This is a genomic window from Streptomyces vietnamensis, assembly GCF_000830005.1.
Lineage (GTDB): Bacteria > Actinomycetota > Actinomycetes > Streptomycetales > Streptomycetaceae > Streptomyces > Streptomyces vietnamensis.
This window is the reverse complement of sequence record NZ_CP010407.1, coordinates 6660526-6891211: the sequence shown is the minus strand read 5'-3', so window position 1 is coordinate 6891211 and position 230686 is coordinate 6660526. Positions and strand designations below refer to the sequence as shown.

The following is a 230686-nucleotide window of genomic DNA, read 5'->3' as shown; positions in this document are numbered from 1 at the left end:
GATCTCCGCGCCCTCGCGCAGGTCCGCGACCTCGAAGCCCGCGTCGAAGACGGCGCGGGCCTCGGCCGGCCGCCCCTCGGCGAGCAGGATCCGGATCTCCAGGAAGCGGAAGGCGCCCCTGTCCCGGACCGCGTCCGGCAGCCGCGCCCACAGCTCCCGGGCCGGGCCGGGCCGGCCCGTGGCGAGGAGCGCCGCCACGCCCTCGCGCCCGAGGGCGGCGGCCACGGGTTCGCCCGCGTCGTGGGCCTCGTGGTCGGTGAAGGCCTCCGCGAACCGCTCGGCGGCCCGCGCCGGGTGCCCGTCCTCCCGGTCGGCGACGGCCAGGCAGTACAGCAGGGGCCAGCGCACCTCGGCCCGGTGCAGTCCGCGCTCCCAGCTCCGTACCGCCTGGGCGCGGTCTCCGGCGTGCCACTGGGCGATGCCGAGGTGGTACTCGGTGGACGGGTCGGCCGGGGCGGTCTCCAGCATGTCCCGCCAGGGGGCGGCGACCAGCGGCGCGCCGGGGGCCGCGTCCTTCGCCGGGGGCGGCAGGACGCCGGTGCGCAGGAGCTCCCGCCAGGGCTCCTGGTCGGGGCCGAGCGTCGACTCGGGGAAGGGCGTGCCCGGCAACGCGTATCCCCCGCGCAGTACTTCGAGCGCTCCCCAGCCCGAGCCGGCCGCGAGGACGGTCTCCGGTTCGGCGTCCGCGGCGCCCTCCCGCCAGGCGGTGTACGCCGCGTCGACGGCGGTACGGGGCAGCGCCGTCTCCAGACGGTGTTCGACGTCCGCGCGGGCGGCGGCCCAGTCGTCGCCGAGCGCCGTGGCGGGGTCGGCGGCGAGCGGTCCGTACGCCTCCAGCCAGCTGAACTCCGCTTCGCCCGGGAGCTCCAGGTGTTCCAGCTGGGTGCGGGCGAGTCCGGCCTGCATCTCGGCGTAGCCGGGGGTGCCGGGTTCGGTCAGCCACTCCTGCCAGCGCCGGCCGCCGCGCCCGGTGCCCCACAGGAAGAGCTTGCGGCCGCGCAGCGGGTCGGTGGAGGTCTGGACGAGCCCGTGGCCGTCCTCGTCGAGGGCGGCGATCCAGCGGCGCTGCTCCTCGGGCAGGTCGTAGAAGAAGTCGGCGGCGTGGACGCCGTTCAGCGGGTACGAGCGGTCGGTGCCGTCCTCGGTGACGGGCACCGGGAGGCGGTCCAGGCCGCGTTCGTAGCCGTGGTGCCAGGCCGCGTCGGCGGGCGCGAGGACCCTGCGCTCCTCGGGGACGGCGGTGTTGGACCACCAGTAGACGGGGGCGGTCCGCTCGTGGGGGTTGCGGATGCGGACGCCGACGTACAGGAAGTCGGAGTCCTCCGGGAGCCACAGGTCGACCTGGAAGGGCAGGTCGCGCAGGCGCTCCCACTCCCACAGGCGGAGCATCGGGCCGCCGTCGGGGGCGCGGACGGTCGCCGCGTGGAGGGGCGAGCAGGAGAGGGTGGTGTGGCCGGTGGCCCCGATGTTCCACTCGATGCCGCCGGAGAACCAGGCGCCGTTGAGGGCGAAGGCGGCGGGCTGGAGGACGGGGTTGCGGTAGAGGAGTTCGCGTCCGGTGGGCTTGTGGTGGAGGGAGTGGACGCGGCCGCCGAGGCCGGGGAGCACGGTCACCCGGAGCCGGTCGTTCTCGATCACGATCGTGTCGAGGTCCGCGGGGGTGCGCTCGCGGCCGTAGCCGTCGCGCACGGGGGTGGGGAGCAGGCTGCGCAGGGGCGCCCGTCCGATGCCCCGGGCCATGTCGCGCGGGAGCTCCGCGAGGGTCCGCGCGTCGACCGCGTGGGCCCCGGCGCCGGCGGGGGCCCGCAGTGCGGGGAGAGGGTTGTCCGGGCCCAACGGGGCTGCGGGCAGCGTCAGTACGGCACGTCGTACGGTCGTCATCGATCCATGGAACACGGCGGAGCCGGTCCTGACCAGGGGCTCTACGCGGTTCTCCGCGTCAGGCTCCGGTCAGTCCTCGGCAAAGGGGCCGGGGGCGGGGCCGCCCGGATATTCCCGGCGGCGACGGCGGACGCCGCCGTAGTGTGGAGGGTCGGCCCGCCGCCGTGGCGGGCGTGGACCAGGCACAGGGAGTACGAGGAATGGGCACGCAGCACACCTACCGGGTCATCGTGCGCGGCACGTTCGACGGCCTGTCGGAGGAGAGCCGGGCCCGGCTGCTCGCCGAGGTGGACGACCACGGGATGGCGGCGATGCAGTTCACGGAGGAGGGCTCGCTGGCCTACGACCGGACGCTGAAGGCCTTCTCGTACCGCCTGGTCGTCGTCTCGGACGCCGAGGACGGCGACGAGATGGCGGGCGCGATCGCGGAGGACCGGGTGGAGACGGCGCTCGGGGAGCTGGGGCACGGGTACAAGGCGCTGCGCTCGACGGTGACGGACCTCGACACGATGAAGATCAACCGGAAGCGCTAAGGCCTGTCCGGCGGATCGGGGCCGTACACAGGTCCTGGGATCTGCTGTGAAAGTGCTGGTCGCGGCCGTTCGTCGACGGCTGCGAGCAGCACGGTCGCCCGGTGGCGGACGTCGGTCCCGTCGCCCGGTGGCGGACGTCGGTCCCGTACTCGACCGCGTGCCTCAGGGCTGTCGGCCCTTCGCCTTCTGCCGGGCGTAGTAGGTGCGGGCGCGGTTGCGGTCGCCGCAGTCCTTCGTGCTGCACCAGCGGCGGTTGCGCCGCGGTGACGTGTCGAGGTAGACCCAGCCGCACTTGGCGTCCTCGCATTGGTGAAGGCGGTCGAGGCCGTCGCGCTGGGTGAGGGCGACGAGTCCGCGGACGATGCGGTGGCGGGGCAGGCGGAGGTCGGTCTCCCGGTCCTCCCATTGCCAGCGGTCGCCCGTGGGGACCAGGTCGGCCGCGGCGATCGCCGCCCGGTACAGGTCCGCGAGGTCCGCTGCGGCTTCGGCGTCGCCCTCGAAGAGGGCCGCGTAGGCCTTCTCGCGCGCTTCGACCACCTGTTCCCTTTCCCGCTCGGCCCGGGCGTCGTCGCGGCCGGCGAGGTCGCGCAAGGACGCGGCCTCGTCCGTACTGATCAGGCCGGTTTCGGTGCACCAGTCGAGGACGTCGGCGAAGGTGTTCAGTCCCTCCCTGCGTTCGGGCCCGCCGAGCCGCCAGGCCACGGTGTTCACCAGGTCGAGCATGCGGTCACCCGCGATGTGGCCGAACCTCACCCTCGGCTCCTCTCGTCCCCTCGCAGCCCGAAGCTCTGCCGCCCGCCGGAAAGACCTCACGGGCAAAAGGATTATTGCATGTGAGGTGATCTCCTTGGCATCATGCCTGATCGGCCCATCACCCGTGAGACAGCCGCCAGGAGACCGACCGTGCCCGCTGCCCTCCGCAGACCGTTCACCGCGCTGTGGGCGTCCCAGGCGTCCTCGAACCTCGCCGACGGGCTGCTGCAGGCCGCCGCCCCGCTGCTCGTCGCCACACTGACCCGTGACCCGCTCGTGGTGGCGGGCATGACGGTGGTGCAGTTCCTGCCCTGGCTGGTCGTGACCCTCCCCGCCGGCGCGCTGGCCGACCGCATGGACAGGCGCCGGATACTCGTCGTCGGCAACGGGCTGCGCGCGGCCGGGTTCGCGCTGCTCGCCCTCGCCCTGGCCGGTGGAGGGCACCACATCGCCCTCCTCTACGCCGCGGTGTTCACAGCCGGCTGCGCCGAGACGATGGTCGACAACGCCGCCCTGACGATCCCGCCCCGCCTCGTGCCCCGGGAGGAACTGGAGCGCGCCAACGGCAGGCTGTTCGCCACGCAGTCCGTCATCAACACCTTCGTCGGTCCGCCCGCCGGCGCGGCGTTGTTCGCGCTGGCGGCATCGGCGGCCTTCTTCACCGGCGCCGCCGCGTTCGCCCTCGCCGGCCTGGCGGCCCTGCTGCTGCCCCCGCTGCTCCCCACCGGCGAGGACCACGGGCACCGTGGCGCGACCCGGACCGGCATCGCCCAGGACATCCGCTCCGGATGGGCCCACTTCTGGGGCCACGGCCTGCTGCGCCGAGTCGCGTTCATCTCGGCGGCGATCAACTTCTTCGGCGCGGCCACCGGCGGACTCCTCGTCCTGCTGGTCACCGGCCCGTACCGCGTTCCCCTGTCGGGTTACGGCCTGTTCGTCGCCGTTCCCGCCGCCGGAGCGATCGCCGGCTCACTGCTCGCCGCCCACGTCGTGCCCCGCATCGGCGGCGGCCCCACCACCTGGCTCGCCGCCCTCGTCCCGGCCGCCGGCTACGCCGTCCTCGGCCTGGGCCACAGCACGCCCCTCGCCCTGACCGCCATGTTCGGCGCCGCCCTCGCCGCCTCGCTGAACCAGATCGTCGTCAGCACCCTGCGCCAGGCGGCGGTCCTCGACGAGCTCCTCGGCCGCGTCACCGCCGCCTACCGCCTGATCGTCCTGGGTGTCGTCCCCTTCGGGGCCCTCACCGGCGGCCTCCTCGGACGGGTCCTGGGAGTACGCGCCGCCTTCGTCGCCGCAGCCCTCGGACTCGCCCTCGTCGCGATCCCCCTCGCCTCCCGGGTCACCACCCGAGCCCTCCGCGACGCCGAAACGGCTCCCCCGTCGCGGAATCGCACCGCGAGGCGCTTTCGCGACGGGCCCTGACGAGCTCGTCAGTCGGATGCCGTGATGGCCCAGCGCTCGTGGTCGCGCCAGGCGCCGTCGATGTGCAGCATCGCGGGCGAGAAGCCCTCCAGGCGGAAGCCGGCGCGGCGGACGAGGGCGCGGGAGGCGGTGTTGCCGGGCTGGATGTTCGCCTCCAGGCGGTGCAACTCCAGGGGCCCGAAGGCGTGTTCCAGGACCAGGCCGAGGGCCTCGGTCAGCAGTCCGCGTCCGGCGGCGTGCGCGAAGGCGCCGTAGCCGAGGGCGCCGCTGCGGAAGGCGCCGCGGACGATGTTGTTGATGTTGACGAAGCCGGCGATCCGGTCGCCGTCCGCGTGCTCGCACACCAGGAAGCCGGCGCGGGCCGGGTCCCCGACGAGGGCGCCCGCGTAGGCGGTGTACGCCTCGGTCGTGCACGGCGGGAAGAGCCAGGGACGGTGGAGCTCCCGGCTCTCGCGGGCGCGGGCGGTGAACTCCTCGGCGTCGGCCGGGGAGAAGGGACGCAGGCCCACGCGGGGCCCGGCGGCGAGGTACGGACCGTGATCGTCGGGCATGGGGGCAGGCTAGGGGGTGTGCGGTGCGGGAGGCACTACGGGCCAGGCAACAGGCGCGTACGGACACGGCCAGGCCCGGTACGGACACGGCCAGGCTCGTACGGGCACGGCCCGGCTCGGCCCCGCACCGGCGCGCGGCGCTCAGCGGCGGGCGTCCCGTACGCGGGGCGGGCAGGTCTCTCCCTTCCGTACGACTCCGATCATGACGGTGGTGCGCCGGTCGAGGGCCGTGCCCGCCGCCGGGTACTGGGTGCAGACCTGCCAGCGCGGCGGCCACAGCACCCGCCGGTCGCGGCCGCTCACGTCGTGGACGTCGAGCCGGGTCCGGCGGTCCAGGCGGGTGAAGACCCGCCACAGGCCCCGGTCGAGGAAGTCCGGCATCGGCCGTGTCCCGGCCTCGCCGGGTGCGGCGGCCTCCTCCGCCGAGGAGGCGGCGACGGCCGCGAGCGCGAGGACCGCGCCGACGCCGACGACGGTGGCCCGCCTCACTTCCGCCTCCGGGCGACGAAGTAGCAGCCGCAGGCGGCGCCGAGGACGGCGGTCGCGAGCAGGGCCCCGTAGAGCGGCATGGTGACTTCGGGGATCAGCAGGCGGATCTTGACCTCGCGGGTGTTCTCGAAGATGAAGACCAGGGTGAGGACCGCGATCACGATCATCGCGATCCGGCCCGGGGTGAAGGCTCCGGCGAACCGGGACGTGCCCCCGCCCGATGTCCGTGGCGCCTGCTTCGGACTCATGCCCGGCCCTCTCCTCCGTCGTGCCGTCGGTCGTACCCGGCCACAGCCGTGGGACCAGAATGGGACGGGCGGGGCCTCCCCGTGATGGCAAGGTGGGCCGTACGGGTGACTTGTCAGACAACGTGGGCCGCTACCGTGTGCGGAGAGACGGCGGAGACCGGGCCGGGAACGGGCCGGGAACGAGACGAGGAGGGGCCGTGGCGGTCAGCGGACAGCGGCGGCGACCGGTCGTGGCGCTCTACGAGCGGATCGCGGACGCCGTCCACGACGGCACCTACCCGCCGGGCTCCACGCTCCCGTCCGAGCCGAAGCTCGCCGCCGAACTGGGCGTCAGCCGGCCGGCCCTGCGCGAGGCGCTGCTGCTGCTCCAGGAGGACGGGGTCCTCACGGTGCGGCGCGGGGTGGGCCGCACGGTCAACGACCGTCCGCCCCGGCGGGGCTTCGAGCACGTCCAGCCGCTGGAGGAACTGATCGGCGCGGGCACCCCGCTGCGAGTGCGTGCCCTGCTCAGGACCGTCGAGGAGCCGACCGACTTCACCACCCAGCACCTGCTCGCACCCGCCCGTGCCGAGCTGCGGTTCTGGGAGTCCGTACTGACCGGGGAGGGTGCGGCGGCGGCGCTGAGCCACGAGTGGGCGGCGCCCGACGAGCTGCTCGACCGGGTGCACCCGGAGTTCGCGCGGGCCCTGCGGGAGGCGGAGGCGGACTCCGGTCATGCGGTTCATGCGGTCTCGATGCTCGCGGTGCTTGTCGCGGCCTCGCGGGAGACGGCCCTGACCGCGCACAGCGGCATCACGGCGACGCTGCTCGGGCGGCGGCGCGGGGAGCAGCTGGGCCGCCCGGCGGACACGCCCGCCGTCCTGATCACGCAGGTGGTGAGGGTCGGCGAGACGCCGGTCCTGGCCGCGAAGCACATGCTGCCGACGGGGACGCCCGCACTGCCGGTGCTGCAGTCGCACTGAGGGCGGGCCGACGAGCGGTGCGGGCCCGGCCCGACACGACCCGACCCAACCCGGCCCAGCCCGGCCCGTAGAACGAGCCGTGCACCGAGGCCCCGCACGGCCCCCTGTCAGAGCCGTCACAGCACCCGGCCCGGCCGTCGCGTACACTTCCCCGCCATGCACTTGTCTGACAACCCTGCCACGCCTGCCGCCGCCACCGTCTCCGAGTGGATCCGCCGGGCCCCCAAGGCCGTCCTCCACGACCACCTCGACGGCGGGCTGCGCCCCGCGACCATCGTCGAGCTGGCGCGGGAGTGCGGCTACACCGCGCTGCCGACCGAGGACCCGGCCGAGCTCGCGGTCTGGTTCCGGGACGCCGCCGACTCCGGCTCCCTCGAGCGCTACCTGGAGACCTTCGCGCACACCTGCGCGGTCATGCAGACCCGCGAGGCGCTCGTGCGCATCGCGGCCGAGTGCGCCGAGGACCTGGCGGCGGACGGCGTCGTCTACGCCGAGATCCGCTACGCCCCCGAGCAGCACCTGGAGGGCGGGCTGACCCTCGACGAGGTCGTCGTGGCGGTCAACGACGGCTTCCGCGAGGGCGAGCGCCGCACCGGCGGCCGGATCACCGTCCGCACCCTGCTCACCGGCATGCGCCACACCGACCGTTCCCTGGAGATCGCGGAGCTCACGGTCGCGCACCGGGACAACGGCGTGGCCGGCTTCGACATAGCGGGCGGCGAGATCGGCAACCCGCCGGCCCGCCACCTCGCCGCCTTCCAGCACCTGAAGCGGGAGAACTGCCACTACACGATCCACGCCGGCGAGGCCGTCGGCGCGGAGTCGATCCACGAGGCCGTGCAGGTCTGCGGCACCGAGCGGATCGGCCACGGCGTGCGGATCACGGACGACATCGCCGAGGACGGCACGCTGGGCCGGCTCGCCTCGTACGTCCGGGACAACCGCATCGCCCTGGAGGTCTGCCCGACGTCCAACCTCCAGACGGGCGCCGCGAAGGACTACGCCTCGCACCCGATCGACGAGCTGCGCCGCCTGGGCTTCCGGATCACGCTCAACACGGACAACCGGCTGGTCTCCGGCACCACCATGAGCGAGGAGTTCCAGCACATGGTGGACGCCTTCGGGTACGGCCCGGAGGTCTTCGAGGAGTTCACGGTCGCCGCCCTGGAGGCCGCGTTCCTGCCGCTGCCGGAGCGGCAGCGGCTCGTCGACGAGGTCGTACGGCCGGGCTACGCGGCGCTGTAGGTCAGCCCACCCTCCCCTGGACGAGGGGGAGGGACAGCGTCCCCGTGGACTCGGGGGCGCTGACGACGGTCACCGGCTTGATGCCGCGGTTGCCGGAGTACGCGGTGTCGCTCGCGGCGACGACGAACTCCAGCCGGTGGCCGGTCTCGTAGCGATGGACGATGCCCGGCAGCTCGACGGTGAAGGATCGGGTGACGTCCGGGACGCGTACGGGCGCGACCAGCCGGTTGACCAGGGTCTTCGTGCCGTCGGGCGCGACGTCGTACAGCTTCGCGAAGAGGACGAGCTTGTCGGCGGCGTCGCCCGAGTCCTGGACGCGTTCGGTCGCCGGGGAGACGACCCGGAGTGTCGCCCTCGGCGCGCCGACGAGGTCGACGGGCTCGGTGAGCGGGGCGCTGCTCCAGCCGAGGTAGGTGCCGGGGGTGTCGTACGGCCGGGGATCGGGGAGCCCGATCATCCCGGCGAGCGAGGACTCCGAATGGCTCGTCGGGACCAGCCAGTTGGCGTACTGGCGGGAGCCTCGGGCGACCTTCGTACGGTTGTCGACGAGCTTGCCGTCGCCGGAGAGGTACAGCTTCTGGCTGAGCGCCGGGACCCGGTCGGCGGTGCCGTAGCCGCTCTGTCCCTCGCGGTACCAGGCGAAGGCGGGGCCGGTGTCAGCGGCCGCGTTCTTCCGGAGGTGGCGGTCGAACCAGGCGAGGACGCGCTGCCCGACGTAGCTCCCCTCGGGGTCGCCGAGGTCGAGTTCGCCCGCCTTCTGTCCCCCGCTGTGGCCCCAGGACTGCCAGATCATCCGGGTGTCGACGCCGCGCTCGCGCAGCCGGTCGTAGGTGGCGCGGGCCTCGTTGAGGTTGAACAGGCTGTCGGACTGGCCCTGCACGATCAGGGTGGGGGCGGTGATCCGGTCGAGGTAGGAGACCGGGGAGACGCTGCGGGCGTAGGCGAGCATCTTCTCGGTCGCGGCGGCCGGGTAGCGGCCGGAGTCGAGGAGCCTGATCGTGTCGCAGGCGTCGGTGACGAAGTGCAGACAGCCGAGGGAGTTGATCCGGCTGGGGTCGAGGGACGGGGAGAGCAGGGGCTGGCCCTCGCCCATGAGGTAGAAGCCGTTGGCCCACTGCCACTTGAAGACCCCGGGGGTGGCCCGGTCGGCGGCGTTGGGGGCGAGGGAGTACGCGAGGTCGTTCCAGGTGATGAGGGGGACGAGGGCGTCTATACGGGGATCGACGGAGGCGGCCGCGAGTTGGACGGCGCCGCCGTAGGAGCCGCCGATCATGCCGACGCGCGGGTCTCCCGTACCGTCCCGGGTGACGAAGTCGGCGCGGGTTCCGTCGTCGGCGGCGATGCTCCCGGCGAGGAAGTCGACGAGCCGGGCGGCGGCGCGTCCGTCGGCCTCGGGGTCGTCGAGGGAGATCAGGCAGCCGGACTTCCCGAAGCCGAGGCCCGAGTAGACGAGGCCGACGTAGCCGCGCTCGGCGAAGGCCTTGCCGATGGCGGCGGTGGAGCCGTCGCTCTTGCTGCCGCCGAAGCCGTTGGTGGCGAGGACGGCGGGCGCGGGGTGTGCGGCGTCCGTGCCGGCCGGCCGGTAGAGGTCGGCGTCGACGGCGCAACTCCGGCCGCCCGCCTCGACGGTGAACCGGAGCGGGGTGACGGTGTACGGGGCGGCCGCCCCTTCCGCACCCGCGGCGGGTGCGGCGAGGGCGAGCGGCGCGGCGAGCGCGGCCGCACCGGCCACGAGCGCGAGGACCTTGCGGGACCGGGGCACGGCACGGGACACAGAGACCTCCACGCTGAGGACGACGCCGAGAGGCCCGCCGCACCTACCGACTGGTAGGTACCCGGGCGGCGCTCATGCTGTGACACGTGTCATAGCCCCGTCAACACATCGGACGAAGGTTGCTGACGGAGATTCAGTGAAGGCGCCTCGTCCCTCGCCGACGGCCGGGTCCCGCGGATCGCCGCCCGCCCCTCGATGGAAGAATGGCGGCATGACAGGCGCTGAGGAGTTCAAACCCGAATCGGAGCGGGTGACGCGCGTGCTGCGCGATCAGATCATCGAGGGGACCCGGGCACCCGGCAGTAGGCTCGTCGAGCGCGAGATCGCGGCCGAACTGGACGTGAGCCGGCTGCCCGTCCGCGACGCCCTGCGGGACCTGGTCGCGGAGGGCCTGGTGACGCCGCGACCGCGCACCTGGGCGGTGGTCCGCGAGTTCACGGCGTCCGACATCTCGGACCTCGGCGAGGTCAGGTCCGCCCTGGAGATCCTCGGCTTCCGGCTCGCCGCGCAGCGCCGCACCCGGGCGGGGCTCGCCAAGCTCCGCGCCGACCTCGACGCCGAGCTGGCGGCGGCGGCCAAGGGCGACGGCCAGGCCGCCCGGCGGGCGGCCGCCGACTTCCACGAGACCGTCACGGAGCTCGCCGACAACGCGCTGCTCAGCGAGCTGAACGCGACGCTGCGCAGCCGGATGCGCTGGATGCTCGGGCAGCACGACGACTTCACCGCCGTCGCCGAGGAGCACGCGGAGCTGTACCGGGGGATCGAGGCGCGGGACGTGGAGCGCGTCGAGAAGCTGGCCCTGCGTCACCTGGAGACGAGCCGGCAGGAGGCCGCCGCGCACCAGCGCAGGACGGCGGCGGAGTAGGGCCCGTCTTCCGGATCGGGCCCTGGCCCGTCGGATCGGGCCCTGGCCCGGGGTCGTGGCGGCGGCGGATTGCCGCCACGACCCCGGAGATCAAACGGTATACCGAATGGGCGGTCCGTCCCCTATGACGGCCGTCACTCCCCCACGTACACGACACCCCCGTCGACGTCGGCGCGGATCTCCGTGCCGACGCGGCGCGCCATCAGGTCGTCGAGGCGCTCCAGGGGGCCGATGAGGGTGCGGCCGCCCGCGCGGGCGACGCGGATGGCGGCGTCGACCTTGGGCTTCATCGAGCCCTCCGCGAAGGCGATCTCGGCCAGGCCCTCGGGCGAGGCGGTGAGGATGTCCCGCTGCTCGGGGGTGCCCCAGTTCTCGCTGACGAAGTCGCCGTCGGTGAGCATGATCAGCATGTCCGCCTTCAGGTCGGCGGCGAGGGCGGCGCTGGCCGCGTCCTTGTCGACGACGGCCTGCATGCCGATCTGGCGGCCCTTGGAGTCGGTGCGCACCGGCACGCCGCCGCCACCCACGCACACCACGAGCGTGCCGTTGTCGAGGAGGGTGCTGACCAGCGGCGCCTGCATGATGCGCAGCGGCTCGGGCGAGGGGACGACCCGGCGGAACGCGCCGCCGTCACGGGCGATGGTCCAGCGGTACTCGGCCGCGGCCTCGGCGGCGTCCTGCGCCGAGTAGGTGGGGCCGATCAGCTTGGTGGGGCGCTCGAAGGCCGGGTCGGCCTCGTCGACCTCGGTCGTGGTGAGGACGGCGGCGACCTCGCGCTCGCCGGCCAGGGCGTTGGAGAGCTCCTGCTGGATGACGTAGCCGATCATGCCCTGGGTCTCCGCGCCGAGGATGTCCAGCGGGTAGGCCGCGACGTCCTGGTAGGCGAGGTTCTGGAGCGCCAGGAGGCCGACCTGCGGGCCGTTGCCGTGCGTGATGACGACCTCGTGCTCGCGGGCCAGACCGGCCAGGGCCTGGCAGGCGCCCCTGACGTTGGCGCGCAGCCGGTCGGCCGTCATCGGTTCCCCGCGGCGGGCGAGTGCGTTTCCTCCGAGAGCGACGACGATGCGCATGCGATTTCCCTTGCGGTGCTTGTGTTCGCTTATGAGACCCAGAATGGTATACCAATATTGGTTGGCCGGAAGGGGGCAGGAGCGGTCACGGACGCACGGCGACGAGGAGAGCACGGTGAGGTGCCACAGCCATGCCGGCGAACCCCGGACCCGCTCCGGCGACGCCCGGCTGCCCGGCGAACCCCGGCCCGGCTCCGACGACGCCCGGCCCGGCTCCGGCGAACCCCGGCCCGGCTCCCACGACGCCCGGCCCGGCTCCGACGGACCCCGGCTGCCCGGCACGCTCCGGCCGCGCTCCGGCGACGCCCGGCTGCTCGGCCTGCTGCGGGGCCTGTCGGGGACCGGCTCGGTCCATTCGGTCTTCAGCCGGGTGGTGAACCTCCTCACTCCGGACGGCACGCTGATCGCCCTCGCCGCCCGGGACGGCGGTGACGCGCCCCGCACCCTGGTCCTCGACGTGGCCGCCTGGACGGGGCAGGGCCTTGAGGCCGGCCGGAGCGTCGTCTTCTCGGACGGGACCCTCACCGTCGACCGTCCGCGCCCCCTCCGGCCGCTCTTCCTGACCACCGCCGGGGCCCGCCCGTGGCACGCCGTCACCCCCTCCCTCGCCGCCCTGCCCCCCGGCGGCTTCGCGGCCGCCGCCGTCCTCCTCGACCGGCTCTGCCGTACGTACGGACCGCTCGGCGGCATGCTCGGCCCGGCCCCCGGCGCCGGCCTCCTGGAGACGGCCGTCGCCCGCGCCCTCGACGAAGGGCGCACGACCCTGGTCGCGGGCGTACGGGCCGGGGACGGCGACGGGATCCGGCGCGGCGTCCTCGCCCTGCTCGGCCTGGGGCCCGGACTCACCCCCGCCGGCGACGACTTCCTCACCGGCCTCGCCCTGGTCGCCGCCCTCCCCGGGAGTCGGCTGGCCGCCTTCGTACCCGTCCTGCGGGACGTCCTCGCCGAACACGGCGCGCGCACCACGGCGCTCGGGCTCGCGACGCTGAGCGAGGCGGCCGACGGCCGGGCCCGAACCGAACTCCTCGACCTCCTGCGCCTCCTCGCGGAACACCGCCCGGCGCAGGACCTGAACGTTCCCGTCCGGAGGGTGCTGGCCATCGGCCATACCTCGGGCGGCGACACCCTGTCCGGCCTGGTGGCCGGATTCCGTCTGGAAGAAGAACTGCGAGGTCCGCTGTGAGCATCACAGCAGTCGTACGGAAGAACACCTATTTCGATTCCGTGTCCCTGATGTCCGTCTCGACCAAGGCCAACGGCCTGGACGGGGTGGACCAGGCGTTCACCGCCATGGGCACCGAGATGAACAAGGGAGTCCTTGAGAACCTGGGCCTGCTCACCGACGAGCTGCGGGCCGCCGAGAGCGGCGACCTCATGATCGTCCTGGTGGCGGAGGACGGCGCCGACACCGAGGCGCTCCTCGCGGAGATCGAGGACCTCCTCACCCGCAAGGCCCCCGCCTCCGCCGACGGCGGCGAGGTCACCTACCGGACCATCGCCTCCGCCGCCGCGGGCATCGACGGCGCCAACCTCGCGGTCATCGCCGTCAACGGCGCCTACGCCGCCCGCGAGGCCCGCAAGGCCCTCGAGAGCGGCCTGCACGTGATGATGTTCAGCGACAACGTCGCCGTCGAGGACGAGATCGCGCTCAAGAACCTCGCCCACGACAAGGGCCTGTTCATGATGGGCCCGGACTGCGGCACCGCGATCATCAACAACACCGCGCTCTGCTTCGGCAACAAGGTCCGCCCGGGCTCGATCGGCATCGTCGCCGCCTCCGGCACCGGCTCGCAGGAGGTCTCCGTCCGCGTCCACGCCCTGGGCGGCGGCATCTCGCAGCTCATCGGCACCGGCGGCCGCGACCTCTCCGAGCAGGTCGGCGGCATCATGATGGTCGACGGCATCCGCGCGCTCGCCGCCGACCCGGCCACCGACGTCATCGTCCTCGTCTCCAAGCCGCCGGCCGCCTCCGTCGAGAAGAAGGTCCTCGCCGAGGTCGCCGCCGCGGGCAAGCCGGTCGTCGTCTGGTTCATCGACGGCTCCGAGGAGGCGGTCACCGCCGCCGGCGGCCACTTCGCCGCCGGCAGCCTCCAGGCCGCCCGCAAGGCCGTCGAGCTCGCCGGCGTCGAGGGCTCCCCCGTCGAGGAGTTCGATGCCGAGGCCGCCGCCGACGCCGTCGTCTCCCGCCTGGCCGAGGGCCAGAAGTACGTGCGCGGCCTGTTCTGCGGCGGCACCCTCTGCGACGAGACCATGTACGCCGTGCGTGACGCCGGGCTCGACGTCTGGTCCAACATCCAGAAGAACGCCGACTTCCGTCTCCCGGCCGGCTCCGCCTCGCGCGGCCACACCTTCCTCGACTTCGGCGACGACGACTTCACCAACGGCCGTCCGCACCCGATGATCGACCCCGCCCTGCGCATCGAGCGCATCGTCGAGGAGGCCAAGGACCCCGAGGTCGCCGCGATCGTCATGGACTTCGTCCTCGGCTTCGGCTCCCACGAGGACCCGGTCGGCACCACCCTCCCCGCCATCGAGGAGGCGCAGCGCATCGCGAAGGACGCCGGCCGTCACCTGGAGATCGTCGCCTACGTCCTCGGCACCGACCTGGACACCCCCTCCGTCGCCGCCCAGAGCGCCGCCCTGCGCGCGGCCGGCGTCACCGTCACCCCCAGCTCCACCGAGACGGGCCGGTTCGCCCGTGAGATCGCGAAGAAGGCACAGGCATGAGCACCGAGAACACCGAACTCACCCCGGCCGCCCGGCTGTTCGCTTCCGACCTGAGCGTCGTCAACGTCGGCCTCGCCATGTTCGACGCCGACATCGCGGCCCAGGACGCCAAGGTCTCCACCCTGGACTGGACCCCGCCCGGCGGCGGCAACCCGGAGGCCGCCCGCGCCCTCGACGCGCTTGAGCGCCCCGAGCTCGCCGCGCGGATCGAGGCCGCCAACGCCGAGGCCGTCGAGCGCATCATGGCCGCCCGCCCGATGCTGATCGGCTTCGGCCGCGCCCTCGACGTCGTCCCCGGCATGACCCCGACCACGATCCTCCACTCGGGCCCGCCCATCGCCTGGGAGGACATGAACGGGCCGATGAAGGGCGCCGTCACCGGCGCGATCGTCTTCGAGGGCCTGGCGAAGGACCTGGACGAGGCCGCCGAGGTCGCTGCCTCCGGCCGGATCACCTTCAAGCCGTGTCACGAGGCGGACTCGGTCGGCTCGATGGCCGGCGTCACCTCCGCCTCGATGTACGTGCACATCGTGAAGAACGAGACGCACGGCAACATCGCGTACACCAACCTGTCCGAGCAGATGGCGAAGATCCTGCGGATGGGCGCCAACGACCAGAGCGTCATCGACCGCCTGGTCTGGATGCGGGACGTCTTCGGTCCGATGCTCAAGGAGGCCGTGGAGTTCACCGGCCCCGTCGACCTGCGCCTGCTGCTGTCCCAGGCCCTCCACATGGGCGACGAGTGCCACAACCGCAACGGCGCCGGCACCCTGCTGCTCTTCCAGGCGCTCGCGCCGGGCCTGCTTCAGTCCTCCTTCACGACCGAGCAGAAGAAGGAGGTCTTCGACTTCGTCGCGTCCTCCGACTACTTCTCGGGACCGACGTGGATGGCGATGGCCAAGGCCGCGCTGGACGCCGCCAACGGCGTGGCGGACTCCACGATCGTCACCACGATGGCCCGCAACGGCGTCGAGTTCGGCATCCGCGTCGCCGGCCTGCCCGGACAGTGGTTCACCGGTCCCGCGCAGAAGGTGATCGGCCCGATGTTCGCCGGGTACAAGCCGGAGGACTCCGGCCTCGACATCGGCGACAGCGCGATCACCGAGACGTACGGCTTCGGCGGCTTCGCGATGTCGGCGGCGCCCGCCATCGTCGCGCTCGTCGGCGGCACCGTGGCCGAGGCCATGGGCTACACCCGCGACATGGGCGAGATCACCACGGCGCAGAACCCCAACGTCACGATCCCGGCCCTCGACTTCCAGGGCCTGCCCACCGGCATCGACGTCCGCAAGGTCCTCGACACCGGGATCCTGCCGATCATCAACACGGCCATCGCCCACAAGGACGCCGGCATCGGAATGATCGGCGCCGGCATCACCCACCCGCCCGCCGAGGTCTTCACCAAGGCTGCCACCGCCCTCGCCGCCGCTCTCGCCTGACGCGACAGCCCTCCCGGAAGACCGGACACGATGAACACACACCGCACCTCGGCGGAGGAGCAGGACTCCCCCGCGGGCTCCTCCGCGGGCTCCCCTGCGGACGCCTCCGCGGGACGGGAACTCGACCCCGAGTACGAGCACAGCCCCGTCCCGGCGCACAGCCGCAAGTCGCTCCTGACGGTCTCGGCCGTCTGGTTCGGATTCCCCATGATCCTGACCAACGCCGTCCCCGGCGGCGTGGTCGTCGCCCTCCTCGGCTTCTGGCGAGGGCTCGCCGCCATCGCGGTCGCCAACCTCGTCATGCTCCTGTACGTGGGGATCCTCAGCCACCGCGCGGGCACCAGCGGCGAGAGCTTCTCGCTCCAGGCGACGCGCACCTTCGGCCGCACCGGCTACATCGTCGCCTCCGCGTTCCTCGCGACCATCGTGGTCGGCTGGTTCGCGTTCAACACCGGCGCCACCGGCGCCACCCTGCACCAGGCCTTCGGCTGGCACGAGCAGCTCGTGGCGCTCCTGGCCGGTCTGGGCTTCATAGCCCTGACCTACCTCGGCATCAAGGCCTTGTCCTGGCTGGGCGCGGTCGCCGCCCCGCTCTTCCTGATCGCGGGCATCACCGCGCTCGTGATCGTCGCCAAGGACCACGACCTGGGCGCCGTCTTCTCGTACGAGGGGGTGGGCGGCGGCGCCTCCCTCACCTTCGGCGCGGCGGTCTCCATGATCATGGCGACCTTCGCCGACTCCGGCACGATGACGGCCGACTTCACCCGCTGGTCGAAGAACGGCCGGCAGGCCGTCCTCGCCACGGTCAGCGCCTTCCCGGTGGCCAGCGTGATCGCACAGGTCACGGGTGGCCTGGTGGTCGCGGCGGGCGCGGTCGCCATGCCGGCCACGGCCGGCGGCGACTTCCTGCCGATCCTCACCGGTCAGGGCTCGTCGCTCCTCGACGTGCTCGCGGCGGTCTTCGTCTTCGTCAACCTCGGCTCCGTGTGCAGCCACTGCCTCTACAACGGCGCCCTGGGCTGGTCCCATCTGACGGGCCGGACGATGCGGCTGATGACGGTCGTCCTGGGTGTCGTCGGCACCGTCGCCGCGCTGGCCGGGGTGTGGAACCACTTCCTGGACTGGCTGGTCATCCTGAGCGTCTTCGTCCCGCCGCTGGGCGGCGTCCTGATCGCCGACCAGTTCTTCGCCCGCGGCGGACGCGGCGCGATGGACCGCCGTCCGACCGTGACGGTACGGCCCACCGCCTTCCTGGCCTGGGCCGTGGGCGCGGCGGGCGCGGGCTTGGCGCACTGGTTCGCCCCGCAGCTCTCCGACGCGGTCACCGGCCTGGTCGTCGCGATCGTCGCGTACGCCGTCCTCGAACGGGTCGTGTCGCGGCCGTCCGAGGCCGTCGGAGCGGCCGGGGCGACGGCGGGGTAGGACGCTCCCCTTCGAGGAGACGCGCTCTCGCCCCCGCTTGCGGTGGGGCGGGGGCGCGTCGTCGTACGGACCCGGCTTCCGGTCAGCGCAGGGCCGGTACGTCCAGGGTGAGCGTGCCCGCGTCCGCGTCCAGCACGGCCGGCAGGCCGAGCGGCAGGGTCACTGCGGTCGGGCTGTGCCCGAAGCCCATCTCCTCCAGGACCGGCACCCCGAGGCCGCCGAGCCGGTCGGCGAGCACCGCGCGCACCTCCTCGTACGGGCCGCACTCCTCCCAGGAGCCGAGGCCGATGCCCGCGACCCCGTCGAGCCAGCCGGAGCGCAGGAGTTGGGTGAGGATGCGGTCGAGGCGGTACGGCTCCTCCCCCACGTCCTCCAGGAGCAGCAGCCCGCCGTGCGCCGAGGCCCGCCCGTGCGGGGTGCCGAGGTCGGCGGCGAGGAGGCTGACGCAGCCGCCGAGCGTCACGCCCCGGGCTCGGCCGGGTATCAGGGCCCGTGCCGTGTCCGGGCCGAGGGTCAGGACGGTCTCGGGCTCGAAGAGGGTGGCCCGCAGCGACTCCTGGGTGGCCGGGTCCGACAGGAACGTGGCGGCGGCGACCATCGGCCCGTGCAGGGTGGTGAAGCCGGCGCGGACGGCGAAGGCCTCGTGCAGGGCGGTGACGTCGCTGTACCCGACGAAGGCCTTGGGCCCGGCCGCCCGGATCGCCGTCCAGTCCACCAGGTCGACCATGCGCTGGGCCCCGAATCCGCCGCGCGCGCAGAGCACTGCGGAGACCGAGGGGTCGCACCAGGCCTCGGTCAGATCGCGGGCCCGCGCCAGGTCCTCGCCTGCGAGGTACCCGAGGGTGGGGTGGGTGTCCCGGACGTGCGGGGCGACGACCGGTTCCAGGTCCCAGCCGCGCAGGATGTCGAGCCCGGCCGTGAGCCGCTCCTCGGGAATGGGACCGCTGGGGGCGACGACGGCGACCCGCGCCCCCGGCCGGAGCCGCTCGGCCCGGGTCAGGGCGCCCACCGGGGTCACGTGCGGTACTCCAGGTCCGGGACGTCCTGGCGCTCGATGCCGAAGGTCCGTACGTACAGGGCGAGTTCGGCCTCCAGGGCCCGGACCATGGTGTCGGCCCTGCGGAAGCCGTGCCCCTCCCCCTCGAAGGCGAGGTAGGCGTGCGGGACGCCCCGGCCGGCCGTGCGGGCGAGGAAGCGCTCGGCCTGCGCGGGCGGGCAGATGACGTCGTCGAGGCCCTGGAGCAGCAGGAACGGGGCCGTGACCCGGTCGACGTGCTCGATGGGCGAGCGCTCCTTGTAGCGGGCGGGCACCTCGTCGAGCGGTCCGATCAGTCCGTGGAGGTACTGGGACTCGAAGTCGTGGGTCTCGTCGGTGGCCCAGCCCCGCAGGTCCAGGATGGGGTAGATGATCGTGCCGCAGGCGTACACGTCGGTGGAGACGAGGGACGCGGCGGTCGTCCAGCCGCCCGCGCTGCCGCCGCGCACGGCGAGCCGGGCCGGGTCGGCGGTGCCCTCGGCGGCGAGGGCCGCCGCGACGGCCGCGCAGTCCTCGACGTCGACGACGCCCCACTGCTCGCGCAGCCGCTCCCGGTACTCCCGGCCGTAGCCGGTCGAGCCGCCGTAGTTGACCTCGGCGACGCCGATGCCCCGCGAGGTGAAGTAGGCGATCTCCAGGTCGAGGACGAGCGGGGCGTGGCCGGTGGGCCCGCCGTGCGCCCAGATCACGTACGGCGGCAGCTCGCCTTCAGGGCCGCCGAGTTCGGGGTGGTGGGGCGGGTAGATCTGGGCGTGGATCTCGCGCCCGCCGGGGCCGGTGAAGGTACGGATCCGGGGCTCGGGGAGGTAGGCGGGGTCGACGGCGTCGGTGTGCGCGGCGCCGACCACGCGGCTGCGGCCGGTGCGGGTGTCGAGCTCGACGAGCTCGTAGGAGCGGTGCGGTCCGGCGGCGACGCCGACCACCCGGGTGCCGTGTGCGGCGAGGGTGGAGGCCCACTCGGTGCGGGTCCCGCCGGCGTCGACGAGGGCGCGGCGCTCGGGGTCGAGGATCCCGAGGGTGGTGGTTCCCCTGCCGTGGACGACGGCGATCAGCCCGTTCTCCAGGGAGGTGAACCAGCGGAGTCCGATCTTCCAGAGCGGGCCGCCGAACTCCTCCGCGCGGGGGCAGAGCGCTTCCGGTGCGGCGAGGCCGCCGTCGGCGTCGACCTCCGCGCGGTAGAGGTTCCACCAGCCGGTGCGGTCGCTGACGAACAGCAGCCGCCCGGCGGCGTCCCAGTCGACCTGCGGGATCGACTCGGCGGTCCCTCCGGCGACGGTCCCTGCCTCGCGGAAGGTGCCGTCGGGGGTGACCTCGGCGAGCTGGACCTCGGTGCCGTCCCAGGGCATCCGGGGGTGGTCCCAGGCGATCCAGGCGGCCCGGCGGCCGTCCGGGGAGAGCCGGGGTCCGGTCACGAAGCGGTGGCGCCCGTCGGAGAGTTCACGGACGGCCGTGCGGTCCTCGGCGGCCGAGCCGTCGAGGGGAACGGCGGCGAGGACGCGGCGGACGTCGGTCGGCGCGGGGCCGGTGAACTCCTCCAGGACGCACCACACCTCGCCCCGGTCCGGGTGGATCACCGGGTCCACCCAGCGCAGTCCGCCGCCGACGGCGGAGACCGGGGTGAGCGGCCGCGGCTCCGCGCCCAAGGCATCGGGTTCGTACGCGTAGAGCCGCTGGTCGGGGAAGTGGCAGAACACGGCGAGCGGTCCGCTCGCCGGGCGTACGGCCGCCGCCCAGGGCTGCCCGCCGTATTCGACGACCCGGCTGCGGACGTTCCACGGGGCGGGCAGCAGGCTCTCCTCGGTGCCGTCGGCGCGCCGCCGGACGAGGGCCCGCCGGCCGCCCTCCTCCGGGCGGGGCGCGGTCCACCACAGTTCGTCGCCGACGGCGCCGAGGTACTCGGGCCGCCCGTCGTGCGCGGCGGCGAGCGCCGCGTCGACGGGTGACGGCCAACTGCCGTACCCGGCCGTGGTCGTGGCCATACCGTCTCCCCCTGTCATGGGTCCGATCCCCCTGCCCTACGCGGACTTCAGATAGTGGTCGAGCACCCGGACGCCGAAGTGCAGGGCGTCCACGGGGACGCGCTCGTCGACGCCGTGGAAGAGCGCCCCGTAGTCGAGGCCGGGGGGCAGCCGGAGCGGCGAGAAGCCGTAGCCGGTGATGCCGAGCCGGGAGAACTGCTTGGCGTCGGTGCCGCCGGACATGGTGAACGGCACGACGTGCCCGTCGGGGTCGAAGCGCTCGACGGCGGCCCGGAGCTTGGCGAAGGTCGGCGAGTCGACCGGGGCCTCCAGGGGCACCTCGCGGTGGTGGAACTCCCACTCCACGTCGGGCCCGGTGAGCAGGTCCATGGTGGCGGCGAACTCCTCCTCGGCGCCCGGCAGCATCCGCCCGTCGATGTAGGCGACGGCCTGGCCCGGGATGACGTTGACCTTGTAACCGGCCTCCAGCATCGTCGGGTTGGCGCTGTTGCGGACGGTCGGCTCGACGAGCGCGGCGGCGGGGCCGAGCTTGTCGAGGAGGAGGTCGACGTCGAGGTCGCGGGCGCTCGTGTCGACCTCGATGCCGTACAGCGCGGCCAGTTCGGTGAGGGCGGCGCGGACGGTCGTGGTGAGGCGGACCGGCCAGGTGTGGCCGCCGATCCGGGCGACGGCCGCGGCGAGGCGGGTGACGGCGTTCTCCGCGTTCACCTTGGAGCCGTGGCCGGCCCGGCCGTGGGCGGTGAGCTTGAGCCAGGCGGTGCCCCGCTCCCCCGCCGCGATCGGGTAGAGGGTGGTGCCGGGCTGCGGGTGGAAGCTGAACGCCCCGGACTCGCTGATGCCCTCCGTGCAGCCCTCGAAGAGGGCCGCGTGCCGGTCGGCGAGGAAGCCGGAGCCGTCCTCGGCGCTGGCCTCCTCGTCGGCGGTGTAGGCGAGGACGATGTCCCGGCGGGGGCGGATGCCCTGCCGGGCCCAGGAGCGGACGACGGCCAGGACCATCGCGTCCATGTTCTTCATGTCGACGGCGCCGCGCCCCCACACCACCCCGTCGCGGACCTCGCCGGAGAAGGGGTGCACGGTCCATTCGGCGGGGTCGGCGGGCACCACGTCCAGGTGGCCGTGGACGAGGAGCGCCTCGGCCGAGGGGTCGGTGCCGGGGATCCGCGCCACCACGTTGGTGCGGCCGGGGGTCCGCTCCAGGAGGGTCGGTTCGATCCCGGCGTCGGCGAGCCGCTCGGCGACGTACTCGGCGGCCGGCCGCTCGCGGCAGTCGCCGCCGCCCCGGTTGGTGGTGTCGATGCGGATGAGCTCGGAGGTGAAACCGACCACCTCGTCGAGCGCCGTCGTGTCCGGGCCCCGGACCTCCTCAGCCATACTGCTCCTCCACCGCGGCCGAGACGATGGTCGTGACCGCCTTGAACGTGCGAATTGCCTCGTACATCGTCTCGCTGGTGTACGCGACGCGCCGCTCGCCGCTCCGCGCCACGCCGGGAACCACCGTGGCGGCGGCGCCCAGGTGCTCGGCGTCGAACTCCAGCTCCACGGTGAAGGGGCCGCCCCGGACCGGCTCGTGCCGGACGGCGAGCGCGGCCCCGGTCTTCGCGGCGGCGCGGATGTCGGCGGCGGTCCTGGCCGGGGTGCGGCACACCGCCGCGTACCGCGAGACGTGGTCCTTGACGGCGACCTTGGGCGCCTCGGGTGCGTACCCGAGGGCGTCCTCGCAGGTCAGGTCGTCCCCGGTGACGAGGACGACGGGTACGCCGTACTCCGCGACCACGTGCGCGTTGAGCAGGCCCTCGCTCGCCCGCTCGCCGTTGAGCCAGACCCCGGTGATGGAGTTCGCGAGGTAGGTGTGCGCGAGGACCCCCTCGCTGCCGGCTCCCGTGTGGTAGCCGACGAAGGCGATGCCGTCGACGTCCCCGTGCTGCACTCCCTCGACCATCGAGAGGGACTTGTGCCGCCCGGTGAGCATCTCGGCCCGCTCGTCGAGCTGCTCCAGGAGCAGGTTCCGCATGGACCAGTGCGCCTCGTTGATGAGGACCTCGTCCGCGCCGCCGTCGAAGAAGCCGAGCACGGCGGCGTTCACGTCGGACGTGAACATCGCGCGGCACCGCTCCCACTGGGGCGTCCCGGGCAGCACGTCGGCGGGCCAGGTCACACCGGTCGCGCCCTCCATGTCGGCGCTGATGAGGATCTTCATGCCTGGCACCGTACGCGTCGCCCGGCCGCCCTACCACCCCTGTGGATAACCACCGTTGGAGTGGACCAATGGCAGCCCGGCACACCACCCGATCGGCGGTCTTCGAATCGGACGAAACATTGCCAACGGGTGCGTATAGGCTGTCGGCCGCAGTTGTCGTTGTCGACCTTCCGGAGAGCTCTCGGTGACCATCGCCTTCACCCCGTCCGAAACGTCCCCCGCCGAGCCCGAGACGGTCTCGGCGATCTCCGAGCCCGAGTTCTGGGAGCCGTCGGCTCCCGAGCCCCAGGAGGCCACCGCGCCCCAGGAAGCACCGGACGTGCAGGACACGGAGGACGTGCAGGACACGGCGGACGCGCAGGACGTGCAGGACACGGAGGACGTGCAGGACTCCCGGGACCACGACCCCGTCGTCGTCCGTGACGCCCGGGACTTCGGGGTCTACGCACGGACCGGCGGCTGGACCTTCGCCCTGAAGGTGGCCCGGAGCGTCCGTCCGGGCGGCCAGCCGGCCGAGGGGACGGCCGCCGCGAAGGTGTCGGCGAAGGCGTTCGCCGCGCTCGCCGGCTGCTCGCCCGAGCGGGTCATGCGCTACTACAAGGCCTGGGACATGGCGGCCGACGACGGTCTGGTCCCGCAGTTCGAGGTGCTGGTCCCGGGCGAGGACATCGAGCTGCCGGACGCGGACGTCTGGCTCTCGTACTACACCTCCCGCAACAGCGCGCACTCCGTGCGCGGCCAGGCGATCACCGCGGCGGCCGAGGCGGAGGGCATCAAGCCGACGAAGGCCCTGGAGGTCGCGGAGAACCCGACGGCGCTGCGTGCGGCGATCCTCGCCGACCCCGGGACGGCGGAGGCCGCGCGCGGGGCGCTGCTCGACCGGATGAAGGAGGACCCGGCGCTCCAGACCGAGATGGCCAGGGCCTTCGCCCGTACCGACGACCTGAAGAAGGCGGTGGCGAACGAGGCGAAGGCCGCCGACCGCATCGGGTACGTACGGCAGATCGTGGAGAAGGGTGAGATCAGGACCCCCGCCGGGCAGACCGTGGAGGCGCCGGCCGAGCTGCGGGCCGAGGCCGAGCGGCACCTGTCGCTCCTCGACGAGCTGGACGACTCGGAGGAGGCGGGCGAGTGGGCCGGCGAGGCCTACGACACGGTGAAGGGCCTGGTCGCCAAGGCGGTCGAGGAGGATCCGGCGCTGCGCGTCCAGGAGCGGCGGACGAAGTTCTACAACAGCCTGCAGAAGGCGACGAAGGTCTTCGAGGAGCTGACGCTCGACGAGGTGATGGAGGAGGACATCTACGAGGCGGACATGCTCCAGCGCCTCGAAGCCCTCCAGGAGGCGATCGGCACCTGCATCAGCGCGCTGCGCAAGGCGACGACCGCCTCCTCCTGAGGCGAAGGCTCAGTCCTGGTGGCCGAGCTGGAGGTCGCGCTCGGTGCGGCCGCCGCCGGCCACTTGGAGGACGGTGGCGACGGGCGGGTACCCGGCGGCGATGACCGTGTACTCGCCGGAGGACAGGTCGATGAAGCGGAAGGTCCCGTCGGCGCCGGTGGTGAGGGTGTCGACGACGTTGCCCGCCGCGTCGAGCAGGGTGACCCGGGCCTCCTCCACGGGGCGCCCTCCCCCGGCCCGTACGGTGCCGCGGAGCACCGCGCCGCCGGCCAGTTCGATGTCCTGGCGGGTCTCGCGGGAGGACTGGACGCTCACGGGGAGCGCGGCGGGCCGGAAGGCGGGGGCGCTGGCGGCGAGCGTGTACTCGCCCGCGACGAGTTCGCCGATGACGTAACCGCCCTCGCGTCCGCTGCGGGTGGAGGCGACGACCTCGCCGCGTACGTCGGTGAGGGTGACGGCCGCGTCACGCACGGGCGTGCCGTCGGCGGTGACGACGCTGCCCGCGAGCCGTCCGGCGCCGCCGAGGACGACGTCGAGCTCCACCGGCCGGTCGCCGACGGTGACGGAGACGGCCTGCGGCTGGTGTCCGCCGGCCGCCGCGATCAGGACGTACGCGCCGCCGCCGGGGACGCTGAGGGCGTACCGGCCGTCCTCGCCGCTGGCGCCGCGGCCGATCTGCCGGCCCTGGACGTCGATGAGGGTGAGCGCGGCCCGGGGGACGCGGCTGCCGTCGTGGTGCTGGACGGTGCCGCAGACGGGCACTCCGGAGTGCGGAGGGGTGGCGGCGGCAGGGGCGGGAACGGGGGCGGCGTGGCGGGCGTGCGGCACGGCCTGGGCGGCGGTGTCGAAGGCGATGTCGGTGGCCTCGGTGAGGGGGCTGTGGTGGGACACCAGCGGTTTCTCCTTGAGGAAGAAGGCGAGGACGAGGCCGAGTACGAGGACCGGCACGAGGTAGAGGAAGATCCGCGGCATCGCGTCCGCGTACGCCTGGACGTACGCGTCGCGCAGGGCGGGCGGCAGGGTGCGGACCGTCTGCGGGGTGATCGATTCGGCGGGCAGTGGGGCCGCACCGGTGTGGGGCAGCCGGTCGCCGAGGGCGTCGTCGAGCCGGGAGGCGAAGAGGGTGCCGAAGACGGCGGCGCCGACGCTGCCGCCGATCTGGCGGAAGTAGTTGTGGGCGCTGGTGGCGGTGCCGAGGTCGGCGGGGCGTACGGAGTTCTGCACGGCGAGCACGAGGACCGGCATGACGAGGCCGATGCCGGTGCCGAGGACGGCCTGCCAGAGGCTGTGCTGGAGGCGCGGGGTGTCGGTGTCCATGCGGGAGAGCAGCCACATGCCGAGGGCGGAGACGGCCCCGCCGATCACCGGGTAGATCTTGTAGTGGCCGGTGCGGCTGATGAGCTGGCCGGAGACGACGGAGGCGATGACGATGCCGCCCATGAGGGGCAGCATCAGGAGGCCGGATTCGGTGGCGCTGGCGCCCTCGACCATCTGCAGGAAGCTGGGGAGGTAACTGGCGGCGCCGAAGAGCGCGATGCCGACGACGGCGCCGACGAGGGCGGTGACGGTGAAGACGGAGTCGCGGAACAGCCGCAGCGGGATGAGCGGTTCGGGGGCGAAGCGCTCGACGACCAGGAAGAGCAGGGTCGTTCCGGCGGCTCCGCCGGCCAGGGCGAGGATGACCTGGGAGTCCCAGGCGTACTCGGTGCCGCCCCAGCTCGTCAGCAGGACCAGGCAGGTGGAGGCGGCGGCGAGGAGCAGCGCGCCGAGGACGTCGAAGCGCGCGCGTGCCGCGGGTTTCGGCAGTTTGAGGACGGCGGCGACGACGGCGAGGGTGACGAGCCCGAAGGGCACGTTGAAGTAGAAGCACCAGCGCCAGGAGACGTGGTCGGTGAAGAAGCCGCCGAGGAGCGGTCCGGCGACGGAGGCGAGGCCGAAGGCGGCGCCGATCAGTCCCATGTAGCGGCCGCGTTCCCGGGCGGGGACGATGTCGGCGATGATCGCCTGGACGCCGATCATGAGGCCGCCGGCGCCGACGCCCTGGACGGCACGGAAGGCGATGAGCTGGTTCATCGTGTGGGACCAGCCGGCGAGGCCCGAGCCGATGACGAAGACGACGATCGCGAAGAGGAAGACGCCCTTGCGGCCGAGGAGGTCGCCGAGCTTTCCGTAGACGGGCAGGCCGATGGTGGAGGTCAGCAGGTAGGCGGTGATCGCCCAGGACATCCGGTCCAGGCCGTGGAGTTCGCCGACGATCTTCGGCAGGGCGGTGGCGACGATCATCTGCTCGAGCGCGGCGAGGAGCAGCGCGAGCATGAGGCCGCAGAAGACGAGCCGGACGCGGCGGGGGTCGAGGCCGGCGGGTCCCGGCCCGGGCGGTGGCGCGAGGTCGGCGCGTGCCCCGTCCGAGGCGGGCGGTCCGTCCGGGGCGAGCGGCTCCGCGCCCTCCTCGGCTTCTTTCACGATCGTGATCGCACCCACGTGCCTGCTCCCCTCGTCACGGCGTCTGCGCCGCGCCATTCTTCGCATTGCGCGCGAAGGGGGAGCAAGTCGGGCGGTACGGGAGGGCGGTGGCGTCCCGGGGGATGAACGTCCCTGCACTACGGCGTACTTGGGTCGCTCATCAGCGCCTTTACGAGAGGGCCCGCGCCCCCCGGTGCGCGGGGGCGCGGGTACGGGGGGTGCGGGCGATCCACTCGAATCGGTGAACGCTCCGGGCGTTACTTCTCGACCTCGTCCGCCAGCTTGGCGAGGACGGCGTCGTAGATGCGGCCGAGTCCCTTGGGCGCGAAGGTCCTCTCGAAGAAGCCGCCGATGCCTCCGGCGCCGTTCCAGACGGTGCTGACGACGGCGCGGGACTTGCCCTCGCCGGCGGGGGTCACGGTCCAGGTGGTGACCATGGAGGAGTTGCGGTCCTTCTCGACGAGCTGCCCGTCGGTGGGCTCGGTGACCTCCAGGAGGCAGTCGCGGACGCGCTTGCTGGTGGCCTGGAGCTTCCAGTGGACGAGGGTGCCCTCGCCGTCGCCGCCCTCGCGCACCTCGTACTCGCTGAAGTGCTCGGGGAGCAGCTTCGCGCGCGTGCCGCTGTAGTCGGCCAGCGCGTCGAACACCGTCTCCGCGTCCGCGGCGATGATCCGTTCCGTGGTGGCCTCGACCTGCGCCATTGACTTCCTCCAGCTTGTGGTTCCTCGGGGGTGTGGGCCAAGCGAACCACGTGGGCTCCGGGGGGCGAAATCCGGGTTGCCACGATCAAGGGAACAGGTGTTCTATTCTGAGCGAACGGCGAGGCCGAGCCACCGAGGAGGCGTCCATGCGCTGGGACAATCTGGGCGACACCCCCGCCGCCCCCGCCGGCATCGCCCTGTTCGGCACGGACGCGGTCACCACCCGCACCTTCGACGCCCCCGAGTTCCGGGGCGTCACCTTCCACGAGGTCCGGGCCCGCTCGATCCTGAACCGGGTTCCGGGCGCCTCCCGGATGCCGTTCGAGTGGACGGTCAACCCGTACCGGGGTTGCACGCACGCGTGTGTGTACTGTTTCGCCCGCAAGAGCCACAGCTACCTCGACCTCGACACCGGCCTCGGCTTCGACTCCCAGATCGTCGTCAAGGTCAACGCCCCGGAGCTGCTCGCCCGGCAGCTCGCCTCCGCCCGCTGGCAGGGCGCGCACATCGCCATGGGCACCAACGTCGACTGCTACCAGCGCGCCGAGGGCCGCTACCGGCTGATGCCGGGCATCCTCACGGCCCTGCGGGACCGGGCCAACCCGTTCTCGATCCTCACCAAGGGCACGCTGATCCTGCGCGACCTGGAGCTCCTCGCCCAGGCCGCCCGGGTCACCGAGGTCGGCATCTCCGTCTCCGTCGGCTTCACCGACCGGGAGCTCTGGCGGACGATCGAGCCCGGCACCCCCTCGCCGCAGCGCCGCCTCGACGTCGTCCGCGCCCTGGGCGAGCACGGCATCGACTGCGGGGTCCTGATGGCGCCCGTGGTGCCCTTCCTCGGCGACCGGCCCGAGCAGCTGCGCGCGACGGTCCGCGCGATCGCCGAGGCCGGCGCGAGCTCGGTCACCCCGCTCGTGCTGCACCTGCGGCCGGGCGCCCGCGAGTGGTTCACGGCCTGGCTGCGCGAGCACCACCCGGACCTGGTGCGGCGGTACGAGCGGATGTACGCGGACGGGGCCTACGCGCCGACCTGGTACCAGCGCCGGATCACCCGTCAGGTGCACGAGCTGGCAGCCGAGTTCGGCATCGGGCCCGCCCACCGGGGCGCGCCGCGCCGGATCCCCGTACCGGACCGGATCCCCGTACCGGACGGTCCCGAGCAGCTCACCCTGCTCTGAGCCTCCCGACTCCTCGGATCATCGGACCGGTCACCTGACACGCCGTCGGATCACCCTCCGTTCGGGTCAACTCTCGGCGAAACAGGTCCCCTCGGCGCCGGTTCGGGACACAAACGCCCTATGACCCCACGCGCAGGAATGCTGATCGCCGCTGGAGCGCTGGTCGCCGGGACGTTCACCGTCCTGCCCGCCGGCCCCGCGGACGCCGGTGAACCGACCCCCCGACCGCTCTCCCCGCTCGCCTGGACCGACTGCGCCACGCAGGCGTACCCCCGGCTCCAGTGCGCCACCCTGAAGGTGCCGCTCAACCACGACGACCCGGCCGGGCGGAAGATCACGCTCGCCCTCACCCGGGTCCCGCACACCGCGAGGACCTCCCAGGGCCCGCTGCTCGTGAACCCGGGCGGGCCCGGCGGCAGCGGGCGCGGCATGGCCGGGTACGTGGCGGCCTCGCTGCCCCCGAAGGTGGCCGCCGAGTACGACATCATCGGCTTCGACCCGCGCGGGGTCGGCAAGAGCGAGCCCGCGCTCGACTGCGAGCCCGGCCACTTCGCACCGGTGCGGGCGGACTCGGTGCCGAACAGTGCCGCGACCGAGCGGGCGGCCGTCGAGCGGGCGCAGTCCTTCGCCGAGTCCTGCGGCAAGAAGTACGCGGACCTGCTGCCGTACATCGACACCGTGAGCACCGCCCGGGACCTGGACGCGATCCGCAGCGCGGTCGGCGCGCCGAAGATCAGCTATCTCGGCTACTCGTACGGCACCTACCTGGGCGCCGTGTACGCGCGCCTGTACCCGGACCGGGTGCGGCGGATGGCGCTCGACTCCGTCGTGAACCCGCACGGCGTCTGGTACGAGGACAACATCGCGCAGGACTACGCCTTCGACACCCGCCACAAGGCCTTCATGGCCTGGGTGGCCCGGCAGAACGCCGTCTACAGGCTGGGCGCCGACCCGGAGGCCGTCGAGGCCGCCTGGTACCGGATGCGCGACGCGCTGCGCGCCGAGCCGGCCGGCGGGAAGGTCGGCCCCGCCGAGCTGGAGGACACCTTCCTGCCGGGCGGGTACTACAACGGCTACTGGCCCCGCCTCGCGAGCGCCTTCGCCGCGTACGTCAACGACGCGGACCCGACGCCGTTGAAGGAGGCGTACGAGCGGTACGGGGAGGCCGACGCGGCCGCCGACAACGGGTACTCGGTCTACACGAGCGTGCAGTGCCGGGACGCGGGCTGGCCCCGCGACTGGAACGTGTGGCGCAAGGACAGCTGGGACACGCACGCGAAGGCGCCGTTCTCGACCTGGAACAACGCCTGGTACAACGCTCCCTGCGCCTTCTGGCCGGTGGACTCCCTGACCCCGCCGAACGTCACCAACGACCAGGTGCCGCCGGTCCTCATCCTCCAGGCCACGGACGACGCGGCGACGCCGTACGAGGGCGGGGTCGCCCTGCACCGCCTGATGCGCGGCTCCAGCCTCGTCATCGAGGAGGGCGGCGGGAACCACGGGGTGACCCTCGGCGGGAACGACTGCCTGGACGAGCACCTCGCCGCCTACCTCGCCACGGGCAAGGTCCCGCGCGGCGAGGGCGACGCCGAGGTGGACGCGGTCTGCGCCGCGCTCCCCGACCCGGAGCCGGAGCCCGTGACCCCGGCCGCGCCGACGACCCCGAAGAAGACCGGCAAGCGGGCCGGCGCGGTGCGCCCGGAGCCGGCGGGCGTCGCGCTCCACGGCCTCCTGGGCCACGTCCGCTGAGCTCCTGACGGTTCCTCACCGTGCCCGCGCCCCGGAAAGGGGTCGCGGGCACTGTCAGTGGCGTGCGCGAGGATGTGGGGCATGACGAGTCACCTCACCTACGTGCCCGCCCCCGACGGCCTCGCACCCAGCCCCCAGTACAGCCATGTCGTCTGGGGCACGGGCCGGTTCGTCGCGATATCCGGGCAGTGCGCCTTCGACGCCTCCGGGGCGGTGGTCGGCGAGGGCGACGCGGCGGCCCAGGCCCACCAGGTCTTCGCGAACCTGGAGCGCTGCCTCGCGGCGGCCGGCGCGGGCTTCGGGGACGTGGTGAAGCTGACGTACTTCGTCACGGACGTGGCCCACCTCCCGGCGGTACGCGACGCCCGGGACGCCCACTTCGCGGGCGCGCCCCTGCCGGCGAGCTCGGCGGTGCAGGTCTCGGCCCTCGTCCGCCCGGAACTCCTCGTGGAGATCGAGGCGTTCGCCCTGATACCGGAGCGGTCCGCGGCGGCATCGGACGAGACGGGGACGGAGTAGACGGGGCAAACGAGATCGGGGCGGACGAGGCCGGGGGGTAACTCCGTCTGCTACGTTGACGCGCATGTTCCTCTTCCGTGCGTAGGAGTCGGCGATCCGACGACCGTGCCCAGCCGGGCGCGGTGTCCCGCCGTCCCCGCACGCCCCGGCGCCGCAGGCCTTCGCCCGGTGCCCTCTTCGAGGAACTCCGTCATGTCCGTGACCTCCCCTGTCCACTCCCCCGCGCCCACCTACGCGGCGGTGCTGCGGACCCCGCACGCCCGCCGCACCTTCGGGGCGGCCCTCCTGGGGCGGCTGTCCTACGGCACCGCCCCGCTCTCCCTGATCCTCTCCGTCAAGGCGAGCACCGGCTCGTACGCCGCGGCCGGCACGGTCATGGCCGCGTTCGGTCTCACCGGTGTCCTGCTGTCGCCCGCGCGCGCCGCCCTCGTCGACCGGTTCGGGCCGCGCCGCACCCTGGTGCCCCTGGCCACCGCGTACGCGCTGCTACTCACCGTGCTCGCGGTGGCGACGGCCCGACCCACGACCCCGGCGCTCGCGCTGGTGGTCCTGGCCTCCTGCGCGGGAGGCCTGACTCCGCCGCTCGGTCCGGTGACGCGGGCGCTGTGGAGCGCGATGCTGCCCGACCGGGAGCTGCTGCGGCGCGCGTACAGCCTGGACACGGTGGCGGAGGAACTCCTCTTCGTCACGGGCCCGTTGCTGGTGGGACTCCTCCTGCGGTACGCGGCGGCGCCGGCCGGGCTCGCGGTGAGCGCCGGACTCGTCCTGACCGGCACCCTCGCCCTCGTCACCTCGCCGGCGGTGCGGGGCGGGGCCGGGGAGCGGGAGCCGGGGGCGCCGGAGCGGGCGGCGGTCCGGCGGGGCGCGCCCGGTCCCGGACTGCTCGGGGCGGCGGTCGTGGCGGCCGCGGTCGGCATGTGTCTGGGCGCCGTGGAGCTCCTTGTGATCGCGTTCGCCGACGGACACCACCGCCCCGGGGCGGTGCCGTGGGCCATGGCGGCCCTGTCGGCGGGCAGCGCGGTCGGCGGCCTCGTGTACGGCGCGGTGCGGTGGCGGGCCTCGACCGCCGTGCGCCTGTCGGTACTGGCGCTCTGCCTCGGTGCGGTCCTGGCGGCAACGGGGCTCTCCCCGCATCCGTACGCGCTGATCGGGTGGGTGGCGCTCGGCGGTCTCTTCACGGCGCCGGCGATCACGAGCGCCTATCTGCTGGCCGACGAGTCCGTCGGGGCGGGGCAGCGCACACGGGCCGGGGCCTGGGTCAACACCGCGTTCAACGCCGGTACGACGGTGGCGACGGCCGGTGCGGGTCTCCTGGTGGGCCGGCTGCCGCTGTCGGTGTGCTTCGCGGTGGCGGCGCTCCCGGCGGTTCTGGCGGCGGTCGGGACGCTGGTCCCGGCCGGGGTGCGAGCGCGCCCCGGGTCAGCCGGCCGGGTCGAGCCGGTGCAGTGACCGCATGGCCTCCGTGCCCAGGCGGGGGTGCGGAAGGGCCGCTTCCAGGGCGGGGCGGGCCCGGGCGTCGCCCAGGGCGCCGAGGCCCTCGACGCAGGCGAGGCCGACGCGCCAGTGGGGGTCGTCGGCCCGAAGTCGCCGTTCGAGGACGGTGATCAGGGCCGGCACGGATTCCGGGGCGCGGAGTTCGGCGAGCAGCCGGACCGGCAGCAGGGCGTAGGCGACCCGGAGTTCGTTGGTGGCGAGGGCGGCCGCCGCGCGCGCGGTGCGCGGGTCGCCGAGCCGGACCAGGGCGTGGGCGGCGGTGACGCAGCGCTCCGGGTCGCGGTGGTTGAGGAGGAGGACGAGGGCCTCGAAGGCGCGGGGGTCGCCGGCGACGCCGAGGGCGTAGGCGGCGATCTCTCGGGCCCAGAGCGGCTGCCCGGGTGCGGTGAGGACGCGGTGGAGTTCCTCGGGGTCATCGGTCGCGGCGAGTTCCGCGAGTTCCTCGAATGCCGCCGGGACTTCTCCGGTGTCATTCTCGATCTCGTCCCGCAATCGATCGATCATCGAGCAGAATTCCGGGTCCTCGGAGATTTCCATGAATCCGACCCTATCCGCGATCCAGATCACACTTTCCCAACTTCCCGGGACTGGCGCGCTCGTTACCGGCCGGTTAGTCTCAGGTGAGCGGGCACCACCCGCACTTCTCACGACGGCCTGGTGACGCAGCCGTTGTGTTCGCTTGTCGGTTCGGCAGTTTCGACGTGGCTCCGGGACAGAGTCCGTCTCACCTTTCCAGGGCGCCGCCCTTTCTCGGGCGTCCCCTCTCGCGCATTTCAGCGGCACCACCCGCGTGCTCCTCCCGCACGCACCCGCACCCGCGCACTCACATTTCCCGCGCACTGCCCTCAGTCGTCACTCTTCCTCTGGAGTCCCCTGATGGACACCCCTCTCTCCACCATCGCCGTCGTCGGTCTCGGCACCATGGGCTCGGGCATCGCCGACGTCCTCGCCCGGGCCGGCCGCGAGGTCATCGGCATCGACATCAGCGACACCGCCGCCGCCCAGGCCGTCGCCGCCCTGGAGGCCTCCACCGCCCGTGCGGTGGCCCGTGAGCGGATCACCGAGGAGGAGCGGCAGGACGTCCTGGCCCGCTTCCGTACCTTCTCCGACCTCCAGGCGGCCGCCGAGGCCGACCTCGTGATCGAGGTCGTGCCCGAGTCGTACGAGGCGAAGCAGGAGGTCTTCCGGGCCCTGGACGGGATCGTCCGGCCCGACGCGATCCTGGCCACCGGCACCAACGCCCTCTCCGTGACCCGGCTCGCCGCCGACTCGGCGCACCCCGAGCGGGTCCTCGGCCTGCACTTCTTCGCCCCGGTCCAGGCCATGAAGCTGGTCGAGGTGGTCTCCTCCGTGCTGACCGACCCGCGGGCCGTGGAGGCCGTGACCCGGCTCGCCCAGGACCTCGGCAAGGAGCCGGTGGCGGTCGGCGACCGGGCCGGTTTCATCGCGGACGGGCTGCTCTTCGGCTACCTGAACCAGGCCGCCGCCATGTACGAGGCCAAGTACGCCTCCCGCGAGGACATCGACGCGGCGATGAAGCTGGGCTGCGGTCTGCCGATGGGCCCGCTGGCGCTGCTCGACCTGATCGGCGTCGACACGGCCCGTACGGTCCTGGAGGCCATGTACGCGGCCTCGCACGACCGGCTGCACGCCCCCGCCCCGATCCTCAAGCAGCTCAGCGAGGCCGGTCTGACCGGCCGCAAGGCGGGCCGCGGCTTCTACACGTACGAGGCGCCGGGCTCCGGCGAGGTCGTGCGCGACGCGCTGACCCCGCTCACCTCCGCCGGCACCGGCACCGGCCGCGAGGTCCGCTCGGTCGGCGTCGCCGGCTCGGGCACGATGGCCTCCGGCATCGCCGAGGTCTTCGCCAAGGCCGGGTACGCGGTCGTGCTCGCCGCCCGCTCCCAGGAGAAGGCCGACACGGCCAAGGCCCGGATCGCCAAGTCCCTGGCCCGCTCGGTCGACAAGGGCCGCATGACGGGCGAGGCGCGCGACGAGACGCTGGCCCTGATCACCCCGGCCGGTTCGCTCGACGCCTTCGCCGAGGTCGACCTGGCCGTCGAGGCGGTCGCCGAGGACCTGGAGATCAAGCAGGAGCTGTTCGCGCGGCTCGACAAGATCTGCAAGCCGGGCGCGGTGCTCGCCACCACGACCTCCTCGCTGCCGGTCATCGCCTGTGCCAAGGCCACCACGCGCCCGCAGGACGTCATCGGGATGCACTTCTTCAACCCGGCGCCGGCGATGAAGCTGGTCGAGATCGTCCGTACGGTCCTGACCGCCGACGACGTCCACGCCACCGTCCGCGAGGTCACCGCGAAGATCCGCAAGCACCCGGTGGACTGCGGCGACCGCGCCGGCTTCATCGTGAACGCGCTGCTCTTCCCGTACCTGAACAACGCGATCAAGATGGTCCAGGAGCACTACGCGACCCTGGACGACATCGACGCGGCCATGAAGCTGGGCGGCGGCTACCCGATGGGCCCGTTCGAGCTGCTCGACGTGGTCGGCCTTGACGTCTCGCTCGCGATCGAGCAGGTGCTGCACCGCGAGTTCCGCGACCCGGGCCTCGCGCCCGCCCCGCTCCTGGAGCACCTGGTGGCGGCCGGCTGCCTGGGCCGCAAGACGGGTCGCGGCTTCCGCGAATATGCCCGACGCTGAGCCCCGCGCCGCCGGCTGGGGCGGTCTGCTGAGTCCCCCGGGCGCCGCCGGTGCCCCGGGGGCCTCCCCGCCCCCACCTGGGCACACTCCCACTCCGATGCAGTACGTTCGGACCATGCCCAAGGCCGCGAAGACACCCCGTGCCACGTCCCCGTCCGACGCTCCGGAGAGCGCGGCGGGCACTCGTGCCGCCGCGCAGCGGCTCAAGATGCGCCGGGAGCTCGCCGCGGCCGCGATGGAGCTCTTCGCGACCAAGGGGTACGAGGCCACCACCGTCGACGAGATCGCGGCCACGGCCGGGGTCGCGCGGCGGACGTTCTTCCGCCACTTCCGCTCCAAGGAAGAGGCGATCTTCCCGGACCACGACGACACGCTCGTACGGGCGGAGGCGGTGCTGAACGCCGCCCCGCCGCACGAGCACCCGCTCGACACGGTGTGCCGGGGCATCAAGGAAGTCATGAAGATGTACGCGGGGTCCCCCGCGGTCTCCGTGGCGCGCTACCGGCTCACCCGTGAGGTGCCGACGCTGCGGGAGCGGGAGATCGCCTCGGTGGCCCGCTACGAGCGGCTCTTCACCCGCTATCTCCTCGGGCACTTCGACGAGCGGGACCACCACGCCGGCAACGACGACCCGCTGCTCGCCGAGGTGGCCGCGTCGGCGGTCGTCACCGCCCACAACCACGTGCTGCGCCGCTGGCTGCGGGCGGGCGGCGAGGGTGACGTGGAGGCCCAGCTGGACCACGCCTTCGCGATCGTCCGGGAGACCTTCGGCTCGGGCATAGGCGCCCGTCCGGCGCCCGCCGGGAGCGCCACCGCCGCACCGGCCGAGCCGGCCCCGGAGGCGCCGGCCGCCGCGACCGCGTCCACGACGGGCGACGTGGTGGTCGCCGTGGCACGGACGGACGCTCCGCTCGACGAGGTCATGCGGACCATCCAGCAGGCGCTCAAGGGGGCCTGACACCGCTCGACGAGGAGGGCCGTCCCCGGATTTCCGGGGACGGCCCTCCTTGCGTTCCCCCAGCTCACAGGCCATTTCGATCGATCATCGCTCATCCGTGACGGGCAGATTGCATCTGAGTGAAATTGTTGGCACGCAGTGCCTTGTCAGGTGACACGGCGTGCCATACGTTGATGTTGTCCGGGCGGCCGGCGCGCAGAGATCACACCTCGCGCGCCGGCTGTCCCCACCAACCGACGGTTGGTGCGCCCGGACGCCTGCGTCACAGGCACCCTCGCGCTCCACCACACAGCGCCGCCACCGCACCACCCAGCCGAACCGACGGCACACCTCCACAGCAGCAGCACTTCCCGCCGTAACCCCCAGGCGTCCCTCCCCCGGGACGCTCACCGCCGGAGGCAACCCGTGAAGGAAATCCTGGACGCGATCCAGTCGCCGGACTCCACGTCCGCCGACTTCGCGAACATCAAGCTCCCCGAGTCGTACCGGGCCGTCACCGTCCACAAGGACGAGGCGGAGATGTTCGCCGGCGTCGCCAGCCGCGACAAGGACCCGCGCAAGTCGCTCCACCTCGACGACGTCAAGCTCCCCGAGCTCGGCCCGGGCGAGGCCCTCGTGGCCGTCATGGCGAGCTCCGTGAACTACAACTCGGTCTGGACCTCGATCTTCGAGCCCGTCTCGACCTTCGGCTTCCTGGAGCGCTACGGCCGCCTCTCCGAGCTCACCAAGCGCCACGACCTGCCCTACCACGTCATCGGTTCCGACCTCGCGGGCGTCGTGCTGCGCACCGGCCCGGGCGTCAACTCCTGGAAGCCCGGCGACGAGGTCGTCGCCCACTGCCTCTCGGTCGAGCTGGAGTCCTCCGACGGCCACAACGACACGATGCTCGACCCCGAGCAGCGCATCTGGGGCTTCGAGACCAACTTCGGCGGCCTCGCCGAGATCGCCCTCGTGAAGTCCAACCAGCTGATGCCGAAGCCCGGCCACCTCAGCTGGGAGGAGGCGGCGGCCCCCGGCCTCGTCAACTCCACCGCCTACCGCCAGCTGGTCTCCCGCAACGGCGCCGGCATGAAGCAGGGCGACAACGTCCTCATCTGGGGCGCGAGCGGCGGACTCGGCTCGTACGCCACGCAGTTCGCCCTCGCCGGCGGCGCCAACCCGATCTGTGTCGTCTCCTCCCCCGAGAAGGCCGACATCTGCCGGTCCATGGGCGCCGAGGCGGTCATCGACCGCAACGCCGAGGGCTACAAGTTCTGGAAGGACGAGAACACCCAGGACCCGCGCGAGTGGAAGCGCTTCGGCTCCAAGATCCGTGAGCTGACCGGCGGCGAGGACATCGACATCGTCTTCGAGCACCCGGGCCGCGAGACCTTCGGCGCCTCCGTGTACGTCACCCGCAAGGGCGGCACCATCACCACCTGCGCCTCGACCTCGGGCTACATGCACCAGTACGACAACCGCTACCTGTGGATGTCGCTGAAGCGGATCATCGGCTCGCACTTCGCGAACTACCGCGAGGCGTGGGAGGCCAACCGCCTGATCGCCAAGGGCAAGATCCACCCCACGCTCTCGAAGGTCTACTCCCTGGAGGAGACCGGCCAGGCCGCCTACGACGTCCACCGCAACCTCCACCAGGGCAAGGTCGGCGTCCTCGCCCTCGCCCCGCAGGAGGGCCTGGGCGTCAGCAACCCGGAGCTCCGGGCCCAGCACATCGACGCCATCAACCGCTTCCGGAACATCTGAGGTCCCGAAGATGACTGAGCGCCAGAAGGACCGGCCGTGGCTCATGCGGACGTATGCGGGTCACTCGACCGCCGAGGCGTCCAACGAGCTGTACCGGCGCAACCTCGCCAAGGGTCAGACCGGCCTCTCGGTCGCGTTCGACCTGCCGACGCAGACCGGGTACGACCCCGACCACATCCTCGCCCGCGGCGAGGTCGGCCGGGTCGGCGTCCCCGTCTCGCACCTCGGTGACATGCGCCGGCTGTTCCAGGACATCCCCCTGGAGCAGATGAACACCTCCATGACCATCAACGCCACCGCCATGTGGCTTCTGGCGCTCTACCAGGTGGCAGCCGAGGAGCAGGGCGCGGACATCACCAAGCTCCAGGGCACCACCCAGAACGACATCGTGAAGGAGTACCTGTCGCGCGGGACGCACGTCTTCCCGCCCGGCCCCTCGCTCCGCCTCACGACGGACATGATCGCGTACACGGTCAACCACATCCCGAAGTGGAACCCGATCAACATCTGCAGCTACCACCTGCAGGAGGCCGGGGCCACGCCGGTCCAGGAGATCTCGTACGCGATGGCCACCGCGATCGCGGTCCTCGACTCGGTCCGCGACTCGGGGCAGGTCCCCGAGGACCGCTTCGGCGAGGTCGTCGCCCGCATCTCCTTCTTCGTGAACGCGGGCGTCCGCTTCATCGAGGAGATGTGCAAGATGCGCGCCTTCGGCCGCATCTGGGACAAGATCACGCTCGAGCGGTACGGCATCGAGAACCCGAAGCAGCGGCGTTTCCGCTACGGCGTCCAGGTCAACTCGCTCGGCCTGACCGAGGCCCAGCCGGAGAACAACGTCCAGCGGATCGTCCTGGAGATGCTGGCCGTCACCCTCTCCAAGGACGCCCGCGCGCGTGCCGTGCAGCTCCCCGCCTGGAACGAGGCCCTCGGCCTCCCCCGGCCCTGGGACCAGCAGTGGTCGCTCCGCATCCAGCAGGTGCTCGCCCACGAGTCCGACCTCCTGGAGTACGAGGACATCTTCGCCGGCTCGCACGTCATCGAGGCCAAGGTGGACGCCCTCGTCGAGGAGTGCCTGGCCGAGATCGACCGGATCCAGGAGATGGGCGGCGCGATGGCCGCCGTCGAGTCCGGCTACCTCAAGTCGCAGCTGGTCTCCTCGCACGCCGAGCGGCGCGCCCGGATCGAGGCCGGCGAGGACAAGATCGTCGGCGTCAACATCTTCCAGGCGACCGAGGAGAACCCCCTCACCGCCGACCTGGACACCGCGATCATGACGGTCGACCCGGCCGTCGAGGCGCGGGTCGTCGGCTCGATGAAGACCTGGCGCGACAACCGCTACCAGCCGCCGTTCAACCACCCGCGGCCCTGCAAGGCCCTGGAGCGCCTCAAGGAGGCCGCCAAGGGCACCGAGAACCTCATGGAGGCCACCCTGGAGTGCGCCCGCGCCGGGGTCACCACCGGCGAGTGGGCCGGGGCCCTGCGCGAGGTGTTCGGCGAGTTCCGCGCCCCCACCGGCGTCTCCTCCGCCCCGGTGGCCGTGACGGCCGAGGCGGGCACGCCGCTCGCCCTGGTCCGCGAGAAGGTCGCCAGGACCGCCGAGGACCTGAACTGCGGGCGGCTGCGGCTGCTCGTCGGCAAGCCGGGCCTGGACGGGCACTCCAACGGGGCCGAGCAGATCGCCGTACGCGCGCGTGACGCCGGTTTCGAGGTGGTCTACCAGGGCATCCGGCTGACGCCCGAGCAGATCGTCGACGCCGCCCTGGCGGAGGACGTGCACTGCGTGGGCCTGTCGATCCTCTCCGGCTCGCACTCCGCGCTGGTCCCCGACGTCCTCGACCGCCTCCGCGAGGCGGGCGCGACGGACATCCCGGTCATCGTCGGCGGAATCATCCCGAACGCCGACGCCGCAGAACTGAAGCGCGCGGGTGTCGCCGCCGTCTTCACACCGAAGGACTTCGGTATCACGGAGATCATCGGCCGTATCGTCGACGAGATCCGGCAAGCGAACAAGCTCAGCCCCCTGGAAAGTACGGAGGTCCTCGCATGACCAGCCCTGTGAACCGGCTCCGCCCCCGCCGCTCCTGCCTGGCGGTCCCCGGCTCCAACCCGCGCTTCCTCGAGAAGGCCCAGGGCCTCGCCGCCGACCAGGTCTTCCTCGACCTGGAGGACGCGTGCGCCCCGCTGGCCAAGCCCGAGGCCCGGCACACCATCGTGAAGTTCCTGAACGAGGGCGACTGGACCGGCAAGACCCGCGTGGTCCGCGTCAACGACTGGACGACCCACTGGACCTACCGCGACGTCGTCACGGTCGTCGAGGGCGCCGGCCAGAACCTCGACTGCATCATGCTGCCGAAGGTCCAGGACGCCCAGCAGATCGTCGCCCTCGACCTGCTGCTCACGCAGATCGAGAAGACCATGGGCTTCGAGGTCGGCAAGATCGGCATCGAGGCGCAGATCGAGAACGCCCAGGGCCTCACCAACGTCAACGCGATCGCGCAGGCCTCCCAGCGCGTCGAGACGATCATCTTCGGCCCGGCCGACTTCATGGCCTCCATCAACATGAAGTCCCTCGTCGTCGGCGAGCAGCCGCCCGGCTACCCGGCGGACGCGTACCACCACATCCTGATGAGCATCCTGATGGCGGCCCGCGCCAACAACCTCCAGGCGATCGACGGTCCCTACCTGCAGATCCGCAACCAGGAGGGCTACAAGGCGGTCGCGCAGCGCGCCGCGGCCCTGGGCTTCGACGGCAAGTGGGTGCTGCACCCGGACCAGGTCGCCGCCGCGAACGAGATCTTCTCGCCCTCGCAGGAGGACTACGACCACGCCGAGCTGATCCTCGACGCGTACGACTACTACACGTCCGAGGCCGGCGGGAAGAAGGGCTCCGCGATGCTCGGCGACGAGATGATCGACGAGGCCTCCCGCAAGATGGCCCTGGTCATCTCCGGCAAGGGCCGCGCCGCCGGCATGCAGCGCACCAGCAAGTTCGAGATCCCGGAGGCCTGAGTCCGATGCAGTTCGGCCGTACCTATGAAGAGTTCGAAGTCGGTGCCGTCTACAAGCACTGGCCCGGAAAAACGGTCACCGAATACGACGACCACCTCTTCTGTCTGCTGACGATGAACCACCATCCGCTGCACATGGATGTGAATTACGCCGAGAACACGACGGACTTCAAGCAGAACGTCGTCGTCGGCAACTACATCTACTCGCTGCTGCTCGGCATGTCCGTGCCGGACGTCTCCGGCAAGGCCATCGCCAACCTGGAGATCGAGTCGCTGCGGCACGTGGCGCCGACCTTCCACGGCGACACCATCTACGGCGAGACCACGGTCCTCGACAAGACCCCGTCGAAGTCGAAGAGCGACCGCGGCATCGTCTACGTCGAGACCAAGGGCTACAAGCAAGACGGCACCCTCGTGTGCGTCTTCCGCCGCAAGGTGATGGTCCCGACCGCCGAGTACATCGACGCGCGCGGCGGCGAGCAGCCCGGCCGCCCGGAGCTGAAGGAACAGGGGAAGTAGTCATGGCGCGACTCGCCCAGACCCACGGTCTGACCGACGTCCAGCAGGAGATCCTCGCCACGGTCCGGGACTTCGTCGACAAGGAGATCATCCCGGTCGCCACGGAGCTCGAGCACCGCGACGAGTACCCGCAGCAGATCGTGGACGGGCTCAAGGAGCTCGGCGTCTTCGGCCTGATGATCCCCGAGGAGTACGGGGGCCTGGGTGAGTCGCTGCTCACCTACGCGCTGTGCGTGGAGGAGATCGCCCGCGGCTGGATGTCGGTCTCCGGCATCATCAACACGCACTTCATCGTGGCGTACATGCTGAAGCAGCACGGCACCCAGGAGCAGAAGGAGTACTTCCTTCCGCGGATGGCGGCCGGCGAGACGCGCGGCGCCTTCTCGATGTCGGAGCCGGGCCTCGGCTCGGACGTGTCGGCGATCACGTCGAAGGCCGTCAAGGACGGCGACGAGTACGTCCTCAACGGCCAGAAGATGTGGCTGACGAACGGCGGCACGTCAACGCTGGTGGCCGTCCTCGTCCGAAGTGACGAAGGACACCCGGAGGGCACCGCCCCCCACAAGTCGATGACGACCTTCCTCGTCGAGAAGGAGCCCGGCTTCGGAGAGGTCCGCCCCGGCCTCACGATCCCCGGGAAGATCGACAAGATGGGTTACAAGGGCGTCGACACGACCGAACTCATCATGGACGGACTGCGCATTCCGGCCAATCGTGTGCTCGGCGGGGTCACCGGCCGAGGGTTTTACCAAATGATGGACGGCGTCGAGGTCGGCCGCGTGAACGTGGCGGCCCGTGGTTGCGGCGTCGCACAGCGTGCTTTCGAACTGGGTGTCTCTTATGCCCAGCAACGTCACACTTTCGGCAAGGCGATCGCCCAGCACCAGGCGATTCAGTTCAAGCTGGCCGAGATGGCTACCAAGGTCGAGGCCGCCCATGCCATGATGGTGAATGCAGCACGCAAAAAGGACTCCGGGGAACGAAACGACCTCGAAGCAGGGATGGCGAAGTACCTCGCCTCCGAATACTGCAAGGAGGTCGTCGAGGATGCCTTCCGCATCCACGGCGGTTACGGCTTCTCCAAGGAGTACGAGATCGAGCGCCTCTACCGCGAGGCCCCGATGCTGCTCATCGGTGAAGGTACCGCCGAGATCCAGAAAATGATCATTGGTCGTCGGCTCCTGGAGGAGTACCGATTCCAGGGCTGATTGTCGCTTTTGAGTCGGTACGGCCGCGAAGAAGATCACACCCCGTGTTCGTCTTCCGGCCGTCGACTCGGTTCCTGGCTTGCCCAGTTGCGCCCCGCAACCGATAGCATCGCCGGAAAGCCGCCGTCCCCCGTTGCCAGTGCGGCATCATCCGCTACGAAGGTCATCCATGCCCGACAGTCGAACCTCTGCACATCGCGACAGCCTCAAGGGCGTACGCATCGCACGCGGAGCATCGCCGTGGCTTCTGCCGACCGTGGCCACCGCGGCGCTCAGCCTCGCGCGCGCGAGCAAGTCCAAGCGCGCCAAGGCCATCGCCGTGCCGACCACCGCTCTCGCGGCCGGCATGCTGTGGTTCTTCCGCGACCCCGAGCGCGAGATCGCTCAGGGCCGGGTCATCTCCCCCGCCGACGGTGTGGTGCAGAGCATCATGCCGTGGAAGGACGGACGCACCCGGGTCGCCATCTTCATGAGCCCGCTGAACGTCCACGTCAACCGCGCGCCGCTGGCCGGCACGGTGACGTCCGTGGAGCACGTCCCCGGCGGGTTCGTCCCGGCGTTCAACAAGGAGAGCGAGAACAACGAGCGCGTTGTCTGGCACTTCGACACCGAGCTCGGCGACATCGAGATGGTCCAGATCGCGGGCGCCGTCGCCCGGCGGATCGTGCCGTACATCCCGCAGGGGACGAAGGTCGAGCAGGGTGACCGTATCGGTCTGATCCGCTTCGGCTCGCGCGTCGACATCTACCTCCCCGAGGGCGTCGAGGTCGCGGTCGAGGTCGGCCAGGCCACCACAGCGGGGGTGACTCGCATTGACCGTGATTGATCCCGACACACGGGCCGCCGACTGGGTCGCCGACGCCGAGGCGGAGGCGGCCGAAGAAGCCGAGGAGATGCCGCTGTCGCTGAGGCTGTCCATAGCGGACGCCCTCACGCTCGGTAACGCCACGTGCGGCTTCATGGCGGTGTACTTCACCACCACCGGCATCCTCATCCCGCACCTCACGGGCAGCAGCGAGACCGGCATGGCGCGCAACAGCGCCGCCACCGCCGTGATCCTGATGCTGGCCGCGGCGATCTTCGACCTCTTCGACGGCATCGTGGCGCGCAAGCTCCGCAGCTCGCCGATGGGCGCCGAGCTCGACAACCTGTCGGACCTGATCAGCTTCGGTCTGGCCCCGGCCTACTTCGTGCTCGTGTACGGCATGGTGGCGGACGACGCGCAGCAGAAGGTCTCGGCGGTCGCCGCGATCGTGGTGCTGCTCGCCGTGGTCCTGCGGCTGGCCCGCTTCTCCTGCGTGACGATGAAGGACGGCATGTTCCAGGGCATGCCGAGCCCCTTCGGCGCGCTGACGGTCGTCTCGATCATCCTGCTCGAGCTGCCGTTCATCCCGACCCTGCTCGCGATCATCGGCACGGCGTGGCTGATGGTGAGCCGGGTGGAGTACCCGAAGCCGCGGGGTGTCCTCGCGGCGGCGATGCTCAGCTGGATCGTCGGAGCGATGGCGATGCTGGCCGCGTGGGCGTTCGACGCCCCGGGCGGACAGATCCTGCTCCAGACCGGCTGCGCGCTCCAGGTCGTGCTGGGCGCCGTGATCCCCCTCTTCGCGACGGCCCGCCGGGTGAACACCTTCCGCGACAACCGGCGCGAGAGCCGGGAGGCGCGGGCGGCACAGCTGCCGTAGCGGACGGCGTACGAAGGGCCCGGGAGGCGAATCGCCTCCCGGGCCCTTTCGCATGCCCTAGACCTGCTTGTAGTAGAGCGTGGTGGCGCGGAGGGTGCCGGCCGGGTCGGCGGCGAAGTCCGGGATCGTCCCGGCGGCGGTCCAGCCCGCGCCCCGGTAGAGGCGCTCGGCCGGGCTGCCGGTCTGGGTGTCCAGGACGAGCAGGCTCAGGCCCGTGGCGGCGGCGTGGGCCTCCGCCGTGGCCAGCAGGCGGTACCCGAGGCCCCGGCCGCGGGCGCAGCGGTGGACGAGGAGCCGGGCGATCTCGCCGCGGTGCCGGCCGTTGGCCGTACCGGCGCGGACGAGGGTGACGACGCCGGTGAGCCGCCCGTCGGGGGCGCGGGCAGCCCAGACGTCCCGTACGCCCTCCGCGGCCTCCTCGGCGACCCGGGACCACCAGGCGGCCGCCTCGGCGGTCTCCAGGGGCGCCAGGAAGCCGACGGAGGCCCCGCTGTCCACGGCGTCCACGAGGAGCTCGGCGAGCCCGGCCGGGGCGTGGGCCCGTACGGCGTCCGGGTCGAGGCGCTCGATGAGATCGAGCCGCCGCTCCAGACAGAGGAGATCCGGCCGGTCGTCCCAGGAGGCGACGATCTCGAAACCGAGGCCGCGGTAGAGGGCGAGCGGCTCCTCCCGCCAGTTCCAGACCGTGAGGCGCACGGCGGGCACGCCGGAGTCCGCGGCCCGGCGCAGGGCCTCGGCCATCAGCGCCTTCGCGAGGCCCTTCCTGCGGGCCTCGGGCGCGACCCAGAGCCGCTTGATCTCGGGCGCGCGGCCCTCGCGGGGGGCCTTGAGGACGACACAGCCGGCGGGCTCGTCCGCACCGGGCGGAGTGGCGAGCAGAACGGTGTCGGCGGCGAACGCGGCTGCCGGGTCCTCGGCCTCGGCCTCGGCACGGTATACGGCCGGGAGCTCGGCGACGGTCGCCACGGCCTTGTCCTGCTCGGCCTGATTGGCCAGGTGGTAGGTGGCGAGGAGGTCGGGGAGGCGGGGGTGGGAGCGGTTCTCCTCGATGCGTGCAGCAGTCATGGGCCGAGCTTCACACTGCCGTGTTTCCGCCAGATGACGCTCTTCCGCCGACACTCCCGGGACGGTGCCCCACGCGGGCCGCACGTACCAGCGCCCCACCCTCGCGTGGACCCGCGCCCGTGCGCCCCCGCCACCCGGCGCCCGTGTGCCCGCGCCCTGCTGGACGTCGCCCGCGCCTGTACGGGCCCGCGCCCGTGTGGGCGTTGCCCCGCTGCCGTGTGGGCCCGCGCCCGCCCTCAGCGGCGCCTCCCGCCTCCGCCCCGTGCGGGGCCGCGCCCGGGTCGGGCGGTGCCCTTCGCCGCCCGCCGTGTGGCCCCACGCCCGGGCGGGCGGTGCCCACCCCCGTGTGGGCAATCGTCCCGCAGGGCGGGACGGGTGGGCACACGGGACGGCGCCCCCCAGCCGGGCCCAGGCGTTCCGCGCCTGGACCCGCACCCCAGCGGCGCCGCACCACGTGGTGCGGGTTCAGGCGCGGAAGCCTCTGGCGCCGGCAGGGGCGCCGTTCCGTTGTGCCCACCCGTTCCGCCCCAGCGGAACGATTGCCCACAACGGGGGGGCGACGGGGCACCGTCACGGGCGGGTGCCGCCCACAGCGGGGCGGGGGCTACGACAGGAAGTCCCTTGCGATGTTCGACGCCGCTTCCTCCAGCAGCGGGCCCGCGTTCGCCATGGACTTCGCCGGGTCCGGCTCCAGCTCCGCGAGGGCGTACGCGCGGCGGATGCCGGCCGCGCCCAGGGCCTCCGGCGGGAGGGCGAGGCGGCCGCAGACCGCGACGACCTCCTTGTCGGCGGCGCGGGCGGCGGCGGCGACGCCGGCCGGGGCCTTGCCGTGGAGGGTCTGCTCGTCGAGGGAGCCCTCGCCGGTGATGACGAGGGTGGCCCGCTCGAGCGCGGGCGCGAAGCCGAGGACCTCCAGCATCAGCTCGATGCCGGGCCGGAAGCTCGCGCCGAGGATGAGCGCGCCGTACCCGATGCCGCCCGCGCCGCCCGCGCCGGGCGCGACGGCGGCCTCGGCGGCCCGGGGGCCGATGGCCTTCTCCAGGACGGTGGCGAAGTGGGCGAGGGCCGCGTCGAGGGTGCGGACGTCGTCCGGGGTGGCGCCCTTCTGCGGTCCGTAGACGGCGGGCGCGCCCTTGGGGCCGGTCAGCGGGTTGTCGACGTCGCTCGCGAGGATGAAGTCGACGGAGGCGAAGCGCGGGTCGAGGCCGCTGAGGTCGGCCGTGGCGAGGTCGGCGAGCGGCGCGCCGCCGGGGCCGACGGGCTCGCCGGCCGCGTCGAGGAAGCGGGCGCCGAGCGCGGCGAGCATGCCGGCGCCGCCGTCGGTGGTGGCGCTGCCGCCGACGCCGAAGACGAGGGTGGTCGCACCGGCGTCGAGGGCGGCGCGGAGCAGCTCTCCGGAGCCGTACGTGGTCGCCGTCAGGGGGGCGAACACGCCGGGCGGGAGGAGCTGGAGGCCCGAGGCCTCGGCCATCTCGACGACCGCGGTGGTGCCGCGCAGCGCGTACGCCGCGGTGACCGGCTCGCCGAGCGGCCCGGTCACGCGGACCTCGCGCCGTTCGAAGCCGGCCGCGACGGCCGCCGCGACGGTGCCGTCGCCGCCGTCCGCGACGGGCAGCGTCTCCACCGTGAGCTCCGGGAGGACCCGTCGCAGTCCTGCTGTGACCCGCTCCGCGACCTGTACGGCCGTGAGCGAGCCCTTGAACTTGTCGGCCGCCACGAGCACGTGAGCGACCTGAGTTGCTGCCCCGTCCGTCACCTTGCATCCCTTGCTTTCGAACGTGCAGTCGCGCCGAGGGGGAGCCTATCCGTACCGCCAGACGGCGTGCCACCCCCTGATAAGGCGATATTCCGCACCATAGTGGGGTCGCATGGGTACGGAAAAGATCATTCCGGATGGCACGACCAACGGCAGAGGCGACGGCAGAAGCGACGGCAGGCCCGACGGCACGGTCATCGGGATCGGGGTCGTGGCCGTCGTCGCGGTCGTCGGCTGGGCGGCGCTGGGCGGGGACTCCTTCGACCGCGCGTCCTCCACGGCTCTGACGTGGGTGTTGTCGAACTTCGCCTGGTTGTTCGTGGTCGCCGCGGACACCTTCCTGGTGCTGTGCGTGGTGATCGCGCTGAGCCGCTTCGGCCGGATCAGGCTGGGCGCGGACGACTCGGAGCCGGAGTTCACGAACCTGGCGTGGATCGCGATGATGTTCAGCGCGGGCATGGGCATCGGCCTGATGTTCTACGGGGTCGGGGAGCCGCTGACGCACTTCCTGACCCCTCCTCCGGCGAGCGGGGTCCCGGCGGGGACGGGCGCGGCGGCCCGGACGGCCCTGGAGTACTCGTTCTTCCACTGGACGCTGACCCCGTGGGCGATCTACGGCATCGCGGGGCTCGCGCTCGCGTACGCGGGCTTCCGCAAGGGCCGGGGGAACCGGCTGAGCTCCGCGTTCGTGCCGCTGATGGGGGCGCGCCGGGCGGATTCCTGGCCGGGGAAGGCGATCGACCTGCTCGCGGTGTTCGCGACGGTTTTCGGGACGGCGACGAGTCTGGGTCTCGGCGCCCTCCAGGTCGCCGAGGGGCTGAACCTGACGATGGGCGTGGAGAACTCCACGGCCACCCAGCTGATCATCATCGTGGCGCTCTCGGGGGCCTTCGTCCTGTCGGCGTTCTCCGGGCTCCACAAGGGCGTGAAGTGGCTGTCCACGCTGAACATCGTCCTCGCGGCCTGTCTGATGCTCTTCGTGTTCCTGCTGGGCCCGACCGTCTACGTCCTCGACACCATCCCGGCCTCGGTCGGCGGCTATCTGCACCAGCTGCTGCCGATGGCGAGCCGGACGGGCGCGTTCACCGACCGCGACTGGCTGGGCGCGTGGACGATCTTCTACTGGGCGTGGTGGCTGTCCTGGGCGCCGTTCGTCGGCACCTTCATCGCCCGGATCTCGCGCGGCCGGACGATCCGCGAGTTCCTGGTGGGGGTGCTGCTCGTACCGTCGGGGGCGACGGTGGTGTGGTTCTGCGTCATGGGCGGGACCGCGATCCGGCTCGAGTCGACGGGCGCGGCGGACCTGGCGGCGGCGGTGAAGGACGGCGCCGAGGCCTCGCTGTTCGCGATGCTGGAGGCGCTGCCGATCGGGACGGTCACCTCGGTGATCGCGATGCTCCTGGTGATGACGTACTTCATCACGAGCGCGGACTCGGCCTCCCTGGTGATGGGTTCGCTGACGAGCCGCGGCTCGCTCCATCCGCCGACCTGGCTGGTGGTGACCTGGGGCGTCCTGATGGCGGCCGTGGCGGCGGTGCTGCTCGTGGCGGGCGGTCTGACCTCGCTGCAGACGGCGACGATCCTGGTGGCGCTGCCGTTCGTGGTGGTGATGCTGGTGCTGTGCTTCGCGCTCCTGAAGGAGCTGCGGGAGGACCCGGGGGCGGGCCCGGCCCGGCACCCCGCGATGCACGGGCTGCGGGACGCGGTGCGGACCCTGGTCGGGGAGGCGCTGACCGAGCGGGGCGGCGACGGGCGGGGTGGCGCGGGGCAGGGCGGCGGCCGGTACGGCCGGGAGTCGCTGGAGAAGGCCCGTACCGGCGCGGAGCCGCCCGAGGACTGACGGTCGGCGCGCGCCCGGCCCCCGCGTTCGGTACACCGGAGGTATGGGGTTCACGGACGGGGAGCTCGGGGACCGGATCCTGGGCGGCTGGACGGGCCGGATCGCCGGGAACATGCTCGGCAAGCCCGTGGAGCGCGGGGACCACTGGACCCGGGAGCACATCGACGCGTATCTGCGGCTGACCGACGCGCTCCCGCTGACGGACTACCTCCCTCCCCCGCCGCCCGACGCGGCGGGCTTCGAGCTGCGGCCCGAGTGGGAGCGGTGCGTGCGGGGCGGGATCGACGGGAGCTGCCGGGACGACGACGTCGACTGGTCGGTCCTGGGCCTGCACCTCCTGGAGACGTACGGCTTCGCGTTCAGCACCGAGCAGGTCGGGGAGGAGTGGCTGCTGCGGCTGCCGTACCTGCAGACGTTCACGGCGGAGCGGGTCGCCTACCGGAACCTCGCGAACGGGCTGCGGCCGCCGCTGACGGCCACGTACGACAATCCGTACCAGGAGTGGATCGGGGCGCTGATCCGGGCCGACGTGTACGGCTGGACCTGTCCGGGCGATCCCCGCCGGGCGGCCTCGCTGGCCCGCCGGGACGCGGTCCTCTCGCACACCGGGAACGGGGTGTACGGGGCGATGTGGGCGGCGGCGCTGATCGCGGCGGCCTTCACCGCGCCGGACGTGCGGTCCGCCCTGGAGACGAGCCTGGAGCGGGTGCCGGCGAGCAGCCGGCTCGCCCGGACCGTACGGGGCACGATCGCGCTGTACGAGTCGGGGCTCGACTGGTCGGAGGCCCTCACCGAGCTCGCGGAGCGGACGGCGGGCCTCGGCTGGATCCACACCGTCCCGAACGCGGCCGTCCTGACCGCCGGACTCCTGTACGGGGAGGGGGACTTCACCCGCACGATCGCGCTGACCGTCCGCGGCGGCCTGGACACCGACTCCAACGGGGCGACGGCGGGCTCGGTGGCCGGGGTCCGCTGCGGCGCGGCCGCGATCCCGCCACAGTGGTCGGAACCCCTGCGGGACCGGGTGCGCAGCGCCGTCTTCGGCTTCGACGGGGTCCGGATCGGCGAACTGGCGGAACGGACGCTGCGGTTGGCGGAGCGGACGGAGTGACGGCGTCCTGGGGCCTGTCCGACCCTGATCCGCCGGACAGGCCCTAGCCCTGCGGGGGCTCCGGCTGGATGATCTCGCCGGTGCGCTGCGGTTCGTCGCGGCTGACGGCCCGCGCCTCGGTGCGGTGGCCGCGGGCGATGTAGTCGCGGACGACGGCCTCGACGGCGTCCTGGGGGTTGCCGATGCCGGCCAGGACCATGACTTCCACGACGAGTTCGGCGTCGAGCGCGATGTTCACCTTGGCCATGACGGGAACCTAGCACCCGGAAACCCGCTCGCGGGAGCGGTTCGGCGGTGCCTAGGGTCTTCGTATGACGATGGTCGCGATCTTCACCGGTGCCGGCATCTCCACCGACTCGGGCATCCCCGACTACCGGGGTCCGAACGGTGTGTGGCGGCAGGACCCCGAGGCCGAGCGGCTCGTCACCTACGGGCCGTACATGGCCGATCCGGAGGTCCGCCGCCGCTCGTGGCGGATGCGGCTCGACGGTCCGGCCCTGAGCGCCGAGCCGAACGTGGCGCACCGCGCGATCGCCGCGTACGAGCGGACGAGCGGCAACGCGCTGCGGGTGATCACGCAGAACGTGGACGGGCTGCACCAGGCCGCAGGGGTGTCCGAACGGAAGGTCCTCGAACTCCACGGCTCGGCGCGTTCGGTGGTGTGCACGGCCTGCCATGCGCGCTCGTCGATGGCGGAGGCGCTCGACCGGGTGCGGGCCGGTGAGGACGACCCGGCGTGCCGGGCGTGCGGCGGGATCCTGAAGTCGGCGACGGTGATGTTCGGGCAGCGGCTCGATCCGGTGGTGCTCGGCACGGCCATGTCGATCGCCAAGGCCACCGAGGTGTTCGTCGTGGTCGGCAGCAGCCTCCAGGTCCAGCCGGCGGCCTCCCTCGCGGGGATCGCGGCCGAGCACGGCGCCCGGCTGATCATCGTGAACGCCGAGCCCACCCCGTACGATCCCGTCGCCGACGAGGTCGTGCGCGAGCCGATCGGCACGGCGCTGCCCGCGCTCCTCGACCGGCTCCGCTAGAAAAGGGCGCCTAGAAGAGGGCGTCCGGTTCCGCCGTACCCGATTCGAAGGCGAGCAGCCGCTGCTTGCGGTCCAGGCCGCCGCCGTAGCCGGTGAGGCCGCCGCCCGCGCCGATGACCCGGTGGCAGGGGACGATGATGCCGACGGGGTTCTTGCCGTTGGCGAGGCCCACGGCCCGGGAGGCTCCGGGGTTGCCGAGTTCCTCGGCGAGTTCGCCGTACGTCCGGGTCTCCCCGTACGGGATGCGGAGCAGCTGCTCCCAGACGCGCAGCTGGAACGGGGTGCCGATCAGGTTCAACGGCAGGTCGAACTCGGTGAGTTCGCCCGCGAAGTAGGCGTCGAGCTGGCGGATCGCCTCGTCGAAGGGGCGCGGGTCGGGCTCGCCGAAGGTCTCCTCGGGCGGGCGGTGGCGCTGTCCCGTCATGTGGAGGCGGCTGAGGACGCCGTCGACGGCGACGAGGGTCAGCGGCTCGTAGGGGCTGTCCACGACGGTGTGCTGGACGAGGGGCATGGCGGTGACTCTCCTTATGCGGGCAGGAGGTTGATCGGGTGGTCGTCGGTCGCCCAGAGGTACTGGACGGCGTAGGCGCGCCAGGGGCGCCACTGCGCCGCGGCGGCGGTGAGCGCGGCCGGGGTGCCGGGCAGTCCGAGTCCCTCGGCGGCGCGGCGGACGCCGAGGTCGCCGGGGAGGAAGGCGTCGGGGTCGCCGAGGGCCCGCATGGCGATGATCTCGGTGGTCCAGGGGCCGAAGCCGGGCAGGGCGAGGAGCCGGGCGCGGGCCTCCTCGCGGTCGTCGGCGGGGCCGAGCGGGAGCGAGCCGTCGGCGAGGGCCCCGACGAGGGTGAGGAGGGTGGTGCGGCGGCTGCGCGGCAGGGCGAGGGTCTCGGGGTCGAGGGCGGCGAGCGCCTCTGGGGTCGGGAAGAGGTGGGTGAGCCCGCCCTCGGGGTCGTCGACGGGGACGCCGTGCGCGGTGACCAGGCGGGCGGCGTGGGTGCGGGCGGCGGCGGTGGAGACCTGCTGGCCGAGGACGGCCCGTACGGCGAACTCGGCGGGGTCGACGGTCCCGGGCACCCGGCGGCCGGGCGCCTTGTCGACGATCGGGGCGAGCAGCGGGTCGGTGCGGAGCCGTTCGTCGACGGCGACGGGGTCGGCGTCGAGGTCGAGGAGCCGGCGGCAGCGGCTGATCGCGTGGGTGAGGTCGCGCGGGTCGGTGAGGAGGAGGCGGCAGGCGATGTGGTCGGGGCGGGGGGCGAGGGCGACGATGCCATGTCCGTACGGGAGGCTCAGCGTCCGCCGGTAGGCGCCGTCGCGCCACTCCTCCACGCCGGGGACGGCGGTCGCGGCGAGGTGCCCGAAGAGGTTGGAGGGTTCGAGGGGGGTGCGGAACGGCAGCCGGAGGTTGATGACGCCGGGGGTGGCGGTCGCCGGAGCGGTCGGCCCGTCGGCGCCGGGGCCGGTCGCCGCCCGGACCGGGGACCGGCGGGCGGCGGACCGGCGGGCGGCGCGGGCGCGGAGTTCGCCGGGGGTGAGGGCGAAGACCTCGCGGACGGTGTCGTTGAAGGTGCGGATGGAGGAGAAGCCGGCCGCGAAGGCGATCTCGGCGAAGGGCATCGGGGTGGTCTCGATGAGCAGCCGGGCGGTCTGGGCGCGCTGGGCGCGGGCCAGGGCAAGCGGTCCCGCGCCGAGTTCGGCGAGGAGCTGGCGTTCGATCTGGCGGGTGGACCAGCCGAGCCGCCGGGCGAGTCCGGGGACGCCCTCGCGGTCGACGACGCCGTCCTGGATGAGCCGTACGGCGCGGGCGACGGCGTCGGCCCGGACGTTCCACTCGGGCGAGCCGGGGCTGGTGTCGGGGCGGCAGCGCTTGCAGGCCCGGTAGCCGGCGCGCTGGCAGGAGGCGGCGCTGGGGTGGAACTCCATGTTCTCGGGCTTGGGCGGGACGGCCGGGCAGCTGGGGCGGCAGTAGATCCGGGTGGTGCGGACGGCGGTGAAGAACACGCCGTCGAAGCGGGCCTCCTTCGACTGGACGGCCCGTACGCAGCGCTCGGTGTCGGTGTGCATGGTTCCAGGATCGGGGACGGACGGCGCACGGGCTGGCGAGAAAACGACATGGACGTCCGCCCCCGGTCGTGGCGGGTCAGACGGTGACGGTCCGGTAGTGGGTGGTCAGCCGGCCGTCCTCGCCGAGGACGTGGAAGGCGAGGGCGGGCGGCAGGTCGAGGTGGACGTGCGGGTTCTCCGTGCCGGGGTTCTCCCAGGGCAGCCGGAGGGCGGAGACGACTCCGGGCGCGACGAGCAGCGGGCGGCCGGCGAAGGCCGTGGCGGCGGCCGTGTGGGCGTGGCCGGCGAGGAAGGCCGTGAGGTGGGGGTGGCGGTCGGCGAGCGCGGCGAGCCGCTCCTCGCCGAACTGCCGGATGCCGTCCACGTACGGGGTGTGCAGCGGCACCGGCGGGTGGTGGAAGGCGACCAGGACGGGGACCTCGTGCGGGGTGGCGGCGAGGACGCCGTCGAGCCATTCGATCGTCTCGTCCTCCAGGAGGCCCTCGTCCTTGCCGGGTACGGAGGAGTCGCAGAGGGCGATGACGAAACCCTCGCCGCGGAGCACCTGGTTGACGGGGGCGTACGGGCGGGCCGCGGCCTCCTCGGCGAGGAGGCCCTTGCGGAAGGCGGCGCGGTCGTCGTGGTTGCCCGGGCAGACGAGCAGCGGATGGCGGGAGGTCAGCAGCTCCCGCGCCACCGCGTACTCGTCCGGGGTCGCGTGGTCGGCGATGTCGCCGGTGACGAGGACGGCCGCCAGGTCGTACGGCAGCTCTTCCAGGTACCGCAGGACGGCGCGGGTGCGGTCCGCGCTGCGCGGCTCGTCGTCGATGTGGATGTCGCTGACATGGGCGATGACGATCATGCGGCCGTGCCTCCGTGGGTGCGCGTGAACAGGCGTTCACGCGACCGTACGGTGATCATGAGCGGGCCGGAAAGGGCCGATCCGGGAACGGTGGACCGTTCGATCGCTCGACCGCTTGCCGGGCCCGGGCGAGGCAGGGCGGGGGCCTTTTCCCCGGTCGCCTACTCGAAGCGGACGGTGTCCCCCGCGCCGCGGCGGACGATCTCGGGCTCGCCGCTGGAGAAGTCGACGACGGTGGTGGGTTCGGTGCCGCAGTCGCCGGAGTCGAGCACCGCGTCCACCTGGTGGTCGAGCCGCTCCTTGATCTCCCAGCCCTGGGTGAGCGGTTCGGCCTCGTCGGGCAGGAGCAGGGTGCTGGAGAGCAGCGGCTCGCCGAGTTCGGCGAGGAGCGCCTGGGTGACGACGTGGTCGGGGATGCGGACGCCGACCGTCTTCTTCTTGGGGTGGAGCAGCTGGCGCGGCACCTCCTTGGTCGCCGGGAGGATGAAGGTGTACGCGCCGGGCGTGGACGCCTTGACCGCGCGGAAGACGTCGTTGTCGATGTGCACGAGCTGGCCCAGCTGGGCGAAGTTCGCGCACATCAGCGTGAAGTGGTGCCGGTCGTCGAGGTCGCGGATGGCGCGGATGCGGCTGATGCCGTCGCGGCTGCCGAGCCGGGTGCCGAGCGCGTAGCAGGAGTCGGTCGGGTACGCGACGAGCGCCCCGTTCCTGATGGAGTCGGCCACCGCGCCGATGGTGCGGGGCTGGGGGTTGTCGGGGTGCACGTCGAAGTACTTGGCCATGGGGACCAGTCTATTTTCGCAGGCTCCGCCAGACGGCCTTCGCCGCATTGTGCCCGGACATGCCGTGGACGCCAGGTCCTGGCGGGGTCGCGGAGGAGCAGAGGAAGACCGCCGGGTGCGGGGTGGCGTAGGGGCGCAGCGAGAGCGTGGGGCGCAGGAGGAGCTGGAGGCCTCGGGCGGCGCCGCAGGCGATGTCGCCGCCGATGTAGTTGGCGTTGCGCTCGGCGAGTTCGGGCGGTCCCGCGGTGGCGCGGGCCAGGACGCGGTCGCGGAAGCCGGGGGCGAAGCGCTCGATCTGACGCTCGATCGCCTCGGTGAGGTCGCCGCGCCAGCCGTTCGGCACGTGGCCGTACGCCCAGAAGACGTGCTTGCCCTCGGGGGCCCGGGAGGGGTCGACGAGGCTGGGCTGGGCGGTGATGAGGAAGGGGGCGTCGGGGGCGGTGCCGGAGGAGGCCTCGCGCAGGGCGGTGCCGATCTCGCCGGCGGTGGGGCCGACCTGGACGGTGCCGGCGCGGCGGGCCTCCTCGGCGGTCCAGGGCACGGGGCCGTCGAGCGCGTAGTCGATCTTGAAGGCGCTGGCGCCGTACTTGTAGTGGTCGTAGTGCCCGCCGAAGCCGGCGATCCGGGCGAGGGCGGTGGGCGAGGTGTCGAAGACGTAGGCGCGGGCCGGCGGCAGGTCGTCGAGCCGCTTGACCTCGAAGTCGGTGTGGACGGCGCCGCCGAGGTCCTTGAGGTACGCGGCGAGGGCGTCGGAGATGGACTGCGAGCCGCCCCGGGGCATCGGCCAGCCGCCGGCGTGCGCGGCGAGCGCGAAGACCAGACCGACGGCGCCGGTGGCGAAGCCGCCCAGCGGGGCGATGACATGACCGACGAGCCCGGCCAGGAGCGCACGGGCCTTCTCGTCCCGGAACCTTCGCATCAGCCAGGTGGACGGGGGGAGTCCGGTGAGGCCGAAGCGGGCGAGGGTGACGGGGTCGCGGGGCAGCGCGGTGAGCGGCAGCTGCATGAAGTCGCTCGCAAGGGTGTCCCACTTGCCGAGGAAGGGGGCGACGAGCCTGCGGTACGTCCCGGCGTCACGCGGGCCGAAGGAGGCGGCGGTCTCGGCGACGGAACGGGCGAGGACGGCGGCGGTGCCGTCGTCCCAGGGGTGGGCCATGGGCAGTTCGGGGTGGAGCCACTCCAGGCCGTACCGGTCGAGCGGCATCGTCTTGAAGACGGGCGAACCGGCGCCGAGCGGATGCACGGCCGAACAGGGGTCGTGACGGAAGCCGGGAAGGGTGAGCTCCTCGGTCCTGGCACCGCCGCCGACGGTGGACTTGGCCTCGAAGACGGCCACGGAGAGGCCGCGCCGGGCCAGTTCGACGGCGGCCGTCAGTCCGTTGGGCCCCGCCCCCACGACGACGGCATCGAGCATCGACGTCTCGTTCGTCACCTTCGGACTCCTTCGTCAGCCGATGGCCAAGGCTCCCAGGATAGGCGGGTGGCGAACCGCTCCTCACGCGCCCCCGAGGAGCGTCCGGATCCGCTCGGCGGTAGCCGAGTCCCGGGCGGTCGTGAACGGCAGCGCGTTGCCCCCGGCGATGCGGAACGGCTCCCCCGCGATCGTCGTGGTCGCGCCGCCCGCCTCGGCGACCAGGAGGAGTCCGGCGGCGTGGTCCCACGCGTACTCCCAGCTGAAGGCGGTGCCGGCGAGCGCCCCGCGCGCCACGGCGAGGTATTCGAGCCCGGCCGAGCCGCAGGGCCGGGGCCGTATCCCCTCGACGTTCAGGCCGAGCAGGGCCCGCTTCTGGTCCGGGGTGGTGTAGTCGGGGTGCGAGGTGGCGACCTCCAAGACCTCGCCGGACGTCGGCGAACCGGACTGTATCGCCTGGCCGTTGAGTGTGGCGCCGCGCCCGCGCACGGCGACGGCGAACTCCTCCAGGGCGGGCGCGAAGGTCCAGGAGGCGAGGACCTCGCCGCGGTGGGCGAGGGCGACGAGGGTGCAGAAGCCGGGGTCGCCGTGGACGAACTGGCGGGTGCCGTCGACGGGGTCGACGATCCAGACGGGGGCGTCGCCGCGCAGCGCCTCGTACACCGTGGGGTCGGCGTGGACGGCCTCCTCGCCGACGACCACGGAGCCGGGCAGCAGGGCGGTGAGGGACGCGGTGAGGTGCTCCTCGGCGGCCCGGTCGGCGACGGTGACCAGGTCGTGCGGCCCGTTCTTCTCGACGATGTCGTCGGCGGCGAGCTGCCGGAAACGCGGCATGATCTCGGCGGCGGCCGCCTTGCGGACGGCCTCCTCGACCTCGGTCGTACGGCCGCCGAGGACGTGCTCAAGGAAGTCTTCGATCATGCCTCCAGCTAAGCACGGGTCGCTGACAACCGGAACGCCGCACTTGTCACCCTCCGTTTCCCCGGGGAGTACCCTTTGGCCGGGTTCACCCCTTACACACAGGGAGGCTTCCGTGCACGGCGCGTACCACGGCGAGTACAAGGTCCCCGGCGGAAAGCTGGTGGTCGTCGACCTCGACACCGAGGACGGGGTCCTGCGGAACGTCCGGGTCGCGGGCGACTTCTTCCTCGAACCGGACGAGGCGATCCTCGCGATCGACGGGGCCCTCGAAGGCGCCCCCGTCGACACGGACGCCCCGGGGCTCGCGGCGCGGATCGACGCGGCGCTCCCGCCGGGCACGCAGATGTTCGGCCTGACCACGGAGGGCGTCGGGATCGCGGTCCGCCGCGCCCTCGCCCACGCCACGGACTGGACCGACTACGACTGGCAGCTGATCCACGAGCCGCCGCAGTCCCCCGCGCTGCACATGGCGCTCGACGAGGTCCTGACGGCCGAGGTCGCGGCCGGCCGCCGCCCGCCGACCCTGCGGGTCTGGGAGTGGGGCGCCCCGGCCGTGGTGATCGGCAGCTTCCAGTCCCTGCGCAACGAGGTCGACCCGGAGGCGGCCGAGCGGCACGGCATCCAGGTGGTGCGCCGGATCAGCGGCGGCGGGGCGATGTTCATCGAGCCGGGCAACACGATCACGTACTCGCTCTCCGTCCCCGACGCCCTCGTGCAGGGCCTGTCCTTCACCGACAGCTACGCCTACCTCGACGACTGGGTCCTCGGCGCGCTCGGCGACATGGGCATCCGGGCCTGGTACCAGCCGCTCAACGACATCGCGACGGACGCCGGCAAGATCGCGGGCGCGGCGCAGAAGCGGCTCGTGGGCGGCGAGGGGGCGGTCCTGCACCACGTGACGATGGCGTACGACATCGACGCGGACAAGATGACCGAGGTGCTGCGGATCGGCCGGGAGAAGCTCTCCGACAAGGGCACGAAGAGCGCGAAGAAGCGCGTGGACCCGCTGCGGCGGCAGACGGGCCTGCCGCGCGAGACGGTGATCGACCGGATGATCGCCTCTTTCCGGAGCCGGTACGGGCTCGCGGAGGGCGGCCTCACGGAGGACGAACTGACCCGCGCGAAGGAACTGGCGGAGTCGAAGTTCGGTACGCGGGAGTGGACGGCCCGAGTTCCGTAACCCCGCACCCGCGTGGGGCCCGCGCCCGATGGGCCCGCGCCCCGCGCCCGTGGGGGACGTCGCCCCGCTGCCGCGTGGGCCCGCACCCGCTGCCGTGTGGGCAATCGTCCCGCTGGGCGGGACGGGTGGGCACACGGGACGGCGCGCCTGGCCGCGCCCCCGCCCCCTGCGCCTGAACCCGCACCACCGCCGCGGCGCACACGGGGTGCGGGTTCGGGCGCGGAAGCCTCTGGCGCCGGCGGGCGCGGGTCCGTTGTGCCCACCCGTTCCGCCCCAGCGGAACGATTGCCCACAACGAGGGGGGACGCGGGCCCACAACGGGGCGGGCGCCGTACGGGCGGGTGGGCACCGCCCCGAGCGCGGGCCCGCGGCGGGGGCATCGTGACCCCGTCGTGTTCTTCTCGTTGATGCCCACGCGGGCCGGGGCGGCTGTGCGGAAACGTCTCCGCACAGCCGCCGGCCCCCGGGACACGGCGTCGACGGTGCGGAGGTCAGGTGGGACGGGCGAGGAAGTTCATGGCGGCGGTCGCGGGCGCGGTGATGGCGGTGTGCCCCCTCGTCGTCGCGCCGCCCGCGTACGCGGTCGTCGGCGGCCAGGAGGCGCGGCCCCATCAGTACCCGTTCATGGTGGGGCTCGTGGATCTGGAGGAGCGGCGGGTGATGTGCGGTGGGGCGCTCGTCGGCGAGCGGTACGTGCTCACCGCCGCGCACTGTCTGACCGGCTCGTACAGCAGCACCGCGCGCGTGGGCGTGCTCCTCGGCGACCACGACCTGACGCGTACGGACGACAGTCCGCACGCGGTGCTCGCGACCCCGGACGCCTTCCTCCCGCACCCCGGCTACGACCCCGCCACCCAGCGCGACGACATCGCGCTCGTCCGGCTGGCCGAGCCCGTGGTGTTCAACCGTGACGTGCGGCCGGTCGCCCTGCCCGCCCGGTACGCCCACGGCACCTTCGACCACACGCAGGTCGAGGCCCCCGGCTGGGGCACCACCTCGTTCGGGGGCCGTACCTCCGACGTCCTGCGGACCGTGCTCCTCGGCACCATGAGCAACCCGACGTGCGGGGCCCGGGGCATGTCCCAGGTCACCGCCGCCCAGCTCTGCACGTACGCGCCGGGCCGTGACACCTGCCAGTACGACTCCGGCGGCCCCCTGGTGCACACGGTCGCGGGGACGCCGTACGTGGTCGGCCTCGTCTCGTACGGGAAGGGGTGCGCGACCGACACCCCCGCCGTGAACACCCGGGTCTGGTCCTACCTCAGCTGGATCGGGAGGACGGCCGGGCGGCTGCCCCGCGCCTCATGAGGACGGTGTGGAGGAGCAGGGCGGCGGCGAGGCCGACGGCCCAGCCGTAGTCCGCCAGGGGCTTCAGGAAGGGGATCAGGCCGTTCTCGGGGAACGGGCCCGTTCCCGGCGCCGAGTGGGAGCCTCCGACCGCCAGGACGCCGCCGACCGCGAAGGCGAGGACGGCCGCCGGGTTCCAGCCGCCCCGGTACCAGTAGGGGCCGTCGGCCCGGTAGAGGCCTTCGAGGTCGAGGACGGTCCGGCGGACGAGCCAGTAGTCGGCGATGAGGATGCCCGCGACCGTGCCGAGGAGGCCGCCGACCAGGCCGAGCCAGGTGAAGATGTACAGCTCGGGGGTGGCGGTGAGCTTCCACGGCATGATGAGCACGCCGACGACGCCGGTGATCAGCGCGCCCGTACGGAAGTTCACCAGTCGCGGGGCGAGGTTGGCGAGGTCGTACGCCGGTGAGACCACGTTCGCCGCGATGTTCACCGACAGGGTGGCGACCAGGACCGTCACCAGGGCGAAGAGCAGGCCGAAGACGTTGTCGGTCTTCGCCGCGAGCGCCACCGGGTCCCAGACGGGCGCCCCGTACACGGCCTGCGAGCCCGAGGTGACGAGCACCGAGAGCAGGGCGAACAGGGTCATCGTGGTGGGGAGTCCGAGGCTCTGTCCCCAGACCTGCGCGCGCTGGCCGGCGCCGAAGCGGGTGAAGTCCGGGATGTTGAGGCTCAGCGTCGCCCAGAAGGCGATCATGCCCATGAGGGCGGGGAAGAAGACGGGCCAGAAGTCGGCGCCCCAGCCCAGTTTCGACGGCTGGTCGAGGAGCGGGCCGAGGCCGCCCGCCTTGACCGCGACCCAGACGAGGAGGGCGAGCGCGCCGACGATCACGAAGGGCGCGGCCCAGTTCTCGAAGCGGCGCAGGGCCTCCATCCCCCGGTAGATGATGGCCAGTTCGAGCGCCCAGAAGAGGACGAAGCAGAGCCACAGCGTCCACGGCTGGCCGCCGACCTTCGACGCCGACGCCCAGCCGCCGCCGAAGACCTTGTCGAGCAGGACGAAGACGCCCTGGCCGCCGATCCAGGTCTGGATGCCGAACCAGGCGCAGGCGACGCCGGCCCGGACGAGGGCGGGCAGATTGGCCCCGCGCAGTCCGAAGGAGGCGCGGGCGAGGACCGGGAAGGGGATGCCGTACTTCGGTCCGGCGTGCCCGGTGAGCAGCATCGGCACGAGGACGACGACGTTGGCCAGGGCGATGGTGAGGACGGCCTGCTTCCAGTCCATGCCGAGGGCGACGAGACCGGAGGCGAGCATCCAGGAGGGGATGTTGTGGGCCATGCCGACCCAGAGGGCGGCGAAGTTGTACGTCGTCCAGCGGCGCCCGGCCACGGGGACGGGGAGCAGGTCGTCGTTGACGAAGCGGGAGTCGGCGGGGGCCGTGCCGGGCGCGAGCTCGACACGGCCGTCACGGACGTCAAAGGGGCCTGGTCTGCCGGAGGATGCGGTTGCGGTCATGGACGGAACCCTTCGTTCGGGGACGCAAACGAGGCCGTGCGGGGCGTGGGGTTCTTGACCGTGCGGAGTCTTGTCCTACGGGGGCAGGGGCGTCAAGGGAAGCGGAACGGGCCCGTTGACGCCCGTTCACCTGTTCAGTGGGCTCCCTCGGCGGCCGCGGGGGCCTCGGGGGCCGCGGGGGTCTCCCCGCCGCATGTCGTACGGCCGAAGGAGCCGGTGGCGGTGGCGCGTTGGACGTGCCGGCCGTGCACGGCGAGGGTGCAGCTCGCCGTGCCGCCCTTCTCGCCGAGGGTGACCTGGACGATCGGAGCGGCGCCGACGGGGACGCTCACGGTCTTCTTCCACGGAAGCGTGGCGTTCGTGACCACGGTGGCCTTGTCGTCGTCGGGCCCCCGGTAGGAGATGTCGGCGATTCCTTCACCGAGCACCTCGTACGTCACGTCGGCGGCGGCCACGGTCCGCGCGGGTGCACCGTGCCCGGGCGCGGCCGGGTCCTCGGAGCCGAGCAGCCGGTACGTGCCGAACCCGCCGATGGCGAGGAGCAGTACCGCCGCTGCGGCGATGCCACGGCGACGCCGTGGCACATCGGGCACCTGCTCCGCCGGTTCTGCCAGTTCTTCCGTCGTGGACATGGCCGCGCTTTCGGTCGACTTGAAATTCGGCCTGGGTTATACACCATCCGAATACGTGAATGCCAGGCGGCCGACAAGTCCGGCATGGCGCGCTGAAACTCCGCAACCCGACCCTTGAAATGCCCCAATTGCGTGAGCGCTTGACGGGGCGTCGTCTCTGTGATGAACAATCCCCCCGCTGTGACCTGATCACGTCCGGCGAGGTCGCTTCCCACGCACGGGAGGTGGCCTGCTTTGGCATGCCCTGAGGCATGTCGTTCGAGGTCAGGTCCACCATCTCAAGATAGGGATTTGCGTGAGAATGAAATACGGGCGGGCGATAGCCTGCCTCGTGGTATCGGCGATCGCCGGTACCATGCTGCCACAAGTCGCTTACGCGGCACCGGTTTCGGGCGAAGGCGACGAGGGTATCGTCGACGCCTTCTCGGGCTGGTTCTCGGACGACGACGACAATGCCGAGCCGGCGAAGCCGGTCGAGCCCTCGACCGGTGGGACTCCCGTCCTGCCGAGCCGGGAGAAATTGCCGAAGGGCAAGGCGGCGCCGAAGCCGAAGCGGGTCGCGGAGCTGACCGGGAGGCGGACGGCGAACGCCCGCTACTGGCAGCTGTCCGACGGCCGGGTGCAGGCCGAGGTGTCGGCGGTGCCGACCGGCTACCGGGCGGGGAAGTCCTGGAAGGACATCGACCCCACCGTCGTCCCGACCCGGGACAAGGGCTTCGCCTTCGCCAACACGACGAACGCCGCGTCCAGCTGGTTCGGCTCGGACGCCGGAAAGCTGGTCCGGTTCGAGACCGCCGGCGGGCGTGCGGTGACCCTGGGCCTTGAGGGCGCGGGGAAGCTCGCGCCGGTCGCGGCCGGGGACACGGTCACCTACAAGGACGCGGTGTCCGGTGCGGACCTGTCGTACCAGGTGGGTCCGGGCCGGGTGAAGGAGAACATCGTCCTGGACGCCAAGCCGTCCGGTCCGGTGTCCTTCACCTTCACCCTGAACTCCGGCGGGCTGACGCCGAAGCAGAACAAGGACGGCTCGATCTCCTTCTACGGCGAGGGCGCGGACCCGGTCCTCGTCATCCCCGCCGCGTTCATGACGGACGCACGGAAGGACGCGAAGGCGCCGTACGGCTCCGGCTACAGCGGGAACGTCACCCAGAAGCTCACCAGGGCCGGCAAGGACTGGAAGCTGACGGTCACGCCGGACGCGACGTGGCTGGCCGCGCCCGAGCGCCGCTACCCGGTCACCATCGACCCGACGCTCTCGATCGCGCCGACGCCGACCACGGCGCAGGACGTGATGATCTCGTCGGACGGTGCGACGACGAACTACGACGACAACTGGCGCCTGTCGGTCGGCAACACCTCCACCGGCACCTCGCGTGCGCTGATCCGGTTCCCGGTCTCCAGCATCCCGGCCGGCACCAAGCTCGACTCGGCCGATCTGCGGCTGTACTTCGACCAGACCCACACCACCGGTGACACCGAGGTCCAGCTGGAGGCGCACCGCGCCACGCAGGCGTGGACCGAGTCCGGGGCGACCTGGAACAACGCCAACGCGATCACCGGCGAGCTGTCCGGCACCGCCGTCGTCGTCGACAACGGCGAGGCCGGTCGTACGGCAGCCGTCGGCGCCTGGCCGGCGTCGGGGAACACGGCGTACACGCAGTACGCGGTGAACCAGACGTACATGTACAACAAGGATTCGGTCGCGGGTGACACCTACACCTGGCAGCCGAGTCTTCCCGAGGACGGCACCTACCAGGTCGAGACGCACTACATCCCGGCCTCCGACCGTGCGACGAATGCGCCGTTCACCGTCACCTACGACGGCGGGACGAAGGCCTACACCGTCAACCAGCAGGCCGGCACCGCCGGCGTGTGGAAGACGCTGGGCTCGCATCCGTTCAAGGCCGGAACCCTCGGCAAGATCGTCCTCGGCGACGGCCCGGTCTCGACGACCACGTCCGTCATCGCCGACGCCGTCCGCTTCACCAAGGGCGGTGTCGTCACCAAGCAGGCCGGTGAGCTGAACACCTGGCACTCCTTCCCGGTGACGAAGACCGTCCAGTCCTGGATCGACGGCACGAACGTCAACAACGGCTTCGTGATCAAGGCCGGTGACGAGTCCGCGAACGGCCCCAAGGGCGGCCCGCGCTACGAGGGCTCGGAGTTCGGGTACGGCGGCGAGACCGCCAACTACCCGCGCCTGGTCCTCACGTTCGGCCGTCAGGGCGTCGACCTTTCCGCCCCGACCACGATCCACGACACCGGCGCCGAGCTGAGCTGGTCCGCCTACCAGGACAAGGACCCGATCGGCACCGGCGACGACATCGTCGAGTACCAGGTCCACCGGTCCGTCAGCCAGACCTTCACCCCCTCGGCCGCCACCCTCGTGGCCCCCGTCGCGCCGGGCACGACGTCGTTCACGGACACCTCCGCGACGCCGACGAAGGCCGACGACCCCGACCCGTTCGGCCGCGCGTACTACTACATGGTCGCGGTCAAGACGAAGGACGGGCAGGTCGTCGCCGCCCCCACCCAGCTCGTACGCCTGCCCAAGGCCGGCCGCACGACCAAGGTGCTGAACGCGACGCAGGACACCACCCTGTCCTCGGCGCAGACCACCCTCGCGCACGACACCATCGACGACGCCGGTCCGAAGAACTGGCTGTCGGTGGGAAACAACTCCGCCACCTACGGCGACACCCGCGCCCTGCTGAAGTTCCCGGCCCTCGGCATCCCCGCCACGGCCCGGGTCCTGGACGCCAACGTGCGCCTGTGGTCCACCCAGACCGCTCAGGACACCACCGGCGCCCTGTACGAACTGCGGCCGCTGACGCGTGACTTCGACGAGTCCGCCACCTGGGTCAAGGCCGACAGCGCCACGAACTGGACCACTCAGGGCGGCGACTTCGGCGCCGTGACGGCCGACACCGGCGCGATGACCAACGACCCGGCCCGTCACGACTGGAACGTCACCTCGCTGGCGCAGTCCTGGGTGACCACCCCCGCGTCCCAGAAGGGCGTCGTCCTGAAGATGGCCGACGAGGCCGCCTCGCAGGAGCGCACCCTGTTCCTGTCGTCCGAGGGCACCGAGCCCAGGCTCGCGCCGAGGCTCGTGGTCACGTACGTCGACTCGACCACGGAGTCGACGTACTACGCGCCGCAGACCCCGGCCCGTATGACGCCGAACAGCGACTACACGGTCGACTTCACCCTCACCAACACCACCGCCTCCACCTGGACCTCGGCCGACAACGTCCTGACGTACAAGTGGGCTCTGCCCGACGGCACGGACGTGACCAACGGTGGCAACCAGGTGCAGACGGCGCTGCCGTCGAACGTCGCCCCGGGCGGCTCGGTCAGCCTGCAGGCGCAGCTGAAGACCCCGATCAACTCGGACAACGGCAACAAGCGCACCGACTACGTCCTGACCTGGGACGTCTACAACAAGACGACCGGCACCTGGACCTCGGGCACCTCCGGCATCCCGGGCCTGGCCCAGAACGTGGCCGTGGAGGACCCGACCTCCAACCAGCTCGGCATGGAGAAGTTCTACGTCTACACGGGCAAGAACACCGGTGCCGGCTCGACCCTGATGAACAACCTGGCGTCGGGCAACACCGTCTGGCAGTACAACGCGTTCACCAACCCCGGCCGCGGAATCACCACCTTCGCCCGGTTCGCGTACAACAGCCAGGACACCTCCGACACCGTCTCGGGCTACGGCTGGTCCTTCCAGGCCTCCGGCCCGATCCGGCTCGGCGCGCCGCTGGAGTTCCACCCCAAGCCGAACCCGATCGAGATCCGTCTTCCCGACGGTGACGGCACCACGCACGTCTTCCGCTGGGACTCGGCCACGAGCTCCTGGAAGGCCCCGGCCGGCGTTCACTACAAGCTGTCCGCCAAGCCCGGTCTGGACTGCACCCCGCTGAAGGACCCGGTCCCGGACGCCTGGACGATGACCCGTCCGGACGGCACGCGGTTCGTGTTCGGCTGCGACGGCTACATGACGTCGGCGGTCGAGAAGAACGGCAACACGCAGACGTACACCTACGAGGAACGGAAGTCGAACAACAAGCCGACGAAGTTCCTGAAGTACGTCACCGACCCGGCCGGCCGCCAGTCGCTGACGGTCGAGTACTACTCCAAGGCCGACAGCAACAACCCGAAGATCATCGACCACATCAAGTCGATGACCGACATCTCGGGCCGCAAGGTCACCTTCGAGTACTCCGACAAGGGCCTGCTCACCAAGATCACCGACGGTGCGGGTTCCACCCAGCCGAAGGTCTTCGCCTTCGAGTACGACGCCACCCAGGGCAACAAGAACGTCAAGCTCGTCAAGACGACCGACCCGCGCGGCAACGCCACCTCGCTGGCGTACAACTACCCGCAGACCGGCGACGACCCGAAGTACCACTGGTGGACCAAGACGATCACCGACCGTCTCCAGGGCACCACGGGCTTCACGTACGCCGTGGACGCGGGCAATCCCAAGTTCACGGCCACCAAGGTGACCGACGCCGAGTCCCGCTCCTCCGACTACGTCACCGACGACTTCGGCCGTGCCGTCCAGTCGACGAACGCCAAGTCGCAGTCGATGAAGCTGTCGTGGGACGCGGACAACAACGTCACGTACACGGAGGAGGCCAACGGCGCCAAGACCGCTTACTGCTACGACCAGAAGACGGGCTTCCCGCTCTGGAAGCGCGACGCGGAGAACAACAAGGCGGGCGTGCCGGCCCAGAGCGAGTGCGCCCCGGGTGTCTACCCGGCGAACTCCTCGCAGTACGCGTACCAGACGCGTGCCGACGGCTACTCGGCCGACCTCTTCACCAAGACCTCTCCGGAGGGCCGGAAGTGGCAGTTCGGCTACGACACCTTCGGCAACCTGAAGACGGTCACCGACCCCAAGGGCGTCGCCACCGCGACGGCGGGTGACTACACCACGTCGTACGAGTACGACGCGTACGGCCAGCTGATCCGGGCCGTCGACGCCAACGGCAACGCGGACACCAACAGCGGCTTCGGGCCCACGGGCTTCCCGACGACGATGAAGGACGCGCTGAACAACTCGTCGACGTTCGTCTACGACGAGCGCGGTCAGGTCACGCAGGTCACCGACGCGCTCGGCAAGAAGACCACGCAGACGTACGACGTCTACGGCCGTCCGCTGGTCAAGACCGAGCCGAAGGACCAGGCCGCCGGTGATCTGATCACCGCTCCGGCCCCGGTGTACGACGCCAACGACAACGTCACCACCTCGACGGCGCCCAACGGCGCGGTGTCGACCGCCGTCTACGACGCGGCCGACCAGATGACCTCGGCGACCGAGCCGAAGTACACGCCGACGTCGGACGAGCGGAAGACGACGTACACCTACGACAAGGTCGGCAACCTCCTGACGACGACCGAGCCGAAGGGCACGCTGACCACCGCGGACGCGTCGGACTTCGTCACGACCAACTACTACAACGAGATCTACCAGCTCACCTCCGTCGTCAACGCGAACGGCGACAAGGTCAGCTACGAGTACGACAACGTCGGCAACACGATCAAGGTCGTCGACCCGAAGAAGAACAACACCCCCGACACGACCGACTACACCAGTCTGTCGGCGTACGACCTGAACCACCGGGCCACCTCGGTCACGGACGCCGCCGGCAAGACCACCAGGAAGGCCTACGACAAGGACAACCTGGTCGTCTCCACGACGGACGCCGAGAACAACACCACGCTCGTCAGCTACGACGAGCGCGGCAAGCAGACGGAGGTCAAGGTCCCGCGCAGCGGCACCTCGCCGATCGTCTACCGCACGACCCGGTACGAGTACGACCAGGTCGGCAACACCACCAAGGTGATCACCCCGCGCGCCGTCGAGGCGGGCACGACCACGGCGTTCACCTCCCGCACCGAGTACGACGCGCTGAACCGGCCGAAGCGCCGGTACCAGCCGTACGACCCGGCCGACGCCCGCTACAACGACCCGAACGTCTACACCGAGACCGAGTACGACGCCGTGGGCCGGGTCGCGAAGACCTCGATGCCGCCCTCGGAGGGGCAGACGGTCCGCAACGTCACCAAGGTCGACTACTTCGACAACGGCTGGACGAAGAGCTCCACGGACCCGTGGTCCATCTCGACCACCTACGACTACAACGCCCTGGGCCAGCAGACGGCCAGGACGCTGACGTCGGCGGGCGGCTCGTCCAACCGCACGATGACGTGGTCGTTCTACCCGGACGGCAAGGTCAAGTCCCGTTCCGACGACGGTGTTCCGGTCGGCAGGTCCGTCGTCCTGGTGGACAACTCCGACACCCAGGCGATCACCGCCACGGGCACCTGGGCCACCGGCGACATCACCGGGCAGCAGGGCTACGACCACCGCACCCACGCCGCCGGCGCGGGCACGGACGCCTTCACGTGGTCCCTCGACATCCCGAAGGACGGCACGTACACCGCGTACGTGATGTACCCGAAGGTGACCGGGGCCGCCACGACCGCCAAGTACACGCTCACCCACGGCACGACCACCGAACCGGCGGTCACCAAGGACCAGAACGCCGGCACCGGCACCTGGGTCAGCCTCGGCAGCTACGCCCTCAAGCAGGGCGAGAACACCAGGCTGAAGCTGGACCAGAACAGCGGCGGCACCGTCGTCGCCGACGGGGTCAAGCTGGTCCGTGACAACTCCGCGGAGACCGACAACGAGAAGCGGACCTTCACCTACTCCTACGACGTCAACGGCAACCTGACGACCATCGGCGACAGCTCGCCGGGGACGAAGGTCGACGCGTACGCCATCACCTACACGGGCCTCAACCAGGTCCAGAAGGTGACGGAGTCGCTGGCGGGCGTGGAGAAGAAGGCGACGTCGTACACGTACGACGCCAACGGCCAGTCGGAGACGGTCAGCCACCCGAGCCAGTTCTCCAAGTACACCTACGACCTGCGCGAGAAGGTCAAGTCGGTGTCCGTCGGCAAGTCCGCGACGGACAGCGACCCCAAGGTCACCTCGTACACGTACACCGACCGCGGTCAGAAGCTGAAGGAGACCAAGGACAACGGCAACACCGTCGACTACACCTACTACCTCGACGCGGCGCTGAAGTCGACGACGGAGAAGAAGGCGGACGGCACCACGCTCGTCGCCTCCCACACGTACTCCTACGACGCCAACGGCAACAAGTCGCAGGACGTCGCGAAGAAGATGAACGCCGACAACCGTGCGGCGTACCTCGACTCCACGACCGACCTCACCTACGACCCGGCCGACCGGCTCGCCAAGTCCGTGAAGACGGGCAACGGCGCCGCGACGGAGACGTACGTCCACGACAACAACGCCAACGTCGTCAGCCAGACCGTCAAGGGCGCGACCACCACGTTCCAGTACGACCGGAACAGGCTGCTGAGCACCTCGACGGCGGGCGTCGGCGCGAGCTACGCCTACGACCCGTTCGGCCGTCAGCAGTCGGTCAGCTCGGGCGGCAAGGTCATCGAGCGGAGCGTGTACGACGGCTTCGACCACGTCGTGGAGTCCCAGAAGCTGGACGCCGGCGGCGCGATGAAGTCGACGACGTACACCTTCGACCCGCTGGACCGCACCGCGTCGAAGACGGCGGACGGCAAGACCACCGACTTCGAGTACCTCGGCCTGTCCGGTGAGGTCCTCGACGAGAAGGTCGCCGGCGCGCTGACGAAGTCGTTCCAGTACAGCCCGTGGGGCGAGCGCCTCTCGCAGACCAAGCACAACGCGGACGGCACGACCGAGGACGGCTACTACGGCTACAACAGCCACACCGACGTCGAGACGCTGACCGACAAGAACGGCGACACCAAGGCCACCTACGGCTACACCGCCTACGGCAACAACGACGCCACCGAGTTCACCGGCATCGACAAGCCCGACGCGGCCGACCCCACCAAGGAGGAGTACAACCCCTACCGGTACAACGCCAAGCGCTGGGACGCCCAGTCCGGCACGTACGACATGGGCTTCCGCGACTACAACCCGGGCCTCAACCGCTTCACCACCCGGGACATGTACAACGGCGCCCTCGCCGACATGAAGCTCGGCGCCGACCCGTACACCAACAACCGGTACGCCTTCGGCGGCGGCAACCCCACCAGCCTCGTCGAGCTGGACGGCCACTTCCTCTTCGCGATCCCGGCCATCTACTGGGCGGGGGCGGCACTCGTCACCGCCCTGTACGCGGCGACGCCGCAGGGCCAGCAGAACCTTCGGGACGCGGGGACGGCCCTGGGCAGCATGCTGATGCCGTCCCCGGACGTCGACTCCGACGACGACGACTCGTCCAGCAACGAACCGCGACCGAGTCCCACCCCGCAGCCGTCGCCGGGCCCCCAGCCCCGGCCCGCGCCGCGGACCACGGACACCAACAACCCGACGTGCGACCCGATGCCGCTGATCGACGGCGGACGGGTCTACGGCGGCCTGGAGGAGTACACCGACCACCAGGGCAACAAGGGCTGCCGGGCGACCGGTGCCTGGGCGTTCCTCACCAAGGCCGACCGCAGGTCGCGCACCGGTGCCGGCGGTCTGCCCAAGTGCCCCGAGTGCGAGCCCTCCGTCCAGCCGGACGGCATGGGTGAGATCGCGGCCGGCGGCGGAAACCCGCAGGCAGGGCACCTGATAGGTTACTGGGGCAAGGGCACCGGAGGGGACATCCGGAACCTGGTCGCACTGCACGGCAGGGCGAACGCCAGGATGGCCAGCAAGGTGGAAGCCTTCGGCTGGAAGCACCTGACCGGTGACAACAAACTGTTCATGTCGGTCGTGCCCATCTACGGTGACCCGCACTCGGCCGTTCCCACGCTCGTCCAGGTGGGCATGACCGCGTACGGGCCGCAGGGGGACATCGTGGAGCAGTACTCCTGCACGGCGATCAACTCCAGCACCGGCATCGGCTCGACCTGCTAGAAGGGGCTTAGAGGTGGCAACGCTTTCGGACATACGGGCCCTGTTGGGCGAACCCCGGTTCAACTGGTCGGACCCGGCGCCGTGGACGGCGCTCGAGCAGGAGCTCGGCGTCGAATTCCCCGCGGACTTCCACGAGATCGTGGACGCCTACGGTTCGATCTCGATCAACGGGCAGCTGTATCTGAAGCACCCCGCCAGTCATCTTCTGCACGATCTGGGAACGATGATCAAGCAGGACCTCGAGTTCTGGCGCGAGGAGGACATGGCCGAGTTCCTGCCGAGTCGGGCAGGGACGGGCCCCGGTGAACTGCTGCCGGTGGCGACGGCCACGACGGGGGAGATGGTCTTCCTCCGCGTCCCCGACGAGCCCTCTTCGCCCTGGCGCGTCCTGGTCCAGGAGATGGACAGTCCGTCATGGACCCTCTACGAGATGACGTTCGGCGAGTGGCTGCTCGCCTATCTCAAGGGGAGGGACGTGACGTTGTGCGCCCGCGACCGTGCGCCTGACGGGCCGTCCTACGAGTTCCTTCCCTGATCCCGCACGGGATCGACGGAGCCCCGCCACCCAGTGGCGGGGCTCCTGTCGTTCCCGGTCCGGCCGCAGGTCGGGGAGTGCCACTCGCCGGCCATCGACCGGCAATGCCCGGGCATAGGGATCCTTCGGGAACGGCTCCGCCTATGTCCCCCCTCGACACTGACTATTGGAATCCGCGTCAGGCGATCGCATAGCTTTCCGTCATCACCGCACGGCCCTCACCGTAAGGAAATGGAAATGAGCTCGGACATCGCAGGCGTCAGGATCCCGGACAGTCGGATCGCCAAGGAGGCCACCGACCTCATCCGTGAGGCCACCGACGACCTGATCTACCACCATTCGCGCCGCGTCTACGTGTGGGGCGCGCTCCAGGGGCGGAACCGCGGCCTCGCCTTCGACGAGGAACTGCTGTACGTCTCGGCCATGTTCCACGACCTCGGGCTGACCGAGCCGTACCGGGACAACGACCAGCGGTTCGAGATCGACGGCGCGGACGAGGCGCGCGCGTTCCTGATCGGCCACGGCGTCGACGAGGACCGGGCCCGTATCGCCTGGGAGGCCGTCGCCCTGCACACCACCCCGGAGATCCCCTCCCGGATGGCCCCCGAGATCGCCCTGGTGACCGCCGGCGTTGAGCTCGACGTCCTCGGCATCGGCTACCACGACGTGTCCGACGAGGTCCGCGCCGCCGTGGTGGCCGCCCACCCGCGGCCCGACTTCAAGCGGCGGATCCTCCAGGCCTTCAACGACGGCATCACCCGCCGTCCGGCCACGACCTTCGGAAACGTCAAGGCCGACGTCCTGGCGAGGTTCACCGAGGGCTACGTACGGCCGGACTTCGTCGAGGTCATCGAGAACTCCGACTGGGCCGCGTAGGAGAGGGCCGCGCAGGCGTCGCCGATCCTCGTACACTTCTCGGCGGTCCCGGCCGTCCCCGGGCCGTCGGGGCAGGCATGGACCACGCCGAACGGCGCGCCATGCGAGGAGCCGGAGACAGGGGGCCGGCGACGTGATGCAACTGGCATGGCTGCAGACCTTCATGGCGGTCTACCACACGGGGTCCTTCACCAAGGCGGCGCGCGAGCTCGGCGTGACCCAGCCGACGGTGACCCAGCAGATCAGAAGCATGGAGCTGGAGATCGGGCACCGGCTCTTCGAACGCACCACGCGGGGAACGGTCCCCACCCCCCGCGCGACGATCCTCGCCCAGGACGTGCGGGAGTCGATGATCTCGCTCAACGCGGCGATCGACCGGCACTTCACGCCCATCGACCAGAACCGCCCGCTGCGGCTCGGGACGACCGCGGAGCTCGCCGCGAGCAGGGTGGTGCCGCCGCTCGCGCGGCTGGTGGCGGACGGGACGGACGTACGGGTGCTGACCGGGGTGAGTCACGAGCTGCTGTCCCGGCTCGGCGAGGGCTTCCTGGACATGGTCATCTCCACCACGCGCCCCCGGCGGCGCGGGATCGAGGCGACGCCGTTGTGCGACGAGGAGCTGGTGCTCGTCGCCTCCCCGCGGCTGGCCGAGGAGATGTTCCCCGACGGGCCCGGGACGGGGACCGGCCGGGAACCGTCCAAGGCCGTGCTGATCACGTACGCGGAGACGCTGCCGCTGGTACGGGAGTACTGGCGCGTCGTCTTCGACCGCGAACCCGACATCCACATCGGGGCGGTCGTCCCCGACCTCCGGGCCATCCTGGCGGCGGTCGCGGCCGGCGCCGGGATCTCCGTACTGCCTCGCTGCCTGTGCGAGGAGGCCCTCGCGGAGGGTGCGGTCGTCCCCCTGCTCCGGCCGGAGGTCCCGCCCATCAACACCCTGTACCTGGCGGTGCGCAACGGGGCTCTCCAGGACTACCGGCTCTCCCGGATCCACAGCGAGCTGTTGCGCACGGCGCAGCACTGGACCTGACTCCGGGTGCCGCACGCGGATGCCTCAGAGCTTCTCCAGCCGTCCACGGGCCGCTTCCACGGAGCGGCCGCGGCGCAGCTCCCGTCCCCAGGGGTCGTCGGTCTCCAGGCGCTCGTCGATGGTGCCGAGCGTCCAACGCCGCGGGGTGAGGTCGGCGTCGTCCAGTTCGTCCCAGCTCAGCGGGGTGGCGACCGGGGCGCCGGGCAGGGCGCGGACGGCGTAGGGGGTGACGGCGGTCTGGCCGTAGCCGTTGCGCTGGATGTCGAGGTAGAGCCGTCCCTTGCGGGCCTGCTTGCGCGGCGCGGTGGTGAGCTGCTCCGGGTGCCGGTCGGCGAGCAGCTCGGCCACGTCGCGGGCGAACGCGCGAACGGCGTCGAACGCGGCGTGGCGGTCGAGCGGGACCAGGACGTGCAGGCCGCGGGAGCCGGTGGTCATCAGGGCCGCGGGCAGTTCGAGCTCGTCGAGCAGCTCGCGCAGCAGGGTGGCGGCCCGTCTGACCGCTTCGAAGTCCTCGCCAAGGGGGCGCCCCCGGCCGGAGGCTGGGGGAGGATCGAGGTCGAAGACCAGCCGGTCGGGGTGGTCGGGCCGGTCGGCCTTGGACAGCCAGCGGTGCGGGGTGATGCACGCCTGGCCGACCAGGTAGAGCAGGGTGGCCGCGTCGTCGCAGACCGGGTAGGTGACGGTGCCGTCCTCCTTGGGCAGCTCCTTGCGGTGGATCCAGTCCGGGAAGTAGTCGGGGGTGTCCTTCTGCATGAAGCGGCCGTCCTCGATGCCGTCGGGATGGCGCTCCAGCATCAGCGGACGTCCGCGCAGGTGCGGCAGGATGCGCGGGCCGACCCGGCGGTAGTAGTCGGCGAGGTCGGCCTTGGTGATGCCGTCGTCGGGGAAGAGTTCCTTCTCGGCCCGTTTGATCTCGACGGTCCGGCCGCTCACGCGGATGTCGGCGGTGGTCATGCCGTTCCTCCTCTACCGCCCCCGCGACTACCCCGCCGGTCCGGTTCCGACACGCTCGGTGCGACGGCGATGGTGCGGGGGCCGGAACGGCCGTGCGGGGTGGGAGGAGCCCCGGGGGGTACGGGTCAGGCGGTGAGTACGGGGATGATCTCGGAGCCGTACGCGTCGATGGTGCCCTCCCGGTTGTCGTGCATGTCGTAGACGGCGAACTGGTCGACGCCCAGCTCCTTGAGGTGCCGCAGTTTCTCGATGTGGGCCTCGGCGGGGCCGATGAGGCAGAAGCGGTCGACGATCTCGTCGGGGACGAAGGCGGTGTCGGGGTTGTCGGCGCGGCCGTGGTGGCTGTAGTCGTAGCCCTGCCGGTCCTTGATGTACGCGGTGAGCTCCTCCGGGACCATGGAGGAGTGCTCCCCGTACTTGGCGACGAGGTCGGCGACGTGGTTGCCGACCATCCCGCCGAACCAGCGGCACTGGTCGCGGGCGTGGGCCAGCGCCGCCGGGGAGTCGTCGGCCGTCACGTACGCGGGGGCGGCGACGCAGATCGTGAGCGCGTCGGGGTCGCGGCCGGCCTCCCGCGCGGCCTCCCGGACGGCCTTGACCATCCACTCGGTGAGGAAGGGGTCGGCGAGCTGGAGGATGAAGCCGTCCGCCTTCTGCCCGGCCAGGGCGAGCGCCTTCGGGCCGTACGCCGCCATCCACACCGGCAGCTTCCCGTTCTTGATCCACGGGATGCGGATCGGGTTGCCGTCCACCTCCGCCTCCCGCCCCTCGGCGAGGTCGCGGATGACCTCGATGGCCTCGCCGAGCCGGGCCAGGGTGTTGGGCTTGCGGCCGGCGACGCGCATGGCGGAGTCGCCGCGGCCGATGCCGCAGACGGTCCGGTTGCCGTACATGTCGTTGAGGGTGGCGAAGGTGGAGGCGGTCACCTCCCACGTCCGCGTCCCGGGGTTGGTCACCATCGTGCCCACGTGCAGCTTGGTGGTGTTGGCGAGGATCTGGCTGTAGATGACGAAGGGCTCCTGCCACAGCACGGCGGAGTCGAAGGTCCAGCCGTACCGGAAGCCGTTGCGCTCCGCCCGGCGCATCAGGCCGACGACCTGCGAGACGGGCGGGTCGGTCTGCAGGACGAGTCCGAAGTCCAACGTCGTTCTCCTAGTTCAGGTACTGGCAGGTGGAGCGGGGGGTGAAGACGCCGTGTCCGGCGCGACCGGTGAACTTCCGCTGGTCGATGACGACCTCGCCCCGGGACAGGACGGTCTCGACCTGGCCGGTGATCGTCTTCCCCTCGTACGCGGAGTAGTCGACGTTCATGTGGTGGGTCTCGACCGACAGGGTCTGGACGGCGTGCGGGTCGTAGATGACGATGTCCGCGTCGGCGCCGGGCGCGATGGTGCCCTTCTGCGGGTAGAGCCCGAACATCCGCGCCGGGGTCGCGCAGGCGATCTCGATCCAGCGGCGCCGGGAGATGTGCCCGTCCACGACGGCCTGGTGGAGCAGGTCCATGCGGTTCTCCACGCCCGGCAGACCGTTGGGGATCTTGGAGAAGTCGCCCCGCCCCAGCTCCTTCTGGCCGACGAAGCAGAACGGGCAGTGGTCGGTGGAGACCACCTGGAGGTCGTTCGTCCGCAGGCCCCGCCACAGCGCCGCCTGGTGCTCCTTGGGGCGGAGCGGGGTCGAGCAGACGTACTTGGCGCCTTCGAAGTCCGGTTCCGCGAGGTTGTCGGTGGAGAGGAACAGGTACTGCGGGCAGGTCTCGCCGAAGACCGGCAGCCCCTTGTCGCGGGCCGCCGCCAGCTCCGCCACGGCCTCCTGGGCCGACACGTGCACGACGTACAGCGGGGCGCCCGCGACCCGGGCGAGCTGGATCGCGCGGTGGGTGGCCTCCGCCTCAAGCAGGGCCTTGCGGACCTCGCCGTGGTAGCGGGGGTCGGTCTCGCCGCGGGCGAGGGCCTGCTCGACGAGGACGTCGATCGCGATGCCGTTCTCGGCGTGCATCATGATCAGCCCGCCGTTGTCGGCGGAGCGCTGCATGGCGCGCAGGATCTGCCCGTCGTCGCTGTAGAAGACGCCGGGGTAGGCCATGAAGAGCTTGAAGGAGGTGATGCCCTCCTGGACGAGCTTGTCCATCTCCTTGAGCGTCTGCTCGTTGACGTCGGAGAGGATCATGTGGAAGGCGTAGTCGACGGCGCAGTTGCCGTCGGCCTTGGCGTACCAGGTGTCGAGTCCTTCGCGGAGGCTGTGGCCGACGCTCTGGACGGCGAAGTCGACGATGGTGGTGGTGCCGCCCCAGGCGGCGGCGCGGGTGCCGGTCTCGAAGGTGTCGGAGGCGAAGGTGCCGCCGAAGGGCAGTTCCATGTGGGTGTGGGCGTCGACGCCGCCGGGCAGCACGTAGCGGTCGGTGGCGTCGATGGTCCGGGCGGCGGTCCAGCCGGCCGCGACGTCCGAGCCGTGGGCGGCGAGGGCGACGACGCGGCCGTCCTCGATCAGTACGTCGGCGTGGACTTCGTCGGCGGCGGTGACGACGAGACCGCCGCGGATGAGGGTACGGGTGCTCACGGGACTACTCCCCTGCCAACTAGAGCGACCTGAGGGCCTGTTCGAGGATCGCTGCGCCCTCCTCGGCCTCGGAGACGGTGAGCGAGAGCGGTGGGGCGATGCGCAGGGTGCTGGTGTTGTGGGCGCCGCCCTTGCCGATGAGCAGGCCGTTCTCGCGGGCGGCCTCCAGGACGGCGCCGGCCGCGTCCGGGTTCGCCCGGTCGGTGCCGGGTTCGGTGAGCTCGATGCCGATCATGAGGCCGCGGCCGCGTACCTCCCGTACCTCCGCGACCCCGGCCGCCGCCGCGCGGACGCGTTCGATGAGGAGGCCGCCGACGCGTCGGGCGTTGCCCTGGAGGTCGTGCTCCAGGAGGTACGAGAGGTTGGCGAGGCCGGCGGCCATGGTGATCGGCGAACCGCCGAAGGTGGAGATCGAGCTGGCGTCGAGGCAGTTCATGATCTCGGCGCGGGCGACGACCCCGCCGACGGACATGCCGTTGCCGATGCCCTTGGCGAAGGTGAGGATGTCGGGCGGTCCGGCCTGGCCGTGGGCCTGCCAGCCCCAGAAGTGGTCGCCGGTGCGGCCCCAGCCGGTCTGCACCTCGTCGGAGATCCAGAGGATGCCGTGCCGGTCGAGGACGCGGCGGAAGGCGGCGTAGAGGCCGTCGGGCGGGGAGGTGAAGCCGCCGACGCCCTGGATCGGTTCGGCGATGAGGGCGGCGACGCCCGCGCGGGTCTGGCCGAGCACGTCCTCCAGGTCGGCGACGCAGGCCTCGATGAACCGCTCGTCGGTGAGCCCGGCGTACGGGCCGCGGCCGCGGACGCCGCCGTGCACGTACAGCGTCTGCAGCGGGGAGAGGCCGGTGGTCGACCAGGTGCGGTTGCCGGTGATGCCGACGGTGGAGAAGGAGCGGCCGTGGTAGCTGTTGCGCATCGCCAGGATCTGGTTGGAGCGGCGGTACGCGGTGGCGAGGAGGAGGGCCGTGTCGTTGGCCTCGGTGCCGGAGGTGGTGAAGAAGACCCGGGCGTCGGGGATGCCGGAGAGGCCGGCGACGCGCTCGGCGAGCTCCACCATGGGGCGGTTGAGGTAGAGCGTCGAGGAGTGGATGATCCGCCCGGCCTGCTCGGAGACGGCCTTGGTGACCTCGGGCAGGGCGTGGGCGGTCATGGTGGTGAGGATGCCGCCGAAGAAGTCGAGGTACTTGCGGCCCTCGGCGTCCCAGACGTGGCGGCCCTCGCCGTGGGTGATCTCCAGGGGGTCGCGGTAGTAGAGGGCGACCCAGTCGGGGATGACGGCCTTGTGCCGGGCGTACAGGCTGGTCACGGCTGCACCAGCCCGTCGTACGCGTCGGGGCGGCGGTCCCGGTAGAAGGCCCACTGCTGGCGGACCTGCTCGATGAGGCCGAAGTCGAGGTCGCGGACGACGAGTTCCTCGGCCTTGTCGGAGGCGACCTCGCCGACGAACTGGCCGCGCGGGTCGACGAAGTAGCTGGTGCCGTAGAAGTCGTTGTCTCCGTACTCCTCGATGCCGACGCGGTTGATGGCGGCGACGAAGTACTCGTTGGCGACGGCGGCGGCGGGCTGCTCCAGCTGCCACAGGTAGGAGGAGAGGCCGCGGTGGGTGGCCGAGGGGTTGTAGACCAACTGGGCTCCGTTGAGTCCGAGTTGGCGCCATCCCTCCGGGAAGTGGCGGTCGTAGCAGATGTAGACGCCGACCCGTCCGACGGCGGTGTCGAAGACCGGCCAGCCGGCGTTCCCCGGGCGGAAGTAGTACTTCTCCCAGAAGCCCTTGACCTGGGGGATGTGGTGCTTGCGGTACTTGCCGAGGTAGGAGCCGTCGGCGTCGATGACGGCCGCGGTGTTGTAGTAGAAGCCGGCGTCCTCGATCTCGAAGACGGGGACGACGATCACCATGCCGGTCTCGCGGGCGAGGTCCTGCATCCGACGGACGGTCGGCCCGTTGGGGACGGGCTCGGCCCAGCGGTAGTGCTCGGGCTCCTGGACCTGGCAGAAGTAGGGGGCGTTGAACACCTCCTGGAAGCCGATCACCTGGGCACCCTGCCGGGCGGCCTCCCGGGCGTGCTCCTCGTGTTTGGCGATCATGGATTCGGTGTCGCCGGTCCAGGTCGCCTGGACGAGCGCGGCGCGTACGACGTCGGTCATGAGCTGCTCCTTCGGCACGGCGTCAGAGAGCCTCTACGCACGTAGACGCGATGCGTAGGAGGAGAACGTAAGCCCCGTCACACCCCGGAGCAAGACCGCCGCCGCGAAGCGGTCGGGTCGATCATGTTTCATACCCGAGTGGTCCACGTCGGACACGTACCGACACGTACTGACCAGTACGGATAAGGTCCCGCCCCGGGTCACGCCCCGGCCAGGCCCGCCACCCGCAGGGCGTGGAGCAGGTCGCGCTCCCGGGACGCGGACACCGCACGGGCCGCGGCGAGGAGCTGCGGGACGAGGCCGTGCGGGTCCGCGGCCGCGAGCCGGGCGCCGTCCTCGGGGGTGCGGGCGCGGACGAACGCGGTGAGCAGGGCGTGCGCCTCGCGGTGGTGGTCCTCGGCGTGCAGCGCGGCGCACGCCCCGGCCAGCTCCTCGACCGGGCGGGCCACGCCCTGCCGGAGCAGCTGCTCGCAGTCGGCCGCCCGGCCCGCGTCGGCGAGCACGCCCGCGACGGCGGCGAGCCGGGCGGGCGGCAGCGAGGCCGCCTCCCAGAGCAGGGTGGCCCAGTCGGCGCCGAGACCGGCCCGGTGCAGCTCCGCCGCGAGGGCCGGCAACCGGCCCGGGGGTCCTTCGAGCGCCTCGCAGAGCAGCACGTGGGCCTCGCCGCTGCGGCCCTGCGACCGGAGGCGCCGGAGGGCGTAGACCGCGTTGGCCGCGGCGCGGAGGGCTTCGGCGGGGTCCGGGGCGGGGACCTCGGGTGCGGCGACGGGTTCGGCGACGCCGCCGAACCGGGCCCCACGGGGAGCCGCGCCCCTGGCCGGGAGGCCCGGCGGCGGCGCCACCACCTCCGCCACCTCCTCGGCACTCTCCTCCAGCCAGGCGTACCGGGCCCCCCGGGGCCGCCGCTTGGCCTTGCCGGGCCGCGCGGCGGCTGCGGGCGGCGCGGCGGCGGGGATCGGCTGCGCGCCCGCCGCCCGGCCGGCGGCTCCGGTCCGGGTTCCGGGCGCCTCGATGCGGCCCGCCGCCCGTGGCGTCGTCGCCCCCAGTCGGGCCAGCCTCCCCGTCAGCTCCCTGACGCGGGCCGTCGCCCTCGCGTGGTCGTCGCGGGTCCACGCGAGGTCGTGTTCCAGGCGGGACGCCTCCGCCGGGTCCGGGGTCGTGCGCAGCCGCTCGGCGAGTTCACGGCTCCGGGTCTCGGCGTACCGGCGTTCGTCCTCCATGAGGTCCCGGCGTTCGGCGAGGGCCTCCGCTCCGCCGGGCCGCCCGTCGTGGGCGCCCGCGGCCGCCGCGTACAGGATCCGGCCGCGGGCGGCGAACGGGCCGTCGAGGGCCTCCCGGGCGTCCTGGAGGAGGGACTCGACGACGTCCCAGGGCAGGATGTCGGCCCCGTCGAGGCAGGCGCGCAGGCCCTCCGGATCGCGTGCGGCGAAGACCCCGTACCAGCCGCCGTCCGGCCGGAGGCGGCCGACGAGCTCCGTCAGCCAGCCCCTGAACGTGGCGACTTCCACCGGGAGTTGATACACCGTCATGCGCTCCGCACCTGCCCCGCCGTCGACTGGAACCTTCCGGTCCGCGGGTATTGGACCGCAGTCGTGTTACGGGACGACTACGGTCCGTTTTCAGAACGTCACGACGATCCCGGTGTGCGGGCGCTTGCCGAGCCGGACGATCATGGCGGGCACGTCGGTCAGCCAGTACTGCCAGGTGTACTTGCGCGAGAGCAGGCGCCGGATCCGGCGCAGCTCCTCCCCCTCCACGAGCCGCCCCGTACCGGCGTGCCGCTCGGCGCCCTCGGCGATGTTGCCGCGCAGGTCGCAGACGGCGACCTCGACCCGGGGGTCATTGCGCAGGCGCTTGACCTTCCAGGAGTCGGAGCGGGTCCACACGTACAGCTCGGAGCCCTCCACCGCGTACCAGACGGGCGTCGCGACCCCCGTGCCGTTCTTCCGGAAGGTGGTCAGGCTGACGTAGCGGCCGCGCCGCAGCTCTTCGGGCATCATGCCCGGGAGCTTAGGACGCGGCCCGTTCGTACGCGGTGCGGGCCTCGGTGATCTCGGGGGCGTGGGTGCGCGCCCAGGCGCAGGCCGCGTCGAGCGGGGTGATGAGGGAGCGGCCGAGGTCGGTGAGGGCGTACTCGACGCGGGGCGGGTTCTCGTCGTGGACGGTACGCCTGAGGAAGCCGTCGCGCTCCATGGCGCGGAGGGTCTCGGTGAGGACCTTGGGGGTGATCCAGTGCAGGGGGACGCGGAGTTCGGAGAAGCGGCGGGGCGTCCCGTCCTCCAGGCAACGGAGCACCATCGCCGTCCACTTGCCGCCGACGCGGATGGGCTGGGCGGAGCGTCCGCCGCAGTCGGGGTCGTGGAAGAGGGAGGGGCTCAGCGGCTGCGGGGACGGCTGCTCGGTCATGCGGTCGACGCTAGCCCAGTACCGTTGAAGTAACCAGGGGTGCCCGTTCTACGGTCCCGCCATGGACAACGACAGCAAGCGTGTGGTCATTTTCGGTGCCGGCGGGCGGGTCGGCCGGGCGGCCGTGGCGGAGGCGGTGGCCCGGGGCCACCGGGTGACCGCGGTGGTCCGCGCCCCGGACGCGTACCGCGATCTGGAGGGGGCGGGCGTCACCCTCGTACGGGGGGACGCGACGGACGCGGCCTCGGTGGCGGCGCTCGCCGCGGGCCACGACGCGGCGGTGAACGCGGCGGTCCGGCTCGACGTGCCCTCGGTCGACTTCTTCACGGCCGCGGCGAAGGCGATGGTCGCCGGGCTCACGGAGGCCGGGGTCGGGCGGCTGCTCACCCTGGGCATCGCCACGACCCTGGAGACCGCCCCCGGGGTGCGGATCATGGACGCGCCCGACTTCCCCGAGCAGTACCGGACGTTCTCCCAGGGGCACGTGGCCGAGTTCGAGCTGCTCACGGCGGAGGCCGGGCCCGAGCTCGACTGGCTGATGGTGATCCCGCCGATGGATCTGAACGCGGAGGCGGAGCGGACGGGCGGCTACCGGACGGCGGTGGGCACGGTGCTCGACGGCCCGGGCCGCATCGCCCACGCCGATCTGGCGCTCGCGCTCCTGGACGAGATCGAGCGCCCGCGCCACAGCCGGGTGCAGCTGGCGGTGTCGTCCTAGGAGGCGCCGACGAGGGTGCAGTGCACCACGAGCTCGTCCATGGAGAGGCCGAGGACCCCGGCCAGGGCCGCGACGGTGAAGAAGGCCGGGGTCGGGGCCCGGCCGGTCTCGATCTTGCGGAGGGTCTCGGCGGAGAGACCGGCGGCCGCGGCGATCTCCACCATGGACCGCCCGCCGCGCGCCTCGCGCAGGAGCAGGCCCAGGCGCTCGCCGCGCTCGCGCTCTTCGGGGGTCAGGGGTGTGCGCACCATGCCCCCATGCTAATACCGGCCCCCCATACTTATACCGGTATAGTAATTGGCTATGGTGGAGATCAAGACGAACGAATCCCTGGCGGCCATGCGTGAATCGGGCCGGGTGGTGGCCCGTGCCCTGGCGGCCGTACGAGAGAAGGCGGCGCCCGGCGTCGCGCTCACCGAGCTCGACCGCGCCGCGCGCGAGGTGCTCACGGAGGCGGGTGCCGGCTCGCCCTTCCTCGACTACCACCCGGAGTGGGCCCCGGTGCCGTTCCCCGCGGTCGTGTGCGTCTCCGTGAACGACGCCATCGTGCACGGCATCCCGGACGGGACCCGGCTCGCCCCGGGCGACCTGGTCTCCGTGGACTGCGGGGCGACGCTGGGCGGCTGGGCGGGCGACTCGGCGGTCAGCTTCACGGTCGGCCCGGCCCGCCCGGAGGACACCCGGCTGATCGCGGCGGCGGAGGAGGCCCTGGAGGCCGGCATCGCGGCGGCCGTCGTCGGCAACCGCATCGGCGACATCGCCCACGCGATCGGCCGGGTCTGCCGGGCCGCCGGGTACGGCATCCCCGACGGCTTCGGCGGCCACGGCATCGGCCGCGCCATGCACGAGGACCCGGGCGTCCCCAACGAGGGACGCCCGGGCCGGGGCATGAAGCTGCGCCACGGGATGGTGCTCGCGATCGAGCCGATGCTCATCGGCGGCGGCACGGACGAGCACTACACGGCGCGGGACGGCTGGACGATCCGTACGTCCGACGGCTCGCGCGCGTCCCACGCCGAGCACACGGTGGCGATCACGGACGACGGCCCGCGCGTCCTCACCGCCCCGTAGCCGGTCAGGACGCGGGCCTCACCACCATCGCCGAGCCGCCGCCCCTGCGCACGGTCTCCGCCGCCGCCACCCAGCGGCCGTCGGGGAGCCGTTCCACGCCGGTCGCCGCGCCGATCTCCGGGTTCTGCCGGAAGCCGTGCCCGATGGCCTCGAGCTCCGTCCTCAACGGGCTGTTCCACAGGGCGGGCTCGAGTTCGGTCGTGGCCTGGTTGCGCTGGCTGGCGCGCGGCGCGGCGATCGCGTCGACGAGCGGCAGGCCCCGGTCGAGGACTCCGGTGAGGGTCTGGAGGACCGTGGTGATGATGGTCGCGCCGCCCGGCGAACCGAGCGCGAGGACCGGCCGGCCGTGCGGGTCGAGGACGATCGTCGGGGAGATCGAGGAGCGCGGCCGCTTGCCGGGGCCGGGCAGGTTCGGGTCGTGGACGGCCGGGTTCGCCGGGGCGAAGGAGAAGTCGGTCAGCTCGTTGTTGAGCAGGAAGCCCCGGCCGGGCACGGTGATGCCGCTGCCGCCGGTGGACTCGATGGTGAGGGTGTAGGCGACGATGTTGCCCCACTTGTCGGCCACCGTCAGATGGGTGGTGTTCTCGCCCTCGTACGTGGTCGGGGCGGCGGTCCCGCCGCTCGCGCACGGCACCGGGCTGCTCGGGTCGCCCGGGGCGAGCGGGCTGGTGAGGGCGGCGTCGTCGCGGATCAGGCAGGCCCGGGAGTCGGCGAACCGCTGGGAGAGCAGGCCGCTCGTCGGCACGGACTCGAAGGCCGGGTCGCCGACCCAGCGGCCCCGGTCGGCGAAGGCGATGCGGCTGGCCTCGATGTAACGGTGCAGGTACTGGGCCTGGGAGGCCGCCGAGAGGTCGGTGCCCTCCAGGATGTTGAGGGCCTCGCCGACGCTCGTACCGCCGGAGGAGGACGGGGCCATGCTGTAGACGTCGAGCCCCCGGTACGAGACCTTCGTGGGCCTGCGGGACTCGGTGCGGTACGCGGCGAGGTCGGCCTCCGTCAGATCGCCGGGGCGTACGGTCCGGGTGGCGCCCTCACGGAGCGGGGGCGTACGGACGGTGTTCACGATGTCCCGGGCGAGCGGCCCCTTGTAGAGGGCGCCGACGCCTTCGCGGCCGAGCGTCTCGTACGTACGGGCCAGGTCGGGGTTCTTGAAGACGCTGCCGACCACGGGCAACCGGCCGCCGGGCAGGAACAGTTCGGAGGTGGCCGGGAAGTCGCGGAACCGGGCCTCGTTGGCGGCGGTCTGGGAGCGGAAGGTGGGGTCGACGGTGAAGCCGTCCCGGGCGAGCCGCTCGGCGGGTTCGAGCAGGGCGCCGAGCCGCTTGCTGCCCCAGGCGTCCAGGGCGGTCTTCCAGGTGGCGGGAGTGCCGGGGGTGCCGACGCCGAGGCCGCTGGTCTGACCCTCCTCGAAGGGGATGGGCTTGCCGTTCTCCGTGAAGAGCCCGGCGTCGGCGGTGCGGGGTGCGGTCTCGCGTCCGTCGATGGTCCGTACGGTACGGCTCTTCGCGTCGTAGTACACGAAGTAGCCGCCGCCCCCGATGCCCGCCGAGTACGGCTCGGTGACGCCGAGGGCGGCCGCGACGGCGACGGCGGCGTCGACCGCGTTGCCGCCCTTGCGGAGCACCTCGATGCCGGCGGCCGAGGCGTCGGCGTCGACACTGGCGACGGCGCCGCCGTACCCGACGGCGACGGGTTCCTTCACCGACGGCGGGGCGGTGCTCGGTGGCGCGGCGGCACCCATCGAGAGCACCGTCGCCGCGACGGCGAGAAGGGAGACCTTGCCAGCGGCGGAGCGACGCATTCCTACCTCCAGTCAACGACCGTCCGCGCAGCGTAACTTCCCGCGCCGCCTCCCGTAAGAACGCCTCGAACTGAAGGCCGGATCGCCGCTAGCATGCGCGCCTATGAATGAAGACCTGCGCAACGTGGTGCTCGGGGTCCTGGCCACCGGCGTCAGCGGCTCCCTCGGGTGGCTGACCCGCACCTATGTCTGGCAGCGGCGTCTGCGCCGCAAGCAGGCCTTCTTCGGGCTGCCCTCCGGTGCGGAGTGTCTGCTGGTGGTGAACCGTCTGTCCGGCAGCGAGCGGGGGGTGCACGCCACCGACGTGTCGGCGCTGCTCGAACTGTCGGCGCTGATCAAGGACTGCGGGGCGCGGCCCCGTGTGGTGCAGCACGACACGGCACGTCAGGGCCTCGGGGAGATAGCCGAGTTCTGCATCGGCGGACCCTACTCCAACCGGCGCATGGCAGCCCATCTGCCGAACCTGCTGCCCGGCCTCACGATGAACGTCGAACAGGAGCCGCGCGAGGACCGCGGGATGCTGACCGTGGCGGGTGAGACCTACCGCCCGCAGTGGGGGGTCGACGAGTACGTCGTCCTCGCGCGCCTCACCCGCGGTGAGGGCAGCCGGCCTGTGTTCCTGCTCTGCGGCCAGGCCGCGGTCACCAATCAGGCCGCGGCGCGGTACCTGGCCCGCCACCACAAGGCGCTGACGGGCAAGTACGGCCCGAACGGCTCCTTCGTCCTGCTCCTCCGGGTGGTCAACTCGCAGGCGTACGGCCCCGATGTGGTGGAGCTGGTGGCCGACGTCACGAGCGCGGCGCGGACGGCGCCGACGGCCGCACCGGCAGCGACTTGATGCCGTTGATGAAGTTGGAGACGAGACGCCGGGGCGGTCCGGCGGGTTCGAGCCCGCCGCAGGCCGCGCGCACCTCCTCGTAGAACACGCGGAGCTGGAGCCGGGCGAAGTGGGCGCCGAGGCAGACGTGCGGGCCGTCGCCGAAGGAGACGTGCGGGTTCGGGGTCCGGCCGAGGTCCAGGCGGTGCGGGTCGGCGAAGACGCGCTCGTCGTGGTTGGCGGAGGCGTGGAAGACGACGACCTTGTCGCCCGCCCGGATCTTCTGCCCGGCGAGTTCGGTGCCGTGGGCGGCGGTGCGCCGGAAGGAGAGCACGGGCGGGTGCACGCGGAGGAGTTCGTCGACGGCCGTGTCCATGGAGACCTCTCCTCCCCACAACCTCCGCTGCTCCGACGGGTGTTCGGCGAGGGCGAGGATCCCGCCGGGGGCGGCGCTGCGGACGGTGTCGTTCCCGGCGACGGTCAGCAGGAAGAAGAACATCTCCAGCTCGGCGTCGGCGAGTTCGGAGGCGGCGAGGGTGCTCATGACGTCGTCGGCGGGGTGCGCGCGCTTGTACGCGGCGAGCTCCTGGGCGTAGTCGAACATCTCGGCGAGCATGGCGGGCGAACGGGGGTTGACCGGCCGCCCCTCGCCGTCGAGGACCGGGGGCTCGTCGGGGTCCTGGTAGGCGATGACCCGCTCGGTCCAGGTGTGCAGGAGCCCCCGGTCGCTCGCGGGGATCCCGAGCAGGTCGGTGAGGTTGAGCAGGGCGTAGTCGTCGGTGACGGCCCGCACGAGGTCCACCTCGCCGCCGCCCGCGAACGCGGCACCGAGCAGCTCGCGGGCCCGGTCGCGTGCGGTCGCGGCGAAGCGCTCGATACGGCCAGGGGTGAAGGCGCGACTCACGAGACGCCTCAACCTCCCGTGGCCCGGCGGGTCCTGATTGAGCATCATGCGCCGGATGAAGGGCAGGTCGGCGGGGTCGGGATCGCGGATCTGGGTGGCGCCGAGGTGCGAGGAGTACGTCCCCGAGTCCTTGAGCACCCGGACGACGTCGGCGTGCCGGGTGACGGCCCAGAACCCCGATCCGGCGGGCCAGCCGAGGATCTCGGGCTCCTCCTGCCGGGCGACGGGGGCCAGGTCGCGCAGGGCGCGGAAGCGGTCGTGCGGGATGCCTGCGGCGTAGATCCGCGGGTCGAAGACGTCGGGTACGTCGGGCACGTCGCTCGGGTCCCCCACCGTGCGCCTCCCGTCCGGGGTGATCCAGGGGTGAAGACGTCACCATCATGACAGGTCAGAGCCGTTTTTCGTAGGACGGAACGCACAGTTCGGGAGCCTTGTCCGGGGTGTCCCCCGACTCCCAGAATCTCCGTCGTCGCATCACACGGAGAACAGGGGGCACATGGGGAACGCAGAGAAGTTCAGCCAGGACGCGGTGCTGCGGGCGCGGGTACTGCTGCTGGGGTCGGAGCAGCCGAGCCTCCGGGAGCGGCTGGACGCATACCGGGTGCTCGCGACGGCGAGCCCGCGGGCGTATCTGCCGAAGCTGTTCGACGCACTGGTCGAGCGGGCCAATGAGCTCAGGGATCCCGATCTCGACGTGGTCCTGTACGGCGAGGCGGTGGACGCGGCACGGCGGTTCGGCGCGGACGTGCCGGACGGGGAGGAGCGCCTGAACCGCGCCCTGCACGGCTACCAGCACGCGCTGTTCGCCGTCGGACGACGGGCCGAAGGGCTGGCGGTCTGCGAGGAGTTGGCGGAGGCCGGCCGGTACAGCCGTCTCGCGGTCGTCCTGGCCGAGGAGGGGCGGCACGGGGAGGCGGCCGAGCTGTACGGCCGGCACATCGTGCCCGGGGCGGGGGACGACGTGTCCGAGTGGACGCTGATCGAGTGGGCGGCCGAACTCGACGCGGCCGGACGGCACGAGGAGGCCCTGGAGGTGTTCGCACGCGTCGTGGACGACCACCGGCACAGGGCGGCGGAGGACCGCGGCCCACTGGCCTCCCTGGTGTGGAAGCTGGAGCAGTACGCCCGGATGCTCCGAGCCGCCGGGCGCCGGGCCGAGGAGGCCGCCGCGCGGCGCGAGGCGCTGGCCCTGCTCGCCCGTCTCGCAGAGGGCGGGGAGCCGGTGAGCTGGAGCAACATCCAGGCCTGGTGGGTCACCCTCCTCTCCCTCTCGGGCCGGTCGGCGGAACCGGCCGCGACTCCCGAGGCCCCGTTGCCGGCGTTCGGGGTCCACCTGGTCCACGGGTGGTCTCCCGACATACGGGAGGAGCACTTCGCCTCGATCCCCGCCCTCGAACGGCAGACCGACGCCCTGCGCGAGTCGGGCGATCTCCCCGGACTGATCGTCGCCCAGCGTCGTCTGACCGTCCGCCGGGCTCTCCTCTGGGAGGCGTCCGGCCGCCGGACCGAGGAGTCGCTCCGCCCGTCCTTCGACGAGGGCGTGGCCCTCGCCCGCCGCCTGACCACCGACCCGGCCGCCCTCGCCCGCGCCCTCACCGACCGGTCCATGTTCCTCCTCGCCGTCAAGCGGTACGAGGAGGCGCACGCGGACTTCGCGGAGGCCACCGCCCTCCAGGGCGACGCACCAATCGTTACCCGCACGTAACTTACCGACCAGTTACCATGGGTAAAGCACCCCGGTTACCGTCGGGTCACTTTCACTTCACTGCCCCCCAACAGTGCCCCCAGTGAGGAGTGCCCCGTGCGCACATCCCTGGCCCTCGCCGTCTCGGCCGCTCTCGTGGCCGGGACGGCCCTCGGGCTCGCGCCCACCGCCCAGGCCGCCGACACCTCCATCCGCTTCGTCGACATCGCCGGGGACGGCGGCACCGTCCTCAAGGCGAACGTCGTCACCCCCGCCGGAGGCGACTCCGCCGCCCGCTACCCCGTCATCGTGCTGCCCACCAGCTGGGCCGTGCCCCAGGTCGAGTACCTCGCCCAGGCCCAGAAGCTGGCCGACTCCGGTTACGTCGTGGTGAGTTACAACTCGCGCGGCTTCTGGCAGTCCGGCGGCGAGATCGAGACCGCGGGCCCGAAGGACATCGCCGACGCCTCCAAGGTGATCGACTGGGCCCTGGCCAACACCCCGTCCGACCCCGACCACGTGGGCATGGCGGGCGTCTCGTACGGCGCCGGGATCAGCCTGCTCGCCGCCGCGAACGACCCCCGGATCAAGGCCGTCGCGGCGCTCAGCGGCTGGGCCGACCTCATCGAGTCCATCTACAGCGGCCGCACCCAGCACCTCCAGGCCGCCGCCCTGCTCGGCGGCGCCGGCTACCTCACCGGCCGCCCGGGGCCCGAACTCAAGCAGATCCTGGGCGACTTCCTCTCCTCCAACCTGGCCAAGGAGGAGGACATGATCGCCTGGGGCCGCAAGCGCTCCGCCGTCGAGCAGCTCGACCGGATCAACGCCAACGGCGCCGCGATCATGCTCGGCAACGCCTGGGGCGACACCATCTTCCCGCCCAACCAGTACGCGAGCTTCTACGAGAAGCTCACCGGCCCCAAGCGCCTGGAGTTCCGTCCGGGCGACCACGCCACCGCCGAGGCCACCGGCCTCCTCGGTCTGCCCAACGACACCTGGACCAGCGCCCACCGCTGGTTCGACCACTACCTCAAGGGCGCCGACAACGGCATCGACCGCGAGCAGCCCGTCCGGCTCAAGCCGCGGTCCGACGCCGGCTACGAGGGCTACCCCGACTGGAAGTCCCTCGACGCGAACCGGCTGAAGTTCGACCTCGGCGGTACGCAGCGGATCTGGGCGAACGTCGACTCCGGCGCGAACGGCGGGGTCGTCATGCTCTCCAACCTCCTGGACCAGTTCTTCCAGGCCCCGCCCGTCGCCTCGATCCCCCTCCTCCCCCGCGCCTTCGCCGGCGTCTGGCAGTCGGAGCGGTACGACGCCCCGCAGCGGGTGCGCGGCACGGTGAAGGTGCACACCACGGTCAGCTCCACCGAGGAGAGCGGCACCCTCGTCGCGTACCTCTACGACGTGGGCCCGCTCGGTCTCGGGAAGCTCGTGAGCAACGCCCCGTACACCTTCCACGACCGGACTCCGGGACAGCCGTTCGGCGTCGATCTGGAGCTCTTCTCGACGGCGTACGACGTCCCGGCCGGGCACCGGCTCGCGCTGGTCGTCGACACCGTCGACCCGCTCTACATCGAGCACAACCCGACCGGCGCGCAGCTGACCTTCTCCTCCCCCACGGCCGACCCCTCGTACGTGTCGGTCCCGCTGCGGGCGGAGTGATCACCGGCTGCTGCCGGGCGGGTGTGGCCGGGGAGGCGTGACGCCTCCTACTGCTGTCCCGGCAGCAGCGTCTGCGGTTCGGCAGGGGCGACCTCCACGGCTTTCGTCTTCGGGCTGCGGCGCTCCTTGCGGGCCACCCAGGTGGCGAACCAGGAGAGCAGCATGCACATTCCGATGTAGACGGGTGAGATGACGAGTACGACGGGGATGAACGGCAGGTCGTAGTCGAGGTTGGACGCGATCAGCTTGCCGGCGTGCAGGAACTCCTCGTAGGTGATGAGGAAGCCGAGCGAGGTGTCCTTGAGGGCGACCACGAGCTGGCTGATGATGGCGGGCAGCATCGCGCGGACGGCCTGCGGCACCAGGACGTACGTCATCACCTGGGTCTTGCGCATGCCGAGCGCGTAGGCGGCCTCGCCCTGGCCGCGCGGGACGGTGTTGATGCCGGAGCGCAGTGCCTCGCAGATGAAGGCGGAGGTGTAGCAGCCGAGGGCGAGGGCCGAGGCGTAGACGGTGAGTTCGACGGTGCCGAGGAACCCCTCCCAGTAGAGGGAGAAGTTGTCTGTCAGTACGTCCATGTCAGCGGTGGGAGTCCTCAGTTGGCCGGGTGGAGGAGGGCCTTGGGGTCCATGGCGAGGGCGCGGGCGATGGCCACGCGCTGTTGCTGGCCGCCGGAGAGCTGGGCCGGGTACTTGTCGGCGTGTGCGGCGAGTCCGACCCGTTCGAGGAGTTCGCGCGAACGCCGGTCGGCCTCCTCCTTCTTGCGCTTGCGGACCTTGATCTGTGCGAGGGAGACGTTCGCGAGGACGGTCTTGTGCGCGAAGAGGTTGAAGGACTGGAAGACCATGCCGACGTCGGCGCGCAGCCGGGCGAGCGCCTTGCCCTCCTCGGGCAGGGGCCGGCCGTCGATGACGGTCTCGCCCGACTCGACGCCCTCCAGCCGGTTCATCGCGCGGCAGAGGGTGGACTTGCCGGACCCGGAGGGGCCGATGACCACGACCACCTCCCCGCGTCCGACGGTGAGGTCGATGGACTGGAGGACGTGCAGCGTGCCGTAGTGCTTGTTGACGCCACGCAGTTCGATCAGCGGATCGACGACGGCCATGCGCTGCCCTGCCCCATTTCTCAGCGGTGTCGCGGTCAGCGCAAACTATCCAGGAGAAAAAGGACTTCACGCCCGACACGCATGAAACGGGAATAAGCCGTATTTACTGCGAGAGGGTGGCGCGGGTGCGCTGTGGGGCGGGCGCGGTCTCAGTGCTCGGAGGCCTCCGCGTACACCTGGGAGAGCTGCGGCGCGCCCGTCATCGCCCAGTCGAGACCGGCCTCGACGACCTGGATCTCCCGGCCGGAGGCGAGCCGCACCACGGGTCCGCCGCCGGGCCACACCTGCCACCGGGCGCCCGGCACGTTCCGGACGATCACGGTGCCGAGGTAGAGCCCGGCGTCGTTGCCGAACCAGGGCAGCTCTTCCGGATCGTTTCGCCAGCGGGGCGACAGCTGGTCGAGCTCCTGGAGGGAGCGCGGGGTGTCGTCCAGGGCCACCCCGGCCTCCTCGACACGGGAACGCAGCAGCTCGCACTCGGAGAGGAGCTCGGCCACCCCCTCCGGGTCGCGGTCGAAGGCCGCGGCCAGGGGGGAGTCCGCGGGCTCGGACTCATGCCGCTTGCGCCAGCTGTCCAGAAAGGGAATGTTCATCCGAACAGCGTCGCACCGACACCTGGCGGTCGACCACCCGGCGCGCGGTGATCTTCGTGACCCGGCGTCAGAGGTCGAGGTCGACGACGACGGGCGCGTGGTCCGAGGCGCCCTTGCCCTTGCGCTCCTCGCGGTCCACATAGCTGTCGGAGACCGCCTCGGCGAAGGGCTTGTTGCCGTAGACGAGGTCGATGCGCATGCCCTTGTTCTTCGGGAAGCCGAGCGCGCGGTAGTCCCAGTACGTGAACGGGTGGTCGTACTTGAGGGGGCGCGGGACCACGTCCGCGAGGCCGGCCTCGCGGAGCCCGGCGAGCGCGGCCCGCTCCGGCTCCGTCACGTGCGTGGCGCCCTCGAACACGGCGATGTCCCAGACGTCCGCGTCGGTCGGGGCGATGTTGTAGTCGCCGAGGACCGCGAAGGGGCGCTCCCCCGCCGCGTCCTGGGCGACGGCCGCCTTGAGCGCCTCGAGCCAGCGCAGCTTGTACGCGTAGTGCTCGTGGGCCACCTCGCGGCCGTTCGGCACGTACACCGACCAGACGCGGACCGGGCCGCAGGTCGCGGAGACCGCCCGGGGCTCCTCCGCCCCGTCGTACTCCGGGCCGCCGGGCAGGCCGGTGACCACGTCGGCGAGGCCGACGCGGGAGATCAGCGCCACGCCGTTCCACCGCCCGGTGGCGTTGACCGCCGACTCGTAGCCCAGGGCGCGCAGCTCCTCGACGGGGAACTGCTCGGCGGCGCACTTGGTCTCCTGGATGCACAGCACGTCGGTGCCGCTGCTCTCCAGCCAGGCCAGGAGCCGGGGCAGCCGGGCGGTGATCGAATTGACGTTCCAGGTGGCGATGCGCATGTGCGCAAGCCTACTGGCGGGGTGTGACAGTCGGCGCGATCACACCTCGGCGGAGGTGCCGGAGGACAGCCGCCGGTGGTCGGTGCCGCCGAGCTCGCCGATCTGGCGGTCGTAGATGGGCCGGGCGAGGTCGGTGAGCAGGGCGTCGTGAATGTCGTACGCCCGGCGCGGCTTGATCTCGCGCACGTAGTCGATGACCTCGGAGATCTTGTTCCAGGGGGCCATGACGGGCAGCAGCAGCGTGTCGACGGGGTGGTCGGGCACGGTGAGCGCGTCGCCGGGGTGGAAGACGGCGCCGTCGACGAGGTAGCCCACGTTGGTGATGCGCGGGATGTCCGGGTGGATCACCGCGTGCAGCTCGCCGTGGACCTGGACGTCGAAGCCGGCCGCCGTGAAGGCGTCGCCGTGCCCGACGGTGTGCACCCGCCCCGGGAAGGCCGCCGAGAGCCGGTCGGCGACGCTGCGCAGCGTCCAGATCTCGGCGGCCGGGTTGGCGTCCAGGGCGGCCCGCAGCCTGGTCTCGTCGAAGTGGTCGGCGTGCTCGTGGGTGACGAGCAGCGCGTCGGCTCCGAGGACGGCGTCCTCCTCGGTGAACATGCCGGGGTCGAGGACGAGCGTGCGGCCGTCCTTCTCGAGCCGCACGCAGGCATGGGACTTCTTCGTCAGCTTCACGGGCCCAGGCTACGCCGGGGGCGTCGTCTCCTCCGTGACGACGCGGGTGATCACCCGCAGCGCCGTCTCGGCGGCCGGGAGGCCGCAGTACACGCCCGCGTGGAGGACGATCTCGCGGAGCTCCTCGGGCGACAGGCCGTTGCGGAGGGCGGCGCGGGTGTGGTCGGCGAGGGCCTCCCGGTGGCCGCCGGAGATGAGGGCGGTGAGGGTGACGACGCTGCGGGTGCGCCGGTCGAGGCCCTCGCGGCTCCAGACCTCGCCCCAGGCGTAGCGGGTGACGAGCTCCTGGAAGGCCCCGTCGGGGTCGTCGGCGAGGGCCTGGTCGACATGGGCGTCGCCGAGGACCTCGCGGCGCAGCCCGAGCCCCTTCTCGTACGGGTCGGGCCGGCCGGTCTCGGCGGGCTCGGCCTCCGGGGCGGCCGGGGCGGGCTCGGCGGCGGGAACGGGCGGCACGGGCGGCGGCGGCACGGCCAGGGTGCCGCTCGCCTCCGGGGCGATGCCGGAGAAGTGCTCGGTGAGCAGGTCGGTGACGGCGGCGGGCTGCTCGACGGGGGCGAGGTGCGAGGCGCCGGGGACGACGGCGAGCCGGGCGTCGGCGATGCCGGCGACCAGGGTGCGGGCCTCGGCGGGGCCGGTGACCCGGTCCTCGGAGCCGACGAGGACGAGGGCGGGGATGCCGATGCTGCCGAGGGCCTCGCGGACGTCGAAGACGGCGAGGGCCTCGCAGGCGGCGATGTAGCAGGCGGGGTCGGTCGTACGGACCATCTGGACGGCCCAGTCGACGATGGCGGGCTGCGCGCCGGCGAAGAGCGGCGTGAACCACTGCTCGGGGGCGGTGCGGGCCATCGGCTCCAGGCCGTTGGTGCGGACGATGACGCCCCGCTGGCGGAACTCGTCGGCGGTGCCGAACCGGGGCGAGGTGGCGACCAGGGCGAGGGAGGCGACCCGGTGCGGCGCGCGGAGGACGAGGTCGAGGCCGACGGCTCCGCCGAGGGAGCAGCCGGCGTAGCCGAAGCGCTGGACGCCGAGCGCGTCGAGCGTGGCGAGGAGCCGGTCGCCGAGCTCGGCCACGGAGCTGAAGGGCTCCGCGGGCGCGCCCCCGTGCCCCGGGAGGTCGAAGCGGACGACCCTCCGGTCACGGGTGAGCTCCGGTATCTGCCGGTCCCACATGTGGAAGGTCGTACCGAGGGACGGTCCCAGGACCAGGACCGGGGCGTCCTCGCGCCCGTCGACACGGTATTGCAGGGTGTTCGTCGGTGTCTCGCTCACCCGCAAGACCCTCTCATCTCCCGCCGTCCCGCACAGCGCCGGGTCGAGTCTGGAGGGTTCCGCCCCTCGTGGCGATCCGGAGGAACCGGCCCTAGGAGCGGTCGAGGGCGCGGGCGAGGAAGCGCCGGGTGGCCGCCTCCCGCGGGGCCGTCAGCACCTGCTCCGCGGTGCCCTGCTCCACGATCACGCCGTCCTCCAGGAAACAGACCCGGTCCGCGACATGCCGGGCGAAGTCCATCTCGTGTGTGGCCATCAGGATGGTCAGGCCGCGCTGCTTGAGGTCCGCGACGACGTCCAGGACCTCGCCGACCAGCTCGGGGTCGAGGGCCGAGGTGATCTCGTCGAAGAGCAGCAGCTCCGGTTCGGTGGCCAGGGCGCGGGCGATCGCGGCGCGCTGCTGCTGCCCGCCCGAGAGCCGGTCGGGGTGCTCGCGCGCCTTGTCGGCCAGGCCGAGCCGGTCCAGCAGCTCCAGGGCCCGTGCCTCGGCCTGCTTGCGGGGCACGCCGTGGACCTGGCGGGGCGCGAGCGTGATGTTGTCCAGCACGCTCAGGTGCGGGAACAGGTTGTAGGCCTGGAAGACGATGCCGATCCGCCTGCGGGCCACGTCGGGGTCCAGGCGGGGGTCGGTCAGTTCGCTGTCGCCCAGGTGCACGGTGCCGTCGTCGACGACCTCCAGCAGGTCCACGCACCGCAGCAGGGTGGACTTGCCCGAGCCGGAGCCGCCGATGAGGCAGACGACCTGGTGCTCGGCGACGTCCAGGTCGATCGAGCGCAGCACCGGGCGCGAGCCGTACTGCTTGCGGAGTCCGCGGATGCGCAGCAGCGGCCGGCTCATCGGACCGCCCCCGCCCAGGTGCGCTCCGCGGCCCGCCGCTGGAGCCGGTCGGCGAAGCGGGTCAGCGGAATGGTCACCGCGATGAACAAGAGAGCCGCTCCCAGGTAGGGGGTGTAGTTGAAGTCGTAGTCGGCCTTGATCTGCGCGGCGCGCAGCGCCTCCAGCGGGCCGAGGACGGCGACCAGCGCGGTGTCCTTCTGCAGCGCGATGAAGTCGTTGAGCAGGGGCGGGACGACGTTGCGCACCGCCTGCGGCAGCACCACGTGCCGCAGCGTCTGGCGCTGGTTGAGCCCGAGGGCCCGGGCGGCGTTGCGCTGCGCGGGGTGCACCGAGTTCAGTCCCGCCCGGAACACCTCGCCGACGTAGGCGGCGTAGGAGAGGACCAGGGCGATCACGCCGAGCACCCAGGGCTGGGAGGGGGTGCCCTGCAGCTGCAGGGCCGGCAGGCCGAAGCCGACGAGGAAGACGAGCAGCAGGGTCGGCACCCCGCGGAAGACGTCCACGTAGACGGTCGCGGCGAGCCGCAGCGGCTGCAGGCCCGGCGCGCGGGTCACCCGCACCAGGGCGATCAGCAGCCCCAGGACGAGGATCAGCACCTCGGCGACGAGGAACATCTGGATGTTGAGCCAGAAGCCCTTGAGGAGTTCGGGGAACGCGGCCCGCAGCTCGGCGCCGTCAAGGAACAGGCTGTGGACCCGCTCCCAGCCCGGCGAGGCGACCGCCCCCGCGCCCAGTGCCACCAGGGCCAGGACGGTGCACAGGGCGGAGATCCAGGTGTGGCGGCGCCGGCGGGAGCGGCGGAAGCGCCGCCGCTCCAGCTCGTGCTCGCTGGGCCGGTGGGTGTCGTCGTCCGGTGCCGGCGACACGGCGGTTTTCGTGAGTTCCACGGTCGGGCCCGTTACTGCTTCAGCTCGGGGACGTTCGCCGACGCGGACAGCCACTGCTTGGTCAGCCTGGCGATGGTTCCGTCGGCCTTGAGGGCGCTCAGGGCCTTGTCCACGCAGGAGGTGTAGCCGCTGTTCTTCGGCAGCAGCAGGCCGAACTCCTCGGGGGTGCCGCCCGCGTAGCCGAACTGGCCGACGATCTTGCCGTTGTCGAGCTCCGCGCCGGCCAGGTAGAACACGGTGGGCAGATCGGTGACGATCGCGTCGATCTGACCGTTCGTCAGCGCGGTGACCTCGTCCTTGGTGGTGTTGAAGACGCTCGGCTTCTGCGCGGGCTTGAGCTGGTCGAGCACGGCCTGGTAGCTGGTCGTGGCGACCTGCACGCCGATCTTGGCGCCCTTGAAGGCGCTCAGGGACGTGGCGTCGGCGAACTTCGAGTCCTTCAGCGTCAGGACGGCCTGGCTGGCCGTGTAGTAGCTGCCGGAGAAATCGACGGCCTTGGCGCGCTGCGGGGTGATGGAGATCTGGTTGATGTCGAAGTCGTAGGACTTCGCGCCGGGGGCGTAGGAGTGCGCGAAGGGCTCGACGACCCACTTCACCTGGTCCTTCGCGAAGCCCAGCTTGCCGGCCACCGCGTAGGCCACCGCGCTCTCGAAGCCCTTGCCGTTGGACGGGGTGTTGCTGTCGAACCACGGCTCGTAGGCGGGGGAATCCGTCGCGACGGTCAGCTGGCCGGGCTTGTGGAGGCTCGGGCTGCCGGTCGTGCAGTCGGCGGCCTTGGCGGAACCGGCCGCGCCGGGGGTGGTGCTCTGGGGCTGGGGCGCGCAGCCGGCCGCGGCCAGGACGACGGCGGTGGCGGCGGCGGAGGCCGCGACGGCTATCCGGGTACGGGACATCGGGGGGTCCTTCGGGAGAGGTCCGGGAAAGGGAGGTGGGATAGAGATATCAGCTGGTGAGATCGAACACCTGGTCGCCCTGGTGCAGACCGAACACGTCGGCCGCGGAACCGCCGCGGATCACCAGTTCGGCGAAGCCGACACCGGAGCTTCCGACGGTGATTCCGGGCTCGCCGTAAGGGACGTCGGGGAGCCGGTCGTAACATCGCACCTCGACGTCGCGGCCCTCGTGCCGGTTGTGCACGAGCAGCCCCTTCTCGCCGTCGTAGCCGGGCAGTTCGACGGCCGGCAGGTCCAGCTTGCAGTTGCCGAAGTTGTCCACGACCGCGACCCGCACCTCGCGTGCGACGGGCGGCTGGACCGCCTGCGGCCGCGCGGGCACCTCGTGGCCGTCCGCGAGCCAGCGGGCGAGCAGGGGCACGTACCACAGGCTGCGGAACTGGGTCCGCACCATCTCCTCGATCTCGGCCGGCGCCAGCTCGGCCCATCCGGCGGCAGCGGCCTCCAGCACCTCGCGGACGTCGGTGACGTGGACCTCGGTGACGCCCAGGTAGGCCGCCAGCGGGGCGAGGACCCGGTGGTTCAGCGTGCTGATGACCAGGTGCTCCCCGTGCCGGAACCAGCAGAACGGCACGCCGTTGGGCCAGTGCCCGTCCCTCGGGGCGATGTTGACCAGGACCACCACCGGCTGCGTCGGCCCGCCGATCAGGTCCGTGGAGCGCAGCAGGTCGAGCAGGGTGAGGGCGGCGGCGCCCTCCGGGTCCGGTCCCGTCAGCGGCAGAACGGTCGGCGTGGCGCCGAAGAGGGTGGCGATACGGGTGGACTGCCGGGCCAGTGCGTTGGCATCGGCGCAGTCGGTGAGGGAGACGACCGGTAGACGGGTCATGGCGGGTTCTTCGCCTTCTGTCGAGCTGGGGAAAAGAAGTCGGGGGAAACAAAAAACGGACCCTCCGTTTCCGGAGGGTCCGTCGCAATCCTGTGCGCGCACGGCTTCGCTAGCGAAGCGCCTCCGAAGTTCGGGGCATCATTCGCATCATGGCGAGGGTGGTGGTGCGCTGCATGGACGGGACCCTAGCACCAACCGGAAGCACCGCAACCACCTGTCCACGGAGTGAACACCCGGGTCGGCTCAGGGGCTGGTGGTGGAGACCGCGTACACGCGGGGAAAAGCGGGTTCGGTGAGGTCGACGGTGATGTCGGTGCGCGGGCGCGGGTCCTCGCGGGTGACGACGGTGCCCGCCCAGGTCGTGTCGGCGGCGAAGGTCCAGCCGGCGATGTCGGCGTCGCGCTCGCCGACGGTGATCCGGCCCGGGGTGAGCGCGGAGCGCGCGGTGCCGGACTCGGCGAGGAAGGCGTCGAGGCCGCCGGCGGTCGTCGTGAACTGGACGTACAGCCGGCTGGTCTTCCAGTTGCTGGTCTCGTAGTAGGCGACGCCCCAGGCCCCGGAGGGGATCGGGATCTCGAAGACGCTGCGCTTCATCAGCGAGGGCCAGTTGTCCTGGAGGCCGGCCGCCGAGGACTCGCGCTCCTTGTCGCGGCCGCTGTCCCGGCTCTGGCCCGCGGAGATGACGAGGTAGCCGGCGGGGATGCCGACGAGGAGCACGATGATGACGGCCGTCAGCCAGCGGCGGCGGATCATGTGCCGGTGGTCCTCGGGCAGCTTGTCCTGCGGTATGCGGGGCGGGGTGGACTGGTGGGGCAGGGTCATGAAGGGGGGTCCTCGGGGGTGCGTGCGGCCCGGCCCGAGGTCCCGTTGCGCAGGGCCTGGGCGTAGCGCTCGTACCGTTCGTACCGCTCGACGCGGCGCCGGTTGGCGCGGCGGAAGCGGCGGGCGACGAGCCGGGCGAGGTCGGCGGCGCCGACCATCCCGGCCTCGGGGCCGAGCTGGGCGCGGGTGATGCGGGCCTCGGGACGGTAGCCGCGGCCGGTGAGGTGGCGGCGGAAGGCGTCCCTGGCGGGGCCGATGAGCAGGTCGTCGGCGGCGGAGACGCCGCCGCCGATGACGAAGCAGGAGGGGTCGAGGGCGGCGGCGAGGTTGGCGATGCCGACGCCGAGCCACTGGCCGATGTCCTGGAACAGCTCGACGCACATGGCGTCGCCCTCGCGGGCGAGCTCGGTGATGAGGGGGCCGGTGATGTCGGAGACGTTCCCCTTGACCCGCTCGATGATCTCGTACGCGACCGGGGAGTCGGCGGCGGCCAGCTCGCGGGCCTCGCGGACCAGCGCGTTCCCCGAGCTGTACTGCTCCCAGCAGCCGCGGTTGCCGCAGGGGCAGCGGTGGCCGCCGGGGACGACCTGCATGTGGCCGAACTCTCCGGCGACCCCGAACTTGCCCCGCTTGACCTGGCCGTCCTCCAGGATGGCACCGCCGATGCCGGTGCCGAGGGTGATCATGACGAGGTGGTCCTCGCCGCGTCCGGCGCCGAAGCGCCACTCGGCCCAGGCGGCGGTGTTGGCGTCGTTGTCGACCATGACGGGGACGGCGAGGCGGCCCTGGAGGGCGTCGCGGAGGGGTTCGTTGCGCCAGGCGAGGTGCGGGGCGAAGAGGACCCGGGCCCGGTCGGCGTCGACCCAGCCGGCCGCGCCGATGCCGACGGCGTGCACGTCGTGCCGGTCGGAGAGGTCCAGGACGAGTTCGACGATGGTGTCCTCGACGACCTTGGGGCTCTTGGACTTGTCCGGGGTCTCCGTGCGGAGCTTCTCCAGGATGTTGCCGTCGGCGTCGACGACGCCGGCCATCACCTTCGTACCGCCGATGTCGATGCCGACGGTCGGCACCCGGGGCGCCGTCAGGTGGGAGCGCCGCTCCCGGGTCCCGACGGTGCGCAGCACGGTCCCGCGGGCGGATCCCCGGTGTGCGAGGTCACGGTAGGTACTCATCGGCTCCGATTCTGCCAGGTGGGGTGTCAAGGGGCCGTTACGTGCCGGTCGGCCGCTCCAGCTCGTGGCGCAGGTCCTCCAGCTCGCTGCCGCCCGCCATCTGCCGGGTCAACTCGTCGAGGGTGACGGATTCCTTGGTGTGGCTCGCCGCCATGACGCCCCGCTTGAGGAGGACGAACCGGTCGCCGACGAGGTAGGCGTGGTGCGGGTTGTGCGTGATGAGGACCACGCCGAGACCCTGGTCACGGGCGGCGGCGACGTACTTCAGGACGACGCCGGACTGCTTGACGCCGAGCGCGGCGGTCGGCTCGTCGAGGACGAGGACCTTGGCGCCGAAGTGGACGGCGCGGGCGATGGCCACGCACTGGCGCTCGCCGCCGGAGAGGGTGCCGATGGGCTGGTCGACGTCACGCAGGTCGATGCCCATGCGGAGCAGCGCCTCGCGGGTCGTCGTCCGCATCTGCTCGACGTCGAGGCGCTTGAAGGGGCCCTTGCCCTTCGTGGGCTCGGAGCCGAGGAAGAAGTTCCGCCAGACCGGCATGAGGGGGACGACGGCGAGGTCCTGGTAGACGGTGGCGATGCCCCGGTCGAGGGCGTCGCGCGGGTTGGCCAGGGCGACCTCCTCGCCCTCGATGCGGAAGGTTCCGGCGTCGTGCCGGTGGAGGCCGGCGACGATCTTGATGAGGGTGGACTTGCCGGCGCCGTTGTCGCCGAGGACGCAGGAGATCTCGCCCGCGCGGACCTCCAGGGAGACCCCTTCGAGGGCGCGGATGTTGCCGTAGTACTTGCTGACGTCGGCCAGCTCCACCAGCGGAGTGGTCATTTCGTGGCCTCCACGCGCTTGCGGATCCAGGCGTTCAGAAGGGTCGCGAGGAGCAGCATCGCGCCCAGGAAGAACTTGAACCAGTCCGGGTTCCACTCGGCGTACACGATGCCCTTGCTGGTCATGCCGAAGATGAGGGCGCCGACCGCCGAGCCGATGGCCGAGCCGTATCCGCCGGTGATCAGGCAGCCGCCGATGACGGCCGCGATGATGTAGATCAGCTCGTTGCCGACGCCTTCGCCCGACTGGACGACGTCGAAGGAGAAGAGCAGGTGCTGGCCGGAGATCCAGGCGCAGAAGGCCACGCCCATGTAGAGGCCGATCTTCGTGCGGTAGACGGGGACGCCGACCGCGCGGGCCGCGTCGGCGCCGCCGCCGACGGCGAAGATCCAGTTGCCGAAGCGGGTGCGGAGCAGGATCCAGGTGGCGAGCGCGACGAGGGCGAGCCACCACAGGATGGTGACCTTGAACTCGACGCCGCCGATCGTCCACTCCGAGGCGAAGAGCTTCTTGGCGGAGGGGAAGCCCTCCATGTCGGCGATGCTCTTGGTGGAGACGGTGCCGCTGATCAGCTTGGTGAGGCCCAGGTTCAGGCCGGTCAGCATGAGGAAGGTGCCGAGCGTGATGATGAAGCTGGGCAGCTTGGTGCGGGTCAGCATGAAGCCGTTGAAGGCGCCGATCGCGAGGGTGACGAGCAGCGAGACGCCGACGCCGACCCAGACGTTCGCCGTCATCTGGTAGCTGAACATCGAGGACACGAGCGCGGAGCTGGTGACCAGGACACCGGCGGAGAGGTCGAACTCGCCGCCGATCATCAGCAGGGCGACCGGGACGGCCATGATGCCGATGGTGGAGGCCGCGTAGAGGACGGTGCCGAGGCTGGAGGGCTTGAGGAAGCTGTCGGCGACCACCGCGAAGAAGGCGAAGACGGCGATCGCGCCGACGACCGAGCCGAGCTCGGGGCGGGCGAGCAGCTTCTTCAGCGGGGTGGTGCGGAGGAGCCGTTCGTCGACGTGGTCGACGCCGTCCGAGGGCGGGGCGGTGGAGCTCATCGGGTGCCCCGATCCGCGTACTGCTTCAGCGCGGCGGCCTGGTCCTTGGTGATGATCTGGGGGCCGGTCAGGACCGGCTTGCCGCCGCCGAGGACGTCGGCGTTGTAGCGGTAGAGCCAGAGCAGGTCGACGGCCTCGTAGCCCTGGAGGTAGGGCTGCTGGTCGACGGCGAAGCCGAGGGTGCCGGCCTCCAGGGCGCTCGCGACCTTGGCGTTGAGGTCGAAGGTGTCGACCTCGGCCTTGCTGCCGGCGCTCTTCGCGGCCTGGACGGCGGTGTCGGCGAAGGGGGCGCCGAGGGTGACGACGGCGTCGACCGCCTTGTCGGACTGGAGCTTGGCCTCGATGGAGGCCTTGACGTCGGGCATGTTGGTGCCGTCGACGTACAGGTTCACGAGCTCTCCGTCGAAGGTCTTCTTCACGCCGGCGCAGCGCTGCTCGTGGCCGACGTTGCCCTGCTCGTGCAGGACGCAGAGGGCCTTCTTCTTGCCGCGCTTGTCGAGCTCCTCGCCGACGGCCTCGCCGGCGACGGTCTCGTCCTGGCCGATGTGGGTGAGCGCCCCGTAGGCCTTGGACTGCTCGGCGCCCGAGTTCACGGTGATCACCGGGATGCCGGCCTTGACGGCCTTCTCGACGGCGGCCTTCATGGCGTCGGGCTTGGCGAGGGTGACGATCAGTCCGTCGACGCCCTTGGCGACGTACGAGTCGATCAGCTGCGCCTGCTGCTGGGCCTCGTCGTTGTGGGCGTACAGGAAGTTGATGTTGTCCTTCGCGGCGGCCTGCTTGGCGCCCTTCTGGACGATGTCCCAGAAGGTGTCGCCGTCGCCCGAGTGGGTCACCATGGCGAAGGTCCACCGGGGGGTGTCGACGGCCGCCCTGCCCTGGGCCTCGGCGGCCTTCCGGGCGTCCTCCGCCCGCTTGCCGCCGGTGCTGCTGCACCCGGCGAGCGCCGCGGTGAGTGCGAGGGCGAGGACGGCGCCGACTGCGGCGCGTACCCCTCCTGTCCGAAGCCTGGTCACGGGACCGTGCCCTCCTTTGTGTCCTTCTGCGTGCATTGCAGTATCGGTCATGCGGGTCTTGGCACTGGTCAGGGGCCCCCTCGAGTGGCTACGGACGGACCATCAGCTGGAACTCGAAGGAGTAGCGGGTCGCCCGGTAGAGGTGGGAGCCGTACTCGACGGCGCGTCCGGTGTCGTCGAAGGTGACGCGCTCCATGGTGAGCAGCGGCGCGCCCTCCGGTTCGTCGAGGAGCGCGGCCTCCTCGGCGGTCGCGGCGCGGGCGCCGACGGCCTGCCGGGCGCTGTGCAGGGTGAGCGCGGCGGAGCGGAGCATGCGGTAGAGGCCGGTGGTCTCCAGCTGTTCGGTGTCGGGCTCGACGATCCCGGCGGGGAGGTGGTTGCAGAGGTACGCCATGGGCTCGCCGTGCGCGGTACGGAGCCGTTCGAGGTAGCGGACCTCGGTGCCCTCCGGTACGCCGAGGGCGGCCGCGACCGGTCCCGCGGCGGATTCGAGACGGTTGACCAGGACCCGGGTGGCGGGGCGCTGCCCGGCGGCGGCGAGGTCGTCGTACAGGCTGCTGAGCTCCATCGGGCGGCGGACCCTGCTGTGCACGACCTGGGTGCCGACGCCCCGGCGGCGGACCAGGAGGCCCTTGTCGACGAGGGTCTGGATGGCCTGGCGGACGGTGGGCCGGGAGAGGCCCAGACGGGTGGCGAGGTCGATCTCGTTGCCGAGGAGCGTGCCCGGGGTCAGCGTCCCGTTCTCCACGGCGCTCTCCAGCTGCCGGGCGAGCTGGAAGTAGAGCGGAACCGGACTGGTGCGGTCCACGGAGAGCGGGGGCAGGGGGGATCCGGACTGCTTGGACACGGGGGGAGCGTAGCCCGGGGCGCTGAGGACAGGAAGCTGATGACGGGAAGTCGTGACGTCCGGTTGTCCTGACAAATCCTTGACACTCGGGGCACCGGACTCCACGGTGGGGCCATGCGCATCGGACTCATCGGTACGGGACGGATCGGGAGCTTCCACGCGGGGGTGCTGGCCCGGCACCCGGAGATCGAGTCGCTGGTGGTGGCGGACGTGGACGCCGTCCGGGCGGCCGGCGTGGCGGGGGCGCTCGGGGCGGAGGTGGCGCCGGACGTGGACGCGCTGCTCGGGCACGCCCTGGACGCCGTGGTGATCGCCTCGGCGACGGCCGCGCACGCGGAGCTGATCGCCCGCGCCGCCGGGGCGGGCCTGCCGGCCTTCTGCGAGAAGCCGATCGCCCTGGACGTGCCGGGGACCCTCGCCGCGCTCGACGCGGTGGCGGAGGCCGGCACGGTGCTCCAACTGGGGTTCATGCGCCGCTTCGACGCGGGGTACCTGGCCGCGCGGGAGGCCGTGCGGTCGGGGCGGCTCGGCCGGCTGCACACCGTACGGGCGGTCACCTCCGACCCGGAGCCGCCGCCCGCCACGTACCTGCCGCTCTCCGGCGGTCTCTTCCGCGACTGTCTCGTGCACGACTTCGACATCGTCCGCTGGGTGACCGGGCGGGAGGTCGTCGAGGTGTACGCGACGGGCTCCGACGCGGGCCCGGCCATGTTCCGGGAGGCGGGCGACGTGGACACGGCCGCGGCCGTGCTCACCCTGGACGACGGCACGCTGGTGACGGCGACCGCGACCCGGTGCAACGGCGCCGGGTACGACGTCCGCATGGAACTGGCGGGCGAGCGGGACCAGATCGTGGTGGGCCTGGACGACCGGTCCCCGCTCGCCTCGGTGGAACCGCAGGGCCCGCCCGCACCCGAGAAGCCCTGGCCCGGCTTCCTCGAGCGGTTCGCCCCCGCGTACGAGGCGGAGCTGGACGCCTTCGTGCGCCTGGTGCGCGGCGAGGCGCCCAACCCCTGTGACGGCCGGGAGGCCCTGGCGGCGCTCCGGATCGCCGAGGCGTGCGAGCGCTCGCGGCGGGAGCGGCGGCCGGTGGCCCTCTAGGGCCTGTCCGACCATTCGCGTCGGGTCCGGCCCGCCCGGCCTGATCCCACGGGAATGGTCGGACAGGCCCTAGACCCGGGTCACCACCGGACCGGGAGGCGTCGGACGCCTCGCATGAGGAGGCCCTGCAGCCACTCCCAGGGCTCGGCCTCGGGGTCGAGTTCGAGCCGGGGGAAGCGGTCCAGGAGCGTCCGGAGGGCGATCCTGCCCTCCAGGCGGGCGAGCGGGGCGCCCAGGCAGTAGTGGATGCCGTGGCCGAAGGCGAGGTGGCCCCTGGTGTCGCGGCGGATGTCGAAGCGGTCGGGCTCGGGGAAGCGGGCCGGGTCCCGGTCGAGCGCGCCGATCGCCACCAGGACGCTCTGCCCCGCCGGGATGACGGTGTCGCCGATGGTGACGGGCTCCGCGGTGAAGCGGAAGGTGCCGGTCTCCACCGGCCCGTCGTACCGCAGGGACTCCTCGATCGCCCCGTCGAGGAGGCTCGGGTCGGCGCGCAGGGCGGCGAGCTGCTCGGGGTGGGTGAGCAGGTTGCGCACGGTGTTGGAGATCAGGTTGACGGTGGTCTCGTGGCCCGCGATGAGCAGCAGGTAGGCCATGGCGCGGAGTTCGGGTCCGGAGAGCCGGTCGCCGTCCTCGGCGCGGGCGGCGATCAGGCCGGAGAGCAGGTCGTCGGCGGGTCCTGCGGCCCGCTTGTCCTCGATGAGCCCGTCGAGGTAGCCGCCGAAGCCCTCCAGGGCGTCGAGGATGCCGCGCTCGCCGGTCGGGGTGACGAGCTCGTTCGACCAGCCGCGGAAGGTCTCGCGGTCCTCGGCGGGGACGCCGAGCAGCTCGCAGATGACGGTGATCGGCAGCGGGAACGCGTAGGCGTCGACGAGGTCGGCACGGCCGGCCGGTTCCATGGCGTCGGCGAGTTCGTGGGTGAGCCGCTCGATGCGGGGGCGCAGGCTCTCGACCCGGCGGCCGGTGAACTCCGCCGTGACCAGGCGGCGCAGCCGGGTGTGGTCGGGGGCGTCCGCGGCGAGGAGGTGGACGCCGATGATGTCCTCCTCCGGCGGCCGGACGCCGATGACGGACGGGGACTTGGCGAGCCGGGGATCGGTGAGCGCCGCGCGCCCTTCCTCGTGACCGACGACCAGCCAGAACTGGTAGCCGTCGGGCATCCGTACCTCGTGGACGGGACCTGCTTCACGGAGCTTGGCGTAGTAGGGGTACGGGTTCGCGGTGAAGTCCGCGCCGTACTCCCCCAGTTCGATGACGGACATCGAAGAAGACTATCCGACTAGTCGCTTTCCTCCGTGTCGACGAGGCCCGCGTCATGGACGAGGAGTGCGATCTGGACACGGTTGTTGAGGCCGAGCTTGGCGAGGATCCGGGAGACGTGGGCCTTGACCGTGGGGACGCCCATGTACAGCTCGGCGGCGATCTCGGCGTTGGACCGGCCGTGCCCGACGGAGACGGCCACCTCCCGCTCGCGGTCGGCGAGTTCGGCGAGGCGGGCGGCGGCCGTGGCGCGCCGCGGCCGTTCCGGCTGCCGCTCCACGACGTGGGTCATGAGCTGGCGGGTGACGGCCGGGGAGAGGACGGGGTCGCCCGCGGCGACCCGGCGGACCGCGGCGACGATCTCGGCGGGCGGGGTGTCCTTCAGCACGAAGCCGGCGGCACCGGCCCGCAGGGCGCGCAGCACCTGCTCGTCGGCGTGGAAGGTGGTGAGGACGACGACCTCGGGGGCGCCGGGGAGGGCGCGGAGGCGTTCGGTGGCGGTGAGGCCGTCCACGTGGGGCATGCGGATGTCCATGAGGACGACGTCCGGGGCGTGCCGGGCGACGAGTTCGGGGACCTCGCGGCCGTCGGCGCCCTCGCCGACGATCTCGAGGTCGTCGGCGCCGCCGAGCATGAGGGTGAGGCCCGCGCGGACCAGGGGGTCGTCGTCGACGATCAGCAGCCGGATGGTCATGGGGGCCACGGTAGCCAGGCGTGCAGGGCGAATCCGCCGTCGGGAGCGGGGCCGTGCTCCATCCGGCCGCCGGCGAGGGCGGCGCGTTCGGTGAGGCCGATGAGGCCCTGGCCGGAGCCGGGGACGTGGGGCACGGGGCCCGCGGGGGCCGGGTTGTGGATGTCGACGGTGAGGCCTTCGCCGGGCTGGCCGCGGACGGTGACGGTGACCGTGGTGCCGGGGGCGTGCTTGCGGGCGTTGGTGAGGGCCTCCTGCGCGATGCGGTAGACGGTGCGGCCGGTGGCGGCGGGCACCGCGGCCGGGTCGTCGACGGTGGTGTCGAGGACGACGTCGGCACCGGCCTCGCGGGACTCGTCGACCAGCGCGTCGAGGGTGGCGAGGGTGGGCTGGGGCCGGTCGCCGTCGCCGTTCTCGCCGGGAGCGCGCAGGACGCCGATGATCTCGCGGAGGTCCTGGAGGGCTTCGTGGGCGCTGTCGCGGATGACTCCGGCGGCGCGGGCGATCTGCTCGGGCGGGGCGTCCGGCCGGAACTCCAGGGCTCCGGCGTGCACGCTGAGCAGCGTCAGCCGGTGGGCGAGGACGTCGTGCATCTCGCGGGCGATGGCCTCGCGGGCGAGCCGCTGGGCCTGGGCGGCGCGCAGCTCGGCCTCGGACTCGGCGCGGCGGGCCCGTTCCCTGAGGGCTTCGAAGAGCTGGCGGCGGGAGCGGACGAGCATGCCCCAGGCGGTGACGAGGAGGATGAAGACGAAGCCGATGGCGAGGGCGAGGCCGACGTTGATGGTGGGGTCGGGGCGGACGAAGACCTGGGTGACGGAGGCGGCGAGGGCGAGCGCCCCGATCCAGGCGACCTCGCGGAAGGGGCGGCGTACCGCGACGCTGAACAGGCTCGCGAGGACGGCGCCCGCGGCGACCGGGGCGACGGCGCTCACCAGGCAGAGGCCGACGGCGAGTCCCACGGGCCACCGTCGGCGCAGCCAGAGGGCGCAGCAGGCGGCGGCGCCGGCGAGCTGGTCGAGGAGGGTGACGGTCGCGCTGGTGTACTGCGCGCTCGCGTCGGCGGCGAGGAGGCCGACGAGCGCGGCGAGCAGGAAGAGCGTGGTGTCCACGACCCAGTCGCGGGCGGTACGGCGGGGCCGGGACGCTCCGCTCCCGCCCGGTTCGACCAGGTGGGAGGGGAGCAGCCGGTGCTGCCGGTCCGTACGAGTCATGTCCGTAAATGTACGCAGGTCAGGCGCGGTCCACCGGCCGTGCGGGCCGTCCTGCTACGGGAGTCGCGCAGGTCGATACTTTGGTATCGGCCGCCGTGGACGAACGGCGGACGCGGCCGGTCGGCCGTCCTCGCCATGATCGGCTCATGAAGAGGTTTCTTGAGGGTCTCGGTGGACTGCTGCTCGTGGCCGGGGTCGCCGGGGTGATCCGCGAGCTGACGGGCGGCTGGTTCCACTTCATGGGGCTGACCCGGTTCCTCACGGAGAACGTGGGGTTCCTGGAGGGCCGGGAGCTGTTCGCGAACATCGTCGTCGCGGTCCTCGGGCTCGTCCTCGCGATCGCGGGGGGCCGAATAGCGAAGGCGTGATGCGTGCTTCCCGGCGGTCAGGCGCTCGCCTCGTTGAGGCGGGTGACCTCGGCGAGGTGCTCGGCCATGCGGTGGGACACGGAGCCGCTGGTGTAGAGGACGGCGCCGATGACGGCCACGGGCACGGACGCGCCGAGGACGGCGAGGAGTTCGGGCCAGTCGCGCTCCTCGACGCAGCGGCTGTCGTTGTCGTGGAGGTACTCGCTGGTGAACCGGGAGGTGCACTCCCGGCCGTACTCGCCGCTCTGGTAGGGCGTGAAGAGGAGTGCCGCGAGCCAGATCCACAAGAGCACGGCCACGGCGAGGAGTCCGAGTCCCCATGCCCGGGTGCGGCGGGCCCGGGCGCGGAAGTCGATGTCGTACGGCAGTGAGCGCATGGCCGAAGAACCTACCCCGCGTCCTGACCGGCCGTGCGACGGCCCCAACTGGTGCCCGCGAGAACGAGGATCGCGCCCGCGAGGCCGAGGGCGCCGGGGCGGTCGCCGGCGAGGGCGATGCCCGCGGCGGCGGCCCAGAGCGGCTCCGTGCCGAGGAGGAGGCTGACCCGGGACGGGGAGGTGCGGCGGACGGCCCACATCTGGACGAAGAAGGCGAAGAGCGTGCAGAAGACGGAGAGGAAGAGGAGCCCGGCCCACTCGCGCGGGCCGAAGTCGAGGGCCACCGCCCAGGGCGAGGCGCCGGTGCCGGGGAGGGCGGCGATGACGGCGAACACGGCGACGGCGGAGCCGAGCTGGACGGTGGTGAGGGAGAGCGAGTCGGCCGACCGGACCGCCTTGATCCGGGACATGGCCAGGACGTGGACGGTACGGGCGAGGGCGGCGAGCAGCATGAGGAGATCGCCCAGGGAGGGGGTGGTGAAACCCCCTCCCTGGGTCAGCAGGACGACGCCGGCGACGGAGAGCGCGGCGGCGGCGAGGAAGGCGCGGGGCGGCGCGACTCGTGTGACGGCGGCCTCGGCGAGCGGGGTGAAGATCATGGTGAGGCTGATGATCAGGCCCGCGTTGGTGGCGGAGGTGTGGACGACGCCGTACGTCTCCAGGAGGAAGATCCCGCTGAGGATCAGACCGAGGGTGGCGGCGCCGCGCCACTGGGCCGCGCTCAGGGCCCGGAGCCTGTTCCACCCGGCGGCGGCGAGGACGGGCAGCACCACGGCGAACCGCAGCACGAGGACCGCGATGACGGTGTGGCCGGTGGTGATGCCCTTGGCCGCGAGGTAGCTGGCGCCCCAGACGACGGCGACGAGCAGGACGGGCAGGTCGGTGAGCCAGGCGCGGCGCGGGGCGCCGAGGGGTACGGGTGCGGCGATCGACGAAGCGGACATCGCGGGCCGGTTCTCCAACTCTTGAGGTGGGGTGGAGACTTCGACGGCTCGCACTCGGAGCGATCACCGTAACCGGGGCGGACCCGTGGTGGCTACACCATTCCTGCGGTACGGATCAGTAGCTGCCGTAGATGGGGCGACCGGCCAGCTCGTACGTGTGGAGGGCGACGCCCGCGGCGGTGGTGCGCGCGTCGGCGAGGCGGAAGGTGCTGGGGCGGACCCCGTCGGTGAAGAGGCGGCGGCCGGTGCCCAGCACCACGGGGAAGACGTGCAGGTGAAGGGTGTCGATCAGATCGTGGTCGAGGAGCGTGCGGGCGAGGCCGGCGCTGCCGTGCATCTGGATCTCGCCGTCGAGGCGGTCCTTGAGGGCGGCGACCTCCTTGACGACGTCGCCGCGGAGCAGGGTGGTGTTCTCCCAGTCGGCGGAGGTGAGGGTGGTCGTGGCGACGTACTTGGGGAGGTGGTTGAGCTTGGAGGCGACGGGGTCGGCGGGGTCGTCGTGCTTGGGCCAGTAGCCCGAGAAGATGTCGTAGGTGCGGCGGCCGAGGAGGAAGGCGGTCGGCCGGGCGAAGATCTCGGTGATGCGCTGCCCGAAGTCCTCGTCGCCGAACGGCACGGACCAGCCGCCGTGCTCGAAGCCGCCGCTGGGGTCCTCCTCGGGGCCTCCGGGGGCCTGGATGACGCCGTCGAGGGTGAGGAACTGGGTGAGGCTGAGGGTGGCCATGGCGGATGCCCTTTCTGTTCTCCGGACCATCGTGTCTCACCCCTTCCGACTCCACCGCCCCGCAGAAGTCATCGGTGATCGGGTCGGTGTCCGTTTCCCGCCAGCGTCGGGGCGCCCCGCCGACTTTCATTGAACCCGCAACCAATCGGTATCTCTCACGGAGGTTTCGGGATGTCCACGATGAACGGCACGGCGGTCCTGGTGACGGGTGGCAGCCGGGGGATCGGTGCGGCGACGGCGGTGCGGCTGGCCCAGGAGGGCGCCGACGTGGCCTTCACCTACGTCCAGGGCGAGGCGCGGGCCAAGGAGGTCGCCGCGCGGATCGAGGCGGCCGGCCGCAGGGCGCTGCCCCTGCGGGCCGACGCGGCCGACGCCGGGGACGCGGCGGGTGCGGTGGAGTGGGCGGCGGACGCCCTCGGCCGCCTCGACGTGCTGGTGAACAACGTCGGCGCGGGCGTCCTCGGGCCGCTGGAGTCGCTCTCCCTCGCGGACGTGGACCGGGTCCTCGCGGTGAACGTCCGGGCGGCCTTCCTCGCCTCGCAGGCGGCCGCCGCGCGCTTCTCCGAGGGCGGGCGGATCGTCACGATCGGCACCTGCATGACCCAGCGGGTGCCGGGCCCCGGCGGGAGCCTCTACACGATGAGCAAGGCCGCGCTGATCGGCCTGACGAAGGCGCTCGCGCGGGAGCTGGGCGGGCGCGGCATCACGGCGAACATCGTCCACCCCGGCCCCGTCGACACCGACATGAACCCGGCGGACGGGCCGTACGCGGAGGGGCAGGCGGCCATGACGGCGCTCGGCCGCTTCGGCACCCCGGACGAGGTGGCGGCGATGGTCGCCTTCCTGGCGGGGCCCGGCGGGCGGTACGTGACGGGCGCCGAGTTCTCGGTGGACGGCGGGCACGCCGCGTGACCCCGTAGAAACGTGCCCCGTAGAAAGAGGAGGCGCGAGGGCGCACCGGTGCTGTCGGGCCGGTGCGCCCTCGCGGGCCGGGCGGGGTGTCGTACCCGCCCAGTTCAGGGGGAGTCGGCTAGCCGCCGAGCTCCTGGTGGCGGGCGGTCAGCCGCGCCGTACCGGCCTCCGTGAGGGAGCCGAAGAGACGGAGGCGGGAGATGCCGCCGTCCGGGTAGATGTCGATCCGGACGCGGGAGCCGACCGCCGGGGTGTCGAGCACGAACCGGTGGTTGGTGTCGGGCTGGAGGCGGGTCCGGGGCAGGATCTCGGTCCACTCCTCCGAGCCCTCGGCGGCGACGGAGAGGGCGGCCCAGCCGGCGCTGTTGCCCTTGAGGTAGGCGGTGTCGATCTCGACGGCGCGGATCTCGGACTCGGCGACCAGGCCGTAGCGGATCCAGTCGTTGCCCTTGTCGCGGCGGCGGCGGGTCTCCCAGCCGTCGTCCATCTTGCGGGAGCGGCCCGGCTGGATGGTGTTGGTGGCCGGGGAGTAGAAGCGGTCCGAGGCGTCCTCGACCTGGCCGCCGTTCTCCAGGGCGGCGAGGTCGAAGGTGCCGAGGACGCCCAGCCACGCCGGGTCGGGGGCGACCTCGCCGTAGACGCGGAGGCGGGCGATGCCGCCGTCCGGGTGCTGGTTGACGCGCAGGTGCGTGAAGCGCTGCTCGACGTCGACGGCGAAGCCGTTGGCGGCGTGGCCGCCGACCGCGGTGCGCGGGACGAGCGTCGTCCACTTCACGTCGTCGGCGAGGAGCTCCTCGGGCGAGGGCGAGCCGGGCACGGAGGCGGCCTCGACGGAGACGGCCTGCGGGTAGTTGCCGCGGAAGTGGGCGGTGTCGACGACGATGCCGCGGACGACGCCGGGGGCGCCGAGGCGTACGAGGGCCCAGTCGTGGTCGTCCTCGGTGGGGTGCGGCTGCTGGGCGGAGACGCCACGGCGGCGGCGGGTCTCCCAGCCGTCCATGATCTTGCCCTTGTGGCCGAAGTGCTCGGGGTCGAACTCGGCGGCCTCGGGCTTCAGCAGGTTCTCGCGCTCGGCGAAGAACTCGTCGTTGGCCGCGATGACGCCCGCGCCCAGACGCCGGTCCGCGAGGTCCGCGTACTGGGTGAAGGGGAAGTCGGCCGTGCGGTAGTCGGCGTACGGGTCGCCGCCGCCGTAAGGGCTCGCGTCACCGGTGAAGCTCGGTATGGACACGTCAGTTGTTCCTTTCGAGGAGGCGGCCGGTGGGCTCGGTGAGGGTGCCGTGGTCGGCGATCTTCTCGCCGCGCAGCCAGGTGGAGGTGACGACGCCGTCGAGGGTCTTGCCCGCGTAGGCGGTGATCCGGTTGCGGTGCTGGAGGTCGGCCGGGTCGACGGTGAAGGTGGCGTCCGGGGCGAGGACGGCGAAGTCGGCGTCGCGGCCGGCCTCGATGGCGCCCTTGCGGGTCAGTCCGGCGAGCCGGGCCGGGCCCTCGGACATCCAGCGGACGACGTCCTCCAGGGAGTGGCCGCGGCGGCGGGCCTCGGTCCAGATGGCGGGCAGGCCCAGCTGGAGGGAGGAGATGCCGCCCCAGGCGGAGGCGAAGTCCGGGGTCTTCAGGTCGGCGGTGGACGGGGAGTGGTCGGAGACGATGCAGTCGATCGTGCCGTCCGCGAGCCCCTGCCACAGGGCGTCCTGGTTCGAGGCCTCGCGGATGGGCGGGCAGCACTTGAACTCGGTGGCCCCGTCCGGGATCTCCTCGGCGGTGAGCGTGAGGAAGTGCGGACAGGACTCCACGGTGACCTTCACGCCCTCGGCCTTGGCGGCGGCGATGGCCGGCAGCGCGTCGGAGGAGGACAGGTGCAGGACGTGGACGCGGGCGTTGAGCCGGCGGGCCTGGTTGATCAGGTTCTCGATGGCCGTGTTCTCGGCGTCCCGGGGGCGGGAGGCCAGGAAGTCGGCGTACGCGCCGCCGGAGCGCTGCGGGGCGGCCGCCAGGTGGTGGGGGTCCTCGGCGTGCACGATCATCAGGCCGTCGAAGCCGGCGATCTCCGCCAGCGAGGTGGCCAGCTGCTCCTGGTCGAGCTCGGGGAACTCCTCCACCCCGGAGGGGGACAGGAAGCACTTGAAGCCGAAGACGCCGGCGTCGTGGAGGGGGCGCAGGTCCTTGACGTTGTCGGGCAGGGCGCCGCCCCAGAAGCCGACGTCGATGTGGGCCTTGCTGCGGGCGACCTCCTGCTTGACGCGCAGGTGCTGCACGGTGGTGGTCGGGGGCAGCGAGTTGAGCGGCATGTCGAGCAGGGTGGTGATGCCGCCGGCCGCGGCGGCGCGGGTGGCGGTCCAGAAGCCCTCCCACTCGGTGCGACCGGGGTCGTTCACGTGCACGTGGGTGTCGACGAGTCCGGGCAGGACGACGTCGTCGCCGACGTCCTCGAGGCGGGCGCCGGCGGGCACCTCGGCGTCGTACGGCAGCACGGCCGCGATCGTCCCGCCGGAGACGGCGATCGACGCCGGTCGCGTCCCCTCGGGGGTGATGACGCGTGTCGAACGCAGGACCAGGTTGACGTCCACCCGTACCCCTTCTTCATGCACTTCAACGGGAATTTCAACGAACTGTTGAAAAGGAGTCTTCACTTCCGGGCGACGGGTCGTCAAGGGCACACTTCCAGCATCGGCCGTCGGCGAACCCGACTTGGATGTTTCCACAAAGTGGAATGGAAATTCCGTACAGTAGAACGTAGCTCCGCACATGCGGGCCAGACCCGGATCGCTCCGGGCCGTCATCGACACCGGACAAACACCCCCTGACCGGCGCTGACGCCGGTACCGGGACCGTGTGCCCCGGCCGGCGGCCCGGTAGGCTGCTGCCTTGCCCGCCTGCCCCGAAAGGACCGTTGACGTGCCGACGTCCAGCGCCAGCACCACCGACGCCGCCAAGCCCGCCGCGAGCGGGGGCGTCCAGTCCCTTGAGCGCGCCTTCGACCTCCTGGAGCGGATGGCCGACGCCGGGGGCGAGGTCGGGCTGAGCGAGCTCTCCGCCAGCAGCGGACTCCCGCTCCCCACCATCCACCGCCTGATGCGCACCCTCGTCGCCTGCGGCTACGTGCGCCAGCAGCCCAACCGCCGGTACGCGCTCGGCCCCCGGCTCATCCGGCTCGGCGAGTCCGCCTCCCGCCTCCTCGGCACCTGGGCCCGCCCCTACCTGGCGCGGCTCGTCGAGGAGACCGGCGAGACCGCGAACATGGCGCTGCTCGACGGCGACGAGATCGTGTACGTGGCGCAGGTGCCGTCCAAGCACTCGATGCGCATGTTCACCGAGGTCGGCCGCCGGGTCCTGCCGCACTCGACCGGCGTCGGCAAGGCGCTCCTCGCGTACACCCCGGCGGAGGAGGTGCGCGCGCTGCTCGCCCGCACCGGCATGCCGGCCGCGACCGAGAAGACCATCACCACCCCGGAAGGCTTCCTCGACGCGCTCGTCGCGGTCCGCGAGACGGGGTACGCGGTCGACGACAACGAGCAGGAGATAGGAGTCCGCTGCCTCGCGGTCTCCGTACCGGACTCCCCCACCGCGGCGGCCATCTCCATCTCGGGCCCGGCGGGCCGGGTCACCGAGGCGGCCACGGAGAAGATCGTCCCGATCCTCCAGGAAGTGGCCCGCGAGCTGTCGGCGGCCCTGGCGAACACCGCGGGCAACCACCAGGGCTGAGACCGACGCGGGGTCGGGCCTCGACCATGCGGTCGAGGCCCGACCCCGCGGACCCGCTCCCGGTGCGCCCGGTCCGTCGGACGGACCGGGCGCACCGGGCGGTTCAGGCGTCGACCGACTCCGCCAGCCGCCCGTCCTGCACCGTCACGGTGTGGTCGGTGCGGGCCAGGTGCGTGCGGTCGTGGGTGACGAGGACCGTCGCCGTCCCCCGCTCGGCCGTCAGCGTGGCCAGGAGGTCCATGACCGCCGCCCCCCGCTCGTGGTCCAGGGCGCTCGTCGGCTCGTCGACCAGGAGCACGGACGGCTCGTTCATCAGCGCCCGCGCGATGTTCACGCGCTGCCGCTGGCCGCCCGACAGCTGGTGCGGCCGCCGGTGCGCCTGGTCCGCGAGGCCCACCGCGTCGAGGAGGTCCCGCGCCCGGTCGCGTACGGACTTCGGCGGCCGCCCCGACAGATGGGCCATCACCTGGAGCTGCTCCACCGCGCTCAGCGAGGGCAGCAGGTTCGGCTGCTGGAAGACGATCCCGATGTGCTCGCGCCGCAGCTCCGCCTTGGCGGCGGCGGTGAGCTTCCCCGTCTCCGTACCGGCGACGACGACCCGCCCCGAGTCCGGGGTCACCAGGGTGGCGGCGACCGCGAGGAGGCTGGACTTGCCGGAGCCGGACGGGCCGACGACGGCCGTGAGCGTACCGGCGGGGACGGTGAGGGAGACGGCGTCGAGGGCGGTGAGCCGGCCGTCGCCGTCGGGGTAGGTGAGGGTGACGGCGTCGAGGACGAGGCTCATCGGGCGCTCCCGAGGGCGGTGAGGGGGTCGACGGCGGTGATCCGCCGGATGGACAGGGCGGCGCCGAGGACACCGAGGACGACGATCACGGCGGCCGGGCCGAGGACGGTGAGCGGTTCGAGGACGAAGGGCACGTTCCCGCCGCTGACGAGGGCGCCGATGCCGACCGCGAGGGCGGTGCCGAGCCCGGTGCCGGCGGTGAGCATGAGGACGGCCTGCCCGAGGGCGTCCTTGAGGAGGTACGGGGTGGAGGCGCCGAGCGCCTTGAGGACGGCGACGTCACCGCTGCGCTGGATGGTCCAGACGGTGAAGAAGGCTCCTATGACGAGCGCGGAGATGGCGAAGAGGAAGCCGCGCATCAGCTGCAGCGAGCCGTTCTCGGACTGGTAGGACCCTATGGCGGTGAGCGCCCCGTCGAGGGTGCGGGCCTCGGTGCCGGCGGCCTTGTCGCCGGCCGCCCAGTCGACGTCGTCGCCGCCGCTGAGCGCGATGACGGTGGCTTCCTCCCGCGAGGCGGGGCCGCTGTGGCCGAGCTTCTGCCAGTCGTCGAGGGAGGTCCACACCACGGGGGTGTGGCTGTACGAGGCGTCGCCGGAGACCGCGGCGACGGTAACCTCGAGCGGGCCGAGGCGGACGGTGTCGCCGGCCTTCACTGCCAGCTCCTCCGCCGCCGACTCGGACAGGACGGCCTTGCCCGCGCCGACGGTTGCGGGGGCGAGGCCCGCGTCCGGTTCCGTGCCGAAGGCGGAGACGGCGGCGGTGCGGTCCCCGGCGGCGGCGTTGAGGGTACGGATGCCGAGCGGGTCGGCCTCCGTCACGCCGGGCCGCTCCGCCCACCCGCGCCACTGCTCCTCCGTCACCGTCGAGTTGGTGAAGGAGGCCGACTGCCCGGACGGCGGCGCCGCGAAGGCCAGCCGGTCGGCGGGCAGGCCGGTGATCGCGGAGATGTTCTCTCGCGCGAGTCCGGCGGTCAGCCCGGACAGCAGTCCCACGAGCAGGGTGATCAGCACGATCACGGTGCCCATGAGGGTGAAACGCCCCTTGGCGAATCTCAGGTCTCTCCATGCCACGAACATGCTGACCAGAGTGGTCGGCGAGGGCCCCGCGGGCATCGCGCCACGGATGGCTCCGCAATCAAACTTTCGGTTGAGTCCGGATTGTCTCCCGCTGTCTACGCTGGAGGAATCATGGATCCCCGCTCCCTCACCCCCGTTCTCCGCGCCCTGCGCCTCTGCCTGCACCTCCTCATGGCGGGCCTGCTCGTCCTGGCGGCGGTACGGGCGGACTCGACCGCCGGGACGGTGATGGCGGTGGCCATGGGCGCGGTCTACGCGGCGGGCTCGTACCTGCCGTCCGTGCGGGGCTCGCAGCGGGCCGCCGCGGTGTGGCTGGCGGTCCTCGGAGCGTCCTGGCTCGTGCTGCTCTGGCTCACGCCGGAGGCGCTCTGGCTTGCCTTCCCGCTGTACTTCCTCCAGCTGCACCTGCTGCCGGTGCGCTGGTCGCTGCCGACCGTGGTGCTGACGGCGGGCGCGGCGATCCTCTCGTACGTGGGGCACGGCGCCCCGCTCAATCCGGGGGTCTTCATCGGGCCGCTGCTCGGTGCGGCGGTCGCGGTGGCGACGGTCCTCGGCTACGAGGCCCTGTACCGGGAGAGCGAGCGGCGGCGCCGGCTCATCGAGGAGCTGATCGAGACGCGGGCGGAGCTGGCGGCGGCGGAGCGGCACGCGGGGACGCTCGCCGAGCGGGAGCGGCTCGCGCGGGAGATCCACGACACGCTCGCGCAGGGCCTGTCGTCGATCCAGCTGCTGCTGCGGGCGGCCGAGCGGCAGCTTCCGCCGGACTCCCCCGCCGCGGGCCACATCGGCCGGGCGCGCGAGGCGGCGCAGGACAACCTGGCGGAGGCCCGGCGCTTCGTCCGGGCGCTCACGCCGCCGGACCTGGAGCACGGCTCCCTCGCGGGGGCCCTGGAGCGCCTGTGCGAGCCGGGCGGAGCGCCGGGGCCCCGGGTCCGCTTCTCGGTGAGCGGCACGCCGGTGGAGCTGCCGACCCCGTACGAGGTGGCGCTGCTGCGGATCGCGCAGTCGGCGCTCGCGAACACGGTGCGGCACGCGGCGGCCTCGCGGGCCGAGATCACCCTCTCCTTCATGGACGCGTCGGTGACCCTGGACGTGGTCGACGACGGCCTGGGCTTCGACCCCGCTTCCGTACGCCCCTCGTCCGACGGCGGTTTCGGGCTTCCGGCGATGCGCTCGCGGGCGGAGTCGCTGGGCGGCACGTTCACCGTCGAGGCGGCGCCCGGCCAGGGCACCGCCGTCGCCGTCTCCCTTCCCCTCCCCGCTGGAGCCTGAAGCATGACCATCCGACTCCTCCTCGCCGACGACCACCCGGTGGTACGGGCGGGCCTGCGCGCGGTCCTCGACACCGAGCCGGACTTCGCGGTGGTCGCGGAGGCGGCCACGGCCGAGCGCGCGGTGGAGCTGGCCGCCGCCGGCGATGTGGACGTGGTCCTGATGGACCTGCAGTTCGGTGCCGGGATGCACGGCTCGGAGGCGACGGCGGCGATCACGGCGGTCCCGGGCGGGCCGAAGGTGCTGGTCCTGACGACGTACGACACGGACGCGGACATCCTGGCGGCGGTGGAGGCGGGCGCCTCCGGCTACCTCCTGAAGGACGCGCCGCCGGAGGAGCTGGCGGCGGCGGTCCGGACGGCGGCGGCCGGGCAGTCGGCCCTCGCACCGGCGGTGGCGCACCGGCTGATGGACCGGATGCGGACCCCGGCGGAGGCCCTGACCAAGCGGGAGCTGGAGGTCCTCCAGCTGGTGGGCGAGGGCCTGTCGAACCAGCAGATCAGCAAGGCCCTTTTCCTGAGCCAGGCGACCGTGAAGTCCCACCTGGTGCACATCTTCGCGAAGCTGGGCGTGGACTCGCGCACGGCGGCGGTGGCGGCGGCGACGGCGCGCCGGCTGATCAGACGGTGAGGCCGTCGGGCCGGCCCCCGGCCGACGAGTCGGCCCGCGCGGCCATCAGCTCCTGGAAGGACCGCATGCACGACAGACAGTGCCGGTCCGTCCGCATCCCGTCCGCGCCACGGTCGACGGCCTGACCGCAGAGGCTGTTGTCCGCCTGTTTGGCGATCACGTGCCAGACCAGGAGTCCGCTGGAGTCGTCGGGCGCGATGTGCATCTCGTACATGGCGGTCACCCTTCTCGGGGGTCGGGGTTCCCACCCAACTCGTGCCCGGCCGCACCGGCACGGCAGCCAGGTCAAGCGGGTGAAACGAGAACCCCGACCCCGAGCGGGGACCGGCTCACGCGGCCTTCGCGGCGGTGCGCCTGGACTTGGCCGGTGACGTGGCCTTCCGTCTCCGGGCGGCGGGTGCGGGCGACGCGCTCCCGGCCTCGGCCTTCTTCCCCGCCTCGGTCTTCTTCGCCTCGGCCCTCTTCGTCCCGGGCCTGGTCTTCGGCTCGGGTCTGATCTTCTGCTCGGGCTCCGGTTCGGGCGCCTCCGCCTCGTCGGCCTTCCCCTCGGGGGCGGCCGTGTCGCGCGAGCCGGAGCCCGTCCGCCACTTCAGCTCGATCTCCAGCTCGATCTCGCCGTCGTCGACCTCGAACTCCACCTCGCTGCGGAGTTCTTCCGGGACCCGCAGGCTCAGTACGCCGGTGCCCAGCGGAACCTCGGCCTCCTCACCCGCCCTGAGCGCGTCGGCGAGCGCCTCCAGCTGGTCGGCGGCCTCGGTACGGGTCAGGGAGCTCTTCTGCTCGAACTTGAGGTCCTTCACGGCAGCCTCCCGTCGGTGGGACGACCGACGACGTCCTCGCCCCGGTCGACGCACAGGGCCCAGATGATGAACCCGGACATCACGATCACGATGACGGACCACCACGGGTAGTACGGCAGCGACAGGAAGTTGGCGATGATCACGAGCGCGGCGATGCCGATGCCGGTGTACCGCGCCCAGGCTGCCGCCGCGAAGAGTCCGAAGCTGACCAGCACGGCGACGATGCCCAGGCCCAGATGGACCCAGCCCCAACCGGTGAGGTCGAACTGGAAGACGTAGTTGCGCGTGGTGACGAAGACCTCGTCCTCGGCGATGGCCATGATCCCGCGGAAGATGCCGAGCAGTCCCGCGAGGAAGAGCATGACGGCGGCGAACATCCGCAGGCCTCCGGCCCAGGCGTACTTCGCCGATGACGCGGGAGCGGTGTGCGTGGCGTTCATCTCGGTCTCTCCTTCTCCCCGGCCCGTCTCACTGAGGGGCCGTGGTGGTGCCGGCGGGGGTGGACGGACGGTCGTCGTTCAGGACGAGGGCCTTGGCCCGCTGGAACTCCTCCTCGCTGATGTCGCCCCGGGTGCGGAGGTCGGCGAGCCGGTGGAGTTCCTCGGCCCGGCTGGGCCTGCTGCCGCCGCCGGCGGTCTCGCGGACGTAGGCGTCGAAGGCCTGCTGCTTCTCGCGGGCGTGGTCGATCTCGCGGCGGCCCATGCTCTTGCCGCGGGCGATCACGTAGACGAGCACGCCGAGGAACGGCAGCAGGATGACGAACGCCATCCAGCCGGCCTTGCCCCAGCCGCCCAGGGCGTCGTCGCGGAAGATGTCACCGATGATCCGGAAGAGCAGGATGAACCACAGGATCCACAGGAAGAACCACAGCATGGTCCAGAACATGCTCAGCAGCGGATAGTCGTAGGCGAGGTACATCTGTGCGTCCATGTCTCGGCTCCGTTTCCGGTTCCTTCTCCCGCCGGGCTTCCGCCGGGGTCCGTCTCGGTCATTCCGGCAGCCGCCGCAGTTCCACCACGTGCAGTCCGAGGGACTGGAAGCGGGCCAGCAGGCCGTAGAGGTGGGCCTCGTCCACGAGAGGGCCGTACAGCACCGTCTGGCCGGAGATCATCACGTGCTCCAGCTCGGGGAAGGATCCGATCAGCGTCTCCGACATGAGCCCGTCGATCCGGATCTCGTACTGCATGATCTGCCCTTCCCGTGGTGGGGGTGGCTGTCACAGGGCCGGTCGGGCCCTGATGCGATGGTCCGTCTGCGCGTCTCCGGCTGCCTCACCCTGCGCGGGTGACTCAGGGGCCCTCGGAACCGGGCTCCGACGGCGCGGGACCTTCGGTGTCGCGGCGGCGGCCCGCACCCGCGGGGCCGTCCGCCGCGGCCCCGCCCGTACCGGTGTCCCCACCCGTACCAGCGACCCCATTTGCGCCCGTGGCCCCTTCCGCACCGGTGGCCCCGCCCGCACCGGGGAGGCCGCGCGTCACCAGGAAGCTCGCCAGGGTGATGCCCCCGGTCGCGAGGATGGCCGCCTTGAGGCCGGCCAGCTGGGCCGAGGCGTACGAGTCGGTGACGGCGTCCACCTCCTGGGGCGGAAGTCCCGCGTCCTCCGCCGCCGCACGGACCTGGTCGGTGGGGACGAAGCTGATCCCGGCCTCCAGTGCGACGCTCGTCTGCAGGCGCGCCTCGTCCGAAAGCCTCGGGTCGTCCTCCACCCGGGTGGTGAAGGCCTGGGCCAGGGCCCCGATCAGCAGGGACCCGATGAGGGCCGTGCCCAGCGCGGACCCCAGGTTCTGGGCGGTGAACTGCAGACCGCCGACCTCGCTGCGCTCCCGCTCCCCGACGCTGGACTGGACGACGTTGCCGAGCTGCGAGGCGAGCAGCCCCATGCCCAGGCCGAGGAGCGCCATGGCCGCGAAGAACTGGCTGTCGTCGATGACCGGGTCGATGGTGCCGAGGAGCCAGGCGATGGCGGCGAGGAGCAGCACCAGGGCCATCCGTACGATCCGCTTCGGTCCCAGCCTGCGTCCGAGCTTCGCCGCGCCAAGGGAGGCCGCGAGCATGGTGACGGAGACCGGCAGCAGCCGCAGTCCCGTCTCGAAGGCGTCGAGCCCCTGCACCACCTGCAGATAGAGCGGGATGGTGAAGAACAGCCCCAGCAGGATGAGGTTCTGGCTCAGCAGGGTCATCAGCCCCGAGCGCAGCGGGGGCTTGTGGAACAGGGCCAGATGGACCAGGGGGTCGGCGCCGGCGGCCTCCCGCCGCTCCTCCCAGACCCGGAAGAGGAAGAGGACCACCACACCGGCCCCGACCACGAACAGCGTGGGGGCGAAGCCGAAGACGGTGAAGGGCGGGTTGCGCGGCTCCACCCATCCCCAGCTGCTGCTCTGCAGCACGCCGAGCACGCCGAGGCCCAGACCGGCCGCCGACAGCACGGCACCGACGACGTCCAGACCGGGGCGCCGGCTCGGCCGGGGCGTCTCCGGGACCGCCCGCCGCAGGAGCAGCACGGCCAGCACCACCACGACCTCGCCCGCGAAGACCAGGCGCCAGGTGAGGTACGTCGTCACCCAGCCGCCGAGCAGCGGGCCGACCGCGATGCCGGCACCGGCCAGGCCCCCGACGACGCCGTACGCGACAGAGCGGTCGCGGCCCCGGTAGGACTCGGCGACGAGGGCCGCCATGGACGGCAGCACCAGGGCGGCGCCGAGCCCCTCGATGACCGACCATCCCAGGGCCAGGACCCACAGACGGGGCGCCACGGCGGTCAGGGCCGATCCGACGCCGTAGACGGTCATGCCGATCAGGAAGACGCGGCGACGGCCCAGGATGTCCCCGATCCTGCCTCCGATGATCATGAAGGCGGCCATGACCAGGGCGTACAGGGTGATGACGGCCTGGATGGCGGTCACCTCGGTGTCGAAGTCCTCGACCAGCTGGCTGATGGAGACGTTCATGACGGCGGTGTCGAGCACCATCAGGAACTGGGCCGTCCCCAGCACGATCAGAGCGCGCCACTTCTTCACGGTCGCCACCTCGCCGGGCTCGGCCGCCGGTGTCGGCGGCAGCGGAAGGTCGAGTCCACCCTCGCCGCCATCACATCCGAAACGGTCACCGTCCGCCTCACCCGGCGCGGGTGAGGGAGGGCCGCGGGACGGGTGCGCCCCGCGGTGCCCGGCGTCCGGTCACAGCAGCCGCAGCTCGCGGGCACGGCGGACGGCGTCGTTGCGCCGGTGCACCGACAGCTTCCGGTAGGCGCTCTTGAGGTGGGTCTTCACCGTGTTCACGGACACGAACAGGTCGGCGGCGATGTCCTCGGTCGACATCGCCCGGGCGAGCCGCTCCAGGACCTCCCGCTCCCGTCCGCTGAGCTGCTCCACCGGCGCGCCCGGCCCGGTTCCGCGTCCGTCCCGCTCCGTCCCGCCGTACGACTCGGATTCGGGTACGAGCCATCCGGCGGCCGACGCCCGCAGCGGGGGCTCGGCCAGGAAGGGAGCGATCCAGGGTCCGGCGGCCCGGAAGGCGCGCCTGAGCTCCTCGCGGCGCCCCTCGGCGAGGGCCTGGGCGACCATCCTGCGGGCGGTGGCGGTGTCCCCCTCCAGCGCCGCCGCCTGTGCCCGTACCAACGCGGCCGGTACGAGCACCCCCGGGCCGGCGCTCCCGTGGGCCGCGAGGCCGTCGAGCAGGCGGAGGGCCGTGCCGGGGTCGCCGGCGGCGAGGTGGGCCCGCGCCGCGCCGACGGTGCACTCCGGCAGCTCGCCGACGACCTGGCGGAGGACTTCGACGGCCGCGTCCGGGCGGCCCTCGGCCAGATGGGCTTCCGAAGCGGCCAGGGCGGCACGGCCCTGCGCCCAGGGCGATGCCTCGGCGGCGGGGACGGGCCGGGCCGCGACGGCCAGCGCCTCCCGCGTACGGCCCCGGGCCAGGAGCACGCCGGCCGTCACGGCCCGCCTGACGGCGGCCGTCACCGGGTCCGGCGGCGGCTGGTCGGACGTCCGGGCGAGGAGGGCCTCGGCACGGTCCGCCTCGTCCCGGTCGAGGGCGACCGCGGCGAGCACCAGCTGTCCGAGCCCGGAACCCGACGGCTGGGCGAGGCCGTACCGCTCGGCCTCGGCCGTCATCGCGAAGACCTTGCGTTCCGCCGCGCTCGGCCGGCCGTCGAGGTGCTCGACGAGCGCCAGGTGTTCCAGCGCCTCCATCCGCGGGAGGACCGTGGACGCCGTACGGGGACCGCGGGTCACCGCGGTGAGGGCGGCCCGGGCCTCGTCGCGGTGTCCGGCCCACAGCCGCGCGGAGCCCACGTGGGTCAGCAGGAGGGCGGTGAGTTCCGGGTGCCCGTCCAGCAGCCGGGAGGGCAGCTGCGGCATCAGCCGTCGGGCCGCCCGGGTGGCGCGCTCGGCCTGGTGCGCCGAGCCGGCCAGCCGTCCGGCGAGCGCCTCGAGCAGGGCGCAGCTCAGCAGGGCCGCCGGGGAGCCGCGGTCGTCGGCCGCCAGTTGTTCCGCCGCGCGGCGCAGGTGCGCCAGGCCGCCGTCGAGAGCCGGGCGGGACAGCTCGCACGCGGCGCGGACGAGGTTCAGGGACGGGTCGGGCGCCTCTCCCTCCATCCCGGCGAACCAGTCCGCCGGCTCCACGGAGCCGAGGCCGGTGAAGAGCTGTCCGATCGCCAGGTCCTCGACCAGGGCCCGGGCCATGTACGTCCAGTCCTGGGCGGCGGCGCCGTGCGCCAGCATCTCGGGGAGCGTGCCGAAGCGCCGCAGCCAGTGCGCGGCGCGCCGGTGCAGCTCCTGCTCGAGGCCGGGGGCGCGTTGGCGCAGATGGGCCCGGAGGATCTCCCGGAACAACGGGTGGAGCCGGTACCAGCCCTGCCCGAAGTCCTCGACGAAGGCGTTGGCGCGGTGCAGCGCGGCCAGGATCGTCGCGGCGTCGCGCCGCCGGGTCAGCTCGTCCGCCAGCTCGGGGCAGAAGCGGTCCAGCACGCTGATCCGCAGCAGCAGGTCCTGCGTCTCCGGTGTCTGCCGTTCCAGCACCTCGGCCAGCAGGAAGTCGGCGATCGTGCTGCGCCCCGCCTCGAACTCCTTCAGATAGCGCTCGGGATCCGGGGTCGACCGCGCGGCCAGGGCGCTCAGCCGGAGGCCGGCCGCCCATCCCCGGGTGCGCTCCACCAGCGCCCGTGCCACCGGGACGGACAGTGACAGCCCGTGCAGTTCGAGGAGGTCGACCGCCTCCTCGGTGGTGAAGGCCAGCTCGGCGTCCCGGATCTCGGTCATCTCACCGGCGAGGCGGTAGCGGTGGAGCGGGAGGAGGGGTTCGGTACGGCTGACGAGGACGAGGCGCAGTCCCGGCCTCGCGTGCCGCAGGACGAACTCCAGCTGCCGCCCGACCTCGGGGTCGGTCATCCGCTCGAACTCGTCGATGACCACGGTGACGGGCCGGTCGCGCCCGGCGAGTGCCCAGGCGAGTCGGCTCAGGAGCGTGTGGGGGACCCGCGTCGCGTCGGCGGGGAAGCCGACGGCGGTGGGCGCCGGTACACCGGCGGCGTTCAGGGACTGGAGCAGATGGGCCCAGAACATCCCCGGACCCTCGACCGCCGCATCGAGGGCGAGCCAGGCGACCGGCCGCCCCAGGTTCGCGGCCCAGTCGGCGACCAGGAGGGTCTTGCCGGCCCCCGCACTGCCGTTGACCACGGTCAGCGGGGTCAGCAGGGCCTGTTCGAGGTGCTCGACCAGCCGGTCACGGCGCAGGAACGTGCCGGGGCGGCTCGGCAGGGCGAATCGTGTCCGCAGATACGGGTCTCCCAGCGGGTCGGGACCGCCGGGAACCGGGGCGCCCCGCGGCAACTCGTCACCCGTGGCCTCCACGTCCACCACCACCTTCCGGTCGGGCCCGCCGGAACGGGCCTGCCTTCAGGATGGAAGCTTTCTCTCCGGTTCGGCCATCGCACAGGGCCCTGCAAACCCCTCCCGGGTACCCGAAGGTCCCGCTCCGGAGGGGCCTCCGGGGGCCGGTCAGAGGCCGGCCGCCGGTCTACTGCCCGGGCTGCGGGGGACCGAAGAGCTCGACCGCGCGCCGGACCCCGGCGAGCGCCTCGGCGAGGGCGCTGACGGAGCCGACGCAGCCCGCGACGAGCAGCAGCGAGCGGCGCAGCCGCCGCACCTCGGGGTCGCCGCTGAGCGCCATGGCGTCGAGGGCGGCGAGCTCGTCCTCGGCGATGCCGCGGTCGGCGAAATCGACCCGGAGCGCGGCCAGTTCGCGCCGGAGCCGGGAGACGGCGGACCGCAGTTCGGCCACCCTGGGGTCCATGCCCTCGCCGGTCACTCGCCTCTGCCCCACGCTTCGCAACATGGTTCTCCCCCCGCACAACACTGTGCGCAGAACTCCGTACGACGAACACTCCGGACACTCCGAACACTCCGAGCCGACCCCCCCCGGTCGGCGGTCGGGCGCCGTGAGTGGGGGTCAGTTAACTCCTTCGCCACCCCCCGCGCCACCCTTGGTGGGCGGAATTCAGGCGACCGTGTGATTCCGTCTCATGAGGTATGCAGTCCCCATGACAACGACACGTGATCGAACCCCCGTCGTCGCCGGACTGCTGCTCGCCGCCGGGGGTGGGAGGCGGCTCGGGGGGCGGCCCAAGGCCTTGCTCCCGCATCGGGGGCGGCCGCTGGTCGAGCATGCCGTGGGGGTGTTGCGCGCGGCCGGGTGCGAGGTGGTGCACGTGGTGCTCGGGGCGTCGGCCGAGGTCGTACGGGAGCGGGCGGAGCTGCCCGGGTGCGTACTCGTGGACAACCCGGAGTGGGCGGAGGGAATGGGGGCCTCGCTGCGGGTCGGGCTCGGTTCGCTGGCCGCCGATCCGCGGGGCGTGGACGCGGCGCTCGTGTTCCTGGTCGATCAGCCGGGGATCGGGGCGGAGGCCGTGGCCCGGGTCCGGGCGGCGTACGGCTCACGGGATTCGCTGGTGGCGGCCTCGTACGAGGGGAAGCGGGGCCATCCGGTGCTGTTCGGCGCGGACCGCTGGGCGGGGATCGCCGAGGGGGCGGTGGGTGACCGGGGCGCGCGGGACTATCTGGCGGCGCACCGGGATGCGATCACGCTGGTGGACTGTTCGGATGTGGCCGAGCCCTACGACATCGACACGGAGGCGGATCTGTCGCACCTGGAGTGAACGGGATGGCACTGAGCGCCATGTTCTGTCGATCCAGAGAATCTCGACATCAACAAACCATTGAACTTCCACCATGAGGAAACTAGTATCCACTCTTCAGAAGCCCTTGTTCGTGCAGAGGGCTCTCGCGGCCGTATCTCGGCGCCTGCGGCACTCAGTGCCGTCCCGTGACGCCCGGCGGCCGCCTGGCACCGCCCGTGAAGTCCGCTGAAGGAAGTGACAGTTCATGTCCGCACCAGCGCCGTCCCCCCTGGCCGTCGTCGATGCCGAGCCCCTCCCGCGTCAGGAGGAGGTGCTCACCGAGGCCGCCCTGGCCTTCGTCGCCGAACTGCACCGGCGGTTCACCCCGCGCCGGGACGAGCTCCTCGCCCGCCGAGCGGAGCGTCGCGCCGAGATCGCCCGTACGTCCACCCTGGACTTCCTTCCGGAGACCGCCGCGATCCGCGCCGACGACTCCTGGAAGGTCGCGCCGGCCCCGGCGGCCCTGAACGACCGCCGCGTCGAGATCACCGGCCCGACCGACCGCAAGATGACGATCAACGCGCTCAACTCCGGCGCGAAGGTCTGGCTCGCCGACTTCGAGGACGCCTCCGCGCCCACCTGGGAGAACGTGGTCCTGGGTCAGGTCAACCTGATCGACGCGTACACCCGGAAGATCGACTTCACGGACCCGAAGTCGGGCAAGTCGTATGCCCTGAAGCCGGCCGACCAGCTCGCCACGGTCGTCATGCGGCCGCGCGGCTGGCACCTGGAGGAGCGTCACCTCACCTTCGACGGACGCCCGGTGCCCGGCGCGCTCGTCGACTTCGGCCTCTACTTCTTCCACAACGCCCAGCGTCTGATCGACCTCGGCAAGGGCCCGTACTTCTACCTCCCGAAGACGGAGTCGCACCTGGAGGCCCGCCTCTGGAACGACATCTTCGTCTTCGCCCAGGACTACGTCGGCATCCCGCAGGGCACCGTCCGCGCCACGGTCCTCATCGAGACCATCACGGCCGCGTACGAGATGGAGGAGATCCTCTACGAGCTCCGCGACCACGCCGCGGGACTGAACGCGGGCCGCTGGGACTACCTCTTCTCCATCGTCAAGAACTTCCGTGACGGCGGAGCCAAGTTCGTCCTTCCGGACCGCAACGCGGTCACGATGACGGCCCCGTTCATGCGCGCGTACACCGAACTCCTCGTCCGCACCTGCCACAAGCGCGGCGCGCACGCGATCGGCGGCATGGCGGCCTTCATCCCGTCCCGCAAGGACGCCGAGGTCAACAAGGTCGCGTTCGAGAAGGTCAAGGCCGACAAGGACCGCGAGGCCGGCGACGGCTTCGACGGCTCCTGGGTCGCCCACCCCGACCTGGTCCCGATCGCGATGGCCTCCTTCGACGCCGTCCTCGGCGAGAAGCCGAACCAGAAGGACCGCCTCCGCGAGGACGTCTCCGTCGCGCCCGGCGACCTCATCGCCATCGACTCGCTCGACGCGAAGCCGACGTACGACGGCCTGCGCAACGCCGTCCAGGTCGGCATCCGCTACATCGAGGCGTGGCTGCGCGGCCTCGGCGCCGTCGCCATCTTCAACCTGATGGAGGACGCGGCCACGGCCGAGATCTCCCGCTCCCAGATCTGGCAGTGGATCAACGCGGGCGTCGTGTTCGAGAACGGCGAGACCGCCACCCCGGAGCTGGCCCGCAAGGTCGCCGCCGAGGAGCTGGCCGCGATCCGCGCCGAGATCGGCGACGAGGCCTTCGCGGCCGGCAAGTGGCAGCAGGCCCACGACCTGCTCCTGCACGTCTCCCTCGACGCGGACTACGCGGACTTCCTGACGCTTCCCGCGTACGAGCAGCTGGTCGGCTGACCCCACCCGTACGGCTGATTCGGCTGCCCGCACAGCCGCCGACAGCAACCTGAGCAGGGCCTCTTCCCGGTGTCGCACAGCACCGGGAAGAGGCCCTGTCTCCGTTCCTGTGACCGCACAGACGACGTGACGCAACCGAGATATGCAGCTACCTAGCGGTAACAAGCCACGCCGTGCGAGATTCCGCCATGCCACCGGCCGGCGGCTGTCCCCTCGTCACTGCGTACCACATACCGCAGGAGCACAGCCATGCCTTCGACCCCCCACCGTGCGCTGCGCGCACTCCTGGCACTGTGTACCGCCGCCGGGCTCGCCTCCCTCACCGCCCCCGTCGCCCACGCCTCCCCCGGCTCCGGCCCCACCGCCGTCGTCGCCATGGGCGACAGCTACATCTCCGGCGAGGCCGGCCGCTGGCTCGGCAACAGCCTCACCAACTCCGGCAGCCGCAACGGCACCGACCGCGCCTGGACCGGCAGCACGTACGACCCGTCCCGGGTGTACGGCAGCACCGCCGGCGGCTGCCACCGCTCGGACACCGCCGAGGTGAAGAGCGCGGGCGCGATCGCGAGCTCGCTCATCAACCTCGCCTGCTCCGGGGCGACCACGGAGAACGTCTTCCGCGCCTCCCAGGGCGGCCAGGCCTTCAAGGGCGAGGCGCCCCAGGCCGACCAGCTGGCGGCCGTCGCCGCCGCGAACGACGTCAAGCTGATCGCGCTGTCCATCGGCGGCAACGACCTCGGCTTCGCCGACATCATCTCCACCTGCGCGACCGACTACATCGTCTGGTACTCGTACTGCCACGACGACCAGCAGGCCGAGGTCGACGCGAAGATCGACGGCGTGATGGCCGCCGTCGGCCGGTCCGTCGACGAGATCCGGGCGGTCATGACCACCGCCGGATACGCCGCCTCCGACTACCGGATCGTCCTCCAGTCGTACCCCTCCCCCATCCCGCGCGCCGCCGAGAACCGGTACGCGGAGAGCGGCTGGGCCCGTACGAACACCGGTGGCTGCCCCTTCTGGAACCTCGACTCCGACTGGGCCCGCGACTCCCTGGTCCCCCAGATCGCCGACCGCCTCAAGGGCGTCGCCACGGCGAAGGGCGTGCAGTTCCTGGACCTGCGGGACGCGCTCCAGGGCCGCGAGGTCTGCGCCAAGGCCAGCAAGCAGGTGACGGCGACCGTGCCCCCGTCGGCGGCTTCGAGCGAGTGGGCGCGCTGGATCGACAGCCAGAGCACGCAGGGCCTCGTCCAGGAGTCGATGCACCCCAACGCCTACGGCCAGCAGGGCCTGGGCCGCTGCCTGGCGCTGGTCTACGCCTCCCCGACCGGGAACAAGAGCTGCAAGAACACGGCCGGGTCGGGTGCGTCGGGGATGTACCTCACGACGGGGTGACGCCCGCCGGTCTCACGGGAGCGCGATGCCGAGCGGGGCGGTGACCGTCACGGAAGAGCGATGCCGAGCGGGGCGGTGACCGTCACGGGAGAGCGATGCCGAGCGGGCGCAGGACCCGCTCGGTCTCGTGCCGGTCCGCCGCCGCCATCGCGCGGACCAGGGCGGCGGAACCGCCCGGCCAGGCGGCCGCCGCCGTGTCGAAGGCGGCGCGGCGGGACTCCAGGGGCCCCTTCTTGGCGGGCAGCGCGTCGAGGACGTGCAGCGCCCGGGCCGAGGTCCGCACCTGGATCGGGTCCGCCGGCTCGCCCCTCTTCCGCAGGGCCTCCAGGGCGTACGCGCCGATGACCGGGTCGCGGAGGGCGCCGCGCAGGGCCTCGGGCGGTGCGCCGGCCGTGTCCAGGACGGCGAAGAGACCGCGGGTGGCTGCCGCCTCGGCGGTGCCGGCGTGGACGGTGCCGAGGGCGGCGAGCAGCTGGGACCAGGCGTCGGCGGTGTCCGCGCGCGCGTGGAGCCAGTCGGCGAGTACGCGCGCGGCGACGGACGTCGACCAGCCCCCGGCGGCGGCGATCACGTCCGGCGCGGTCCAGGCGACGGCCTCGGCGGCGTCGGGCGCGGCGACCCCGCGCACCCCCAGCAGGTAGCGCACGACGCCCGCACCGCGCGGGGTGAGCCCGAAGGCGTCGCCGGCGCGGAAGACCAGGCCGGTGGCGGCGAGGCGGTCGAGGACCACGGCGAGGTCGCGGGCCGGTCCTTCGAGCCGGGCCCGGTCGGCCTCGTTCAGCTCCGCCGTGCCGAGGAGGCGTACGAGCTCCGGTACGGGCGGAGTGGTGTACGTGTCGGGTGCCGCGTCCGGCACCGGTACGGGCAGGTCCTCCAGGGCCGGGTCGACGGACCAGTCCTCGTACTCGGCGGCCTTGCGGGCGACGGAATCGGCGGAGCAGCCGCGCTGGTAGACCGCGTACAGCAGGTGCGGGGCCTCGCCCCCGTAGGGCTCGAACTCCTCCTCCGCGAGCTCCTCGACGGCCGCGATGAGGGCGTCGGCGTCCTCCTCGACGGGCCCGGCCTCGATCGCGGGCGGCGGGGGCACGGGGGCGGCGGGGTCCCCGTAGTAGTCGAGGTGCTCGTCGAGGAGGGCGTCGGCGAGGACGAGGTGCGGGAAGGCCTCGGGTCCCGGCGCGAACCGCGCGTACGGGCCGGCGAGCTGTTCGGCGAGCCCGGCGGCGGTCCACCGGTCCAGGAGCGCGCCGGCGAGCCGCCCGATGCCGGTCGCGACGGCGTGGTCGGTGAGCAGCGGCCCGGCGGGCGGGGGCGTCTCGGCGTCCCGTACGTACGCGCGCGTGAGCGCCTCGGCGAGCAGGACGTCGGCGAGGGCGGTCCGCCCCATGAGGTGGGCGCGGCGCACGCCGTCGGGGAGCGGCGCTCCGTCGAGGGCGGCGAGGCGGCGCCTTACGTCCTCGGGGTCGGCGAGGTCGGCGCCGACGGTCCGCAGGAGCGAGGCGTACCAGCGGTGCCAGGTGAGGTTGCCGGGGTCGTTCATGGCGCGTTCGAAGTCGGGCGCGGACTCGGCGACGACCACGGCGATCCGCTCGCGCCGCCCTCCGTCGAACCGTGCCGCGAGCGCCCCGAGGACGGCCGGGTAGGCGGCGAGCTCGTCGGGCGGCGCGTAGACGAAGGTCGGCAGGTCCTCGACCAGGAGCTGCCGCACGAGCCCCGGGGTCGGTTCGGGCACCCCTGTCGCCCGGTCGGCGCCGCGCAGGGCCAGCAGCCCCAGGACCGCTTCGGCGGCCCGCGCGAACGCGGGGTCACGATGCTCGGGCGCTCCGTCGAGGAAGCTGTCGAGCCCGGTGTTGGTGAGAACGGTCCCGGCCACGCTTCCCAGGGTAATTCCGGGGAGCCGGTTCCGGCGGGCAAGGACGGTGGGGCAGGAGTGTCGTCGTAGGCCGCGGACGACCTGGGCCATGTGCTGGACGTGGCCGGCCCGCAGCCAGACGGCGGGGGTGCCCGCTCCGGCGGATCCCGATCCGCCCGCGCATGAGGAGAGCCACCGCTCCCCCTCGCTGAACTCCGCTCCCCGGAAGTCCTCCGCTTCGACGATCTCCCGGACGAGCGCGCGGATCGCGTCCGCGTGGTCGGGCCCCTGGGTGGGCACCCGGCCCAGGAGGAAGGTGCGGTCGGTGGTGTAGCGCACGACGCCCCAGGGGGAGCCGCCACCCGCGGTGCCGGGCCGGTCGGCACCTCCGGTGTGGTCGGCTCCGTAGTCGCCGTAGGTGACGCGGGCGCGCGGCCGTTCGGGTCCGTCGACGAGCATGTGCCAGAGGTCCCAGTCGAATCGCTGGGCCTCCGCGAGCGGGGCCCCGTAGCCCTCGGGGAACGTACGGGGGAAGGAACCGGCGAGCACGGCGATCGTCCGCCAGTGGTGGAGGGGGCCGAGCAGCCCGAGGGCGCGCAGCGCCCACTTCTCTGCCGGCCGGTGCTCGTTGTCGACCCCTCCCAGGTCGAGCAGGAGGTCCACCGGGCAGTGTGCGAACCCGATCCGTTCGAGGAGTCCACCGACCTCGTCCCTCATCCGCTCGTCGGGGAGCGCGTGCAGCAACACCCGGACGCCCAGACCGTTTCCGCTCGCGCGAGCGGCCTCGGCGGACGCCGTCTGCTGCCGGACGTCCCGCTCGACGCCGGTGACCGGTCGGAGCGGGGTCCCCGCCAGGCCGTGCCGGAACTCCGTGACGAGGTGCCACGGCTCGTCCTCCGCGTGGAAGGTGTCCACCCAGGCGGGGAGACCGCTCTGCACGGCCACCAGTCGGCGCAGCGCGGTCCGCAGGTGGCAGGCGAGTGCGGACGGGTCCGGATCGAGCGGGTGGAACGGGCGCGTGCCCAGGGTGCGGGAGCCGCCGACGCGGGGCGGGACCGTCCAGAGAGGCGCCACGCGCGTGCGTACGTCCGGTGTCAGCAGCTCGTACGCGGTGAGCGCACTCCACCGGGCGGGCAGCGCGGGTACGTAGATCGGCTCGGACATCGGCGCCCCCCAAGCGGCCTGTCGCATCCCCTGATCGCAGGGTGAGGGGCCATCAGGTCCGGCGAAAGGGTGCGATTCCGGCCAGGTGCCGCGGAGTTCAGCGCACCACCACCGTCCGCGGGGCCGAGAAGTCGCCCCAGGTGCCGTCCGGGAGCCGGGCGCGGAGGGTGACGGTGTAGCGGGTGCCTGGGGGGTCTTGGACCGGGAAGGTGTAGGTGGCGCGGCCGGGGGGTGGGGCGGTGCCCCAGACGATGGTGGTGGCGAAGCGGCCGTTGAGGTGGAGTTCGTGCTGGGTGACGGGGGCGCCCGTCCTCGGCGGGGTCCAGGTGAGGGTGATCTCGCCCTTGGTGGCCGTGGCGGTGAGATCTTGGGGGGCGGTGTTCGGCGGGGCTCCCGGGGACGGGGCGGTGGTGAGGTCGGCCGGGGTGCTGTCCGGGGAGGAGTTCTCGGCGGCGTCGCGGGCGCGGACGGTGAAGGCGTAGGCGGTGCCGGGGCGCAGGCCGGTGAGGTGGGCGGTGGTGGCGGTGCCGGGGACGGTGTGGATGCGGGTGTCGGCCTGGTAGACGTCGTACGCGGTGACGCGGGTGTCGTCGCGGGCCGGGGACCAGCGGAGGGTGGCGGCGCGGCTGCCGTCGGCGGTGACGCGGAGGGCGGTCGGGGTGGTGGGGGGCGTGTGGTCCTCGGCGGTGGCGGGGAGGGTGGTCGCGGTGACGGTGGCGCTGGGGGGTGAGACGTTGCCGGCGGCGTCGCGGGCGCGGACGGTGAAGCGGTGGCGGGTCTCGGGGGTGAGGCCGACGACGTCGGTCATCAGGGTGGTGGCGGGGAGGTCCTTGACCTTGCGGCCCTCTCGGTAGACGGCGTATCCGGTGACGGCGCGGTCGTCGGTGGCCGCGCTCCACATGACGTGGACGGTGCCGGCGCTGCCGGCGGTGGCGGTGACCCCGGTGGGGGCGGTGGGTGCCCGGGTGTCCTTCGGCGCGGGTGCGGCGGCGCCGGAGCAGGCGGCGAGGGCGAGCGTGAGCGCGGTCAACAGGCTTGCGGCGAGGGGGCGTTGCACGGGCCGGCCTCCGTCCGTCGAAAAGGTCCAGACCTATATCGCACAGTCGGCGGCGACCCGACAAGGGGGTCGCTGTCAGTGGGGTGCGCTTCACTGGGATCGTCACGCTCCGTAGTCGAATCAGGGGGGATCATGACGGACCGTACGACCTATGTGACGCTCGCCGGGGTGCGCCGGCGCGGCTGGACCGACGCGATGGTGCGGGACCTGCTCGGCACGCCCGACGTGCAGGGGCGCGATCCGCGCCGCTGGTCCCTCGCGCCCGTGCGGCTCTACCTCCTGGCCCGGGTGGAGGCGGTGGAGCGGACGCCCGGGTTCACCGAGACGGCCGCGCTCTGCCGGGCCTCGGCCTCCGGGATCCACGCCGAGCGGCGGCGGGCCGCCGTCCTGACGGCGATCCGCGCGGAGCCCATCGAGGTGCCTCTGCTGCCCCGACCCGAACTGGAGCGGCGGGCGGTGCGGCACCGGCACCTGCTGGGGGCCCGGAGCCCCGGGCCGGACCCTGCCGGGGCGTTGGTGCGGTGGCAGGTGAGCTATCTGCGGCACGCCCTGTCGCGGTACGAGGCGCTGCTCGACGGGCTGTACGGGGAGACCGGCCGGGGCGAGGCCGAACGGCTGCTGCGGCGGCGGTTGTACGAGGCGATCGCCGCCGCCTACCCCTCGCTGGCCCGGGAGTGCCGCCGCCGGATCGCGGTGGAGCAGTGAGCGCCGCCGACGGCCGTCAGGCCGTCAGCAGGCGGGCGATCGCGCGGCAGGCCGCCGGGATCGGGGCGACGACCCGGACCGCGCAGCGGGCCTGGAGTTCCTCGGCCGCCTCGCCGAGCGGGCCGCCGCCGATGACGACGGCGCGGGCCCCGTCCCGTTCGGCACTGGCGCGGACGGCACGCTCAAGCCGGTCGAGGAGGAGCACCGGGTCGGCGGAGAGCCGTTCGGGGGTGCCGGCGGTGAGGCGGATCCCGGTGTACAGGTCGGCGAGTCCGAGGGCGGTCACGCGCGCGTGGATGGCATCGGCGAGGAGCGGGGTGGTGGTGGCGACGCCGAAGGGGGTCCCGGCGGCGGCCGCTTCCAGCAGCGCCGCCTCACCGATGCCGACCACGGGGATCCCGGCGACCGGGGCTCCGGCAGCCGGAACTCCGGTCGCTCCGACCACCGGGAATCCGGCAGCCCGGACTCCGGCTGCCCCGGCCGTGCTCGTCGCCCTGGTCGTGCTCGTCGTGCTGGTCGTGCTGGTCGCCGCGCGCAGCTCGGCCAGGCCCGGGTCGCCGAAGGCGGCGACGAGGAGGGCGGCGCAGTCGCCCCCGGTCGTGGCGCGGAGGCCGGCGGCGAGGACCTCGGGGGCGGCGGCACGCAGGGCGTCCGGGTCGGTGAGCATGCGCGGGCCCCGGGCGACGGTCACGCCCCGGACGGGGAGGGCGGGCCCCAGGGTGCGGCGGGCGATGGCGGTCATCATCGCGGTCGTGGCGGTGGAGGTGTTGGGGTTGACCAGCACCACGGCCCCGGGCCTCGCGGCGTGCGCGGGGACCGGGGCGGGCGGTGGGACGATGAGCGGGTTCAGTGGGCGTGCGCCGCCTTCGCGCCGGCGGTGCCGGAGATCTCCTCGCCGGGCTCCATGGGCGCGGTGACCTCGTCGGCGTCGCGGCCCCGGCCCAGGTGGTTGAAGACGAAGTTGAGCAGGACGGCGGCCACGCAGCCGGTGGAGATGCCGGAGTCCAGGATGATCTTCGCGGTCTCCGGGAAGGCGTGGTAGAACTCCGGCTTGGTGATCGGGATGATGCCGACGGCCAGCGAGACGGCCACGATCAGCACGTTGTTGTCCTTCTCCAGGCCGGCCTTGACCAGGGTCTGGATGCCGCTGGCGGCGACCGAGCCGAAGAGGACGACGCCCGCGCCGCCGAGGACCGGCCGGGGCACGACCGAGATGAGCGAGGCGGCGACCGGCGAGAGGCCGAAGAGGACCAGGAAGCCGCCGCCGCAGGCGACGACGAAGCGGCTGCGGATCCTGGTCATGGCGACCAGGCCGATGTTCTGCGCGAAGGCGCTGCACATGAAGCCGTTGAAGAGCGGGCTGAGCGCGGAGCCGAGGGTGTCGGCGCGCAGTCCGGCCGCGATGGTCTTCGCGTCGGCGGGCCGCTCGACGATCTCGCCGAGCGCCAGCATGTCGGCGGTCGACTCGGTCATGGAGACCAGCATGACCACGCACATGGAGACGATCGCGGCGAGGGCGAACTGCGGGGCGCCGAAGTGGAAGGGGGTCGGGAAGCCGACGAGGTCGGCCTCCTTCACCGGGGAGAAGTCGGTGACCCCGAACGGTATGGCGATGATCGTGCCGAGGACGAGACCGACCAGGACCGCGACCTGCTTGAGGAAGCCGCGGGTGAAGCGGCGGAGCAGCAGGACCACGACGAGCGTGATGCCGGCGAGCGAGAGGTACGTGGTCGAACCGTAGTCCTCGGCCTTGGGATTGGGCCCCTGGGCCCAGCCGAACGCGACCGGGAGGAGGGAGACGCCGATGAGGGTGATCACGGAGCCGGTGACGACCGGCGGGAAGAACCGCACGAGCCGGGAGAAGAAGGGGGCGGCGGCGAAGCCGAGGAGTCCGGCGACGATGATCGCGCCGAAGATCACGGGCAGCGCGTCCGCCTTGTTCTCGGTGGTGTTGACGATCGCCAGCATCGGCGCGACACCGGCGAAGGTGACGCCGTTGACGAACGGCAGCTTGGCGCCGATCTTCCAGACCCCGAGCGTCTGCAGGAAGGTGGCGAGTCCGGCGGTGAAGAGGCTCGCGCCGGTGAGGAAGGTGAGCTCGGTGCCGGAGAGGCCTATGGCCGCTCCGACGATCAGGGGCGGGGCGACGACGCCCGCGTACATGGCGGCGACGTGCTGAAGGCCGCTGGTGAGCATCTTGAGAGGGGGCAGCGTCTCGTCGACCGGGTGCTTCTCAAGGTCTTCGGGAGCGGAGCCTGCGTCGGTTGCATTGCGAACCTGGGGCTGGGCGGCCACGGCGGTTCCTCCGGTCGGTTACACGTCGGCGGCGACGAGGGGTTCAGGGAGGTGGTGCGATGCGGTGCGAAGTGCAGGAGGTGCGGCTCGGTGCAGGGTGAAGAGAGTGGAGCGGGTGCGCGCGGAGGGGATGCGGCGCGGGGACGGGTGCCCGTGTGGGGGTGCGGGCTTCACCGTCCCGGGTGGTGCCGTACGTCTTCTGCGTACGGCACCACCCGGTCGGGCTGCCGCGGACCCCGCTCGGGTCCGCGGCGACCGACCGAGGGCCGTCCCCCTCGGTCGGACTCCATGGGGAGGTTCAGCTCTGGGCCGTGATGCGGGCCAGGCGCTGCGCCTCCGCGCGCGCGTCGCGCGCGATCTGCTCCTCGTCGGCGAACAGCAGTCGGTTGTTCTCGACGATCTGCTTGCCGTTGACGAAGGAGGCGGTGACCGGGGCCGCCGCGCCGAAGACGATGGCGGTGACCGGGTCGGCGATCGAGGAGTGGCCGAGGCCGTCGATCTTCCAGAGGACGAAGTCGGCGAGCTTGCCGGCCTCGAGGGAACCGATGTTGTCGGCGCGGCCGAGGACCTGGGCGCCGCCGTAGGTGCCGAGGCGCAGGGCCTGGCGGGCGTTGAGCGCGGCCTCGCGGTGGGCGCCGAGTCGGTTGATGAGGAGCGCGTTGCGCAGCTCGGTGTGGAGCTCGCCGGACTCGTTGGAGGCGGTGCCGTCGACGCCGAGGCCGACGGGGACGCCCGCCTTGAGCATGTCCGGTACGCGGGCGATGCCGGCGGCGAGGCGCGCGTTGGAGGACGGGCAGTGCGCGACACCGGTCTTGGTGCGGGCGAAGGCCTCGATGTCGGAGTCGTTCATGTGGACGCAGTGCGCCATCCACACGTCCTCGCCGAGGAAGCCGGTGGACTCGAAGTAGTCCGTCGGGCCCATGCCGAAGAGCTCGTGGCAGAACTTCTCCTCCTCCACGGTCTCCGAGCCGTGGGTGTGCATGCGCACGCCGAGACGGCGGCCGAGCGCGGCGCCCTCGCGGAGCAGCTCGGTGGAGATGGAGAAGGGCGAACAGGGGGCGACGGCGACCTGGGTCATCGCGTCGAAGGAGGCGTCGTGGTACTTGCGCACCGTCTCCTCGGTCGCGGCGAGCGCGCCCTCGGTGGTCTCGACGGCGAAGTCCGGCGGCAGGCCGCCGTCCTTCTCGCTGCGGTCCATGGAGCCGCGGGCCAGGGTGAAGCGAACGCCCATGTCGGCGGCAGCACCGATGATGGCGCCGGAGAGGTCGCCGGAGCCCTGCGGGTAGACGTAGTGGTGGTCCATGGCCGTGGTGACACCGCCGCGGGCCATCATCGCCAGGGAGCCCTGGGCGGCGACGCGGACCATCGACTCGTCGATCCGCGACCACGTCGGGTAGAGCGCGACCAGCCAGTTGAAGAGGTTGTGGTCGGTGGCCAGACCTCGGGTGATCCACTGGTAGAAGTGGTGGTGGGTGTTGATCAGGCCGGGCGTCACCAGATGACCGGTGGCGTCGATCCTGCGGACCACGTTCTCCAGGCCCTCGGGCGCCTTGCCGGCGCCGAGGGACTCGATCCTGTTGTCGGCGACGACGAGGTACCCGGAGGCGTACTCGGTGTCGTTCGCGTCGACGGTCGCGATCGCCGCGTTCTCGATGACGATGCGCTGGGTTGCCGAAGGTGCTGCCATGGCGGTGCTTCCTTCATTCCTCGGGGATGGTTCGGGCACGGCAGGACCCTAGGAGGATTTGAGTGCCGGAGCCGCGTGACGGCTCCGGGTGCCGAGATGGTGGAAGAAAAGGTTCAGCAGGACGGCGACGAGCGCGCCCGCGCTGATGCCGGAGCCGAGCACCGTCTGGGCCCAGGCCGGGAAGTCGGCGTAGAAGGTGGGCGCGGCGAGCGGGATGATGCCCGCTCCGAGCGCGACGGCCACCAGGATGATGTTGGAGCTGTCGTCGAGTCCGGCCTCGGAGAGGGTACGGATGCCGCTGACCGCGATCGAGCCGAAGAGGACGATGCCGGCGCCGCCGAGGACGGGCATCGGGACCATGGAGACGACCGCGCCGAGGACGGGGAAGGCGCCGAGGACGAGCAGGGCTCCGCCGGCGGCGGCGACCACGTACCGGGAGCGGACCCGGGTCAGCGAGACGACGCCGACGTTCTGCGCGAAGGCGGAGGTCGGGAAGCCGCCGAAGACGGGGCCGAGCAGGGTGGCGATGCCGTCGGTGCGCAGGCCGCGGGTGATGGTCTTCCCGTCGCTGCGGCGCTCGCAGATCTCGCCGAGGGCGAGCATGCCGGCGCTGGACTCGGTCATGAGGACCAGCATCACGATGCACAGGGAGAGGATCGCGGCGGGCTGGAACTCGGGGGCGCCGAAGGCGAAGGGTGCGGGCAGGGCCGCGACGGGCGCTTCGCGCAGGGCGCTGAAGTCGGCCATCCCGAAGGGGATCGCGGCGAGGGTGCCGATGAGCAGGCCGAGGAGCAGGGCGATCTGCTTGACGAAGCCCTTGCCGAAGCGCTGGAAGAGCAGGACGACGACGAGCGTGAAGCCGGCGAGCGCCAGGTACTTCATGGCGCCGAAGTCGGCGGCGGTCTTGTCGCCGCCCTGGGCCCAGCTGACGGGCACGGGCATCAGGGTGACGCCGATGAGGGTGATCACGACGCCGGTGACGAGCGGCGGGAAGAAGCGCAGGAGCCTGCCGAAGAAGGGTCCGACGGCGAGGCAGAAGACTCCGGCGACCATCACCGCACCGTAGATGGCGGGGAGTTGGTGTCCGGGGGCGCTGGTCTCGGCGATGGCGAGCATCGGGGCGATGCCGGCGGACGAGGCGGCGTTGACGAACGGGAGCCGGTTGCCGGCGAAGCGTCCGAGGCCGAGGGTCTGCAGGAGGGTCGCACAGCCGGCGATGAGCAGGCCGGCCGCGATGAGCCGGGTCATTCCGGCGGCGTCGAGACCGACGGCCTGGCCGATGATGAGCGGAGGGGTGACGACGCCCGCGTACATGGCGGCGATGTGCTGGAGTGCCGCGGGGACGAGCCGCGAGGCGGGGAGTTTCTCGTCCACCGGGTGGCACTCGGCCGTGGCCGAGGTGGTGGTGGACGGGGTGGAACACGGGCCTTCGGCGGGTGCCGGCCCCTTTGCAGGCTGAGCCATTGTGGTTCCCTCCGGTCCGGTGCACCGGCCCCGCCCACTGCGGGCGGACGGGGCCGGTGACGCGGATGCCGCTTAGAGGTTGGTCATGTCGACCGGGATGAGCGCCGTGGCTCCGTCGCGGAGGACGGTGGCCTCGATGAGGCCGTACATGCGGTCGGCGGCGTAGTAGACCTCGTTGTCGTTCTTCAGGCCGAAGGGCTCGAGGTCCACCAGGAAGTGGTGCTTGTTCGGGAGCGAGAAGCGGACTTCGTCGATCTCCGAGCGGTGGTTGATGATGCGCGTGGCCATCTGGTACAGCGTCTGCTGCAGGGAGTACGAGTACGTCTCCGAGAAGGCCTCGAGCATGTGCTTCCTGGTCTGCTCGTAGGACCGCTCCCAGTTGGGCATGCGCTGCTCGTCGTCGGTCCAGTTGAACCGCCAGCGACCGGACACCTGGGTGGCCAGGATGCGGTCGTACGCCTCCTGGAGGGTGGTGTACTTGTCCTTGATGTAGCCCCAGAACTCCGAGTTGGTGGAGTTCATGACGACGAGGTCCTTGAGGCCGGAGATGACCTCCCACTTCTCGCCGTCGTAGGTGATCTGCGAGACGCGGGTCTCCTGGCCCTTGCGGACGAAGGAGTGGTTGACCTCGTCGGCGCCGATGAACTTGGAGTTGGCGTCGGAGGAGGCGATGCGCTCCCAGGCGTACTCCTCGATCCGGATCCGCGCCTTCTTGATCGGCTCCTGGCTCGTCACGAAGTGGCGGGCGAGGTGGATGCCGAACTGCTCGGCGGACTCGATGCCGTACTCCTTGGCGAACGCGAAGACGGTGTTCTTCGTCGTGTCGGTGGGGAGGCAGTTGGCGTTCGAGCCGGTGAGGTGGACGTCGTCGAGGTCGCCGGAGAGGGCGACGGAGACGTTCAGGTCCTTGATGTGGTGGGTGGCGCCGTCCCGCGTGATCTTGACGACGCGGTTCTCTGCTTTGCCGTACTGGTTCTGGCCGAGAATCGTGGGCATGTCTGCTAGCTCCCTCGGTAAACGGAGTAGCCGAACGGGTTGAGCAGCAGCGGTACGTGGTAGTGCTCGCCCGGCTTGACGGCGAACGTGATCGCCACCTCCGGGAAGAACGCACCGCTGTCCCTTACGCGGGGGGCGTCCTGCTGCGCCTCGGCTTGCTTCTTGGCGAAGTACGTCTCGGTCTCGAAGTCGAGACGCACGTGGGTGGTTTCTTCCGGCAGCGCCGGCAGGTCCTTGCAGCGCCCGTCCGCGTCGGTGGCGGAGCCGCCGAGCGTGACCCACTCCGCGTCGGAGCCGCTGCGGGCCGCGAGCGTGATGGTCACGCCCTCGGCCGGGCGGCCGATGCTGGTGTCCAGGATGTGGGTGGACACCGAGGCGGTGGTGTCGGTGCTCATCGGGAGCTCGCTTCCTCGGGGGTCTCGGAGGTCTCGGGGGACTCGGGGGTCTCCACGAGACGGGTCAGCCGGATGCGGTTGATCTTGCCCAGTTCGGTGCGGACGATCTCCCGCTCCGTCTCGGGCGAGTTGCCGATCCGCTCCCGGACCGCGTCGCGCATCTGCTCGCCGGTCCTGCCGGTGGCGCAGATGAGGAAGACGTGACCGAACTTGTCCTGGTAGGCCAGGTTGAGTTCGAGCATCTCGGCCTTGAGCTCCGCGGAGGCGCCGGCCATCCCGCTCTGTTCGCGGGAGGAGGTCGGGTCCCCTTCCTTCGGACGACCGATCGGCGGGTGCCCCGCCATCGCCTCGGCCAGGTCCTCGGCGGTCAGCTCGGCCATGGCGGCGTCGCTGGCGAGGAAGAGGGCTTCGGCGGTGGAGAACGGGCGCTGGGCGAGCAGCTTGCTCCCCCACGCCGAACTGGAACACACCTCATGGAGCGCGGCGACGGCCTCGCTGTCCGAGGAGGTGTTGAACCGGGTCAGACCCGGTGTCGTACCTGAAGTCACGGGAAGCCTCCGTGGCTGTTTTTCGCTGTGCGTCGAACGGGCTGCGGATAGCTAACGCCCTCCGCAACACAACGTCAACACTTTGTTGAAAACTCGGCCACACAAAAGCCGTCGTCCCGACATCTGGACGACGGCTCCTGGTCAGACATGATCAACTACTCGCTCTTGGCGGCCTTTTCCCTGTTCAGGGCGGTCTCCCTGTTCAGGTAGTTGTACACGGTGAAGCGGCTGACGCCGAGGGCGCCCGCCACCGTCTCCACGCCGTGGCGCACGGAGAAGGCACCCCGTGCCTCCAGGATCCGGACGATCTCCTGCTTCGCCTTGCGGTCCAGCTCGGCCAGCGGCATCCCGTGCCGCCGCTCCATCGCCGCGAGGATGTGGTCCAGGGAGTCCGAGAGCTGCGGCAGGCGCACGGCGAGCACGTCCTCCCCCTCCCAGGACAGGACGACGTCGTCACCCTCCGCCTGCGCGGGGACGAGCAGCTCGGCGCCCATGGCGTCCACCAGGGGCTTCACCGCCGCCACCAAGGGGTGCTCGCTCACTTCTCGCCCTCCCCGATCACGTTGACCTGGAGCGAGACGCGCGTGGCACCGGCCGCGAGCGACTTGCGCAGCAGGGCGTCGACGGCGGTGAGCACCGCGTCGGCGCCGCCCTCCGCCGTGTTGCCGAAGGGGCCGACGTCGACCGCGTCCAGCTCGGCCGACTGGATGACCTCACGGGCCACGACCGCGTGCGCCGGCGCCTCGTCGAGGTCGAACGGCTCGGTCGTGAACTCCACTCTCAAACGCTCCATGGCCCCACGCTAAGGCCCCGCCCCGGCCTGCGGGAGCCCCGGACCTGCGGGGACCTCTTGACAAGTGGGGCAACCCCCTTGCAACATTCCGTCAGACAGAAACTTACTTCCGCAATACGGAAGGAGCGCCGCCCCTCATGGGATACACGGACCAGCGCTTCGATGTGAACCTGTCGATCCTCTTCACGGAACTCCCGCTCCTGGAGCGCCCCGCGGCCGCCGCCGCGGCGGGCTTCACCGCGGTCGAGCTGTGGTGGCCCTGGATCGACACCGCCACCCCCGAGCAGAGCGAGCTCGACGCCCTCAAGAAGGCCCTTGAGGACGCCGGCACCCAGCTGGTGGGCCTGAACTTCTACGCCGGGCAGCTCCCCGGCCCGGACCGCGGAGCCCTCTCCGTGCCCGGGGAAGAGTCGGACCGCTTCCGCGCCAACATCGAGGTGGCCGCCGACTTCGCCGCCTCGGTCGGCTGCAAGGCGCTCAACGCGCTCTACGGCAACCGCGTCGAGGGCGTCGACCCGCAGATCCAGGACACCCTCGCCCTGGAGAACCTGGTCCTGGCCGCCCGCGCGGCGGACCGGATCGGCGCGATCCTCCTCGTCGAGACCCTCAACAAGCCGGAGTCGCCGCTCTACCCGCTGGTGAGCGCCCCCTCCGCGATCGAGATCGTCGACAAGGTCAACGCCGCCACGGGCCTCGGGAACGCGAAGTTCCTGCTCGACATCTACCACCTGGCCATGAACGGCGAGGACGTCAGCGCGGTCATCGCACAGTACGCCGACAAGACCGGCCACGTGCAGATCGCCGACAAGCCGGGCCGCGGCGCGCCGGGCACCGGCGAGCTCCCCCTGGAGCAGCTCCTCGACGAGCTGAAGAAGGCCGGCTACGACGGCTGGGTCGGCCTGGAGTACAAGGCCGCCGACGCCGCCGCCTCCTTCGAGTGGCTGCCCGCCGAGGCCCGCCCGGCCAAGTGAGTCCGGGCGTTCCGCCAGGCGACCCCCGACCTTTTCGTACGAAGCTTCAGAGAAGGACCCTCCCCAATGAGCAACCTCGCTGATTCCTCCCAGCCCACCCTCCCGACGATTGCGTGGATCGGCCTCGGCATCATGGGCTCCCCCATGTCCGAGAACCTCCTGAAGGCCGGCTACTCGGTCACCGGCTTCACCCTGGAGCAGGACAAGCTGGACCGCCTGGCCAAGGCCGGCGGCACCGCCGCCGGCTCGATCGCCGAGGCCGTCAAGGACGCCGACGTCATCATCACGATGGTGCCCGCCTCCCCGCAGGTCGAGGCCATCTCCTACGGCCCCGAGGGCATCCTGGAGAACGCCAAGCAGGGCGCGCTGATCGTGGACATGTCCTCGATCACCCCGCAGACCTCGGTCGACCTCGCCAAGAACGCCAAGGAGAAGGGCATCCGCGTCATCGACGCGCCCGTCTCCGGCGGCGAGGCCGGCGCCATCGAGGCCGTGCTCTCCATCATGGTCGGCGGCGAGCAGGCCGACTTCGACGAGGCCCTCCCGATCCTCGAGGCCCTCGGCAAGACCATCGTGCTCTGCGGCCCGCACGGCTCCGGCCAGACGGTGAAGGCCGCCAACCAGCTCATCGTCGCGGTCAACATCCAGGCCTGCGCCGAGGCCGTCGTCTTCCTGGAGAAGTCGGGCGTGGACCTCAACGCCGCCCTCGACGTCCTCAACGGCGGTCTGGCCGGCTCGACCGTGCTGACCCGCAAGAAGGACAACTTCCTGAACCGGGACTTCAAGCCCGGCTTCCGGATCGACCTGCACCACAAGGACATGGGCATCGTCACCGACGCCGCCCGCAACGTCGGTGCGGCCCTCCCGGTCGGCGCGGTCGTCGCCCAGCTCGTCGCCTCGCTGCGCGCGCAGGGTGACGGCGGCCTGGACCACTCGGCCCTGCTGCGCGCCGTCGAGCGCCTCTCCGGCCAGCAGGTCTGACCCCCTGGGGCCTGTCTTCCGGGCCAGGCTCCAGCCCCTTCCCGGGGCCCCTGATTTCCGGTCGGCGGCGGCGCTGACAACCTGTCCTGTCGCGCCCAGGCGTCGCCGCCGACCGGAACACCACACTTCATTTTCAACAAACTGTTGACGCGCTGTTCGAGCCGAATTTACGCTCCTCGCACCGTCAGCAGAGCTCCCGTACGGAAGGTCACGATGTCGAAGCGCGTGCTTACGACCGAGTCCGGCGCCCCCGTCGCCGACAACCAGAACTCCGCCACCGCCGGCGTCGGTGGCCCTCTCCTCCTCCAGGACCAGCACCTGCTGGAGAAGCTCGCGCGCTTCAACCGTGAGCGGATCCCGGAGCGCGTGGTGCACGCCCGCGGTTCCGGCGCGTACGGCTACTTCGAGGTGACCGACGACGTCACCGCGTACACCAAGGCGAACTTCCTCGGTGAGGTCGGCAAGAAGACCGAGACCTTCATCCGCTTCTCCACCGTGGCCGACTCGCTCGGCGGCGCGGACGCGGTCCGCGACCCCCGCGGCTTCGCCCTGAAGTTCTACACCGAAGAGGGCAACTACGACCTCGTCGGCAACAACACCCCGGTGTTCTTCATCAAGGACCCGATCAAGTTCCCCGACTTCATCCACTCGCAGAAGCGCGACCCCTTCACGGGCAAGCAGGAGCCGGACAACGTCTGGGACTTCTGGGCGCACGCCCCCGAGGCCACCCACCAGATCACCTGGCTCATGGGCGACCGCGGCATCCCGGCCTCGTACCGTCACATGAACGGCTACGGCTCGCACACCTACCAGTGGACCAACGAGGCGGGCGAGGCCTTCTTCGTCAAGTACCACTTCAAGACGAACCAGGGCATCCGCTCCCTCTCCGCCGAGCAGGCCGCCGAGCTCGTCGGCAAGGACGCCAACTCGCACCAGACCGACCTGCTCCAGGCCATCGAGCGCGGTGTGAACCCGAGCTGGACCCTGTACGTCCAGGTCATGCCGGCCGCCGAGGCCGCGGACTACCGCTTCAACCCGTTCGACCTCACCAAGGTGTGGCCGCACAGCGACTACCCGCTGCAGCGCGTGGGCCGCCTGGTCCTCGACCGCAACCCGGACAACGTCTTCGCCGAGGTCGAGCAGGCCGCGTTCTCCCCGAACAACTTCGTGCCGGGCATCGGCCCCTCGCCGGACAAGATGCTCCAGGGCCGTCTCTTCGCCTACGCGGACGCCCACCGCTACCGCCTCGGCGTCAACCACACCCAGCTCCCGGTGAACGCCCCCAAGGCGACCGTCGCCGAGAACTACGGCCGCGACGGCTTCATGGCCACCCGCAACGGCTCGCGCCACGACAAGAACTACGAGCCCAACTCGTACCAGGGCCCGGCCCAGACCGACGCCGCGCTCTCCGCGCCGCTCGCGATCCACGGCTGGACCGGCACCCACGAGGCGCCCGCGCACACCAAGGACGACGACTTCTTCCAGGCCGGTGAGCTCTACCGCCTGATGTCCGAGGACGAGAAGAAGCGCCTGGTCGCCAACATCGCCGGCGGCCTGTCCCAGGTGTCCCGCGAGGACGTCATCGAGAAGAACCTCGCGCACTTCGCCGCCGCCGACGCCGACTACGGCAAGCGCGTCCGCGAGGCCGTCGAGGCCCTGCGCGACTGATCGCGCGGCAACACCCAGACTGCGTACGGCACATGACGGGAGGTCAGTGCCGTACGTGGTCCGGATCGCCGGCCCGGATGAGGGGTGGTCGGCGAACCGGACAAGCGTGAGGACCGCGGCGGCTCCGAGCCAGTGCGGTGGTAAGGACGCCGGGCCCCCTTCTTGACCTGAAGGAAGGGGAACCGCCACGGCGCCCGTCGGCACCGCCGCGGTCCCAACGCCCCCCTTCTCGCGAGGGGTCTCCAAGACTCCGCCCGGCGACGCGAACGTCCTGTCGCGCCAGCCTCGTGCCGTCGGGCGGTCACAAGCCGGAGAGCGCGGAACCAGGTTTACGGTCCCTGGTTCCGCGCTCTTCTTCTTTTCTACGCCTCCGCGGTGGAGCGCTCCCGCGCCCCGGCGCCCCTCCCCTCCGCCCGGGCCAGCAGGAACGTCACGGTGAGCGAGGCGAGGGCGAGCAGCACCATTCCCGTGCGCGGTGACGTGTACTGGGCGAGGGTGCCGGCCAGGGCCGCGCTCACGCCCTGGAGCGCGAGCATCCCCGAGGTGTGCAGCCCGAGGGCGTGGCCGCTCAGTTCGTCCGGCACCAGGGTCATCAGCTTCTCCTGGTGCAGCAGGCTCGCCCCGTACCCGACCGCCGACACGGTCACGAGGACGGTCGCCAAGGGCAGCCCCGGGTCGAGGGCGAACAGCAGGAACGGGGCGGCGAGCAGCGCCTGGAGCGGGAAGCGGATCCGTTCGCGCAGCCGCGCCGGTACGAAGCGGCCGATCGCGGTGTCCCCCGCCAGCATCCCGAGCGCGCCGCAGGCGAAGAGGAGCCCGGCGCGCTCGGGGGCGTACGGCACGAAGAGCGACTCGCAGCCGACGATCAGGCCGTTCGGCACCCAGAGCGCGACGTAGGCGCGGCGGCGGGCGGGAGCGGCCAGGAGGCGTCCGTTGGTGCGCCAGGTCTCGGCGACCGAGGGCCGCCCGGCCGCGCGGGGCGGGCGCGCCCCGAGGCCGAGGCGGGCGGCCAGGGCGGCGGCGAGGTAGAGCCCGGCGCCGACGAGGACCGCGCCGCGGGGCGAGAGCAGGGCGACGAGGAGGCCGCCGGTGGCGAAGCCGCCGATCTGGCAGGCGCCGCCGGCCATGTTCGTCACGGAGCGGCCGAGGAGGTACTCCTCGCGCGGGAGGATCTCGTTCAGGAGCCCGTAGCGCACCCCGCCGCCCAGTGAGGCCGCGAGCCCCTCGGCGAACAGGATCACGAAGACCGCCCAGGTCGGCAGCGCGGGGATCGCGAGGACGGCGGTGCCGAGGGCGAAGAAGAGGGCGATGCCGGAGAGCGCGGCGCGCGGCGGCAGCCGGTCGGCGGCGGAGAGCAGCGTGGTCGCGCCGAGGAGCTGGGCGAGCGAGGGGCCGAAGAGGGCCAGGGCGGAGAGGAACGGGGACCCGGTCGCGCGGTAGACGAGCGTGGCGAGACCGAGTCCGGCGACGGTCTGGGCGGCGGTGTGGGCGGCGCCGGTGAGGAAGAGCGGGGTGAATTCGGGCGTGCGGAAGAGAGAGCGGTAACGGGGCATGGAGCGGAGTCTCGGAGAGCGCGCGGACCACCGGTAATGTTTCGCGGGGAGGCGAAACATGGGCTGGTGGCAGGTCGGCACGGACACCCTGGCGGAGAGCTCGTTCGTCTTCTCCCCGCTCGCGGAGACGATCGCCTCGCTGAAGACCCTGCACAAGGGGGCGGCGGCGCACCCCGGCGAGCGCGCCTGGCTCGACCGGCACCTGCCCGCGTACCGGGAGCGGCTCGCGGCCGAACCGCTCGACGCGCTGCTCGTACGGGCGGCGATCGGGCCCACCTGGAACGCGGACTTCCTCACCCCGACCCCCCTTGGCGACCGCGAGCGGAGCTTCGAGGAGGAGGTCGAGGCGGTCCGGGCGGCCGAACCGGCCGACGCCGTGGACCAGTTGGCGGTGGCGATCGGCGGACCGGTGCCGGAGCCGCTGCGCTCGGCGCGCGATCTGCCGGAGCGGCTCGCGGAGGTACTGGGCTGGGTGTGGCGGGAGACGGTACGGCCGGAGTGGGTGCGCCGGCGGCGGATCCTGGAGGCCGACGTGGTGGCGCGGACGGCGATGCTGAGCCGGGGCGGCTGGGCGGCGGCGCTCGACGAGCTGTGCCCGGGGAAGATGCGCTGGCTGGGCGACGGACGGCTCCAGGTCAACACCCGTGACTATCCGCCGCGTTCGATCGACCGGGGGCGCCTGCTGTTCGTCCCGGTGACGCCGGCGACCGGCTGGGTGTCGTGGGAGGGGACGGAGCGGTACTCGATCGTCTACGCCTGCGCGGGAGCCCTGGCGGACGCGGCCGGTCCGGCGGTGCCGGAGGCCTTGGGGGCCCTGCTCGGGACGGCCCGCGCCGGGGTGCTCGTACGGCTCGGATCCCCGCTGTCCACCAGCCAGTTGGTGGCGCTCACGGGGCAGGGGCTCGGCTCGGTCGGCCGGCACCTGAAGGTGCTGCTCGACGCCGGGCTCGTACGGCGGGGACGGGCGGGCCGCTCGGTCCTCTACGAGTGGACGGAGGCGGGCGCGGTCCTCGTGGCGGCACAGGGAGACCCCCGCCCCGGTGCTCCTCGGGGCGGGGGTCGTCTCACGACGCCGTGAATCAGACCTGGAGGGCCTTGATCGCGGTCGGCGCGTGGCCGGGCTCGGTGGCCAGGTCCTCGAACTCGGTGACGTCGCTGACGTCGACCGTCTTGCTCATGGCGATGTTGGTGATGCGCTCCAGGATGGCCTCGACGACGACCGGGACCTGGTGCTCGACGGCCAGCTTCTTGGCCTCCTCCAGCGCCTCGCCCAGCTTGTCCGGGTCGGTGACGCGGATCGCCTTGACGCCCAGGCCCTCGGCGACCTTGACGTGGTCGACGCCGTAGACGCCGATCTCCGGGGTGTTGATGTTCTCGAACTCGAGGTTGACCTCGAAGTTGATGCCGAGGTTGCCCTGCGCCTGCCGGATCAGACCGAGGTAGGCGTTGTTCACGAGGACGTGGACGTAGGGGACCTTGTGCTGGGCGGCGACCGCCAGCTCTTCGATCATGAACTGGAAGTCGTAGTCGCCGGAGAGCGCGACGACCGGGGTCTCCGGGTCGGCGGTGGCGGCACCGATGGCGGCCGGGATGGTCCAGCCGAGGGGGCCGGCCTGGCCGCAGTTGATCCAGTGGCGCGGCTTGTAGACGTGCAGGAACTGCGCGGCCGCGATCTGGGAGAGACCGATGGTGGTGACGTAGCGGGTCTCCGGGCCGAAGGCCTTGTTCATCTCCTCGTAGACGCGCTGCGGCTTGATCGGGATGTTGTCGAAGTGCGTGCGGCGCTGGAGGGTGGCCTTGCGCTCCTGCGCGGAGGCGGCCCAGGCGGAGAAGTCCGGGAGCTTGCCGGCGGCCTTCCACTCCTTGGCGATCTCGACGAAGAGCTCCAGGGCGACCTTGGCGTCGGAGGCGATTCCGTAGTCCGGGGCGAAGATCTTGCCGATCTGGGTGGGCTCGATGTCGACGTGGACGAACTTCCGGCCCTTGGTGTAGGCGTCCATGTTGTAACCGGTGTGGCGGTTGGCCCAGCGGTTGCCGATGCCGATGACGGTGTCGGACTCCAGGAAGGTCGCGTTGCCGTAGCGGTGCGCGGTCTGGACGCCGACCATGCCGGCGGCGAGCTCGTGGTCGTCCGGGATGGTGCCCCAGCCCATGAGGGTGGAGATGACCGGGATGTCGGTCAGCTCGGCGAACTCGACGAGGAGGTCGGAGGCGTCGGCGTTGATGATGCCGCCGCCGGCGACGATCAGCGGGCGCTCGGCCTCCAGGAGGAAGCCGAGGGCCTTCTCGGCCTGGGCGCGGGTCGCGGACGGCTTGTAGACCGGCAGCGGCTCGTAGGTCTCCGGGTCGAACTCGATCTCGGTCAGCTGGACGTCGATCGGCAGGTCGATGAGGACCGGGCCGGGACGACCGGAGCGCATCAGGTGGAAGGCCTGCTGGAAGACGCCCGGGACCTGCGCGGCCTCCAGGACGGTCGTCGCGGCCTTGGTGACCGGCTTGGCGATCGAGGCGATGTCGACGGCCTGGAAGTCCTCCTTGTGGAGCTTCGAGACCGGGGCCTGGCCGGTGATGCACAGGATCGGGATGGAGTCCGCGATGGCCGAGTACAGGCCGGTGATCATGTCGGTGCCGGCGGGGCCGGACGTACCGATGCAGACGCCGATGTTGCCGGCCTTGGCACGGGTGTAGCCCTCGGCCATGTGGGACGCGCCCTCGACGTGGCGGGCGAGCGTGTGGTTGACGCCGCCGACGTTCTTGAGCTCGCGGTAGAAGGGGTTGATCGCCGCGCCGGGGACGCCGAACGCCTGGGTGACGCCTTCGCGCTTGAGGATCTCAACGGCCGCTGCGGCGGCGGTCATACGAGGCATGGGAGTGCTCCTGCTTCGGCCGGGCGGATCCAGGCGGGGCCCCGTCTCGGGAGGCCCGGCCGCCTGTTTCCGTAATGCGGAAATACTGTTCTGCTATACGGAAGCAATGTAGGTCGGGCTCCGGAGAGCCGTCAAGAGAAGTCCGCCCGCCGGGATCACGGAAGTGGCCGAACACCCTCCCCCGGGGTGTCGGATGGGTGGACGATGGGGCGGAACGACAGGGGGTTGGGCTGTGGGCGAGTCGGTACCGGTGCGCTGTCCGGAATGCCTGCGCACGCAGGCGTACGCGCCACCCGTCTTCCCCTGCGCGTGCGGGAGCCCCGTCGCGCCACCGGTGACGGCGGGCGCGGCCGCGGAGCCGATCACGCACCGGAACTGGGCGGACGAATGGGTCACCGTCCGCTGCGGGGCCTGCGGCCGCGAGAGCGACTGGCCCCACCCGGAACTGGGCTGCCCCTGCGGGACGGTGCTGCGGGTACCGGTACAGCCGACGGACGCCACGGGTACGGAGCCGGGGGCGACGGGCGGGACCGGCGCGGGCGCCGGCGGCGCGGCGGGCGGGGTGGCCGGAAGCGGTACGGGCGGGACGGCCGGGGGCGTGGCCGGAACCGGTACGGGCGTCCCTCGCACGGGAGCCGGTACGGACCGGCCCCGTACGGAGGGGCCTGGTACGAACCACAGGCACCCGGGCGGAGCCCGTACCGGACTTCCCGGGGCGGGCGGAGCCGGTACGGGCGGAGCCGGGGCGACGGGCCCCGCTTCCGGGGGCCGCCGTACGGACGGCGGTCCCGTGGAAGGGCCCGGCACGGGCAGGGCTGGCACGGGCAGGGCCGGGACGGGCAGGCCCGGTACGGCCGACGGCGCCTCCGACGGCCGGTCCGGAGGTACGGACGGCGGCCGGGCCAGCGGTACAGGTGGTGGCCGGGCCGGCGGTGCGGGCGGTGGCCGGGCCGGTGGTACGAGCGGTGGCGCGGGTGACCGTCGCCGGCCCGGCCGGGAGGCTTCGTCCGGCGGCGGCCGGACCGGTGGTGCGGGCGCCTCCGGCGGGACGGTCGGCGGTGCCGGTGGCCGCCCCGCAGGCGAGGGTCCCGCGGGCGGGGCGCGGGCCGTGCCCGTCGAGCCCGGTTCGCCGTGGTTCGAGCCGGGGCCGAAGGCCCGGGGCGGTGCCGGCAGGACGGGGCGCGGTACGGACGGGACCGGTCCCGCGCGTCCCCGTACGTTCGCCGAGCGGTATCCCGTGCGCATCCCGCCGCCGCCCGCGGCCCCGCGCCCGGCTCCGCTGCGCGGGCCCTTCCGGCCCGTGACGATCCGGACCTCGCGGGACGCGGTCGCGGCAGCGGCCGGGTACCTGCGCTGGCTCGGCTTCAGGGACGTCGTCCAGCCCGAGGAGCGCCCCTCGTCCGGCGTGGACCTGCGGGCGCCCGGCCTGGTCGCCCAGGTCGACCCGAGCACCCGGCCCACCGGGCTGCGGGCCGTCGAGTGCCTCTGGCTCAACGGGCTGAGCACCGCCACCGTGAGCGTGTTCTTCTCGCTCGCGGGCTACACCCCGGAGGCCCGCTCGCGCGCCGCCGAGGTCGGGCTCCCGCTCTTCGTCCTCGACCTGACGGGCACCCCGCAGCCGATCAACAACGCCGCGGACGACCTGGCGGCGGGCGGCGCCTGACCCACAGCACCCCCACACAACTCCTCGGCATCCGAAATCGGCCATTCACGCGTGACGATCACGCTCTCCCGGGCACAACACCCTCGGGGGGTGGCTGTCATGCCGACGGGGACGTGGTGGTTCATCGGAGCGGCCTGGGGTGAACTCCTGCTCGCCGCCCTGCTGTTGCGAAGCGGCGGAACCCGCAGCGAGGAGACCGGGGAGGGCGCCGTGCCCCCGCCGCAGGCCCTCGCGCTGCTGCGGGGCGGGCGGCGGGCGGCCGTCACCGTGGCCCTGGTGGCGCTGCATCAGCGCGGGGCGGTCGCGGCGGGCCGTAAACATACGATTCGGGCCAATGGCGGGCCGGGCCGCACGCGTGACCCCGTACAGCTAGGCGTGCACGGGGCGCTGCACCGGGCGCTCGCGCTGCGGGCCCTCGCGCTGCGGCCCGAGGCGCGGCGGGCGGTGGACGCACTGCGCGGCGAGCTGCGCGGGGCCGGGCTGCTCCGTCCGCCCGTGCGGCTGTGGGCGGCCCGGGTGCTGCTCGGCTGCGTCCCGCTGACAGCACTTGCGGGGCCGTTCCTGACCGGGGCCGAGGGGGCGGGCCTCGCCGGGGCGCTCGCGGCCGGGGTGCCGCCGGTCCTGGTGGCGGTGGTGCTGCTGCGCCTGCCGGACACCACGAAGACGGCGCGGCGGCTCCTGACCGGCCTGCGGGAGCGGTATCCGCTGCCGGCCCACCGGCGCGAGGTGACGGACGGCCGGCTCGTCCAGCTGTACGTGGCGTTGTACGGCGATCCGGCCCTGGCCCTGTTCCTGCCCCGCTTCTCGCGCGACGGCGGGCTGCTCGACCGCCCCCAGGAGGTCGACCGGAACCGCCCCCGGGAGGTCGACCGGAACCGGCCGCCGTCGGACGGCGGCCCGGGTGCGGGCGGCCCGCCGCGCTGAGGCCGCGCCATACTGTCGTATGCGCATCAGAGCGGCCGCTCCGGCCGAACTCCCGCTGCTCCAGGACATCGAACGGGCGGCGGGCGAGCCGTTCCGTACCCTCGGCATGGCGGCGATCGCCGACGACGACCCGCTGCCCCTGGACGTCCTGGAGGCGTACCGCAGTGCGGGGCGGGCCTGGGTGGCGGTGGACGCCGCCGACCGCCCGGTCGCGTACCTGCTGATGGACACCGTCGACGGCGCCGCCCACATCGAGCAGGTGTCGGTGCACCCGGACGCCGCCCGCAGGGGTGTCGGCCGGGCGCTGATCGAGCACCTGGCGGAGGCCGCCAGGGAGCAGGGCCTGGCGGCCCTGACGCTGACGACCTTCACCGAAGTGCCGTGGAACGCCCCGTACTACACGCGGCTCGGCTTCCGTACGCTCACTGAATCCGACCCGGCGCTCACGGAGGGCCTGCGCGCCATCAGCCGCGCCGAGGCGGCCCACGGCCTGTCGGTCTGGCCCCGCGTCTGCATGCGCCGGGAGGTCGTCCAGGAACCGGAGGTCGTCCAGGAACCGCGGGGAGCCGTCAGGAACCGCTAGGAACCGTACTTCTGCCGCAGCTCCACCTTCCGCACCTTGCCGCTCACCGTCATCGGGAACGCGGTGAGGACCTCCACCCTGCGCGGGATCTTGTAGTGGGCGAGCCGGTCCCGGCAGAAGGCGGTGACCTCGTCCAGGGTGGGCGGGTCGGCGGGGTCGCGCGGGATCACGCAGGCCAGGATCTCCTCGCCGTACCGCTCGTCGGGGACGCCGACGACCTGGACGTCCGCGATCTTGGGGTGCCCGTAGAGGAACTCCTCGATCTCGCGCGGGTACACGTTCTCCCCGCCCCGGATGATCATGTCCTTGATGCGGCCGACGATCTGCACGTAGCCGTCGTCCCGCATCACCGCCAGGTCCCCGGTGTGCATCCAGCGGCCGGTGTCGATCGCCTCGGCGGTCTTCTCCGGCTCGTCCCAGTAGCCGAGCATCACGCTGTAGCCGCGGGTGCACAGCTCCCCCGCCTCACCGCGCTCGACCGTCAGACCGGTCGCCGGGTCGACGACCTTCACCTCGACGTGCGGCATGACCCGGCCGACGGTGCCGGTGCGGCGCTCCAGGTCGTCGTCGCGGCGGGTCTGGGTGGAGACGGGCGAGGTCTCGGTCATGCCGTAGCAGATCGACACCTCCGCCATGTTCATCTCGGCGACGACCCGCTTCATCACCTCGACCGGGCACGGCGAGCCCGCCATGATCCCGGTGCGGAGCGTGGAGAGGTCGTACGAGGCGAAGTCGGGGAGGTTGAGCTCGGCGATGAACATCGTCGGCACCCCGTAGAGGGAGGTGCAGCGCTCCTCCTGGACCGCCCGGAGGGTGGCCGCCGGGTCGAAGGAGGCGGCCGGGATGACCATGCAGGCGCCGTGCGAGGTGGCCGCGAGGTTCCCCATGACCATGCCGAAGCAGTGGTAGAAGGGCACCGGGATACAGATGCGGTCCTGCTCGCTGTAGGCGATCATCTCGCCCACGAAATAACCGTTGTTGAGGATGTTGTGGTGGGAGAGCGTGGCGCCCTTCGGGAAGCCCGTCGTCCCCGAGGTGTACTGGATATTGACGGGCTCGTCGCAGGAGAGCGGCTCCGGGCGGAGCTCCCCGGGCGTCCGGGCGAGCAGCGCGTCCCAGCTCGGGTCGCCGAAGTAGACGGCCTCGCGCAACTCGGGGCACGCGCCCCGCACTTCCTCGACCATGGCCCGGTAGTCGCTCGTCTTGTGCGTGAGCGAGGCGAACAGGAGCGAGATGCCGGCCTGCTTGAGGACGTACTCCAACTCGTGGGCGCGATAGGCCGGGTTGATGTTCACCATGATCGCGCCGATGCGGGCGGTGGCGTACTGGACGAGGACCCACTCGGCGCAGTTCACCGCCCAGATGCCGACCCGGTCGCCCTTGCGGACCCCGCTGCCGAGCAGGGAGCCGGCGAGCCGGTCGACGTCGGCGCCGAACTGCGCGTACGTCCAGCGGCGCCCACTCGGAACGTCGACGAGGGCCTCCCGGTCGGGCCAGGCGGCGACGGCCCGGTCGAGGTTGTCGGCGATGGTGTCGCCGAGGAGCGGCGTGTCCGACACGCCATGTGCGTAGGACAGGTTCATCCGAGGTCCCCTTCCACGTACTCCTTGCCGCCGCCCTCCGCCGTCAGCCGGCGCAGTTCGACGCGCCGGATCTTCCCGGAGACCGTCTTGGGCAGGTCGGCGAACTCGATGCGGCGGACGCGCTTGTACGGGGCGAGGACCGCGCGCGAGTGGGCGAAGAGGGCCTTCGCGGTCTCCGCGGTCGGCTCCCAGCCCGCCGCGAGGACGATGTACGCCTTGGGGACGGCGAGCCGCAGCGGGTCGGGGGCGGGGACGACGGCCGCCTCGGCGACGGCCTCGTGCTCCAGGAGCGCGCTCTCCAGCTCGAAGGGGGAGATCTTGTAGTCACTGGCCTTGAAGACGTCGTCGGCGCGCCCGATGTACGTGATGTAGCCGTCCTCGTCGCGGGAGCCGATGTCGCCGGTGCGGTAGTAGCCGTCGGCCATCGCCTCCGCCGTACGCTCCGGGTCGCCGTGGTAGCCGGTCATCAGGCCCACCGGGTGGGCGGAGAGGTCGAGGCAGATCTCGCCCTCCTCGACGTCCGGCCGGCCGCTCACCGGGTCGACGAGGGTGACCTTGAAGCCGGGGCTCGGGCGTCCCATGGAGCCCTCCTTGAGCCGCTGGCCGGGGCTGTTGGAGACCTGGACGGCGGTCTCGGTCTGGCCGAAGCCGTCGCGGATGGTGACGCCCCAAGCGCGCCGCACCGACTCGATGACCTCGGGGTTGAGCGGTTCGCCGGCGGCGACGACCTCGCGCGGCGGGGTCTTCAGCTGGCCGAGGTCGGCCTGGATCAGCATCCGCCACACGGTCGGCGGGGCGCAGAAGCTGGTGACGCCGTTCCGCTCCATCTCGTCCATGAGGCGGGCCGGGTCGAAGCGGGTGTAGTTGTGGATGAAGACGGTCGCCTCGGCGTTCCACGGCGCGAAGAGGTTGGACCAGGCGTGCTTCGCCCAGCCCGGCGAGGAGATGTTGAGGTGCACGTCGCCGGGCTTGAGGCCGATCCAGTACATCGTCGAGAGGTGGCCGACGGGGTACGAGGTGTGGGTGTGCTCGACCAGCTTGGGGCGGGCGGTCGTGCCGGAGGTGAAGTACAGCATCAGGGTGTCGTCGGCGAGGGTGACGCCGTCGGGCTCGAACACGTCCGACTCCTGGGCGGCGTGCTCGTACCCCAGCCAGTTCACCCCGTCGCCGCCCACCGAGATCCGGGTGTAGTCCCCGGGGACGTCGTCGAACTTGGCGGTGTCCTCGGCGCGCACGATCACGTGCCGGGCGTGGCCCCGGTCGACGCGGTCACGCAGGTCGGCGGGGCCGAGGAGCGGGGTGGCGGGGATGAGGACGGCGCGCAGCTTCATCGCGGCGAGCACGGTCTCCCACAGCTCGACCTGGTTGCCGAGCATCAGGATGATCCGGTCGCCGGCGCGCACGCCCTGGGCGCGGAGCCAGTTCGCGACCCGGTTCGAGCGGGCGGACATCTCGGCGAAGCTCACCCGCGTCTCGGAGCCGTCCTCCTCGACGATGTGCAGCGCGGTCCGGTCGTTGTCCCGCGCGATGACGTCGAACCATTCGAGCGCCCAGTTGAAACGGTCGGGCCGGGGCCAGGCGAAGCCCTCGTAGGCCGTCTCGTAGTCCTCGCGATGCTGCAGCAGGAAGTCCCGGGCGGCCCGGAACCTCTCCGTCGCACCGGTCGCGCTCGTGGCCGTCATGTGTCCTCCTCATTGCGGGACTGTCCCGGACATCGTGTAATCGGTGACCCAGGTCTCACTACCCCCGTTCGGGGGTGAAGGAGTGGTTCCGTGCCCGAGATGGTGGAAGCGGTGGAGTTGCGTACGGCGCTGCTGCGGCTGAGGCGCGCCAGCGGGCTGCCCGTCGTCTTCGGCGGACTGCTCCAGGAGGGGGCCACGGGCCGCACGGTGCGGATCGCCGAGCTGAGCGGGGCGGTGACGCCCGCACTGCGCGGACTGGCGATCTCGGCCGGCTCGGGCCTGGGCGGGAAGTGCCTGGCCCTCTCCCGGCCGTGCGCGGTCACGGACTACCAGGCGTCGCGGCACATCACCCACGAGTACGACGTTCCGGTCTCGGCGGAGGGCCTGCGCTCGGTGATCGCCGTCCCCGTCGTCGTACGGCGCAAGGTGCGCGGGGTGCTGTACGGGGCGCTGCGCGAGTCCCTGCCGATCGGCGAGCGGGTCTTCGACGCGGCGATGGCGGCGGCCCGTGACGTCGAGCAGGCCCTCGCGGTACGGGACGAGGTGCGGCAACTGCTCGCGCCCCCGCCGCCGGGCCCTTCCTGGGAGGAGGTCCGGGCGGCGTACGGGGAGCTGCGCGAGCTGGCCCCGAAGGTCCTCGACCCGGGGCTCCGGGACCGTCTCCTCGCCGTCTGCGGCCGCCTCGAATCGGCCTCCGGCACGGCCCCCGCGCTCCCCGGCGTCGCCCTCACCCCCCGCGAGACGGACGTCCTGGCGGCGGTCGCCTCGGGCGCGACGAACGCGACGGCGGCCGGGCGCCTGGGCCTGCGCCCGGAGACGGTGAAGGGCTACCTGCGCTCGGCCATGCGCAAACTGGGCGCCCACACCCGCCTGGAGGCGGTGGTGGCGGCGCGGAGGGCGGGGGTCCTGCCGTAGGGGGGCGGAAGCTCAGGCGTCCGCGTGCACGATGTCGTACGGGACGCCCGCCGGCCCCAGCAGCCGAAGGGTCCGCTCCGCCTCGGCGGTCAGTGCGGCACTCTGCGCCCGGGTCGGGCGGGTGAAGGGTTCGATGGTGAGCGTGGTGCGGTCCTTCGCCTCGTCGAGGCGCCAGAGCCCGGCGAGGAAGCCGTCGAGGAGGAAGACGCGGTGCGCCTGGTTGCCGGTCCAGGTGCGGGAGCGGTACGCGGCGGGGACGACGCGGGTGCGGTCGGCGTGCGAGAGCAGCAGGTTGTCGAACTCGGGCAGGAAGCGGGGCGGGGCCGGGGTGTCCTCGTCGGGGCGGGGCGCGTCGGGGAGGTCGAAGAGCTCGGTGCCCTGCTCGTCCCGGAAGACGAGGAGCTCCGGCCGCAACCGCTCGAAGGCCGGGCGGAGGCGGGTGAGACCGCACCAGATCTGCATGTCCTTGACGGAGGCGGGCCCGAAGGCACCGAGGTAGCGCCGCACGGTCTCGTCGAGGTCGGCGGCCCGGTCCTCGACCCCGTCGAACCACGCGCGGACGGTCGTGAGCGCGACCTGCCCGCTGCGCCCCCACAGACCGCGCGGGGTGACCTGCACCATGAGCAGCAGGCAGCGGGCGGCGATGGTGAGCGCCTGCGGGTCGGCGTCCGGCCACTCCCGGAGCAGGTGCTCCCGCAGCTCCTTGGGGGTACGGGGCCGCTCCTCCACGTACGCGGTCGCCAGGGCGGTGAGCCGGTCGAGGTCGACGCCGTCGAGCCCCTTGCGGAACATCCTCAGCTCCCGGTCGATGGCCCCGGCCTGCACGAGCCGCCGCAGGCCGACGGCGTCGCGGGCGGTATGGGTGTGGACGGTGGACCGCAGCGAGACGATCCGGGCGACGGCCCGGGACTCCATGAGCGCGGACAGCTGCTCGGGCCGGAACCCGTCGAGGCGGGCGGCGAGCGCGTAGTACGGGGGCTTGGTGTTCTGGGCCTGGAGACCCACGAGGTGGCCGACGGCCTCCTCGACACCGAGTGCGGCGGGGCGCAGAAGCAGCTGCCGGTCGAGGGTGGCGCGGTTCAGGGCGCGGGGGCCGAGCACGGGGTGGGGCGTCTTGAGGGCCATGATCGGCACGCTACCGGGACTTGCGGACAGCCACAGTCCTGAATGCGAACCGGCCGGGATCCAAGATCCCGGATACGGGATATGAGATCCGGGACCCGGGATACGAGATCCCGGATACGGGATACGGGATACGGGATACGGGATCCAAGGCCCGGAATCCAAGATCCGGGATCCCTACAGGATGGATTCACCCCATATATCCTGCCCCAGACCCGCAGACCGAGGAGGAGGTGCACGGCGATGTCCGACCGCCACCCCCGCGCCGCCTGGCGCCGCCGGCCCGAGCCGCCGCCCATGAACTCGCCCGTGCGGCCGCCCTCGGCGGAGCCGAGCGTGGTGCACTCGGCGCTCTACCGGGACGGCCACCGGGTCTCCTCCCCCACCACCCTCGCGGACACCTTCCGGCAGCTGCGCGAACACCCCGACGGCATGGCCTGGATCGGCCTCCAGCGCCCGACCGAGGAGGAACTCCACTCCCTGGCGGCCGAGTTCGACCTGCACGAGCTGGCGGTCGAGGACGCGATGGAGGCCCACCAGCGCCCCAAGCTGGAACGGTACGGCGACACGCTCTTCGTCGTCCTGCGCGCCGCCCGCTACCTGGACGCCCCGGAGGAGGTCGACTTCGGCGAGCTCCACGTCTTCGTGGGCCCCGACTTCCTCATCACGGTCCGGCACGGCGCCGCCCCCGACCTCTCGGCCGTCCGCCGCCGCATGGAGGAGAACCCCGATCTGCTGGCCCTGGGCCCCGAAGCGGTGCTGTACGCGATCCTCGACGCGGTGGTCGACGGCTACGCCCCGGTGGTGGCGGGCGTCCAGAACGACATCGACGAGATCGAGACGGAGGTCTTCGGCGGCGACCCGGCGGTCTCCCGCCGCATCTACGAACTCTCCCGCGAGATGGTCGAGTTCCAGCGCGCCACCCGCCCCCTGGTGGGCATGCTCCACGCCCTGATGGCCGGCTTCGCCAAGTACGGCACGGACGAGGAACTCCAGCGCTACCTCCGCGACGTCGCCGACCACGTCACCCACACCAGCGAGCGCGTCGACGGCTTCCGCCAGGCCCTGACGGAAATCCTCACGGTCAACGCGACCCTGGTCACCCAGGAACAGAACGCGGAGATGCGGGCCTTGGCGGAAGCGGGCTTCGAGCAGAACGAGGAGATCAAGAAGATTTCAGCCTGGGCTGCAATTCTCTTTGCACCCACACTCGTTGGAACCATCTACGGGATGAACTTCGACACCATGCCGGAGTTGCACTGGGTGGGCGGATACCCGTTCGCGATCGGCCTGATGGGGGTTGTCTGCACCGGTTTGTACGTGATTTTCAAGCGTCGGGACTGGCTCTAGAGAGCGATCAAGCCTACTCACACCGCACGCACGGTTTGCTCCTGCACCTCCTCCACAAACCGCCCATTTCAGGCTCTGGGGAGTCCCTGGGGAGAAGTGATGCGGGTGATCTCCTCGCCCTACCTTCAAAGGGGGCCCTGACCTGGGCTTTCGAGGCTCCACAGAACGCTGGGGAGAATCTGGGGAGAACCGGAGCCGCCAACCGCACCTCACGCCTGCACCATCAAGCCCACCCGCCATCCAGTCGACCAGCCTCGGCACAGCTCACCGATGCCGCCTCACATCACAGCGAGTAACCTCCCCGCATGGCATTCGAAATGCCATACTTCTGTCATGGCTGACGACGACACCGGCTTCCCGCCCGGCGACGGTCCCAGCAGCGGCATCTCCGTCTCCCTGACCGCCGGCACCCTGCAAGCGATCCGCGAGCGGGTCGGCAAGCGTGGTGTTTCCGCGTACCTGGAGAGGGCCGCGCTACGGCAGATCGAGCGTGACAACCTGGACGAGCTGATCGCCGACTTCGACGATGCCAACGGCCCCGCCGATCCCGAGGCCGTAGCGGCCAAGCGGGCCAAGCTCACCGGCAGCCCCTCCTCCGGAGTCGGGGCCGGGGCAGCCGCGTGAGTGGTGCGCTCATCCTGGACAGCGAGGGCCTGGCCAAGGCCGTGCAACGCGACCGCGCGATCCACGAATGGCTCACCGCCGCCCGCGATGCCGACCTTCCCGTGATCACCTCCGCCGCGGTACTCGTCGAGGTGGTGCACCCCAGGATCAATGACGCCGCTTTGAAGTGGACGCTGTCCCGGCTCCGGGTCGAACCGGTCACCCAGTCCATCGCCCAGTCCGCCGCCGCCTTGCTGCGCACGGCCGGACTGCACGGCCACAAGTGCGCCGTCGACGCCATGCTCTGCGCCACCGCCCTCGCCCAGCCCGGCCGCGTCACGATCCTGACGTCAGATGTCGAGGACATCACCATGCTCACTACCGACCACCCACGCGTGACCGTCGAGAAGGTCTAGTTCACCCCGGGACACCGGGGCCGCCCCACGTGACGGCCGCCCGGGCACTCGATTCACCTGCGTGAGGGGTGGCACCCCTGTGTACGCAGCCCTCCAGGCAGGAGGGCGGTGGACGCCCCAGGCGGTCGATAGCCGCTGCACGGACCGGACGGACAGCTCGTCGGCCGGCCTGCCGAGGTGACCGGCCCAGGCGGGCTCCGAGTCGAAGACGGCCGCTGGAACTCCAGCCGCTGTCCTCACGGGCTCGTGGGCGGTGAGGAAGTCATCGACCCGTGAGAGCGGCGAGTCAGTGATCACCGCGCCTCTCTCTGTCGGCACAGCTCGGCTCGGGCCAGCGCGTTCTTGTGCACCTCGTCCGGGCCGTCGGCGAAGCGCAGGGTGCGGATGCTCGCGTAGGCAGCGGCCAATGGGAAGTCCTGTGAGAGTCCGCCGGCACCGTGCACCTGGATGGCCTTGTCGAGGATCCACTGCACCGTGGACGGGGTCGCGATCTTGATGGCCTGGATCTCGGTGTGGGCGCCCTTGTTTCCGACCGTGTCCATCAGCCACGCCGTCTTCAGCACCAGCAGACGCAGTTGCTCGATACGAACCCTGGATTCGGCGATCCAGTCGCGGACGACACCCTGCTCGGCCAGCGGCTTGCCGAACGCGACGCGCTCGTCGGCTCGAGCGCACATGAGCTCGACGGCCCGCTCTGCAACACCGATGGCGCGCATGCAGTGGTGGATCCGGCCCGGTCCGAGGCGGGCCTGCGCGACGGCGAAGCCGTCTCCCTCGCCGCCGACCAGGTTCGTGACTGGGACCCGCACGTCGGTGAAGATCAGCTCGGCGTGGCCGCCGTGGTCGTGGTCGTCGTAGCCGAAGACCTCCATGCCGCGCACGATCTCCAGACCGGGGGTGTCGCGGGGTACGAGGATCATCGACTGCTGGTGGTGCCGATCGGCGGTGGGGTCGGTCTTGCCCATCACGATGAAGATCCGGGCGTCGGGGTTCATCGCGCCGGTGATCCACCACTTGCGGCCGTTGAGGACGTACTCGTCGCCGTCCCGCTCGATCCGGGTGGCGATGTTGGTGGCGTCCGAGGAGGCCGCGTCCGGTTCGGTCATCGCGAAGGCCGAGCGGATCTCGCCGGCCAGCAGCGGCTCCAGCCACTCCTTGCGCTGCGGCTCGGTGCCGAACATCGCCAGCACCTCCATGTTCCCGGTGTCCGGGGCGGCGCAGTTCAGGGCGGCCGGGGCCAGGTGCCCGCTGCGGCCGGTGATCTCGGCCAGTGGTGCGTACTGGAGGTTGGTCAGTCCCGCGCCGTGCTCGCCGGGGAGGAAGAGATTCCACAGCCCGCGGCGCCGGGCCTCGGCCCGGAGCTCGGCGAGCACCGGCACCGAGGTCCACGCCCAGCGGTCGGTGAGCCGGCCGAGCTGCTCGCGGAAGACCGGCTCGGCCGGGTACACATGGCGGTCCATGAAGTCGAGGAGGGCAGCGCGCAGCTCCTCGGTCTTCGCGTCGATGGCGAAATCCATCAGCGGTGCTCCTTGAGTGAGGTGAGTCCGGCGTCGAGCAGGGGAGGGACGACCTTGCCGACGTGCTCGAATCCCGGGCCGATGGTCTGGCCGTTCCGATGGCGGTAGTGGATGCCTTCGAGGATCGCGGCCAGCTTGAACGAGGCGAGTCCGAGGTAGAACCCGAAGCGGGACAGATCGCGATCGCTGCGTGAGGCGTACCGCTGGACGATCTCGTCCCCGGTGAGGAAACCCGGCGCCGACGCGGCGTCGGGCACCACGCTTCCGCCGAGTAGCGTGCCGAGCCGCTGGTAGAGCACCAGCAGCGCCAGGTCGGTCAGCGGGTCACCGAGGGTGGCCATCTCCCAGTCGATGACAGCGGCCGGCCGGTCGTCGTCATCGACGAGGACGTTGTCGAGCCGGTAGTCGCCGTGCACGATGCCCGGTGCCGACTCCCGCGGTATCTGGGCGGCGAGCCGGGCGTGAAGCTCGTCGGCGGCGGGCAGTTCGCGGCAGTACGACGCGTCGAGCTGCTTCTTCCACCGGCGCACCTGGCGGGCCAGGAACCCCTCCGGACGGCCGAGGTCGGCGAGGCCCACCTCGGCGGGGTCGACCTCGTGGAGCGTGGCCAGCGTGTCGACCAGCCCGGTCGAGATCAGCCGGGTCCGCTCCGGGCCGAGGCGTTCGAGCTCGGCGGCGTGGCGGTACGGCGTGCCCTCGACCCGCTGCATCACATAGAACCCGGCGCCCAGCACGTCCTCGTCCTCGCACAGCGCGTACGTCGTCGGCACGGGCACGTCGGTGTCCTGCAGCGCCGACATCACCCGGTACTCGCGGGCCATGTCGTGGGCGGTCGCGAGAACGTGCCCCAGTGGGGGCCGACGGACGATCCACGTCTCGACACCGTCGGTGACCTCGTAGGTGAGGTTGGATTTGCCGCCGGCGAGCAGATGAGCGGCGAGGTCCCTGCCTGACCTCGGCACCGCCTCGGACAGCCAGTCGCCGAGCCGGCTCAGGTCGAGACCGGGCAGTCTCTGCGTCGTCGTGGACATCAGGCCACCACGCTCACGGTCTCCGCCACGCAGGCCGGCTTGTCCGAGCCCTCACGCTCGATGGTGACCCGCGCCGTCACCCGATGCCCACCGCCGCCGCCGGATTCCACCGACAGGAGTTCGACGCCGGCCCGTACCTTGGAGCCGACCGGCACCGGAGACGGAAAGCGGACCTTGTTCACGCCGTAGTTGATCGCCGTCTTCACGCCTTCGACCCGGTAGATCTGCCAGCCGAGCATGGGTACCAGCGACAGAGTCAGGTAGCCGTGCGCGATCGTGCCGCCGAACGGTCCGGCCGCCGCCTTCTCCGCGTCGACGTGGATCCACTGATAGTCGCCGGTGGCTTCGGCGAAGGTGTCGATCTGCCGCTGGGTGACGGTGTGCCAGCCGGATTGGCCCAGGTGAGTGCCCACCGCCCGCTCCAGCTCCTCTATGTTCTGGAAGACCTTCATAGTCTGCTCCTTTCCTGTGGTCCGGTCAGGCCGCGGGTAGCTGTCGCGGCAAGTCCGGGACGAGTACGGCCAAGGCCTCTCGCGTGCTCGCCGCATGGGTATGCAGGAGGGCCCACATGCCGACGGCTCGGGCGCCGAGAACGTTGGGCTCGGCGTCGTCGACGAACACCACTCGCTCGGCGGTCAGTTCGAGCCGGTCGAGGATCAGCTCGTAGATCGGGGCGTGCGGCTTACGCAGGCCGACTTCGCCGGAGATCACGATCGGGTCGAGAAGTGCGTCGATCCGCTCGCGGGGATAGGTGTTGCCCCAGCTGTTGGACAGCAGCGCGACCCGGACGCCGAGGTTGCGCAGTTCCTCGGCGAGGGCGAACATCGCCGGGTCGGGACGCATCGCGGCGAAGAGTCGCCCGAGCAGACTGACTGGGTCGACCAGCCGCTCGTCGACGGTGGCGAGTTCAGCGGCGAACAGCTCGACGAACTCCTCGACGGACAACTCCCCGGTCTCCAGCCGGTGGATCGGGGTGCCGTCCGGGGCGCCGCGCGAAAGCCACGCCTTGAGTGTTCGGGAGACCGAGGCCGGGTCGATGCCGTCAGCTTCGATCCAGGCGGCAATCGAGTCGCGGACCGGGCCCGTGAGCACGCCTCCGTAGTCGAATACGACGGCGTCCGACCAACCGCTCGCCGGTCATCGGGCCACTGCCTGCTCGTCGACCGTGCGGCCGATCGTGACTCCGTCGCGGAGCGCGACCGCCTTGCCGCACGCACAGGGCATCAGGCGCCTCCGGTCAAGGTCACGCCGCCGTCGACGACGACCAGCTGCCCGGTCATCCAGGCAGCGTCGTCGGACAGCAGAAACGCCACCACGCCGCCGATGTCGTCTGGGACACCGAGCCGCTTGAGCGGGTACGCCGAGGCGACCTGTTCCTCCCGCCCGCCGTAGAGCGCGGTGGCGAACTTCGTCTTGACCACGCCAGGGGCGACAGCGTTCACTCGGATGCCCGGGCCGAGTTCAACGGCGAGTCCCTGGGTGATGTGGGTGAGCATCGCCTTGCTGGCGCCGTACATCCCGATGCCGGGTTCGGGGCGGACGCCGGCCACGGAGGCCACATTGACCACGGCGCCACCGTGTTCCTTCATCCAGGCCCCGTGGACCTGCTGGACCCACGACAGCGCCGACAGGCAGTTGACCTCGACGATCTTGCGGGCCGTGCCCAGGTCCATGTCGACCATGGGGCCATACACGGGGTTGATGCCAGTGTTGTTGACCAGCAGGTCGGCGCTGCCGAACGTGTCGATCGCGCGCTTGACCACTTCTGCCTGGTGGTCGATGTCGTCGGCGTGGCCGGCGACTCCCCTCGCGTACTCCGGCCCGCCCAGCCGCGCGACCGCCGCGTCGAGGGCGTCGGCCTTACGGGCGGTGATGACGACCTTCGCGCCATCGGCCACCAGCCGCTCAGCGACGGCCAGGCCGATCCCACGGCTGGCTCCGGTCACGATCGCCGTGCGGCCGGCGAACCTCTTACTCATCGTCTACTTTCCTCTCAGCTCAGCCGCGCCAGGAGCAGCCCTTAAAGGCTCGGCCGATCGGCGAGCGCGCGGTGCCGACGATCACTTCTGGCACCGCCACCACTCAGGCATACTAAGCAGTTGCTTAGCTCGACGCGTTCGCCCTGCCCTCGAAGGATCGAGCTGTCAATCGCCGATCCCAGGTACTCGCGTCACGCCACCCACGAAGGCGGAAATCGGGCTCACGCGGCGCCGCACCGTCCACGGCCGACTTCATTCCGTGATCACCTCGCGCGGCCTGCTTGTAATCGGCAGGACCCTTCCCCACGGCTGTGCCTCTCAGGTCGCCGGGTCGACCACCCAGGCCGCGTACGCGCCGTGCTCGGCCCCGACTGCGGCACTCCGACACAGCGCCGACGCCCCCGTGAGCGACGTCGCGCTTCACGGTCGTACGAGTTCAGCCCATGGCGGAACGGGACGGGGCGGTCAGCCGACCGCCTCGGCGTCGCTGACCTTCTGCCCGAGGGCCGCCTCGTCCATGTAGTAGACGTCGCGGACGATCTTCAGCGTCTCCGGATCGAACGTTGCGTAGCCGGTGCCGATCCACGTGACCTTCGGCCCGGATCCACCGGCGGTCCCCGTGCACTCGTAGAGAACGCCCACGGTGTCGCCCTCCGTGAATGACGTGGCCACTCGCGGGGTCCAGTCGGGGAAGGTCGCGAACATCGCCTCGAACCCGGGGAGAAGGGCCGACTTGTCACCCACGGTACCGTCCACCCCGTTGACGACGACGCACTCGTCGTCGAAGTATCCGAGGACCTTGTCGAGGTCGCGCGCAGCGACGGCGGTACAGATCTCACGCATCTTCTGCGTGTAGAGAGCGAGCTTGGAGGTGGGCATGTTTCTCCTTCACGGACACGACGTGCGGGCCGTCCGGGGGTGGGACCGCCCGAGCGGGTAGCGTGAGGCACACCATGCTCGGCGGAAGAGACCGCCGCCTACACCAAGCACCACCGCACCGGGCGGCGGCCTGGTGCAATCTGCACTCGCGAGGGCCGCCACGTCTCCCCCTAGGCTGGTCTTCGAAGAGGGTTTGCCGGTCGTTCGGCGAACGTTTGGGAGGCAGTGGTGAACGCGGAGGACGAGCAGCGGCAGCAACGGGTGCGCGAGCTTTTCCGTACCGCAGCGACCAGGATGCAGGAGCGCTCGGTGGAGATCGCTCATGAGATGTGGGCCGCGGGCCAGCGGAGCCTGCGCGAGGGCGCCCTCGCCGAGGACCCCGTCCTGGCCAGGACGGACCAGGTCTTCACGGCCTCCACCCTGGCCCACTGGCTCGTCGCCAACATCGACGATCCCGGCTGCAGGGTCGAGCCGAAGATGATCCCCGACTCCAGGCACTACGCGCGCGACCTCGCGCTTCGCGGATTGGACGTGAACGACGTCGAGGCATGGCGAGCTGCCCAGCGAGTCGGCTGGTCGGAGTGGCTGCGGTTCTGTTTCGACACCACCGACGACAAGGACGAGCTGCGCGAGCTCGTCGAGGTGTCGGGCAACTCCCTGGCCACCTTCATCGACGACTCGATGGCTGCCGTCGCGTCGTACATCGAAGAGGCGCGGACCGAGCTCGCCGAGAGACCCGAGAGGGAACGGCTGGCAACCGTCCAGTTGCTGCTCCGAGGCGCGCCGATCACGCGTCCGCGGGCTGAGGCCCAGCTCAGCTACGCCCTCACCGGGCACCACTTGGCCGCGATCATCTGGGGCGACTCTCACGACCAGGTCGCCGGCCTCGAGGAGGCCGCCGAACGGGTGATGCGCGCAGCAGGTGCCGGGCGCCGCCTGACCCTCGTCGCAGGGGCGGCGACGCTCTGGGTGTGGATGCCGGTGAGTTCCTCGCCTCCCCAAGCAAGTCTTGACCGGATCACGACAGATCTTCCGGGTGTGCGGATCGCGCTAGGGCGCCCCGCGCGCGATGTGCACGGCTTTCGCCGCAGTCACCTCGACGCAGCCGCGGCCCAGGGGCTGCTCACACGTCTCCGGTCCGAGTGCCGAGCCGTCCGATTCGAGGACGTGCAGCTCATCTCGCTGCTCACGAAGGACCTCACCGAGGCGCGGGAGTTCGTCACGGACACGCTCGGCGGGCTGGCGACCGCCGAGCGGGTGTTGCGCGAGACCGCTCGCGTCTTCATCGCCGAGCAGTTCAACACCTCCAAGGCGGCCGACCGGTTGTTCGCGCACCGCAACACGATCGACCGCCGCCTCGACCGGGTGGACGAACTGCTTCCGCGCCCGCTCGCGGACAACCCTGCCGCCGTCGACGCGGCGCTGGCACTGGTCGAGCTACAGGGAAACGAGTGACGGCGGCGCGACCCGCCTCGCCCCCTAGAGCAGTGACTGCGCGGAGTATCCGAGGTGCCCCATGCCGGCACTCTCCGTGGCGTCGAGCTTCCCCGTCACCGCTGCCATCACCGACGAGTCGATGCCGGCACTCTCCAGCTCTGCGAGGACCTTTCGGGCTCCATCGGCGAAGACGTGGACGGTTGCCTGGTCCGTTTCGTGGCGTCCGGACGCGATCGAGGAGGCCACCGCCTGTGTGGCGTGCCCCAGCAGTTCGAGGCCGTACAGCGTGGTTTCCCGGATCTCCTCGAGCGTGTGACCGCGCCGCAGCAGACAGGCCGTCGACTCGACGAAACCGGTGAGCGCGGTCAGGAAGAAGGCGCCGCTTCCCAGATACAACGCCTTCGCGCCCGTGATGTCCTCGGACACGTGCCGCGCACGCCCACCCAGCAGCATGAGGGTGGACTCGTGCTCCGTCCAGGCCCGGGAGGAGCCGGAGAAGACCAGCAGCGCACTCTGCTCGCCGATCTGCTCGGGATAGCAGAAGGTCGCCCCGTCAAGGCACAAGGCGCCCTGCTCGCCGAGCCGGCGCGCCAGCTCCTCGGCATCGTCGCGGGTTCCGTCACTGAGGTTGACGACCGTCACACCCACCAGGCTCGGCACCGATGCAAGTGCGTGTCGGGCCGCCTCGACGTCCGACATGCAGACGACCACCAATCCGGCCTCTCCCACCGCCTCTCCGACAGTCGCGGACGGCCTGACGCCGTCGGCGGCGAGCGCCTCGGCCCCGCGCGGCGTACGGTTCCAGGCCGTCACGGCGAGGCCACTGGAGGCGAACCGCCGTGCCAGTGCCGATCCCATCAACCCGCAGCCGAGTACGGCGACGTCGTACCTGGGCGCGCGCTTCATCGCAGCTCCCGCTTGAGGATCTTGCCGGTGGCGGTCGTCGGAAGGGAGTCGACGACCTCCACGATCCGCGGGTACTTGTAGCCGGCCATCTGCTCCCTGCTCCACTCCACGAGCTCGGTCGGCGTCACCTCGACGCCTCCGTGGAGGATCACGAACGCCTTGACCTCTTCGCCGTGGCTCTCGTGCGGAACGCCGACGACGGCCGCGAGCGAGACTGCCGGGTGGGTCATCAGGACCTCCTCGACCTCCCGTGGGTACACGTTGAAGCCGCCCCGGATGATCATGTCCTTGGACCGGTCGACGATGTAGTACCAGCCGTCCTCGTCCCTACGGGCGAGGTCACCGGTGTGCAGCCATCCATCGCGAAGGGCTTCCGCAGTCGCCTCGGGCCGCCCGTGGTACCCCTTCATCACGTTGTGCCCCCGGACGGCGATCTCTCCGATCTCGCCCGGACGTGTGACCTCGCTCCCGTCCCGGCCGAGCAGCTTCAGCTCGACGCCCCAGATCGGCCGGCCGATAGAGCCGGGTCGCGGCGGGGCGTCCGGGTCGCCGATGGTCGCGAGCGGCGAGGTCTCGGACAGCCCGTAGCCCTCGATGATCCTCACACCGAGACGGTCGTCGACCTCTTTGAGGATCTCGACCGGCAGAGAGGCTCCACCGGACATTCCGATGCGCAGGTTCCCGGCGATGCGGGCGACATCGATGTCTTCGGTGAGTTCTCGCAACAGCCCCCACCACATCGTGGGCACGCCCGCGAAGAAGGTGATCTCTTCCTCGGCCATCAGCTGGACGACGCGGGCCGGGTCGAAGCGGGGCACCAGGTGGAGCGTGGCCGCGGTCGAGAAGCCGGCGTGCATCTGCACGGTGGCACCGAAGGTGTGGAACAGCGGCAGGCACACCACGTGGCTGTCGGTGGCCGGCCGGTTATGGAGCATCCGGTTGACGGTCAGCACGTTGAACATCGTGTTCGCGTGCGACAGTTCGGCGCCCTTCGCCTGACCTGTCGTACCGGAGGTGTAGAGGATGACCGCGGTGTCGGTCGCCTCGGTGGCCACGGACTCGAACGTCCGCGGTTGGCCCGCGAGGGCGGCGCTCAGCGTCTCGACACCCTCGGTCGGGGCGGGCGCGTCCGGGTCGGAGGTGATCAGGAAGAAGTGGTCGACGGAGTCCAGGTCGTGGAACGCCCGAAGGCCCTCGTGCCCGATCGGAAGCTCCTCCGTTCCCTCGAAGCAGAAGTAGGCGATCGCGCCGGCGTCCGCGAGGTGGTAGGCGATCTCACGCTGCTTGAGCAGGACGTTCAGCGGTACGACGACCGCTCCCGCCTTGAGGACGCCGTAGTAGACGACGGCGAACTCCGGGCGGTTCGTGCAGCTCAGGGCTATCCTGTCGCCCCGCTTGATGCCGCGTTCGACCAGGAGGTTCGCCACTTGGTTGGCTGCGACGTCGACTTCCGCGTACGTCATGTGGTGCTCGTCCAGCACCAGCGCGTTCCTGTCCGGGTGGTTCCGGGCGGAGTCCTCGAGGAGGACGGAGAGGTTCAGCATGGCGGCTCCTGCCTGCTATGTGGTGGCCGGGCCGAACGTCGGGGGCGGTGCCGTCGCCCGGCCCGGAGCTGGGCGGTGGGTTCAGGCCATCGCCCGCACGATGGCCCACGCGATGCGCTTGACCGCGTCCCGGCTCGTCGTGCTGAGCGCGGTGAGCGTGAGGTAACCGTGCACGAGCCCCGGCTCCCTGATCAGCGCCATGGGGACACCGCTTTCGGTCAGCCTGGCGGCGTAGGCCAGGCCGTCGTCGCGGAGCGGGTCGAAGCCCGCGACCGTCACGAGAGCCGGCGGCAGGCCGGTCAGGTCGTCGGCGAGCAGGGGCGATACGTGCGGGTCGGTGCGGTCGACGCCCGGCGGTGCGTACTGGTCGAGGAACCATGCGATCTGCTTGGCGGTCAGGGCCGGCGAGTCCGCGAATTCCCGGTGCGAGGGCCGGGAACCGGCCAGGTCGGTGACCGGGTAGATGAGCGCCTGGAGCGCGGGCTGCCGCTCATGACCGCGCAGCCTCTGGGTGAGGACCGCGGCGATGTTCGCTCCCGCGCTGTCGCCCGCGACGGCGATGCGGTCGAGCGGGATGCCCCATCGGGCGGCGTGGGTCAGGGCGTACTCCCAGGCGACCATCGCGTCGTCGTGCGGTGCGGGGTACGGGTTCTCCGGCGCGAGGCGGTACTCGACGGAAAGGACGTCCATGCCCGAGTGGTGGGCGAGGAACCGCAAGGGTGCGTCGTAGACGGCCCGGTTGCTGAGGACGAACCCGCCTCCGTGGAAGTACACCACGAGCCCTGCGGAGGAGGTGCCGGCCCGGTACCGGGTCGCGGCGAGGCCTCCTGGCAGCTCGAGCTCCTCCACGTGTCCCATCGGCAGGGGCCGTTCGCCGTAGATCCTGGTGTCCTTCAGCTCGGCGGCACGTGCCTCGGCGGGGCTGAGGTCACTGAAGTCGGGAGCCTTCGCGACGGCGGACATGAGCATCGCGATCTCGGGGGCCATCTGCTCGCCGTCCGCGTTCACGGGCACGTCGACCAGGCGCTTCAGCAGTGATGCGGGGAGCCGGCCCATCCCGATCCCGAGCTGTCGCTGTATCCACTCCCCGACCGAGAGACCGGTCGCGGCGGGTGAGGTGCTCATCGCGCGTTCTCCTTGCCCGCGGAGGGAGTGGCGGCCGTCGCCCGTCCACGGCCCTGCTGGTCGCCGCCGTGGCTGAACCGCAGGTGGTGGTCACGGACGGGACCCTTGAGGAGCCTCTTGTCTGCCTGATACGACGTGAGCATCCGCCACGGCAGCTCGGCACCCTGCTTGGGCAGGGTGTCCGCGTTGCGCATCACGTAGCCCGCGTTGAGGTCGAGGAGCGGCTCGGTCGCCATCCCCGGCTCGGCCACCGGCAGCACCTTGTTGTAGCCGTGGGCGTCCATGTGCCGGATCAGCTCGATGACGTACTGTGCGGTCAGACCGACCTTGAGGGTCCACGACGAGTACTTCGTGTATCCGAAGGCGAAGGACCAGTTCGGCAGGCCGGACAGCAGCATTCCGCGGTAGGTGACGCAGTCGCCGATGGTGAGTTCCTGCCCGTCGACCGTCTGCGGGATCCCGCCGAACATGCGCAGGTTGAGCCCGGTGGCGGTGACGATCACGTCCGCGGGAATCTCCCGGCCCGAGGTCAGCAGGATGCCGTTCCTGGTGAAGCGTTCGATCCTGTCGGTCACGACGCTGGCCCTGCCCTCGGTGATCGCCTCGAAGAAGTCGCCGTCGGGCGTCATACAGAGCCGTTGCTCCCAGGGCTTGTACGGCGGGTTGAAGTGGGTGTCGACGGCGTAGCCCTTGGGCAGCGCCTTCCGGGTGAGGTTGCGCATCAGCTTGCGCCCCGAGTTCGGGAACTTGAGCATGTACGCAACGAAGGCGAGGTCCCGCCACACGTTCTTGAGCCGGGTGGCGGCGTATCCGCGCTCCAGGCCGAGGCTTCGGTAGAGGAACTTGGCCACCTTGTCCACACGCGGGAGCGTCATGACGTAGGTGGGGGTGCGCTGCAGCATCGTGACGTGCCGGGCCGCGCCCGGGCCCGTCGTCATCGCCGGAACCATGGTGATGGCGGTGGCTCCGCTTCCGATCACCACGACCTTCTTGCCCGCGTAGTCGTAGTCCTCGGGCCAGAACTGCGGGTGCAGGATGTCGCCGGCGAAGTCGTCGCGGCCTTCGAAGCGGGGCGTGTAGCCCTCGTCGTACCGGTAGTAGCCGGTGGCGCCGTACACCCAATTCGTCTTGATCGCCACGCTTCTCGGATTCTCCCCGGGAACGGCGACCTGGACCTGGAGGGTCCACGCGCCCTCGGCGCTGGACCAGTCGGCCGACACGACCCGGTGGTGGTAGCGGATCAGGCCGTCGACGTGGTTCTCGACGGCGGTCTCCTCGATGTACTCGCGGATCAGGTGCCCGTCCGCGATCGCGTGCTCATGGCTCCAGGGCTTGAACTCGTATCCGTAGGTGTGGAGTTCGGAGTCGGAACGGACGCCGGGATAGCGGAAGAGGTCCCAGGTGCCACCGATGCGGCCGCGTCCTTCGAGGACGACGATCTTCTTGTCCGGGAAGGCGTTGCGCAGGTAGCACGCCGATCCCACGCCGGACACGCCGGCTCCGATGATGACGATGTCGGCGGACTCGGGAGGGGCATTGGTACCGGCCATGGAAGACTCCTCGTTTCGTTCTGCACGGGCCGGTCCCTCGGCCCGCTTCGTCATGCTGTGTCAGTGCGGTCGGCCGAGGCCACGCACATCCGTGGTGTTCTGGAGCGGGGCCTGGTGCAGAGTGCACCAGGCCCCCGTGAGCGCCGTGATCAGGCGTCGAGCGGTTCCCCGACCGGGAGCATCACGTGCTTGGTGCGGGTGTAGTCGTCGAGGGCGTACGTGGAGTTGTCGCGGCCGTAACCGGACTTCCCGAAACCGGCCCACGGCATCTCGTTGGTGAAGTTGAGGTGGGTGTTGACCCAGACCGAGCCGAAGGCCAGGTCCTCGGTGAAGCGAAGGGCCCGGGCCTGGTCCTTGGTCCACACGGATGCCGCGAGGCCGTACTCGACGTCGTTGGCCTTGGCCAGCGCCTCGGCATCGGTGGAGTAGGTCTCCACCGAGATCACCGGCCCGAAGACCTCCTCGCGCGACATCTCCGAACCGGAGGCGACGTCGGCGAGGATCGTCGCCGGGTAGAAGAAGCCGGGGCCCTCGGGCACCTCGCCGCCGAGGACGACCCGGGCGCCGTCCTTGCGCGCCCGTTCCACCATGGCGGCGACGCGGTCGCGATGGGCTGCGCTGATCAAGGGGCCGAGCTCGAACTCCTCGCCCGACGCGGCGTTTCCGCTGCGGAGTTCGCCCGCGGCCGTGGCGAGGGCTTCGAGGAGCCGGTCCCGCACGTCCTCGTGACAGATCACCCGCGTCGCCGCGCCGCAGTCCTGGCCCGCGTTGCCGTATCCGGTCGCCACCAGGGTCGACACGAGGAGGTCCAGGTCCGCGTCCGGGAACACCACCACGGGTGCCTTGCCGCCGAGTTCGAGGTGGAGTCGCTTGACCGTGGCCGCCGCGCCTTCCGCGACCTGCCGTCCCGAGCCGACGCCGCCGGTCAGCGCCATCATGTCGATGCCGTCGTGGTGGCTCATCGCATGACCGACGGTGGTGCCTTTGCCCGTGACGACGTTGAGCACGCCGTCCGGCAGGATGCCCGACGCGAGGTCGGCGAGGATCAGGGTGCTGAGGGGGGTGAGCACGGACGGCTTGAGCACGAGGGTGTTGCCCGCCGCGAGTATCGGAGCGATCTTCCATGCGGCCATCAGGAGGGGGAAGTTCCACGGCGTGATCGCGCCGATCACGCCGACGGGTTCGCGCCGGATGTAGGACAGATGGCCCTCGGCGTACTGGCCGGGCGCCGGTGCCTGGGCAGTACGCGCGGCGCCGGCCATGAACCGGAAGCAGTCGGAGATGAGGGGGATCTCGTACGCCGCATAGGCGTAGGACTTGCCGACGTTGAGCGCCTCCAGCCCTGCCAGCAGTTCGGCGTGCTCGTCGATGGCGTCCGCGAACCGGAACAGCAGCTCGGCTCGGGCGCCGGGTGTCAGTCGTGCCCAGCCGGGCAGCGCCCTGCGGGCCGTCGCGACCGCGGTGTCGACATCGGCCGCGGTGCCACTGACCGCGGCCCCCAGCCGTGTGCCGGTGCCGGGATTCGTCACCTCGATCGTCTCCGAGCCCGTGCTCTCGACGAAGGTTCCGCCGATGTGGTGGGCCGGTGCCAGGCCGTCGATGCGCCGCTGCGCATCCGCCAGGATCTGCTCGGGGGTCATGTGCTGTTCCTTCGGTCGGTGCTGGGGGTGGGGATGTAGGTCGGGCCGAGCGCGAGCACGGGTGCGAGCAGGGCGTCGTCGACCAGCTGGTCCGGCGTGGCCTCCGCGGAGGGCGTACGGGCCTGGCCGGGATAGCCGACCGCCCGTCGTGCCTCGGGCGCCATGTAGTAGGTGCTGCTGAGGAAGTAGAAGGCCGCCTCGGCGAGCTCCACCGGCCAGCCCGCGACCACGTCGGCCGTGAGCTCATCGGCCTCGGCGGCCAGCTCGGCGGCCTGGAAGAAGGCCTCGGACAGCTCCGGATCGGCCTGGAGGGCGCGCCTCAGGAGGGCTTCGTAACCGGGCAGCGCGGTCATCCGGGGCGACCGCGCGCTCCCGGGGAACCAGAGGTCGGCGAGGCGCGCCGCTCCGGAACGGGTGCGGTCGTCGGGAAAAGCGATCACAGCGGAGTCCTTTGGGAAGCAGCGGTCTCGATCAGGTGCTCGGTGGCACGGAGGGCGAAGGCGGTGATCGTCGGCGTCGGATTCACCGCCGAGGACGTCACGAAGACGCTGCCGTCGAAGATGTAGAGGTTGGGGACGTCGTGGGACCGTCCGTAGCCATCGACCACCGACGTGGCAGGATCGTTGCCGCAGCGGGCGGTGCCGAGCAGGTGCCATCCGGTCTCGCCAGCGAAGTCCACGCGCTTGGTGGAGATGGCGCCGGCGGCCTCGTGGACCTCGACGATGCGGTCCAGGTTCCAGTCGAGGGCACGCCGGCTCTCGTCCGACATCCTGTAGTGGATCTTCGGTGCCGGGATGCCGTCGCTGTCGACGAGGTCCGGGTCGAGGGTCACCCTGTTGTCGAGGTCGGGCAGGTCCTCGATCGAGGCCGAGATCTCGAACGATCTGCCGTGCAGGCGTTCGACGAGGGCGTGCCCGGCCGGACCGCTGCGCTCGGCGAGCGGCAGCTCCGCGAACCGCTGGAGCAGGCCCACCGGCCCCTGCAGCACGACAGCCGTCCACTTGGCGCCGCGGTGGAAACCGCGGCTGAGGTCCGTCTCCGCGAAGTGCATGGACCAGACCGGGTGGCTCTCCGGCCCGAGCCAGGGCTCGAGCTCCTGCTCGTACTCGCCCAGGACCGTCGCCACCGGGTGCATCATCAGATTGCGCCCGACGTAGCCGGAGGAGTTCGCCAGTCCGTCCGGGAACAGCGGAGAGGTGGACAGCTGGAGCAGGCGGGGCGTGCCCACCCCGTTGGCGCACACGATCACCACCGGCGCGGACGTGTGCCTCTCGGCTCCCTCGCGGTCGACCCAGGTGGCGCCGGTCGCGAGGCCCTGGTCGGAGACGGTGATCTCCCTGACCCGCGCCCCGGTCACCAGGTTGACACCAGCCGCCAGCGCACCGGGCCACATGGCCACGTCGAAGGAGGCCTTCGCCCCCTCGGGACAGCCGCTCCCACACGTCCCCCACCGCGCGCACGCCCCTCGGGAGCCGGTGCTCTGCGACAGGATCGCCGAGGTGCCGGGCCACCAGCCGATGCCCAGCTTGTTCATGCCTTCGGCGGCGAGCCGGCCGATGCGGCCGATGGGGAGCGGCGGTTGGGGAGGCACGTAGCCGGGCGGGTAGGCGACGTTGCCGCCCAGTCCCGAGACGCCGATCATCTCGTCGACGGCCTCGTAGTAGGGCTGCAGGTCCTCGTAGGTCAGGGGCCAGTCGTCGGCGATGCCGTCCAGGGTGCGGACCCGGAAGTCGGACGGGATCATCCGGGGCCACTCCGCCCAGAACAGGACGCTGCTGCCGCCGACCCCGTTGAACATCAGCGGGTGCACGTCGGAGTCGGAGTCGTTGACGGGGTAGTCGCTCGGCCGGTGGCGGTGGTTGGGGTTGGGGTTCCAGGGGCCGGCGATGAGCAGGTCCCGTTCGGGCTTGTCGCTGGGGTAGTCGGCGACGTCGGGCCAGTCGCCCTGTTCCAGAACGGTCACGCGGAACCCGCTCTCGGCCAGCAGCCGGGCAGCGGTGACGCCGGATGGGCCCGCGCCGATGATCAGCGCATCGATGTCGTCGCGCCTGGCGGACGAGCCGGTCGTGGTCATGAGCGCGCTCCTTGCAGAGTCGGTATTTAACTCAATCGGTTGTGTTTAAATAGCGTCATGCCGAAGATCGTCGACCACCGCCAACGGCGTGCTGAGATCGCTGACGCCGTCCTCGCGATCGTCGCCGAGGAGGGCGTTTCGGGCGTCACCCTGCGGGAGGTCGCGGACCGCAGCGGCTGGTCAACCGGCGTGCTGAATCACTACGTCGGCGGTCGGGACGACCTGTTGCGACTGGCCTTCCGACACGCGTTCTGGCTCTCCGGCCGCCGGCTGGCCACGATCGCGGACGACACGGGGCTCGACCCGGTCGAGCGACTGGTTCGCGTACTCACCGCGCAGATACCGCTCGACGGGCCGTCGGTGGCTTTCGGCCGGATCACCCTGTTCTTCTACGCGGAGGCGGCGAGTTCCCCGGAGAAACTGGGGCAGGAGATGATCAACTATCTCAGGTCGTGGCGCTCGACCGTCGAGACCCACGTGCGCGCGGCGCTGGTCTTCCGCGACCTGCCCATGTCCCGGGCGAGGGAGATCGGTGACCACCTGGTGGCGCTCATCGACGGCTACGCCAGCTATGCGGTGCTCGGTTCGAACCTCTGGCAGGGCGACGATCCCACCGCCTCGCCCCCGGTCCGGACGTGGGTCGAATCCGCCCTCGCGATGAGCACTCTCGACGCGGTGGATCACTGAGCCCCGACGGGCCTCGTTCCGCGAATCCCTCCGGGCAGGACCGGCCGGCCGCCGCGACCCGGCGGCTGCAAGGACGCTGGTGCCGGCCATGGAGTGGCTCCTGAACTCGATCCGCTGGGCCGATTCGCCCGACCCGGTAGCCACATGATTCGGCAACGGCTCGGGCCCGCGCCACGCACACTTGGGGCGTCACCGGAAGCCCAGTGGTGCACTTTGCACCGGTCACCCGGAACTGTCGGCCCAGGCGTCGGTGGACTTCAACCAGGCCCGGTCCTCGACCAGCTCTCGGCAGGTGCTCGCGCGTTCCCACTCCTCACTCGCGAGGAGTGCGCGATGGAACGGGATCAGCGTCGGCAGGCCCGCGACCACGATGTCGTCGAGGGCCTTGCGCATCGCCTCGGTGGCCGCTCGGCGGTCCTCGCCCCAGGTGATCACCTTGGCGATCATCGGGTCGTAGTAGGGGTGGACGGCGTCTCCGTCGGCGACACCGGTGTCGACCCGCACTCCGTCTCCTACCGGTGCGACGAACCGCTCGATCCGGCCCGGGGCGGGACGGAAGTTCTTGGCGGCCGATTCGGCGTTGATCCGGCACTCGATCGCGTGGCCGTCGACCCGCACGTCGGACTGCCCGAAGCCCAGCGGTTCGCCGGCCGCGATGCGGATCTGCTCCTCCACCAGATCGAGACCGGTGACGAGCTCGGTCACGGGGTGCTCGACCTGGATGCGGGTGTTCATCTCGAGGAAGTAGAAGTCGTCGCCGACGAGCAGTCCCTCGACCGTGCCGAGGGAGTGGTAGTCGGCGGCTCGCGCCGCCCGCACCGCGATCTCCCCGAGGTGTGCGCGCTGGGCGTCCGTGAGCAGCGGACAGGGCGCCTCCTCGACCAGCTTCTGGTGCCGGCGCTGCACCGAGCAGTCCCGCTCGAACAGGTGAACTACGTTGCCGTGCGTGTCGGCGATGATCTGCACTTCGACATGACGGGGGTTGTCGAGGTAGCGCTCCAGATAGACCGTGGGATCTCCGAAGAAGCGCTCGCCCTCACCCGACGCCCCCTCCACCGCGGCGGCGAGCTCGTCGGGTCCGCGGGCCACGCGGAACCCCTTCCCGCCCCCGCCGCTCGCCGCCTTGGCGGCGACGGGATAGCCGATCGCCTCCGCCGTCGCGAACGCCTCGGGTCCGGGATGGATCGGGTCGGTACCCCCCGGAACGACGGGGACACCAGCCGCCGTCATCGTCACTCGGGCCTGGATCTTCGACGACATCATCTCCATCGACTCGGGGCTCGGACCGATGAACACCAGGCCGGCAGCCGCGCACGCGCGGGCGAACTCCGGGTTCTCGGACAGCAGGCCGTAGCCGGGATGGATCGCCTGGGCACCGGTGGCGAGGGCCGCCTCGATGATGCGATCGAACCTCAGGTAGCTCTCCGCCACCGGGGCGGCGCCGATGGGCACGCTCTCGTCGGCCATCCGGACGTGCAGGCTGCCGGCGTCGACGTCGGAGTGGACGGCGACGCTCGCGATGCCGAGACGCCGCAGGGTCGTGATGACGCGTACGGCGATCTCGCCCCGGTTCGCCACGAGGACCTTGTCGAACATGAGCTCAGCCCTCCATCGTCACGAGGAGGTCGCCGTCGGCGACGACGGCTCCCTCGCCCACGTGGATCTCCGCCACGACGCCGTCGTCCTCGGCCTCGATCGGGATCTCCATCTTCATCGACTCGAGGATGAGCAGCACGTCGCCCTCCCTGACCTGGTCCCCCGGTGCCGCGACGACCTTCCACACCGTCGCCGCACAGTCGGCCGCTATCTCATTCATGATTGTTCTCCTCCTTGCTGAGGGTGGTCACGTCGCACCTGGTGGGGCTCATCGGCGACGGCTCCTGTCCTGACCCACCGGGTTCACGGCAGCGGCAAGCGCTCCCTGACCGGCGTCGAGGAACGAGGCCACGACCTCTCGGGTCTCGCGCGGGTCGATCATGTGCTCCACGCCGAACGCCTCGACGGTCCGCCAGGGATCGACGAGGGAGTGCATGCGGGCCTCGATCTCCGCCCGCATCCGGTCGGGATCCTCCGCGGCCTCGATCTCGCGCCGGTAGGCGGCCTCCACACCTCCTTCGATCGGAAGGTCGCCCCACTCGCCGCTGGGCCAGGCCAGACGCAGCCCGAGCCGGTCCGGGTTGGCGGTCGCGGAGACGGCCAGGCCGTACGCCTTGCGCACCTGCACCGTGATGATGGGCACCGTCGCCTCGACGACCGACCGGATCGCGCGGACTCCCCATCGCATGACGTTGGCCCGCTCCGCCTGCGGACCGACCATGAACCCGGGAACGTCGACGAAGTAGAGGACCGGGAGGTGGAAGGTGTTGCAGAGATTCATCAGCCGCACCTGCTTCTCGGCCGCGGCGGCGTCCATCGCCCCACCGAGGTGCTGCGGGTTGCTCGCGAGGACACCGATCGGCATCCCGTCGATCCGGGCGAGACCGGTGACCAGGCTCTTGCCCCACCTGGAGCCGATCTCGAAGAACGAGCCCTCGTCGACCACGGCATTGATCACCTTGGCCGCGCGATAGGCCTGCCGCCGGTTCTCGGGGATGATGTCGAGGAGCTCCGGCGCACGGCGGTCGACGGGATCGTCGCAGGCTGTGCGCTGCGGGAGCTGCCAGACGTTCTGCGGCAAGTAGCCCAGCACCGCGCGCATCTGGGCCATCGCGTCGTCCTCGTCCCGCGCCAGGTTGTCGACGGCGCCGCAGCCGGTCGCGGCGGGTCCACCGCCCAGCTCGTGCTTGTCGATGTCGATGCCCAGTGCGCGCTTCACCAGCGGAGGCCCCCCGGCGAAGATCACGGAGTCCTTGGTCATCACCGAGAAGTGGCTGGCCACGGCCCGCGCCGCGCTGGCTCCCACGGCGGCGCCGCTCACCATGGTCAGGACCGGCACCTCGTCGAGGAGTTCGAACGAGCGGGTCCAGCTCATGGAACTGGTGAGGTAGGCGTGTCCCTTGCCCTCCTGGGCCGCGACGTCTCCGCCGATGCCTTCCACGAACATCATGAGCGGGATCTTGTACTCGTGGGCGAGGTCCTCGACGAAACCTCCCATCCCGCCCTTCATGCGGTCGAGGTAGGACTGCGGAGCACCGGCGCGTACCGTGAAGTCCTCCCCTCCCAGGGCCACGGGTCGGCCGTCCACGCGCGCGAGACCGCAGACGTAGCTCGCGGGAAGGGTGCCGATCCTGTTGCCGAGCGCGTCGTACTCCTCGAAGACGGCGAACTCGCCGATCTCGCTGAAACTGTCGGCAATGGCGTCGATGCGCTCGCGAATCGTGTAGCGGCCCTGTTCCTTCTGGCGTGCCACCCGCCGCTCGCCGCCGAGCCGGCGGGCCCGGGCGCGGCGTTCGTCGAACTCGGACAGGGCGTCCGGCCAGTTGAATCCACCGGGTGTGTTCATCGGGGCACTTCCATGACGTCGGGCGACGTGATGTCGCGGGAGAGCAGGTGTTTCTGGACCACACCGGTCCCGGCGCTGCGGATGAATTCGGAGCCGTCGGTCACCGTCAGGTAGCGCGGCACGGCGAATCGGGGAAGCACCTTGCGGCAGTGTTCGATGAACTCCTCGAGCACCAGGGCCTCCCCTTCCGGGACGACGAAGACCTTGATCTCGTCCTCGCCGCCGTGCTCGTCACGGACGGCGATGGCCACGCACTCCCGGACGCCGGCGGCCAGGTTCAGGCTGTGCTCCAGCTCCCACACCGAGATGTTCTCGCCGCGTCGGCGGAAGCTGTCCGTCCGGCGCCCGTCGAAGTAGAGGAAGCCCTCGGCGTCGAGATGGCCGGAGTCGCCGGTGTGGAACCACAGGTTGCGCCACGCCTCGACCGTCGCCTCGGGTCGGCGCCAGTACCCCAGGGCCGTGAGGTGCGGTCCGCGCGGGCGGTAGAGGATCTCGCCCGTCTCGCCCACGGGAACCGGTCGGTCATTCGCATCGACCACCTGCACCTCGATCGCTTCGTGCGTCCGTCCCGCCGCACCGCGGCGTCGCTGCTCGGCGCTGTCCATCGCGATGCCGTCGCACTCGGTCTGGCCGAAGAGCGTCAGGACCGGGATGCCGAGCCGGTCCTCGAACGTCTCGTAGGCGATCTGCGGAACCGGCGCCCCGACCAGCCGGGTGAGGTGGCGCGGGACCGGCTCGGGCAACTCCGCCTGGGCCAGCATCGAGAGCATCGATCCCACCCCCGTCGCCCAGGTCGCTCCGAAGCGACTGACGTCGGTGAAGTACTCCGAGACGGAGAACCGCTCGCGGAAGGCCATCGAGCCGCCCGACTGCAAGCACGCCGTGAGCTGGACGTGACCGTCCACATGGAAGAACGGCAGCGGGAAGTAGCCGATGTCATCGGCGCTGAGGCCGAGCCGGTCGGTCCAGACCTCGGCCAGGTTCGAGAAGTAGGCACGCGGGAGCATCACGCCTTTGGCCGGACCGGTCGTCCCCGACGTGTAGAGGATGGTCGCGAGTTCGCCGGGACCGAATCCGCGCTGCGCCGCGTCGAGTTCCTCCCGGGCCACACGGTCGACCGGCTCCGCCGTCAGCGCGCTCATGGGCAGGACGTCCCCGACCGCCGCGTCGCGGACCTGCTCCAGGAGTCCGTCCTGACAGACGATCAGGCTGGGGTCGGAGTCGGTCAGGACATGCGCCAGCATCGGGCCGCGCAGCTCGACGTTGACCGACACCTCGACCGCTCCGAGCCACCAGATGCCGAACATCCATACGACCCGGTCGATCGAGTTGCCGCTGACCAGCGCCACGCGGTCCCCCGCTGATACGCCGCGTCGCCCGAGCGCCACAGCCACGCGGCGCGCCCGGTCGGCCAGCTCCCCCACGGAGAGGACCTCACTGCGGGACCGCAGCACCGTGCGGTCGGCGTCCTGGGCGACCGCACGCAACAAATCGTCAACCGGGCTGACGCGGTCGACCGCGGGCGGCCGACACCTGCCGACGTCATTCACGGGGTGGTCCCTTCATCGATCGGGCGGGAGGGGTTTCTTATTTCAGACGCTTGATATAAAACGGTTCTCGCGCATCCGATGTCAAGACCCTGGAGATCGCATTGACCTGGACCACGCCATGAGCTGGACAACGACGGTGCACCCGTGGACGTACGACTTCGACTACCTGGGCCACCTGACCGCCGCCGTCTACCCCAAGGCCTTCGAACAGGCGCGGATGGAGTACCTGCGCGACCGTTGGCGGACCCGCGCGCCCGCGTACGTCGTGGCCTCGCACCGGATGGAGTACCTCAGGGAGATCCTCGAGGAGGACGGCCCGCTGCAGGTCGTCATGCGGCCGGTGCGCGTGGGCCGCTCGAGTTTCGACCTGGCGGAGCTGCTCCTCGACGCCGCGGGCACTGTCCGCAACCGCTCCGAAGCGACGCTCGTGGCCTGGGACGTCGAGGCTCGCCGCTCACGGCCGCTCACCGCGAGCGAGCGTGCTGCGCTCGACGCCGACATCGAGCACGCGTCTCCCGACCGTCTCCAGGACCCGACTTCCGCCGACAAACAGGAGAGTGAGACCCACGATGGCTGCTGAACACCGCACAGGAAAGCGAGTCCTCGTCACGGGCGGCGCGGGAGAGATGGGCGCCCACGCCTGCCGAGTGCTGGCCGGCGCCGAGGAGATCGCCGAGGTCCTCATCGCCGACAGGAACGAACAGGCCGCCAAGGCACTGGCCGACGAGCTCGGCCCTCGGGCGAAACCGCTCGCGCTGGACATCTACGACGCGGACGGGCTCGCCGGCGCGCTCGCCGATGTCGACTTCGTACTCAACACGGCGGGGCCGTTCTACCAGTTCGGTCCGCTCGTTCTGCGTGCCGCGATCGCGACAAGGACGCACTACCTCGACATCTGTGACGACTTCGAGCCGACTCTCGAGATGCTCGATCTCGACGCCGACGCACGCGAGGCCGGCATCACGGCGGTGGTCGGAGTCGGCGCGAGCCCCGGCATCAGCAACCTCCTCGGCGTCCTGGCCATGGACGAGTGCGAGGCGGTGGAGACGATCTACACCTCCTGGCGCGCCTCCGGATTCCAGCGTGCCGAGGTCGACACCGACGTGCGGTCCTCCGCGGCGGTGGAGCACTGGATCCACAACTGCACTGCGACGATCAAGGCGTGGCGCGACGGCGGTCTCGCCGACGCCCAGCCGCTCGAGGAGCGCACGATCAGCTACCCGGGACGGGGAGAGTCCCCGGTCTGGGTCTGCGGTCATCCCGAGCCGCTGACCCTCCCCCGGTACCGCGACGGCGTGCGGGAGTCCCTCAACCTCATGTCGTCCCGTCCGCGGCTGATGGAGGCGGTGATCCGCACGGCGGACCGGGTCCGCTCCGGTGAGCTCGATGTGGCCGAGGCGAGCCAGGCCCTGGTTCTCGAACCGAACACGATGGGATCCGCGGCGGGTCCCGCGCCGTCCCTGCCGGTGCTCTTCGCCGTCGCCGAGGGCACCAGGAACGGCAAGCGCGTACGGGTCGGCGCCAGGCCCCTCGTCGTACCCGACGACAGCATGGCGACCATGACCGGCATCCCCCTGGCCGTGGCGACACTGATGGCGGCGCGGGGTCGGGTCGACCGGCCGGGCGTCCACGGCCCCGAGGTCATCGACGCCCGCACCTTCTTCGACGACCTGGCCCGATACGCGCGCCACAGCTCCGACGGTGAGCGCCCGGCCGAGGTCGTGGAGGTCGTCGTCGAGGAGATCACCACCTGATCACCACGTCCGTAGGGCGAGTCCGGCCACCCACTGCGGCGTCAACGGTGAGGACCTCCAGTGTCCTGCGCCGGCCCGTCCGTCCTCGGACCCCGTGAGTTCTTCTGCCGGAGCGCCGACGCCACCGGGGTTTCGGCGCCGCGGACGCGCATCGCGTGAGTGCAGTCCCTGACGACCTGCCCATCGTGCAGGTCGTCAGGGACTCCCACGTACGGGCCGTGCCTGCGGAGATTCCCGCCTTCACCTGATCCACGTTGCGGTGACGAGCCCGTTCCCTGGTCCCCGCGCCGCCTCGATGCTGCACGCCGCAGCCACCTACCCGTACTCGCCGGAGGTATCCGTGCATCCCCAGTCCCCTCCGAGGTCGCACTACTCGGACGGCTCCTCTCCGCGACACCGTGAAAGCCTCCGCGATGCCATCCGCAGCACGCAGCGCTCCTTCTTCCTCGTCAATGCGGTTCCCTTCGGCATCAGCACCCTGGGCTCGTTCACGGACATACCCGGCACGTCGCTTCACGGACGATTCACCCTGGGTATCCTGTTCGCCATCCTCCAGGTCGTCCTGTTCATCGGCGCTGCCTGGCGGTACGAAACGTGCGCCACGCGCCTGTGCGATCCTGTCGAGAATTCTCTGAGGCTCGGCATGGATCAGTCCGAGACGCCGGTCGCTTCTCCCGCTCATGGGCCCTGGCGGTGAAGCGATGACCTTGCGGACTTTCATCTCGGACACGTTCAGCGGTGAGGGCGTGATCGTCCCGATCGGTTCCGATGCCAGAGGCCCCGTGATCGTCGCCTTCCTGGTGTGCGTCGGATTGTCGATGCTGTGGCTCTTCACGCTCTCCGCCGGTCAGGAGGACCATCCGGAAAGGCTCTACATCGCCGACCGTTCTCTCTCCCCGGTCTTCAACGGAGTCGCCCTGGCGGGCGAGTGGCTCTCGATCGCCACACTGCTGACCATCCCCGCGACCGTCACCCTGTACGGCTACGACGGGATCTCCTTCGGGGTCCAGATCATGATGTCGATGGGGGTGATGCTGCTGCTGGCGCAGAGGATCCGGAACAGCGGTCGTTACACGTTGGGCGGTCTCTTCTCCCTGCGGGCGTCAGGGGCGGCGCCCCGCATCGCCGCGGCCGTGGTGACCCTGGTCATCGCGATCCCCGTGCTCCTGATCCAGCTGCGCGCCGCCGGTCTCAGCGCGGCTCTGCTGATCGGCATGTCGACGCCCGGGGCCCAGGTGGTGTGCACGGTGCTGATGGGCGTCCTCGTCGCCTGCTTCGCCTCGGTGGCCGATCTGCGCGGAATCAGTGTCATACAGATGGTCAAGGTGCCCCTGACCATCCTGGTGCTTGCGGCGATCACGCTGCTGGCCCTCGCCAGGTTCGGGTGGAACCCGGAACGACTGCTCGCGTCCGCGGCGCGCGGGAGCAGTGATCCGGACAGATACATGGCCCCCGGCATGTGGGTCTACACGACGAGCGTCGCAGGGCTCGACAGGTTCGGCGACAACATCGTCGAGGTTCTCGGCATGGCCGTGCTGCCCCCGTTGGTCCTGCGTGTGGCCGCGTCCCGCTCCGGGCGCTCGGCGCGACGCTCCATGAGCATCGCGGCGGGGCTGGGAGGTGTGATCGTCTTCCTGTTGATCGCGGCGGGTTTCGCGACGGCGGCCATGCTGGAGGGCCTGGACGTCACGGCGATCGACGGCAACGGGCAGTCCGCCGTGATCCTCATGGCCGCGGACCTGTTTCCCTACGGCTCGACAGTACGGGTCGTCCTCATCACCGTGATGGCGTGTGTCACTTTCCTCGCGGTGCTCTCGACCGTGACGAGTGCGACTTTCGCCGCTGCCGTCTCCACCGTGCACGACGGACTGGCACACGGCAGGCGCATCGACGCCGAGACCAAGGAAGCATGGCTGCTTCGTCCGGTCATCATCGCCCTCTGCGTCCTGGCACTGACGATGTCCGCCGCCCTGCACGAGTTCCCCATCGACTTCCTGATCATCATCGTGGTGAACCTTTCCGCGTCGGCGGTCTTTCCCGCGCTGGTCTACTCCCTGTTCTGGCGCACGTTCAATCGTCGAGGGCTGTTGTGGTCCGTCTACGGCGGACTCCTGAGCTGCCTCGCCCTCACCATCGCCTCGCCCCCGATCTCCGGTAACTCGTTCGCACTGTTCCCGGACGCGGACTTCAACTGGTATCCGCTCCAGACCACCGGCCTGATCTCCGTGCCGGCGGCATTCCTGCTCGGGTGGCTGGGCAGCCGGAACGGACAAGGAAACTCGGAACACGATTCTCCGCACATCGAGCACCTGATCCTGACGGGGAGAGAAGCCGAACCGAAGGCCGAGGCCCCAAGGGAGTAGCGGTTCACAGCACGCCGCCGGCGCCGAGAAGGCCGCTTTCTCACTCACGGGGTGGGTCCCCGACCGCAGTACGGGTCGGGGACCCACCCCGTGCTCCTGGGGGCCTGCCCGTCGATGCCCCCGAATTCCCGGCGAACAGAACGAAGGGCCCTCCCCAGAGCCTGGTGAACAGTGCACCGCCGGCGGACCGCACCCGGTGGGGGTTGGCGTAGAGCGGTGGCGAAGCCGGTCGCGAAGGTGAACTGAAGCACAAGATCCGGGTAGAGCGAGGAATACATGGAACCTGAGAACTCTACGGTCGACGTGATCGTGGTGGGGGCCGGCCTGTCCGGGCTCGTCTCGGCACGCCGTCTCGTCCAGGCGGGCATCACCTCCCTGCGAGTCCTCGAGGCCCGCGACAGGGTCGGTGGGCGTACGAAGCTCCACCGGCTCGGGAACGGCCGGTACGTGGAGGAAGGCGGCCAGCTGGTCGGTCCCGAGTACAAGCGGCTGATCGCGCTGGGAGAAGAGCTCGGCGTGTCGACCTGGCCCCACAACGAGCGCGGAAAGGCGGTGTTCGAGCGCCGCGGTCGCGTGATCAAGTTCAGCGGATCGATGCCGTGGACCGCCGACCCGCTGGGTTCGGCGGACTTCGCGCGGTCCTTGCTCCGTCTGGACCGCCTGGGCAAGCGCTACCGGGGAGACGAGGCGCTGGGGACGCCGGAGGCGGCCGAACTGGACGCCCTCACCTTCGCGTCATGGGTGAACCGCAGCACCAAGTCGGCCACGGCGCGCACGCTGTGGGCCATCATCGCCACGCTGACCCTCGGCGGTACGCCCGGCGACCTGTCCTTGCTCTTCGTCCTCCGTCATCTGCGCGCGATCGGCGGCGTGGAGACGCTCCTCGCGTCTCTCTCCGGCGGCGACGAACGCTCGTTCACCGGCGGGTCGGCCGAGCTGAGCCTGAGGATGGCCGCCGAACTGGGAGACCGCGTCGTCCTCGATTCCCCGACCCTTGCGATCCGGCAGTACGACGACCACGTCGAGGTCGACACACCCGGCCGGACCCATCACGCTCGACGCGTGGTGGTCGCGATGAGCCCTTCCGACCGCGCGGCCATCAGTGTGGATCCCCAGCTCCCGCTGCCCCAACGGACCATGGGTGAGCGCATGTCGATGCTGCACGCCTACAAGGTCCATGTGGTCTATCCGGAGCCCTTCTGGCGTCGTCAGGGCCTCAGCGGCGCGACCATGAGCGACAGCGCGCCTTTGATGCTGACCTTCGACGACACGCCGCCCGGGGAGAAGCAGGGCGTCCTCGTCGGATTCGCGCGAGGCGACGGCGGGAGGAGTGTGGATCTGCCCGACCCTATGCCGACCGACCCGGTCCGGCGTCGTGAGGCGGTCCTCGCGGGCTTGGCCCGTGCGTTCGGCGAGGAGGCCCTCCATCCCGACGAGTACCACGAGATGAACTGGACGGAGGAGCGCTGGACGACGGGATGCGTCCCGACCTGGCCGCCGGGGCTCCTCACCACCAGCGGGCCGGGCTACGCCGAACCGGCCGGGCGTCTGCACTTCGCCGGTTCGGAGACCTCGCCCAGGTGGGCCGGCTCGCTGGAGGGTGCCGTCATCGCCGGGGAACGGGCGGCGGCCGAGGTCGCCGCCCTGGCCACCGCGGAGGCGGCCGGCGTCCCGGCCTCCCGCTAGCCACCGGACGGCGGTGGAGGCGCCGGCGGCGCCTCCACCGCGTCCCAGCCGTCGCAGACTCGGGGCGGACCCGGTTCGGGCGGACCTTCTCGACGCGAAGGGGCCGCGGGCAAGCCACTGCCCGCGGCCCCTTCGCACGCCTTCCCGCCCCCGCCGAGCCGGAGCACAGACCGGAGCCGGACGCCCGGAAGGGGCGGTGGGTGCCTGGGCACCCACCGCCCCTTCCGGGCCATCACCAGCGGCTCAGCCTTCGGCCGCCGCGGGTTGCCGCGCACCTCGGCGTCGAAGAGAGCTCAGCGCGATCAGAGCGAGGACGACGACGACAGCGACCACAGCGATCCACGCCATGGAATCCGCCGGGGCCGCGGGAGGGTTTATCCAGCCGTTCGCATAGGTCCAGGCCATGGCGGCCCCGCCGAGAACGGCGGACATCCACAGGCCCGGGCGAAGCTCACCAGTCCGGCGCGTCAGCACGATGGCACCCGCGGCGATCAGCACGTACGGCAGGGCCCATATGTACACCAGCAAGGTGGTGAGGGCGTTGTAGGCGGATGCCACGTCGCCGACCAGGAACACGGCGGCCGAGATGAACGTGAAACAGGCGACGGCGAGCGACACGATGGCCACATGGGGGCTGTGGAACTTCGGGTGGATGCGCGTCAGAAACGCCGGAAGGAGTCCGTCCTCGGCCATGGCCAGCGCGAATCGGGTGCCGTAGTTGACGAAGGCGATGAGCGAGGAGAAACACGCGGCTGCCAGCACGAGGTCGGTGGCCGCCCCCACGGTCGTTCCCAGACCTGCCTGCACAGCCAGGGCCGCGGGTGGTGATGCCCCCGCGGCCAGTTGGCCGCCGGCCTGCAGGAGACCGGGAACCTGCAGAATCGTCGCGACGGTGTAGACGGCACCCAGCACGACGGGCACCGCCATGATGGCGACGGGAACATTGCGCCGGGGATCACGCGTCTCGGCTGCCAGCGCCGCGCTGCTCTCGAAGCCCACGAGGAAGGCGATGCCGATGGCGACGCCACGAAGCGTGGAGCCCAGGCTGAACTGGCCGAAGTCGAACTGCGTGGCGAGCTGAAGACCGGTGTGCCGCGCGCTGGCGATGGTGATGAAGAGGACCAAGGGGATGGAGAGCACAGCCAGGCCGACCACGATGAGCACCGAGCTGTCCAGCCCGCGGTACGCGATGGCGGACGCGATCAGGAAGGCGAGCGCGAAGATGACGACCTGGGTGGGGAACTCCAGGGGCGACAGGTCCGTCGGGTCTGCCTGACGACCGTGCACGAAACTGCCCACGAAAAGGCCGACGAGCATGGCGAGCCCGCCGACCCCGCAGACGAAGCCGCTCACCATGGCCGCTCCGGTCAGGTAGCGCGCCCACGGCCCGAAGACTTCGGAGATGTAGGAGTACAGCGAGCCCGTCGCGACGAATCGGCGTGCGAACACGATGATCGGGCGTCCGATCAGCACGACGCAGACGGCGGCGAGCAGCGTCGCGTGCCAGGCCGTGGCATTCCCGGTCGCGGTGAGGACCAGCGTCGGGACGAGGGCGATGCCGACCGCCGGGAAGAACGATGCCAGGGAGAGCGACACGAGCGTGCCTCGACCGAGGTGCCCGGCTTCGAGGTGCGGGGTTTCGACTTGCTCCCCGGCGCCCTTGCTCCCGGTGCCGCTCATCGGAGGGCTCCTACGGCGGAGGGCGTGCTGGTCAGGAGCCGGCTCGGGGGTGCGGCGCACGGCACCGCACCCCAGTTCCATCCGGTCATGTCGATTTTCCTGCCTGTGAGTGGTGGACTTCCGCCGGGGATTCGTGGCACCAACGGCGATGTGATGCGCAACACTGCAAGCAGAACGCGCACGGGCCCAGCGGCAATATGGACCGTTGACGCCGCACGCCCGGTGCACACTGCACATTCAGCGGATCGCCGTCGGCAGGGCTCGCCCCGGCTGGGGCCTCGCGCGGTCCAGCCGTCCCTTGACCCTGCATCCTTTCGGTCACTCACCGTGACGATGGAGCATGCTCAGCTGCGCCGCATCGCACCGCTGTCCGCCCACGACGGGAACCCCCGTCGTCACAGGGCGGACACACGCCTTCGCGGCGAAGCCGGCAAGGGTCCTGAGCACCGTGCAACCCCTGCTGCGCCAGGTGACGACATCCCCCGCTCCCGCATGCTGGACCCCAGCGGCGGAAGGCGACGTGCCTCCGGGCGTCCCCGGATTCCATTCGGTCATACTCCTGCCTCTGCAGGCACGCGGAAACACCCTGGGGCTCGTCCAGTTCTTCCGTGACCGCGCCGCGGCGCCGCTACGTGCCCAGCGGCTCCCGCGCGGGCGTGGACGGTGATGGGTACGACGTGATCGCTGTCCGGAGCCCGCTTGGCGCTCGTCGTGGGCGATGTCGTCGGCCACGGCCTGAACGCCTCCGCCACCATGGGCCACCTGCGCACGGCCGTCCGCACTCTCGCGGACATCGATCTGATGCCGGACGAACTGCTCACGCACCTCGACGACGTGGTCATCCGGCTGCAGCGTGAGGAGGGGCTGGATGATAGTGAGCTCAGCGCCACCTGTCTGTACGCGGTCCACGACCCGGTGTCTCGCCTCGCTCCCTGGCGAGTGCCGGTCACGTCCTGCCGGCCTCGGGAACCCCGTCGGTCACCTGGGGCGGTGGGCCGGCCTCCACGTCGGTGGACTTCGCCGGGATGCCGATCGGCCCGCCCCTCGGTCTGGGTGGGCTCCCCTCCGAGACGGCGCAGTTCGAGCTACCGGAAGGGAGCCTGTCGGCCCTGTGCACCGACGGCCTCATCCAGAGCCGTACAGGAGACGCGGACGCGCCGCGCACCGTGCTGCGCGACGTCCTCACCCGGCGGCCACCGCCGGGGCCCCTGCGTTCACGAGTGATCGCCTGACCGCGTGGGCCTGGAGGAACTCTCCTTCACCACGGAACTCGTGGTCAACGAACTGGTGACGAACGCGATCCACTACGGCAAGACCCCCATCCAGTTGCGGCTGATCCTCCAGTCCTCGCTCACCTGCGAGGTCTTCGACGCCAGCAACACCGCCCCTCACATGCGCCGCGCCCGGACCTTCGACGAGGGCGGCCACGGCCTGCTGTTCGTCGCACAACTCGCCGAGCGCTGGGATGCGCGACACAGCCGCGAGGGAAAAGCCATCTGGGCCGAACAGCCCCTCCCGGCCTGAGCCTGGCGGATGCCGTCCCAATCTCGCCGGTGACCGGCCCTCCACGACATCCTCCGGTGTGCCGACTCTGATCCATGAGACACAGGCTTCCTGAAGAAGGGCGCTGAATCGGCCGGAGCGGCCACGCCGGAGGGCTGCTCGGCCCCACAAAAGCCCACGGTGCACTCTGCACCGTCCACAGCATCACAGCGATGCGCAGCGACGTGGATCCCAGTATCGATCGAGGCCAGCCTGAGAGCGACGTCACTCAGCCGTCATCCGACGGCAACCGGGCGCGGAACACTTCCGCGGCGGGCAGTTCAAGTGAAACGGATTGTGCCCATGCCTGAAGCCACCACTGCGTGCCTGCGCAGGGTCGGCAGCAACGCACCGATCGACGAGATCCTCGGCATCATGCGCGAGGACGGCGGGGTTATCGTCGAAGGCTTCCTCACCTCGGACCAGGTCGCGCGTTTCAACGCGGAGGTCGAGCCCGCCCTTTCCGGGATCCGTCCCGGAGCAACGGTCGACGACAAGGCGGTCAAGGAGTTCTTCGGTTCCAACACCAAGCGGCTGACCAACCTGATCACCCACAGCGAGGTCTTCCGCAAGGAGATCATCGACCATGACCTCCTCCACGGCCTTGCCGATGCCATCTTCCTCGAGGAGTGCGGCAGCTACTGGATGGTCACCGGGCAGGTCATCGAGGTCGGCCCCGGCAACAGGGCGCAGCCCCTGCACCGTGACCTGGAGAACTGGTACCCGTTCATCGGCATGGGTCCGAGCGGGCCGGAGACCGGCGTCAACTTCTTCTTCGCCCTGACCGAGTTCACCGAGGAGAACGGGGCCACCCGGGTGATTCCGGGCAGCAACCACTGGCCGGACTACGAGGACCGCGGCACCCCGGCGCAGACGATTCCGGCGATCATGAACGCTGGCGACGCCCTGCTGTTCAGCGGCAAGACAGCGCACGGCGGCGGTGCCAACGTGACCACCGACTTCTACCGCCGCGCGCTCAGCATCGGGTTGTCGCCGAGCATCCTCACCGGCGAGGAGGCGTACCCTTTCCTCGTCTCCATGGAGACGGCCCGAACCCTGTCGCCCCGAGTACAGAGCCTCATCGGCTTCCGGTCGCAGTACCCGATCGGCAACCCCGGCCTCTGGATGAGCGATTACCGCGAGCTCGCCGACCACCTGAAGCTCTGAGCATCACCTCATCGATGTTCCGGCCGTGTCACGGACCATCCCCCTCCCTTCGGGCACCCGCCCCGGGTGCCCGAAGGGCATCGGCACGGCAAGGACGCGTGCTGACCGTTTGCTGACCCGAAGGCACATGATGACCCCGAACTGCAGCGACGCCAGACAGCTAGGTCTTCGACTTGAACATGGTGCGCGGTACGAAGCAACTCACAGATTGTCTGCTCCCTGCATGCCTTTGCAGGTCAAGGGCGGTTTCTAGAGCCGACAACGGTTCACATGCCTGGTCAGCAGTCCCCAGGTGTCACAGAGCTCACGCCGACCGATCGCCGACTTCCCCGACGTGTCGGCAGGATGGCGGGGCCGGGCACACCCGGATGGTGCCGGACCACGTGCGTGTTAGCGTCCGGCCGTGACTCCCCCGGCCCTCGACCTGCCCGCATCTGCCGCGACATCCCGGCTCGACCTGTTCGGGGACGGGTTCGTCCGCGACCCCTACCCCTGGCTGGACGCGCTGCGGGCCGACGCCCCCGTGCACCGGGACCCGGGCACCGGGCTGTGGCTGGTCAGCCGGTACGACGACATCCGGCGCGTTCTGCTGGACCCGGCGGCGTTCCGCCCCGACAACGCGCAGGACGCCGTCACCCCGCTGTCCGTGGGCGTGCTGCGGGTACTGGCCCGGGCCGGCTTCAAACTCCCGCCCGCGCTCGCCAACAACGGCACCGACAGCCACCACGGTCTGCGGCGCGTGGTCACCCGGTTCTTCAACGCCCAGCGCGTCGCCGCGGCCGTCCCCGTCATCGAGCGCATCGCCGACGAGCTCCTCGACGCCGCTCGGCGGCGCCTCGACGCGACCGGCTCCTGCGACCTGTTCGAGGCCTACGCCCAGATCCTGCCCTGCCGGGTGCTGATGGAGCTCCTCGGCATCGACGGCGTCGACCCCGCCACCCTGATCCGCTGGAGCGACGCCTCGCTGGAGCTGTTCTGGGGCAGGCCCACGCCCGAGCGGCAGCTGGAACTGGCCGTGCTCGCCGGCGAGTTCCACCAGTGGCTCACCGCCACCGTGAGCACCGCCCCGGCGCGGCCCGGCAGCTTCGTCGAGGCGCTGACCCGCCACCGCCTCCCCGACGGCCGACCGGTGGACGTCGAAACCGCGGTCGGCGCCTGCTTCTTCGTCTTCGTCGCCGGCCAGTCCACCACCGGGCAGCTCATCTCCACCACGCTGCACCGGGCCCTGACCGAGCCGGGCCTGTGGGCGCGCGCGGCCCACGAACCCGGCCTGGCCGAGGCGTGGGTGGAGGAAGTGCTGCGCCGCGAACCGCCGGTGACCACCTGGCGCCGGGTGGCCGCCGAGCCCGTGGCGCTCGGCGGCGTGGACGTCCCCGCAGGGGCACGGCTGCTGCTGATGCTCATGGGCAGCGGCTCGGACCCGGAGGTGTTCGACGCCCCGGACCGGATGTGCCCGCACCGCGCCAACGCCCGCCACCACCTGTCCTTCGGCGTGGGCCGGCACCGCTGCCCGGGCGCCTCGCTGGCCCGCACGGAAGCCGCCGTCGCCCTCCGCGCGGCCGCCCGCCGCCTCCCGCACGCCCGTACCGCCCCGACGGCCGAGCAACCGCCGATCCTCGGCCTGCTCTCCTTCCGCGCCCCCCTACAGGTCCATGTGACCGCCTAGTGCTCCAGCAGAATTCCGCTGTCTGACCTGGTCTTTTCTCCGGGTTTCGGGAGTGTGGCGGGACTTCGATCGTGCGCGATCCCGGCATCAGCAGCATGACCCAGGTGATCAAGGGGCTACACGATGCCGGCGAGTTCGACGACGTCTTCCAACGGCTTGCGGATGAGTAATCGACGAGTTGCGATCCTGAAACGATCAGTCATGCTACCTGCTCTCCGGTTCGATGGTGTCGGCGTACACGGGAACGTACCCGGCCGCGTACGACTGAACGTGTTCAGGCGTGGCCGCTCCGGGTCAGCCCTTCCGGCGGTAGGTTCCGGGCGGGGTGCCGTGCGTGCGTTTGAACGTGTGGGCGAAGGCGAACTCGGACGTGTAGCCCACTTGGGCGGCAACCGATCTCAGCGGCGCGTCCGAGGTCCGGAGCAGTCGTGCTGCCGTGGTCATCCGCCACCAGGTCAGGTAGGCCAGGGGTGGCTGGCCGACCAGCCGGGCGAAGCGCTTGGCGAAGGGTGCCCTGGAGAGCCCGGCTTCCGCGGCGAGCTTCGCCACCGTCCACGGTGCCGCCGGGTCACGGTGGATGGCGTGGAGGGCCGCGGTGACCGGCGGGTCGTTCAGCGCGGCGGCCCATCCGGTGGTGTGGCCCCCTCTCAGGGGCCGTTCGTCGAACCAGATGCGCAGAATATAGAGCAGAAGTGTGTCCAGGAGCGCCGGGACGACCGCGTCCGTGCCCAGGCCCGGCTTTTCCAGCTCGGCGGCGAGGAGCTTCACCGCCGAGCCCAACTCGGCACGGCGGCCCGGGTGCGCGGGCAGGTGGATCAGATCCGGTAGGGACAGCAACAGCGGGTGGGCACGGGACGGATCGAGCTGATAGGCCCCGCAGAGCAATACGGTGACCGGACCGCCGTCTCCGCTCCTGTCGAGGCTGTCCGATGCGTAGGCGTCGTACGGTTCCGGGTCGTCGGGGGCGCAGGCAGGGGTCGCCACCGGGGTCTCGGGGCTGTCGGCCAGGATGTGCCCCTTGCCGTGCGGCAGGAACACCACGTCTCCCATGCCCAGCCGGATGGGTTCTGTGTCCGCGGGCAGGAGCCAGCAGGAGCCCTCCAGGACCACCTGGAAGCCCGCCGACCCCGGTACGGAGGAGAACTCTTGTCCCCACGGGGCATGCCATCGCACATACGCCGACCGGGGCCGGCCCGTCCGCGTCACCGCGACCACATCGCTCAGTACATCCATGCCCCGAGCGTAGAGCGCGAGACGATCACGTATGAACGGGGCAGTCTCACACATGGATCGTCCTCATCCGCCCTCGTAGATTCACGGCATGACGACGATGAAGACCGCACGCATCCACGAGTTCGGCGATGCCTCCGTGATCCACTACGACGACGTTCCGCGTCCGCGCCCCGACTCCGGCGAAGTGCTCATCCGTGTCGCCGCCAGCTCGTTCAATCCCACCGAGGCCGCGTTGCGTGCCGGACTGCTGCAGTCGTTCTTCCCCGTGGACTTGCCCTACGCGCTCGGCTGGGACGTCGCCGGCACCGTGGCCGAGATCGGCGCGGGGGCGGAGGGGTTCGCCGTGGGCGACCGTGTCGTCGGACGGCTCGACGGCGGCGGTGCGGCTGCCGAATACGTCCGGGCGCCCGCCGCCGTGCTGACCGCGGCACCGAAGTCCATCCCGCTCGCTCACGCCGCAGCGCTTCCTGTCGCCGGCCTGACGGCGTGGCAGGCGGTGTTCGAGCACGGAAAGACGGCCCCGGGCCAGCGGGTGCTGGTCAACGGCGCGGGTGGCGGCGTGGGGGGCTTCGTTACGCAGCTTGCCAAGTACGCGGGGGCCGAGGTGATCGCCACGGCCGGTCCCCGGAGTACCGAGGCGGTCCTGCGACAGGGGGCGGACCACGTCCTGGACTACACCGCTCGACCGGTGAGCACCGCGCTCGACGGCCCGGTGGACATCCTGCTCAACCTGGTGCCGCTGAGCCCGCAGGACGCCGCGGCTCTGGTGCCCCTGGTACGGCAGGGCGGACGAATCGTGTCGATCGCAACCCCGATCGAACCGCCTCTCGACGCCGGCGTGAGCGCGATGCACATGGTCGCCCGCAACGATGTGGCGGACCTGAGGGCGCTTGTGGACCTCGTCGACGCGGGCACAGTCTGCATCGACATCAGCGCATCGCGTCCTCTGTCCAACCTCGCCGACGTCCACCGTCTCAGCCAAGTGGGCCGGACCCGGGGCAAGGTCCTCATCATCCCGTGAGTCCAGGTGGCCGGACCCGGAATCCGAGTCTCGCGGACGCGCGGCCGCTGGGTACGTTCCCCCGTACCTGGCTGAGCACGTTCACGTGTACGCCGACAGATGGCCTTGATGCGCAGGCCAGGGCATGACATCGCCATTGGTGGTGCGGCGTCCCTTGCCGGTGGGCAGATCGTCCCAGTGAGCTGGGCCTCTTCGACGACGGGGACTCCGCGGGCCATCACCCGGGGGTGGGTGGCCAGCAGCTTCTCCCCGCCGGCACCCGCGACGGTGGACTGCGCCATGACCCTGCGTTTTGGCCCGGATCTCCATCGACTCACCCGCGATCCGAGCTTGCCGACGGGCACCACCTGATCGGTTCGCCTCGCACGACAGCTCAGAAGTGCCCGTACCGGGTCGGGGGCGAGAGCCTCGTGCTTGGAGGGACTGGTGACCCGACTGGGTTATTCCATCGGCAATTGGCCCGGGGGCCGACGCCGGAGGTCATGTTGATCAGAAACTCATGGGGTTCTCATCCACGACGTAGCGGACGTGGGGGCCGCCGAAGTAGCCGCGGACGATGTGGGGCTGACGCTGGCGCCTGTGGAAGAACCTGCGGGTTTCGGCGGCGAGTTCGGTCTGGTTCCTGGCCCGGTGGGTGTGGGGCAGGCTGCGTTTGAGGTCGGCGTTTACCAGCTCGTCCGGGTTCAGTTCGGGTGAGCACGAGGGCAGGAAGCGCAGCTCGATCTGGGCCTTGCGGCCGGCGAGCCAGGTCCGGACGCTCTTCGAGCGGTGGGCCGAGTGCCGGTCGACGATCAGGTGAACCTTGTGGTCGAAGTGCCCGACGATGCGGGCGAGGAAGCGGCACATGGCCTTCGCGTCGAAGGTCTCGGTGAAGACCATGAAGTGCATCCGGCCGCGGGTGCTGATCGCGGACATCGCGTTCGTGGAGAACCGGTTCCCGGTGCGGCGGACGACCGGAGTGGCGCCTCTGGCGCCCCAGGTGCGGCCGGTGACCTGGTCCGAGCGGATCCCGACCTGGTCAGCAAAGAGGACTTCACCGTTCTCCGCCCTCGCCCTGGCCCGGATCGCCGGCCAGGTCTCCTCGCGCCAGAGGCGGACCGCTTCCGGGCCCTGCTCGACCGCCCGTTTGTCCGGACGCTGGAAGGTATTGATCCGAAACAGTGACTGTCTCTGATTCGTTTCAGACGCCGAGTACGTCGCCGAAGGCGTCGAGGCCGCCGGCGTCCGTGCCGATCGGGACCTCGGCCCAGATCGTCTTTCCCTCGCGCGTGTAGCGCGTCCCCCACTGGTCGGCGAGCTGGGCGACCAGGAACAGTCCGCGGCCGCCCTCCTCGTCCGGCCGTGCCCGCCGCAGATGCGGCGAGGTCTCGCGGCCGTCCGACACCTCACAGATCAGCGTGCGGTCCTTGTCCCGCAGGAGCCGCAGGTCCACCGGTGGAGCCCCGTACCGGATGGCGTTGGTGACGAGCTCGCTGACGATCAGCTCGACGGCGAAGCCGACGGCGTCGAGGCCCCAGTGCTCCAGCTGGGCATTCGTGGCCGCGCGGGCCTCCGCCACCTTCGCCGGGTCCGGGTCGATGCGCCAGCTGGCCATGTCGTCCTCGGCCAGGGCGTGCACCCGGACCAGCAGGAGCGCGGCGTCGTCGCGCGCGTCGGCCGGGAGCCCGGACGCGACGATCCGGCCCCGGATCCCGGCCGGGCGAAGACCGGAGGACTCGGCCAGGGTCCGGCACAGCTCGGCGACTCCGGCATCGGGGTCGTGCTGGGCACCCGTCACCAGTCCGTCCGTGAACAGGGCCAGCAGACTGCGCTCGGCGATCTCGAACTCCGCGGATTCGAACGGCATGCCTCCGACACCCAGGGGCAGGCCGACGGGGATGTCCAGGGGTGCGGCGGGGCCACCTGGGGCGACGAGGACCGGGGGCAGATGACCGGCGCTGGCCACGGCACACCGTCCGTGGACGGCGTCGTACACGAGGTACAGGCATCTCGCACCCACCGCCGGGTCCATGCCGTTCGTCTCTTCGGGGTCGATGCCGATGCGCGCCTGCCCGACCAGGTCGTCGACCCGGCTGAGGAGCTCGTCCGGTGCGAGGTCGAGCGCGGCCAGGGCTCGCACGGTCGTCCGCAACCGCCCCATCGTCACCGCGGCATGCAGCCCATGGCCCACCACGTCGCCCACCACGAGCCCGACACGGGCGCCGGACAGCGGGATCACGTCGTACCAGTCGCCGCCGACCCCCGTGGGCCCCTTGCTGGGGACGTAATGGTGGGCGGTCTCCACGGCAGTGTGCTCCGGCAGCTCCTGCGGGAGCAGATTGCGCTGGAACAGCAGGGCGGTGGCATGCTCTTGGGCGTAACGCCGTCCGTTGTCTATGCACACCGCCGTGTGGGCGACCAGCTCGGTGGCCAGGGCGCGGTCGGCATCATTGAAGGGGCCCCTCGTCGCGGTGCGCAGAAGGGTGACAACCCCGAGCCTCATCTCTCCGGCCACCAGAGGAAGGACCAGCTGCCTGTCGCCGGGGGAAAGGTCCTCCGTCGGTACGCCTTCGTGACCCGTGGTACCTCTGTGGGTGACCCGCCTCAACGGTTTCGAGACGCCCCAGGGACCAGGTTCCTCTCCGGTGAGCACGGGCTCCGCCAGGTCGACCCATGCCGCGTCCGTGAGATCGGGGACGGCCACGGCGACGAACTCCTCGCACGTCCGGATCCCGTCCAGTGTCGTTCCGATGCTGCTGGAGCGGCTCAGCAGCTCAAGGCGTCGTTGGGCCTCGTAGCGCTCGGTGATCTCGAAGGCCGATTCGCCTACGCCCAGGTGGTGACCGGCGGCGTCCTGCAGGCGGAAGTAGGAGCAGGACCAGACGTACCGATGGACGGGGTCACCCGGCAGGGGGCTTCGGAAGTGGAGGTCGATGACGGGTTCGCCGGTGCGATAGACCTGATCGATCACCGATTCGAACGACCGGCCTCGGAGATCCGGGGAGATAATCTCGCCCTCGGGGAGGATGTCCCGCACCCGTGCGCCGAACCAGTCATCGCGATAAAGGCCGAACCGGTCTTCCATCGCGGGGTTGACCCACTTCACGCGACCGTCCGAGCCGATCACGGTCAGCGAGATCGGCGACTGAGTGGACAGACCGGCCAGCATGGCCTGGTCGGTCACCCAACGCTCCATCCGCTCGGCCGCGACGGACAGGATGCCCCAGGCCGCAGTCGCCGGTCGAGCCTCGCCGGGCCCCAGCCGCAGGACATACAGCACCACCTCGACGACGCCCCCACCGCGTTTACGCAAGGCCCGTTTCTCGCCCCAGGACTCGACGGGGACGTCCGGGTCGAGGAGAGGGCGTCCGTCCACGGGGACGAAGAACCTGCGGGCCGGCTTTCCGAGGACATCGTCCGCCAGATACCCGTAGAGTTCCTGGGCCGCGGCGTCCCAACCGATGACGTCGCCCCGTTGGTCCAGCACAACAGTGGCCATGACCCCCGGGCTGAACGGAGTGCCGACCTGCTGCTCTCCTGCCCCGGGCTCTGTCATGGCGGCCTCCAGAGGGACGGATCCCCCCTCGTCAGGCTACTCGGCGTAGGCAGGGAAGCGCTCGCCGGAACCGAAAGCCTCACGCGCTCCCGCAACCCTTCCCACAGGAGGCGGGCGCGAGGCTTCTGCGACCCTGCCCGCCTTCCACTACGGTCTGCAGCCCCTTGTCTGGTTCGGATGAGGCCTCTCACCAGCGGTGTTGCCTCTCTGGAAGCGGTGCTCACTGGGGAGAATCCGGGGAGAACGAAGGTCCGTTGGGGAGCCGCTGGGGAGAACCGACCGCGTAAAACAGCATCATCATGAAAGCCCCAGAAACGAGCAAAGCCGCAGGTCAGACCCCCCTGTACGGCCATCTGCGCAGGTCAGCGCGTTGAGGGCGACGACTTCAAGAAGATCTCGGCCTGGGCGGCCATCCTCTTCGCGCCGACGCTGGTCGGCACCATCTACGGCATGAACTTCGACAACATGCCGGAGCTTCACTGGGCGGGTGGGTATCCGTTCGCGGTCGGCCTGATGGCGGTCGTCTGCACCAGTCTGTACATGATTTTCAAGCGGCGGGACTGGCTCTAGGGAGCGATCGACCCTGCGGGAGGCTGCGGAGTCCCTCCTCCGGAGGCCGGGCAGGTTTCCGGCCCGGCCTCCGGAGGAGGGCCATGCCGGGTCCGGGGGCTGCTCGTGCCGATGCGGCCTCCGGCGCCGCTCGGGCAGTCCTTCACCTTTTGGTGATAAATTGACAGGCTATTCACCTACGAGCTACATTTACGCCGTATATATCCGCTATGGATACGGCTGGAGGTTCGGCCGGTTCATAGCTCTTGCCGGACATGAGTACGAGGTCGGCCCGTCCTTTTCCCGCGGCTGGGGAGGAGGCCACGGCCAGGAATCCTCACCCTCGCCGGTCGAGGCCGGCGACTGACGCCACAGCAGGACGGACGTCCCCCGTGCGGACGCCCGGTGGGCCGTCCGCCCGGTGCGTGATCCGGCGCTCTCGCCAGGCCACTGGAAAGGGCCCGAGGGCGGGGCGGTGGAGCGCGCAGTCGCTCTGGAAGGCAGGACCCTGCCGTGGTCCACAAAATCCTTTCTCTCAGTCTTACGTTCCGGAACCTGATCCTCGGTGTGGCAGCGGCCGTGATGGCCCTGGGATTCATACAGCTCCCACGGGCGGCGTCGGCAGACGTCTTCCCGGAGTTCGGCCCGACGCAGGTGCAGATCCAGACCGAGGCACCGGGCCTGTCGGCGGCCGAGGTCGAGCAGCTCATCACCGTCCCGATGGAGCAGGACCTGCTGAACGGCGTGGCGTGGCTCGACGAGATCACGTCCGAGTCGGCCCCCGGACTGTCCTCTGTCGACCTGGTCTTCGAGCCGGGCACGAACGAGCAGAAGGCCCGGCAGGCCGTCCAGGAACGTCTGATCCAGGTCGCCGGTCTGCCCCAGGTGGGCAAGCAGCCGGTCATGATCCAGCCGCTCTCCTCGACGAGCCGGGCGATGATGATCGGGCTGTCCTCGAAGGACGTCTCCCGCATCGACATGTCCGTCCTCGCGCGGTGGAACATCAAGCCGCGTCTGATGGGCATTCCCGGCGTGGCGAACGTGGTCATCTGGGGTGAGCAGGACCGGCAGCTGCAGGTCCAGGTCGACCCGGAGCAGCTGCGCAGCCGGGGCGTCTCGCTTGACCAGGTGGTCCGCACGACGGGCAACGCGCTGTGGGTGTCGCCGCTGACCTTCGTGGAGGCCTCGACGCCGGGCACCGGCGGGTTCATCGACACTCCCAGCCAGCGACTGGCGATCCAGCACGTGCTGCCCATCACCAAGGCCCAGGACCTGGCGTCCGTGGCCCTGGAGGACACCGCCGCCAAGCGGCTGCGCATCGGTGACGTGGCCACCGTGGTGGAGGGCCACCAGCCCCTCATCGGCGATGTGCTGCTGAGCAACGGCCCCGGGATCATGCTGGTGATCGAGAAGTTCCCCGACGCCAACACCCGTGAGGTCACCCACGCCGTCGAAGAGGCGCTGACGGAACTCCAGCCCGGACTGTCCGGCATCACCATCGACACCCATGTGTACCGGCCGGCGTCCTTCGTCGACACCGCGCTCGACAACGTGGGCCTGTGGGCGCTCGTCGCCGTGCCCGCCGTCTCGGTGCTGCTCGGCCTGTACTTCCTGTCCTGGCGCGTCGCCCTGATCAGCCTCGTCTCGATCACGATGGCGGAGATCGCCGCCCTGTGGGTGCTCTATCTGCGCGGCTCGACCTTCAACATGATGGTCCTGGCCGGGCTCGCCATCGCCCTCGGCGCCGTCATCGACGACATCGTGATCGGATTCGACCGCATCCGGAACCAGTTCCGGCGAGAGGATCGGAAATCCGACGAACGCCGATCGGTGGCCGACGTCGTGGTCGACGCCACGGCGGCGGTGCGCAGGCCCGCCTTCTTCGCGACGCTGATCCTTCTCCTCGCCGTGGTGCCCATCGTCTTCCTGAGCGGGGTGGGCGGAGCGTTCGCCCGGCCGCTGGCCCTGTCCTACGTACTCGCGGTGGTCGCCTCCACCGTCGTCGCCCTGACCCTCACGCCCGTCCTCACCGCCATGCTGCTCGCGCACACCAGGCTCGGGCACCGCCGCAACCCGGTGCTCGACCGGCTCCACCGCGGCTTCGACCGGATCGGCCCGAAGACCCTGCTCCGGCCGGGCCGGGCGCTGGTCGCGGCCGCGGTGCTGGCCGGCGCGGGCTTCGCGGTGTGGCCGCAGCTCGACGGCGCGTCCCCCATCCCGGCCCCGCACCAGCGTGCGCTGCTGATCCAGGTGGAGGCGGCGCCCGGTACGTCGCTGCCGGAGATGGACCGCCTCGGCCGGGCGGCCGTCGACGACCTGCGCGCCCTGCCGGGCGTCGAGAGCGTGGGAGCCCACGTGGGCCGCGCCAGGGAGTCCGACCAGGTCGTCAACGTCAACTCCGGCGAGTTCTGGGTCAACCTCAGGAGCTCGGCCGACTACGACGCGACCGTCGCCGCGATCGGCCGCACCATGAACGACCAGGCCGGTCTCGACAGCGAAGTGCTGACGTATCCGCAGGCACGGCTGAACGCGATCCGGGCCGAGAACGGTGACGAGGCGCCGGTCGTCGTCCGCGTCTACGGCAACGACCTGGGTGTGCTGCGGCAGCAGGCCGAGCAGGTGAGCAAGGCCCTCGCGCAGGTGCCCGGAGTCGTCCGGCCGCAGGTCCCGGACGTGGTCGAGGAGCCGACCCTCGAGGTCAAGGTCGACCTCGCGGCGGCCCGGAACCACGGGATCAAGCCGGGTGACGTCCGCCGCACGGCCGCCACCTACTTCTCGGGCCTGCCGGTGGGCAGCCTCTACGAGGAGCAGAAGGTCTTCGACGTCGTGGTGTGGGGTTCGCCCTCGACGCGCTCCGCTCCGCAGAACGTCCGGAACCTTCTGATCGACACGCCGAACGGCGACCACGTGCGCCTCGGCGAAGTCGCCACCGTCCGTGTCACTCCGTACCCGACCGTCATCGAGCACGACGCCACCTCGCGCAGCCTCGACGTCGTCGCCGACGTCAACGGGCGTGATCTGGACTCCGTGCTCAAGGACGTCAGGAACCGCGTCCAGGCCATGCCGATGCCGTACGAGTACCACGCCGAGGTGCAGAGCGACGTCGCGCACCAGCAGAGCAAGGATCTGCGCGTCGCGGGGCTCGTGGTCGCCGCGCTGCTCGGCACCTTCCTCCTCCTGCAGGCGGTCTTCGGCAGCTGGCGTGCGGCGACGCTCGTCCTGATCGCCCTGCCGCTGGCCGGCGTGGGCGGCGTGCTGACCGCGTTCGCCGTCGACGGCGTGATGTCGATCGGCGCGCTCGGCGGCTTCCTGCTCGTGGTGGGCATCGCCGTACGCAACCTGGTGCTGCTCGTCCGCGGCTACCAGGAGGCCGAGCCGCGCGAGGACGGGACCGTCGACCCGCAGCGCATCGTCGACGCCACGCGCGACCGGGTCGGCCCGGTCCTGCTGACCGCGCTGGCCACGGCGATCGCGGTGCTGCCCGCGGTGTTCCTCGGAACCGTCGAGGGCATGGAGGTGCTGCACCCGCTGGCCGTCGTCGTGCTCGGCGGACTGGTCACCTCGACCCTCGTCACGCTGTTCATCGTGCCCGCCCTCTACATCCGCTTCTACCCCGCCCCCGGCGGAGTGAGGCGGCGTCCCGCCGGCCCGGAACCGGCTCCGGCGACGGCCGGCCAGGCCCCGTCCCCGGCAGCCCCGGGCGCATCGGCTCCGGACGATGGCAGGACGGAACGGCGAGAAGCGCCTCACAACAGGCCCGGCCGGCGTCACACCAGGCGCCGGTGGGTCGCCGGCCTGTCGGCCGCGGGGCTGCTGATCGCCGGTGGAGCGAGCCTGTCGGCGTGCTCCGGCTCGAACGACTCCTCGGCCTCGGCCGTCGAACACTCCGAACAGCCGCCCGCGGAGATCGAGAAGGTCCCGGAAGGAAAGATCCCCCACCTGACCCTGGCCGAGGACACGGTCCAGCGGATCCACATCACGACGGAGCCGCTGCGGCAGGCGCCGCTGGACGGCACGGGACCGCCGCGGACGCTCATCCCGCTGAAGGCCGTCGTCTACGACCAGGAAGGCAAGACCTTCGCCTTCACCAACCCGAAGCCCTTCGTGTACATCCGGACCCCCGTCCAGCTGGGGCAGTTCGGTGAGAAGTACGCGGTCGTGAAGTCCGGCATCGCGGCGGGCACCCACGTGGTGACGGTCGGAGCCGCCGAACTGCTCGGCATCGAGTACGAGACGGACGGCGAGCACGAATGACCGAGGAACGCAGCACTCTGATGCGCTGGATCGTCCGCTCCAGCCTGCGCTTCCGCTACCTCGTGGTCGCCGCGGCCGCGGTGATGATGGTCGTCGGCATCACGTCACTGCCCCAGCAGCGGGTGGACGTCTTCCCCGAGTTCGCGCCGCCGCGGGTCGAGATCCAGACGACCTGCCTCGGCCTGTCCACGGCCGACGTGGAGTCCCTGGTCACCGTTCCCCTCGAACAGTCCCTCAACGGGCTCGACAAACTCGACGACCTGCGCTCCGAGTCCGTCGCGCAGCTCTCGTCGATCCAGCTGATCTTCCACGAGGGAACCGACATCTTCAAGGCACGGCAGGAGGTCCAGGAACGGGTGGCGCAGGTGTCTCCCAGCCTGCCGACCTGGGCGGCCCCTCCGGTGATCATGCCGCCCGTCGCGGCGACCAGCCGTGTCATGAAGATCGGGATGTCGTCGCAGGACCACTCCGACAAAGCCCTGATGAACATGTCCATGACGGCGTACTGGGAGGTCAGGGCCCGTCTGCTGCGGGTGCCCGGCGTCGCCAACGTGAGCATCTTCGGCGAGCGGCTGAAGATGATGACCGTACAGGTGGACCCGCTCAAGATGCAGGCCCACAAGGTCAGTCTCGACGACGTCATGGAGGCCACCGGCGAGTCGGTCGACTCCGGTCTGCTCAAGTTCACCACCGGTTCGGTCATCGGTCACGGCGGCTGGATCGAGACCGCCAAGCAGCGCCTCGGCATCCGGCACGTCCTGCCGGTCGTGACGCCCGTCGACCTCGCCCAGGTGCCGGTGCACTCGGCGGACAGCCGCACGGTCCGGCTCGGTGACGTGGCCCTGGTGAAGGAGGCCCCCCAGCCGCTCGGCGGCGACGCCGTCGTCGGCAGCGACCCCGGCCTGCTGCTGATCGTCGAGAAGCTGCCCTGGGGCGACACCCCGGAGATCACCAAGAACGTCGAGAAGGCCATCGAATCCCTCGAACCCGGCCTGCCCGGCGTCACGTTCGACACGACCATCTTCCAGCAGCAGGACTTCATCCACACCGCGATCGACAATCTGACCCAGGCCCTGGTGCTCGGCTTCCTGCTGGTCGTCGTGGTCCTCGCGGCCTTCCTCTACGAGTGGCGCGTCGCGCTGATCAGCCTGCTGACGATCCCGCTGTCCCTCATGGCGGCCGTCCTCGTGCTCCACTGGCGCGGGGACACCATCAACACGATGGCCCTCGCCGGACTCGTGATCGCCCTGGGCGCCGTCGTGGACGACGCGATCATCGACGTCGAGAACATCCTCAGACGCCTGCGCGAGCACCGGAGATCCGGCGGTGACACGTCGGTGGCGAAGGTCATCCTGAACGCCTCCCTGGAGGTCCGGAGCCCGATCGTCTACGCGACGATCATCATCGTCGTGGCCACGGTGCCGGTGTTCCTGCTCCAGGGAGTGGCGGGCTCGTTCTTCCGGACGCTCGCCGTCTCGTACACGTTCGCCATCATCGCCTCGATGGTCGTGGCCCTGACGGTGACCCCCGCCCTGTGCCTGATCATGCTGCGCAAAGCCAAGGTCGAACGCCGGCAGTCGCCGCTGCTGCGCTGGCTGCAGACCGGCTACACGGCCGGGCTCCGGCGCATCATCAAGCGGCCGGTGCACGCCTACCTGGTGTCCGGCGTGCTCGTTCTCGTCGCGGCCCTCCTGGTGCCCCAGCTCAGCCAGTCCCTGCTGCCCTCCTTCAAGGAGCGGGACTTCCTGGTGCACTTCATCACCACGCCCGGCACGTCCGTACAGGAAGAGGAGCGCATGGTCTCCCAGGTGAGCCGGGAGATACGGGCCATCCCCGGAGTGCGCAACGTCTTCGGGGCCCACATCGGGCAGGCGTTCCTGGGCGACGAGATCGCCGGGGTCAACTTCGGCGAGGGCTGGATCGGCATCGATCACAAGGCCGACTACGACAAGACCCTCAAGCAGATCAAGGAGACCGTGGCGCGCTACGCCGGCATGGAACAGGACGTCCAGACGTACCTCAACGAGCGCGTCGACGAGGTGCTCACCGGCTCCAAGTACCCGATCGTCGTCCGCCTCTACGGCCAGGACCAGAAGGTGCTGCGCCAGAAGGGCCTGGAACTCCAGGAGAAGATCACCAAGATCTCCGGCACCGCCGACGTCCACGCCGACCTGCAGGTCGAGGTCCCGCAGATCCAGGTGACGGTCGACGTCGGCAAGGCGGCGAAGTACGAACTGAAGCCCGGTGACGTGCGCCGCGCCGCGTCCACCCTCGTGGCCGGCGAGGAGGTCGGGGACATCTTCCGCGACGGCAGGGCCTACGACACGGTGGTGTGGAGCACCCCCGAGACCCGCAACAGCCTGGCCGCCATCGGCCAGCTCCCGATCGACACCCCCTCCGGCACCACGGTACGGCTCGCCGACGTCGCCCGGGTGGCCGTCGAGCCCCAGCCGAATCTGATCGCGCGCGAGAACGGTTCGCGGCACCTCGACGTGAACGCCTCCGTCTCCGGACGCGACCTCAGCGCCGTCGTCTCGGACGTCGAACAGGCGATCGCCTCCACGGACTTCCCCCGCGGCTACCACACGGAGCTGCTCGGGGAGCACGCGGAACGACAGGCCGCCCAGCGGGTCCTGTTCTACAGCGCGATCTTCGCGGCCCTGGCGATCTTCGTACTGCTCCAGATCTCCTTCCGTAGCTGGCGGCTGGCGCTGCTGTCCTTCCTCACCCTGCCCATGGCCCTGGTCGGCGGTGTCTTCGCGGTCTGGATCGCCGGCGGGAACATCACGCTGGGTTCCCTGGTCGGCTTCTTCACGGTGCTCGGCATCGCCGCACGCAACGGCATCCTGCTGATCAACCACTGCCAGCACCTGGAGGAGCACGAGGGCATGGAGTTCGGGCCCGCCCTGGTGCTGCGCGGTGCGCGGGAACGGCTGTCCCCCATCCTGATGACCTCGCTGGCGACCGGACTCGCGGTGCTGCCCCTGGTCTTCCTCGGCAACCGGCCGGGCCACGAGATCGAGTACCCGCTCGCCGTGGTCATCGTCGGCGGTCTGGTTACGTCCACCCTGCTGAATTTGCTCGTCGTGCCGTCCTTGTACCTGCGTTTCGCCAAGGGCTTCAGACGCCACCGGCCGCAGCATGAGGCGGTCGCCACGCACTGAGGCGGGCGGCGGACGGGGCCGCCGCCTCTCGGTGGAGCCCCACCCAGGCTCCACCGAGAGGATCAAGCTGAATGCCCCCTGTCTTCCGCACGAGCGCTGCCCTGCTGAGCCCGATCGTCGCCGCGCTGCTGCTGGCCCCCGGCGCGGAGGCCACCGGCACGCCCCAGGCGCCCTCCCCCGTTCCGGTGAGCGGCCCGAGTGCGCAGGGCAACTGCGGAAATCCGCCCGCCCTCCGCCCGTACCGCTTCCCCGCCCGCCCGAGGGTGACCAACACGTTCCTCCCGCTGAAGCCCGGCACCCGGCTGGTCCTCACCGGTGACGTCGCCGGCGAGGACCACACCGTGGTGACGACGGTGACCGACCTGACGAAGGTCATCGACGGCGTACGCACCGTGGTGGTGTTCGATCAGGACCTCAACGGCAAGCAGGTCCAGGAGTCGGAGCTGGCGTTCTTCGCCCAGGACTGGCGCGGAGCGGTCTGGCGCCTCGGGGAGTACCCGGAGATCTACGAGAACGGCAAGCTCGTCGGCGCGCCCGACACCTGGATCTCCGGCGTGCAGGGCGCCAAGGCGGGCATCGCCATGCTCGCCCGGCCGCGGGTGGGCTCCCCCACCTACACCGAGGGCCTGGCGCCCGAGATCGACTTCCTGGACTGCGCCACGGTGGCCCGGACCGGCCAGAGCGTCTGCGTCCCCGCCGGCTGCTTCGACAACGTCCTCGTGACGGACGAGTTCGCACCGCTCGACCCCGAGGGCGGCCACCAGCTGAAGTCGTACGCGCCCCACGTCGGCAACATCAAGGTGGAGCCCGTGGGCGAGGCGAACCCGGAGACCCTGGCGCTGACCGAGTTCACCCGGCTCACCCCCAAGGAGCTCGCGGCCGTCGACAAGGAGGTCCTGAAGCAGGACAAGCGCGGTTACCGGATCAGCCCCGACGTGTACGGCACCACCCCGCCGGCGGAGCCCGCCCACAGGCGGCTGCTCCCGGACCTGCCGTAGTACGTACGGCGCGGGCCCCGGCGCACCCCGCCGGGGCCGTCCCGTCCCGCGCGCCCTTCAGCCCCGGTTCAGGTGACGCGGGTCACAATCGGGACATGCGGGTTCTGATCGTGGACGACGAGGAGCGCTTCGCCGAGGGGCTCCGCAACGGCCTGGAGGCGGAGGGCTTCGCCGTCGACGTCGCCCTGGACGGCACGGACGGCCTGTGGCGGGCGCGCGAGCACGCGTACGACGCGATCGTCCTCGACATCATGCTCCCCGGCCTGAACGGCTACCGGGTCTGCGCCGCCCTGCGCGCCGAGGGGAACTGGACCCCGATCCTCATGCTCACCGCCAAGGAGGGCGAGTGGGACGAGGTCGAGGGACTCGACACCGGCGCCGACGACTACCTGACGAAGCCCTTCTCGTACGCCGTGCTGCTGGCCCGGCTGCGTGCGCTGCTGCGCCGCGAACCGCGCGAGCGGCCCGCCGCCCTCACCGCCGGCGACCTGCGGCTCGACCCGGCCGCCAAGGAGGTGTCACGGGGCGGGGTACGGGTCGGTCTCACCGCCCGTGAGCTGGCCCTCCTGGAGTTCCTGCTGCGCCGCCGCGGCGAGACCGTGTCCAAGCGCGAGATCCTCGCGCACGTCTGGGACGACGCCTTCGAGGGCGACCCGAACATCGTCGAGGTCTACGTCCGGCACCTCCGGAACAAGCTGGACCGGCCCTTCGGCCGCGCGTCCATCGAGACCGTACGGGGCTGCGGCTACCGCCTGGCCCCCGACGGGGGGTAGCGGGCCATGGGCGTACGGTTCCGGTCGACCGTGGCGGCCGTCCTCGTCGTGGCGGTGGGCGTGGCCGCGGGGGCGGTGGCCCTGGTCGCGCTCATGCGGGCCGAGCTGACCGACGACGTACGGCAGGCCGCGCGGGCCCGGGCCGAGCAGGTGGCGGCCGTCATCGAGTCGGGGCGCGGGGTGCCCTCGCTGGCCGTGAGCGAGCCGGACGAGGAGTTCGTCCAGGTCCTGGACGCCCGGGGGGACGTGGTCGCGGGCAGCCCGAACGTCAAGAACCTGCCCGCCGTGGCCGATCTGCGAGGGGGCTCCGAGGCCACCCTCACCACCCCCCTCGACGAGGACCGGTTCCTGGTGGTGGCGGTGGCCGCCGAAGGGCCGGGCGGGCAGCGGACTGTACTGGTGGGGCGGACGGTGATCGCGGTCGTCGAGTCGACCCGGATCGTCACCCGGCTGCTGTTCGTGGGGCTGCCGCTGCTGATGCTCGTGGTGGCCGGCGCGACCTGGATGGCGGTCGGGCGGGCGCTGGCGCCCGTGTCGGCCATCAGGTCGGAGGTGGAGGCGATCTCGGCGGCGGAGCTGCACCGCAGGGTGCCGCTTCCGCCGGGCCGCGACGAGATCGCACGGCTCGCCGCCACGATGAACCGCATGCTGGACCGGCTCGAACGGGCGCAGAGCGCCCAGCGCCGGTTCATCTCCGACGCCTCGCACGAGCTGCGTTCCCCGGTGGCGTCCATCCGCCAGCACGCCGAGGTCGCCCTCGCCCACCCCGACCGGCTGCCGGGCGAACGCCTGGCCAGGACGGTCCTCGCCGAAGACCTGCGGATGCAGCGGCTGGTCGACGACCTGCTGCTGCTCGCCCGCGCCGACGAGGACGCGCTGCGCCCCCGGCTGCGACCGGTGGACCTCGACGACCTGGTCCTGGACGAGGCGCGCCGGCTGCGGGGGGCGGCGCCCGGGCTGCGGATCGGTACGGCCGGGGTGTCGGCGGCACGGCGGAACGCGGACCCGCGGGACCTGGGCAGGGTGGTGCGCAACCTGGGCGAGAACGCGGCCCGGTACGCGCGCTCCGAGGTCGCCTTCGACCTCACCGAGCAGCCGGACGGCCGGGTGGTCCTGGGCGTGGAGGACGACGGGCCCGGCGTGCCGCCGGCCGACCGCGAGCGGGTCTTCGAACGGTTCGTGCGCCTCGACGAGGCGAGGTCCCGCTCGGCGGCCGACAGGAGCGGCGCGGGCGATGCGGGCGACGCCGCCGGCAGTGGTCTCGGGCTCGCCATCGTCGCCGAACTGGTCGCGGCGCACGGCGGTACGGCGACGGTGACCGACGGTCGCCTCGGCGGCGCCCGCTTCGAGGTGGTGCTCCCGGCGGACCCGGTGGCCCGCCGGTCCTGAAAAGCGGTTCAGCTCCGTTCAGGCTCCCTTCAGGCCCCGGGTGGCAGCGTCGATGCCACGGCACGTCGGTGGCACGGCACGTCGGTGACACGGCACGTCGGTGGCACGGCAGAGGAGGCAGCCATGAGGAACAGACATCTGGCGGCCGCGGTGAGCGCGGCCCTGGCCGCGGCCCTCGCGACCGGCGCCTGCAGCGCGAGTGCCGTCGGCGGCCGGGCCGCGAGCGGGATCCCCTCGCCGCGCACCGACTGCGTACGGATCGTGGACACCGAATCCGGCAAGAAGACCGAAGGCTGCCTGCCGCTCGCCCCGGAGCAGGACCGGGTCGACCGGGGCACGCCCGTGTTCAGCCGGCCGCTCGACGTCACCAACCCGCTCCACTCCAGCTCGAAGCTCCAGCAGGTGATCTACGGCGGTCAGGTCGACGGCAAGCCCTTCCGTACCGAGCTCACGCTGCTGCCCGACATCAAGACCATCACCGTGAACGGCGAGCAGGTCCGGGCCCGCACGCTCCAGTTCGTGTCCTTCTCCGACGGCCGGGTCAGCGAGGTCGCGTTCGACTGGTTCGCGCAGGCCGACGACGGATCGGTCTGGTACCTCGGCGAGGACGTCTTCAACTACGAGGACGGGGTGGTCGCGGACACCGGCGGCACCTGGCGGGCCGGGAAGTCGGGGCCGGCCGCGATGATCATGCCCGCGCATCCGAAGGTCGGTGACGTGTACCGGCCGGAGAACAGCCCGGGAGTGGTCTTCGAGGAGGTCACCGTGAAGGCCGTCGGGCAGACGGTCGCCGGGCCGTACGGACCGGTCAAGGGTGCGATGACCACGACCGAGATCCACATGGACGGCGGGCGCGAGACAAAGATCGTCGCCCCCGGGTACGGCGAGTTCATCATCGACGAGCCCGGCGGCGACCTGGAGGCGGTCGAGCTGGCCGTACCGACGGACGCCACCCCCGGCCCCGTGCCCGCCGAGCTCGCGGCCCTCTCGGCGGCGGTCCGCGCGGCGCACACCGGGGCGACCGAGGCGAGCGTGGCGAAGGTGCGCGCCGCCTGGGACGCGTACCGGGACGCCGACCGCGTGCCCCAGCTGCTCGTCAAGCAGATGGACCGGGACCTGGACTCGCTCACCGCGGCCGTCAAGGCACGCGATGCCGCGCTCGTCCGCGGCGCGGTGCTCCGGGTCGCCCAGAACGACACCGACCTGCACCTGCGCTACGACCCGGTCGCGACCGTCGAGGCCTCCCGGATGGCGCTGTGGGCGCGCCAGTCGGCCCTGGACGCCGCCGCCCGGGACGCGGGCTCGGTCGCCGGTGACGTGACCGGCCTCGAACTCACCTGGGACCGCGTCAAGCACGACGCGGACCCCGCCCGGGCCGACCGGATCGCCGCCTCGGTGCGCGCCCTGCGCGACGCGGCCGACCACAAGGACACCGCGGCCGCCCAGCAGGCGACGGCCCGGCTCACGTCCGCCCTGTCGGGCTAGGAGCGCCCTGCCCCCTGTGGTACTCATGGCGGAGAACCGGCCGGAGAGGAAGGAGCCGCGGGCCATGGGTGACCTCCTCCTGATCCGCCACGGTGAGACGGAGTGGAGCGCCGCCGGGCGGCACACCGGTCGTACCGATCTGCCGCTCACGCCGGAGGGCGAGGCACAGGCGCGGACGCTCGCGCCGTTCTTCGCGGGCCGCACGTTCTCCTTCGTGCTCACCAGTCCGTTGCGGCGGGCCCGGCGCACGGCCGAGCTGGCCGGTCTGCGGGGCGCCGAGACGGACGAGGACCTGTGCGAGTGGGACTACGGCAGGTACGAGGGGCTCACCACGGCCCGCATCCACGAGACCCGGCCGGACTGGTCGCTGTGGCGCGACGGCGTGCCTCCGCACCCCGACGGGCGGCCGGGTGAGTCCGCCGAGGACGTGGGGCGGCGGGCCGACCGGGTCCTGGCCCGCGTCGCGCCCCTCCTCTCGGGCGCCGGCTCCGGGGAGGACGGGGTGCTGGTCGCGCACGCGCATCTGCTGCGGGTCCTCACCGCCCGGTACCTGGGCCTGCCGGCGTCCGAGGGGCGGTTGTTCCTGCTGACGACGGCGACGGTCGGAAGGCTGTCGACGGAGCACGGGCTGCCGGTGGTCGCGGGCTGGAACCAGCGGCCCCTCCCCCACGCGTGACGCGCTCCCGGCCGCGGTGGGCGGTGTTGTTGTACGGGGGGGGTGATCGACGGTCCCATGGGCCCGCCGCCGATCGCCGGGCCCCGATCGCCGGGCCCCGATCGCCGGGCCCCGATCGCCGGGCTCCGGGACCGGGGGTCCGGGGGTCCGGGGGTCCGCTAGTGCGACTCCCCCGTGGGCCGTTCCCCGCGGCCGAACGCCAGGTCGAAGACCTGCCGCCACCGCACCGGCGGCACGGGGGCGGGGACGCCCGGGCGGTCGCGCGGGACCAGGACACGCAGGGCGCGCGGGCGCAGGGTGCAGACGACCGGGACGGGCATGCGCAGTGCCTCGCCGTCGACCGCCACCGGGATCTCGTCCGTATCGGCGGTCACCTCGACGCGGTGGGCGGTCAGGACGGTGAGGCTCGTGGACTGCGAGCCCCGTACGGCCAGGTCGGCGGCCTGTGCCGCGTCCTCCACCCGGATCCCGAGCACGCCGAGCTCGCCGTCGTCGAGGCTGGGCCGGCGGCCGCCGCCGCTGAGCTCGTCGGGCGAGACGTACGGGTTGTTGCTGACGAGCAGGGCCTGCTGGGCGGAGACCGGCGTGCCGTCGACCCGCGCGTCGAGCCGCCGCACGCCTTCCCCGAGCAGCAGGTCCGGCATGAGGGTGAGCGCCGTGCCGGCCTTGTCGTCGCGGTACTCGGGCCGCTGGACGACATCGGCGTACACCCCGAAGGAGACGGTGTTGACGAAGGGCCGCCCGGCGACGTCGCCGAGGTCGATCCGGAGCTCCTCGCCGTCGGTCAGCGCGTCGAGGCAGCGGGAGGGGTCGGTGCGGTCGAGGCCCAGGTCCATCGCGAAGTGGTTGCGGGTGCCGGCCGAGATCACCAGGAACGGCAGGTCGTGCTCGGCGGCGACCTCGGCCACCAGGGCCTGGGTGCCGTCGCCGCCCGCCACGCCGAGCAGGTCCGCGCCCTCGGCCACGGCCCCGCGGGCCAGCTCGGCGACATCGGCCGGGGCCGACGGGTCGAGCAGGATCACCCGGGCGCCGAGGGCCTCCGCCCGCTCGACGAGACCGAACCGCGCGACCTTCCCGCCGCCGGACTTCGGGTTCATGATCAGGACCGGTCGCTCCGGCGGGGCCGCCGGGACCGCCCGCATCGACCGCGGCGGACGCGATCTGCGCAGCGCCGCCCGGGCGCAGGCCAGCGCCGCACCCCAGCACAGGCACAGGATCAGCGCCGTCAGCCACAGGCCCTCGTGCGAGAAGAGGACCAGGACGCCGACGGGTGCGGCGACCGCGAGGAGCGCCCCGAGGAGGCGCACCGCGCCGCGGTGCGCCACGAACCACCAGACGCCGGCGGCGCAGAGGATCAGCCCGAGGAACCCGGCCCCGACCACCAGGAGCCCGCCGTCCCCCAGCGCGAGCAGGAGGACGACCAGCGAACCGATCACCGCCAGCAGGGCCAGACGCGCGAGCAGCCGCGCGGCCCGACCTCTGCCGGGGCCCGTCCCGCCCGTACTGCCCATCATGTCCCCTCCGTGGTGCTTCGACCGCGAACACAGTCCTGGGCACCAGCCTGCACGGGCCCGGGCGGGAGGGCATCCCGGCCGGGCCGTTCGAGGGCCTCCGGCCGTCAGGCGCGGCAGCGCAGCAGCTCGAAGGGCGGGTTGGCGAGGCAGTCCGCCCAGAAGTCCGCGCCGAACTCGCGGACGCCGGCCTCGGACACCTCCAGCGGGACCCAGGTCAGGTCGCCGAAGCCGGCCGCGCGCAGGGAGTCCTCGTAGACCTCGCGGCGCGGGCAGGCGCCGACGAACGAGATCGGCGGGTCGAGCAGCGCCGTGATCCTGACGCGCGGTCCGGTCTCGATCTCCTCGCCGGTCGCCTCGCAGAGGAAGCCGTACTTGGCGAGCGACGGCCCGTCGAAGCGGTAGTCGGGCTTCTGCGCGAGCACGAAGAACTCGGCACCGGGCTTCAGGCTCCGGTGCACGTTGCGACACATGCGCTCCATGGCGGCGATGTCCGGCGCGTAGTTGAGCAGCTGGACCCCGAGCGCGATGTCGAAGCGCTGTTCGAGGGTACGCAGTTCGGACACGTCCCCCACCTCGTAGCGCACGCCCAGCGGATCGCTCTCCTCGAACGCCCGCGCCGCGGCGACCATCTCGCCGGAGATGTCGATGCCGAGCACCTCGGAGGCGCCGCGCCGCTTGAACTCCCTGCTGTAGAAACCGGTGCCGGAGGCGAGGTCGAGGACCGACTTCCCCCGTACGTCGCCGACCATGCCCAGGAAGCTGGGCACCTCCCCGTACTGCGTCAGCGGAAGGGACTTGAAGCCCTCGAACGCCTCACCGATCTCGTCGTACTGCTGCACGCTCATCGCGCGGTCCTCCCCAGTGCTCGGTCATGTGCCTGGTGATCCGTCATGCCCTGGCAGTCTTGCCGGATCACGACGCGAGCTCGTACTGGCAGAAGCCACGAAGACCCGGACGGTGCCCTGGCCTCCTCTACGGGAGTACGGGAGGCCCGAGGTTCTCGGAACTCCTCCGCGGATTTCTGTTATCGGACCGCCGCCCCGCGATCTCCCACGTGTTGGCCGTCGACGACAGCGGGAACAGGCAGGGTGATTCGGAGCATGGGCGCACAGCACGGTACGGAACTGGTCAGGGCTGCACAGAGCGGAGACCCGTGGGCGCGGGACCGGCTCGTCGCGCTCCACCTGCCCCTCGTCTACAACATCGTGGGCCGGGCGATGAACGGTCACCACGACGTCGACGACGTCGTGCAGGAGACGATGCTGCGGGCGCTCGCCGGGCTCGGCGACCTGCGCTCCCCGGACAGCTTCAGGTCCTGGCTGGTGGCCATCACCATGAACGGCGTCCGCAGCCACTGGCACCGGCAGCAGCAGGCCGGCCACCCCGCGGGCGACCTCGACGACGCCCGCGGGATCCCCCAGCCGGGGGCCGATTTCGTGGAGCTGGCCGTGGTCCGGCTGAACCTTTCCGGCCAGCGGCGCGAGACCGCCGAGGCGACCCGCTGGATGGAGCCGGAGGACCGGGAGCTGTTGTCCCTGTGGTGGCTGGAATGCGCCGGGGAGCTGAGCCGCCACGAGGTGGCCGCCGCCCTGCAGCTGTCCCCGCAGCACACCGCGGTGCGGGTCCAGCGGATGAAGGAACGCCTCGAGGCCGCGCGGGTCGTCGTACGGGCCCTGTCGCAGAACCCGCCCTGCCCCACCCTGCGGTACGAGACCGGCGCCTGGGACGGCCGGCCGTCCGCCCTCTGGCGCAAGCGCATGGCCCGGCACGCGCGCGCGTGCGCGCACTGCGCCGGCCTGTGGAGCGGGCTCGTACCGGCGGAGGGGCTGCTCGCCGGGCTGCTCCTGGTGCCCCCGGCCGCACTGCTCCTCGCGGGCGTCCGCGAGCGGGCCGGGTACGAGACCACCGCCGCGACCACCGGGCTCGCCTCGCCGCGGCACGGTTCCGGAGGCGCGTCCGGAACCGGTGCCGGGCCGGGGGCCGGAGCCGAGTCCGGGGCCGGGGCCGAGTTCGGGACCGGAGCCGGAGCCGAGTCCGGGGCCGGGACCGGGATCGGCACCGGCACCGCAGTCGGCGCCGGGCCCGGTGGAGGGGCCGCGGGCCGCGGCGCCCGGAGCACCCGCGCCGTCCGCCGACGGCGCCGGCAGCGGCGTGGCCGCAGGCGCGCCGTCCTCGCGGCGGGCATAGCCGTGGTGGCGGTCACCGGCGGTGCCTTCACCCTGGTCACCGGCTCCGACGAGGGTACGGAGGGCAGGGGCACGACCCTCGCTTCGACCGCCGACGCCGGCCTGCCCACCCCGCACGGGTCGACCGCGCCCCCGGTGACCGCCTCCTCCTCGGCCGCCCCTTCCCCCTCGGCGTCGAAGACCCCCCGCGCGACTCCCAAGCCCTCGCGCCCCACGCCCGCCGCCTCCCGCACCTCGCCGCCGGCACCGCCCCGGCCGACGCGTGCGCCGCACACGACCGCGCCCGCGCCCGCCCCCACCGCCTCACGGACGACATCCGGATCCGGATCCGGTTCCGCTTCCAATTCCGGTTCCGATTCCGGTTCCGGTTCCGCCGCCCAGCAGGTGATCGGTCTCGTCAACGAGGAACGGGCCAAGGCGGGCTGCGGGCCGCTGACCGAGCAGCCCCTGCTGACCAAGGCCGCCCAGGGGCATTCCGACGACATGGCCGCGCGGGACTTCTTCGACCACACCAACCCCGACGGCGACGGCCCCGGCGAGCGCATCACGGCCGCCGGATACGCCTGGTCGTCGTACGGCGAGAACATCGCGAAGGGCCAGACCACCCCGGCGCAGGTGATGGACGCGTGGATGAACAGCCCCGGCCACCGGGCGAACATCCTGAACTGCGGTTTCAAGGAGATCGGCATCGGTCTCCACACCTCCGGCGGCCCCTACTGGACGCAGGCCTTCGGCAGCCGCTGAGGCCGGCGGGGCCCGGTGGACGGGCCGGGCGGACGGGCCCGGTGTGATGAGAATGACGTCCGACAGGGGGATCTTGACGCTTCCCTGACGCGTGACCCCGTATCGGCGGCTCGGCGTCTGCTTAGGCTTGCCCGGCCGTCCGTCGGATGGCCGAAAGCCGATACCTACCAGCACCCAGGGACACCCGATGGCCACCACTCATGACGCCCGCTCCGGACGATTGCGCGCGTGGATGCTGGAGGGCCTCTCCGACATGGGGAAGGGCAAGCCCTCCCGGCCCAAGGAACCGGCCCCGGACGCCGGGCACCAGGGACAGCGCTGGTGGCGGGTGATGTGCCTGACCGGTGTCGACTACTTCTCCACCCTCGGCTACCAGCCCGGCATCGCCGCCCTGGCCGCCGGGCTCCTCTCCCCCGTCGCCACGATCGTGCTCGTGATCGTCACCCTGGCGGGCGCGCTGCCGGTCTACCGGCGGGTGGCGGAGGAGAGCCCGCGCGGCGAGGGCTCGATCGCGATGCTGTCGCGGCTGCTCTCCTTCTGGCAGGGCAAGCTCTTCGTCCTCACCCTGCTCGGCTTCGCCGCCACCGACTTCCTGATCACGATCACCCTGTCGGCGGCCGACGCCTCCACCCACCTCGTCGAGAACCCGCATCTGGAATCGGCGCTGCACGACAAGCAGATGCTCATCACGCTCGCGCTGGTCGCCCTGCTCGGCGCGGTGTTCCTCAAGGGCTTCCTGGAGGCCATCGGCGTCGCCGTCTTCCTCGTCGGCGTCTACCTCGCCCTGAACGCCGTGGTCGTGGTCAACGGCCTGTGGCACGTGATCACCGAAGGCCACGTCGTCACCGACTGGACCACCGCCCTGACCGCCGAGCACGGCAACGTCTTCGCCATGGTCGGCGTCGCCCTGCTCGTCTTCCCCAAGCTCGCGCTCGGCCTGTCCGGCTTCGAGACCGGCGTCGCCGTCATGCCCCACGTCCAGGGCGACCCGGGCGACACCGAGGAGAAGCCCACCGGCCGCATCCGCGACACGAAGAAGCTCCTCACCACCGCCGCGCTGATCATGAGCGTCTTCCTGATCTGCACGAGCTTCATCACCACCGTCCTCATCCCCGCGAAGGAGTTCGAGTCCGGCGGCAACGCCAACGGCCGCGCGCTCGCCTACCTCGCCCACGAGTACCTGGGCAACACCTTCGGCACGGTCTACGACGTCTCCACCATCGCGATCCTCTGGTTCGCGGGCGCCTCGGCCATGGCGGGTCTGCTCAACCTGATGCCCCGCTACCTGCCCAAGTACGGCATGGCCCCGCACTGGGCCCGCGCCGTGCGCCCGATGGTCATCGTCTTCACCCTGGTCGCCTTCCTCGTCACCTGGATCTTCGACGCCGACGTCGACGCCCAGGGCGGCGCGTACGCCACCGGTGTCCTCGTCCTGATCTCCTCGGCGGCCATCGCGGTGACCATCGCCGCGCGCAAGGCCGGGCAGAAGGGCTGGACCATCGGCTTCGGCGTCATCTCCGCCGTCTTCCTCTACACGACCGTCGTCAACGTCATCGAGCGTCCCGACGGCGTGAAGATCGGTGCCTGCTTCATCGCCGGCATCATCCTCATCTCGCTCCTGTCCCGGCTCGGGCGCGCCTTCGAGCTCCGGGTCACCCACATCGACCTCGACGAGATGGCCGAGCGCTTCATCCAGGACATCTCCCGCCGCACCCCCCGCTTCATCGCCAACGAGCCGGACAACCGGGACGTCGCCGAGTACCGCGACAAGATCGAGCAGATCCGCGCCGACAACGATCTGCCGACCACCGAGGACTTCGTCTTCCTCGAGGTGACGGTCACCGACCCCTCCGAGTTCGAGGCCGGTCTGACGGTGAAGGGCGAGGTCCTCCACGACCGTTTCCGGGTCCTGACCGTGGAGAGCTCCTCCGTACCCAACGCCCTCGCGGCCCTGCTGCTGCACTCCCGCGATCTCACCGGCGTCCGCCCGCACATCTACTTCGAGTGGACCGAGGGCAACCCCTTCGCCAACTTCTTCCGCTTCTTCCTCCTGGGCCGGGGCGAGGTCGCCCCCACCACCCGCGAGATCCTGCGCGAGGCGGAACCCGACCGCGAGCTCCGGCCGCGCGTCCACGTCGGCTGAAAGCGGGGGCGGCGGGCGTCAGGGCTGTCGCAGCCGGTGCAGCTCCACCTCGACGGCCTCCTGCATGAGGGTGCGCGCGTGGTCGATGGTGAGGCCGCCGCTCAGCCAGCGCATGCTCAGGCCTTCGAGGAGGGCGGTGAGCCGCTCCGCCGCGGCGGCGAGCGTGGCCGCGGGCGCCATGGGCTGCACCTGGCCCAGGAGCCCGGCCACCTCCTGCACCCACACCAGGGTCGCGCGGGCGAGGTCCTCCCGCAGGACGGGGTCGAAGACGGCGCTCGCCCGCAGCTCGCCCCAGGCCGAGCTGTTCTCCCGTACCTCCGGCGTGTCCTGGAGTTCCAGGAGGAGGACCTGGTCGAGCTCCTCGCGCGGGCCGAGCGGCTCGGCGTCGGGGTCCCGCTCGGTGGTGTACCGCTCGGCGCGGTCGTTGATGAACTCCAGCGTGTGGCGCAGGATTCCGGTGCGGTCCTTGAAGTGGTAGTAGATCAGGCCGGTGGAGACCCCTGCCTCGGCGGCCAGTTCCTCCACGCGGAGCCCGCGGACCCCGCGCCGGGCGATCACCCGGGCGGCCGCTTCCAGGATCTGAGTACTACGAGACGCCATGTCAGAACCCTATCCGGAGCGACGGGCGGAGTGATCGGCAGCGCCGCCCCGGCCGTCCCTCCGCTCAGCCGTCCTTCCGGTACTGGCTCAGGGCCACCGTGACCGGGCCCCCGCCCGGCGCCCCTTCGACGAGCCGCGCGATGACGAGCCTCCGGCCGTCGGGGCTGCGGACGCAGAAGGGCCGCTCGTCGGCGAGGTCGTCGAGGGGCAGGCTCGTGACGGGTTCCGTCTCGATGCCCCGCTCGCAGTCCCGGGGGCTCAGCACGTATCCGGAGGCGACGAAGGCGTCCGCCTCCTCGGGCAGCACGAACGCGCCCTTCTCGCGGGCCAGGTACCAGTCGGCGGTCTCGGCGGGGACCACCTTCCCGGTGCCGAGGTCGAACTCGTACGTGTCGTCGGGGGCGGTCAGCTCGACGTCGGCGTATCCCGGCGTGTACGAGGAGCCCGACGCCGTCCCGGTTCCGTCGAGGTAGTACACGACCCCGCCCGCCGCGAGCACGGTGACGGCCGCGACGCCCGCGATCAGGGCCGTACGCCCGCGTCGGCGACGCCCACGGCGCACCGGGGGTCCGCCGACGGAGCGGTCGTCCCCGGGGCGGGGCTCCGGCACTCGCTGCGTGGGCACGGGAACGGCCGCGGCGGCGTAGGTGGGCCGGTCGTGGATCGACGGCGGCGGCGTCGGCGTACCGAGGGAGGCCGGAAGTTCCCGTCGCACCGCGCCCGGCAGCCAGCCCTCGGTGAACTCCGGGGCGGGGCCGACGGCCGGGTGGGCGTGGGCGGCGGCGATCAGTTCGGCCGGGGCGGGGCGCTCCTCGGGCCGCTTGGCGAGGCAGCGTTCCAGGAGGGGGTGCAGCTCGACGGGGACGCGGGAGAGGTCGGCCGGCTCGTGGACCACGCGGTACAGCGCGGCCGACTCGGGCCCGGCGCCGAACGGCAGCGCTCCCCCGGCCACGTAGGCGGCGAGCGCGCCGAGCGCGAAGACGTCGGTCGCGGGCGTCACCGCGAGGCCGAGGGCCTGCTCGGGTGCCATGTAGGCGGCGGTGCCGATGGCCAGGCCGGTGCCGGTGAGCCCGGTGGCGTCGGCCGCCCGCGCGATGCCGAAGTCGATGACGCGCGGGCCGTCCTCGGCGATCAGGACGTTCGCCGGCTTGAGGTCGCGGTGGACGACGCCCGCGCGGTGGATGGCCTGGAGGGCCTCCGCGATCCCGGCGACGAGCAGCAGCACCGTACGGACGGGAAGCGGGCCGTGGCGCTCGACCACCTGCTGGAGCGAGGGGCCCGGGACGTAGGCGGTGGCGAGCCAGGGGACGGGGTCGTCGGCCCCGTGGTCCACCACCTGTGCGGTGAAGAGACCGTGGATGCGGCTCGCGGCGGCGACCTCCTGGGCGAAGCGCCGCCGGAACTCGGGGTCGGCGGCGAAGTCCTCGCGCACCGCCTTGAGCGCGATGGGCCGCCCGCCCGGGGTGTGGGCGAGGTAGACGACGCCCATGCCGCCGGCGCCGAGCCGGGCCTGGATCCGGTAGCCGCCGATCTCTCGGGGGTCGTCGAGCGCGGGAGGGTGCGTGGAGGACATGGGCACGATCGTGCCGTTGACCAAAGTTTCAGTCAACACGCCCCGGCCCCGCCCCGGAGCCGGAGGCCGAGCGGGCGACACCGGGCCCGCCACACCGCCCCTTCATTTGACTGAAAATCCAGTCAGTGTCACAGTGGCGTCGCGTCCACGGTTCTGCCAGCCCACGATCGGAGCACACCGTGTCCCACCGTTCCCCCTCCCGCCGCACGGCCCTGCGGGCCTTCGCCGGAATCGGCGGCGCCCTCGCCCTCGGCGCCGCCGCCTGCGGTCCCGAGGAAGCCGCGCAGGGCGGCACCGCCTCCGGTACGAGCCGCACCTCGGCCGCCACCGGCGCGAACGGCGAGCGCCGCTTCGGCGCCGAATGGGAGAGCCACACCCGTACGTTCATGTCCTGGCCCGCCCTCGCCTCCGTCTGGGACGCCGACCTCCCCTACGTACGGAAGGACATCGCCCGCATCGCCCGCGCCGTCGCGGAGTACGAGGCGGTCGTGATGATGGCCCGCCCCGACCAGCAGGCGGCGGCCCAGCGGGCGTGCGGCTCGCAGGTCGAGGTCATCCCGATGGCCGTCGACGACCTGTGGGCCCGCGACATCGTCCCCGTCTTCGTGGAGGACGACGGCGAGGTCACCGGGATCGACTTCAACTTCAACGGCTGGGGCAACAAGCAGACCCACGCCAACGACGCCCAGGTGGGCCGCAAGCTGCTCGCCAAGTACGGCATCCCGCGCGAGCGGGCGCCGCTCACCGCCGAGGGCGGCTCCTTCGAGACCGACGGCGAGGGCACCCTCCTCGTCACCGAGAGCTCGATCGTCAACGACAACCGCAACCGCGGGAAGAGCCGGGACCAGATCGAGGACGAGCTGATCGACACGCTCGGCGTGGAGAAGGTCGTCTGGCTGGCCGGTGTCCGCGGCGAGGACATCACCGACGCGCACGTGGACAGCCTCGTACGGTTCACCGCGCCCGGTGTGGTCCTGCTCGACCAGGCGTTCCCCGGCACTCCCCCGGACTCCTGGTCCCGCTCCTCCGACCAGGCCCGCTCGGTGCTGAGCAAGGCCACCGACGCCCGCGGCCGGCGCTTCGAGATCATCGACCTGCCGCAGCCCGACCTCGACAGGATCACCGGCGAGGGCGACGACTTCGTGTCGACGTACGCCAACTTCTACGTCGCCAACGACTCCGTCTTCATGCCGAAGTTCGGCGACCGGAAGGCCGACGACCGCGCCCGCGGCATCCTCCAGGACCACTTCCCCAAGCGCGAGATCGTGCAGATCCCGATCGACACCATCGCGTCCGGCGGCGGAGGCATCCACTGCTCGACCCACGACCAGCCCGGCAAGCCGGCCGCCTGATCGCGGGGCCGCTCAGGGCAGCTGGACGATCTGGATGAGGTTGCCGCAGGTGTCGTCGAGCACCGCGATGGCGACCGGACCCGCCTCCGTCGGCTCCTGGGTGAAGACGACCCCGAGGGCACGCAGCCGCTCGTACTCCGCGCGGACGTCGTCCACGGCGAAGGAGGTGGCCGGGATGCCGTCCGCGACGAGGGCGCGCGCGTACTGCTTGGCGGCGGGGTGCGCATCGGGCTCCAGGAGCAGCTCGACGCCGTCGGGGGCCTCCGGCGAGACGACGGTCAGCCAGCGGTAGTCGCCGAGGGGGACCTCCGTCTTCTTCACGAAGCCCAGCTTCTCGGTGTAGAAGCTCAGCGCCTTGTCCTGGTCGTCGACGAAGACACTGGTCACGTGGATCCGCATGGCGTTCTCCTCTAGGGCCTCAACGGGTTCGCGGCCACGTAACCACCGGCCCGCCGACTCGCGGGAACCCGACACGCCCGGCGTACGGCTCCTCCGATCGCACGGGTTTCACGACGCGTACCGCCGGCCGGGCTAGGCTCCCTGTCCGGTTCGGCCGGCCACGAGCAGGCCGATCCCGCACAGGCCGCCGACCAGCCAGCTCGTCATCATCCACGTTCCCCAACCGGCGCCCAGCGTCACGACGAAGGCGACGATCGCCACCGAAAGACCGGCCACGGCGGCACGCCGCAGCCCGGTGCCGGCGTCCCACTCGCGGCGCAGCAGGCCGGAACGCCGCCACATCCTCCACAGGAAGACACCGGCGACGATCGCCTCCACCACGACGAACTCGACGGGAGGCGAGGGCATCTCGCCCGGCCCCTCCGCACCGCGCCACAGGTCGAGGAGCCCGGAGCCCAGAACAAAGGGGCCGACCAGAGCGAAGACCCCCGCCAGGAAGCGGAGGAAGCCGACGCCCCCGTTCGGCGCCCCGGCGCCGCCGAACGGGGTGGCTGCGCGGGACATGGCGTGGAGGCGGTGGGCCGCTCCCCGGAAATCCGTCACGACGATCCAGCCGAAGGCCGTCGCGAACACCCCCCAGGCCAGCAGCAACATCGCGCCCCCCTTTCATCCCCGTACGGTACGGACGCCACACGCGCCCGGGCACGCTAGCCGGGCGCCAGCCGGACATGTCAGGTCGGATCCCGGCAAGGTACGGACGCGCCGGCTGCCGGTCCCCGTCCGCCCTGGGGCTCCCGCCGGGGCGGTCAGGTGATCGCCAGCGGGTCGTTCGGGGCGAGTGCGGCCGCGATGCGCTGGGCCACCACCTCGGCCATGTTGCCGGCGGGGGTGGTCGGGGTCTTCGTCGCGGAGACCGCGATGGCGAGCCCCTTCGACGGCAGGTACGCCTGGATCGCCGCGTACCCGGAGAACGACGGGTTCTGCAGCACCCACCCGTTGACGACGATGACGCCGAGGCCGAAGTGCTTGGCCTCGGTCTGCTTCAGGCAGATCGAGGCGGGGCACCTGGCGGTCCCGCCGCCGAGGCCGACCGTGCCCGGGTTCAGCAGCGTGCGGTACGAGCGGTACGAGAGGAGTTCGCCGCTGCCGATCGCCCGCGCCGACGTCGCCAGGTCGCAGATGTGGGTGGTGATGACCGCGCCGGGCGCGGTGGTCCACGAGGGGTTCCAGAAGGTGGACTCCTCGTAGAAGCCGCGGTCCGAGGTGAAGGCGTGCAGGACCGGGCTCGGGATGTCGGGGGTGAAGTTGTTCTGCGTGTTCCGCAGTCCGAGGGGGCCCGTGACCCGCTCCCTCACCAGCCTGTCGATGCGGGTGCCGGTGATCTTCTCCAACGCGGCGACGAGGAGGAGGTAGTTGGCGTGGGAGTAGCTCCAGCTGGTGCCTGGCTCGTACCAGAAGGAGTGGTGGTAGGGGTAGGCGAGGAGCTGCGCCGGGCTCCACTGGCGGAACGGGTGCGGCCCCAGCTCGGCGAGGAACGCCGGGTCGGTGACGTAGTCGTGGAGGCCTGTGGTGTTGCTCGCCAGCATCCGCAGGGTGATCCGGTCCGCCTTGGGCACGTCGGGCAGCCACTGCTCCACGGTGTCGTCGAGGCCGACCCTGCCCTCCTCGACGAGCTGGAGGAGGGCCGTGCCGATGTGGGCGAAGGCCACGGAGCCGGCCCGGAAGTGCATGTCCGGCTCGGCGGGGACGCCGGTCATGGACTCGCCGAGGGCGTCGGTGAGGACCTCGCGGCCGTCGACGGTGACCCGCAGTTCGACGGACTTGAGCTTGAGGTCGCTCTTGGCCTTGCGGGTGATGTCCAGGATCCGACGGGCGTCGCCGTCGAGGGGCCGCTCGGTCCGGACGCAGTCGCGCCCGCCGTGTCCGCCGGGGCCTTCGGGGCGCGAGGCGAGTGCCGGGGCGGCGGCCGTCTGGACGGTGAGGGTGAGGAGGGCGGCGCAGAGGAGGGCTCTGCGGGACCGGGACCGGGAGCGGGTCCGCGTGGGGGTGGGGGTCATGGCCCGCACTATGGCGGGAAGAGGCGTGCCGATCCGGTCCAACACTCCATGGAAAGGGCCGGAGGCATCCATGTGGGGCAGACGGGAGAGCCGGCGCCCTGGGGCACCGGCTCTTCCGATGGGGTACGGGGTCAGGCGGCGAGTTCCTCCTGCTTCGGCTCTTCGGGGGCGGGGGCAGCGGCCGACTTGGTGTCCCTCATCACCAGGGTGGCCAGGACGGCCGCCGCGAGGACGCCGACGGCGCTGATGGTGAAGGTGGTGGTCATCGAGGAGGTGAAGGCCTCGCGGGCGGCGGCGATCAGTCCGGCGTCGCCCTGGGCGGCGGCCAGCGCGCCGCCGATGGACTGCTTGGCCTGTTCGGGGGCGTCGGCCGGCATCTCGGAGGAGAAGGTGCTGGTGAGGAGCGAGCCGAGGATGGCGATGCCGAGCGCGGTGCCGGCCTGCTGGATGGTGTCGTTGAGGGCGGAGCCGACGCCGGCCTTCTCCTCGGGGATGGTGCCCATCAGCGCGCCGACGGCGGCCGGCATCGCGAGGCCGGCGCCGAGGCCGAGGAGGCCGAGGGCGATGGCCGGGACGGTGAAGCCGGAGTGGGCGTCGACGGTGGTGAGCAGGGCGAAGGAGGCGGCCATGACGAGCATGCCGGCGAGGATCAGTAGCCGGTTGCCGATCTTCGCGGCGAGTCCGGCGCCGGCGCCGTTGCCGATGAGGGCGGCGACGGCGAGCGGGACGAAGGCGAGGCCGGCCTTGACGGGCGAGTAGCCGAGGACGAACTGCAGGTACTGGGTGAGGACGAGGAGCAGTCCGCCGTTGCCGATCTGCACGAGGGTCAGCGAGAGCGAACCGCCGCTGAAGTTGCGGTGCTTGAAGAGGACCAGCGGCACCATCGGCTCGGGGGTGACGTTCTCCCAGATCACGAACCCGCCGAGGGTGACGACGGCGACCGCGAGGGTGACGAGCGAGCGGCCCTCGAAGGCGCCGTGCTGCGGGATCTCGATGATCCACCAGATCAGGGCGGTCATGCCGACGGCGGAGAGGATCGCGCCGAGCGGGTCGGGCTTCTGCCAGGGGCCCTTGGACTCGGGCATCAGGGTGAGGGCGGCGAGGACGGCGAGGGCGACGACCGGGACGTTGACGAAGAAGATCGAGTGCCAGGAGAAGTGGTCGATCAGGACGCCGCCGAGGACGGGGCTGCCGACGAGGCCGAGCATGGACACGGAGCCCCAGGCGGCCATGGCGCGGGGCCGCTCGTCCTCGTCGAAGACGGTGATGAGGATGGAGAGCGTCGAGGGCATGATCAGCGCGCCGCCGACGCCCATGGTGATGCGGGCGGCGATGACCTCGCCGGGGCTGGTGCACACGGTGGCGGCGAGTGAGGCCGCGCCGAAGAGCAGCAGGCCGACGACCATGACCTTCCGGCGGCCGAAGCGGTCGCCGAGGCTCCCCGAGGTGAGCAGGAGTCCCGCGAAGACCAGGATGTAGGAGTCCAGGATCCACTGGATGTCCTGGGCGCTCGCGCCGATGTCCTCGGTCATGGACGGTACGGCGACGGTGAGCGCCATGCTGTCGATGACCAGGACCAGGGTGCTGAGGCACAGCACGACCAGGATCCACCAGCGGCGTGGGTTGCGGGTTTCCATCGGGAGTTCCCCCTCGGGTTTCGTTCGCGCTCTTGGGAGCGCCCCTGGGAGCGCCCTTCGATGCGAACACTGTACGCAGCTGCGCACACTGTTCGCAACACCGGAGACCTGTACGCTGAATGCGCACGCCGTACGCAGTGAATGCGCAGTGAAGGAGGACCATGGCCGCCAAGGCGAACCCCGTCCCGTCCGTGTGGGCCCGCGAGCAGTCCGCCCCCGACCAGCCCGCGCTCAGCCGGGCCGCGATCGTCCGCGAGGCGGTCGTCATGCTCGACGCCGACGGCATCGAGGCGCTCAGCATGCGCAAGCTCGGCGCCCGCCTGAACGCCGGCGCGACCTCCCTCTACCGCCACGTCGCCACCAAGGACGAGCTGATGGAGCTCGCCGTGGACGAGGTCGCCGCCGAGATCACCGTCCCGCCCGCGGGCAGCCCCTGGCGGGCCGCCGCCACCGAGGCCGCCGAGTCCTTCCGCGCGACGGCCCTGCGCCACCCCTGGCTGTCGTCGACCCTCGGACAGGCGGGCCTCGCCTATCTGGGCCCCAACCTGATGTCGTACTCGGAGCGGCTCGCCGCCCTGTTCACGGCCGCCGGGTTCCCCGAGCCGAGCCGTGCGATCGACACCCTCCTGTCGTACGTCATCGGCATGAGCACCACGGAGGCAGCCTGGCTCACCACGGTCGCCCGCTCCGGGGAGACCGAGGCGGAGTTCATCGCCCGCCTCATGCCCGCCGCGCAGCAGGCGGCGGCCGACCACGACCACCTCGCCGCCGCCTACGACGAGGCCGCCGCCCGCGCGGTGGTCGATCCGGTCGCCATCCGGGACGCCAAGTTCGCCTACGGCCTGGACGTGGTCCTGGACGGCCTGGAGATGCGGCTCCCGCGCTGATCCGACGCGCGGTCCGGCGCCTGCGGCCACCGCCGGTGCAGCGCGTCGATGTGGTACGCGTGCGCGTGGCGCCCGCCGGCCCCGGCCAGGTGCGGGTGGCCGGCCGGGAGTTCGGGGTGGACGTGCTCCAGCTCGGCCGGGTCCTCGCGGGGCCAGAGGTGTGCCGCGCCCACGGCCCCGACCAGGGCGAGCGCGGCGAGCACGGCCGCCGAGACGGCGGGCCCCGCCCAGGCGGCGAGTCCGCCGGCGAGCGGGTAGGCGAGCAGCCAGCAGGCGTGCGAGAGGGAGAACCGGGCCGCGAAGGCGGCCGGCAGGTCGCCGCCGTCGGCCGAGCGGCGCACCACCCTGCCGCCGGGGGTGAGCACCGCGGAGCCCGCGGCCCCGACGACCAGCCAGACCGCGAGCAGCGCGGGCCAGGACCGGGCACCGGTGGCGAGACCCACGGCGAGCAGCGCGAGGGCCCCGGGCAGCACGAAGGCCGCCCGCACCATGACCACGCGGTCGTCCGCCCGGCCGAGGACGCGGGGCAGCAGCAGCGCCACGGCCATGGACCCGGCGCCGTACGCGCCGAGCGCGAACGGCACGTCCCCGGCGGGACGGCCGAGGGTGTCGCGGACCAGGAGCACGGTGTCGACCAGGACCACGGCCCCGGCCGCCGCGACGGCGAGGTCGAGGGCGAGGAGCGCGCGCAGGCGCGGGGTGGCGAGGACGAGCCGCACACCGAAGGCCACCTTGGCGTACAGCCGGCCGGCGGCCGAGGCGGCACGGGACCCTCGGCCCGCGCCGGCAGCCGGGACGGCACCCGAGCCCCGGTCCGCACCGGCAGCCGGGACGGCACCCGAACCCCGGCCTACGCCTGTGGCCGAGGCGGCACCCGAGCCCCGGCCCGCGCCGGTGGCCGAGGCGGCACCCGCGTCCCGGTCCGCACCGGCAGCCCCGGCGGCGCCGGGACACCCGTGCTCCGGCGGCGTCGGCAGGGTGGTCGTCCGTACGAGGAGGGCCGAGGCGAGGAATCCCGTGGTCGTGCCGGCGAACAGCCAGTCGTAGGGGACGACGGCCAGCAGCGCGGCGGCGAGTACCGGGCTGACCAGGCTCTCCAGGTCGTACGCGAGCCGGGAGAGCGAGAGGGCCTCGGTGTAGGCGCGTTCCTCCGGCAGCACCTGCGGGATGGTCGCCTGGAACGCCGGGGTGAAGGCGGCCGAGGCGGCCTGGAGCAGGAGGATCAGGACGTACACCTGCCACACCCGCGTGACGAACGGCAGCGCGAGCACGACCGTCGCCCGCGCCAGGTCCATCGAGACGAGCAGCGCGCGCCGGGGCACGCGGTCGGCGAGCGCGCCGGCGAGCGGGGCGATCACCACGTACGCGGCCATCTTGAGGGCGAGCGCGGTGCCGAGCACGGCCGTCGCGTCCGCCCCGGCCAGGTCGTACGCGAGGAGGCTCAGGGCCACGGTCGCGAGGCCGGTGCCCGCGAGGGCGACGACCTGCGCGCCGAAGAGGCGGCGGTAGGTGCGGTTGCGCAGGACGGACAGCATGGGGGCGCCCCCGGTCGGCCACGGCGGACGGCTGAGACCTCCACCGTAGCCGACACGTGCATGGGTGCGCACATGTTGACGCCGATCGCCTCAGTCGTGCCAGGGCTCCCCGGTCACCTGGTGGTCCGCGCGGCTGATCGCCTCGACGACGAGGCGCTTCAGGTGTCCGTCCGGCATCGCGTACACGACCCTGCGGCCCTCCTTGCGGGTCGTGACGAGCCCGCCGAGGCGCAGTTTGGCGAGGTGCTGGCTGACGGCGGGACGCGCGGCCCCGCACGCCTCGGTCAGGGCGGTGACGTCGGCCTCGCCCCGGGTGAGCAGCCACACCAGCTGGAGCCGGGTGGGGTCGGAGAGCAGCCCGAACACCTCGGCCGCCGCCGCGAGTTCGCGCGCGCCCGGGGTCCGCTCGTGCGGACGGGAGGCGGCTGCGGGGTCTACGGGCTCGGGCTCGGGCATGCGCCCACCGTACCGAGGAAGCGGATGTGCGGGCGCCCGTCGGGCCCCGGCCGGGTCACGGCGCTGCGGACCCCGTAGACCTCGGCGACGAGCTCCTCGGTGAGG

Annotated in this window: 196 protein-coding genes and 5 pseudogenes (2 of these 201 running past the window's edge); 83 read left to right on the top strand and 118 right to left on the bottom strand. The window is 71.7% G+C overall.

The features are described from left to right. Positions 1–1881 carry the 5' portion of a DUF5107 domain-containing protein gene (locus SVTN_RS30910; protein WP_041132046.1) on the bottom strand. 75 nt of this gene lie to the left of the window's left edge, so 1881 of the gene's 1956 nt are visible here — the first part of the coding sequence; the start codon lies at positions 1879–1881; its stop codon lies off the left edge, out of view. 200 nt (positions 1882–2081) lie between these two features. On the opposite strand from SVTN_RS30910, the gene SVTN_RS30905 reads away from it, so the two are divergent. Continuing rightward, complete coding sequence (locus SVTN_RS30905) at positions 2082–2414, top strand: DUF6204 family protein (RefSeq protein WP_041132045.1); 333 nt, start codon at positions 2082–2084, stop codon at positions 2412–2414. A 162-nt stretch (positions 2415–2576) separates the two neighbouring features. Here SVTN_RS30905 and SVTN_RS30900 read toward each other — a convergent pair whose 3' ends face one another. Further along, a complete protein-coding gene (locus tag SVTN_RS30900) occupies positions 2577–3167 on the bottom strand; it encodes a CGNR zinc finger domain-containing protein (protein WP_218922689.1) in 591 nt (196 codons plus the stop codon). 150 nt (positions 3168–3317) lie between these two features. Here SVTN_RS30900 and SVTN_RS30895 point away from each other — a divergent pair, with 150 nt between their 5' ends. Beyond that, the gene (locus SVTN_RS30895) at positions 3318–4589 is read left to right on the top strand and encodes an MFS transporter (protein ID WP_041132044.1); all 1272 of its coding nucleotides are present in this window, start codon (positions 3318–3320) and stop codon (positions 4587–4589) included. A gap of 8 nt (positions 4590–4597) precedes the next feature. On the opposite strand, the gene SVTN_RS30890 is transcribed toward SVTN_RS30895, so the two are convergent. From SVTN_RS30890 to SVTN_RS30880, 3 genes are all read right to left on the bottom strand, one after another. Then, complete coding sequence (locus SVTN_RS30890) at positions 4598–5140, bottom strand: GNAT family N-acetyltransferase (protein WP_041132043.1); 543 nt, start codon at positions 5138–5140, stop codon at positions 4598–4600. A gap of 141 nt (positions 5141–5281) precedes the next feature. Next, complete coding sequence (locus SVTN_RS30885) at positions 5282–5629, bottom strand: hypothetical protein (RefSeq protein WP_041132042.1); 348 nt, start codon at positions 5627–5629, stop codon at positions 5282–5284. Next, positions 5626–5877: a LapA family protein gene (locus tag SVTN_RS30880; RefSeq protein ID WP_041132041.1), complete on the bottom strand. Its 252-nt coding sequence runs from the start codon at positions 5875–5877 to the stop codon at positions 5626–5628. The genes SVTN_RS30885 and SVTN_RS30880 overlap by 4 nt, the downstream gene beginning before the upstream one ends. Positions 5878–6074: 197 nt before the next feature. Here SVTN_RS30880 and SVTN_RS30875 point away from each other — a divergent pair, with 197 nt between their 5' ends. Both SVTN_RS30875 and SVTN_RS30870 read left to right on the top strand, forming a co-directional pair. Then, positions 6075–6839 carry a GntR family transcriptional regulator gene (locus SVTN_RS30875; protein ID WP_041132040.1) on the top strand — a complete coding sequence of 255 codons (765 nt, stop codon included), beginning with the start codon at positions 6075–6077 and terminating at the stop codon, positions 6837–6839. Between the two features lie 156 nt (positions 6840–6995). Next, positions 6996–8084: an adenosine deaminase gene (locus SVTN_RS30870; protein WP_041132039.1), complete on the top strand. Its 1089-nt coding sequence runs from the start codon at positions 6996–6998 to the stop codon at positions 8082–8084. A gap of 1 nt (position 8085) precedes the next feature. Here the strand turns inward: SVTN_RS30870 and SVTN_RS30865 are convergent, their stop codons facing one another. Continuing rightward, positions 8086–9858 carry a CocE/NonD family hydrolase gene (locus SVTN_RS30865; protein WP_425429024.1) on the bottom strand — a complete coding sequence of 591 codons (1773 nt, stop codon included), beginning with the start codon at positions 9856–9858 and terminating at the stop codon, positions 8086–8088. 211 nt (positions 9859–10069) lie between these two features. Between SVTN_RS30865 and SVTN_RS30860 the strand changes: the two genes are divergently transcribed. Further along, the gene (locus SVTN_RS30860) at positions 10070–10723 is read left to right on the top strand and encodes a GntR family transcriptional regulator (RefSeq protein WP_041132038.1); all 654 of its coding nucleotides are present in this window, start codon (positions 10070–10072) and stop codon (positions 10721–10723) included. 134 nt (positions 10724–10857) lie between these two features. Here SVTN_RS30860 and SVTN_RS30855 read toward each other — a convergent pair whose 3' ends face one another. Next, positions 10858–11793: a carbamate kinase gene (locus tag SVTN_RS30855; protein WP_041132037.1), complete on the bottom strand. Its 936-nt coding sequence runs from the start codon at positions 11791–11793 to the stop codon at positions 10858–10860. Positions 11794–11908: 115 nt separating this feature from the next. Between SVTN_RS30855 and SVTN_RS41190 the strand changes: the two genes are divergently transcribed. The 4 genes from SVTN_RS41190 to SVTN_RS30835 are packed head-to-tail and all read left to right on the top strand — an operon-like array spanning position 11909 to position 17381. Then, positions 11909–12976, top strand: a complete 1068-nt coding sequence (locus SVTN_RS41190) for an oxamate carbamoyltransferase subunit AllH family protein (RefSeq protein WP_052499386.1) — start codon at positions 11909–11911, stop codon at positions 12974–12976. Beyond that, entirely contained in the window at positions 12973–14520 is a 1548-nt protein-coding gene (gene fdrA / locus SVTN_RS30845; RefSeq protein WP_041132036.1) for an acyl-CoA synthetase FdrA, read from the top strand. Before SVTN_RS41190 ends, fdrA begins: the two co-directional genes overlap by 4 nt. Beyond that, the gene (locus SVTN_RS30840) at positions 14517–15959 is read left to right on the top strand and encodes a YlbE family protein (protein WP_078908568.1); all 1443 of its coding nucleotides are present in this window, start codon (positions 14517–14519) and stop codon (positions 15957–15959) included. Before fdrA ends, SVTN_RS30840 begins: the two co-directional genes overlap by 4 nt. A gap of 30 nt (positions 15960–15989) precedes the next feature. Beyond that, entirely contained in the window at positions 15990–17381 is a 1392-nt protein-coding gene (locus SVTN_RS30835) for a cytosine permease (RefSeq protein ID WP_041132035.1), read from the top strand. An 82-nt stretch (positions 17382–17463) separates the two neighbouring features. Here SVTN_RS30835 and SVTN_RS30830 read toward each other — a convergent pair whose 3' ends face one another. Genes SVTN_RS30830 through SVTN_RS30815 form a run of 4 tightly spaced genes read right to left on the bottom strand, consistent with a single transcriptional unit; the run spans position 17464 to position 22593 of the window. Continuing rightward, positions 17464–18399 (bottom strand): S66 peptidase family protein, encoded by a 936-nt coding sequence (locus SVTN_RS30830; protein ID WP_041132034.1) that lies wholly within the window; start codon positions 18397–18399, stop codon positions 17464–17466. After that, positions 18396–20414 (bottom strand): S9 family peptidase, encoded by a 2019-nt coding sequence (locus SVTN_RS30825; protein WP_078908567.1) that lies wholly within the window; start codon positions 20412–20414, stop codon positions 18396–18398. Before SVTN_RS30825 ends, SVTN_RS30830 begins: the two co-directional genes overlap by 4 nt. 18 nt (positions 20415–20432) lie before the next feature. Beyond that, a complete protein-coding gene (locus tag SVTN_RS30820; protein ID WP_041132032.1) occupies positions 20433–21767 on the bottom strand; it encodes a M20/M25/M40 family metallo-hydrolase in 1335 nt (444 codons plus the stop codon). Continuing rightward, on the bottom strand, positions 21760–22593 hold the full coding sequence (locus SVTN_RS30815) for a M55 family metallopeptidase (protein WP_041132031.1): 834 nt from the start codon (positions 22591–22593) through the stop codon (positions 21760–21762). Before SVTN_RS30815 ends, SVTN_RS30820 begins: the two co-directional genes overlap by 8 nt. Before the next feature lie 364 nt (positions 22594–22957). Between SVTN_RS30815 and SVTN_RS30810 the strand changes: the two genes are divergently transcribed. Next, positions 22958–23989 (top strand): hypothetical protein, encoded by a 1032-nt coding sequence (locus SVTN_RS30810; protein WP_425429062.1) that lies wholly within the window; start codon positions 22958–22960, stop codon positions 23987–23989. A 9-nt stretch (positions 23990–23998) separates the two neighbouring features. On the opposite strand, the gene SVTN_RS30805 is transcribed toward SVTN_RS30810, so the two are convergent. Further along, positions 23999–26470: an MFS transporter gene (locus tag SVTN_RS30805; protein WP_041132029.1), complete on the bottom strand. Its 2472-nt coding sequence runs from the start codon at positions 26468–26470 to the stop codon at positions 23999–24001. Between the two features lie 239 nt (positions 26471–26709). Further along, the gene (locus SVTN_RS30800; RefSeq protein ID WP_041132028.1) at positions 26710–27153 is read right to left on the bottom strand and encodes an SRPBCC family protein; all 444 of its coding nucleotides are present in this window, start codon (positions 27151–27153) and stop codon (positions 26710–26712) included. 146 nt (positions 27154–27299) lie between these two features. On the opposite strand from SVTN_RS30800, the gene SVTN_RS30795 reads away from it, so the two are divergent. From SVTN_RS30795 to SVTN_RS30780, 4 genes are all read left to right on the top strand, one after another. Then, positions 27300–28331 (top strand): Rv2578c family radical SAM protein, encoded by a 1032-nt coding sequence (locus SVTN_RS30795; RefSeq protein ID WP_041132027.1) that lies wholly within the window; start codon positions 27300–27302, stop codon positions 28329–28331. 120 nt (positions 28332–28451) lie between these two features. After that, positions 28452–30080, top strand: a complete 1629-nt coding sequence (locus SVTN_RS30790) for an alpha/beta hydrolase (RefSeq protein WP_041132026.1) — start codon at positions 28452–28454, stop codon at positions 30078–30080. Positions 30081–30161: 81 nt separating this feature from the next. Next, positions 30162–30599 (top strand): RidA family protein, encoded by a 438-nt coding sequence (locus tag SVTN_RS30785; RefSeq protein ID WP_041132025.1) that lies wholly within the window; start codon positions 30162–30164, stop codon positions 30597–30599. Between the two features lie 192 nt (positions 30600–30791). Beyond that, the gene (locus SVTN_RS30780) at positions 30792–32048 is read left to right on the top strand and encodes an MFS transporter (protein ID WP_041132024.1); all 1257 of its coding nucleotides are present in this window, start codon (positions 30792–30794) and stop codon (positions 32046–32048) included. On the opposite strand, the gene SVTN_RS30775 is transcribed toward SVTN_RS30780, so the two are convergent. Continuing rightward, positions 32019–32630: a HEAT repeat domain-containing protein gene (locus tag SVTN_RS30775; protein WP_041132023.1), complete on the bottom strand. Its 612-nt coding sequence runs from the start codon at positions 32628–32630 to the stop codon at positions 32019–32021. The genes SVTN_RS30780 and SVTN_RS30775 overlap by 30 nt on opposite strands. 339 nt (positions 32631–32969) lie before the next feature. On the opposite strand from SVTN_RS30775, the gene SVTN_RS30770 reads away from it, so the two are divergent. From SVTN_RS30770 to pssA, 9 genes are all read left to right on the top strand, one after another. Continuing rightward, complete coding sequence (locus SVTN_RS30770) at positions 32970–34751, top strand: 3-hydroxyacyl-CoA dehydrogenase family protein (protein WP_041132022.1); 1782 nt, start codon at positions 32970–32972, stop codon at positions 34749–34751. A 115-nt stretch (positions 34752–34866) separates the two neighbouring features. Further along, entirely contained in the window at positions 34867–35709 is an 843-nt protein-coding gene (locus tag SVTN_RS30765; protein WP_179949637.1) for a TetR family transcriptional regulator, read from the top strand. Positions 35710–36114: 405 nt separating this feature from the next. Next, positions 36115–37452 (top strand): crotonyl-CoA carboxylase/reductase, encoded by a 1338-nt coding sequence (gene ccrA, locus SVTN_RS30760; protein ID WP_041132020.1) that lies wholly within the window; start codon positions 36115–36117, stop codon positions 37450–37452. Between the two features lie 10 nt (positions 37453–37462). Next, positions 37463–39499 carry a protein meaA gene (locus SVTN_RS30755; RefSeq protein WP_041132019.1) on the top strand — a complete coding sequence of 679 codons (2037 nt, stop codon included), beginning with the start codon at positions 37463–37465 and terminating at the stop codon, positions 39497–39499. Beyond that, positions 39496–40461: an HpcH/HpaI aldolase/citrate lyase family protein gene (locus tag SVTN_RS30750; protein WP_015037486.1), complete on the top strand. Its 966-nt coding sequence runs from the start codon at positions 39496–39498 to the stop codon at positions 40459–40461. The genes SVTN_RS30755 and SVTN_RS30750 overlap by 4 nt, the downstream gene beginning before the upstream one ends. A gap of 5 nt (positions 40462–40466) precedes the next feature. Then, positions 40467–40979: a MaoC family dehydratase gene (locus SVTN_RS30745; protein WP_041132018.1), complete on the top strand. Its 513-nt coding sequence runs from the start codon at positions 40467–40469 to the stop codon at positions 40977–40979. Between the two features lie 2 nt (positions 40980–40981). Then, positions 40982–42187 (top strand): acyl-CoA dehydrogenase family protein, encoded by a 1206-nt coding sequence (locus tag SVTN_RS30740; protein ID WP_017236794.1) that lies wholly within the window; start codon positions 40982–40984, stop codon positions 42185–42187. A gap of 169 nt (positions 42188–42356) precedes the next feature. Continuing rightward, positions 42357–43013, top strand: a complete 657-nt coding sequence (locus SVTN_RS30735; protein WP_041132017.1) for a phosphatidylserine decarboxylase — start codon at positions 42357–42359, stop codon at positions 43011–43013. After that, entirely contained in the window at positions 43006–43872 is an 867-nt protein-coding gene (pssA, locus tag SVTN_RS30730) for a CDP-diacylglycerol--serine O-phosphatidyltransferase (RefSeq protein WP_041134410.1), read from the top strand. The genes SVTN_RS30735 and pssA overlap by 8 nt, the downstream gene beginning before the upstream one ends. A 57-nt stretch (positions 43873–43929) precedes the next feature. Here pssA and SVTN_RS46430 read toward each other — a convergent pair whose 3' ends face one another. Together SVTN_RS46430 and SVTN_RS30720 are read right to left on the bottom strand one after the other, a co-directional pair. Beyond that, a complete protein-coding gene (locus SVTN_RS46430) occupies positions 43930–44937 on the bottom strand; it encodes a GNAT family N-acetyltransferase (protein WP_078908566.1) in 1008 nt (335 codons plus the stop codon). Positions 44938–45541: 604 nt separating this feature from the next. Beyond that, the gene (locus SVTN_RS30720) at positions 45542–46693 is read right to left on the bottom strand and encodes a glycerate kinase (RefSeq protein WP_041132016.1); all 1152 of its coding nucleotides are present in this window, start codon (positions 46691–46693) and stop codon (positions 45542–45544) included. A gap of 112 nt (positions 46694–46805) precedes the next feature. Between SVTN_RS30720 and SVTN_RS30715 the strand changes: the two genes are divergently transcribed. Together SVTN_RS30715 and SVTN_RS30710 are read left to right on the top strand one after the other, a co-directional pair. Further along, positions 46806–48533: a BCCT family transporter gene (locus tag SVTN_RS30715; RefSeq protein ID WP_041132015.1), complete on the top strand. Its 1728-nt coding sequence runs from the start codon at positions 46806–46808 to the stop codon at positions 48531–48533. Between the two features lie 43 nt (positions 48534–48576). Next, the gene (locus tag SVTN_RS30710) at positions 48577–49644 is read left to right on the top strand and encodes an ADP-ribosylglycohydrolase family protein (RefSeq protein ID WP_041132014.1); all 1068 of its coding nucleotides are present in this window, start codon (positions 48577–48579) and stop codon (positions 49642–49644) included. Positions 49645–49687: 43 nt separating this feature from the next. Here the strand turns inward: SVTN_RS30710 and SVTN_RS30705 are convergent, their stop codons facing one another. Beyond that, entirely contained in the window at positions 49688–49891 is a 204-nt protein-coding gene (locus SVTN_RS30705; protein WP_041132013.1) for a type II toxin-antitoxin system VapB family antitoxin, read from the bottom strand. A gap of 64 nt (positions 49892–49955) precedes the next feature. On the opposite strand from SVTN_RS30705, the gene SVTN_RS30700 reads away from it, so the two are divergent. Then, positions 49956–50675 (top strand): SIR2 family NAD-dependent protein deacylase, encoded by a 720-nt coding sequence (locus SVTN_RS30700; protein WP_041132012.1) that lies wholly within the window; start codon positions 49956–49958, stop codon positions 50673–50675. A 10-nt stretch (positions 50676–50685) separates the two neighbouring features. On the opposite strand, the gene SVTN_RS30695 is transcribed toward SVTN_RS30700, so the two are convergent. The 6 genes from SVTN_RS30695 to SVTN_RS30670 all read right to left on the bottom strand — a co-directional run bounded on the left by SVTN_RS30695 (position 50686) and on the right by SVTN_RS30670 (position 56688). Next, positions 50686–51186, bottom strand: coding sequence for a methylated-DNA--[protein]-cysteine S-methyltransferase (locus SVTN_RS30695; RefSeq protein WP_041132011.1), 501 nt, complete (start codon positions 51184–51186; stop codon positions 50686–50688). Between the two features lie 14 nt (positions 51187–51200). Continuing rightward, a complete protein-coding gene (locus SVTN_RS30690) occupies positions 51201–52733 on the bottom strand; it encodes an AlkA N-terminal domain-containing protein (RefSeq protein WP_041132010.1) in 1533 nt (510 codons plus the stop codon). Between the two features lie 76 nt (positions 52734–52809). Continuing rightward, positions 52810–53574 carry a metallophosphoesterase gene (locus SVTN_RS30685; protein ID WP_041132009.1) on the bottom strand — a complete coding sequence of 255 codons (765 nt, stop codon included), beginning with the start codon at positions 53572–53574 and terminating at the stop codon, positions 52810–52812. A gap of 161 nt (positions 53575–53735) precedes the next feature. Next, positions 53736–54356 carry an L-threonylcarbamoyladenylate synthase gene (locus SVTN_RS30680; protein WP_041132008.1) on the bottom strand — a complete coding sequence of 207 codons (621 nt, stop codon included), beginning with the start codon at positions 54354–54356 and terminating at the stop codon, positions 53736–53738. A 10-nt stretch (positions 54357–54366) separates the two neighbouring features. Next, positions 54367–55770: a phytoene desaturase family protein gene (locus tag SVTN_RS30675; protein ID WP_041134408.1), complete on the bottom strand. Its 1404-nt coding sequence runs from the start codon at positions 55768–55770 to the stop codon at positions 54367–54369. A gap of 81 nt (positions 55771–55851) precedes the next feature. Next, complete coding sequence (locus SVTN_RS30670) at positions 55852–56688, bottom strand: inositol monophosphatase family protein (protein WP_041132007.1); 837 nt, start codon at positions 56686–56688, stop codon at positions 55852–55854. A gap of 112 nt (positions 56689–56800) precedes the next feature. On the opposite strand from SVTN_RS30670, the gene lplAB reads away from it, so the two are divergent. Together lplAB and SVTN_RS30660 are read left to right on the top strand one after the other, a co-directional pair. Beyond that, entirely contained in the window at positions 56801–57868 is a 1068-nt protein-coding gene (gene lplAB / locus SVTN_RS30665; RefSeq protein WP_041132006.1) for a lipoate-protein ligase LplAB, read from the top strand. Between the two features lie 495 nt (positions 57869–58363). Further along, the gene (locus tag SVTN_RS30660; RefSeq protein WP_245727689.1) at positions 58364–59176 is read left to right on the top strand and encodes a serine protease; all 813 of its coding nucleotides are present in this window, start codon (positions 58364–58366) and stop codon (positions 59174–59176) included. Here SVTN_RS30660 and SVTN_RS30655 read toward each other — a convergent pair. Next, on the bottom strand, positions 59130–60671 hold the full coding sequence (locus SVTN_RS30655; RefSeq protein WP_041132004.1) for an NCS1 family nucleobase:cation symporter-1: 1542 nt from the start codon (positions 60669–60671) through the stop codon (positions 59130–59132). The two genes, SVTN_RS30660 and SVTN_RS30655, sit on opposite strands and share 47 nt — an antisense overlap. A gap of 134 nt (positions 60672–60805) precedes the next feature. Next, a complete protein-coding gene (locus SVTN_RS41515; protein WP_063782293.1) occupies positions 60806–61303 on the bottom strand; it encodes an MmpS family transport accessory protein in 498 nt (165 codons plus the stop codon). 355 nt (positions 61304–61658) lie between these two features. On the opposite strand from SVTN_RS41515, the gene SVTN_RS30645 reads away from it, so the two are divergent. From SVTN_RS30645 to SVTN_RS30630, 4 genes are all read left to right on the top strand, one after another. Continuing rightward, the gene (locus tag SVTN_RS30645) at positions 61659–70241 is read left to right on the top strand and encodes a golvesin C-terminal-like domain-containing protein (protein WP_245727688.1); all 8583 of its coding nucleotides are present in this window, start codon (positions 61659–61661) and stop codon (positions 70239–70241) included. A gap of 13 nt (positions 70242–70254) precedes the next feature. After that, positions 70255–70776 (top strand): SMI1/KNR4 family protein, encoded by a 522-nt coding sequence (locus SVTN_RS30640; protein WP_041132003.1) that lies wholly within the window; start codon positions 70255–70257, stop codon positions 70774–70776. 237 nt (positions 70777–71013) lie between these two features. Next, entirely contained in the window at positions 71014–71652 is a 639-nt protein-coding gene (locus tag SVTN_RS30635; RefSeq protein ID WP_041132002.1) for an HD domain-containing protein, read from the top strand. 136 nt (positions 71653–71788) lie between these two features. Next, positions 71789–72685: a LysR family transcriptional regulator gene (locus SVTN_RS30630; RefSeq protein ID WP_041132001.1), complete on the top strand. Its 897-nt coding sequence runs from the start codon at positions 71789–71791 to the stop codon at positions 72683–72685. 24 nt (positions 72686–72709) lie between these two features. Here the strand turns inward: SVTN_RS30630 and ligD are convergent, their stop codons facing one another. The 8 genes from ligD to SVTN_RS30590 all read right to left on the bottom strand — a co-directional run bounded on the left by ligD (position 72710) and on the right by SVTN_RS30590 (position 80743). After that, positions 72710–73639: a non-homologous end-joining DNA ligase gene (gene ligD, locus SVTN_RS30625; RefSeq protein WP_041132000.1), complete on the bottom strand. Its 930-nt coding sequence runs from the start codon at positions 73637–73639 to the stop codon at positions 72710–72712. A gap of 125 nt (positions 73640–73764) precedes the next feature. Further along, a complete protein-coding gene (locus SVTN_RS30620; RefSeq protein ID WP_041131999.1) occupies positions 73765–74781 on the bottom strand; it encodes a TIGR03842 family LLM class F420-dependent oxidoreductase in 1017 nt (338 codons plus the stop codon). 10 nt (positions 74782–74791) lie between these two features. Then, complete coding sequence (gene hydA, locus SVTN_RS30615; RefSeq protein WP_041131998.1) at positions 74792–76195, bottom strand: dihydropyrimidinase; 1404 nt, start codon at positions 76193–76195, stop codon at positions 74792–74794. Between the two features lie 19 nt (positions 76196–76214). Beyond that, positions 76215–77498, bottom strand: a complete 1284-nt coding sequence (locus tag SVTN_RS30610; RefSeq protein ID WP_041131997.1) for an aspartate aminotransferase family protein — start codon at positions 77496–77498, stop codon at positions 76215–76217. Next, positions 77495–78337: a nitrilase-related carbon-nitrogen hydrolase gene (locus SVTN_RS30605; RefSeq protein ID WP_041131996.1), complete on the bottom strand. Its 843-nt coding sequence runs from the start codon at positions 78335–78337 to the stop codon at positions 77495–77497. Before SVTN_RS30605 ends, SVTN_RS30610 begins: the two co-directional genes overlap by 4 nt. 200 nt (positions 78338–78537) lie before the next feature. Then, positions 78538–79866, bottom strand: coding sequence for a hypothetical protein (locus SVTN_RS30600; protein WP_041131995.1), 1329 nt, complete (start codon positions 79864–79866; stop codon positions 78538–78540). 90 nt (positions 79867–79956) lie between these two features. Continuing rightward, complete coding sequence (locus SVTN_RS30595; RefSeq protein WP_041131994.1) at positions 79957–80337, bottom strand: PPOX class F420-dependent oxidoreductase; 381 nt, start codon at positions 80335–80337, stop codon at positions 79957–79959. 10 nt (positions 80338–80347) lie between these two features. Beyond that, positions 80348–80743, bottom strand: coding sequence for a winged helix-turn-helix transcriptional regulator (locus tag SVTN_RS30590; RefSeq protein ID WP_078908564.1), 396 nt, complete (start codon positions 80741–80743; stop codon positions 80348–80350). Between the two features lie 61 nt (positions 80744–80804). On the opposite strand from SVTN_RS30590, the gene SVTN_RS30585 reads away from it, so the two are divergent. Continuing rightward, a complete protein-coding gene (locus SVTN_RS30585) occupies positions 80805–81461 on the top strand; it encodes an NAD(P)-dependent oxidoreductase (RefSeq protein ID WP_078908563.1) in 657 nt (218 codons plus the stop codon). Here the strand turns inward: SVTN_RS30585 and SVTN_RS30580 are convergent. Beyond that, positions 81458–81712, bottom strand: coding sequence for a helix-turn-helix domain-containing protein (locus tag SVTN_RS30580; RefSeq protein ID WP_041131993.1), 255 nt, complete (start codon positions 81710–81712; stop codon positions 81458–81460). The genes SVTN_RS30585 and SVTN_RS30580 overlap by 4 nt on opposite strands. A 52-nt stretch (positions 81713–81764) precedes the next feature. On the opposite strand from SVTN_RS30580, the gene map reads away from it, so the two are divergent. Next, positions 81765–82532, top strand: a complete 768-nt coding sequence (map, locus tag SVTN_RS30575; RefSeq protein WP_041131992.1) for a type I methionyl aminopeptidase — start codon at positions 81765–81767, stop codon at positions 82530–82532. Between the two features lie 4 nt (positions 82533–82536). On the opposite strand, the gene ggt is transcribed toward map, so the two are convergent. Then, complete coding sequence (gene ggt / locus SVTN_RS30570; protein WP_041131991.1) at positions 82537–84333, bottom strand: gamma-glutamyltransferase; 1797 nt, start codon at positions 84331–84333, stop codon at positions 82537–82539. 103 nt (positions 84334–84436) lie between these two features. On the opposite strand from ggt, the gene SVTN_RS30565 reads away from it, so the two are divergent. Continuing rightward, the gene (locus SVTN_RS30565) at positions 84437–85171 is read left to right on the top strand and encodes a hypothetical protein (RefSeq protein ID WP_041131990.1); all 735 of its coding nucleotides are present in this window, start codon (positions 84437–84439) and stop codon (positions 85169–85171) included. Here the strand turns inward: SVTN_RS30565 and SVTN_RS30560 are convergent. After that, a complete protein-coding gene (locus SVTN_RS30560; protein ID WP_174518299.1) occupies positions 85122–86387 on the bottom strand; it encodes a cytochrome P450 in 1266 nt (421 codons plus the stop codon). The genes SVTN_RS30565 and SVTN_RS30560 overlap by 50 nt on opposite strands. A gap of 163 nt (positions 86388–86550) precedes the next feature. On the opposite strand from SVTN_RS30560, the gene SVTN_RS30555 reads away from it, so the two are divergent. Together SVTN_RS30555 and SVTN_RS30550 are read left to right on the top strand one after the other, a co-directional pair. Continuing rightward, positions 86551–87759: a tetratricopeptide repeat protein gene (locus tag SVTN_RS30555; protein ID WP_041131989.1), complete on the top strand. Its 1209-nt coding sequence runs from the start codon at positions 86551–86553 to the stop codon at positions 87757–87759. Positions 87760–87855: 96 nt separating this feature from the next. Then, complete coding sequence (locus SVTN_RS30550) at positions 87856–89403, top strand: CocE/NonD family hydrolase (protein ID WP_041131988.1); 1548 nt, start codon at positions 87856–87858, stop codon at positions 89401–89403. 47 nt (positions 89404–89450) lie between these two features. Here the strand turns inward: SVTN_RS30550 and SVTN_RS30545 are convergent. The 16 genes and pseudogenes from SVTN_RS30545 to SVTN_RS30470 all read right to left on the bottom strand — a co-directional run. After that, positions 89451–89981: pseudogene (locus SVTN_RS30545) on the bottom strand (ABC transporter permease subunit); the annotation flags it as partial. 32 nt (positions 89982–90013) lie between these two features. Continuing rightward, positions 90014–90508, bottom strand: a pseudogene (locus tag SVTN_RS30540) (amino acid ABC transporter ATP-binding protein); the annotation flags it as partial. 149 nt (positions 90509–90657) lie between these two features. Beyond that, positions 90658–91101: a DUF6278 family protein gene (locus SVTN_RS30535; RefSeq protein ID WP_041131987.1), complete on the bottom strand. Its 444-nt coding sequence runs from the start codon at positions 91099–91101 to the stop codon at positions 90658–90660. Positions 91102–91168: 67 nt separating this feature from the next. After that, on the bottom strand, positions 91169–91948 hold the full coding sequence (locus SVTN_RS30530; RefSeq protein WP_041131986.1) for an exodeoxyribonuclease III: 780 nt from the start codon (positions 91946–91948) through the stop codon (positions 91169–91171). A 39-nt stretch (positions 91949–91987) separates the two neighbouring features. After that, positions 91988–92620, bottom strand: a complete 633-nt coding sequence (locus SVTN_RS30525; protein WP_041131985.1) for an MBL fold metallo-hydrolase — start codon at positions 92618–92620, stop codon at positions 91988–91990. A 9-nt stretch (positions 92621–92629) separates the two neighbouring features. After that, a complete protein-coding gene (gene pcaDC, locus SVTN_RS30520; protein WP_041131984.1) occupies positions 92630–93889 on the bottom strand; it encodes a bifunctional 3-oxoadipate enol-lactonase/4-carboxymuconolactone decarboxylase PcaDC in 1260 nt (419 codons plus the stop codon). Between the two features lie 91 nt (positions 93890–93980). Beyond that, a complete protein-coding gene (locus tag SVTN_RS30515; RefSeq protein ID WP_041131983.1) occupies positions 93981–94724 on the bottom strand; it encodes an amino acid ABC transporter ATP-binding protein in 744 nt (247 codons plus the stop codon). Next, on the bottom strand, positions 94721–95611 hold the full coding sequence (locus SVTN_RS30510; protein WP_052499385.1) for an amino acid ABC transporter permease: 891 nt from the start codon (positions 95609–95611) through the stop codon (positions 94721–94723). Before SVTN_RS30510 ends, SVTN_RS30515 begins: the two co-directional genes overlap by 4 nt. An 11-nt stretch (positions 95612–95622) precedes the next feature. Further along, positions 95623–96504 carry an ABC transporter substrate-binding protein gene (locus tag SVTN_RS30505; protein ID WP_041131981.1) on the bottom strand — a complete coding sequence of 294 codons (882 nt, stop codon included), beginning with the start codon at positions 96502–96504 and terminating at the stop codon, positions 95623–95625. Positions 96505–96553: 49 nt separating this feature from the next. Next, positions 96554–97390, bottom strand: a complete 837-nt coding sequence (locus SVTN_RS30500; RefSeq protein WP_041131980.1) for an SAM hydroxide adenosyltransferase — start codon at positions 97388–97390, stop codon at positions 96554–96556. A 243-nt stretch (positions 97391–97633) separates the two neighbouring features. Continuing rightward, the gene (locus SVTN_RS30495; RefSeq protein WP_041131979.1) at positions 97634–98212 is read right to left on the bottom strand and encodes a hypothetical protein; all 579 of its coding nucleotides are present in this window, start codon (positions 98210–98212) and stop codon (positions 97634–97636) included. Continuing rightward, on the bottom strand, positions 98209–99384 hold the full coding sequence (locus SVTN_RS30490; protein WP_041131978.1) for an ROK family glucokinase: 1176 nt from the start codon (positions 99382–99384) through the stop codon (positions 98209–98211). Before SVTN_RS30490 ends, SVTN_RS30495 begins: the two co-directional genes overlap by 4 nt. A 37-nt stretch (positions 99385–99421) precedes the next feature. After that, positions 99422–100207 (bottom strand): ATP-binding cassette domain-containing protein, encoded by a 786-nt coding sequence (locus SVTN_RS30485; RefSeq protein ID WP_041131977.1) that lies wholly within the window; start codon positions 100205–100207, stop codon positions 99422–99424. Further along, positions 100204–101259: an ABC transporter permease gene (locus tag SVTN_RS30480; protein ID WP_041131976.1), complete on the bottom strand. Its 1056-nt coding sequence runs from the start codon at positions 101257–101259 to the stop codon at positions 100204–100206. The genes SVTN_RS30485 and SVTN_RS30480 overlap by 4 nt, the downstream gene beginning before the upstream one ends. After that, a complete protein-coding gene (locus SVTN_RS30475) occupies positions 101256–102275 on the bottom strand; it encodes a sugar ABC transporter substrate-binding protein (protein WP_041131975.1) in 1020 nt (339 codons plus the stop codon). The genes SVTN_RS30480 and SVTN_RS30475 overlap by 4 nt, the downstream gene beginning before the upstream one ends. 88 nt (positions 102276–102363) lie before the next feature. Continuing rightward, entirely contained in the window at positions 102364–103083 is a 720-nt protein-coding gene (locus tag SVTN_RS30470) for a GntR family transcriptional regulator (RefSeq protein WP_041131974.1), read from the bottom strand. 153 nt (positions 103084–103236) lie between these two features. Here SVTN_RS30470 and SVTN_RS30465 point away from each other — a divergent pair, with 153 nt between their 5' ends. Next, complete coding sequence (locus tag SVTN_RS30465) at positions 103237–104223, top strand: Gfo/Idh/MocA family protein (protein ID WP_041131973.1); 987 nt, start codon at positions 103237–103239, stop codon at positions 104221–104223. Between the two features lie 80 nt (positions 104224–104303). On the opposite strand, the gene SVTN_RS30460 is transcribed toward SVTN_RS30465, so the two are convergent. The 3 genes from SVTN_RS30460 to SVTN_RS30450 are packed head-to-tail and all read right to left on the bottom strand — an operon-like array spanning position 104304 to position 107382. Continuing rightward, a complete protein-coding gene (locus tag SVTN_RS30460) occupies positions 104304–105482 on the bottom strand; it encodes a cytochrome P450 family protein (RefSeq protein WP_041131972.1) in 1179 nt (392 codons plus the stop codon). Between the two features lie 17 nt (positions 105483–105499). Continuing rightward, positions 105500–106174 carry a response regulator transcription factor gene (locus tag SVTN_RS30455; protein WP_041131971.1) on the bottom strand — a complete coding sequence of 225 codons (675 nt, stop codon included), beginning with the start codon at positions 106172–106174 and terminating at the stop codon, positions 105500–105502. Then, positions 106171–107382 (bottom strand): sensor histidine kinase, encoded by a 1212-nt coding sequence (locus tag SVTN_RS30450; protein WP_041131970.1) that lies wholly within the window; start codon positions 107380–107382, stop codon positions 106171–106173. The genes SVTN_RS30455 and SVTN_RS30450 overlap by 4 nt, the downstream gene beginning before the upstream one ends. A 146-nt stretch (positions 107383–107528) precedes the next feature. On the opposite strand from SVTN_RS30450, the gene SVTN_RS30445 reads away from it, so the two are divergent. Next, complete coding sequence (locus tag SVTN_RS30445; protein WP_041131969.1) at positions 107529–107750, top strand: hypothetical protein; 222 nt, start codon at positions 107529–107531, stop codon at positions 107748–107750. A gap of 17 nt (positions 107751–107767) precedes the next feature. On the opposite strand, the gene SVTN_RS30440 is transcribed toward SVTN_RS30445, so the two are convergent. From SVTN_RS30440 to SVTN_RS30430, 3 genes are all read right to left on the bottom strand, one after another. Next, positions 107768–108127: a hypothetical protein gene (locus SVTN_RS30440; RefSeq protein WP_041131968.1), complete on the bottom strand. Its 360-nt coding sequence runs from the start codon at positions 108125–108127 to the stop codon at positions 107768–107770. Positions 108128–108138: 11 nt separating this feature from the next. Further along, positions 108139–109071 carry a DMT family transporter gene (locus SVTN_RS30435; protein WP_041131967.1) on the bottom strand — a complete coding sequence of 311 codons (933 nt, stop codon included), beginning with the start codon at positions 109069–109071 and terminating at the stop codon, positions 108139–108141. 115 nt (positions 109072–109186) lie between these two features. After that, on the bottom strand, positions 109187–109795 hold the full coding sequence (locus SVTN_RS30430) for a dihydrofolate reductase family protein (RefSeq protein WP_041131966.1): 609 nt from the start codon (positions 109793–109795) through the stop codon (positions 109187–109189). 171 nt (positions 109796–109966) lie between these two features. On the opposite strand from SVTN_RS30430, the gene SVTN_RS30425 reads away from it, so the two are divergent. Continuing rightward, positions 109967–110707 (top strand): SDR family NAD(P)-dependent oxidoreductase, encoded by a 741-nt coding sequence (locus tag SVTN_RS30425; protein WP_041131965.1) that lies wholly within the window; start codon positions 109967–109969, stop codon positions 110705–110707. 118 nt (positions 110708–110825) lie between these two features. Here SVTN_RS30425 and alc read toward each other — a convergent pair whose 3' ends face one another. Continuing rightward, on the bottom strand, positions 110826–111938 hold the full coding sequence (gene alc / locus SVTN_RS30420) for an allantoicase (RefSeq protein WP_041131964.1): 1113 nt from the start codon (positions 111936–111938) through the stop codon (positions 110826–110828). 1 nt (position 111939) lies between these two features. Continuing rightward, a complete protein-coding gene (gene allB, locus SVTN_RS30415; protein ID WP_041131963.1) occupies positions 111940–113274 on the bottom strand; it encodes an allantoinase AllB in 1335 nt (444 codons plus the stop codon). Between the two features lie 328 nt (positions 113275–113602). Here allB and SVTN_RS30410 point away from each other — a divergent pair, with 328 nt between their 5' ends. Beyond that, positions 113603–114409 (top strand): IclR family transcriptional regulator, encoded by an 807-nt coding sequence (locus SVTN_RS30410; RefSeq protein ID WP_041131962.1) that lies wholly within the window; start codon positions 113603–113605, stop codon positions 114407–114409. 103 nt (positions 114410–114512) lie between these two features. Here SVTN_RS30410 and SVTN_RS30405 read toward each other — a convergent pair whose 3' ends face one another. Together SVTN_RS30405 and SVTN_RS30400 are read right to left on the bottom strand one after the other, a co-directional pair. Then, complete coding sequence (locus SVTN_RS30405; RefSeq protein ID WP_041131961.1) at positions 114513–115193, bottom strand: ABC transporter ATP-binding protein; 681 nt, start codon at positions 115191–115193, stop codon at positions 114513–114515. Beyond that, positions 115190–116269, bottom strand: coding sequence for an ABC transporter permease (locus SVTN_RS30400; protein ID WP_041134400.1), 1080 nt, complete (start codon positions 116267–116269; stop codon positions 115190–115192). Before SVTN_RS30400 ends, SVTN_RS30405 begins: the two co-directional genes overlap by 4 nt. A 111-nt stretch (positions 116270–116380) precedes the next feature. On the opposite strand from SVTN_RS30400, the gene SVTN_RS30395 reads away from it, so the two are divergent. Next, entirely contained in the window at positions 116381–117541 is a 1161-nt protein-coding gene (locus SVTN_RS30395) for a sensor histidine kinase (RefSeq protein WP_041131960.1), read from the top strand. A 3-nt stretch (positions 117542–117544) separates the two neighbouring features. Then, positions 117545–118171, top strand: a complete 627-nt coding sequence (locus tag SVTN_RS30390) for a response regulator (protein ID WP_041131959.1) — start codon at positions 117545–117547, stop codon at positions 118169–118171. Here SVTN_RS30390 and SVTN_RS30385 read toward each other — a convergent pair. The 8 genes from SVTN_RS30385 to SVTN_RS30350 all read right to left on the bottom strand — a co-directional run bounded on the left by SVTN_RS30385 (position 118161) and on the right by SVTN_RS30350 (position 125304). Then, positions 118161–118385 carry a hypothetical protein gene (locus SVTN_RS30385; protein ID WP_041131958.1) on the bottom strand — a complete coding sequence of 75 codons (225 nt, stop codon included), beginning with the start codon at positions 118383–118385 and terminating at the stop codon, positions 118161–118163. The genes SVTN_RS30390 and SVTN_RS30385 overlap by 11 nt on opposite strands. A gap of 115 nt (positions 118386–118500) precedes the next feature. Continuing rightward, on the bottom strand, positions 118501–118971 hold the full coding sequence (locus SVTN_RS42505; RefSeq protein ID WP_078908562.1) for an amphi-Trp domain-containing protein: 471 nt from the start codon (positions 118969–118971) through the stop codon (positions 118501–118503). Then, the gene (locus SVTN_RS30375; RefSeq protein ID WP_041131957.1) at positions 118968–119411 is read right to left on the bottom strand and encodes a DUF7144 family membrane protein; all 444 of its coding nucleotides are present in this window, start codon (positions 119409–119411) and stop codon (positions 118968–118970) included. Before SVTN_RS30375 ends, SVTN_RS42505 begins: the two co-directional genes overlap by 4 nt. 28 nt (positions 119412–119439) lie before the next feature. Then, positions 119440–119901, bottom strand: a complete 462-nt coding sequence (locus SVTN_RS30370; RefSeq protein ID WP_041131956.1) for an SHOCT domain-containing protein — start codon at positions 119899–119901, stop codon at positions 119440–119442. Between the two features lie 58 nt (positions 119902–119959). Beyond that, on the bottom strand, positions 119960–120157 hold the full coding sequence (locus SVTN_RS30365; RefSeq protein WP_030693005.1) for a hypothetical protein: 198 nt from the start codon (positions 120155–120157) through the stop codon (positions 119960–119962). Positions 120158–120260: 103 nt separating this feature from the next. After that, complete coding sequence (locus SVTN_RS30360) at positions 120261–121988, bottom strand: MFS transporter (RefSeq protein ID WP_078908561.1); 1728 nt, start codon at positions 121986–121988, stop codon at positions 120261–120263. Between the two features lie 159 nt (positions 121989–122147). Next, positions 122148–124826, bottom strand: a complete 2679-nt coding sequence (locus SVTN_RS30355; protein ID WP_052499384.1) for a winged helix-turn-helix domain-containing protein — start codon at positions 124824–124826, stop codon at positions 122148–122150. A gap of 160 nt (positions 124827–124986) precedes the next feature. After that, the gene (locus SVTN_RS30350) at positions 124987–125304 is read right to left on the bottom strand and encodes a DUF5955 family protein (protein WP_078908560.1); all 318 of its coding nucleotides are present in this window, start codon (positions 125302–125304) and stop codon (positions 124987–124989) included. A gap of 205 nt (positions 125305–125509) precedes the next feature. On the opposite strand from SVTN_RS30350, the gene SVTN_RS30345 reads away from it, so the two are divergent. The 3 genes from SVTN_RS30345 to SVTN_RS30335 all read left to right on the top strand — a co-directional run bounded on the left by SVTN_RS30345 (position 125510) and on the right by SVTN_RS30335 (position 129368). Next, positions 125510–126124 (top strand): nucleotidyltransferase family protein, encoded by a 615-nt coding sequence (locus tag SVTN_RS30345; RefSeq protein WP_041131954.1) that lies wholly within the window; start codon positions 125510–125512, stop codon positions 126122–126124. 226 nt (positions 126125–126350) lie between these two features. Beyond that, positions 126351–127973 (top strand): malate synthase A, encoded by a 1623-nt coding sequence (gene aceB, locus SVTN_RS30340; protein ID WP_041131953.1) that lies wholly within the window; start codon positions 126351–126353, stop codon positions 127971–127973. A gap of 249 nt (positions 127974–128222) precedes the next feature. Next, positions 128223–129368, top strand: coding sequence for a GDSL-type esterase/lipase family protein (locus tag SVTN_RS30335; protein ID WP_041131952.1), 1146 nt, complete (start codon positions 128223–128225; stop codon positions 129366–129368). A gap of 82 nt (positions 129369–129450) precedes the next feature. Here the strand turns inward: SVTN_RS30335 and SVTN_RS42500 are convergent, their stop codons facing one another. Together SVTN_RS42500 and SVTN_RS30320 are read right to left on the bottom strand one after the other, a co-directional pair. Continuing rightward, positions 129451–132381, bottom strand: coding sequence for a beta family protein (locus SVTN_RS42500; RefSeq protein ID WP_159026510.1), 2931 nt, complete (start codon positions 132379–132381; stop codon positions 129451–129453). Positions 132382–132478: 97 nt separating this feature from the next. Beyond that, positions 132479–133438 (bottom strand): fibronectin type III domain-containing protein, encoded by a 960-nt coding sequence (locus SVTN_RS30320; RefSeq protein WP_041131951.1) that lies wholly within the window; start codon positions 133436–133438, stop codon positions 132479–132481. Between the two features lie 132 nt (positions 133439–133570). Here SVTN_RS30320 and SVTN_RS30315 point away from each other — a divergent pair, with 132 nt between their 5' ends. After that, a complete protein-coding gene (locus tag SVTN_RS30315) occupies positions 133571–134143 on the top strand; it encodes a hypothetical protein (protein ID WP_041131950.1) in 573 nt (190 codons plus the stop codon). 16 nt (positions 134144–134159) lie between these two features. Here the strand turns inward: SVTN_RS30315 and SVTN_RS30310 are convergent, their stop codons facing one another. The 9 genes from SVTN_RS30310 to SVTN_RS30270 all read right to left on the bottom strand — a co-directional run bounded on the left by SVTN_RS30310 (position 134160) and on the right by SVTN_RS30270 (position 142321). After that, a complete protein-coding gene (locus SVTN_RS30310; RefSeq protein ID WP_041131949.1) occupies positions 134160–134930 on the bottom strand; it encodes an aspartate/glutamate racemase family protein in 771 nt (256 codons plus the stop codon). Positions 134931–134989: 59 nt separating this feature from the next. Beyond that, complete coding sequence (locus SVTN_RS30305) at positions 134990–136438, bottom strand: nucleobase:cation symporter-2 family protein (protein WP_041131948.1); 1449 nt, start codon at positions 136436–136438, stop codon at positions 134990–134992. Positions 136439–136736: 298 nt separating this feature from the next. Beyond that, positions 136737–138125, bottom strand: a complete 1389-nt coding sequence (locus tag SVTN_RS30300; protein WP_041131947.1) for an 8-oxoguanine deaminase — start codon at positions 138123–138125, stop codon at positions 136737–136739. A gap of 48 nt (positions 138126–138173) precedes the next feature. After that, a complete protein-coding gene (locus SVTN_RS30295) occupies positions 138174–139589 on the bottom strand; it encodes a nucleobase:cation symporter-2 family protein (RefSeq protein WP_041131946.1) in 1416 nt (471 codons plus the stop codon). A gap of 72 nt (positions 139590–139661) precedes the next feature. Continuing rightward, positions 139662–140585, bottom strand: coding sequence for a factor-independent urate hydroxylase (gene pucL / locus SVTN_RS30290; RefSeq protein WP_041131945.1), 924 nt, complete (start codon positions 140583–140585; stop codon positions 139662–139664). A 5-nt stretch (positions 140586–140590) separates the two neighbouring features. Further along, the gene (gene uraH / locus SVTN_RS30285; RefSeq protein ID WP_041131944.1) at positions 140591–140980 is read right to left on the bottom strand and encodes a hydroxyisourate hydrolase; all 390 of its coding nucleotides are present in this window, start codon (positions 140978–140980) and stop codon (positions 140591–140593) included. After that, positions 140977–141528 carry a 2-oxo-4-hydroxy-4-carboxy-5-ureidoimidazoline decarboxylase gene (gene uraD / locus SVTN_RS30280; RefSeq protein ID WP_041131943.1) on the bottom strand — a complete coding sequence of 184 codons (552 nt, stop codon included), beginning with the start codon at positions 141526–141528 and terminating at the stop codon, positions 140977–140979. The genes uraH and uraD overlap by 4 nt, the downstream gene beginning before the upstream one ends. 155 nt (positions 141529–141683) lie before the next feature. Beyond that, positions 141684–142022 carry a helix-turn-helix domain-containing protein gene (locus tag SVTN_RS30275; protein ID WP_052499744.1) on the bottom strand — a complete coding sequence of 113 codons (339 nt, stop codon included), beginning with the start codon at positions 142020–142022 and terminating at the stop codon, positions 141684–141686. Between the two features lie 44 nt (positions 142023–142066). Then, positions 142067–142321, bottom strand: a complete 255-nt coding sequence (locus SVTN_RS30270) for a YkoF family thiamine-binding protein (protein ID WP_078908558.1) — start codon at positions 142319–142321, stop codon at positions 142067–142069. Positions 142322–142458: 137 nt separating this feature from the next. Between SVTN_RS30270 and SVTN_RS30265 the strand changes: the two genes are divergently transcribed. From SVTN_RS30265 to SVTN_RS30255, 3 genes are all read left to right on the top strand, one after another. After that, complete coding sequence (locus tag SVTN_RS30265) at positions 142459–143292, top strand: TIM barrel protein (RefSeq protein WP_041131940.1); 834 nt, start codon at positions 142459–142461, stop codon at positions 143290–143292. Between the two features lie 66 nt (positions 143293–143358). Then, positions 143359–144273 carry a 2-hydroxy-3-oxopropionate reductase gene (locus tag SVTN_RS30260; protein WP_041131939.1) on the top strand — a complete coding sequence of 305 codons (915 nt, stop codon included), beginning with the start codon at positions 143359–143361 and terminating at the stop codon, positions 144271–144273. Positions 144274–144486: 213 nt separating this feature from the next. Next, entirely contained in the window at positions 144487–145941 is a 1455-nt protein-coding gene (locus tag SVTN_RS30255; RefSeq protein ID WP_041131938.1) for a catalase, read from the top strand. A gap of 362 nt (positions 145942–146303) precedes the next feature. Here SVTN_RS30255 and SVTN_RS30250 read toward each other — a convergent pair whose 3' ends face one another. Further along, on the bottom strand, positions 146304–147494 hold the full coding sequence (locus SVTN_RS30250) for an MFS transporter (RefSeq protein ID WP_041131937.1): 1191 nt from the start codon (positions 147492–147494) through the stop codon (positions 146304–146306). Positions 147495–147552: 58 nt separating this feature from the next. On the opposite strand from SVTN_RS30250, the gene SVTN_RS30245 reads away from it, so the two are divergent. Beyond that, positions 147553–148572, top strand: coding sequence for an ArsR/SmtB family transcription factor (locus tag SVTN_RS30245; protein WP_041131936.1), 1020 nt, complete (start codon positions 147553–147555; stop codon positions 148570–148572). A gap of 1 nt (position 148573) precedes the next feature. On the opposite strand, the gene gcl is transcribed toward SVTN_RS30245, so the two are convergent. After that, positions 148574–150361 (bottom strand): glyoxylate carboligase, encoded by a 1788-nt coding sequence (gene gcl / locus SVTN_RS30240; protein WP_041131935.1) that lies wholly within the window; start codon positions 150359–150361, stop codon positions 148574–148576. 232 nt (positions 150362–150593) lie between these two features. Here gcl and SVTN_RS46660 point away from each other — a divergent pair, with 232 nt between their 5' ends. From SVTN_RS46660 to SVTN_RS30225, 3 genes are all read left to right on the top strand, one after another. Then, positions 150594–152024, top strand: coding sequence for a hypothetical protein (locus tag SVTN_RS46660; RefSeq protein WP_425429023.1), 1431 nt, complete (start codon positions 150594–150596; stop codon positions 152022–152024). Positions 152025–152123: 99 nt separating this feature from the next. Continuing rightward, positions 152124–152948, top strand: a complete 825-nt coding sequence (locus SVTN_RS30230; RefSeq protein WP_041131934.1) for a TIGR04222 domain-containing membrane protein — start codon at positions 152124–152126, stop codon at positions 152946–152948. A gap of 19 nt (positions 152949–152967) precedes the next feature. Beyond that, positions 152968–153531 carry a GNAT family N-acetyltransferase gene (locus SVTN_RS30225; RefSeq protein WP_052499383.1) on the top strand — a complete coding sequence of 188 codons (564 nt, stop codon included), beginning with the start codon at positions 152968–152970 and terminating at the stop codon, positions 153529–153531. Here the strand turns inward: SVTN_RS30225 and SVTN_RS30220 are convergent. Both SVTN_RS30220 and SVTN_RS30215 read right to left on the bottom strand, forming a co-directional pair. Beyond that, positions 153528–155114 carry an AMP-binding protein gene (locus SVTN_RS30220; RefSeq protein WP_041131933.1) on the bottom strand — a complete coding sequence of 529 codons (1587 nt, stop codon included), beginning with the start codon at positions 155112–155114 and terminating at the stop codon, positions 153528–153530. The two genes, SVTN_RS30225 and SVTN_RS30220, sit on opposite strands and share 4 nt — an antisense overlap. Beyond that, entirely contained in the window at positions 155111–156796 is a 1686-nt protein-coding gene (locus SVTN_RS30215; RefSeq protein WP_041131932.1) for an AMP-binding protein, read from the bottom strand. The genes SVTN_RS30220 and SVTN_RS30215 overlap by 4 nt, the downstream gene beginning before the upstream one ends. 90 nt (positions 156797–156886) lie before the next feature. On the opposite strand from SVTN_RS30215, the gene SVTN_RS30210 reads away from it, so the two are divergent. Continuing rightward, entirely contained in the window at positions 156887–157711 is an 825-nt protein-coding gene (locus SVTN_RS30210; protein WP_041131931.1) for a helix-turn-helix transcriptional regulator, read from the top strand. 12 nt (positions 157712–157723) lie between these two features. On the opposite strand, the gene SVTN_RS30205 is transcribed toward SVTN_RS30210, so the two are convergent. Continuing rightward, on the bottom strand, positions 157724–158836 hold the full coding sequence (locus SVTN_RS30205; protein WP_041131930.1) for a winged helix DNA-binding domain-containing protein: 1113 nt from the start codon (positions 158834–158836) through the stop codon (positions 157724–157726). A gap of 240 nt (positions 158837–159076) precedes the next feature. On the opposite strand from SVTN_RS30205, the gene SVTN_RS30200 reads away from it, so the two are divergent. The 3 genes from SVTN_RS30200 (at position 159077) to SVTN_RS30190 (ending at position 161202) form a co-directional block, all read left to right on the top strand. Then, complete coding sequence (locus SVTN_RS30200) at positions 159077–160183, top strand: magnesium and cobalt transport protein CorA (RefSeq protein WP_041131929.1); 1107 nt, start codon at positions 159077–159079, stop codon at positions 160181–160183. Positions 160184–160516: 333 nt separating this feature from the next. After that, on the top strand, positions 160517–160807 hold the full coding sequence (locus SVTN_RS30195; protein ID WP_041131928.1) for a hypothetical protein: 291 nt from the start codon (positions 160517–160519) through the stop codon (positions 160805–160807). Further along, the gene (locus SVTN_RS30190) at positions 160804–161202 is read left to right on the top strand and encodes a type II toxin-antitoxin system VapC family toxin (protein WP_041131927.1); all 399 of its coding nucleotides are present in this window, start codon (positions 160804–160806) and stop codon (positions 161200–161202) included. The genes SVTN_RS30195 and SVTN_RS30190 overlap by 4 nt, the downstream gene beginning before the upstream one ends. A gap of 293 nt (positions 161203–161495) precedes the next feature. Here the strand turns inward: SVTN_RS30190 and SVTN_RS30185 are convergent, their stop codons facing one another. The 6 genes and pseudogenes from SVTN_RS30185 to SVTN_RS30160 all read right to left on the bottom strand — a co-directional run bounded on the left by SVTN_RS30185 (position 161496) and on the right by SVTN_RS30160 (position 166608). Further along, entirely contained in the window at positions 161496–162719 is a 1224-nt protein-coding gene (locus SVTN_RS30185; protein WP_041131926.1) for an acyl-CoA dehydrogenase family protein, read from the bottom strand. Then, positions 162719–163750, bottom strand: coding sequence for a phosphotransferase family protein (locus tag SVTN_RS30180; protein ID WP_041131925.1), 1032 nt, complete (start codon positions 163748–163750; stop codon positions 162719–162721). The genes SVTN_RS30185 and SVTN_RS30180 overlap by 1 nt, the downstream gene beginning before the upstream one ends. Next, on the bottom strand, positions 163750–164202 hold the full coding sequence (locus SVTN_RS30175) for a MaoC family dehydratase (RefSeq protein ID WP_041131924.1): 453 nt from the start codon (positions 164200–164202) through the stop codon (positions 163750–163752). The genes SVTN_RS30180 and SVTN_RS30175 overlap by 1 nt, the downstream gene beginning before the upstream one ends. A gap of 25 nt (positions 164203–164227) precedes the next feature. After that, positions 164228–164857 (bottom strand): annotated as a pseudogene (locus SVTN_RS30170) (HAD family hydrolase); the annotation flags it as partial. Positions 164858–164973: 116 nt separating this feature from the next. Further along, the gene (locus SVTN_RS30165) at positions 164974–165729 is read right to left on the bottom strand and encodes an SDR family oxidoreductase (protein ID WP_041131922.1); all 756 of its coding nucleotides are present in this window, start codon (positions 165727–165729) and stop codon (positions 164974–164976) included. A gap of 465 nt (positions 165730–166194) precedes the next feature. Next, positions 166195–166608: a nuclear transport factor 2 family protein gene (locus tag SVTN_RS30160; protein WP_041131921.1), complete on the bottom strand. Its 414-nt coding sequence runs from the start codon at positions 166606–166608 to the stop codon at positions 166195–166197. 228 nt (positions 166609–166836) lie between these two features. Between SVTN_RS30160 and SVTN_RS30155 the strand changes: the two genes are divergently transcribed. Then, on the top strand, positions 166837–168063 hold the full coding sequence (locus SVTN_RS30155) for a PucR family transcriptional regulator (RefSeq protein ID WP_041131920.1): 1227 nt from the start codon (positions 166837–166839) through the stop codon (positions 168061–168063). Between the two features lie 24 nt (positions 168064–168087). Here SVTN_RS30155 and SVTN_RS30150 read toward each other — a convergent pair whose 3' ends face one another. The 7 genes from SVTN_RS30150 to SVTN_RS30120 form a co-directional block, all read right to left on the bottom strand. Further along, positions 168088–168951: an NAD(P)-binding domain-containing protein gene (locus SVTN_RS30150; RefSeq protein WP_041131919.1), complete on the bottom strand. Its 864-nt coding sequence runs from the start codon at positions 168949–168951 to the stop codon at positions 168088–168090. Further along, the gene (locus tag SVTN_RS30145; RefSeq protein ID WP_041131918.1) at positions 168948–170495 is read right to left on the bottom strand and encodes a long-chain-fatty-acid--CoA ligase; all 1548 of its coding nucleotides are present in this window, start codon (positions 170493–170495) and stop codon (positions 168948–168950) included. Before SVTN_RS30145 ends, SVTN_RS30150 begins: the two co-directional genes overlap by 4 nt. An 81-nt stretch (positions 170496–170576) precedes the next feature. Then, entirely contained in the window at positions 170577–171620 is a 1044-nt protein-coding gene (locus SVTN_RS30140) for an alpha/beta hydrolase (protein ID WP_041131917.1), read from the bottom strand. Further along, the gene (locus tag SVTN_RS30135; RefSeq protein WP_041131916.1) at positions 171617–173170 is read right to left on the bottom strand and encodes a flavin-containing monooxygenase; all 1554 of its coding nucleotides are present in this window, start codon (positions 173168–173170) and stop codon (positions 171617–171619) included. The genes SVTN_RS30140 and SVTN_RS30135 overlap by 4 nt, the downstream gene beginning before the upstream one ends. A 149-nt stretch (positions 173171–173319) precedes the next feature. After that, positions 173320–174810: an aminobutyraldehyde dehydrogenase gene (locus tag SVTN_RS30130; protein ID WP_041131915.1), complete on the bottom strand. Its 1491-nt coding sequence runs from the start codon at positions 174808–174810 to the stop codon at positions 173320–173322. Next, positions 174807–175250, bottom strand: a complete 444-nt coding sequence (locus tag SVTN_RS30125) for a hypothetical protein (protein WP_041131914.1) — start codon at positions 175248–175250, stop codon at positions 174807–174809. The genes SVTN_RS30130 and SVTN_RS30125 overlap by 4 nt, the downstream gene beginning before the upstream one ends. Then, positions 175247–176884 carry a GMC family oxidoreductase gene (locus tag SVTN_RS30120; protein WP_041131913.1) on the bottom strand — a complete coding sequence of 546 codons (1638 nt, stop codon included), beginning with the start codon at positions 176882–176884 and terminating at the stop codon, positions 175247–175249. The genes SVTN_RS30125 and SVTN_RS30120 overlap by 4 nt, the downstream gene beginning before the upstream one ends. Before the next feature lie 57 nt (positions 176885–176941). On the opposite strand from SVTN_RS30120, the gene SVTN_RS30115 reads away from it, so the two are divergent. Continuing rightward, positions 176942–177571 (top strand): TetR/AcrR family transcriptional regulator, encoded by a 630-nt coding sequence (locus SVTN_RS30115; protein WP_052499382.1) that lies wholly within the window; start codon positions 176942–176944, stop codon positions 177569–177571. Positions 177572–177793: 222 nt separating this feature from the next. Here SVTN_RS30115 and SVTN_RS30110 read toward each other — a convergent pair whose 3' ends face one another. From SVTN_RS30110 to SVTN_RS30095, 4 genes are read right to left on the bottom strand one after another with little or no spacing between them, the layout of a single operon-like run. Further along, positions 177794–179167 carry an acetyl-CoA carboxylase biotin carboxylase subunit gene (locus SVTN_RS30110; RefSeq protein WP_063782291.1) on the bottom strand — a complete coding sequence of 458 codons (1374 nt, stop codon included), beginning with the start codon at positions 179165–179167 and terminating at the stop codon, positions 177794–177796. A 4-nt stretch (positions 179168–179171) separates the two neighbouring features. Continuing rightward, positions 179172–179387, bottom strand: a complete 216-nt coding sequence (locus SVTN_RS30105) for a biotin/lipoyl-binding carrier protein (RefSeq protein WP_041131912.1) — start codon at positions 179385–179387, stop codon at positions 179172–179174. 48 nt (positions 179388–179435) lie between these two features. Further along, positions 179436–181013: an acyl-CoA carboxylase subunit beta gene (locus SVTN_RS30100; RefSeq protein ID WP_052499381.1), complete on the bottom strand. Its 1578-nt coding sequence runs from the start codon at positions 181011–181013 to the stop codon at positions 179436–179438. Next, positions 181010–182500 carry an AMP-binding protein gene (locus SVTN_RS30095; protein WP_041131911.1) on the bottom strand — a complete coding sequence of 497 codons (1491 nt, stop codon included), beginning with the start codon at positions 182498–182500 and terminating at the stop codon, positions 181010–181012. Before SVTN_RS30095 ends, SVTN_RS30100 begins: the two co-directional genes overlap by 4 nt. A gap of 181 nt (positions 182501–182681) precedes the next feature. Between SVTN_RS30095 and SVTN_RS30090 the strand changes: the two genes are divergently transcribed. The 5 genes from SVTN_RS30090 to SVTN_RS30070 all read left to right on the top strand — a co-directional run bounded on the left by SVTN_RS30090 (position 182682) and on the right by SVTN_RS30070 (position 188366). Then, on the top strand, positions 182682–183143 hold the full coding sequence (locus SVTN_RS30090; RefSeq protein ID WP_078908555.1) for an acyl-CoA thioesterase: 462 nt from the start codon (positions 182682–182684) through the stop codon (positions 183141–183143). Further along, positions 183133–184317: a saccharopine dehydrogenase family protein gene (locus tag SVTN_RS30085; protein ID WP_078908554.1), complete on the top strand. Its 1185-nt coding sequence runs from the start codon at positions 183133–183135 to the stop codon at positions 184315–184317. The genes SVTN_RS30090 and SVTN_RS30085 overlap by 11 nt, the downstream gene beginning before the upstream one ends. A gap of 340 nt (positions 184318–184657) precedes the next feature. Then, the gene (locus SVTN_RS30080; protein ID WP_159026509.1) at positions 184658–185014 is read left to right on the top strand and encodes a DUF485 domain-containing protein; all 357 of its coding nucleotides are present in this window, start codon (positions 184658–184660) and stop codon (positions 185012–185014) included. Between the two features lie 4 nt (positions 185015–185018). Further along, complete coding sequence (locus tag SVTN_RS30075; protein WP_052499378.1) at positions 185019–186680, top strand: sodium:solute symporter family transporter; 1662 nt, start codon at positions 185019–185021, stop codon at positions 186678–186680. A gap of 276 nt (positions 186681–186956) precedes the next feature. After that, complete coding sequence (locus tag SVTN_RS30070) at positions 186957–188366, top strand: flavin monoamine oxidase family protein (protein WP_041131909.1); 1410 nt, start codon at positions 186957–186959, stop codon at positions 188364–188366. Between the two features lie 243 nt (positions 188367–188609). Here SVTN_RS30070 and SVTN_RS30065 read toward each other — a convergent pair whose 3' ends face one another. Continuing rightward, a complete protein-coding gene (locus SVTN_RS30065) occupies positions 188610–190046 on the bottom strand; it encodes an APC family permease (protein ID WP_041134387.1) in 1437 nt (478 codons plus the stop codon). Between the two features lie 711 nt (positions 190047–190757). On the opposite strand from SVTN_RS30065, the pseudogene SVTN_RS46655 reads away from it, so the two are divergent. From SVTN_RS46655 to SVTN_RS30050, 5 genes and pseudogenes are all read left to right on the top strand, one after another. Continuing rightward, positions 190758–190913, top strand: a pseudogene (locus SVTN_RS46655) (SpoIIE family protein phosphatase); the annotation flags it as partial. Positions 190914–191071: 158 nt separating this feature from the next. After that, the gene (locus SVTN_RS46650; protein WP_425429022.1) at positions 191072–191278 is read left to right on the top strand and encodes a SpoIIE family protein phosphatase; all 207 of its coding nucleotides are present in this window, start codon (positions 191072–191074) and stop codon (positions 191276–191278) included. Positions 191279–191282: 4 nt separating this feature from the next. After that, positions 191283–191570, top strand: coding sequence for an ATP-binding protein (locus SVTN_RS46645; protein ID WP_052499376.1), 288 nt, complete (start codon positions 191283–191285; stop codon positions 191568–191570). 321 nt (positions 191571–191891) lie between these two features. Next, positions 191892–192755, top strand: coding sequence for a phytanoyl-CoA dioxygenase family protein (locus SVTN_RS30055; protein WP_041131908.1), 864 nt, complete (start codon positions 191892–191894; stop codon positions 192753–192755). Between the two features lie 403 nt (positions 192756–193158). Then, positions 193159–194421 carry a cytochrome P450 gene (locus SVTN_RS30050; RefSeq protein ID WP_052499375.1) on the top strand — a complete coding sequence of 421 codons (1263 nt, stop codon included), beginning with the start codon at positions 193159–193161 and terminating at the stop codon, positions 194419–194421. A 294-nt stretch (positions 194422–194715) separates the two neighbouring features. Here SVTN_RS30050 and SVTN_RS30045 read toward each other — a convergent pair whose 3' ends face one another. Next, positions 194716–195654 (bottom strand): AraC family transcriptional regulator, encoded by a 939-nt coding sequence (locus SVTN_RS30045; protein ID WP_041134385.1) that lies wholly within the window; start codon positions 195652–195654, stop codon positions 194716–194718. A gap of 88 nt (positions 195655–195742) precedes the next feature. Here SVTN_RS30045 and SVTN_RS30040 point away from each other — a divergent pair, with 88 nt between their 5' ends. Then, positions 195743–196675, top strand: a complete 933-nt coding sequence (locus SVTN_RS30040) for an NADP-dependent oxidoreductase (RefSeq protein WP_218922688.1) — start codon at positions 195743–195745, stop codon at positions 196673–196675. 489 nt (positions 196676–197164) lie between these two features. On the opposite strand, the gene SVTN_RS30035 is transcribed toward SVTN_RS30040, so the two are convergent. Next, the gene (locus SVTN_RS30035; protein WP_218922722.1) at positions 197165–197827 is read right to left on the bottom strand and encodes an IS630 family transposase; all 663 of its coding nucleotides are present in this window, start codon (positions 197825–197827) and stop codon (positions 197165–197167) included. Between the two features lie 28 nt (positions 197828–197855). Then, complete coding sequence (locus SVTN_RS30030) at positions 197856–200210, bottom strand: SpoIIE family protein phosphatase (protein WP_078908553.1); 2355 nt, start codon at positions 200208–200210, stop codon at positions 197856–197858. A gap of 384 nt (positions 200211–200594) precedes the next feature. Between SVTN_RS30030 and SVTN_RS42490 the strand changes: the two are divergent. The 8 genes and pseudogenes from SVTN_RS42490 to SVTN_RS29990 all read left to right on the top strand — a co-directional run. Continuing rightward, a pseudogene (locus tag SVTN_RS42490) lies at positions 200595–200780 on the top strand (CorA family divalent cation transporter); the annotation flags it as partial. A 546-nt stretch (positions 200781–201326) separates the two neighbouring features. Further along, complete coding sequence (locus SVTN_RS30020; RefSeq protein WP_159026508.1) at positions 201327–205013, top strand: efflux RND transporter permease subunit; 3687 nt, start codon at positions 201327–201329, stop codon at positions 205011–205013. Then, entirely contained in the window at positions 205010–208177 is a 3168-nt protein-coding gene (locus SVTN_RS30015) for an efflux RND transporter permease subunit (protein ID WP_218922687.1), read from the top strand. Before SVTN_RS30020 ends, SVTN_RS30015 begins: the two co-directional genes overlap by 4 nt. A gap of 71 nt (positions 208178–208248) precedes the next feature. Next, positions 208249–209175 carry a hypothetical protein gene (locus SVTN_RS30010; RefSeq protein WP_107072772.1) on the top strand — a complete coding sequence of 309 codons (927 nt, stop codon included), beginning with the start codon at positions 208249–208251 and terminating at the stop codon, positions 209173–209175. Between the two features lie 95 nt (positions 209176–209270). Then, complete coding sequence (locus SVTN_RS30005) at positions 209271–209948, top strand: response regulator transcription factor (protein ID WP_041131906.1); 678 nt, start codon at positions 209271–209273, stop codon at positions 209946–209948. 6 nt (positions 209949–209954) lie between these two features. Next, the gene (locus SVTN_RS30000) at positions 209955–211337 is read left to right on the top strand and encodes a sensor histidine kinase (RefSeq protein ID WP_041131905.1); all 1383 of its coding nucleotides are present in this window, start codon (positions 209955–209957) and stop codon (positions 211335–211337) included. Between the two features lie 123 nt (positions 211338–211460). After that, complete coding sequence (locus SVTN_RS29995; RefSeq protein WP_052499372.1) at positions 211461–212822, top strand: hypothetical protein; 1362 nt, start codon at positions 211461–211463, stop codon at positions 212820–212822. 64 nt (positions 212823–212886) lie between these two features. Then, the gene (locus SVTN_RS29990) at positions 212887–213498 is read left to right on the top strand and encodes a histidine phosphatase family protein (protein ID WP_041131904.1); all 612 of its coding nucleotides are present in this window, start codon (positions 212887–212889) and stop codon (positions 213496–213498) included. Positions 213499–213656: 158 nt separating this feature from the next. On the opposite strand, the gene SVTN_RS29985 is transcribed toward SVTN_RS29990, so the two are convergent. After that, on the bottom strand, positions 213657–215012 hold the full coding sequence (locus tag SVTN_RS29985) for a diacylglycerol/lipid kinase family protein (RefSeq protein WP_245727685.1): 1356 nt from the start codon (positions 215010–215012) through the stop codon (positions 213657–213659). 104 nt (positions 215013–215116) lie between these two features. Next, positions 215117–215857 (bottom strand): class I SAM-dependent methyltransferase, encoded by a 741-nt coding sequence (locus SVTN_RS29980; protein ID WP_041131903.1) that lies wholly within the window; start codon positions 215855–215857, stop codon positions 215117–215119. 255 nt (positions 215858–216112) lie between these two features. Here SVTN_RS29980 and SVTN_RS29975 point away from each other — a divergent pair, with 255 nt between their 5' ends. Both SVTN_RS29975 and SVTN_RS29970 read left to right on the top strand, forming a co-directional pair. Then, complete coding sequence (locus SVTN_RS29975) at positions 216113–217942, top strand: sigma-70 family RNA polymerase sigma factor (RefSeq protein WP_041131902.1); 1830 nt, start codon at positions 216113–216115, stop codon at positions 217940–217942. 187 nt (positions 217943–218129) lie between these two features. Then, a complete protein-coding gene (locus SVTN_RS29970; RefSeq protein ID WP_041131901.1) occupies positions 218130–220085 on the top strand; it encodes an APC family permease in 1956 nt (651 codons plus the stop codon). Between the two features lie 18 nt (positions 220086–220103). On the opposite strand, the gene SVTN_RS29965 is transcribed toward SVTN_RS29970, so the two are convergent. Together SVTN_RS29965 and SVTN_RS41175 are read right to left on the bottom strand one after the other, a co-directional pair. Further along, the gene (locus tag SVTN_RS29965; RefSeq protein ID WP_041131900.1) at positions 220104–220685 is read right to left on the bottom strand and encodes a TetR/AcrR family transcriptional regulator; all 582 of its coding nucleotides are present in this window, start codon (positions 220683–220685) and stop codon (positions 220104–220106) included. Positions 220686–220749: 64 nt separating this feature from the next. Further along, positions 220750–222258 carry a serine/threonine-protein kinase gene (locus SVTN_RS41175; RefSeq protein ID WP_052499371.1) on the bottom strand — a complete coding sequence of 503 codons (1509 nt, stop codon included), beginning with the start codon at positions 222256–222258 and terminating at the stop codon, positions 220750–220752. A 179-nt stretch (positions 222259–222437) separates the two neighbouring features. Here SVTN_RS41175 and SVTN_RS29955 point away from each other — a divergent pair, with 179 nt between their 5' ends. Next, positions 222438–223610, top strand: coding sequence for an agmatine deiminase family protein (locus SVTN_RS29955; RefSeq protein ID WP_041131899.1), 1173 nt, complete (start codon positions 222438–222440; stop codon positions 223608–223610). Between the two features lie 12 nt (positions 223611–223622). Here SVTN_RS29955 and SVTN_RS29950 read toward each other — a convergent pair whose 3' ends face one another. The 4 genes from SVTN_RS29950 to SVTN_RS29935 all read right to left on the bottom strand — a co-directional run bounded on the left by SVTN_RS29950 (position 223623) and on the right by SVTN_RS29935 (position 227703). Continuing rightward, positions 223623–224009: a VOC family protein gene (locus SVTN_RS29950; protein ID WP_041131898.1), complete on the bottom strand. Its 387-nt coding sequence runs from the start codon at positions 224007–224009 to the stop codon at positions 223623–223625. A 132-nt stretch (positions 224010–224141) separates the two neighbouring features. Beyond that, positions 224142–224663, bottom strand: a complete 522-nt coding sequence (locus SVTN_RS29945) for a hypothetical protein (protein WP_041131897.1) — start codon at positions 224661–224663, stop codon at positions 224142–224144. Between the two features lie 152 nt (positions 224664–224815). Beyond that, on the bottom strand, positions 224816–226066 hold the full coding sequence (locus tag SVTN_RS29940; protein WP_041131896.1) for a serine hydrolase domain-containing protein: 1251 nt from the start codon (positions 226064–226066) through the stop codon (positions 224816–224818). 131 nt (positions 226067–226197) lie between these two features. Then, positions 226198–227703: an MFS transporter gene (locus tag SVTN_RS29935; RefSeq protein WP_041131895.1), complete on the bottom strand. Its 1506-nt coding sequence runs from the start codon at positions 227701–227703 to the stop codon at positions 226198–226200. A gap of 161 nt (positions 227704–227864) precedes the next feature. Here SVTN_RS29935 and SVTN_RS29930 point away from each other — a divergent pair, with 161 nt between their 5' ends. Next, positions 227865–228590 (top strand): TetR/AcrR family transcriptional regulator C-terminal domain-containing protein, encoded by a 726-nt coding sequence (locus SVTN_RS29930; RefSeq protein WP_041131894.1) that lies wholly within the window; start codon positions 227865–227867, stop codon positions 228588–228590. Here the strand turns inward: SVTN_RS29930 and SVTN_RS29925 are convergent. The 3 genes from SVTN_RS29925 to SVTN_RS29915 all read right to left on the bottom strand — a co-directional run. Further along, positions 228539–230125, bottom strand: a complete 1587-nt coding sequence (locus SVTN_RS29925; protein WP_078908552.1) for an MFS transporter — start codon at positions 230123–230125, stop codon at positions 228539–228541. The genes SVTN_RS29930 and SVTN_RS29925 overlap by 52 nt on opposite strands. A 90-nt stretch (positions 230126–230215) precedes the next feature. After that, positions 230216–230581: an ArsR/SmtB family transcription factor gene (locus SVTN_RS29920; protein ID WP_041131893.1), complete on the bottom strand. Its 366-nt coding sequence runs from the start codon at positions 230579–230581 to the stop codon at positions 230216–230218. Beyond that, positions 230560–230686: the 3' end of an ABC transporter ATP-binding protein gene (locus SVTN_RS29915; protein WP_052499370.1), read on the bottom strand. 713 nt of this gene lie beyond the right edge of the window; 127 of the gene's 840 nt are visible here — the last part of the coding sequence; its start codon lies beyond the right edge, outside the window; its stop codon occupies positions 230560–230562. The genes SVTN_RS29920 and SVTN_RS29915 overlap by 22 nt, the downstream gene beginning before the upstream one ends.

Excerpts from the sequence above, each read along its gene's own strand:
- SVTN_RS30110 (WP_063782291.1), bottom strand. The coding sequence starts at position 179,167 with ATGTTCGACAAGGTCCTCGTGGCGAACCGGGGCGAGATCGCCGTACGC.
- SVTN_RS30345 (WP_041131954.1), top strand. The coding sequence starts at position 125,510 with ATGACAACGACACGTGATCGAACCCCCGTCGTCGCCGGACTGCTGCTC.
- SVTN_RS46430 (WP_078908566.1), bottom strand. The coding sequence starts at position 44,937 with ATGACTGCTGCACGCATCGAGGAGAACCGCTCCCACCCCCGCCTCCCC.
- SVTN_RS30365 (WP_030693005.1), bottom strand. The coding sequence starts at position 120,157 with ATGCAGTACGAGATCCGGATCGACGGGCTCATGTCGGAGACGCTGATC.
- SVTN_RS30140 (WP_041131917.1), bottom strand. The coding sequence starts at position 171,620 with ATGAGCACCTCACCCGCCGCGACCGGTCTCTCGGTCGGGGAGTGGATA.
- uraH (WP_041131944.1), bottom strand. The coding sequence starts at position 140,980 with ATGAGCACCGACACCACCGCCTCGGTGTCCACCCACATCCTGGACACC.
- SVTN_RS30425 (WP_041131965.1), top strand. The coding sequence starts at position 109,967 with ATGTCCACGATGAACGGCACGGCGGTCCTGGTGACGGGTGGCAGCCGG.
- SVTN_RS30135 (WP_041131916.1), bottom strand. The coding sequence starts at position 173,170 with ATGGCCGGTACCAATGCCCCTCCCGAGTCCGCCGACATCGTCATCATC.
- SVTN_RS30245 (WP_041131936.1), top strand. The coding sequence starts at position 147,553 with ATGGGCTGGTGGCAGGTCGGCACGGACACCCTGGCGGAGAGCTCGTTC.
- SVTN_RS30230 (WP_041131934.1), top strand. The coding sequence starts at position 152,124 with ATGCCGACGGGGACGTGGTGGTTCATCGGAGCGGCCTGGGGTGAACTC.
- SVTN_RS30010 (WP_107072772.1), top strand. The coding sequence starts at position 208,249 with ATGCCCCCTGTCTTCCGCACGAGCGCTGCCCTGCTGAGCCCGATCGTC.
- SVTN_RS30680 (WP_041132008.1), bottom strand. The coding sequence starts at position 54,356 with ATGGCCAAGTACTTCGACGTGCACCCCGACAACCCCCAGCCCCGCACC.
- SVTN_RS30090 (WP_078908555.1), top strand. The coding sequence starts at position 182,682 with ATGAGCTGGACAACGACGGTGCACCCGTGGACGTACGACTTCGACTAC.
- SVTN_RS30085 (WP_078908554.1), top strand. The coding sequence starts at position 183,133 with ATGGCTGCTGAACACCGCACAGGAAAGCGAGTCCTCGTCACGGGCGGC.
- SVTN_RS30775 (WP_041132023.1), bottom strand. The coding sequence starts at position 32,630 with ATGGAAATCTCCGAGGACCCGGAATTCTGCTCGATGATCGATCGATTG.
- SVTN_RS30555 (WP_041131989.1), top strand. The coding sequence starts at position 86,551 with ATGGGGAACGCAGAGAAGTTCAGCCAGGACGCGGTGCTGCGGGCGCGG.
- SVTN_RS30795 (WP_041132027.1), top strand. The coding sequence starts at position 27,300 with ATGCGCTGGGACAATCTGGGCGACACCCCCGCCGCCCCCGCCGGCATC.
- SVTN_RS30770 (WP_041132022.1), top strand. The coding sequence starts at position 32,970 with ATGGACACCCCTCTCTCCACCATCGCCGTCGTCGGTCTCGGCACCATG.
- SVTN_RS30315 (WP_041131950.1), top strand. The coding sequence starts at position 133,571 with ATGACGGACCGTACGACCTATGTGACGCTCGCCGGGGTGCGCCGGCGC.
- SVTN_RS30635 (WP_041132002.1), top strand. The coding sequence starts at position 71,014 with ATGAGCTCGGACATCGCAGGCGTCAGGATCCCGGACAGTCGGATCGCC.
- SVTN_RS30175 (WP_041131924.1), bottom strand. The coding sequence starts at position 164,202 with ATGAAGGTCTTCCAGAACATAGAGGAGCTGGAGCGGGCGGTGGGCACT.
- SVTN_RS29940 (WP_041131896.1), bottom strand. The coding sequence starts at position 226,066 with ATGACCCCCACCCCCACGCGGACCCGCTCCCGGTCCCGGTCCCGCAGA.
- SVTN_RS41515 (WP_063782293.1), bottom strand. The coding sequence starts at position 61,303 with ATGTCCACGACGGAAGAACTGGCAGAACCGGCGGAGCAGGTGCCCGAT.
- map (WP_041131992.1), top strand. The coding sequence starts at position 81,765 with ATGGTGGAGATCAAGACGAACGAATCCCTGGCGGCCATGCGTGAATCG.
- SVTN_RS30465 (WP_041131973.1), top strand. The coding sequence starts at position 103,237 with ATGCGCATCGGACTCATCGGTACGGGACGGATCGGGAGCTTCCACGCG.
- SVTN_RS30445 (WP_041131969.1), top strand. The coding sequence starts at position 107,529 with ATGAAGAGGTTTCTTGAGGGTCTCGGTGGACTGCTGCTCGTGGCCGGG.
- SVTN_RS41175 (WP_052499371.1), bottom strand. The coding sequence starts at position 222,258 with ATGTCCTCCACGCACCCTCCCGCGCTCGACGACCCCCGAGAGATCGGC.
- SVTN_RS30395 (WP_041131960.1), top strand. The coding sequence starts at position 116,381 with ATGGATCCCCGCTCCCTCACCCCCGTTCTCCGCGCCCTGCGCCTCTGC.
- SVTN_RS30260 (WP_041131939.1), top strand. The coding sequence starts at position 143,359 with ATGAGCAACCTCGCTGATTCCTCCCAGCCCACCCTCCCGACGATTGCG.
- SVTN_RS30030 (WP_078908553.1), bottom strand. The coding sequence starts at position 200,210 with ATGACAGAGCCCGGGGCAGGAGAGCAGCAGGTCGGCACTCCGTTCAGC.
- SVTN_RS30335 (WP_041131952.1), top strand. The coding sequence starts at position 128,223 with ATGCCTTCGACCCCCCACCGTGCGCTGCGCGCACTCCTGGCACTGTGT.
- SVTN_RS30350 (WP_078908560.1), bottom strand. The coding sequence starts at position 125,304 with ATGTTGCGAAGCGTGGGGCAGAGGCGAGTGACCGGCGAGGGCATGGAC.
- SVTN_RS30565 (WP_041131990.1), top strand. The coding sequence starts at position 84,437 with ATGAATGAAGACCTGCGCAACGTGGTGCTCGGGGTCCTGGCCACCGGC.
- SVTN_RS30270 (WP_078908558.1), bottom strand. The coding sequence starts at position 142,321 with ATGGAGCGTTTGAGAGTGGAGTTCACGACCGAGCCGTTCGACCTCGAC.
- SVTN_RS30745 (WP_041132018.1), top strand. The coding sequence starts at position 40,467 with ATGCAGTTCGGCCGTACCTATGAAGAGTTCGAAGTCGGTGCCGTCTAC.
- SVTN_RS30715 (WP_041132015.1), top strand. The coding sequence starts at position 46,806 with ATGGGTACGGAAAAGATCATTCCGGATGGCACGACCAACGGCAGAGGC.
- SVTN_RS30435 (WP_041131967.1), bottom strand. The coding sequence starts at position 109,071 with ATGTCCGCTTCGTCGATCGCCGCACCCGTACCCCTCGGCGCCCCGCGC.
- SVTN_RS30580 (WP_041131993.1), bottom strand. The coding sequence starts at position 81,712 with ATGGTGCGCACACCCCTGACCCCCGAAGAGCGCGAGCGCGGCGAGCGC.
- SVTN_RS30015 (WP_218922687.1), top strand. The coding sequence starts at position 205,010 with ATGACCGAGGAACGCAGCACTCTGATGCGCTGGATCGTCCGCTCCAGC.
- SVTN_RS30005 (WP_041131906.1), top strand. The coding sequence starts at position 209,271 with ATGCGGGTTCTGATCGTGGACGACGAGGAGCGCTTCGCCGAGGGGCTC.
- SVTN_RS30860 (WP_041132038.1), top strand. The coding sequence starts at position 10,070 with ATGACAGGCGCTGAGGAGTTCAAACCCGAATCGGAGCGGGTGACGCGC.
- SVTN_RS30890 (WP_041132043.1), bottom strand. The coding sequence starts at position 5,140 with ATGCCCGACGATCACGGTCCGTACCTCGCCGCCGGGCCCCGCGTGGGC.
- SVTN_RS30180 (WP_041131925.1), bottom strand. The coding sequence starts at position 163,750 with ATGTCCACGACGACGCAGAGACTGCCCGGTCTCGACCTGAGCCGGCTC.
- SVTN_RS30710 (WP_041132014.1), top strand. The coding sequence starts at position 48,577 with ATGGGGTTCACGGACGGGGAGCTCGGGGACCGGATCCTGGGCGGCTGG.
- SVTN_RS30105 (WP_041131912.1), bottom strand. The coding sequence starts at position 179,387 with ATGAATGAGATAGCGGCCGACTGTGCGGCGACGGTGTGGAAGGTCGTC.
- SVTN_RS30045 (WP_041134385.1), bottom strand. The coding sequence starts at position 195,654 with ATGGATGTACTGAGCGATGTGGTCGCGGTGACGCGGACGGGCCGGCCC.
- SVTN_RS30145 (WP_041131918.1), bottom strand. The coding sequence starts at position 170,495 with ATGCTGAACCTCTCCGTCCTCCTCGAGGACTCCGCCCGGAACCACCCG.
- SVTN_RS30905 (WP_041132045.1), top strand. The coding sequence starts at position 2,082 with ATGGGCACGCAGCACACCTACCGGGTCATCGTGCGCGGCACGTTCGAC.
- SVTN_RS30225 (WP_052499383.1), top strand. The coding sequence starts at position 152,968 with ATGCGCATCAGAGCGGCCGCTCCGGCCGAACTCCCGCTGCTCCAGGAC.
- SVTN_RS30700 (WP_041132012.1), top strand. The coding sequence starts at position 49,956 with ATGACGATGGTCGCGATCTTCACCGGTGCCGGCATCTCCACCGACTCG.
- SVTN_RS29950 (WP_041131898.1), bottom strand. The coding sequence starts at position 224,009 with ATGCGGATCCACGTGACCAGTGTCTTCGTCGACGACCAGGACAAGGCG.
- SVTN_RS29970 (WP_041131901.1), top strand. The coding sequence starts at position 218,130 with ATGGCCACCACTCATGACGCCCGCTCCGGACGATTGCGCGCGTGGATG.
- aceB (WP_041131953.1), top strand. The coding sequence starts at position 126,351 with ATGTCCGCACCAGCGCCGTCCCCCCTGGCCGTCGTCGATGCCGAGCCC.
- SVTN_RS29985 (WP_245727685.1), bottom strand. The coding sequence starts at position 215,012 with ATGATGGGCAGTACGGGCGGGACGGGCCCCGGCAGAGGTCGGGCCGCG.
- SVTN_RS29995 (WP_052499372.1), top strand. The coding sequence starts at position 211,461 with ATGAGGAACAGACATCTGGCGGCCGCGGTGAGCGCGGCCCTGGCCGCG.
- SVTN_RS30655 (WP_041132004.1), bottom strand. The coding sequence starts at position 60,671 with ATGACCGCAACCGCATCCTCCGGCAGACCAGGCCCCTTTGACGTCCGT.
- SVTN_RS30755 (WP_041132019.1), top strand. The coding sequence starts at position 37,463 with ATGACTGAGCGCCAGAAGGACCGGCCGTGGCTCATGCGGACGTATGCG.
- SVTN_RS30300 (WP_041131947.1), bottom strand. The coding sequence starts at position 138,125 with ATGGCAGCACCTTCGGCAACCCAGCGCATCGTCATCGAGAACGCGGCG.
- SVTN_RS30265 (WP_041131940.1), top strand. The coding sequence starts at position 142,459 with ATGGGATACACGGACCAGCGCTTCGATGTGAACCTGTCGATCCTCTTC.
- SVTN_RS30205 (WP_041131930.1), bottom strand. The coding sequence starts at position 158,836 with ATGGCCCTCAAGACGCCCCACCCCGTGCTCGGCCCCCGCGCCCTGAAC.
- SVTN_RS30880 (WP_041132041.1), bottom strand. The coding sequence starts at position 5,877 with ATGAGTCCGAAGCAGGCGCCACGGACATCGGGCGGGGGCACGTCCCGG.
- SVTN_RS30835 (WP_041132035.1), top strand. The coding sequence starts at position 15,990 with ATGAACACACACCGCACCTCGGCGGAGGAGCAGGACTCCCCCGCGGGC.
- SVTN_RS30075 (WP_052499378.1), top strand. The coding sequence starts at position 185,019 with ATGACCTTGCGGACTTTCATCTCGGACACGTTCAGCGGTGAGGGCGTG.
- SVTN_RS30505 (WP_041131981.1), bottom strand. The coding sequence starts at position 96,504 with ATGTCCCGTACCCGGATAGCCGTCGCGGCCTCCGCCGCCGCCACCGCC.
- SVTN_RS30430 (WP_041131966.1), bottom strand. The coding sequence starts at position 109,795 with ATGGCCACCCTCAGCCTCACCCAGTTCCTCACCCTCGACGGCGTCATC.
- SVTN_RS30790 (WP_041132026.1), top strand. The coding sequence starts at position 28,452 with ATGACCCCACGCGCAGGAATGCTGATCGCCGCTGGAGCGCTGGTCGCC.
- SVTN_RS30670 (WP_041132007.1), bottom strand. The coding sequence starts at position 56,688 with ATGATCGAAGACTTCCTTGAGCACGTCCTCGGCGGCCGTACGACCGAG.
- SVTN_RS30800 (WP_041132028.1), bottom strand. The coding sequence starts at position 27,153 with ATGGCGCAGGTCGAGGCCACCACGGAACGGATCATCGCCGCGGACGCG.
- SVTN_RS30485 (WP_041131977.1), bottom strand. The coding sequence starts at position 100,207 with ATGACCACTCCGCTGGTGGAGCTGGCCGACGTCAGCAAGTACTACGGC.
- SVTN_RS30605 (WP_041131996.1), bottom strand. The coding sequence starts at position 78,337 with ATGACCGACGTCGTACGCGCCGCGCTCGTCCAGGCGACCTGGACCGGC.
- SVTN_RS30820 (WP_041132032.1), bottom strand. The coding sequence starts at position 21,767 with ATGGCTGAGGAGGTCCGGGGCCCGGACACGACGGCGCTCGACGAGGTG.
- SVTN_RS30765 (WP_179949637.1), top strand. The coding sequence starts at position 34,867 with ATGCCCAAGGCCGCGAAGACACCCCGTGCCACGTCCCCGTCCGACGCT.
- SVTN_RS30585 (WP_078908563.1), top strand. The coding sequence starts at position 80,805 with ATGGACAACGACAGCAAGCGTGTGGTCATTTTCGGTGCCGGCGGGCGG.
- SVTN_RS30370 (WP_041131956.1), bottom strand. The coding sequence starts at position 119,901 with ATGGACGCACAGATGTACCTCGCCTACGACTATCCGCTGCTGAGCATG.
- SVTN_RS30200 (WP_041131929.1), top strand. The coding sequence starts at position 159,077 with ATGTCCGACCGCCACCCCCGCGCCGCCTGGCGCCGCCGGCCCGAGCCG.
- SVTN_RS42500 (WP_159026510.1), bottom strand. The coding sequence starts at position 132,381 with ATGTCCGAGCCGATCTACGTACCCGCGCTGCCCGCCCGGTGGAGTGCG.
- SVTN_RS30055 (WP_041131908.1), top strand. The coding sequence starts at position 191,892 with ATGCCTGAAGCCACCACTGCGTGCCTGCGCAGGGTCGGCAGCAACGCA.
- SVTN_RS29980 (WP_041131903.1), bottom strand. The coding sequence starts at position 215,857 with ATGAGCGTGCAGCAGTACGACGAGATCGGTGAGGCGTTCGAGGGCTTC.
- SVTN_RS30530 (WP_041131986.1), bottom strand. The coding sequence starts at position 91,948 with ATGCGCATCGCCACCTGGAACGTCAATTCGATCACCGCCCGGCTGCCC.
- SVTN_RS30115 (WP_052499382.1), top strand. The coding sequence starts at position 176,942 with ATGCCGAAGATCGTCGACCACCGCCAACGGCGTGCTGAGATCGCTGAC.
- SVTN_RS30870 (WP_041132039.1), top strand. The coding sequence starts at position 6,996 with ATGCACTTGTCTGACAACCCTGCCACGCCTGCCGCCGCCACCGTCTCC.
- SVTN_RS30165 (WP_041131922.1), bottom strand. The coding sequence starts at position 165,729 with ATGAGTAAGAGGTTCGCCGGCCGCACGGCGATCGTGACCGGAGCCAGC.
- ligD (WP_041132000.1), bottom strand. The coding sequence starts at position 73,639 with ATGACCACCGCCGACATCCGCGTGAGCGGCCGGACCGTCGAGATCAAA.
- SVTN_RS30495 (WP_041131979.1), bottom strand. The coding sequence starts at position 98,212 with ATGACCCTGCCCCACCAGTCCACCCCGCCCCGCATACCGCAGGACAAG.
- SVTN_RS30815 (WP_041132031.1), bottom strand. The coding sequence starts at position 22,593 with ATGAAGATCCTCATCAGCGCCGACATGGAGGGCGCGACCGGTGTGACC.
- SVTN_RS30385 (WP_041131958.1), bottom strand. The coding sequence starts at position 118,385 with ATGTACGAGATGCACATCGCGCCCGACGACTCCAGCGGACTCCTGGTC.
- SVTN_RS30130 (WP_041131915.1), bottom strand. The coding sequence starts at position 174,810 with ATGACCCCCGAGCAGATCCTGGCGGATGCGCAGCGGCGCATCGACGGC.
- SVTN_RS29945 (WP_041131897.1), bottom strand. The coding sequence starts at position 224,663 with ATGTTGCTGCTGGCCTGGGGGGTGTTCGCGACGGCCTTCGGCTGGATC.
- SVTN_RS30785 (WP_041132025.1), top strand. The coding sequence starts at position 30,162 with ATGACGAGTCACCTCACCTACGTGCCCGCCCCCGACGGCCTCGCACCC.
- SVTN_RS30220 (WP_041131933.1), bottom strand. The coding sequence starts at position 155,114 with ATGAACCTGTCCTACGCACATGGCGTGTCGGACACGCCGCTCCTCGGC.
- SVTN_RS30295 (WP_041131946.1), bottom strand. The coding sequence starts at position 139,589 with ATGGCTCAGCCTGCAAAGGGGCCGGCACCCGCCGAAGGCCCGTGTTCC.
- SVTN_RS30400 (WP_041134400.1), bottom strand. The coding sequence starts at position 116,269 with ATGTTCGTGGCATGGAGAGACCTGAGATTCGCCAAGGGGCGTTTCACC.
- SVTN_RS30740 (WP_017236794.1), top strand. The coding sequence starts at position 40,982 with ATGGCGCGACTCGCCCAGACCCACGGTCTGACCGACGTCCAGCAGGAG.
- SVTN_RS29930 (WP_041131894.1), top strand. The coding sequence starts at position 227,865 with ATGGCCGCCAAGGCGAACCCCGTCCCGTCCGTGTGGGCCCGCGAGCAG.
- SVTN_RS30735 (WP_041132017.1), top strand. The coding sequence starts at position 42,357 with ATGCCCGACAGTCGAACCTCTGCACATCGCGACAGCCTCAAGGGCGTA.
- SVTN_RS30840 (WP_078908568.1), top strand. The coding sequence starts at position 14,517 with ATGAGCACCGAGAACACCGAACTCACCCCGGCCGCCCGGCTGTTCGCT.
- SVTN_RS29990 (WP_041131904.1), top strand. The coding sequence starts at position 212,887 with ATGGGTGACCTCCTCCTGATCCGCCACGGTGAGACGGAGTGGAGCGCC.
- SVTN_RS30480 (WP_041131976.1), bottom strand. The coding sequence starts at position 101,259 with ATGAGCTCCACCGCCCCGCCCTCGGACGGCGTCGACCACGTCGACGAA.
- SVTN_RS30490 (WP_041131978.1), bottom strand. The coding sequence starts at position 99,384 with ATGAGTACCTACCGTGACCTCGCACACCGGGGATCCGCCCGCGGGACC.
- gcl (WP_041131935.1), bottom strand. The coding sequence starts at position 150,361 with ATGCCTCGTATGACCGCCGCCGCAGCGGCCGTTGAGATCCTCAAGCGC.
- SVTN_RS30855 (WP_041132037.1), bottom strand. The coding sequence starts at position 11,793 with ATGCGCATCGTCGTCGCTCTCGGAGGAAACGCACTCGCCCGCCGCGGG.
- SVTN_RS29925 (WP_078908552.1), bottom strand. The coding sequence starts at position 230,125 with ATGCTGTCCGTCCTGCGCAACCGCACCTACCGCCGCCTCTTCGGCGCG.
- SVTN_RS30150 (WP_041131919.1), bottom strand. The coding sequence starts at position 168,951 with ATGAAGCGCGCGCCCAGGTACGACGTCGCCGTACTCGGCTGCGGGTTG.
- SVTN_RS46650 (WP_425429022.1), top strand. The coding sequence starts at position 191,072 with ATGCCGATCGGCCCGCCCCTCGGTCTGGGTGGGCTCCCCTCCGAGACG.
- SVTN_RS30590 (WP_078908564.1), bottom strand. The coding sequence starts at position 80,743 with ATGACCGAGCAGCCGTCCCCGCAGCCGCTGAGCCCCTCCCTCTTCCAC.
- SVTN_RS29965 (WP_041131900.1), bottom strand. The coding sequence starts at position 220,685 with ATGGCGTCTCGTAGTACTCAGATCCTGGAAGCGGCCGCCCGGGTGATC.
- SVTN_RS30375 (WP_041131957.1), bottom strand. The coding sequence starts at position 119,411 with ATGAACGCCACGCACACCGCTCCCGCGTCATCGGCGAAGTACGCCTGG.
- SVTN_RS30160 (WP_041131921.1), bottom strand. The coding sequence starts at position 166,608 with ATGCCCACCTCCAAGCTCGCTCTCTACACGCAGAAGATGCGTGAGATC.
- SVTN_RS30780 (WP_041132024.1), top strand. The coding sequence starts at position 30,792 with ATGTCCGTGACCTCCCCTGTCCACTCCCCCGCGCCCACCTACGCGGCG.
- SVTN_RS30750 (WP_015037486.1), top strand. The coding sequence starts at position 39,496 with ATGACCAGCCCTGTGAACCGGCTCCGCCCCCGCCGCTCCTGCCTGGCG.
- SVTN_RS29975 (WP_041131902.1), top strand. The coding sequence starts at position 216,113 with ATGGGCGCACAGCACGGTACGGAACTGGTCAGGGCTGCACAGAGCGGA.
- SVTN_RS30455 (WP_041131971.1), bottom strand. The coding sequence starts at position 106,174 with ATGACCATCCGGCTGCTGATCGTCGACGACGACCCCCTGGTCCGCGCG.
- SVTN_RS30405 (WP_041131961.1), bottom strand. The coding sequence starts at position 115,193 with ATGAGCCTCGTCCTCGACGCCGTCACCCTCACCTACCCCGACGGCGAC.
- SVTN_RS30825 (WP_078908567.1), bottom strand. The coding sequence starts at position 20,414 with ATGACAGGGGGAGACGGTATGGCCACGACCACGGCCGGGTACGGCAGT.
- SVTN_RS30690 (WP_041132010.1), bottom strand. The coding sequence starts at position 52,733 with ATGCACACCGACACCGAGCGCTGCGTACGGGCCGTCCAGTCGAAGGAG.
- SVTN_RS30705 (WP_041132013.1), bottom strand. The coding sequence starts at position 49,891 with ATGGCCAAGGTGAACATCGCGCTCGACGCCGAACTCGTCGTGGAAGTC.
- SVTN_RS30390 (WP_041131959.1), top strand. The coding sequence starts at position 117,545 with ATGACCATCCGACTCCTCCTCGCCGACGACCACCCGGTGGTACGGGCG.
- SVTN_RS29920 (WP_041131893.1), bottom strand. The coding sequence starts at position 230,581 with ATGCCCGAGCCCGAGCCCGTAGACCCCGCAGCCGCCTCCCGTCCGCAC.
- SVTN_RS30070 (WP_041131909.1), top strand. The coding sequence starts at position 186,957 with ATGGAACCTGAGAACTCTACGGTCGACGTGATCGTGGTGGGGGCCGGC.
- ggt (WP_041131991.1), bottom strand. The coding sequence starts at position 84,333 with ATGCGTCGCTCCGCCGCTGGCAAGGTCTCCCTTCTCGCCGTCGCGGCG.
- SVTN_RS30630 (WP_041132001.1), top strand. The coding sequence starts at position 71,789 with ATGCAACTGGCATGGCTGCAGACCTTCATGGCGGTCTACCACACGGGG.
- SVTN_RS30460 (WP_041131972.1), bottom strand. The coding sequence starts at position 105,482 with ATGTCCGTCATCGAACTGGGGGAGTACGGCGCGGACTTCACCGCGAAC.
- SVTN_RS30040 (WP_218922688.1), top strand. The coding sequence starts at position 195,743 with ATGACGACGATGAAGACCGCACGCATCCACGAGTTCGGCGATGCCTCC.
- SVTN_RS30535 (WP_041131987.1), bottom strand. The coding sequence starts at position 91,101 with ATGAACATTCCCTTTCTGGACAGCTGGCGCAAGCGGCATGAGTCCGAG.
- pucL (WP_041131945.1), bottom strand. The coding sequence starts at position 140,585 with ATGCCCACGATTCTCGGCCAGAACCAGTACGGCAAAGCAGAGAACCGC.
- SVTN_RS30600 (WP_041131995.1), bottom strand. The coding sequence starts at position 79,866 with ATGACGGTGTATCAACTCCCGGTGGAAGTCGCCACGTTCAGGGGCTGG.
- SVTN_RS30450 (WP_041131970.1), bottom strand. The coding sequence starts at position 107,382 with ATGACTCGTACGGACCGGCAGCACCGGCTGCTCCCCTCCCACCTGGTC.
- SVTN_RS30255 (WP_041131938.1), top strand. The coding sequence starts at position 144,487 with ATGTCGAAGCGCGTGCTTACGACCGAGTCCGGCGCCCCCGTCGCCGAC.
- SVTN_RS30120 (WP_041131913.1), bottom strand. The coding sequence starts at position 176,884 with ATGACCACGACCGGCTCGTCCGCCAGGCGCGACGACATCGATGCGCTG.
- SVTN_RS30515 (WP_041131983.1), bottom strand. The coding sequence starts at position 94,724 with ATGAGCCGGCCGCTGCTGCGCATCCGCGGACTCCGCAAGCAGTACGGC.
- SVTN_RS30250 (WP_041131937.1), bottom strand. The coding sequence starts at position 147,494 with ATGCCCCGTTACCGCTCTCTCTTCCGCACGCCCGAATTCACCCCGCTC.
- SVTN_RS30185 (WP_041131926.1), bottom strand. The coding sequence starts at position 162,719 with ATGGATTTCGCCATCGACGCGAAGACCGAGGAGCTGCGCGCTGCCCTC.
- SVTN_RS30100 (WP_052499381.1), bottom strand. The coding sequence starts at position 181,013 with ATGAACACACCCGGTGGATTCAACTGGCCGGACGCCCTGTCCGAGTTC.
- SVTN_RS30500 (WP_041131980.1), bottom strand. The coding sequence starts at position 97,390 with ATGACCCGTCTACCGGTCGTCTCCCTCACCGACTGCGCCGATGCCAAC.
- SVTN_RS30000 (WP_041131905.1), top strand. The coding sequence starts at position 209,955 with ATGGGCGTACGGTTCCGGTCGACCGTGGCGGCCGTCCTCGTCGTGGCG.
- SVTN_RS30595 (WP_041131994.1), bottom strand. The coding sequence starts at position 80,337 with ATGATGCCCGAAGAGCTGCGGCGCGGCCGCTACGTCAGCCTGACCACC.
- SVTN_RS30695 (WP_041132011.1), bottom strand. The coding sequence starts at position 51,186 with ATGCCCCTCGTCCAGCACACCGTCGTGGACAGCCCCTACGAGCCGCTG.
- SVTN_RS30065 (WP_041134387.1), bottom strand. The coding sequence starts at position 190,046 with ATGAGCGGCACCGGGAGCAAGGGCGCCGGGGAGCAAGTCGAAACCCCG.
- SVTN_RS30645 (WP_245727688.1), top strand. The coding sequence starts at position 61,659 with ATGCTGCCACAAGTCGCTTACGCGGCACCGGTTTCGGGCGAAGGCGAC.
- SVTN_RS30675 (WP_041134408.1), bottom strand. The coding sequence starts at position 55,770 with ATGCTCGATGCCGTCGTCGTGGGGGCGGGGCCCAACGGACTGACGGCC.
- SVTN_RS30685 (WP_041132009.1), bottom strand. The coding sequence starts at position 53,574 with ATGATCGTCATCGCCCATGTCAGCGACATCCACATCGACGACGAGCCG.
- SVTN_RS30440 (WP_041131968.1), bottom strand. The coding sequence starts at position 108,127 with ATGCGCTCACTGCCGTACGACATCGACTTCCGCGCCCGGGCCCGCCGC.
- SVTN_RS29935 (WP_041131895.1), bottom strand. The coding sequence starts at position 227,703 with ATGGAAACCCGCAACCCACGCCGCTGGTGGATCCTGGTCGTGCTGTGC.
- SVTN_RS30275 (WP_052499744.1), bottom strand. The coding sequence starts at position 142,022 with ATGGGCGCCGAGCTGCTCGTCCCCGCGCAGGCGGAGGGTGACGACGTC.
- SVTN_RS30195 (WP_041131928.1), top strand. The coding sequence starts at position 160,517 with ATGGCTGACGACGACACCGGCTTCCCGCCCGGCGACGGTCCCAGCAGC.
- SVTN_RS30215 (WP_041131932.1), bottom strand. The coding sequence starts at position 156,796 with ATGACGGCCACGAGCGCGACCGGTGCGACGGAGAGGTTCCGGGCCGCC.